Annotated in this window: 174 protein-coding genes and 5 pseudogenes (1 of these 179 cut by a window edge); 105 read left to right on the top strand and 74 right to left on the bottom strand. The window is 60.6% G+C overall.

Going from position 1 to position 224601, the window contains the following annotated elements; genetic code table 11:
• The 5 genes from RQH14_RS05665 to RQH14_RS05645 form a co-directional block, all read right to left on the bottom strand.
• A partial coding sequence (locus tag RQH14_RS05665) for a DUF4192 family protein (protein ID WP_311212355.1) occupies positions 1 to 448 on the bottom strand: 448 nt, incomplete at its 3' end.
• Positions 449 to 1290: 842 nt separating this feature from the next.
• Entirely contained in the window at positions 1291 to 2085 is a 795-nt protein-coding gene (locus tag RQH14_RS05660; protein ID WP_311212354.1) for an HNH endonuclease signature motif containing protein, read from the bottom strand.
• A gap of 46 nt (positions 2086 to 2131) precedes the next feature.
• Positions 2132 to 3601 carry an AAA family ATPase gene (locus RQH14_RS05655; protein ID WP_091328562.1) on the bottom strand — a complete coding sequence of 490 codons (1470 nt, stop codon included), beginning with the start codon at positions 3599 to 3601 and terminating at the stop codon, positions 2132 to 2134.
• Positions 3602 to 3884: 283 nt separating this feature from the next.
• A complete protein-coding gene (locus RQH14_RS05650) occupies positions 3885 to 4394 on the bottom strand; it encodes a hypothetical protein (protein WP_311212353.1) in 510 nt (169 codons plus the stop codon).
• Positions 4394 to 4942, bottom strand: coding sequence for a hypothetical protein (locus RQH14_RS05645; RefSeq protein ID WP_311212352.1), 549 nt, complete (start codon positions 4940 to 4942; stop codon positions 4394 to 4396). The genes RQH14_RS05650 and RQH14_RS05645 overlap by 1 nt, the downstream gene beginning before the upstream one ends.
• Before the next feature lie 489 nt (positions 4943 to 5431).
• Between RQH14_RS05645 and RQH14_RS05640 the strand changes: the two genes are divergently transcribed.
• Both RQH14_RS05640 and RQH14_RS05635 read left to right on the top strand, forming a co-directional pair.
• Positions 5432 to 6520 (top strand): hypothetical protein, encoded by a 1089-nt coding sequence (locus RQH14_RS05640; RefSeq protein ID WP_311212351.1) that lies wholly within the window; start codon positions 5432 to 5434, stop codon positions 6518 to 6520.
• A gap of 285 nt (positions 6521 to 6805) precedes the next feature.
• A protein-coding gene (locus RQH14_RS05635; protein ID WP_311212361.1) for an IS3 family transposase occupies positions 6806 to 7950 on the top strand; the annotation gives its coding sequence in 2 pieces (ribosomal slippage) (positions 6806 to 7082 and positions 7082 to 7950; 1146 coding nt in all).
• Between the two features lie 564 nt (positions 7951 to 8514).
• Here RQH14_RS05635 and RQH14_RS05630 read toward each other — a convergent pair.
• Both RQH14_RS05630 and RQH14_RS05625 read right to left on the bottom strand, forming a co-directional pair.
• Positions 8515 to 10113 carry a hypothetical protein gene (locus RQH14_RS05630; RefSeq protein WP_311212350.1) on the bottom strand — a complete coding sequence of 533 codons (1599 nt, stop codon included), beginning with the start codon at positions 10111 to 10113 and terminating at the stop codon, positions 8515 to 8517.
• Positions 10114 to 11399: 1286 nt separating this feature from the next.
• Positions 11400 to 12098: a GntR family transcriptional regulator gene (locus RQH14_RS05625; RefSeq protein WP_311212349.1), complete on the bottom strand. Its 699-nt coding sequence runs from the start codon at positions 12096 to 12098 to the stop codon at positions 11400 to 11402.
• Positions 12099 to 12206: 108 nt separating this feature from the next.
• On the opposite strand from RQH14_RS05625, the gene RQH14_RS05620 reads away from it, so the two are divergent.
• From RQH14_RS05620 to RQH14_RS05605, 4 genes are read left to right on the top strand one after another with little or no spacing between them, the layout of a single operon-like run.
• Positions 12207 to 12968 carry a 5-oxoprolinase subunit PxpA gene (locus tag RQH14_RS05620; protein ID WP_311212348.1) on the top strand — a complete coding sequence of 254 codons (762 nt, stop codon included), beginning with the start codon at positions 12207 to 12209 and terminating at the stop codon, positions 12966 to 12968.
• Between the two features lie 53 nt (positions 12969 to 13021).
• Positions 13022 to 14350: an MFS transporter gene (locus tag RQH14_RS05615; RefSeq protein WP_311212347.1), complete on the top strand. Its 1329-nt coding sequence runs from the start codon at positions 13022 to 13024 to the stop codon at positions 14348 to 14350.
• Positions 14334 to 15932, top strand: coding sequence for a 5-oxoprolinase/urea amidolyase family protein (locus RQH14_RS05610; protein WP_311212346.1), 1599 nt, complete (start codon positions 14334 to 14336; stop codon positions 15930 to 15932). The genes RQH14_RS05615 and RQH14_RS05610 overlap by 17 nt, the downstream gene beginning before the upstream one ends.
• On the top strand, positions 15932 to 17677 hold the full coding sequence (locus RQH14_RS05605; RefSeq protein WP_311212345.1) for a biotin carboxylase N-terminal domain-containing protein: 1746 nt from the start codon (positions 15932 to 15934) through the stop codon (positions 17675 to 17677). The genes RQH14_RS05610 and RQH14_RS05605 overlap by 1 nt, the downstream gene beginning before the upstream one ends.
• A gap of 68 nt (positions 17678 to 17745) precedes the next feature.
• On the opposite strand, the gene RQH14_RS05600 is transcribed toward RQH14_RS05605, so the two are convergent.
• Positions 17746 to 18639: a LysR substrate-binding domain-containing protein gene (locus RQH14_RS05600; protein WP_311212344.1), complete on the bottom strand. Its 894-nt coding sequence runs from the start codon at positions 18637 to 18639 to the stop codon at positions 17746 to 17748.
• Between the two features lie 74 nt (positions 18640 to 18713).
• On the opposite strand from RQH14_RS05600, the gene RQH14_RS05595 reads away from it, so the two are divergent.
• The 9 genes from RQH14_RS05595 (at position 18714) to RQH14_RS05555 (ending at position 25074) form a co-directional block, all read left to right on the top strand.
• Positions 18714 to 19379, top strand: coding sequence for an RraA family protein (locus tag RQH14_RS05595; protein WP_311212343.1), 666 nt, complete (start codon positions 18714 to 18716; stop codon positions 19377 to 19379).
• Entirely contained in the window at positions 19379 to 20044 is a 666-nt protein-coding gene (locus RQH14_RS05590; protein WP_311212342.1) for an RraA family protein, read from the top strand. Before RQH14_RS05595 ends, RQH14_RS05590 begins: the two co-directional genes overlap by 1 nt.
• Complete coding sequence (locus tag RQH14_RS05585) at positions 20041 to 20631, top strand: RraA family protein (protein WP_311212341.1); 591 nt, start codon at positions 20041 to 20043, stop codon at positions 20629 to 20631. Before RQH14_RS05590 ends, RQH14_RS05585 begins: the two co-directional genes overlap by 4 nt.
• 12 nt (positions 20632 to 20643) lie before the next feature.
• Positions 20644 to 21801 carry a pyridoxal phosphate-dependent aminotransferase gene (locus RQH14_RS05580; protein WP_311212340.1) on the top strand — a complete coding sequence of 386 codons (1158 nt, stop codon included), beginning with the start codon at positions 20644 to 20646 and terminating at the stop codon, positions 21799 to 21801.
• Positions 21798 to 22103, top strand: a complete 306-nt coding sequence (locus RQH14_RS05575; RefSeq protein WP_311212339.1) for a DNA-directed RNA polymerase subunit alpha C-terminal domain-containing protein — start codon at positions 21798 to 21800, stop codon at positions 22101 to 22103. The genes RQH14_RS05580 and RQH14_RS05575 overlap by 4 nt, the downstream gene beginning before the upstream one ends.
• Positions 22104 to 22130: 27 nt before the next feature.
• Positions 22131 to 22949, top strand: a complete 819-nt coding sequence (locus RQH14_RS05570; protein ID WP_311212338.1) for an alpha/beta fold hydrolase — start codon at positions 22131 to 22133, stop codon at positions 22947 to 22949.
• The gene (locus RQH14_RS05565; RefSeq protein ID WP_311212337.1) at positions 22946 to 23212 is read left to right on the top strand and encodes a hypothetical protein; all 267 of its coding nucleotides are present in this window, start codon (positions 22946 to 22948) and stop codon (positions 23210 to 23212) included. The genes RQH14_RS05570 and RQH14_RS05565 overlap by 4 nt, the downstream gene beginning before the upstream one ends.
• Positions 23213 to 23287: 75 nt before the next feature.
• Positions 23288 to 24862, top strand: coding sequence for an amino acid permease (locus tag RQH14_RS05560; protein WP_311212336.1), 1575 nt, complete (start codon positions 23288 to 23290; stop codon positions 24860 to 24862).
• Positions 24859 to 25074 carry a hypothetical protein gene (locus RQH14_RS05555; protein ID WP_311212335.1) on the top strand — a complete coding sequence of 72 codons (216 nt, stop codon included), beginning with the start codon at positions 24859 to 24861 and terminating at the stop codon, positions 25072 to 25074. Before RQH14_RS05560 ends, RQH14_RS05555 begins: the two co-directional genes overlap by 4 nt.
• A 40-nt stretch (positions 25075 to 25114) precedes the next feature.
• On the opposite strand, the gene RQH14_RS05550 is transcribed toward RQH14_RS05555, so the two are convergent.
• The 3 genes from RQH14_RS05550 to RQH14_RS05540 all read right to left on the bottom strand — a co-directional run bounded on the left by RQH14_RS05550 (position 25115) and on the right by RQH14_RS05540 (position 27190).
• Positions 25115 to 25756 (bottom strand): GntR family transcriptional regulator, encoded by a 642-nt coding sequence (locus tag RQH14_RS05550; protein WP_311212334.1) that lies wholly within the window; start codon positions 25754 to 25756, stop codon positions 25115 to 25117.
• Positions 25757 to 25772: 16 nt separating this feature from the next.
• Complete coding sequence (locus RQH14_RS05545; protein WP_311212333.1) at positions 25773 to 26414, bottom strand: GntR family transcriptional regulator; 642 nt, start codon at positions 26412 to 26414, stop codon at positions 25773 to 25775.
• Between the two features lie 92 nt (positions 26415 to 26506).
• The gene (locus RQH14_RS05540; protein ID WP_311212332.1) at positions 26507 to 27190 is read right to left on the bottom strand and encodes a DUF2848 domain-containing protein; all 684 of its coding nucleotides are present in this window, start codon (positions 27188 to 27190) and stop codon (positions 26507 to 26509) included.
• Positions 27191 to 27413: 223 nt separating this feature from the next.
• On the opposite strand from RQH14_RS05540, the gene RQH14_RS05535 reads away from it, so the two are divergent.
• Positions 27414 to 28733: an MFS transporter gene (locus RQH14_RS05535; protein WP_311212331.1), complete on the top strand. Its 1320-nt coding sequence runs from the start codon at positions 27414 to 27416 to the stop codon at positions 28731 to 28733.
• Positions 28734 to 28785: 52 nt separating this feature from the next.
• Positions 28786 to 29604 carry a carbon-nitrogen hydrolase family protein gene (locus RQH14_RS05530; RefSeq protein ID WP_311212330.1) on the top strand — a complete coding sequence of 273 codons (819 nt, stop codon included), beginning with the start codon at positions 28786 to 28788 and terminating at the stop codon, positions 29602 to 29604.
• A 206-nt stretch (positions 29605 to 29810) separates the two neighbouring features.
• On the opposite strand, the pseudogene RQH14_RS05525 reads toward RQH14_RS05530, so the two are convergent.
• Positions 29811 to 30099, bottom strand: a pseudogene (locus RQH14_RS05525) (IS3 family transposase); the annotation flags it as partial.
• Positions 30100 to 30142: 43 nt separating this feature from the next.
• Here RQH14_RS05525 and RQH14_RS05520 point away from each other — a divergent pair.
• A pseudogene (locus RQH14_RS05520) lies at positions 30143 to 31539 on the top strand (IS30 family transposase).
• A gap of 7 nt (positions 31540 to 31546) precedes the next feature.
• Here the strand turns inward: RQH14_RS05520 and RQH14_RS05515 are convergent.
• Positions 31547 to 31855, bottom strand: a pseudogene (locus tag RQH14_RS05515) (DDE-type integrase/transposase/recombinase); the annotation flags it as partial.
• Between the two features lie 103 nt (positions 31856 to 31958).
• Between RQH14_RS05515 and RQH14_RS05510 the strand changes: the two are divergent.
• Positions 31959 to 32096: a hypothetical protein gene (locus RQH14_RS05510; protein WP_311212329.1), complete on the top strand. Its 138-nt coding sequence runs from the start codon at positions 31959 to 31961 to the stop codon at positions 32094 to 32096.
• Between the two features lie 155 nt (positions 32097 to 32251).
• Here RQH14_RS05510 and RQH14_RS05505 read toward each other — a convergent pair whose 3' ends face one another.
• On the bottom strand, positions 32252 to 32911 hold the full coding sequence (locus RQH14_RS05505; protein WP_311212328.1) for a TetR/AcrR family transcriptional regulator: 660 nt from the start codon (positions 32909 to 32911) through the stop codon (positions 32252 to 32254).
• A 225-nt stretch (positions 32912 to 33136) separates the two neighbouring features.
• Here RQH14_RS05505 and RQH14_RS05500 point away from each other — a divergent pair, with 225 nt between their 5' ends.
• From RQH14_RS05500 to RQH14_RS05455, 10 genes are all read left to right on the top strand, one after another.
• A complete protein-coding gene (locus tag RQH14_RS05500; protein WP_231342412.1) occupies positions 33137 to 33319 on the top strand; it encodes a hypothetical protein in 183 nt (60 codons plus the stop codon).
• A 32-nt stretch (positions 33320 to 33351) separates the two neighbouring features.
• On the top strand, positions 33352 to 35154 hold the full coding sequence (locus tag RQH14_RS05495; RefSeq protein WP_311212327.1) for a helix-turn-helix domain-containing protein: 1803 nt from the start codon (positions 33352 to 33354) through the stop codon (positions 35152 to 35154).
• 226 nt (positions 35155 to 35380) lie between these two features.
• On the top strand, positions 35381 to 36328 hold the full coding sequence (locus RQH14_RS05490; RefSeq protein WP_311212326.1) for a C-terminal binding protein: 948 nt from the start codon (positions 35381 to 35383) through the stop codon (positions 36326 to 36328).
• Positions 36329 to 36347: 19 nt separating this feature from the next.
• The gene (locus RQH14_RS05485; RefSeq protein ID WP_311212325.1) at positions 36348 to 37637 is read left to right on the top strand and encodes an aminotransferase class III-fold pyridoxal phosphate-dependent enzyme; all 1290 of its coding nucleotides are present in this window, start codon (positions 36348 to 36350) and stop codon (positions 37635 to 37637) included.
• 2 nt (positions 37638 to 37639) lie between these two features.
• Positions 37640 to 38539: a fumarylacetoacetate hydrolase family protein gene (locus RQH14_RS05480; RefSeq protein WP_311212324.1), complete on the top strand. Its 900-nt coding sequence runs from the start codon at positions 37640 to 37642 to the stop codon at positions 38537 to 38539.
• Between the two features lie 30 nt (positions 38540 to 38569).
• Entirely contained in the window at positions 38570 to 40660 is a 2091-nt protein-coding gene (locus RQH14_RS05475; protein ID WP_311212323.1) for a hydantoinase/oxoprolinase family protein, read from the top strand.
• Between the two features lie 2 nt (positions 40661 to 40662).
• The gene (locus RQH14_RS05470) at positions 40663 to 42423 is read left to right on the top strand and encodes a hydantoinase B/oxoprolinase family protein (protein WP_311212322.1); all 1761 of its coding nucleotides are present in this window, start codon (positions 40663 to 40665) and stop codon (positions 42421 to 42423) included.
• 83 nt (positions 42424 to 42506) lie between these two features.
• A complete protein-coding gene (locus RQH14_RS05465; protein WP_231342402.1) occupies positions 42507 to 43640 on the top strand; it encodes a Gfo/Idh/MocA family protein in 1134 nt (377 codons plus the stop codon).
• A gap of 202 nt (positions 43641 to 43842) precedes the next feature.
• Positions 43843 to 45792 carry a 3D-(3,5/4)-trihydroxycyclohexane-1,2-dione acylhydrolase (decyclizing) gene (iolD, locus tag RQH14_RS05460; RefSeq protein ID WP_024820600.1) on the top strand — a complete coding sequence of 650 codons (1950 nt, stop codon included), beginning with the start codon at positions 43843 to 43845 and terminating at the stop codon, positions 45790 to 45792.
• Positions 45793 to 45881: 89 nt separating this feature from the next.
• Positions 45882 to 47237 (top strand): aldehyde dehydrogenase family protein, encoded by a 1356-nt coding sequence (locus RQH14_RS05455; RefSeq protein ID WP_311212321.1) that lies wholly within the window; start codon positions 45882 to 45884, stop codon positions 47235 to 47237.
• Positions 47238 to 47312: 75 nt separating this feature from the next.
• Here RQH14_RS05455 and RQH14_RS05450 read toward each other — a convergent pair whose 3' ends face one another.
• Complete coding sequence (locus RQH14_RS05450; RefSeq protein WP_311212320.1) at positions 47313 to 48497, bottom strand: Gfo/Idh/MocA family oxidoreductase; 1185 nt, start codon at positions 48495 to 48497, stop codon at positions 47313 to 47315.
• 188 nt (positions 48498 to 48685) lie between these two features.
• On the opposite strand from RQH14_RS05450, the gene RQH14_RS05445 reads away from it, so the two are divergent.
• From RQH14_RS05445 to RQH14_RS05375, 15 genes are all read left to right on the top strand, one after another.
• Entirely contained in the window at positions 48686 to 49453 is a 768-nt protein-coding gene (locus RQH14_RS05445) for an SDR family NAD(P)-dependent oxidoreductase (protein ID WP_091466942.1), read from the top strand.
• Positions 49454 to 49506: 53 nt separating this feature from the next.
• A complete protein-coding gene (locus RQH14_RS05440) occupies positions 49507 to 51267 on the top strand; it encodes an IlvD/Edd family dehydratase (RefSeq protein WP_311212319.1) in 1761 nt (586 codons plus the stop codon).
• Positions 51264 to 52316, top strand: a complete 1053-nt coding sequence (locus RQH14_RS05435; protein ID WP_311212318.1) for a D-2-hydroxyacid dehydrogenase — start codon at positions 51264 to 51266, stop codon at positions 52314 to 52316. Before RQH14_RS05440 ends, RQH14_RS05435 begins: the two co-directional genes overlap by 4 nt.
• Positions 52317 to 52458: 142 nt before the next feature.
• The gene (locus RQH14_RS05430) at positions 52459 to 53922 is read left to right on the top strand and encodes an APC family permease (RefSeq protein ID WP_091466944.1); all 1464 of its coding nucleotides are present in this window, start codon (positions 52459 to 52461) and stop codon (positions 53920 to 53922) included.
• 41 nt (positions 53923 to 53963) lie between these two features.
• The gene (iolG, locus tag RQH14_RS05425; RefSeq protein WP_024820607.1) at positions 53964 to 54971 is read left to right on the top strand and encodes an inositol 2-dehydrogenase; all 1008 of its coding nucleotides are present in this window, start codon (positions 53964 to 53966) and stop codon (positions 54969 to 54971) included.
• Between the two features lie 127 nt (positions 54972 to 55098).
• Positions 55099 to 55335: a hypothetical protein gene (locus RQH14_RS05420; protein ID WP_231342981.1), complete on the top strand. Its 237-nt coding sequence runs from the start codon at positions 55099 to 55101 to the stop codon at positions 55333 to 55335.
• Positions 55336 to 55600: 265 nt separating this feature from the next.
• Positions 55601 to 56485 (top strand): ATP-binding cassette domain-containing protein, encoded by an 885-nt coding sequence (locus RQH14_RS05415; RefSeq protein WP_166660247.1) that lies wholly within the window; start codon positions 55601 to 55603, stop codon positions 56483 to 56485.
• Between the two features lie 8 nt (positions 56486 to 56493).
• Positions 56494 to 57480 carry an ABC transporter permease gene (locus RQH14_RS05410; RefSeq protein ID WP_311212317.1) on the top strand — a complete coding sequence of 329 codons (987 nt, stop codon included), beginning with the start codon at positions 56494 to 56496 and terminating at the stop codon, positions 57478 to 57480.
• Between the two features lie 89 nt (positions 57481 to 57569).
• Positions 57570 to 58538, top strand: coding sequence for a sugar ABC transporter substrate-binding protein (locus tag RQH14_RS05405; RefSeq protein WP_311212316.1), 969 nt, complete (start codon positions 57570 to 57572; stop codon positions 58536 to 58538).
• Between the two features lie 110 nt (positions 58539 to 58648).
• On the top strand, positions 58649 to 59692 hold the full coding sequence (locus RQH14_RS05400) for an FAD-binding oxidoreductase (RefSeq protein ID WP_311212315.1): 1044 nt from the start codon (positions 58649 to 58651) through the stop codon (positions 59690 to 59692).
• The gene (locus RQH14_RS05395; RefSeq protein ID WP_311212314.1) at positions 59673 to 61604 is read left to right on the top strand and encodes an FAD-linked oxidase C-terminal domain-containing protein; all 1932 of its coding nucleotides are present in this window, start codon (positions 59673 to 59675) and stop codon (positions 61602 to 61604) included. The genes RQH14_RS05400 and RQH14_RS05395 overlap by 20 nt, the downstream gene beginning before the upstream one ends.
• 701 nt (positions 61605 to 62305) lie before the next feature.
• Positions 62306 to 62887, top strand: coding sequence for a carboxyltransferase domain-containing protein (locus RQH14_RS05390; protein ID WP_396136270.1), 582 nt, complete (start codon positions 62306 to 62308; stop codon positions 62885 to 62887).
• A gap of 110 nt (positions 62888 to 62997) precedes the next feature.
• The gene (locus RQH14_RS05385) at positions 62998 to 63594 is read left to right on the top strand and encodes a TetR/AcrR family transcriptional regulator (protein WP_311212312.1); all 597 of its coding nucleotides are present in this window, start codon (positions 62998 to 63000) and stop codon (positions 63592 to 63594) included.
• A gap of 136 nt (positions 63595 to 63730) precedes the next feature.
• A complete protein-coding gene (locus RQH14_RS05380) occupies positions 63731 to 65194 on the top strand; it encodes an APC family permease (RefSeq protein ID WP_311212311.1) in 1464 nt (487 codons plus the stop codon).
• A gap of 86 nt (positions 65195 to 65280) precedes the next feature.
• A complete protein-coding gene (locus tag RQH14_RS05375; protein WP_054808180.1) occupies positions 65281 to 65502 on the top strand; it encodes a hypothetical protein in 222 nt (73 codons plus the stop codon).
• Between the two features lie 160 nt (positions 65503 to 65662).
• Here RQH14_RS05375 and RQH14_RS05370 read toward each other — a convergent pair whose 3' ends face one another.
• Positions 65663 to 66694, bottom strand: coding sequence for a DUF4192 domain-containing protein (locus RQH14_RS05370; RefSeq protein WP_311212310.1), 1032 nt, complete (start codon positions 66692 to 66694; stop codon positions 65663 to 65665).
• 1515 nt (positions 66695 to 68209) lie between these two features.
• On the opposite strand from RQH14_RS05370, the gene RQH14_RS05365 reads away from it, so the two are divergent.
• The 5 genes from RQH14_RS05365 (at position 68210) to RQH14_RS05345 (ending at position 74855) form a co-directional block, all read left to right on the top strand.
• Complete coding sequence (locus RQH14_RS05365; RefSeq protein ID WP_311212309.1) at positions 68210 to 69250, top strand: hypothetical protein; 1041 nt, start codon at positions 68210 to 68212, stop codon at positions 69248 to 69250.
• Positions 69247 to 69852 carry a hypothetical protein gene (locus tag RQH14_RS05360; protein ID WP_311212308.1) on the top strand — a complete coding sequence of 202 codons (606 nt, stop codon included), beginning with the start codon at positions 69247 to 69249 and terminating at the stop codon, positions 69850 to 69852. The genes RQH14_RS05365 and RQH14_RS05360 overlap by 4 nt, the downstream gene beginning before the upstream one ends.
• An 11-nt stretch (positions 69853 to 69863) precedes the next feature.
• Positions 69864 to 71897, top strand: a complete 2034-nt coding sequence (locus RQH14_RS05355) for a hypothetical protein (RefSeq protein ID WP_311212307.1) — start codon at positions 69864 to 69866, stop codon at positions 71895 to 71897.
• A gap of 386 nt (positions 71898 to 72283) precedes the next feature.
• A complete protein-coding gene (locus tag RQH14_RS05350; protein WP_311212306.1) occupies positions 72284 to 73771 on the top strand; it encodes a hypothetical protein in 1488 nt (495 codons plus the stop codon).
• An 880-nt stretch (positions 73772 to 74651) separates the two neighbouring features.
• A complete protein-coding gene (locus RQH14_RS05345) occupies positions 74652 to 74855 on the top strand; it encodes a hypothetical protein (protein WP_311212305.1) in 204 nt (67 codons plus the stop codon).
• A gap of 1174 nt (positions 74856 to 76029) precedes the next feature.
• On the opposite strand, the gene RQH14_RS05340 is transcribed toward RQH14_RS05345, so the two are convergent.
• The 7 genes from RQH14_RS05340 to RQH14_RS05310 form a co-directional block, all read right to left on the bottom strand.
• Positions 76030 to 76785: an SDR family NAD(P)-dependent oxidoreductase gene (locus RQH14_RS05340; RefSeq protein ID WP_311212304.1), complete on the bottom strand. Its 756-nt coding sequence runs from the start codon at positions 76783 to 76785 to the stop codon at positions 76030 to 76032.
• 72 nt (positions 76786 to 76857) lie between these two features.
• A complete protein-coding gene (locus RQH14_RS05335) occupies positions 76858 to 78063 on the bottom strand; it encodes an acyl-CoA dehydrogenase family protein (protein ID WP_311212303.1) in 1206 nt (401 codons plus the stop codon).
• A gap of 23 nt (positions 78064 to 78086) precedes the next feature.
• Positions 78087 to 78374, bottom strand: a complete 288-nt coding sequence (locus tag RQH14_RS05330) for a hypothetical protein (protein ID WP_311212302.1) — start codon at positions 78372 to 78374, stop codon at positions 78087 to 78089.
• A 90-nt stretch (positions 78375 to 78464) separates the two neighbouring features.
• Positions 78465 to 79787, bottom strand: coding sequence for a dihydrolipoamide acetyltransferase family protein (locus RQH14_RS05325; protein WP_311212301.1), 1323 nt, complete (start codon positions 79785 to 79787; stop codon positions 78465 to 78467).
• Positions 79788 to 79803: 16 nt separating this feature from the next.
• On the bottom strand, positions 79804 to 80793 hold the full coding sequence (locus RQH14_RS05320) for an alpha-ketoacid dehydrogenase subunit beta (protein WP_311212300.1): 990 nt from the start codon (positions 80791 to 80793) through the stop codon (positions 79804 to 79806).
• A complete protein-coding gene (locus tag RQH14_RS05315) occupies positions 80790 to 81872 on the bottom strand; it encodes a thiamine pyrophosphate-dependent enzyme (protein ID WP_311212299.1) in 1083 nt (360 codons plus the stop codon). The genes RQH14_RS05320 and RQH14_RS05315 overlap by 4 nt, the downstream gene beginning before the upstream one ends.
• A gap of 2 nt (positions 81873 to 81874) precedes the next feature.
• Entirely contained in the window at positions 81875 to 82960 is a 1086-nt protein-coding gene (locus RQH14_RS05310) for a Glu/Leu/Phe/Val dehydrogenase dimerization domain-containing protein (RefSeq protein ID WP_311212298.1), read from the bottom strand.
• A gap of 148 nt (positions 82961 to 83108) precedes the next feature.
• On the opposite strand from RQH14_RS05310, the gene RQH14_RS05305 reads away from it, so the two are divergent.
• From RQH14_RS05305 to RQH14_RS05275, 7 genes are all read left to right on the top strand, one after another.
• Entirely contained in the window at positions 83109 to 83612 is a 504-nt protein-coding gene (locus RQH14_RS05305; RefSeq protein ID WP_311212360.1) for an Lrp/AsnC family transcriptional regulator, read from the top strand.
• A gap of 454 nt (positions 83613 to 84066) precedes the next feature.
• Positions 84067 to 85125 carry an ABC transporter permease gene (locus RQH14_RS05300; RefSeq protein WP_311212297.1) on the top strand — a complete coding sequence of 353 codons (1059 nt, stop codon included), beginning with the start codon at positions 84067 to 84069 and terminating at the stop codon, positions 85123 to 85125.
• Between the two features lie 68 nt (positions 85126 to 85193).
• Positions 85194 to 86927: a dipeptide/oligopeptide/nickel ABC transporter permease/ATP-binding protein gene (locus RQH14_RS05295; RefSeq protein WP_311212296.1), complete on the top strand. Its 1734-nt coding sequence runs from the start codon at positions 85194 to 85196 to the stop codon at positions 86925 to 86927.
• Entirely contained in the window at positions 86924 to 87730 is an 807-nt protein-coding gene (locus RQH14_RS05290) for an ATP-binding cassette domain-containing protein (RefSeq protein WP_311212295.1), read from the top strand. Before RQH14_RS05295 ends, RQH14_RS05290 begins: the two co-directional genes overlap by 4 nt.
• 81 nt (positions 87731 to 87811) lie before the next feature.
• Positions 87812 to 89392, top strand: coding sequence for an ABC transporter substrate-binding protein (locus tag RQH14_RS05285; RefSeq protein ID WP_311212294.1), 1581 nt, complete (start codon positions 87812 to 87814; stop codon positions 89390 to 89392).
• Positions 89393 to 89462: 70 nt separating this feature from the next.
• Entirely contained in the window at positions 89463 to 90860 is a 1398-nt protein-coding gene (locus tag RQH14_RS05280; protein ID WP_311212293.1) for a serine hydrolase domain-containing protein, read from the top strand.
• Between the two features lie 398 nt (positions 90861 to 91258).
• A complete protein-coding gene (locus tag RQH14_RS05275) occupies positions 91259 to 92338 on the top strand; it encodes a dipeptidase (protein ID WP_311212292.1) in 1080 nt (359 codons plus the stop codon).
• 194 nt (positions 92339 to 92532) lie between these two features.
• Here the strand turns inward: RQH14_RS05275 and RQH14_RS05270 are convergent, their stop codons facing one another.
• Complete coding sequence (locus RQH14_RS05270; protein ID WP_311212291.1) at positions 92533 to 94140, bottom strand: helix-turn-helix domain-containing protein; 1608 nt, start codon at positions 94138 to 94140, stop codon at positions 92533 to 92535.
• A gap of 538 nt (positions 94141 to 94678) precedes the next feature.
• Here RQH14_RS05270 and RQH14_RS05265 point away from each other — a divergent pair.
• From RQH14_RS05265 to menC, 3 genes are all read left to right on the top strand, one after another.
• Positions 94679 to 95848: a M20 family metallopeptidase gene (locus tag RQH14_RS05265; RefSeq protein ID WP_311212290.1), complete on the top strand. Its 1170-nt coding sequence runs from the start codon at positions 94679 to 94681 to the stop codon at positions 95846 to 95848.
• Between the two features lie 337 nt (positions 95849 to 96185).
• Entirely contained in the window at positions 96186 to 96761 is a 576-nt protein-coding gene (locus RQH14_RS05260) for a hypothetical protein (RefSeq protein ID WP_311212289.1), read from the top strand.
• A 3-nt stretch (positions 96762 to 96764) separates the two neighbouring features.
• Positions 96765 to 97871 carry an o-succinylbenzoate synthase gene (gene menC, locus RQH14_RS05255; RefSeq protein WP_311212288.1) on the top strand — a complete coding sequence of 369 codons (1107 nt, stop codon included), beginning with the start codon at positions 96765 to 96767 and terminating at the stop codon, positions 97869 to 97871.
• Positions 97872 to 100134: 2263 nt separating this feature from the next.
• On the opposite strand, the gene RQH14_RS05250 is transcribed toward menC, so the two are convergent.
• Positions 100135 to 100947 (bottom strand): hypothetical protein, encoded by an 813-nt coding sequence (locus RQH14_RS05250; protein ID WP_311212287.1) that lies wholly within the window; start codon positions 100945 to 100947, stop codon positions 100135 to 100137.
• Positions 100948 to 101295: 348 nt separating this feature from the next.
• Here RQH14_RS05250 and RQH14_RS05245 point away from each other — a divergent pair, with 348 nt between their 5' ends.
• Entirely contained in the window at positions 101296 to 102300 is a 1005-nt protein-coding gene (locus RQH14_RS05245; RefSeq protein ID WP_311212286.1) for an ATP-binding protein, read from the top strand.
• A 365-nt stretch (positions 102301 to 102665) separates the two neighbouring features.
• Here RQH14_RS05245 and RQH14_RS05240 read toward each other — a convergent pair whose 3' ends face one another.
• Genes RQH14_RS05240 through RQH14_RS05220 form a run of 5 tightly spaced genes read right to left on the bottom strand, consistent with a single transcriptional unit; the run spans position 102666 to position 106361 of the window.
• Complete coding sequence (locus tag RQH14_RS05240; RefSeq protein WP_311212285.1) at positions 102666 to 103286, bottom strand: 4Fe-4S single cluster domain-containing protein; 621 nt, start codon at positions 103284 to 103286, stop codon at positions 102666 to 102668.
• Positions 103283 to 104083, bottom strand: coding sequence for a helix-hairpin-helix domain-containing protein (locus RQH14_RS05235; RefSeq protein ID WP_311212284.1), 801 nt, complete (start codon positions 104081 to 104083; stop codon positions 103283 to 103285). The genes RQH14_RS05240 and RQH14_RS05235 overlap by 4 nt, the downstream gene beginning before the upstream one ends.
• Complete coding sequence (locus RQH14_RS05230; RefSeq protein ID WP_311212283.1) at positions 104080 to 104298, bottom strand: hypothetical protein; 219 nt, start codon at positions 104296 to 104298, stop codon at positions 104080 to 104082. The genes RQH14_RS05235 and RQH14_RS05230 overlap by 4 nt, the downstream gene beginning before the upstream one ends.
• On the bottom strand, positions 104295 to 104720 hold the full coding sequence (locus tag RQH14_RS05225) for a hypothetical protein (protein ID WP_018779894.1): 426 nt from the start codon (positions 104718 to 104720) through the stop codon (positions 104295 to 104297). The genes RQH14_RS05230 and RQH14_RS05225 overlap by 4 nt, the downstream gene beginning before the upstream one ends.
• 9 nt (positions 104721 to 104729) lie before the next feature.
• Entirely contained in the window at positions 104730 to 106361 is a 1632-nt protein-coding gene (locus RQH14_RS05220) for an AAA family ATPase (protein ID WP_311212282.1), read from the bottom strand.
• 655 nt (positions 106362 to 107016) lie between these two features.
• On the opposite strand from RQH14_RS05220, the gene RQH14_RS05215 reads away from it, so the two are divergent.
• The 6 genes from RQH14_RS05215 (at position 107017) to RQH14_RS05195 (ending at position 112838) form a co-directional block, all read left to right on the top strand.
• Entirely contained in the window at positions 107017 to 109437 is a 2421-nt protein-coding gene (locus tag RQH14_RS05215) for an AAA family ATPase (RefSeq protein WP_311212281.1), read from the top strand.
• Positions 109434 to 110321, top strand: coding sequence for a pentapeptide repeat-containing protein (locus RQH14_RS05210; RefSeq protein WP_311212280.1), 888 nt, complete (start codon positions 109434 to 109436; stop codon positions 110319 to 110321). Before RQH14_RS05215 ends, RQH14_RS05210 begins: the two co-directional genes overlap by 4 nt.
• Before the next feature lie 29 nt (positions 110322 to 110350).
• A complete protein-coding gene (locus tag RQH14_RS05205; protein ID WP_311212279.1) occupies positions 110351 to 111160 on the top strand; it encodes a Cof-type HAD-IIB family hydrolase in 810 nt (269 codons plus the stop codon).
• 203 nt (positions 111161 to 111363) lie between these two features.
• Positions 111364 to 111444: a DUF2510 domain-containing protein gene (locus RQH14_RS23140; RefSeq protein WP_396136271.1), complete on the top strand. Its 81-nt coding sequence runs from the start codon at positions 111364 to 111366 to the stop codon at positions 111442 to 111444.
• Positions 111445 to 111996: 552 nt separating this feature from the next.
• On the top strand, positions 111997 to 112533 hold the full coding sequence (locus tag RQH14_RS05200; protein ID WP_311212278.1) for a DUF4041 domain-containing protein: 537 nt from the start codon (positions 111997 to 111999) through the stop codon (positions 112531 to 112533).
• Complete coding sequence (locus RQH14_RS05195; protein ID WP_311212277.1) at positions 112515 to 112838, top strand: GIY-YIG nuclease family protein; 324 nt, start codon at positions 112515 to 112517, stop codon at positions 112836 to 112838. Before RQH14_RS05200 ends, RQH14_RS05195 begins: the two co-directional genes overlap by 19 nt.
• A gap of 199 nt (positions 112839 to 113037) precedes the next feature.
• On the opposite strand, the gene RQH14_RS05190 is transcribed toward RQH14_RS05195, so the two are convergent.
• The 5 genes from RQH14_RS05190 to RQH14_RS05170 all read right to left on the bottom strand — a co-directional run bounded on the left by RQH14_RS05190 (position 113038) and on the right by RQH14_RS05170 (position 117038).
• Positions 113038 to 113550: a hypothetical protein gene (locus RQH14_RS05190; protein WP_311212276.1), complete on the bottom strand. Its 513-nt coding sequence runs from the start codon at positions 113548 to 113550 to the stop codon at positions 113038 to 113040.
• A gap of 157 nt (positions 113551 to 113707) precedes the next feature.
• Positions 113708 to 114388, bottom strand: coding sequence for a hypothetical protein (locus RQH14_RS05185; RefSeq protein ID WP_311212275.1), 681 nt, complete (start codon positions 114386 to 114388; stop codon positions 113708 to 113710).
• 272 nt (positions 114389 to 114660) lie between these two features.
• Positions 114661 to 115008, bottom strand: coding sequence for a hypothetical protein (locus tag RQH14_RS05180; RefSeq protein WP_311212274.1), 348 nt, complete (start codon positions 115006 to 115008; stop codon positions 114661 to 114663).
• Positions 115009 to 115304: 296 nt separating this feature from the next.
• Positions 115305 to 115994, bottom strand: coding sequence for a hypothetical protein (locus RQH14_RS23135; protein WP_396136267.1), 690 nt, complete (start codon positions 115992 to 115994; stop codon positions 115305 to 115307).
• A 117-nt stretch (positions 115995 to 116111) separates the two neighbouring features.
• A complete protein-coding gene (locus RQH14_RS05170) occupies positions 116112 to 117038 on the bottom strand; it encodes an Ltp family lipoprotein (protein ID WP_311212272.1) in 927 nt (308 codons plus the stop codon).
• Between the two features lie 1530 nt (positions 117039 to 118568).
• On the opposite strand from RQH14_RS05170, the gene RQH14_RS05165 reads away from it, so the two are divergent.
• Complete coding sequence (locus RQH14_RS05165; protein ID WP_311212271.1) at positions 118569 to 119063, top strand: PASTA domain-containing protein; 495 nt, start codon at positions 118569 to 118571, stop codon at positions 119061 to 119063.
• Positions 119064 to 120499: 1436 nt separating this feature from the next.
• Here the strand turns inward: RQH14_RS05165 and RQH14_RS05160 are convergent.
• Positions 120500 to 120793, bottom strand: coding sequence for a helix-turn-helix domain-containing protein (locus tag RQH14_RS05160; RefSeq protein ID WP_311212359.1), 294 nt, complete (start codon positions 120791 to 120793; stop codon positions 120500 to 120502).
• 6 nt (positions 120794 to 120799) lie between these two features.
• Here RQH14_RS05160 and RQH14_RS05155 point away from each other — a divergent pair, with 6 nt between their 5' ends.
• The 6 genes and pseudogenes from RQH14_RS05155 (at position 120800) to RQH14_RS05130 (ending at position 128901) form a co-directional block, all read left to right on the top strand.
• Entirely contained in the window at positions 120800 to 121366 is a 567-nt protein-coding gene (locus RQH14_RS05155) for a hypothetical protein (RefSeq protein WP_311212362.1), read from the top strand.
• 459 nt (positions 121367 to 121825) lie between these two features.
• Positions 121826 to 123157, top strand: coding sequence for an MFS transporter (locus RQH14_RS05150; RefSeq protein WP_311212270.1), 1332 nt, complete (start codon positions 121826 to 121828; stop codon positions 123155 to 123157).
• Positions 123158 to 123344: 187 nt separating this feature from the next.
• Complete coding sequence (locus tag RQH14_RS05145) at positions 123345 to 125036, top strand: amidohydrolase (RefSeq protein ID WP_311212269.1); 1692 nt, start codon at positions 123345 to 123347, stop codon at positions 125034 to 125036.
• A gap of 122 nt (positions 125037 to 125158) precedes the next feature.
• Complete coding sequence (locus tag RQH14_RS05140; protein ID WP_311212268.1) at positions 125159 to 125890, top strand: maleylpyruvate isomerase family mycothiol-dependent enzyme; 732 nt, start codon at positions 125159 to 125161, stop codon at positions 125888 to 125890.
• Between the two features lie 157 nt (positions 125891 to 126047).
• Positions 126048 to 127394 carry a 4-aminobutyrate--2-oxoglutarate transaminase gene (gene gabT / locus RQH14_RS05135; protein ID WP_311212267.1) on the top strand — a complete coding sequence of 449 codons (1347 nt, stop codon included), beginning with the start codon at positions 126048 to 126050 and terminating at the stop codon, positions 127392 to 127394.
• 39 nt (positions 127395 to 127433) lie between these two features.
• Positions 127434 to 128901: pseudogene (locus RQH14_RS05130) on the top strand (NAD-dependent succinate-semialdehyde dehydrogenase).
• 210 nt (positions 128902 to 129111) lie between these two features.
• On the opposite strand, the gene RQH14_RS05125 reads toward RQH14_RS05130, so the two are convergent.
• Positions 129112 to 129921, bottom strand: a complete 810-nt coding sequence (locus RQH14_RS05125) for an alpha/beta hydrolase (RefSeq protein WP_311212266.1) — start codon at positions 129919 to 129921, stop codon at positions 129112 to 129114.
• Complete coding sequence (locus RQH14_RS05120; protein WP_311212265.1) at positions 129921 to 131321, bottom strand: amidase; 1401 nt, start codon at positions 131319 to 131321, stop codon at positions 129921 to 129923. The genes RQH14_RS05125 and RQH14_RS05120 overlap by 1 nt, the downstream gene beginning before the upstream one ends.
• Positions 131322 to 131394: 73 nt before the next feature.
• Here RQH14_RS05120 and RQH14_RS05115 point away from each other — a divergent pair, with 73 nt between their 5' ends.
• The 7 genes from RQH14_RS05115 to RQH14_RS05085 all read left to right on the top strand — a co-directional run bounded on the left by RQH14_RS05115 (position 131395) and on the right by RQH14_RS05085 (position 137809).
• Complete coding sequence (locus RQH14_RS05115) at positions 131395 to 132423, top strand: substrate-binding domain-containing protein (protein ID WP_311212264.1); 1029 nt, start codon at positions 131395 to 131397, stop codon at positions 132421 to 132423.
• Positions 132424 to 133440, top strand: coding sequence for a response regulator transcription factor (locus tag RQH14_RS05110; RefSeq protein WP_311212263.1), 1017 nt, complete (start codon positions 132424 to 132426; stop codon positions 133438 to 133440).
• A gap of 129 nt (positions 133441 to 133569) precedes the next feature.
• Positions 133570 to 133806, top strand: a complete 237-nt coding sequence (locus RQH14_RS05105; protein ID WP_311212262.1) for a hypothetical protein — start codon at positions 133570 to 133572, stop codon at positions 133804 to 133806.
• Positions 133806 to 135356, top strand: a complete 1551-nt coding sequence (locus RQH14_RS05100; RefSeq protein ID WP_311212261.1) for a sodium:solute symporter family protein — start codon at positions 133806 to 133808, stop codon at positions 135354 to 135356. Before RQH14_RS05105 ends, RQH14_RS05100 begins: the two co-directional genes overlap by 1 nt.
• Before the next feature lie 71 nt (positions 135357 to 135427).
• A complete protein-coding gene (locus RQH14_RS05095) occupies positions 135428 to 136315 on the top strand; it encodes an alpha/beta hydrolase (RefSeq protein WP_311212260.1) in 888 nt (295 codons plus the stop codon).
• Between the two features lie 147 nt (positions 136316 to 136462).
• Positions 136463 to 136726 (top strand): hypothetical protein, encoded by a 264-nt coding sequence (locus RQH14_RS05090; RefSeq protein ID WP_311212259.1) that lies wholly within the window; start codon positions 136463 to 136465, stop codon positions 136724 to 136726.
• A 108-nt stretch (positions 136727 to 136834) separates the two neighbouring features.
• Positions 136835 to 137809: a cyclase family protein gene (locus tag RQH14_RS05085; protein WP_311212258.1), complete on the top strand. Its 975-nt coding sequence runs from the start codon at positions 136835 to 136837 to the stop codon at positions 137807 to 137809.
• A 1608-nt stretch (positions 137810 to 139417) separates the two neighbouring features.
• On the opposite strand, the gene aztA is transcribed toward RQH14_RS05085, so the two are convergent.
• Positions 139418 to 140059, bottom strand: a complete 642-nt coding sequence (gene aztA, locus RQH14_RS05080) for a zinc ABC transporter ATP-binding protein AztA (protein WP_311212257.1) — start codon at positions 140057 to 140059, stop codon at positions 139418 to 139420.
• Positions 140060 to 140113: 54 nt separating this feature from the next.
• On the opposite strand from aztA, the gene aztB reads away from it, so the two are divergent.
• Genes aztB through aztD form a run of 4 tightly spaced genes read left to right on the top strand, consistent with a single transcriptional unit; the run spans position 140114 to position 144440 of the window.
• On the top strand, positions 140114 to 140998 hold the full coding sequence (aztB, locus tag RQH14_RS05075; RefSeq protein WP_311212256.1) for a zinc ABC transporter permease AztB: 885 nt from the start codon (positions 140114 to 140116) through the stop codon (positions 140996 to 140998).
• A gap of 2 nt (positions 140999 to 141000) precedes the next feature.
• Positions 141001 to 142248 (top strand): ABC transporter, encoded by a 1248-nt coding sequence (locus RQH14_RS05070; RefSeq protein WP_311212255.1) that lies wholly within the window; start codon positions 141001 to 141003, stop codon positions 142246 to 142248.
• Positions 142245 to 143156, top strand: a complete 912-nt coding sequence (gene aztC / locus RQH14_RS05065) for a zinc ABC transporter substrate-binding protein AztC (RefSeq protein WP_311212254.1) — start codon at positions 142245 to 142247, stop codon at positions 143154 to 143156. The genes RQH14_RS05070 and aztC overlap by 4 nt, the downstream gene beginning before the upstream one ends.
• A gap of 54 nt (positions 143157 to 143210) precedes the next feature.
• A complete protein-coding gene (aztD, locus tag RQH14_RS05060) occupies positions 143211 to 144440 on the top strand; it encodes a zinc metallochaperone AztD (protein WP_396136268.1) in 1230 nt (409 codons plus the stop codon).
• A gap of 723 nt (positions 144441 to 145163) precedes the next feature.
• Here aztD and RQH14_RS05055 read toward each other — a convergent pair.
• Positions 145164 to 146171, bottom strand: coding sequence for a LacI family DNA-binding transcriptional regulator (locus RQH14_RS05055; protein WP_311212252.1), 1008 nt, complete (start codon positions 146169 to 146171; stop codon positions 145164 to 145166).
• Between the two features lie 216 nt (positions 146172 to 146387).
• Between RQH14_RS05055 and RQH14_RS05050 the strand changes: the two genes are divergently transcribed.
• Genes RQH14_RS05050 through RQH14_RS05035 form a run of 4 tightly spaced genes read left to right on the top strand, consistent with a single transcriptional unit; the run spans position 146388 to position 151080 of the window.
• Positions 146388 to 147767, top strand: a complete 1380-nt coding sequence (locus RQH14_RS05050; RefSeq protein ID WP_311212251.1) for an extracellular solute-binding protein — start codon at positions 146388 to 146390, stop codon at positions 147765 to 147767.
• A gap of 9 nt (positions 147768 to 147776) precedes the next feature.
• Complete coding sequence (locus RQH14_RS05045) at positions 147777 to 148736, top strand: sugar ABC transporter permease (protein WP_311212250.1); 960 nt, start codon at positions 147777 to 147779, stop codon at positions 148734 to 148736.
• Positions 148736 to 149668 carry a carbohydrate ABC transporter permease gene (locus tag RQH14_RS05040; RefSeq protein ID WP_311212249.1) on the top strand — a complete coding sequence of 311 codons (933 nt, stop codon included), beginning with the start codon at positions 148736 to 148738 and terminating at the stop codon, positions 149666 to 149668. The genes RQH14_RS05045 and RQH14_RS05040 overlap by 1 nt, the downstream gene beginning before the upstream one ends.
• Positions 149665 to 151080 carry a lyase family protein gene (locus RQH14_RS05035; RefSeq protein ID WP_311212248.1) on the top strand — a complete coding sequence of 472 codons (1416 nt, stop codon included), beginning with the start codon at positions 149665 to 149667 and terminating at the stop codon, positions 151078 to 151080. Before RQH14_RS05040 ends, RQH14_RS05035 begins: the two co-directional genes overlap by 4 nt.
• Here the strand turns inward: RQH14_RS05035 and RQH14_RS05030 are convergent.
• From RQH14_RS05030 to RQH14_RS05000, 7 genes are all read right to left on the bottom strand, one after another.
• Positions 151077 to 152114: a substrate-binding domain-containing protein gene (locus RQH14_RS05030; RefSeq protein ID WP_311212247.1), complete on the bottom strand. Its 1038-nt coding sequence runs from the start codon at positions 152112 to 152114 to the stop codon at positions 151077 to 151079. The genes RQH14_RS05035 and RQH14_RS05030 overlap by 4 nt on opposite strands.
• 79 nt (positions 152115 to 152193) lie before the next feature.
• Entirely contained in the window at positions 152194 to 152949 is a 756-nt protein-coding gene (locus tag RQH14_RS05025; protein WP_311212246.1) for a cupin domain-containing protein, read from the bottom strand.
• Positions 152946 to 153887, bottom strand: coding sequence for a PmoA family protein (locus RQH14_RS05020; RefSeq protein ID WP_311212245.1), 942 nt, complete (start codon positions 153885 to 153887; stop codon positions 152946 to 152948). Before RQH14_RS05020 ends, RQH14_RS05025 begins: the two co-directional genes overlap by 4 nt.
• A complete protein-coding gene (locus tag RQH14_RS05015; RefSeq protein ID WP_311212244.1) occupies positions 153884 to 154999 on the bottom strand; it encodes a Gfo/Idh/MocA family oxidoreductase in 1116 nt (371 codons plus the stop codon). Before RQH14_RS05015 ends, RQH14_RS05020 begins: the two co-directional genes overlap by 4 nt.
• A gap of 2 nt (positions 155000 to 155001) precedes the next feature.
• Complete coding sequence (locus tag RQH14_RS05010; RefSeq protein ID WP_311212243.1) at positions 155002 to 156300, bottom strand: ABC transporter substrate-binding protein; 1299 nt, start codon at positions 156298 to 156300, stop codon at positions 155002 to 155004.
• Between the two features lie 41 nt (positions 156301 to 156341).
• Complete coding sequence (locus tag RQH14_RS05005; protein WP_311212242.1) at positions 156342 to 157262, bottom strand: carbohydrate ABC transporter permease; 921 nt, start codon at positions 157260 to 157262, stop codon at positions 156342 to 156344.
• Positions 157252 to 158175, bottom strand: a complete 924-nt coding sequence (locus RQH14_RS05000) for a sugar ABC transporter permease (RefSeq protein ID WP_311212241.1) — start codon at positions 158173 to 158175, stop codon at positions 157252 to 157254. Before RQH14_RS05000 ends, RQH14_RS05005 begins: the two co-directional genes overlap by 11 nt.
• A 724-nt stretch (positions 158176 to 158899) precedes the next feature.
• Here RQH14_RS05000 and RQH14_RS04995 point away from each other — a divergent pair.
• Positions 158900 to 162994 carry a PxKF domain-containing protein gene (locus RQH14_RS04995; protein ID WP_311212240.1) on the top strand — a complete coding sequence of 1365 codons (4095 nt, stop codon included), beginning with the start codon at positions 158900 to 158902 and terminating at the stop codon, positions 162992 to 162994.
• A gap of 857 nt (positions 162995 to 163851) precedes the next feature.
• On the opposite strand, the gene RQH14_RS04990 is transcribed toward RQH14_RS04995, so the two are convergent.
• Positions 163852 to 164655: a DeoR/GlpR family DNA-binding transcription regulator gene (locus RQH14_RS04990; protein WP_311212239.1), complete on the bottom strand. Its 804-nt coding sequence runs from the start codon at positions 164653 to 164655 to the stop codon at positions 163852 to 163854.
• A gap of 94 nt (positions 164656 to 164749) precedes the next feature.
• The gene (gene pdxA, locus RQH14_RS04985) at positions 164750 to 167131 is read right to left on the bottom strand and encodes a 4-hydroxythreonine-4-phosphate dehydrogenase PdxA (protein WP_311212238.1); all 2382 of its coding nucleotides are present in this window, start codon (positions 167129 to 167131) and stop codon (positions 164750 to 164752) included.
• A gap of 193 nt (positions 167132 to 167324) precedes the next feature.
• Between pdxA and RQH14_RS04980 the strand changes: the two genes are divergently transcribed.
• The 9 genes from RQH14_RS04980 to RQH14_RS04940 are packed head-to-tail and all read left to right on the top strand — an operon-like array spanning position 167325 to position 176320.
• Positions 167325 to 168899: an ABC transporter substrate-binding protein gene (locus RQH14_RS04980; RefSeq protein WP_311212237.1), complete on the top strand. Its 1575-nt coding sequence runs from the start codon at positions 167325 to 167327 to the stop codon at positions 168897 to 168899.
• Between the two features lie 3 nt (positions 168900 to 168902).
• Entirely contained in the window at positions 168903 to 169838 is a 936-nt protein-coding gene (locus RQH14_RS04975) for an ABC transporter permease (protein ID WP_311212236.1), read from the top strand.
• Positions 169835 to 170773 carry an ABC transporter permease gene (locus tag RQH14_RS04970; protein ID WP_311212235.1) on the top strand — a complete coding sequence of 313 codons (939 nt, stop codon included), beginning with the start codon at positions 169835 to 169837 and terminating at the stop codon, positions 170771 to 170773. The genes RQH14_RS04975 and RQH14_RS04970 overlap by 4 nt, the downstream gene beginning before the upstream one ends.
• 1 nt (position 170774) lies before the next feature.
• Positions 170775 to 171701 (top strand): ABC transporter ATP-binding protein, encoded by a 927-nt coding sequence (locus RQH14_RS04965; protein WP_311212234.1) that lies wholly within the window; start codon positions 170775 to 170777, stop codon positions 171699 to 171701.
• Positions 171694 to 172524, top strand: a complete 831-nt coding sequence (locus RQH14_RS04960; protein ID WP_311212233.1) for an ATP-binding cassette domain-containing protein — start codon at positions 171694 to 171696, stop codon at positions 172522 to 172524. Before RQH14_RS04965 ends, RQH14_RS04960 begins: the two co-directional genes overlap by 8 nt.
• Positions 172525 to 172559: 35 nt before the next feature.
• Positions 172560 to 173549, top strand: coding sequence for an aldo/keto reductase (locus tag RQH14_RS04955; RefSeq protein WP_311212232.1), 990 nt, complete (start codon positions 172560 to 172562; stop codon positions 173547 to 173549).
• A gap of 42 nt (positions 173550 to 173591) precedes the next feature.
• Positions 173592 to 174383: an aldolase/citrate lyase family protein gene (locus RQH14_RS04950; protein ID WP_311212231.1), complete on the top strand. Its 792-nt coding sequence runs from the start codon at positions 173592 to 173594 to the stop codon at positions 174381 to 174383.
• 4 nt (positions 174384 to 174387) lie between these two features.
• Positions 174388 to 175650: an exo-alpha-sialidase gene (locus RQH14_RS04945; protein WP_311212230.1), complete on the top strand. Its 1263-nt coding sequence runs from the start codon at positions 174388 to 174390 to the stop codon at positions 175648 to 175650.
• Complete coding sequence (locus RQH14_RS04940) at positions 175640 to 176320, top strand: SDR family oxidoreductase (protein WP_311212229.1); 681 nt, start codon at positions 175640 to 175642, stop codon at positions 176318 to 176320. Before RQH14_RS04945 ends, RQH14_RS04940 begins: the two co-directional genes overlap by 11 nt.
• Before the next feature lie 59 nt (positions 176321 to 176379).
• Here the strand turns inward: RQH14_RS04940 and RQH14_RS04935 are convergent, their stop codons facing one another.
• Complete coding sequence (locus RQH14_RS04935; protein ID WP_311212228.1) at positions 176380 to 177411, bottom strand: DUF4192 domain-containing protein; 1032 nt, start codon at positions 177409 to 177411, stop codon at positions 176380 to 176382.
• Between the two features lie 488 nt (positions 177412 to 177899).
• Here RQH14_RS04935 and RQH14_RS04930 point away from each other — a divergent pair, with 488 nt between their 5' ends.
• Entirely contained in the window at positions 177900 to 181454 is a 3555-nt protein-coding gene (locus RQH14_RS04930) for an NACHT domain-containing protein (protein WP_311212227.1), read from the top strand.
• Positions 181455 to 181863: 409 nt separating this feature from the next.
• On the opposite strand, the gene RQH14_RS04925 is transcribed toward RQH14_RS04930, so the two are convergent.
• The 3 genes from RQH14_RS04925 to RQH14_RS04915 all read right to left on the bottom strand — a co-directional run bounded on the left by RQH14_RS04925 (position 181864) and on the right by RQH14_RS04915 (position 189174).
• Entirely contained in the window at positions 181864 to 182580 is a 717-nt protein-coding gene (locus RQH14_RS04925; RefSeq protein ID WP_311212226.1) for a hypothetical protein, read from the bottom strand.
• A 1522-nt stretch (positions 182581 to 184102) separates the two neighbouring features.
• A complete protein-coding gene (locus RQH14_RS04920; protein WP_311212225.1) occupies positions 184103 to 185188 on the bottom strand; it encodes a Wadjet anti-phage system protein JetD domain-containing protein in 1086 nt (361 codons plus the stop codon).
• On the bottom strand, positions 185185 to 189174 hold the full coding sequence (locus RQH14_RS04915) for a hypothetical protein (protein ID WP_311212224.1): 3990 nt from the start codon (positions 189172 to 189174) through the stop codon (positions 185185 to 185187). The genes RQH14_RS04920 and RQH14_RS04915 overlap by 4 nt, the downstream gene beginning before the upstream one ends.
• 198 nt (positions 189175 to 189372) lie before the next feature.
• Between RQH14_RS04915 and RQH14_RS04910 the strand changes: the two genes are divergently transcribed.
• A complete protein-coding gene (locus tag RQH14_RS04910; protein ID WP_311212223.1) occupies positions 189373 to 189762 on the top strand; it encodes a hypothetical protein in 390 nt (129 codons plus the stop codon).
• 91 nt (positions 189763 to 189853) lie between these two features.
• Here RQH14_RS04910 and RQH14_RS04905 read toward each other — a convergent pair whose 3' ends face one another.
• Together RQH14_RS04905 and RQH14_RS04900 are read right to left on the bottom strand one after the other, a co-directional pair.
• On the bottom strand, positions 189854 to 190678 hold the full coding sequence (locus RQH14_RS04905; RefSeq protein WP_311212222.1) for a hypothetical protein: 825 nt from the start codon (positions 190676 to 190678) through the stop codon (positions 189854 to 189856).
• Positions 190675 to 192333, bottom strand: a complete 1659-nt coding sequence (locus RQH14_RS04900; RefSeq protein ID WP_311212221.1) for a hypothetical protein — start codon at positions 192331 to 192333, stop codon at positions 190675 to 190677. The genes RQH14_RS04905 and RQH14_RS04900 overlap by 4 nt, the downstream gene beginning before the upstream one ends.
• 301 nt (positions 192334 to 192634) lie before the next feature.
• On the opposite strand from RQH14_RS04900, the gene RQH14_RS04895 reads away from it, so the two are divergent.
• From RQH14_RS04895 to RQH14_RS04885, 3 genes are all read left to right on the top strand, one after another.
• Positions 192635 to 193048 (top strand): hypothetical protein, encoded by a 414-nt coding sequence (locus RQH14_RS04895; protein WP_311212220.1) that lies wholly within the window; start codon positions 192635 to 192637, stop codon positions 193046 to 193048.
• Entirely contained in the window at positions 193029 to 193388 is a 360-nt protein-coding gene (locus tag RQH14_RS04890; protein WP_311212219.1) for a helix-turn-helix domain-containing protein, read from the top strand. Before RQH14_RS04895 ends, RQH14_RS04890 begins: the two co-directional genes overlap by 20 nt.
• Positions 193389 to 193977: 589 nt before the next feature.
• A complete protein-coding gene (locus tag RQH14_RS04885) occupies positions 193978 to 194181 on the top strand; it encodes a hypothetical protein (RefSeq protein ID WP_311212218.1) in 204 nt (67 codons plus the stop codon).
• A 384-nt stretch (positions 194182 to 194565) separates the two neighbouring features.
• On the opposite strand, the pseudogene RQH14_RS04880 reads toward RQH14_RS04885, so the two are convergent.
• The 13 genes and pseudogenes from RQH14_RS04880 to RQH14_RS04820 form a co-directional block, all read right to left on the bottom strand.
• Positions 194566 to 194718, bottom strand: a pseudogene (locus RQH14_RS04880) (mycothione reductase); the annotation flags it as partial.
• Between the two features lie 69 nt (positions 194719 to 194787).
• Positions 194788 to 195591, bottom strand: coding sequence for a 4'-phosphopantetheinyl transferase superfamily protein (locus RQH14_RS04875; protein ID WP_311212216.1), 804 nt, complete (start codon positions 195589 to 195591; stop codon positions 194788 to 194790).
• On the bottom strand, positions 195588 to 196388 hold the full coding sequence (locus RQH14_RS04870; protein ID WP_311212215.1) for an ABC transporter permease: 801 nt from the start codon (positions 196386 to 196388) through the stop codon (positions 195588 to 195590). Before RQH14_RS04870 ends, RQH14_RS04875 begins: the two co-directional genes overlap by 4 nt.
• Positions 196385 to 197365: an ATP-binding cassette domain-containing protein gene (locus RQH14_RS04865; RefSeq protein ID WP_311212214.1), complete on the bottom strand. Its 981-nt coding sequence runs from the start codon at positions 197363 to 197365 to the stop codon at positions 196385 to 196387. The genes RQH14_RS04870 and RQH14_RS04865 overlap by 4 nt, the downstream gene beginning before the upstream one ends.
• Complete coding sequence (locus RQH14_RS04860) at positions 197362 to 197640, bottom strand: MbtH family protein (protein WP_311212213.1); 279 nt, start codon at positions 197638 to 197640, stop codon at positions 197362 to 197364. The genes RQH14_RS04865 and RQH14_RS04860 overlap by 4 nt, the downstream gene beginning before the upstream one ends.
• 6 nt (positions 197641 to 197646) lie before the next feature.
• Positions 197647 to 208152: a non-ribosomal peptide synthetase gene (locus RQH14_RS04855; protein WP_311212212.1), complete on the bottom strand. Its 10506-nt coding sequence runs from the start codon at positions 208150 to 208152 to the stop codon at positions 197647 to 197649.
• Positions 208153 to 208230: 78 nt separating this feature from the next.
• Entirely contained in the window at positions 208231 to 208521 is a 291-nt protein-coding gene (locus RQH14_RS04850; protein ID WP_311212211.1) for a hypothetical protein, read from the bottom strand.
• Between the two features lie 149 nt (positions 208522 to 208670).
• The gene (locus RQH14_RS04845; protein ID WP_311212210.1) at positions 208671 to 209234 is read right to left on the bottom strand and encodes a dihydrofolate reductase family protein; all 564 of its coding nucleotides are present in this window, start codon (positions 209232 to 209234) and stop codon (positions 208671 to 208673) included.
• Between the two features lie 31 nt (positions 209235 to 209265).
• Positions 209266 to 209994 (bottom strand): hypothetical protein, encoded by a 729-nt coding sequence (locus RQH14_RS04840; protein ID WP_311212209.1) that lies wholly within the window; start codon positions 209992 to 209994, stop codon positions 209266 to 209268.
• Positions 209995 to 210097: 103 nt separating this feature from the next.
• Positions 210098 to 211525 (bottom strand): mycothione reductase, encoded by a 1428-nt coding sequence (gene mtr / locus RQH14_RS04835; protein ID WP_311212208.1) that lies wholly within the window; start codon positions 211523 to 211525, stop codon positions 210098 to 210100.
• 73 nt (positions 211526 to 211598) lie between these two features.
• Positions 211599 to 211997, bottom strand: coding sequence for a bleomycin resistance protein (locus tag RQH14_RS04830; protein ID WP_311212207.1), 399 nt, complete (start codon positions 211995 to 211997; stop codon positions 211599 to 211601).
• A 142-nt stretch (positions 211998 to 212139) separates the two neighbouring features.
• Complete coding sequence (locus tag RQH14_RS04825) at positions 212140 to 213099, bottom strand: D-glycerate dehydrogenase (RefSeq protein ID WP_311212206.1); 960 nt, start codon at positions 213097 to 213099, stop codon at positions 212140 to 212142.
• Positions 213096 to 214295, bottom strand: a complete 1200-nt coding sequence (locus RQH14_RS04820; RefSeq protein ID WP_311212205.1) for an aminotransferase class I/II-fold pyridoxal phosphate-dependent enzyme — start codon at positions 214293 to 214295, stop codon at positions 213096 to 213098. The genes RQH14_RS04825 and RQH14_RS04820 overlap by 4 nt, the downstream gene beginning before the upstream one ends.
• A 429-nt stretch (positions 214296 to 214724) precedes the next feature.
• Between RQH14_RS04820 and RQH14_RS04815 the strand changes: the two genes are divergently transcribed.
• On the top strand, positions 214725 to 215822 hold the full coding sequence (locus RQH14_RS04815) for a ferredoxin reductase (RefSeq protein WP_311212204.1): 1098 nt from the start codon (positions 214725 to 214727) through the stop codon (positions 215820 to 215822).
• A 13-nt stretch (positions 215823 to 215835) separates the two neighbouring features.
• Entirely contained in the window at positions 215836 to 216987 is a 1152-nt protein-coding gene (locus RQH14_RS04810; protein ID WP_311212203.1) for an acyl-CoA desaturase, read from the top strand.
• A gap of 11 nt (positions 216988 to 216998) precedes the next feature.
• Here RQH14_RS04810 and RQH14_RS04805 read toward each other — a convergent pair whose 3' ends face one another.
• The 6 genes in view from RQH14_RS04805 to RQH14_RS04780 are tightly spaced (at most 53 nt apart) and all read right to left on the bottom strand, a layout consistent with a single transcriptional unit that may run on beyond the window.
• Entirely contained in the window at positions 216999 to 218198 is a 1200-nt protein-coding gene (locus RQH14_RS04805; RefSeq protein ID WP_311212202.1) for a PLP-dependent aminotransferase family protein, read from the bottom strand.
• Entirely contained in the window at positions 218195 to 219889 is a 1695-nt protein-coding gene (locus RQH14_RS04800; RefSeq protein WP_311212201.1) for an ABC transporter ATP-binding protein, read from the bottom strand. Before RQH14_RS04800 ends, RQH14_RS04805 begins: the two co-directional genes overlap by 4 nt.
• 28 nt (positions 219890 to 219917) lie before the next feature.
• Positions 219918 to 220772, bottom strand: a complete 855-nt coding sequence (locus tag RQH14_RS04795) for an ABC transporter permease (RefSeq protein WP_311212200.1) — start codon at positions 220770 to 220772, stop codon at positions 219918 to 219920.
• Positions 220769 to 221737 carry an ABC transporter permease gene (locus RQH14_RS04790; RefSeq protein ID WP_311212199.1) on the bottom strand — a complete coding sequence of 323 codons (969 nt, stop codon included), beginning with the start codon at positions 221735 to 221737 and terminating at the stop codon, positions 220769 to 220771. Before RQH14_RS04790 ends, RQH14_RS04795 begins: the two co-directional genes overlap by 4 nt.
• Positions 221734 to 223386, bottom strand: a complete 1653-nt coding sequence (locus tag RQH14_RS04785; protein WP_311212198.1) for an ABC transporter substrate-binding protein — start codon at positions 223384 to 223386, stop codon at positions 221734 to 221736. The genes RQH14_RS04790 and RQH14_RS04785 overlap by 4 nt, the downstream gene beginning before the upstream one ends.
• Before the next feature lie 53 nt (positions 223387 to 223439).
• On the bottom strand, positions 223440 to 224601 hold the 3' portion of the coding sequence (locus RQH14_RS04780) for an FAD-linked oxidase C-terminal domain-containing protein (RefSeq protein ID WP_311212197.1). Its footprint extends 251 nt past the window's final position; the window shows 1162 of its 1413 coding nt (coding positions 252–1413); the start codon falls outside the window, past its right edge; the stop codon is at positions 223440 to 223442.

Here is a 224601-nt window from a genome sequence, read left to right as displayed (position 1 = left end):
GGTAGATGAATTCGGCGTTGACGCGGCTGTATTCAGTGGTGTTGATAGGCAGGCTAATGTCTTGGCCGAGTTCGCTGTCGTAGGGGGAGTAGGTGTCGTCGCTGACGAAGATCCCGTCGCGGATGGTGATGCCGTTTTCGGCGAGGACTCCGGTAAGAGCTGCGATGGTTGCTGCGTGTGGCTTGGGCTGGCCTGGTTCGCAAGAGCTGGAAGTGTAGAGGGCGAAGACGATGCTGGTCGCGCTGGTGTCGCTCGTTAGATAACTGCTGACGGTTCGGGCGTAGGGGAGTTCCGTTCCCGGTTCGCGGGGGAGGTCAATCCGGAGGGTGGCTACGACCTTGCCCTTATCCAGGGTTATACAGACGAGGCTTTCCTGAGGCCAGAACCCGAGGGTGTGCCCGATGAAGCTCAGCAGGTCTGCCGGGTCTTTGATGGTGAGCGCATTCATTGTCCTTTTCCTTTGTGCGTGTGTTGTGTCTTTGGCCTTTACGCCGTTCTGATAGGGGACTTGTCCGCTGATAGGGAGCTGGAACGCAACCAGGGTGACCGGGGGCAGGTTCTCGGAAGGGACCAAGTGGCGTGGGAGCGCTGAGCCAATTTCCAGGGTTCGGAATCGGCGCGGTGACGCCATGGTTGCGCGGAGGCCCATCCAGCGAAGATCGGGATATCAGAATGACAAACAGCGTTGTTGCTTCTGGCTATTCATGGGCAGGCCGATGTGCAGCGTCATGACTGAGCGGCCCTAGTCTTCGGCATGAGGCATCGCATGGCGGGATCGCTGCGACGGATGTGCCGGGGACTGTTTTCAGTCCCGACATATGCGCCGTTATCGGCGAGGGTCGGTGACGTCGGCGGTAACCGCCATTGACGGGAAGCACCGAACGGGGTTGTGGTACCTCTGCTGTTGTATGCCGAGAACACAAGAGCTGCGGGTCCCGGTTTCGACATCCCATCGTCTGCACGAATTGCGTATCTTTACTTCGGCTTGCGCCGCGGTCATTTGAAGTGCATCTGTTGGTGAGTTACGGGGTGGAATCATCCCCTAGGTCGTGTCATGAACTTGAACGGAGTTTTGGCGTGCACTAGTTCAGGGCCAGAAAATCCGCCGGAAGCGTGGCCGGCGGGCTGCTTACATTAGGGCAAAAGCGAGGCCATAAGCGATTTCTTTGAGCGTTCGTGCATCATGATGGGAGCGTCGGCGCTGGCCATGGGTCGCAGAGATGTCAGCTGCGAGCACACTTGATAAGCGATGCTAAGAAGCCGCCCCAGCAATTCCGATCAAAGTATCTATCACGTCAGTCCAAAGTGGACACTGAGATACCATTCGCTCTCAAGCATGGCCATGTGCGCTGCACCCTCCCAAGAGTTCACGCGGCCTCCGGACTGCTGTATCGAGGTCAGTTGGAGGTGCTCCCGAGCTCGTGCCAATGTCATGGAGGCTCCGTATTCGGTCCTGAGAAGCGTGGCGAAATTGTCCAAGGATTGCGCGCTCCATGTGCTGAATCTCTCCCAGAGCTTGAATACAGTCATGTGCTGTTTCAACCGGGCCTCGAGTTCAGGGGCAGGAACGGGAAGACTTACACCAAAGTCGACGACTGGTGTCCCGAGCGGACCATTGGCTAGCGTTGCCGTCAACCAAGGCAAGTCGAAGGCAGCATCAAAGTAGGGGTGGAGTATTGCTGGCTTGTCGGGACCGGGCTTGTACGCTAACTTTGCGAAGTTGCAGTCGCCGCAAGCGGGAACTAAGTTCGCTGGATGCACCGTAGTTCCAGCAAATTTTGTCTTTGGAAGGTAATGGTCGAGTTCCGACGCGAAGCCTTCGCCGCAGTAGGGACAGAGGGCGTTCTTCGCTGCGTTCTTTATGCCATTACGAAGGATCTCCGTGCTTTGGTTGCGACTGAACTGCTTGTCATACAGGTCGACCATTGCCGAGTCGTTCAACTCGGCAACCTTAAAATTGCGGCCCTCCGCTTCATCAAACTGACCGTTTGAAGCAAGGAGCTCGAATGCATCGCACTTCGCCTGGACAGTTGGCGCTGCCGCGAGATAGGGAATGCGATCATCGCTCTTCTTGATGCTCTTCACAGCGGTTGAGTAGGCGTCCGCTGCTGTAGTAGAGGGTGGATTTAGCCTATACATAGTCTTCGTCCCGCTGGTAGTCAAGCGCGCTTAGAACGAATCGTCCCTCGCTTCCAAGTTGCCAATCAAGGGCCTCCATGACTCTAAGCGCCGAATTATCGTTCTGATCGAGTAGCGTGACGAGAACCTGGTTATAGCCCGTCCGATTGATATCAAGATGAAATACTTCGGAAGTGAGGCGAGAAACCGACTCACCAAAAGTTTCCGTGGCAAGCCGCGAGGCGCGAAAGTCATCCCCACTTCGCTGGAGCATCCAGACGCACGAACGCGGCACCTCCTGCAGCACGACGGGCGAGTGCGTCGCAGTGATTGCGACTCCGTTTCGGTCGATCACGAGATCGGAGACGGCTCTGGTTAACGCCGACAACAATGGCGGGTGTAGATGTGTCTCGGGTTCGTCGATGAGTATCAGGGACCGTTCCTCCACTAACTCGACAAGGCGCGTCACTGTCAACAGCACGATCTTGTGCCCCGAGCTCATTGATGAAAACGTTGCTTGAGCGTCCTTGGAGTTGATCAGGTCGTCTAGGTTTGCATCTGCAAGGATCGCGTCGGCGGCTGCAAGTGTTCTAACTGCCGCCAGCCAACGATCACGTCGCCGGCCCTTGGAGCAGACAAGGAGGCTCTTCGCAAACTGAACGTCGAGCGATTCCTTCTCCCGACTCGACAAGCCAACAAAATGAACATCCACTTCGCTTGAGAATGGCGCCATATTGTCAAGATCAAACGCAGAGAAGGCGACGTGCACAACGTTTGCAAATGGCACTGGATGAGGATCGGCAGAAATGTCTGTTGTCATCTCGTCGGAGAATGTCCAGGACGTCGCTTCTGAGCCACAGGATGCTGCAACCAAATCGCGTAGCAAACTTGACTTGCCCACACCGTTCGCACCGATTAGAACATGCACATTGGTCGGCGGCATAACGTCTGGATCAACTCCGAATTCAAGCCTAAAAGGCGGAACCGTCGAGCGTGAGTAGCTGAACCTGTACGGTGTTAGTGGTGCTCGTCCTTGGATTATTCGGCTGAATTGGACGGTGACAGTATTTATGGGAATCGAGCGGAGAAGCGAGGTTCCGAGGGCAGGCTCATCCTCTACATTCTTGAATATGGTAGGGCTTTCAGCTATGTCTCGAAGGGCGCGGAGCGCGTGTCTACCGATGTCGTTTGGAAGGGCCGCGAGTGCAACATAGTACTCACGGTCCTGTCCTAGTGAGTAGAACTCGGGGCTGAGCTGCGTGAAGGTTGCAGGCAACTTTGTATGAGGATCTCTCTCAGCCATTCTGAGCGGCGCGATCTTGACGGCGCCGATCTCAAGTGCTGTATCTCCCGTGCCGTAGTACAGCATGAAACTCGTCTTGTAGTGGAAGTCGTCCCACATATCGACGACCAGGGTGAAGGTACGGGCAGTCTTGACTGGCCACGCGCCTGAGCTGACGACGACGAAGTGAGGTGAGATCATGCGTCCACGACCCCACAGCACGCAGTCAGGTTCTCGTCAGGATTCTGGCTGCTCAGAGGGCGAGGCCCGACATTTGTGTAGTGTGTGTTACTCATCTGCGCCTTACTGTGAATTATCTGCATCATTGTTGCGGAAGCTAAGGACATTGGTCCGCCGAAGTGTGCATTGGCGTCAAGCCTGGGACCAAATGTTGCCATACATCCGCACCCGCCTGACAGACACCACGTCAACGACACGTGAGCCGAGTCAGGGGACGAACTTATGACAACAACGGCATTGCTTATCAGTCGGCGAATATTTCTGACTGTTCTGATCTTGAGATTTTCATACTCTGTGTCCAGAGTTTTCTTCTAAGAAGCCCGAGCTCATGAAGTTCACCTCTGGAGTCTCTGTGCCATCGTCTTCCCGAGTTATCGCGGAACAATGCGGGAGCCAAGAGTGCATTGGTAGACCATTCGACTGAATACGCCAGCTTGTCGCCAGGTTGCAGATGGCGGACGCTGCGGACGTTGTTGCGGTACTCGCCTCGCGGTTCTGCCAAAATTCTCACATCGTAAATGGGCTCATCACTTAGGTTGGCGACCGTAAAGTTGCTGTAGGTGACGGTGCCACCTCCACGCAGATCGGCAAGAAGCTGGTCCTCCACGTAGAAGGCGATTTTCCGGGCTTGTTGCCGACGGCGTTGTTTCGCATCGCGCAAAATGACGACGAAGGTGGCGATGAAAGCTGCGGTTGTGCCAACTCCGCCGACCCACTCAGCGACGGTTCCCCAAGTATCGGGATTGAAGTCCATCAGACAGCAGTCTCCTCATTGAACTCGTCTACGCCCAGGTCTTGGCGGATCAGCCGTTCAAGTTCCCCAGTCTTCTGATTGAAGAGGCCCGTGGCTTGCTCAAAGAGCGCGTCACGCTCTGGTACATCTGAAACCTGCATCACTTTCATGATGGAGACAACAATTTTTGTTAGTTCAGAAAGGGCGACTTGTACTTGGTCCGGGGCAAACAATCTAATGGAAAGAGTTGACGACAAGTTGCGCGCTAATTCCGTGATGGGTGGGGCACCAGACGGCCTATAACCCATCTTTGTCTCCGCGATCGCTAATTCGAGTTCGTGAAGTTTGGCTAAGTGGTCGGAGTAGACCTCAACTTTGCGCTCCCGCAGCCATTGGGCTTGTTCCAGTTCCTGTTCGTGCTCTCGCTTTGCCGCCGCCGCCACCCGTGCACCCTCAATCGTCGCAAGAGTGTTCCGGCTGTTGAACGCACCGGCGATCAGAGCTCCGCCTACACCAGCTGAAAGTGTTCCACAGGCTACAACGATCAGCCGTATTGTCTCCCCATCCATCAGGCAATCGTACTCAGGCTTTGCTACCCCTTTTGTCCCAAGCTCCACCTCTAATCGGCCTTCCCAAACATGTCGAACCCAGACAGATACCTTTAAGGATTAGGAACCAACCCCGTTCTGAAGGGACGCACCTCAGTAGGAGGCCCCAGGTAAAGACTGGCAGCCCGGTCGTGTCCAACCATGCGGCAGCTTCTTGATCTTTCTTCATACAAGCTGGACAACCACTCCGGTGCCTCCTTGACGCGAAGATTTGCGCCGGCCTCCCCTTGCGCACCGACCGGCAGTTCAGACGCTCGCCATGCATGGATACGGATCTCCTCACGGGCTATGCCGCGGTCCTCGGTAGCGATGTTAGAGCCTCGCCCCCTTGCTGAAAGCCCAGTAAAGGATCTTAAATGACGCCGAAACGGGTGGCTGCAACTGTCGCGATGGGGTGTACCCAACGCAACCAGACCAGACTTCGTGTCCATGCAGTCTTAGACTGCTGGGATGGTGAAGACAAACGAGAAGGCGCAACTGGTGGCAGCCACCTTCGTCACTGCCGTGTCCACCTTCGGCGCGTGGCATTATTCTCAACCTGCCCTCTCTTCAGTCCCGTCGCTGAGTTTGCCCGGTGCGGTTTTCGTGGGGGTGAAGCAGGGGTCAGCATCGGCGCCAGTCCGAGTGGATGTTGACCTGCGCTTCTCTCCTTCTCCAAGCCTGACCCTGTTCGACATGGTCCTGAAAGGAGATGCCGCCGCCGCTGTTCCGCCGGACCTAGCAGGTGAGTTAATGGTTGGGTTCTGTGGATCGATGAAAGACGTTCATCTGCGCAAGACGAGCAATGGCGAAGAACTCACACTTGAGCCGCCGATACCGCCGACAGATTCGAATCCGAAGGTGAGTTCTATCGGACTCGAATTTTCCCTTGATGACGACTGCGTCATGACCGTTATCAGCCCTACGGACTTTCAGGATAGGACCGTGGGGGAAACGGGTATCAGCTGGGCAGTGTCCCTTGAGGGTGAAACGACTGCGCCGACTGAAGCCTTTACGGGCTCCCATCATCGCTACGCCTTCCCGCGTATCGCTACTTTGACATTGCCCACTGTCATAGACCTACTGGACATTCAGGCGGTAGCTGCTTCATCCGTGGTCAACATCCAACCTAGAGATCTCCCGGCCGAGTACGTACCAACAATCTCAAGCCCACAGGTGGAAGACATCACAGCTCCCGGGTGGAATCTTCCCCTTCATAGCGCCGACACGACCGCAGGATTTCGGCTGACTGGCGTCGACCAGCAGGACGAGACGGAGGCCCAGCGCCAGCTTTTCCTTGCTTCCGCGGCGGCAGGTACCGCGGGGGGTGGCCTAATCTGGCTGGTTGGAGCCTTAGGCCCTGTACTCAATGACGTTATCCACAAGCGCCGGAATCGTGTGGCGCCTGTAGCAGAAGACGCAGGCGGGCTGGCGCTGTCTCCAGGCAGCAGGGCCGATGGCCCGGAACCTCCTGACTGCCTCCGCCATGTCGCAGCACCCGCCCTTCTAGCCCTTGCTGGGGCTACGTTGACCTGGACGATCCGTAAACGCAGGCGTTAGCTCCGAGCCGTTCCTGCGAAGCTTGGAATAGGAGGTTGTGCACCTCTCCGGCCGCGGGTTGGGTATATAGGGTGTGATGACAGTTTCGCGGTGGCATGCAACCTATAGCTGCGGGCGCCCACCACCGTTAGCTCTGCGCATACATTCGGCGGTCTAGGTTTGCGCGAGGCGCACAACTTCAAGATATCGAGTGTCTATGACTCACACAACAAAAGCCTGGGGACTGCCCACGGTTTTGTTGACTCCATGACCTAGCGAGCTCGTGCTCGTGGAAGGAAGTTGACCCTGCCCACGGCTTATGGGGCGGAGTTCCGCCAGGATGTTATTGATGTGGCCCGCAAGGGCGAAGCCCCGCTGGCGCAGATTGCAAAGGATTTCGGGCTGTCAGTCCCGACGCTCAAGCGTTGGATTGCCATTGCCGAACGTAAAGAATCCGGAGCCGGACATGCCGGCGGTGATTCGACAGAGATGCGTGAGCTGAAGAAGCGCAACCGTCTGCTGGAGCAGGAGAACGAGATCCTGCGCCGGGCGGCTGCCTATTTGGCCAGGGACATCAACCCAAAATGCTCTACCCGCTGGTCACGGCTCTTGCCGCCTACGGTGTTCCAGTGGCGGTGACCTGCAGGGTGTTGGGATTCAGCAAGCAAGGCTACTACCGCTGGAGAGCCAGCCCGGTGTCGGAACGGGACTGGATCGATGCGCACTTGGTCAATGCGGCCTTGGACATTCACGCCGACGACCCGGCATTCGGGTACCGTTTTATCGCCGACGAACTTCCTGGGAAGGGCGTCACGGCGGGCGAGAACAGGGTCCAGCGCCTATGCAGGGACCACGGAATCTGGTCGGTATTCTCGAAGAAGCGCGGCCTGAACCGCAGACCCGGGCCACCGGTTCATGACGATCTGGTCGAGCGGGACTTTACCGCCGCGGCTGCCAACGAGCTGTGGCTGACAGACATCACCGAACATCCCACGGTCGAGGGTAAGCTCTACCTCTGCGCGGTGAAGGACGTCTATTCCGGCAGGATCGTCGGGTATTCGATGGATTCGCGGATGAAGTCCTCGCTGGCCGTGACGGCACTGGAGAACGCGGTGCCGGCACGCAACCCTGCAGGGACCGTGGTGCATTCGGATCGTGGGTCCCAGTTCCGGTCCCGCCGGTTCGTCGAATCGCTCCGGCACCATGGCCTGACAGGGTCGATGGGCAGGGTCGGTGCGTGCGCGGACAACGCCGCGATGGAATCGTTCTTCTCGCTACTGCAAAAGAACATCCTGGACCGTCAGCGGTGGCTCACCAGACAGGAACTCCGGCTGGGCATCACAACCTGGATCGAGAGAACCTACCACCGCCGGCGTCGGCAGCGACGGCTGGGAAAACTCACGCCCATCGAATATGAAACAATCAACCGGACCGCGCTCACAGCGGCCTAAGACCCCGAGTCAACACAGGCCGGGGCAGTCCCCTATCGCATTGCACGCGCAGCTCTGACCCGACTCTTCGAACCCGGCGACCGTGTCGGTCGGGCCCTCGTGGGCAGGCTCGGCGCGTACGCCGCGCTGAGGCTTGCCACCGGTGCGCAGCTCGTATACGCCATTCCGGAGGTCACGGTCGAAGAACTGTCAGAAGCGTTGAGACGGTGGGCTCCACGGGTTCCGGAGGTCGACCCGGAGAAGGACCTAGCCGCCATCGAACGTCTGGGCGGAGGTTTCCTGATCCCAGGAGATGAACACTGGCCAGAAGGCTTGGACGATCTGCCCGACGCCCCGTACGGGCTTTGGTATCGGGGCAACATCGATAACGGCATCCCAGTGCCTTCGAAGTGGGACGAAGCCTTCCTTAGAACCCTGCTAGTGGCCGCTGCGGTATAGGCTCACTTAATTGTGAGTCCGACTTTCGGGGACCATGTGCCGGCTCTGCCGCTGTCACCCGCGGCAGTCGCAGTGCCCACAACTGGATACGCCTAGATGACCAGTCTGCGCACGACTTGCTTCGGCTTAGGTAGGAGGAACCCACATACACTGCTCCCATCGATTGATACCAGCGAGTGGGATTACTTGATAGCTAGGCACCCAGTGGGGATCGACGGGTGGAACAGGGCGGCACGAAGGCAGGGCAACGCCCTGCACATCGAAATGTTTTTCGGCTCTTATTTTGTCCAGGTTCTGTACCGTTCCAGAATCGAGCTCAGGTGCATCGATGGGGCAGGCGAGGTCCAGGTCGTCATCGACCAGATACCATCGTTCCGCACCATTGCCAAACAAGACAACCGATGTCATGCAATTCTCCAACCTGCCCTCGAAGGGGCCCAAACGTATCCGCTCGACCTCCTTCTTCCATCGAGCAAATTGGTGACTGGCATGGCGTGGGAACTGTACCTTTGCGGCAAACTCTTGCCACCGCTTGAGTTTCTTTCTTCGCACTAAACCATCGGCCCCTAAGTATTTGTTCACAGCGAAAGGATATTTATTTAGGCTCTTCACTAGCTGGTCACCGACATGCGTATCCAAGGTGCTTAGTGCGTTTAGCGCTGATTGGATCTCAAAATCCGAGGGGATTGTCCCTGCATGAGCGACCTTGTTTCGCAGATTGGCTATCTGGCGCTGCCACTCGCCAATTGGTCCATTGCCGTCACGATCCCAGTCGCCCTTGAGTCTAAAGGCAAGCTCGTTGAGTAGACGTCTGGAAATATTGTCGCGGTCGCCTAGGATATCGGCAGTCTTCTTAAGATCCGCGTCTTCCTCCCATGACAAAAGGAGGAAGAGCTCAGTTAGAAGTGTTTCGGCCGCAATCGCGATGAACAGGCTGGTAGCAGAGTTAGCGCCGGCTGCGTACGAGACCAAAGCTTCCTGTCTCATCAATGTGAAAGACTTAAATATTTCAGCGCCTGAGGTCTCAGCGCTCTCCAAGAGGTTGATGAGTTGATCCGCGGACATTGTGGGAGTGGACGCAGCGAGTAGTGCTGTTCCTCCATCGTTGACATGCAGAATTCCACCTTCCCACTTATCCGGTGTGCCAAACATCCGATGGATCATCGGAATGAAGGGTGGGAGGAGCTTTCTTGTTAGTCTGCGCGTGGGTATCTTCGTGAACAGGTGGTAGTAAGTCTGAAAGTCAGTGAGCACGTCGATAGCGTGCTCGAACGCATGGTCAACTGGGTCTGCCTGTGACGGGTCTAGAACACAGACTACTTCGACCGTTGTGTGCGCTATCGGGAGAGGGGGTGTCCGCTTTTCACCAGCAGCCTTTCCAGAAGAGCCTGACCTTTCAAGGGCCAGAGCCATGATCTTCATTGCGGCCTCAAACGGCTGTATATCCACCGAAACTTCACCCTGGTGAAAAATGACTATTTGCCTGGCAGCGTAATTTACGTTTCCTTGTGATGGCGGGCGAAAGCACGGCCCATTGTCTGAGATCGGATTCCAAACGTACCGAACAGGAAGTTGTGTCCGATGGGGGACCTTGATCGGGTCCGGCAAGGGAATGTAAAAATGCACTACATCGGGCTCTCCGTGAACCGGCATGAAGGTTCCCCTCGGCTTAGCCGGCTCAGATTGTTGAAGTCGGCGCTCAGCTCTTGCCCGGGTTCCGCTCATTTCAGGATTCTATCTGGACACGTACGTCGTTACGGCTACCGAGGCGCATGCACAACATTTGGCGTCGCTTGTGGTCTCAATTGATTCCCATTGGCCGCCGGCCTCCTTCTCTTCGGACTGACTGGTTTCCGCTGCGCTCCAACCAGTGTTGGGCGTCCGCTGGCGCGGCCGGCTGTTGGGGCCAGGGCGCGCCGTCGCAGAGCTCCGGTCACCCTGGCCCTGTTGTGTCCACGACGTTTTGGCTGCTGTTCTGACGAATTGTACGGGTCCGCCCCGGCCCGTCTAGCCCCTCACGCCGCCGAAAAGAACCCAACTACTTCCCCGACCGAGGCAACTGCCCCAAGCGCCGGCTACACCGCTACGTGTTCGGCGGATGTTCGTATTCGGGCTGGCCGGAAGGGCATGGTCATGTTCTTCGGTGCCGTATCGGCCATGGACTTGGATGAAGGAGGTGCTCTCACTGTGTTGAGCTATTCATCGTTCTGGCAGTTAGCGTGTCGTCGCGATTTGGGTTTGTTCTTCCGACCGTCAGGAGGCATGCCTTGGAGCTCAGGGCCTCATCCTGACCGGAGGCCTAACGCAGACTCTGAGGTGCCGTTCAGCACTCAATCTGCAGGGGCGGCAGCGCCGGTTTCCCAGTGCAGTATTTGAGTGCGCAGGGACGCATCAAGTCCCCGTTTCTCGGCGGTCGACCGAACAAAAAAGAAGTGTGGACAATGTCCACACTCTCCACCTCGGACTGCCTCGTACAGCCAACGGACTGCCCCGGATTCCGCATGTTTCCGCCGCACCACAGTGATTCCAACCCCTGGAATCACGTTCGAGTCCCACCTCGGGCACGGCATACCCCCTCGTCAGAGGGGGTTTTTGCTTTTACGTGTTGACAATTGTTGACACGAGTCTCTGATGTGTGGTGCCGGCTTGTGCCTGACCGCCGGTTGGCCTGTTCAGTTGTGGGGGAGCGGGTTCAGGGGATTGGCTGGTTGGCCCTCCGCTGGCTCTGAACTGGGGCTAAGCGGTCCTTCCTCTCCTAGTTCGTAGGGTAGGTGATGGTTGTCCTACACCGCTTCATGGATAGGGGTGGTGACAACAACATGACTCAGGAATCAGAGGCGGGACTGCTTGGTTCTGATGCGCCTTCGGGCCGAGCAGGGATGCGTCGACGGGGTGATCCGCTTCCGGATAGCCGAGGTGTGTGTCCGGCAGAGCGCCCGCATTCGAGCTCGCGACCGTAAAGCCAACGACGGCGTTATCGTCCGCCATCCTTCGCGTTGGTTTGGGGCTCGCTAGGCTTCGTATATTTCGAAGAGGTGCTGCTCGGAGCGGTCGAGGTAAGCCGCCAAAAGGGACGCGGCCTCCTCGAAGCGAGCGTCAGCCAAAGCTTTGGCGATCTTCTCGTTGTCCTCGACGTACCGTGAGTAAAACTCCACGTTCACGGGCTCTTTGAAGAAGAACAGCCGCATTTCAGCGAGAACCTGGTTCATGAGGGTATTCAGTCGCTGGCTTTCAGCCATCTCGACAATGGCGCGGTGGAACCCAAGGTTGGCATCGGCCAGGCGTTCCTTGTCCTTGGCTTTCGCGGCCTCTTTGCCGTCTGCCACGGCCTCCTGAATGGCCGCGATGCGTTCGGCAGAGCCGCCATTGCGAACTGCGCTGACTTCGATGGCTCGGCGGACGGTGTAGAAATCCCGGAGGTCATCGGCTCCCGGGGCAGCGACGAAAACTCCGCGGTTGGGAAGGCGGACAACAAGGCGTTCGGCGCCGAGTTCCGCGAAGGCTTCCCGGAGGGTATTCCTCGAGACGCCAAGCTCTTCGGCGATGGTGGGTTCGTTGAGGCGCATGCCCGGTACCCACTTGCCAGTGATGAGTTGACGGCGAAGCTCCGCCGCAACCCGCGAAGCGACAGCGGGAACCGCAACCCGCAGCCTCGCGGCGGGGCCCAGCTCGTAGTGGGCGTCATCCAAGAGTTCCCCAGCGGTGTCCATAGAGATGAATCTACACTCTCTCACGAACTTTCACGAAGAGAATCGTTGAACGATTCCCAAACTTAAGCAATGATGGGTCCATCACCTTTTCCTGAGATGAGGATCACAATGAATCAAATCGACTTGAACAGTGACGTCGGTGAATCGTTCGGGCGATGGAGCCTGGGCGATGACGACGCAGTGTTCCGTTCTGTCTCCAGCGCCAATGTCGCGTGCGGCTTTCATGCCGGAGACCCATCAGTCATGCGAGCTACCTGCGAACTTGCCGTCCGTCGCGGCGTCACCGTGGGGGCACACCCCGGCTACCGTGACCTTGCCGGCTTCGGCCGCAGGTTCATGGACATCGCACCGAACGAACTGGCCGACGACGTTGCCTACCAGATCGGCGCCTTACAGGCGATGGCGGCCATCGCCGGCACCACGGTCAAATACGTCAAACCCCACGGCGCACTCGGCAACGCGATCGTGCACCATCCAGCGCAGGCCCAAGCGGTCGTGGACGCAGTTCGTTCAGTGGATCCCACGCTGCCGATCCTTGCCCTCGCAGGATCAGAAGTCCTGATCCGTGCAGAGAAAGCAGGGCTGCGGGGAGTGCCCGAGGCCTTTGCCGATCGCGCCTATACCCGTGACGGGGCTTTGGCGCCGCGCAGCCTGGAGGGCGCAGTCCTTCACGATCCGGAGCTCATCACAGAACGCGTGGTCCACCTGGTACGGGAAGGGAAGATCGAGACCATCGACGGCTCCCACATTGATGTCCGTGCCGAAAGCATCTGCGTTCACGGAGACACAGCAGGAGCAGTCCAGATTGCCTCAGCCGTCCGGGATGCCCTGGAAAACCAGGGGATCGCCGTCATGAGCTTCGTGCCATGACCACCGGGAAAAACCTGCCAATCTCATTAGCCCCACAAGAACACGAGAAGACCATGTCCACAGCAACGTCCCCACAGCAGGCCAAGCTCCGCAAGCGGAGTGCCATCAAGGCCTACGTCGCCAGCCTCAGCGTAACATCGCTGGAATACTATGACTTCGCCATCTACTCCGTAGCGTCGGCACTGGTCTTTCCCAAGATCTTCTTCCCCGGCAATGACGAATTCGTCGGCCTCCTGCTCTCCTTCTCCACGTTCGCCGTCGGATACCTTGCGCGACCTCTTGGCGGGGTGATCTTTGGACGTCTCGGTGATCGGCTGGGCCGCAAGCATGTCCTGGTTGTCACGCTCCTGCTGATCGGCGCCGCCACCATCCTCATCGGCGTCCTGCCCGATTACAACGCGATCGGCCCGGCGGCTCCGGCGATCCTGGTCCTCCTTCGACTGGCGCAGGGAATCGGCGTCGGCGGCGAATGGGGCGGTGCCGTGCTGCTTTCCAGCGAATTCGGCGATCCCAACAAGCGCGGCTTCTGGTCCTCCGCAGCCCAGATCGGCCCGCCCGCCGGCAACCTCATGGCCAACGGCGTCCTCGCTATTCTGGCCGCTTCCCTCAGCAACGACGCTTTCCTCGGCTGGGGCTGGCGCGTGGCCTTCCTGGCCTCCGCACTCCTGGTGGTCTTTGGCCTGGTTATCCGCCTGAAGCTCGAAGAAACACCGGTGTTCAAAGCCTTGGTGGAAAACAACGAACGGTCCGAAGCGCCTCTGCGTGAAGTGTTCCGCAATGAGCCCCGTGCCCTCATCGCAGCAGCCCTGTCCCGCATCAGCCCCGACGTGATCTACTCCATGTTCACGGTCTACGTCGCGGTGTACGCCACTAAGGAACTGGGCATGAGCACCGGCAACGTCCTCACAGCCATCCTCGTCGGCTCAGGGGTGCAGATTTTCATTATTCCGACGGCGGGTGCCCTCACCGACCGTTTTAACCGCCGACTCTTGTATGGCATCGCCGCAGCAGGCAGCGCCGTCTACATTCCGCTGTTCTTCATCATGATCCAGGACCGCTCCGTCGTGACTCTCACCCTCGGTGTCGTCGGTGGCTTGATCTTCAACGGTCTGATGTACGGCCCGCAGGCAGCCTTCATCACCGAGCAGTTCCCTGCCCGCCTGCGCTACGCAGGCAGCTCATTGGCCTACACCCTCGCCGGGGTTCTCGGCGGCGCGATAGCGCCCCTGATCTTCACCGGCCTCTACGCGGCTACCGGAACCTGGTACCTGATTGCCGTCTACCTGGCCGTGTGCGCCGTGATCACCATCGTCGGCGTCTCCCTTGGCCGCGACCCCAAACCCGAAGAAGACCTAAGGCTCATCCATGACGTCAACGCCTGAGACCCAGCCCCACCTTCACAACGAGTCCAGGGTGCTTTCCGTCCGGGCCGTTGGAGAACGCGGCGTGCTTGCCGAACTCGCGGCACCCCACGACGTGCTCGCACTGACCGACCTGCTTAACCGGAACCCATTTTCCGGGCAGCGAGAGGTCGTCCCTGCAGCCGAAACAGTCCTGGTCACTGCCGAAAGCCCCACAGCCGTGCTGAGGATCAAGAAAGGGCTGCAGCATCTGTCCATCCCGCCCTACCGGCACACGAGCGACAAACTCGTCGAAATCGAAACGGTCTATGACGGGGAAGACCTCGAAGTTGTTGCGGAACTGGCAGGCATCAGCCCCGAAGCTGTGGTGGCAGCCCACACGGGCCAGCTCTGGACGGTTGCGTTCACAGGTTTCGTCCCGGGCTTTGGCTACATGGTGGGGGAGAACGACGTCCTTACCGTCCCTCGCCGGGATACTCCCCGAACAAACGTGGAAGCCGGTTCGGTGGCACTGGGAGGCAGCTATACCGGCGTCTACCCCCGGCAATCACCGGGCGGCTGGCAAATCATTGGACACACCAGCTGCCCCATGTGGGACAGCGAACGCGCAGAACCAGCTTTGGTCAGTCCAGGGACCAGCGTCCGGTACAAGGCCGTGCGCGACAGGGCGCAGGTGACCAGATCGGTACCGGTTCCCCGGAAGGTCGACGGTCCGGGACTCAAAGTTCTCCGAAGCCTACCCCTCACGCTGATCCAGGACCTTGGCCGTCCCGGTTACGCCGCTATTGGGGTCTCACGCTGTGGGGCACTGGACCAAGGCTCACTGCGCCGGGCCAACAGACTCGTCGGCAACCCCAGTGGGGCCGCGGCCATGGAAATCGTCGACGGCGGGCTGACTGTTCAGGCGGTGGGGGATCAGATTGTGGCCCTTGCCGGGGCCCCGGCAGGAATGCAGATCACTTCAGTTAACGGTTCGCGCGAGGCCGCTGCCGCCTGCCCTGTGGCGTTGATGGACGGAGAAACCCTGGTGCTCTCGCCGCCGACAACGGGGGTACGCAGCTACCTGGCTGTCCGCGGCGGAATAGAAGCCGAAGAAGTCCTGGGCAGTCGCTCGGCAGACACCATGGGAGGACTGGGCCCGGAACCATTGGCAGTAGGCCAGTTCCTGCCCGTCGCCCCAGCCCCAAGAACTGCGGTAGGGGAACCGGAACAACAACCGGATTTTCCCGCCGACGAAGTGTCCGAACTTGAACTGGGGCCCGGGCCCCGCGCCGACTGGTTCGCCTCCGACGCACTCCAGGCCCTGTTCAACCAAGACTGGACAGTCACGAACGACTCGAACCGGATCGGCATGCGGCTCAGCGGAACCCCACTGGAACGCATCCGCCATGACGAACTTCCCAGCGAAGGCACCATTTGCGGCGTGGTCCAGGTTCCACCGACAGGGCTGCCGGTGGTGTTCCTATCTGACCATCCCGTCACCGGAGGCTATCCGGTGATTGCCGTCGTCGCACCCAAGGACTTGGACAAGGCAGCCCAAATCGCTGCCGGAGGCCGCGTCCGCTTCAAACCTTCACCACTGATGACAGAAAGTACTTCCTGATGCGCAAGATCCTGATCGCCAACCGCGGAGAAATAGCCGTGCGGATCGCTTCGGCCTGTAGCGACGCCGGTCTGATCTCGGTGGGTGTTTACTCCGACAGTGACGCTGACGCCGCCCACGTCATGGCAATGGACGAAGCCTATGGTCTCTCCGGCCGTACACCGGCAGAAAGCTACTTGGACGTGGACAAAATACTCCATGCTGCAAAGCGCTCCGGGGCTGATGCTGTCCATCCCGGCTACGGGTTCCTCTCCGAGAACGCCGATTTCGCCCAAGCCGTCGTCGACGCCGGTTTGACCTGGATAGGCCCCAGCCCGGACGCGATCCGCGCGCTGGGGAACAAAGTCACGGCCCGGCAAATCGCGATCCTCGCCGGTGCGCCCCTTGTAGCGGGCAGCCCGGGTCCGGTGGCCAGCGCAGCAGAGGCACGCACCTTCGCTGAGGAACATGGGCTGCCCATCGCCATTAAGGCCGCCTTCGGTGGGGGAGGGCGCGGCCTCAAGGTAGTCCGGGACCTGGACGCAGTGGAGGAAGCGTTCGATTCCGCCGTCCGGGAAGCTGTCACCGCCTTCGGGCGCGGGGAGTGCTTCGTCGAGCAGTACCTGGACCGCCCACGGCACGTCGAAGCCCAAATACTGGCCGACACCTTTGGCAACGTCATCGTCGTGGGAACACGTGATTGTTCCTTGCAGCGACGCCACCAAAAACTCGTCGAAGAAGCGCCGGCACCGTTCCTGACCGATGAACAGCGCCACACCATCCACACAGCGGCCAAAGCCATCTGCGCGGAAGCAAACTACACCGGCGCGGGAACCGTGGAGTTCCTGGTGGCCCAATCCGGCGCCATTGCCTTCCTCGAAGTCAACACCAGGCTCCAAGTGGAACACCCCATCACGGAAGAAACCTCCGGGGTGGACTTGGTGCAGGAACAATTCAGGATCGCCCAAGGCTTGGCCCTCTCCCTGGACGAGGACCCCGCACCCCGCGGGCACTCCTTCGAATTCCGGATCAACGCCGAGGACGTAGGCCGCGGCTACCTGCCAACCCCCGGGACCGTGCAGTCCATCGCTGTTCCCACCGGTCCGGGCATCCGGCTGGATTCCGGTATTACTGCCGGCTCGGAGGTCTCCGGGGAGTTCGACTCCCTCATGGCCAAACTGATTATCACTGGTGCGGACAGGGATCAAGCCATCCGCCGGGCCCGCCGGGCCCTGAAAGACTTCACCATCACCGGTCTGCCGACGCTGCTGCCCTTCCACCGTGCCGTGGTCGAAGCCCCAGACTTCACTGAAGAGTTCTCCATCCACACCCGCTGGATCGAGAACGAATTTGTCCACGGCATCACCGCAGATCCCTCCTTCGATCCGCAGCACCCGGATCCCCAGCCTACGGTGACCATTCCCCTGGACATCGACGGGAAGCGGGTCATGGTTGGCTTTCCCGGGAACCTGGCGCGACTGCTCGGCGCAACATCCTTAGGCCATCAGTCCGCCGGCAACACAGGCGCTGAGTCCGGCAGCGCCGACCCGGAACTGGTCCGGTCGCCCATGTCCGGGAAGGTCGTCAAATGGCTCGTCGACGTTGACGCAGTTGTCCAGGAAGGAACGCCCCTGGTGATTCTCGAAGCGATGAAAATGGAAAGCGTCGTTCCTGCCCCGCACACCGGGCGACTTGCAGAAGTCCTGGCCGCAGCAGGCAGCACTGTCAAAGCAGGGGCGAATCTCGGCAGGGTCATGGGCGAATAAACCCTCACAAACCTGGGAGCAACGGCGCGGCGGCAGGGAAGCCTGTCACCGCGCCGTTGCTTCTGTTTTTAGCTGCCCTCTGCAAGGTCCCGTGCGCACCGGATGAAATGCATCGTGAGGGTCTCAGAAGCCCCATCGCGGATGACCAAGGACAGTTCAACCAGATCCACCCGCTCGGCAAGATCGCGGACAACGAAACCTTGTTCCGCCGGGCCAATGGATGAATTCGGTGCCAGCGTGACTCCCAGCCCGCAGCCGACCATGGCGAGCTGGGAATGGATCGAGTTGGCGAAGTGCTTCGCCTGCGGGCTGAACCCTGCCTTCCGGCAGGCAGCGACCATCTCGTCATGATAGTCGGGGGAGATGGCACGCGGCAGCCAAACCCAGGCGTCATCCCTGAGCTCAGCAAGATCCACCGGAGTCCCGGACGCGGCAGCAAGATGCGTTTCGGGCAGGGCAACAACGAAACGGTCCCGGCGCAGCGGAACTGACGTGAGGCCTTTGTTGGCGCCGGATTGACGGATGATGGCGACATCGAGCTCGCGGCGAAGCAACCTGTCGGGCCCGTGATGGGTGTCGATCTCCGATACCTCCAGTTCGACGTCAGGCCAATCACCGGTGAAGCGGCTCAAGACTGGAGGCAGCACACTGTTGAAAGCTGAAGTCACTGCCCCAATGCGTAGGGTGCCGGCCATGCCCGAGATTGCTCTGGCGGCGACATCCTGCGCCCGTTGGGAGGCCTGGACCAGCAGCCGGCATTCTTCGAGGAACAGCGTCCCGGCATCGGTGAGCAACACTGACCGGCTGGACCGGGTCAGGAGGCTGGCCCCCAATTGCCGCTCCAGCTGAAGGATGGCCTGGCTGAGGGGTGGCTGGGACATGTTGAGCCTCTCGGCAGCTCGCCCGAAATGGAGCTCTTCGGCGACCGCTATGAAATAGCGTGCCTGACGTACTTCAATCATTGAGTCGCAAAACCTCTTCCAGCCATACAAACATAGACCTTCACTATATCAATCCGAGCCTGTCTACTGGAAGCATGACTTCCAAAACAACTCTCTTGGAGCACTACGCGGCACTGGATTCAGCTGCTGTCTCCGATGCCCTCGACGCCCTGGGCCTGCCGCCGGGACAGGCTGGTTTCCTGCCCGTCTGGGGAACCCCGAAGATCGTCGGATTCGCTGTCACCGTGCAGCTGGAACCATACGTTCCGGGTCCTTCCGGTGCGCACATCGGCGCGACAGCCGTCTCGGCAGCCAATGACACCAATGTCATCGTCGTCGCCAATGAAGGACGCACCGATGTTTCCTGCTGGGGAGGGCTCCTCAGTCTCGGCGCCTCGCTGAACGGGGTCCGCGGTGTCGTGGCGGACGGTGCATCACGTGACGTTCACGAAGCGAGGGAGATGGGCTTCCCTGTCTTCGCCAAGGGACGCATCCCGGCCACTGCCCGGGGCAGGCTCCAGCAGCGCTCCACCGGTGAACCCGTTCAGCTGGGCGTGGTGACAGTCACTCCCGGCGACCTGGTGCTGGCCGATGAAACGGGCGTCGTTGTCGTCCCTGCCGCCCACGTTGACGAGGTGCTCGAACGCGCCCAAGGTGTGGCCGCACGCGAGCAGGCCATCGCCGCCGACCTGAGGGCCGGCGTCGCACTTCACGAAGCCATGCGCGACGCGCGCCTGGCAGGAACCACAGAGGAACACTGATGAACACCACCACTGAAACCAGCGTCATTGAACGCCTGGCAGCCCTGCCCACAGCCTCGATCTCCGATGCCATGGACGCGCTCGGCCTACACGGCACACTGCACGGTTTGTCGCCGCTGACCTACGACTTCCGCGCCACCGGACCGGCATTCACTGTCCAGTACGCCCCGGCTGGCGAAAGCCGCGGCAGCGTCGGGGATTTCCTGGACGACGTACCGGCCGGGTCAGTCATCGTCATCGACAATGAAGGACGCACCGATGTCACCGTCTGGGGCGGCATCATGACTGAGGTCGCCGCCGAGCGCGGCATCGCCGGAACCGTCATCAACGGCGTCTGCCGGGACATCTCCACCTCGCTGCAGCAGAACTACCCGCTGTTCAGCCGCGGCAAGTTCATGCGCACCGGAAAGGACCGGGTCCAGCTCGTCACGGTCCAGACCGAGGTGACCATTAACGATGTCACCATCTCACCGGCGGACATCATCTGCGCCGACGCCGACGGGGCGCTCTCTGTACCCCGTGCCCGCGCTGAAGAGGTCGCCGACCTGGCCGAAAAGATCGAAGAAACCGAAAATCGGATTGTCGAGTCGGTCAAGGCCGGTGCCACTCTGGTCCAGGCCCGCAAAGACCTCGGCTACCACGACCTCCAGTGGGGTAAAAAGTGACCAATGCAGCCCGCGGACACTCCTCCGCCACCCTCTATGAAGCCTCCAAACTGCCCTGTGCCTGCGATCCCGGCATCAAACCGGCCTGGCCCGGAGCCAAAGTCACCGGACCGGCGTTCACCGTCCGCGGCGTCGGCGGCGACAACCTCGCCCTGCACCACGCAGTCCTGAAAGCACCGGCCGGCAGCGTCCTCGTCGTCGACATGCAGGGCGCCGAACACGGCCACTGGGGCGAAATCCTCGCCGCTGCAGCCCAGCACCGCGGCATCGCCGGACTGGTCATCGACGGAGGCGTCCGCGACGTCGACGAAATGGCGGAGATGGACTTCCCGGTCTTCTCCCGCAGCGTCACCGTCGTCGGAACTGCCAAGCACTACGCCGGAGACTTCTCCTCCCCGGTCCGCGTCGGCGGCCTGACAGTCCGCACCGGCGACCTCGTCGTGGGAGACTCCGACGGCGTTGTCGTCCTGCCCCGGGATGCCGTCGACGCCGTCTTGGACAAAGCCGACCGGCGCGTTGCGGACGAGCAACGCTTCCTCGGCGAAATCCGAGAGGGCAAAACCACCCTCGAGATCTACTCCCTCTAGACGGAAGAACCCATGACAGTCACGTCCTCTCCACAGTTGGGCGCTCCCGAACGGATCGCCGCCTCCAGCCGCCGCCCCGCCACCCTGGGTGCGGCTGCACCGGGCACCATTTCACTGGCCATGGGGGAGCCCGACGCCGGCACCCCCACCGCGGTTGTCGACGCTGCCGTCCGTTCCCTGGTTGGGGGACGGACCCGGTACTCGCCCATGACGGGAGCGCCGGAACTGCGGGAGGTGCTCGCGCGGAGGATCTCCGCCGGGCACCCCCGTGCGACCACCGCACAGGAAATCGTCCTGACCCACGGCGGCTCCGCCGGGCTGGCCGCGGCCATGCTCGCCCTGGTCAAGCCAGGGGAACGTGTGCTGATCCCGGAACCGACCTACTCCCTCTACGCCGACCATGCCGCTATGGTCGGAGCAGAGGTCCTCTGGATTCCAGCCCTCCCGGACGGTTCCCTGAACCTGGCGGCTCTCCGCCAGGAGGCTGCGGCGGCCCGGATGATCATCCTGTGCAACCCCGGCAACCCCACCGGGCGTGTCTATCCGGCTTCGGACCTGGCCGGGGTCGGAGAAATTCTGGCGGATCACCCGGACCTGCTGCTGCTCTCCGACGAAGCGTACGGAAGCATTGTCTTCGACGAACTTGAGTTCGTCTCGGCCCTTGACTTGGCCGAGGTTTCCGCTCAGGTGGTCTACTGCAGCACCCTGTCCAAAACCTATGCCATGACCGGGTGGCGGCTCGGTTTCGTCGTGGCTCCTGCTCCCCTGGCGGACAAGATCAACCTGATCCACCGCACCATCAACGGACCACTGAACACCTTCGTTCAGGATGCTGCCCTGACAGCCTTGGAAACACCGGACAAGGACCTCCAGACCCTGACGGCCTCCTACCAGGAGCGACGCGACATGGTGATCAAGGCACTGAACGGAATTCCCGGCGTCGAAATCCTCTCGCCCCAAGGTGCCTTCTACGCGTTCCCCCGCATCACCACGGCTTTGGGGTCGGACGACATGGTGGCCCGGTTTGCCAAAGCCGGTGTCCTGGTCCGTTCGGGAAGCGAGTTCGGTCCCTCCGGAGAAGGCCATGTGAGGCTCTCCTTTGCCACAGACGCGGCGAGCCTGGACGAAGGTCTTCGCCGCTTCGCGGCAGCCGTCAGGGACTTCCCGTGACAGGCAACACCGGGCTGACCATTGCCGTATCCAGCCTTGGGCTGCCGTCACGGGCCGAAAACGCCCTGGTCCGCCACGGGATACGGACCGTCGAAGTGTTGACCACCTGGTCCCGCCTCGAACTGTTGACCCAGGTGGTCGGTCTTGGCGACGGGTCCTTGGACCTCATCGAAGCAGTCCTCGCGCACATGGGCCGCCACTTGGCCGCCGATGACGCCGGTCGCCGGTATCACCAGCCACGGGCGGGCACCAACCAAAGACACATCAAGAACCACCACGCCTGGGCTGTCCCTGCCCTTTGAGCCCCACCTTCCTGAATGGAGAATTCCTTGCCTGGCCTGACCAAGCTTGAGCCTTTCACCCTTCCGCTCGACGTCGACGGCGTCCGCGTCGACGTTGCCGGCATGTATCGCGCCGGTACCGGCATTCCTGTCGTCTTTCTCCATGGCTTTGGCTCCACCAAAGAGGACTATGCCGACGTCATCCAGCAGCCAGGGCTCGTCGACCGCCCGATCCTGGCCTACGACGCCCCCGGGTGCGGCGCAACCTCCTGCTCGGACCTGAACGCCATCTCCGTGCACTTCCTCGTCACCGTCGCGAAAGAAGTCCTTGCCGCCCAAGGCATCGAGCGCTTTCATCTGGTGGGTCACTCCATGGGCGGCCTCACAGCCCTGCTCCTGGCAGACCAGGCGCCCTCCCGCGTTGTCAGTTTCTCGGACATCGAAGGCAACATAGCCCCCGAAGACTGCTTCCTGAGCCGCCAGATCATCAGCCACTCCCACCCGGACCCTGACGGCTTCTTCAAGGACTTCCAGGAACGGGTATGGAAATCCCGGTTCTACTCCAGCAGCCTTTACGCGGCAAGCCTGCCCCACAAGGTCAGGCCCGGTGCCGTCCGGCCAATCTTCGAATCCATGGTGGAACTTTCCGACAACGGCGGCCTGATGGATCGCTTTTTGGCGCTGCCGTTCCCCCGCATGTACATGTACGGAGTGCAGAACAATAGCCTGAGCTACCTGTCACTGCTCGCAGAGAAGGGCGTTGAACTCGCCGAAATCTCCCGCAGCGGGCACTTTCCCATGTACTCGAACGCCCCCGAAATGTGGGACCGCCTGACCCGGTTCTTCCAGAGGAGCGAACAGTCATGAAACGCAGAGATGAAACCCCGGACCGGCTTGTCCGATACGACGAATGGCCCGCCCTGATCGGCGGCCACGTCCAGATCCGGAAGCATGGAATCCCGGTCCAGGCCGGCATCGTGGACCACGCCATGGCCGACTCTTCTACCGTGTGGCTCCGCGGCAGCGGCATCCAACCCCGGAGGGCTTTCGTCCGCAAGGAAGGTTACGAAGTCTGGATCAGGCCCCGGGACCTCCAGTTGCGCACTCAACCGGCGGCCGCAGCCTTCTAACGTAGTGCGGCCCGGGTCGCTGGGCCGCTTCCAACGGCCGCACAAGGATGTGCGGCTCAAACCCATGGAGAAAACATGAAAATTCCCGCGCATGACAGGGCGGACGAACTGGAGAACGAGCGGGAGCGCACCGGCGATGTTGCCTCGGCCGTCCGTGACTTTGCCAGTGAAGAACAGGGCTATCACAAGTCCCTGAAGCCTCGGCAAATCCAAATGATCGCCATCGGGGGAGCGATCGGCACCGGCCTGTTTATGGGCGCCGGCGCCCGGCTGAACGGCAGCGGGCCTGCACTGGTGCTGGTATATGCCATCTGCGGCTTCTTCGGCTTCCTGATCCTCCGGGCACTGGGCGAACTGGTCCTGCACCGACCGTCATCCGGGTCCTTTGTCTCTTACGCCCGTGAGTTCTACGGCGAAAAGATGGCTTACGCGGCCGGGTGGCTCTACTTCCTGAATTGGGCCATGACCTCCATCGTCGATGTCACAGCAGCGGCCCTGTACTTGAAATTCTGGGCACCCTATTGGCCGCCGCTTCAGGAAACGCCCCAATGGCTGCTGGCCCTCATCGCCCTCGTTGTGGTCCTCTCCCTGAACCTGGTCTCCGTCAAGCTCTTTGGCGAGATGGAATTCTGGTTCGCCCTGGTAAAAATCCTCGCCCTCGTCACCTTCCTCATCGTCGGCGTCGTCTTCCTCCTCAGCGGTGCAGCCACGGACGTCGGCCCCACAGGCTTCGTCGTGTTCTCCGACAATGGAGGGTTTTTCCCCAACGGCGGGATCGCCCCGCTCCTGGCCGCCAGCGGGGTGATCTTCGCCTATGCCGGCATTGAGCTGATCGGCACCGCTGCCGGGGAAACCAAGGACCCGGCCAAGATCATGCCCAAAGCCATCAACAGTGTGGTGTTCAGGATCGCTGTCTTCTACGTCGGCTCGGTGCTCTTGCTCTCCCTGCTCCTGCCGTTCACGTCCTATAAGGGCGGTGAATCACCGTTCGTCACCTTCTTCTCCCACCTCGGCGATCCCCAGGCAGGTGCAACGGCCGCCACCATCATGAACTTCGTGGTGCTGACCGCGGCACTGTCGAGTTTGAATGCGGGGCTCTATTCCACCGGGCGGATCCTGCGGTCCATGGCCGTGAACGGATCCGCGCCTCGTTTCACCGGCCGGATGAATGCCAAAGGCGTTCCCTACGGCGGAATCCTGTTCACCACGGTGGTTGCCCTGCTGGGCATCGGTCTGAACGCTCTCGTGCCCTCGCAGGCCTTCGAAATCGTCCTGGAGATCTCCGCACTGGGAATTATCGGATGCTGGGCGACCATCATGCTGTGCCAGATGAAACTTCACCGGCTCTCCAACGCGGGGTTGATCACACGCCCCGCCTTCCGGCTGTTTGGGGCGCCGTACACCTCATACCTGACCCTGGCCTTTCTGGCCTTCGTGCTGATTTCCATGGGTTTTTCCGAAACCGGGCGCTGGGTCCTCGCTTCGCTGCTGGTGCTGATACCGCTTCTGGTCATCGGCTGGTTTGTGGCCCGTGAGGGTATAACGGCAGCGGCCAATGAACGGGAAGGATACACCGGTAGTGTGCCCGTCCTGGCGAACCGCACCTTCATTCAACCGGAACGAACCCCGAAGGACAGCCACACACCATGACGATTCGGAACCCGGGAGCCGCCACCGTTCCCGCACTCGTTTCGACGGGGCATCATGCCCCCGTCAGCGGGTGGTGGCGGCCCGACGGCGAAACAGTGCCGTTCCGGCACGTCCCGCAAGGCGCCATGATGCCGGCCTTGCGTGGTCGTAAAGTCCGCTGGAAGCTGGAACTTGAAACCCCTTGGTCGGCGGAGCCGGAGCACGAGGCCTGAAGAGTGCCTTTTGGGGCACGATCACTCTGTCGTCGCAGTGTCAGTACCCGATAGTCGCTCTTCGGGTAGATCCCAAGTGGGCGTCAATGGCGGTGCAGGTGAGGGCGAGATCCTCCCCGTTGAGCCCATCCACGATGGCCTGGTGTTCGTTCAGAACCTCAGCCGTCCGGGAATTTCCTGTGCTGATGGCTTGGATGCCGATCCTGAGCTGTCGTTGCCGCAAGGAAGCGTAGAAGTCCGCCAGGACAGGATTACCGGCAGCTTTGACGATGAGGTTGTGAAACTCGGTGTCCAGTTCAATGAAACGGACGGGATCGGAGGCGGCCAGTCGCTGTTGGTCGATGAGCCCTTGAAGAGCGACGAGATTCGCGTGGTCGTAGTGGCCATGGCTTGTCACTGCCCATTTCTCCACAACCGACCGTGCCTGCAGGTTGGCCCGCACTTCCTGATCTGTGATGGGAGGAACGTATGCACCCTTATGCGGGACGCGTTTGATGTAGCCCTCGGCCTCGAGTCGGAGCAAAGCCTCACGGACCGGGGTCCTGGAGGTGCCGGTGGCTTTCGCCAGGGTCGCTTCGTTCAGGAATGTTTCATCCTCCCTGGGCAACCCGGCGATGAAGGAGATGATCCACTGATAGGCGACCTCAGGAGCTGTCGCCCCGGGCGAGGGAACCGGGTCCATGGGAACCTTTCGTGGGTCAGATTTCCGAGAGCCCCGAGGCGGTGGTCCGGATATGGCTGCGGATGGCCGTCTTGGCCAGCTCGGGGTCTCCGGATTCCAGGCCATCAACAATGGCTTGGTGCTCGGCGATGACGGCGGCCTGCCGTTCGGGGGTGTTCATGAGTGCGCGGACGCCGATGCGGATGTGCCGTGCGCGGAGGTCGGTGTACGACTTGGTCATGAGGGAGTTCCCGACAGCCCGGACCAGTGCAATGTGGAACTCGCTGTCCCAGTCGACGAATTCGCGTTCGTGGCCGGCGTCGGAGCTTTCAAGCTGGTGCTTGAGCGCGAGCTTCATCGCGTCCAGTGGGGCGGTGCCTCGTTCCATGACGACTTCGGCGGCGTTGGTTTCGAGCACCGTGCGGTATTCGAGGGCTTCACTGATTTCCTGTCGGGTGACCGGAGGGATGAATGCACCGTGCCGGGGCACCAGCTGCAACAGTCCTTCGGATGCCAGGAGGAGGAAGGCCTCCCTGACCGGCGTCCGCGAGGTTCCGCCGACCTGTTCTGCGACTTGCTCCTCGGTGAGGAAGCTGCCGTGGAAGGCGGAGTCCGGGAGGATGGTGTCGCGGATGTAGTCGTACACTCTGTCGCGGTTGGACTGGCTGGGGGTCTGCATAGTTTAAGTATACTCTCCGCATACGCTGATCTTTTGGAGGCTGTCCCCCGCGGTGGGGCGCAGGAATCTCCCACGCCCCACCATGATGAGGACTAGCCGATGGGCGTGGCCATGGGTACCACGTCGTAGGCGAGGCTGATGGACCTCCCCAGTACGGGGTCGGTCAGCTCCGCCCGCCAGCCGTCAGCAAACTGGTTGACACCTTCGGCCATGTTCACGGTGCCCGATATGAGCACCGTTCCAGGGTTGAGCAAGTCGCGGTCCTTGAGGACGCCGACCCAGTGCGACGGCGGGAGCAGGTCCCCGAGAGTCGCCTTCTGGATCTGCTCTTCAACGCCGTTGTTGGTGACCCATGCCGTGAGCGTCAGGTCATCTACATGGTCCTCGACCTCGCTCAGCAGCCAGGCATCGGTGGCCAGAACGTCAGGAGAGGCGTTCTTTGACCAGGCAATGCCGTGAACCTCAAGCTCACGGTCGGTGTGGTCGCAGGCCAGGGTAAGAAGGACGCGTCCGTCGGCTGCGACAACGATGGCCCACTCCACTTCACCTGAGGTCTTGCCGTGTTGGACCGGCACAACGGTGGTCTGCTGGGCCAGGTACGGCGAAACCGGATACATGGTCGGCGTGACGGTCGGGGCGGGAACGCCCAGCAGTGCCAACTCCTCTACGTGGGCCCTGACGTGTTCCTGGTGACGGCCGGCGTATCCGCCGTTGAGGAGGTGGGTGACACTGACGTCAAGGGTTTCACCGCTGGGGAGAGTGAACTTCAAGGACATGATGGCTCCTTCAAAAACATTTGATTTGCAGGGTATTGCTGCGATCTGCATCACAGTATAGTGTGAGTATACACAGTCCATACGCTTCTGTATACAAAGCCCATACGCTTCTGTATACAAAGCCCATACGCTTTGGATGACAGCTACAAAAGCAGCTTGTGTCAGGACCACCGCCCCCATCGGGGCTATGTCTTTCAAGGCACTCTTAATCAGGAGGCATCTCGTGACTGAACAAATATCCCCATCGCAACAAACAACCCCGGCACGGCCGGGCCAAGGCAAAAGAGGCTTCATCGTCGCCCTGACCGGGACGAGCCTGGAGTGGTATGACTTTGCGATCTACTCGGCAGCCTCCGCGCTGGTCTTCGGCCAGGTGTTCTTCCACTCTGACGATCCTCTGGCTGGCACCTTGGCAGCTTTTGCCACCTACGCCGTCGGCTACGTCGCCCGACCCCTCGGCGGTATCCTCTTCGGCCGTCTCGGTGACCGAATCGGCCGCAAGAAGGTCCTGGTATGGACTCTTCTTCTCATCGGCATCGCCACTTTCGCGGTAGGGCTGCTGCCGGGATATGACACCATCGGCGTTGCCGCCCCCATAGCTCTTGTCTTCCTACGGCTCTGTCAGGGCGTGGGCGTCGGCGGCGAATGGGCCGGAGCCGTACTTATCTCAAGTGAACATGGCGACCCGGGCAAGAGGGGCCTCTTTGGCTCCGCGGCCCAGATCGGCCCGCCGCTGGGCAACCTTCTCGCCAATGGCGCCCTGGCTCTCCTGGCGCTGCTCCCCAAAGAGGACTTTCTGTCCTGGGGCTGGCGTGTAGCGTTCCTGTTCTCCGCCGTCTTGGTCGTCGTTGGACTGATGATCCGGTTCAAGATCGAAGAGACACCGGTCTTCGAGGCCATCAAGGAACAAGGGCTGACCCCGAAGTCACCGTTGGCTGAGGTCTTCCGGACTGAACGCAAGGCACTGCTCGCCGCCACCTTGTCCAGGATCGCCCCGGATGTCATGTACGCCCTCTCGACGGTCTTCATCCTTACGTACGCCACCCGTCAGTTCGGACTCCAGCCCGGGCAGGCACTGCTGGCAGTGGTCATCGGCTCAGCCTTCCAGGTCTTCATGGTGCCGGCAGCGGGGCATCTCTCCGACCGGATGAACCGCCGACTTGTCACCGCCATCGGCGCGGCATGCTCCATTGTGTTCCCGTTCATCTTCTTCCCGCTGATGAGTATCGGATTCATCGGAGTTGTACTGGCCGTCATCTTCGGCTTGCTCTGCAACTCACTCATGTACGGACCCCAGGCCGCACTCGTCTCCGAACAGTTCAGCCCGCGGCTCCGGTACGCAGGCAGCTCCCTCGCATACACCATCGGAGGTGTCTTCGGCGGCGCCATCGCACCCCTGCTGTTCACCTGGCTGCTCGGGACGTACGGAACGTGGTTGCCCCTGGCCATCTACATCGTCGTAGTCTCCGTCATCACACTCGTGGGCGTAAGCCTCGCCAAGAACCCGGACGCCCGTGAAGTCGCTGGCCACTCCATCTACTGACCGGCGCAGTACGTACCTCCAAAACGCACCATCAACCACTAAAGGAACATCAATGTCTTCTGAAAGCCTGTCCATCTCTGTCCAGCAGTTCGCCACTACGGTCAATCCGGCACAAAACCTGGAGCTTGTCCTCGACGCCGTTCGACGCGGCGCAGCGGCCGGGGCCCGCATCGTCGTCCTGCCCGAAGCCTCACTAGTAAGGTTCGGGGCCGCGCCTGCGGCCCACGCCGAACCCATCGACGGGCCATGGGCCTCCGCTGTCCAGCAACTTGCCAAAGACCTCGGCGTCATTGTCCTGGTCGGAACTTTCCAGCCCGCAGCTGACGGGCGGGTCCGTAACACCATTCTCGTTACAGGCGAAAACATTCACGCCGGATACGACAAGATTCACCTTTACGACGCCTACGGGTTCTCTGAATCAGCAGACGTGGAGCCGGGAAACGAACCCTTCACCTTTGAAGTGGACGGCGTCACCGTAGGCGTGGCAACCTGCTACGACGTCAGGTTCCCCGAACTCTTCCGCGAACTCGCCGATCGCGGCGCCCAAGTCATCATCGTGACAGCACACTGGGGAGCCGGCGAGGGCAAGGTCGAAGCCTGGCGTCTGCTCAACCAAGCCCGCGCCATCGACTCCACCACCTGGATCGTCGCCTGCGACCAGGCAGACGCTTCCACGGCAGGCATTGAGGAGCCGACAGGACCCCGCTTCGGCGTCGGCCACAGCCTCGTCGTCTCACCCATGGGTGTCGTCCAACAGGAACTGGACGAAAAGGTCGGACAGCTGGACGTCACCGTCGACGTAGCGGCCGTGGAGAAAGCCCGCCAGGTCATCCCGGTCCTTGCCAACCGTCGCCTGGGAGTGGCGGTGTAGTTACGACACCGAAAAGGGTCCCGACGCCCCACGCCGCCACAATGACTAACGCGGTTGGAGGACGTTGGGGCCCTTTTCATTTTCAGATTTTGGTTTATAGGAACCGACCCTCAGTTATGAGCCACTTCAGCTGACGATCCTAGCCATAAAGCTTGCGTCTAGGGCATGTCGAGGGGGACTGCCCCGGCTTTTGTTGACTCGGGGTCTTAGGCCGCTGTGAGTGCGGTCCGGTTGATTGTTCCATATTCGATCGGCAGGGCTTCCCAGCCGTCTTTGCCGGCGCCGGCGGTGGTAGGTTCTCTCGATCCAGGTTGTGATGGCCAGCCGGAAGTCTTGCTTGGTGAGCCACCGGTGACGGTCCAGGACGTTCTTCTGCGGCAGCGAAAAGAATGACTCCATCGCGGCGTTGTCCGCGCAGGCCCCGACCCGGCCCATCGACCCTGTCAGGCCGTGGTGCCGGAGCGATTCGACGAAGTGACGAGACCGTAACTGGGCGTATTCAACCGGTCGAAGCAACACCTGATCATGGAGGTGTTGGATGTCGGTTCGAAATCGTCAGAAGCAGGTACGGGCGTATCGAGGGCAGATCCCTTCGCCGGGTCGTCCGTCAGTGGCCTGCCGCGAGTGCCGGGTACGGTTCTGGGTCGCGATCGCGAGTGGTGCGAAGACCCGGGACGCCGGCGTCGCGGCGGGCGTGTCAGAACCGGTGGCGCATCGCTGGTTCCTGCACGGTGGCGGTGTGAATCCTCAGCTGACCCCGAAACTGTCCGGGCGGTACCTGTCCTCGAGCGACCGTGAGGACATCGCATTGTGGCGTGCGCAAGACTGTGGGGTGCGAGAGATTGCTCGCCGACTGGGCCGAAGCCCATCTACGATCTCGCGGGAGCTGCGTCGGAACGCTTCGACGAGAACGTATCGGTTGGACTACAAGGCGTCTACAGCGCAGTGGCATGCCGAACGACGAGCCCGCCGTCCCGAGACCGCGAAGCTGATCACGAACGATGACCTCCGCGCTGACGTCAATGACAAGCTCAGCGGACACGTCAGATCGGGCGGAGGAGGCCGCTTGGGCCCGGTCGGCCCGGTCTGGGACGGGAAGAACAAGCCGCATCGGGAGGACCGCGAATGGGTGTGGGGTTGGAGCCCTCAGCAGATCGCGGAACGCCTGCCGGTTGAGTTCCCTGATGATCCAACGATGCGGATCTCGCATGAAGCGATCTATCAAGCTCTTTATGTTCCGGGCCGGGGCGGGCTTACCGGGCAGCAGGCGTGGCACCTGCGCCGGGGCGCACGAAACGCACGCCACGAGTGCGAACACGTCAGCAGGCCTGGGCGCATGTCACCGACGCCACAACCTTGAAGAAGAGACCTTCCTAAGCCGACGAGCGGAAAGTCGCAGGCCATTGGGAGGGGGATCTCATCATTGGTCTCAACCGGTCAGCGATCGCGACTCTGATCGACCGCACGACGCGTTTCGCCATTCTCGTTCATCTGCCTCGGCAGAAGGGGTACGGGCTGGTCAAGCCGGCAAAGAATGGGCCTGCATTGGCTGGCTACGGGGCGGTCACGATGAAGAACGCCCTCGTCCGAACTTTCGAGCCGCTCCCGGCGGATCTGCGGTGCTCCCTGACCTGGGACCGTGGGAAGGAGATGTCCGCGCACGCCCTTCTGACGCAGGAGATCGGGTTGCCGGTTTATTTTGCCGATGCGAAGAGCCCGTGGCAGCGCGGGAGCAACGAACATCTCAATGGGCTACTTCGGCAGTACTTCCCGAAAGGCACCGACATCTCTCGCTGGAGCACCCCGGAGATCCAAGCTGTCGCTGGCATCATCAACAACCGGCCGCGCGGCGTCCTGGGATGGTGCACTCCAGCGGAAGCCTTCGCGGACCAGCTAAGCTCAGTCCCAATAGCAACTGTTGCTTCGACCGGTTGAATACGCCCTGGTACCCGCGATCCGAGTGCACCACGGTCCCTGCCGGGCGGCGCGCCCGCACCGCGTTCTCCAGTGCGGCCACGGCAAGCGGGGACTTCATCCGCGAATCCATCGAATACCCGACGATCCTGCCGGAATAGACGTCCTTCACCGCGCAGAGGTAGAGCTTGCCCTCGGCCGTGGGATGTTCGGTGATGTCTGTCAGCCACAGCTCGTTCGGTGCGGCGGCGGTGAAGTCCCGCTCGACCAGGTCGTCGTGGACCGGCGGCCCGGGTCTGCGGTTCAGGCCGCGTTTCTTCGAGAACACCGACCAGATTACCAAGCTCAACGCGAAAGGCGACGCGCTCCGCGAGGCATTCCTGCAGGCGGGGATTCAATGCAACGGATTCGGATCGCTGATAAGGATCTTTCCAGCCGACATGACTACTACGTGGTGGAAGGCTTACCGGGAAGGGGTGCTTCTGGGTACGTCTGGACTGATTGCGCTGTCGACAGCTATGGATGAGGGCGTCATTGAAGAGATCCTTCAGTGCGTCATCAGAATCAGCCAGCAGTAGTCGAACCTGGGAGACCCGGGTGTCGGAGACGGGTTGTAGGCACCAGACAGCCGCCGTAGCGACGAGGTGAAGCTAAATCTGAAAGGCGCGGAACCTGCGTTCCGCGCCTTTCAGATCAAGGGAATCCATACTCCTGCCCAGGGGGGAAGAGGACGCTACGGTTCGCCGGGCAGTTCGGCCCCAAGAATGATGCGGGACACTTGCACGGCTTTGTCGGCCATTGAATCGAGTTCCTCGTCGTCATACTCGTCCGGCGCCCAGCGTGTGGCTCCTTCCAGGAGGGTCACCACAATCCGGACCTTTTCTTCGGGATGTGGGTGGCCCATGTCCCGGGCGGCGGCGGCGTACATGTTTTCGTGGAGTGCAACCCAGTCATCCACTTGGGTCCGCAGGTCTGCGGGAAGGATCGAGGCCATCCTGTCGGTTGCCACGAGCAGGTCCCACAGATTGCTTTCGGGAAGCCTGACCTGTCTGGTGAAATGCAGCCTCACCATGGCGTCCCAGAAGTCATCTGCTGATTCAGCGTGATCAACGGCCTCGAGAAGAGCCGTGCCGAAGCGGTGAAAGTGCCAGCGCAGTGATTCCGCGACGATTTCGTCCCTACCGTTGGGGAAATGCGAGTAGAGGCTCGGCGGTTTGATGTTGACGGCGTTGGCGATGGTCCGCATGGAGACTGAACTGAACCCGTTGGCGATGGCCAGTTCCAGAAATGCCTCGAGTATGTGGCGTCTTGAAGCCCCTTGGCCGGCCCAATCCCATTCTTCCAAGCGGTGGGCGAAGGTGTCGCGGGCGGCCTTGTAGGAGGAACTGCTCATGCTTTGACCCTAACAGTCGTGGGGGATGACCCTTCGGAAGCGGTCCACCGCCGTGGCACATTAAACATGGTCCAACTTTACGCAAACTCTTGGCTAACGACCATTAGTTAGCTACCCTGAAAGAGGCAAGACCAGCACGGCTGGTTTCGCCGCTATCAGCGCCTTAACAGAGAGGAACGGATCATGTTGGTCGAAGATTCGAACCGGGGGGCCAAAGGAAGCAACATGACCTTTGGCAGTGGGCTTTCTGGCATGGTCGCCGCCTACATCAGCGCCCGCGCGCTGGAAGACGATGCGGCTCACAACGACAACTGGCAAGCGCAGCAAGCCTTCCACCCCAAGGGTCAAGGCCGGGGACGGACGTGGCTTGGCTCCCGCCGCCGCGGTGGTACCGCCGTCGTTTCTTAAATACCTGGCTCCAGCAGAAAGAACCAACTGACATGTCCTCTGCCGAAGTACTTTCCCCTTGGGTGCCGCGCGAGCCGCTGCTGCAAATCAACCGGCTACGCGAACTCTTCCTCATGCAGCCCCATGCCGACCTCAGCGGAATCCGACCCATCGTGGCACGCTCCTGGTACAGGAGCAGGGCTGCCGGCGTTGATGCTGTGGCAGACCGAGGATTCTTTGACGAGGGTCGCGTGGACGAACACACCATCCAGGCGGCAGGGCCACACCTGCAGAAACTGGACGAGGTTGCCGCGGACCTTGGCGGTTACGTCAACCTGACAGCGCCCAATGGCGTACTGGTAAAAGCGGACTACCTGCGGGATGACGGCTTCCCCGCCGGATATTCGCTCCTTGAGGAGAGCTGCGGAAGCAACGGGGAGGGCCTGGCCCTTGAGGAAGGGCGGGGGGTGTGGCTCGCACCGGAGGAGCACTTCCGTGAGGACATGCGCGGAAACTGGTGTTTCGCTTCCCTCGTCCGCGACCCTTTCCACAACAGGGTTCGGGCCGTCATCGGACTGACTCTACCCGGTAACCGGGTCACTTCCTTGGAGCCATCGTCCACTTTGCTGATGCTTGAAGGGGTAGCCTCCCGGATCGAGCGTGACATTGAGGTGCGGACCTCATCCAGGGAACGCGCTCTGCTCAGCGAATACCTGAGGATCTCCCGACGCCGCGGCAACCGGGCAGTGATTGCCCTGGACGGCAAGAACTCCCTCCTCAACGCAACAGCAACGGCGACCTTGGAGGACGGCGACGTCTCCGTCATCTCCGGGTATGCGAAAGCGGTCATGTCCTCCGGCCGCGAACTCAACTGTGAGGTCTCGCTCCAGGGGCCTGGGATCTCCACCCTGGAAGTTTCGCCCGTGACCTTATCTGCAGCCAACGTAGGGGCAATCGTGGTGGTCCGCCCACACTCACCTACCAAGGAGCGTCCAACGCCAACCAATACCAACGAGGTAAAGCCGCAGGCTGCCTTGCCGGATGCAGCGGACAGAATCGTGAAGCATCTTGACGGGACGAGCATGGGCTTCAAACGGACATTGAGCCTTGCCCGGAAGGCTGTGGAGCAGGAGCGTTCTGTTGTCATCATTGGTGAGTTGGGTAGCGGTAAACGCCGGCTTGCCGGCGCAATTGCCGACACTCGTGGGCAGCATGTAGTGGTCGATGCCAGGGGTGGCTCGCTACGGAATAACCAACTCCGGGATGTGATCCATCGAGTATCCACCGAACTGCCATCAACATTGATCGTCGAACATGCCGACGAACTTTCACAGAACGAGGCAGCAGAGCTCGCCCGGAACCTTAGGGGCAATGCCACCACCAAGCTTGCTTTCACCATCACACATCCAACCGATGCCACCTTGATACTCTCGGAGGCGTTCAACGTCTTGGAGATTTCGGTTGAGCCGCTACGCAACAGGCGTGAGGACATTCCGCAGCTTGCGGTAGCTATTGCTGAAGAGATGGGAGACCGGAGGTTATCCCGACGGCTTCTTACAACGCTGACGCATGCTGACTGGCCGCGAAACATCGACCAGCTCCGAGCCGTAGTGTCCAACGCCGTTGAACGCGCCAGTGGAGCAGAAGTAACCGTAGACGACCTCCCGCAGGGGTTTCATCGGGTTCTGACCAAGGGGCGGCTGTCCCGTCTGGAGGACGCCGAACTCAGCGAGCTGCGAACTGCACTGCAGGAGGCATCGGGTAACAGGAGCCTCGCGGCAGAGACCTTGCAGATTGGCCGCTCCACCCTCTACCGCCGCATGGACTACTTCCGCAGTAGAGGCTTCGACCTCTAACCCCGAAACCGTGTAGTGAAGCAGCCGGCCGCCGCTAGTGGCCGGCTGCTTTTGGGCTGTGCCCACCCTGACGGCAACCGGTGGGACACTGTCCCACCTCAGTGTCTCGAATTGGCACGGATGAACCTGCACATATCGCGTTGTACTTGAAATCACCCGGACACCGGCACCCTTCCAACGGGTGCTCGGCAGATGAAAAGGGTACTCAACGAACAGGACGACGACTATGACCCGCGATGCCCAGGGAACCATTCTTGTGGCCCCCCATCACTTTCCGAACCTTGACCGCGAGCACGCACTCGCAAAGGAGTTCGGTTACACACTCAACCCGGCGGCCGACGTCGAAGCCTTCCGTCAAGGCCTTCCCGAAGCCGACATCGTCATGATCACCCCCTACGCGAAACTCACAGCCGCGGACTTCCCGGTGATGTCGAAATGCAAGGCTGTCATCAGGTACGGCATTGGCTACGACAACATCGATGTTGACGCAGCCACTGCAGCGGACATTCCCGTGTCCATTGTCCCGGGCACCGCTTCGGAGGAAGTGGCCTCGCACGCGTTCGCGATGGGGTTGGCGTTGGCCCGCCGTCTGCCGGCAGGTGACGCATCGATCCAGAACCTCGGTTGGGCCGGGACCATCGGCTACGACACCCCGGTTCTGTCCGAACTCGAGGTCGGGGTCCTGGGGATGGGCCGCATTGGTCAACATGTTGCCCGCATGTATCAAGCCGTCGGGGCACGGGTCCGGGCCTACGACCCGTTCGTGACTGAGAGCTTTGTGGAGCTGACCTCCCTGGACGACATCCTGGAAAACTCCGACGTCGTCTCGCTCCACCTGCCGCTGTCCGCGGATACCGCAAACCTGATCTCCAAGGACGTTCTGGCGCGCATGCGTAGGGGCGCAGTAGTGGTCAACGTATCCCGCGGCGGTCTCATTGAGGAATCAGCCCTTGCCGAGGCACTCACCTCGGGCCACATTGCAGGTGCTGGCATCGACACCTTTGCCGAAGAGCCGCTTGGGGCTGAGCACCCGCTCCGCACAGCACCCAACACCATCCTGACGCCCCATATTGCCTGGCGTTCCAACCGCTCCACAGGTGCACTTCAGGAGGGCGCCGTTGAACGTGTCCGCTTGGCCCTGACCGGGCAGCCGCTCATCGACCTCGTGAACTGAAAAGACTGGAGAGAACCAAGTGGGAACAGAACACCAGAAAACCATCACACAAAGCCACCCTTTGGAGGATCCACATCTGCGCAGGGGGCCTCGCGGATTCCCCCTGTTGCCTGGCGGTTACGGCCGCTCGACCTACTACACGGGAGCTCCGAGCCCGTACGCCATCCGGGGCGAGGGCTACCGGGTCTGGGATGACCGTGGTCATGAACTGATCGACGCGAACAACAACTTCACGTCCTTGATTCACGGGAACGCGCACCCCGAAATCACGGAGGCAGCGACCAAAGCGCTCACCGCCGGCGCCAGCTGGGGAATCCCCAACCTCTACGAGTGGGAACTGGCAGACCTCCTGCTTTCCCGCTTGCCTGAGCTCGACCAGGTGCGGTTCGCCAACTCCGGCACCGAGGCCGTGATGTCCGCAATCCGCATCGCCCGGGCGAGCACCGGACGCGAACGAGTCATCGTCACCAAGGGCGGCTACCACGGAACATCCGACGTGGCATTGGTCCCGGGTGGCCCTGCCTACCAGCGTGGAGTAACCCGTGGCGTGATCAACGATGTCACCGCGGTTCCCCTCAACGACGTCGATGTCCTGCGCCAGGAAGTTGAAGCAGCACCGGACTCCTACGCAGCCATCATTCTGGACCTGCTGCCCAACAGAGCCGGCCTCCTCCGGATCTCCGAGGAGTTCGTGCACACCGCCAGGGACCTCGCGACCCGGTACGGGATCGTCCTGATCATCGACGAGGTCATCAGCCTGCGCCTGGGATTCAACGGCTTCAGCGGTGAATATGGTGTTTCCCCTGACTTGCTCACCACGGGCAAATTGATCGGTGGCGGCTTCCCTGTTGGCGCTGTTGCCGGCAAGGCTGAGCTGATGGCCGAGGTGGATCCGACCCGTCCCGGTAGCTTGCCCCATGGTGGAACTTTCTCCGGCAACCCGGTCAGTATGGCCGCGGGGTCGGTCGCCTTGCGCCTCTTCACTCAAGAGGAAGTAAAAAGGCTGAATCACCTGGGCGACACGACCCGGGACACAGTGAACGCGAAGATCGCCGACGCCGGCTGGGAAGTGCGCGGCCGCGGCTCTCTGCTGCGCGCGGTTCCGGCGGGTGCGGAAAAAGTTGACGAGCAGACTCAGCACGAGCTGTGGTGGGCATCTTACGAGCGCGGCTTGCTCGGTTCACCAGCAAACCTGCTGTCCTTGTCCACCCCTATGGACGAAAAGGTTGCGGGAGACATCGCTGACCGCCTGGCCGACGCCGTGCTGGCCGTGGCAAACCAGAACCCGGCAACGGGAGGCGCGAAGTAACCATGAAGATCGTTTCCTACCACCACGAATCGGGCGTCCGCGGGGGAGTCCTCATCGACGATGCCGTCTATGACCTGGAGCTGCTCCTTCAAGGCTCCACAGAAGCCATCCACGGAGCCACGACTTCCGTCCGTGAGTTCCTGTCACTCTACGGTGACCGGATCCCTGCCATTTCCTCCGGCATTACAGCACTTGCCTCCGAGGACCCCGTGGCCCGCGTCGGCGCATTGAACGAGGTCCGGTTGACCACACCCATCACCGATCCGGCCAAGGTTCTGTGCATTGGACTCAATTACAAAGACCACGTTGCCGAAACCGGGCGTGCTTTCCCCGAGTATCCGGACGTCTTCGCCAAATTCGCCTCCACCATGATTGGCCCCGAGGACGAAATCGGCGGCGCCCAGATCAGCAATAACCTCGATTTCGAAGGAGAAGTCGCCGTCATCATAGGACGGCGGGCGGCTGAGGTCTCCGAGGACGAAGCCTTGGATTATGTCGCAGCCCTTGCGCCTCTCAACGATGTCACGGCACGCGATCTCCAGTACCGCGGGACCCAGTGGCTGGCTGGTAAAGCCGTGGACGGTTCAACCCCGTGGGGTCCCGCCATTGTCACGCTGGATGAAGTGGGAGACCCGCAAAAGCTGGACATCGCGACACGGGTCAACGGCATCGAAGTGCAGCGTTCCAACACGCAGCATCAGATCTTTTCCATAGCCCGCATCGTCTCCTACCTTTCGAGTTTCCTCACTCTCGAACCAGGAGACGTGATCGCCACAGGCACACCCCAAGGCATTGGTGCCAAGCGGAATCCTCCTGTCTGGCTTGAACCGGGCGACACGGTGGAAATCGAGATCGACAAGGTGGGCGTGCTGCGTAACTGCGTCGGCAAGCCCCAACTTTAACCCCTCCAACTCTAAGAAAGTTAGATGACCATGAGTGAAGTACAGACACAACCTGGTGAAGCGAGGTACCGCATCGCCGTCGATACCGGTGGCACGTTTACGGACGTGGTGGTCGGCTCGAACACAGGCGACATGGCGGTCGGCAAGGCCCTAACCACCTATGACCGCGTTTTCACTGGCTTTGAAGCCTCAGTCCGCAGGGCTGCCGAGTCGGTTGGCTGGAGCGGTGATGACGTCCTGCGCAATGCAGACGTGATTGTTTACGGCACAACGCACGCTACCAACGCAGTTCTCACCGGCAAGGTGGCCAAGACTGCTCTCTTGACCACTGGCGGATTCGCCGACACCCTCCTGCTTCGCGAAGGCGGACGCCGGGATGCCTTTGACTCCAAAGCTGCCTACCCTCCGCCGTACATCCCGCGTCACTTGACCTTCGAAATCACGGAGCGGATTTCCGCCGAGGGTGATGTCCTGGTGCCGCTGGATGAAGCGAAGGTGCGCGAAGTGCTCGGCTCCTTCAAAGAACAGGGAATCGAGGCAGTGGCCGTTTCTTTCCTGTGGTCGATCATCAACGACGCCCACGAGAAGCGCGTGGCGGAACTCATCCAAGAGATCCTTCCCGATGTGCCGTACACGTTGTCCAACGAGGCCAACCCAACAATTCGCGAATACCGCCGTTCCTCGGCAGCGTCGATTGATGCCTCCCTGAAACCGCTGATGGCGGACCACCTTGGAAAATTGCGTTCCGACCTCCAGGAGTATGGGTTTGGCGGTGACCTCTTGGTAGTGACCTCCGAAGGCGCCGTGCTCGACGTCGCTGATGTCCTGGACCGCCCGGTACTGCTGCTGAACTCCGGCCCTTCCATGGCACCCCTGGTTGGTGCGGCCGCCGCTCCCGATCGCGACACTGTGGTGGTCTGCGATATGGGTGGCACCACGTTCGACGTGTCCTTGGTTGAACAGGGCGTCGTTCGCCACACGAGGGAAGCCTGGCTGGGAGAGCCCTTTGTAGGCCACCTGACCGGTCTGTCTTCGGTGGCTGTTTCCAGCATTGGCGCCGGCGGCGGCAGCATCGCCTGGATCGACGGCGGCGGTCTGCTTCGGGTGGGTCCGCAAAGTGCCCGGAGTACTCCCGGACCGGCCGCGTATGGTCGCGGTGGCGAGGAACCCACCGTCACGGACGCTTGCGTAGCTTTGGGTTACCTCGACGCTGACGGATTTGAAGGCGGATTCACGCTGAACCGTGAGGCTGCCATCCGCGCCATCGATACCCGCATCGCTGGCCCCTTGAACATGGATACTTTGCAGGCTGCACAGGCCATTTTGGATGTATCCGCCAACCACATGGCAACAGCAATCCGCCAAGCTTCCTTGGAACAGGGTGTTGACCCTCGAGGTGCCCTGATTGTGGCGGGCGGCGGTGCAGGTGCCATGGTGGCGGCCGCCATCGGCGTGCTCCTGGAAGCTGATACGGTCCTGATTCCCGCGACCGCGGGTGTGCTCGCGGCCTACGGCGCGCATCGCGCTCCGATTGCTACGGAATTCCTCTCGCCCTTGCACAACGACACCCGTAGCTTCGACGCTGGCTCCGCTTCGCGGGCCGTTGAGGAGCTAACGGGCAAGGCAGAGGTATTCGCCAAAAGGTTCGATGGTGTGGGTGCTGCTCCCAGAGTCACCTATTTTGTTGACGCCCGCTACCCGGGCCAGGCCTGGGACTTGCGTGTGTACTTGGACGCTGCGCCCGATACCGCCAGTGATGCAGCGGGCATCGTTGAGCGTGCCTTCCACGAAGAGCACGATCGCCGCAACGGCACGCACGATCCGGACAGCCGCGTGGAGATCATCACGTGGGGTGTCAGGGTCGAAATCCCGCGGCCTGAGCTGACAAAAGATCAAGCCGAAGTGGGCCGTGGGACTGAAGTCCACCGCACGGACTCCATTGTGTTCGGGGGCGAAAGTTTCAGCACCCAGCGATACCGCGGAGTCACCCTTGCTCCCCGGGACAAGATCGTTGGCCCTGCTGTCATCGACCAGCCCACAACCACCATCGTGGTGCCACCGGAGTGGAACGCCACGCTCGACGAACGATCCAATATCTACCTCACCCGTAAGGAGGCGTAACCATGACGCGCGAATTCGATCCCGTAAAGCTCTCGGTCCTCGCTAATGCATTCGACGGCATTGTCCGCGAGATGACCAACGGCCTGCTGCGTTCCGCCCGTTCCTCTGTCATCAACACTGCCCGCGACTTTTCGTGTGCTGTTCTGACCGCTGATAACCAGCTGCTGGCAGCAGCAGAGGGCGTACCGGTGCACGTCTTCGGTGCCGGACCGCTCGGCGAGGACATGGTGCAGCTGCACGACGACATCCGTGAAGGTGACGCATTCCTGCACAACGATCCCTACATGGGCAACTCGCATGCTGCCGACCATGTGATCCTCGTTCCGATCTTCGTCCATGGACGTCACCTCTTCACGGCAGTCACCAAGGCCCACCAGGCCGACTGCGGCAACTCGCTGCCTACCACCTTCTTCGCCACAGCACGGGATGTGTATGAAGAAGGTGCACTGATCTTCCCGTGTGTCCGTGTTCAGCGTGACCATAAGGACATCGACGACATCATCCGTATGTGCCGGTCCCGCATCCGTGTACCTGACCAGTGGTACGGGGACTACCTGGCCTCGGTCGGTGCGTCGCGCATCGCCGAACGCCGCATTCACGAACTCGCCGAAAAATTTGGTGTAGATGACCTGGTGGACTTCGTGGATGCCTGGTTCGACTACTCGGAACGCCTCACCGCGACTGCGATCGAAACGCTGCCCGAGTACGTCCTCCATGGCTCCTCGGTCCACGATCCCTTCCCCGGAACCAGCGCGGACGGCGTGCACCTGCAGGCAACCGTTGAAGTGAAGCCCAAACAGGGCAAGATCGTCATTGACCTGCGTGACAACCCGGACAATCTCCCCAATGGCCTGAACCTCACAAAGGCCACGGCTACGGGTGCTGCCTTGGCCGGCATCCTCTCCGGCATCCCGGAGAACCTTCCGAGCAACGCGGGCACCTTCCGTCGAGTGGAAGTTCTGCTCCGGGACGGCTGCGCCGTCGGAGTTCCCAAACACCCGTACTCCTGCTCATCGGGCACCACCAACCTCGCCGACCGGGTTGTCAACATCGTTCAAGCCGCGTTCTCCCAAATAGAGGACGGCTACGGCACGGCCGAGGGAGCGGCGGGACAGGCACCGGCAAAATCTGTCATCTCAGGTATTGACGAACGTAACGGCAACGCCTATGTCAACCAGATCCTTGTTGGCGGCGTCGGTGGACCAGCTACACCCTACGTTGACGGCTGGCCTACGTATCAGCGACCCGTCTGCGGCGCACTGCTTTACCACGACAGCGTCGAGGTAGATGAGCAGCGCTACCCCATCTTGGTTCACGAGCGCACCCTGGTTGCTGATACCGGGGGAGCAGGAAGGCAACGAGGTGGCCTCGCGACCCGCGTGACCATGGAACCTCGTGGTGAAAGCGTCACGCTCACCTACGGAATCGAGGGCAAAATCAACCCGCCGAAGGGGGTGCGCGGCGGCCACGATGGTACCAAGCCGTCAACCTGGGTTGAGGATCTCACTACTGGTGAACGTCGCGAGATCCCCGTGGTGGGTCGCTACGATCTCCAGTCCGGCGAAAAGGTCGTATCCATCACCCCGGGAGGCGGTGGATACGGTGACCCGCTGGAACGCGACGTCCTCGCAGTCCTGGACGACTACCGCGAATCACGGATTTCCCTGGAAGCGGCCGCTGCACAATACGGAGTCGTTATTACCGACGGCGGCATTGACGAAGCAGCAACGGCCAAGACGCGCGAATCGCGCCTGGCCAGCTAGAAGTACCAGCCATAGCAACTGATTCCGGGGCGGGGTATAGTCCTCGCCCCGGAAGGTTTCACCAACTACTGACGGAGAATCACATGGAACCCATTCGAGTCGGCATTATCGGCGTCGGAAACGTTCTCAACCAATACCTGGACAAGATCGGTGTTCACCCGGACGTGAACGTCGTGGCACTCGCCGACGTGAACCCGGACGCTGTGAAAGCCCGGGCAGCGGAGTATTCGGTTGCCAAGGCGCTCTCACCGGATGAGCTTCTGGCCGATGACGAGGTTGAGCTGGTCCTGAACCTCACTCCACCCAAGCTCCACGCACCTGTGACACTCCAAGCGATCGCTGCCGGCAAGCACGTCCTCTCGGAAAAGCCGTTCGCTACTTCCCTCGAGGAAGCACAGCAGATTCTGGATGCCGCCCGGGAGGCAGGCGTCAAAGTGGGATCCGCCCCCACCACCTTCCTTGGCTCCGGCATGCAGACGAGCCGCAAGCTCATCGATGACGGTTGGATCGGAGAGCCTGTAGCCGCTTTCGCATCCTTCGCATGCCGCGGCTACGAGCACTGGCACCCCAACGTTGACCCCTTCTACAGCCCCGGGGCCGGCCCCATGCTGGACATTGGGCCGTACTTGATCACCAACCTGGTGAACTTCTTCGGTCCCGTGAAACGCGTTTCTGCCACAACACCGCGTTCATCTGAGACCCGGCCGCGTCCGGGCAAAGACGGCGAAGTCATCCACATCAAGACTCCGACACACGTCACCGGCACTCTCGACTTCGAGTCCGGTGCGACCGCCACCGTCATGGTGAGTTGGGACATTTGGAATCACAATCTGCCGCATTTGGAGGTCTACGGAACAGGGGGCTCCTTGGCTGCACCGAACCCGGACCACTTTTCCGGCGCCCCCGTGCTGCGACGCGGTGAACCCGGTGACCTGGCCCTGGACATGACTCCTCCGGGTGGAGGCGACTGGCGCGAAACGCCCATCACACATCGGGACGACGCCTACCGGGGCATCGGTTTGGCTGAATTCGGCTATGCCATCCGCAAGGGCTTGGAACCTCGCACAGGAGGGGACTTCGCTTACCACGTACTCGAAGTCCTGCTCGCCTTCGAGGCCTCCTCGGAGCAGGGCCGCCACATCGAGATCGAAAGCACCTGCCAGCGGCCACGTCCACTGCCTTCTGTGGGGCCGCAGGAGCCTTACCGCTTCGACTAAAAAGTCACCAAGAAAACAGCAGCCGACGGCGGTACACGCGTACCGCCGTCGGCTGCTGTTTCCTGCTTTCTACTGATTTACCGCGGAGGGAACCCCGCCGCGTATCAAAGTGGGACACACCACGGCCCCCCGACGGTGAAAACCTGAAGTTCGGGCGAATCGGTTTGCAAATGCCGACGCACCTTCGAATTTAGGAGATCGCATGACTAGCACAGCCGCTGCTGACATCGGCACCGTGGTCGACAACAAGGCCGTCCGCCGCCGCACTGTCGCACAAGCAATCGTTGAATACCTTCAGGTCCAATACAGCGAATTGGACGGTGAGCGTCGTCGCCTCGTTCCCGGCATGTACGGCATTTTTGGCCACGGAAATTCCGTTGGATTGGCGCAGGGAATCGACGAGTATGGCGTAGATTTCCCCCATTACCAGGGCAAGAATGAGCAGTCCATGGTCCATGCAGCCATTGGCTTCGCAAAGGCTTCCAACCGCGCAGCCACCCTTGCGTGCACGGCGTCCGCAGGGCCGGGGTCTACCAACATGGTTTCCGGGGCCGCGACGGCAACCACCAACCGCCTCCCCGTGCTTCTGTTCCCTGCCGACATCATCAACAACCGTTTTGGTGATCCGGTGCTGCAGCAGATTGAGCATCCGGTAGAGAGGGACGTCTCCGCCAACGACTGCTTCCGTCCGGTCAGCCGCTATTTCGACCGCATCACTCATCCGGCCCAACTGCTGTCCACCCTTCCTGAGGCCATGCGTGTCCTTACCGATCCCGTGGAAACCGGCGCCGTCGTGGTCTGTCTGCCGCAAGATATTCAGGGCGCGGAGTTCGACTTCCCGGAGTCCTTCTTCACACCGCGGGTGTGGCACATTCGTCGTCGTCCGGCTGTGGAGGACGAATACCGCGATGCTGCCGACATCATCGCGAACGCCGAGCGTCCCCTGCTGATTTCAGGAGGTGGTGTCCGATACTCGAAGGCCCAGGACGAACTGGCACGCTTCAGCGCCGACTTCGGAATCCCGGTCACGGAAACCTATTCAGGCAAGGGCAGCGGCCCCATCAGTGAGCTCAATCTGGGTGCGCTGGGTGTGACCGGAACGGTGGGAGCCAACGAAATCGCCGATGGCGCTGATGTTGTCATTACTGTTGGTTCACGCCTCCAGGACTTCATCACCGCTTCACACTCGTTGTTCCAGAACCCCAACGTGAAGTTCGTCAACCTCAACGTTGGCTCGTTCGACGCGCACAAGATGGGTTCATTCCCGGTCATCGGCGATGCGAAACTTTCGCTTGCGGCGCTGCGGGAACGACTGGCAGCCATTGCCTTCGGTACCTCCGCTGATTACCGCAGCGAGATCGCGGACGCTCGGAAGGCCACCCTTGAGGTGCGCAAGCACGATCTTCAGGCATTCCCCGGTGAAAACATGAGCCAAGCCCAGGTCATCGACGTTCTGAACCGCACCGCAACCAACCAGGACGCACTGATCCTGGGCTCCGGTGGTGTGGTTGAGGGCATCCACAAGGCCTGGGATACGTCCAACGGCGCCGAAATCCACTTCGAGTACGCCAACTCGTGCATGGGCCATGAGATTCCGGCCGGCCTCGGCTACCGGATCGCACGTGGGGACGCGCCGGGAGAGGTCTACGTCTTGATCGGTGACGGCACCTACTTCATGCAGCCAACGGAGCTGGTCACAGCCGTACAGGAACGCAAAAAGATCATCACCATTGTGATCGACAACCGCGGACACCAGTGCATCTGGCCGCTACAGGTCTCCAAGGGTGGCCCCGGGCGCGAGTTCGGGACACAGTATCGGGAACGCAGCACTGAGTCCGGTCGCCTTGACGGGGCAGTTCTGGACTTCGACATTGCCGCCAATGCCGCCAGCATGGGATGTGCAGCTTGGTCCACCTCCACCGTTGAGGAGTTCCAGAATGCGCTCAAGGAGGCCAAGGAAGGGGACGGCCCCGCAGTGATCGTCGCTCGGGTGGAGCCTTGGCGCTACCTGTCCGGCAGCGGAGCCTTCTGGGACGTGGGAGTGCCTATGACCTCGCAGCGTCCGGGCAGCCAGGAGGGTACTGCAAAGCACTTGGAGGGCCGCGCCCGCCAGCGCTTCTACGCAGCCACCACTGCACCTGACCAGCGCTAAGCGCAACAGGCGGGGCCGTCATGCGACGGTCCCGCCTGACCCATTTACCGGACCAAACTCAGCCTAAATACTGATAAAGGAGTACCAACATGAGCGCATTTACCGTTATTGATCCAGCCACGGGAACCAAGCACGCACAATACCCAGCGGCCACAGATGCAGAGGTAGAAGCCGGTCTGACCGCAGCCCAGGCTACCTACCAGGACTGGTCACGCACCACCACAGTGGCTGAGCGGGCTGCTTTGGCCAAGCGCCTGGCCGAACTCTTCGTGGAACGCAAGGACAAGCTGGCAGCCATCATCAACCGGGAGATGGGCAAGCCCCTCGCGCAGGCGGCCGGAGAAGCAGAGTTCTCCGGTTCCATCGCCGCAGCCTTCGCCGAGCACGCAGAGGAATGGCTGGCCGACGAGGACCTTGAGGTAGCCGATGGTCTGCGGACGTTCTTCCGGTACCAAGGCCTGGGCGTAGTTCTGGGCATCATGCCGTGGAACTACCCGTACTATCAGGTGGCACGCTTCGCGATTCCCAACATCATCCTGGGCAACACCGTGATAGTCCGCCACGCGAGCCAATGCCCGGAATCTGCTCTGGCACTTGAAGAGCTGTTCCGCGACGCCGGCTTCCCGGACGGCGCCTACGTCAACCTCTTCGCCACACATCAGCAGATCTCAGACATCATCGCGGACGACCGCATCCAAGGCGTTTCTCTCACTGGCTCCGAGCAGGTGGGCGCAATCGTGGCTGAGCAGGCAGGCCGTGCCTTGAAAAAGTGCGTGCTGGAGCTCGGCGGTGCCGACGTATTCATTGTTCTCGACACGCACGACCTGGATCAAGCAGTGCGAAAAGCTGTCATGGGACGGATGGGCAACACCGGTCAGTCGTGCAACGGCTCGAAGCGAATCGTCGTGCTGGATAAGCACTTCGATGAGTTCTCCGAAAAGTTCAAGGCAGCCATTGCCGGCCAATCGTACGATAACGGCGACTTTGGCCCGATGTCTTCAGATTCAGCCACTAAGTTCCTGAAGGGGCAGGTACAGGGAGCCATCGATCAAGGTGCCGAAATCCTGGTGGGCAATAACGAACCGCAGGGCAACGTCTTCACCCCGACAGTCATTACCAACATCACTCCTGCCATGGACGTCTACAGTGAAGAGCTCTTCGGACCGGTTGCCCAGCTTTACAAGGTCAGCAGCGATGAGGAAGCCATCAAACTCGCGAATTCGTCGCCGTATGGCCTCGGTTCCGTGGTCATTTGTGATGACCACGAGCGTGCCGAGCGGGTAGGGAACCAGCTCGACGTCGGAATGGTGTTCATTGGCGCCTACGACCTCAGCGGAGCCGATGTACCGTTCGGTGGTGTCAAGAAGTCCGGTTATGGACGGGAACTGGGCAAGGTGGGCATGCTCGAGTTCGCCAACAAGAAGTTGTTCCGCTTCGCCAAGTAATTAACAACGCAACAAGAGGAGGCCGGATCATTGACGATCCGGCCTCCTTTTATTGCGGGTGGAGTGAGGTTGTGCCTAGGCCTGGTAGGTGGTTTTCCCGGAAACCTCCGGAATCTGGACCCAGTCGCCGGAGCCGGCGCTACGCAGCGAGGCATCAACGAGTTCGGAGGCTGACCAGCCATCCGCGGCGGACGGACCCAGTTGTTTCCCTTCGGCCACCGAACGCAAGAACAGTGCCGCCTCAATGGTCTTGAGGTCATTGAAGCCGATGCCGGGGCCGGGTCCGGGCTGGAAGCGGCCGAACTCGCCGAAGGACGGGGGAGTCATGATGGTGCGATAGCCAGTGCGGTCGGTGGCGAGTTCCAATTGGTTCATTCGTTCGAAATTCCAGCGCAATGATCCCTCGGTGCCGTAGACCTCGATGATGTACTCGGCGTGTGGGCCGATGGCGACACGGGTGGATTCGAACATGCCGATTGCTCCACCCTCAAAACGGGCAAGCATGGCAGTGTAATCCTCGTTCTCCACCTCTCGGGTGACGTCGGAAGCCTGACCCATGTCGAAGGAATTCGAGGAGTTGCCAGCTGGGAGCGGCCGGTCCTTGATGAATGTCTCGGTGACGGCGTTCAGCGACGTGATGCGACCCACCAGGAACTGGGCGAGGTCGAAACCGTGGCTCAGTACGTCGCCCAGGACGCCGGATCCTGCACGTGCCTGCTCATAGCGCCAGGTGAAGACTTGGTTTGGATCAGAGGCGTATCCGGTGAGGAGACGGATCTGCACATTGGTGATCTTGCCCAGAGTTCCGGACCTGATCAGCCTGCGCGCTTCTGCCACTGCCGGGGCGTGCCGGTAGTTGAACCCAACGGAGGTGATGAGGCCAGCGGCCTCGGCCCCTTGGGCGACCTCACGGGACTCTTGGGCGCTGCGGCCCATGGGCTTCTCAATCCAGAAGTGTTTACCTGCCTCGATGGTGGCAAGCGCTATTTCATGGTGAAGGAAGTTGGGTGAGCAGATAGATACGACATCCACGTCCGGGTTTTCCAGCACTTTGCGGTAATCCGTGGCCGTTTGCTTGTAGCCGAGCGCGTCTTCGGCGTGATGGCGGCCGGCATCGTCCGGGTCGGCAGCGATCACCAGCTCTGGATGGCGGGGCAGTTCAGGAAAGAACTGCTTGGTCGCCAGATACGCGCGAGAATGCAGCCTCCCCATCCATCCGACCGAAATCAGGCCAACCCCAAGGCGGTTTTGCTGTTCCAAGAGCGCTCCTTAGTCTCTACCGCTGTCCCGCGGTGCTGTGCCGCAGACTGACGGCGGCATCTGTTGATCAGCCTAGGAACGTTGTCAGTGTGCTCTGTGTCTCAATGTGAGACAGCTGGGGGTAGCTGCGCGCTGTTTTAGTGGGACGTACTAGTCCGCCACTGCCAAGCAAGAGGAGCCCGTCGCCGATGATGGACCGCGAGCAACAACTTCGAACGGAACCCCTTCGGGTTCTCATCACTGGTGCAACCTCAGGCGTTGGGGAAGCGACCGCAAGACTCTTCGCCAAGCGGGGTCACCGGCTCGCGTTACTGGCCCGGCGTTCTGAAGAATTGCAGCGTGTGGCAGACGATATCGACGCCGGCGCCCACACGGTGGTTGCCGACGTCGCCGCTGCCAGCGAGGTCAAGAACGCCGTGCGGGGCGCGATCCACACACTAGGTGGCTTGGACGTAGTGGTCAACGCTGCGGGTGTAGCCGGACATGTTGCGTTGGAAGACCTTACCGAAGACCGCTGGCACGAAGTGCTGGAGACAAACTTGTCCGGCACCTTCTACGTGGCGCGGGAGGCTGCACTCCATATGAGACGGTCCGGTGGCGGCTCGATCGTCAACGTCGCATCCGATCTCGCCGCCATGGGCGTGCCAGGCCTTGTTCACTACTGCGCGGCGAAAGCAGGCGTTGTGGGACTCACCCGCGCCATGGCACTGGAACTGGCGCCACTGGTCCGAGTCAACGCCGTTTGCCCGGGACCGATTGACACGCCCATGGTGCGTGAAGGGCTGGCCGCGGCGCCGGACCCAACAGAGGCCCGGAGATTGAAAGAGAGCACTGTGCCGCTGAACCGTCTCGCGGATCCCGACGAAGTGGCAGCAGCCATCTATTTCCTGGCGGTCGACGGAACCTTTGCGACCGGAACCAGCATGGCGTTCGACGGCGGCACCTCGGCCGCGTAGGCATCGTCACCAATTACCTGTCAAGACCGATCAAGCCCAAGGAGCTAAAAGACATGGAAGAGTCGAGCTATAAGGACCTCCGCAGTGCGCGCTGGTTTGCACCCCACGACCTCACAGGATTCGTTCACCGAACAGCGATTCAAGCTGAGGGCTTCTCCCGCTTCGCACTCAAGGACAAACCGGTCATCGGCATCGCGAACTCGTGGTCGGAGCTTGTCAACTGCAATATTCACTTCAAGCTGCTGGCCGACGCTGTCAAGCGCGGTGTCCTCATGGCGGGTGGGCTGCCCCTGGAGTTCCCCACCATTTCCCTGGGCGAGAGTCTCATGAAGCCTTCAGCCATGCAGTTCCGAAACCTCATGGCCATGGACGTTGAAGAATCCATCCGCGCCTACCCGTTGGACGCCATCGTGCTCCTGGGCGGCTGCGACAAGACCGTTCCAGCCCAACTCATGGGTGCTGCGAGTGCGGATGTTCCGACCATCATGCTCACCGGTGGGCCCCAAGAGCCGGCGCACTTCCGTGGTAAGCAGCTTGGTGTCGGCACGGACACGTGGAAGTATGCCGATGAGCTGCGTGCAGGAAAGATCACCGAGGCTGACTTCGACGAGCTTGAGTCGGCTGCCAAGCCCTCTGCTGGACACTGCAGCGAAATGGGAACCGCCTCTACCATGACGTCGCTGGTTGAGGCGCTCGGCATGTGTTTGCCGGGCTCTGCATCAATCCCGGCCGTGGACGCGCGTCGTGCCCAAGCTGCCGAAGCCACAGGACGCCGGGCAGTTGAAATGGCCATGTCACAGGGACCAAAGCCAAGCGAAATATTGACGAAAGAGGCGTTCGATAACGCCATCACCCTCTTGATGGCCGTGGGTGGTTCCACTAACGCAGTAGTGCATCTTCTGGCGCTCGCGAGGCGCGTCGGTTACGAGTTGCCGCTGGATCGCTTCCATGAGATTTCGCAACGTACGCCCCGCATTGTCAACGTCCGCCCCTCGGGCGAGTACTTGGTGCAGCAGCTGTTCCAGGTGGGCGGCATTTCCACGGTGCTCAAGGAATTGGCGCCGCTCCTGAACAAGGACGCCATTACCGTCACAGGTGAGTCCCTCGAAAATGGTTACAACTCGGCCCCCGAACCCGATGGCGTAGTGGTCAGCACGCTCGAAGCCCCATTTGATGCCTCCGGAGGCATCGCCGTCGTCCGCGGCTCCTTGGCACCCAACGGTGCGGTCATCAAGCGAAGCGCGGCATCCAAGGATCTGTTGCAGCACAAGGGATCGGCGGTGGTGTTCGAGGACATTTATGATCTTGGGCGCAGGATTGACGATCCCGAGCTGGACATCACCGAAGACTCTGTTTTGGTCTTGCGAAACAGCGGGCCCGTGGGAGCTCCCGGGATGCCTGAATGGGGCATGCTGCCCATTCCCGAAAGGCTGTTGCGGCGCGGCATCCGTGACATTGTCCGTATTTCCGATGCCAGGATGAGCGGCACCGCCTTTGGAACCACAGTGTTGCACGTATCGCCTGAGGCGGCGGTGGGTGGACCGCTGGCGATAGTCCGGGACGGGGATCCCATTGTGCTGGACGTAGAGAACCAGCGCCTGGACCTGGATATCCCCGCTGAGGAGATCAAGGGCCGACTTGCCGAACTCAAGCTCCCCGAACCGAAATACCGGCGTGGCTACGGACGGCTCTTCATCGATCACGTCAACCAGGCCGACGAAGGCTGTGACTTCGACTTCCTCAAGGGCCTTCCCGATGAGGAACCACAGCGTTTGCCCTATGGCCTCATGAGCGGTTGGCAGGGCGGCTGGTGAGTAGCTACGCGTCCGAACACGAGAACAACCGGGGGAGTGCCGATGAGGGGAAGGCCCGGGGAGCTGTGTCGCGGCCGAAAGTGATGGTGATTGTTCAGGAGGGCCGGCCGCTGCCTCCGCTTGAACGGTTGGAAGCCGAAGCTGATGTCGCGGTGGTGCGCACTGCAGATGAGTTTCGGGCCGCCCAGCCAGGGACGGAGATGCTGTTCCTGAACGATTTCCGGACCAAACTCCTTCGGGAAGTAGGACCCGGCGAGTTGCGCTGGATACACACGTCCAGCATCGGTGTTGACAGCCTCATGACCCGGGAGATCATTGACAGCGACATTGTGGTCAGCAACTCCCGCGGCGTGTGTGAGCGCCCCATCGCTGAGTGGGTCCTGGGGGTGTTGCTGATGTTTACCAAGGATTTGCGCCGCACCATCGAGCTTCAGCAGGCCCGGACATGGCAGCACCGCGAAACCGAGCCACTGCTGGGCCGGAAGGTCTTGGTTGTGGGGCCGGGACCGGTGGGCCGCGAAACCGTCCTTCTCCTCCGTGCTGCCGGAATGGACGTCGACATTGTGGGTCGATCTGCGAGGAATGACGCACAGCTGGGACACATCTCCGGTTTTGATGACCTTGACCGGCTTCTGGGCATCGCTGATGACGTGGTGCTGACATTGCCGCTCACAGAAGAAACCCGCGGCCTGTTCAACTCGTCGCGATTCAAGAAAATGCAGCCCGGAGCTCGCTTGGTAAATGTGGGCCGCGGGGCGGTAGTGGTGGAGCAAGACCTTCTGGAGTCACTTGACTCCGGCCGCCTGGGCGGCGCAGCCTTGGACGTCTTCGAGCATGAGCCATTGGATGCCGCTCATCCGCTGTGGAGCCGGCGGGACATCCTGGTCTCACCTCATGCCTCCGGGGACCTGATCGGGTGGCGGGGAAAAGTGGTGGATTGTTTTGCCCGGAACCTCAGTCTCTGGAAGGCCAATGAGCCCTTGAATGATGTGGTGGACCTGAAAAAACTTGATCCATCTGCTTCTGCCATGGCGCCCAAAAGGCCCTGATAAAGCCTTTTCCCATGGGATATTTCGTGAGCTGAACAGGCCGGAATATCCCATGGGATCCCGTGTCCCAAGCTGGTACAGTGCTTCCACGATCCCCGTCGGTAGTGTGATTCAGCACTCAAAATTTCGCGACGAGGATTACATGTCAAGCACACCAAGAGGTACGACGAAAACGCCGGCTCAAACCCAGGAACACAAGCTCAGCGGCAACATGGGCGTAGGCGAGCTCGTGATGAACGTTCTCGCTTTTTCATCACCGCTGACGACCGTTGCAGGCACACTGCCTGTGATGCTTCTCTTCAGCGGCCATACGGCACCGGGCATCTACCTTCTGGTGACGCTCATGCTGCTGATCTTCTCAGTCGGCTTCGTCAAGATGAGCCGCAGCGTTGAAGCTCCCGGCGGTTTCTATTCATTTGTCACAGCCGGCCTGGGTAAACCTGCGGGCCTCGGCGGAGCACTGCTGGCGCTCTTTGGCTACATCTTCATAGGGTTCTTCGCACCGTCCCTTTTCGCTCTCACGCTCCAGAGCTTCGTGGTCAACACACTGAACGGGCCCGACATCCCCTGGTATTGGTACGGGCTCGGCATCATCGCCATCACCACTCTCTTGGCCTATAACCGCATTGACCTCTCGGCAAAGGTCCTGACCGTTGTCATGCTGCTTGAATCTGCAGTTGTCATCATCTTCGACGTTGCGGCCTTCTCCACAGGATCCGCAGAGGCGGTTCAGGGGATCGGCTTCTCGATGCCATGGATCACCGATGCCGGATTGGGGCTGGCGTTGTTGTTCGCCGTCGGAAACTTTTTCGGGTTCGAGGCGACCGTCATCTACCGGGATGAAGTCAGGAACCCGGATCGCACCATCCCCAGGGCCACGTACATTGCAGTGGTGGGCATCGGATTGTTTTACGCTGTGGCGGCGTGGGCCTACACCTCCTTCATCGGTCCTGACAAAGTCCAGGATGAAGCTGCAGCAAACACAGTGAACCTGTTCAACGATGGTGCCACGGTGCTGGTGGGAAAGATCTTTGCGGATATTGCAATTGTCCTGCTCATCACCTCGATCCTGGCGTCAATGCTCTCGATCCAGAACATCGCCGCCAGGTACAGTTTCTCGCTGGCCGCCGATGGAGCGTTGCCCACGATTCTAGGTCGCGTGCATCCCCGTCATAAGTCGCCCTACATGTCGGCATTGGCCATTGGCCTGTTGTGGGCCGTCGCAACCGTCGTCTTCACCGTCATTGGGGTAGCCCCAGAGGCCTTGTACCCGATTGCAAGCGGGAGCGGCACTTTCGCAGTCCTGCTTCTGATGTTCATCACCAGCTTTGCCGTGCTTGTTTATTTCGTTCGCCGCCGGCGGGTGGACCCGGATTCGGTCTGGAAGACCATCGTGGCTCCGATTATCAGCGTCTTTTTCCTGGGGCTCATCACCTACTTGGCCATCACAAATTACCCGGAACTTATCGGTGGGTCGGCAGTGATGACTGCCATCTTCATGAGTTTCACTTTTGCCTTGTTCTTCGGCGGGATTGTCTACGCATACCTCCTGCGTTCCAAGCGGCCTGATGTTTATGCGCGCTTGGGCCGGCAAAAGATCGACTAACAAAAAAGGTTCCTCTTCCTATATAGACCTGGAGATCTGCAATGACGCATCAAATCAGAGTCGGCCTGTTCGGAACCGGGCGCATAGGTCAAGTACACGCCATGAGCTTGGCTACCCTGGACGAGGCTACGCTGTCTTGGGTTTGTGATCCCTTCATCGAAGGTGCTAAACAAACCGCAGCTGAATTCGGTGGTCGGGTGACCGACGATCCTGATGAAGTGTTCGCTTCAGGTGAGATCGATGCTGTCATCGTGGCCTCTCCCACGGCGACTCATTTGGACCTCGTCGCAAAGGCGATCGAGGCGGACGTGCCAGTCCTCTGTGAGAAACCGATCGACCTGGAAATTTCCCGCGTGAACGCTTTTCGGGAGATAGCGGCTTTGTCAGACGTTCCTGTTGCCCTTGGCTTCAACAAGCGCTTTGACCGCCATTTCGTGGAGCTGAAACGCCGCGTGGCCGCTGAGGAAATAGGAGTTCTGGAGCAGCTGCTGATCACCAGCCGGGACCCGGGGGAGCCCCCGGCAGCCTATCTTCCCCAGTCCGGCGGAATCTTCCGGGACATGACCATCCATGACCTTGATATGGCACGATACTTCATTCCAAATATCGTTGAAGTTTCAGCACAAGGTGCAAACGTATTCAGCGACGCCATCCGTCACGCGGGCGATTTCGATTCCACCGTTGTCACCTTGCGGGGATCCAACGATGAACTCGTGACGATCATCAATTCGCGCCACTCAGCCTACGGTTATGACCAGCGGATCGAAGCCTTCGGGTCAAAGGGGCTTCTGCAGGTGGGGAATAAGAACGATAACCTCGTCCGGCACTGGGGTCCTCGATCCGTTGAATCCATTGGGCCATACCAGGACTTCTTCCTGGAGCGCTATGCAGAGGCCTATCGACTGGAAGTTGCAGAGTTCCTCCGTGCTGTTCGAGGCCTGCCTTCCAGGAGTCCCGGGTTCGAGGACGGCCGTGCTGCATTGATTCTTGCGGATGCTGCGGAGAAATCCGCCCGAACCGGCACTGCCGTTGAAGTGGACCTGAGCTAATCAGGTAATAAGGCCGCCTGCCCTGGGCCGCAGATGTTCCCGCAACGACAACTGCGGCCCAGGCCGGGCATTTTTAATTGTCAGAACGCTGGAGATGTGGTGCCAAGGAAAGGATGGGTAGCCGGACATGAACGCAGCCCATAAGTCAGAGAACTCAATGCAGGCCAGCTGGACACCGCCCGCCGGGTTCTGGGAGAAGGTGGAGCCTGGCGACGCTGTCCGTTTGCAGAGGCCCGGTTGGCCTCCCTATGACGGATACGTGGACGACGCGACTCCCGACGGTGATATCGTCTGGGTTCTCTCGGTGGGTGAGCGTCGACTATTTCACGTAGCCGACGGCTACAGCCTCGTTGCGTGGCCGTAAGCAGCTGATTTTAGCTTCCAGTATTCTCGCTGGAAGCTATTTTTGGTTAAGCAATTGAAACGTATCATTCTCGTGTTCCAAAGTGGCACACATCCACGGAACGCTCATCCGTCAAAGTTCTAGTAAGTGAAACAGTGTGGCGAAGGTCACGCGGTTCGGGGCTTTTGAACCATCCCGAATCAGCAGGTCAAACAACGTAGTTTGATGGACCGCGCCTCAAGTGTTTCACCGGATCATTCACATGGCCCTAACGAACGAGGATGAGATGACCGAAGCACCACCGGCGACCCCTCCACTGGTCGCCCTCAAGGACATACACAAGACATTCGGAGCAGTGTCCGCCTTGCGCGGCGTCAGCATCGATGTCCAGCCTGGCGAGACCTTCGCACTGCTGGGCGACAATGCCGCCGGCAAATCTACGCTCATGAAGGTACTGACGGGCGTGTACCAACCAGACCGAGGGTCCATCGAACTGGACGGCAAAGCCACTGAGTTCCCAACCCCATCAGCTTCACGCGATCAGGGCGTGGAGATGGTTTACCAGGACTTCGCCTTGGCGGACAACCTTGATGTTCGTTCCAACATCTTCCTGGGCCGGGAGCCGCAGAAGAACATCCTCGGCCCCCTATTGCGGATCATCGACCGCAAAAAGATGGAACTCGAAACCAAACGGGTACTCGAACGCTTGGACATCCCCATCAATCCACGGCTCAAGGTCAAGAGATTGTCAGGCGGACAGCGTCAGGCAGTCGCCATTGGCAGGGCGTTGGCATTCGATGCCCGCTTGATCATCATGGATGAGCCCACGGCAAACCTGTCGGTAGCCAAGGTGGACAAGCTCATTGAAGTGACCCAGCGCCTCAAAGATCTCGGCATTGCCGTCATCATCATCACTCACCGGCTGGATGAGGCATTTGCCGTGGCAGACCGTTTCGCGGTGATGCGCCAAGGCCAAGTAGTGGGTCGCTTCCGGGTTGGTGAGGTTACTGAAGCGCAGGTAGCGCACCTTATCTCCCACGGCACGTTGGATGACTATATCGACGACGGCGCCGGCATCCCTGACAACCGCCGCAAGATCGGAAGCACCTCATCGATGGATGTCGTTGATGTGATGGCCGCTCCTGGCACTACGAATGCGAGCCACTCATGAGTCTCACCATGGAAAACATCAAGACCAAACTCGGGCCGGCTGACCTTAAAGAAGGAATGACCGCCACCAAGATCAAGCGCTTCATTGGTGACTATGGGATCATCATTCTTTTCGTGGTAATCCTCATTTTCCTCGCAGCCGTTGCGCCAAACTTCCTGACCCTGAACAACATCGTCAACGTGGTCCGGCAGTCGTCCATCATCGGACTGATCGCCCTCGGGATGACGTTCATCATGATTACCGCCGGCATTGATCTTTCCGTCGGCTCAATAGTGGCCTTGGCAGGTATGACCTTTGCATTGCTTGCCCCGGCAAGCGGTGGCGCGTTCTGGCTACCGCTGATTGCAGGCCTTGCGGTCGGCCTGTTGGTTGGCTTCCTGAGTGCAGCGTTAGTGGTTTGGGGAGCCATCCTGCCGTTCCTGGCAACACTGGCGACGATGGCCATTGCCCGCACGGCAGTCCTGGTCATGACGGACGGGCAGGTTGTTTCCGGTCTCAGCGGACCTGCTGAATGGCTTGGGTCCGGTTTCATCGGCCCGGTTCCGGTCCCGGTGATTATTTTCTTGATCGCCGCAGTTATCTGTGAGTTTGTTCTCAGCCGCACCAAATTCGGTTCGCATGTATATGCCGTAGGCGGCAACGAAGAGTCAGCCAAGAAAGTGGGCATCTCCACCAGCCGGGTGCTCTTCACCGTTTACCTCATCGGTGGCGTGACAGCCGCGCTGGGCGGACTGGTTCTTACCGCCCGTCTCGACGGGGCTGCGCCCGTAGCTGGCACCGGCTACGAACTTCAGGTGATTGCCGCCGTCGTCATTGGAGGAACGAGTCTCTTCGGTGGCGTAGGCACCATCCGCGGAACGGTCATCGGTGTCCTCCTGCTGGGCGTGGTCATGAATGGCATGAACCTGATGGGGGTCTCGTCGTACTACCAGCAAGGAGTCCAAGGCGTCATCCTGGTGCTCGCCGTGCTGCTGAACCGGTGGAAGTCTGACTAGCCACTGCAATAACTGAAATGCCCCGAACCCAATGGGGTCCACAGAACCAACAATCTCCTCAGCAATCAGAACCATTGAAAGGAACCATCATGGGAATGCGACAGAAGCTCGCCATAACCACCGCTATGCTGGCCGCTGGAGCCCTCACACTCACCGGCTGCGGGGGGAGCAGTACCCCCGGCACGTCGGAGGCTGCCGGCAAGTCCTACAACATTGGCGTTGTGGTTCTTGACCTTCAGGACCCGGACCTGGCGCACATGACGGACGCCATGAAGAAGACGGCCGATGAAAAGGGCGTCAAGCTCAACATCACCGACTCCAAGAAGGACGTAGGAAGTGAGCTCAACCAGGTTGAGGATCTTCTCACCCGTCAGGTAGACGCCGTCATCATGCAGCCTTTGGATGGCGAGGCCAGCCAGAACGCAGCGAAGCGTGTCATCGCGGCCAACATACCGCTGTTCATTCTGTCCACCGAGTTCGCCGAAGGTTCGGACGTTGGATACAAGAGCTACATCGGTGTGGATGACACCGTGGCCGGTGAAATGCAGGCTGAGTACCTGAACAAGGCTCTTCCGGAGGGCGGCAACATTGTTTTCGCCGCGGGCATCTACGGTGCCTCCTGGACCGATCGCCGCAAGAACGGCTTCGACAGCAAGATCAACAAGAACTTCAAGATCGTGGCTGAATTCCAGGCGAAGGGAAGCCGTGACGACGCCAAGCGCAACATGGAAGACACGCTTCAGCGCTTTAGCGCCGGCCAGATCGACGCCGTCGTGGCCAACAATGACGAAATGGCCATCGGTGCAGCCTCCGCTATTGCTGACGCGGGACGAACCGCCGAGTTCAAGGCCGTAGTCGGCGTTGACGGTACTGAACCAGCCATGCAAGACATCAAAGCCGGGACAATGACTGCCACCGTCCGTCAGGACTCTGCTGGCCAGGGCGTCAAGGCAGTTGAGGTTGTCACGGACTTCCTCAAGGGCGGGAACGTGGAGAACCGCTACACGCTGCCGTTCACGCTCATCACTAAGGACAACCTTTCCGAGTTCTTGAAGTAAGCAGCAAGATCAGTCAAGCGGGCACAGCGGGTTTATCCGCTGTGCCCGTTCTGTTTTGGCACAATCCAGGGCATACCGCGGCTGCCTACACTTCTTCCTGAAACCTACGAATGGAGAACGCAACCATGCCCCATGGTGACAGCGGCGACACGGCTTTGAGGCAGTTGCTCGCCCGGTTGGAACATCACGGCGTCGAGGTGGACGACTCTTCGCGAAGGCTGTCTGAATACTCCTACGATGCATCGAATTATCGGGTAAGACCCGCCGCCGTGGCTTTCCCAAAAAGTGTCAATGACGTACGAACAATCGTGCGCCTATGTTCGGCGTTGGCAGTACCGATGACGACGCGCGGCGGGGGTACCTCGATGGCAGGGAACGCCATCGGCGACGGTTTGGTGATGGACCTCTCCCGCCGCATGAATGCAGTAGGGGCTCTCGACGCCGAAGATAGAACAGTTTGGGCCGACGCTGGGGTTGTCCTCGGTGAGCTGCGCGCCCACGTTGAAAAGGCCACGACGGGTACTCTGACATTTGCACCGGATCCTTCCTCCCTGACCCGGGCCACCATCGGTGGTTCCATCGGCAATGACGCCTGCGGAAATCACTCCGTGGCCTATGGGCGTATGACGCATCATGTGCGGGAAGTGGATCTTGTCACTGCTGACGGCGCTTACCTGAGGGCCGGGCGTGGCTTTCTCCGCGCTGTTGACGAATCCGACACCCACTCCGTTGCTCGCGCGCTGGAGCTCACTGAGGGCCTGGAGGCTTTGGCCGCAAAAAACATGGCCAGGCTACGTGTTGAACTTCAAGCCATTCCCAGGCAGGTTTCCGGGTACCACGTGGGCCATCTGCTGCCGGAACACGGATTCGATGTTGCCGCCGCATTGGCAGGCAGCGAAGGTACGTGCGCTGTCGTTGTTCGCGCAAAAGTGGGCCTCGTAGCCAAACCCCTCACCACAGCCCTACTGTGTCTGGGCTACCGCGACACCATCGACTCCGCACGTGATGTCACTTCCATTTTGTCCGCCAAGCCGAGCGCCATCGAGGGGCTGGATGTTTCGATCGTGGACATCATGAGGCACCGGCGAGGAGCCGCCAGCGTTGAGTCGTTGCCTGGGGGGGAGTGCCTTCCTCATGGTGGAGTTTTCGGCTGATACTTTGCAGCTGGCCGACACTTCCTGTCAGGAATTGGCCGACAAGCTCGGCGCGAACGGGCGCGTTGTCGATTTCAGGATCGTCACTGACCCTGTTGAGCGGGCAAAGTTGTGGCGTGTGCGTGAAGACGGCGCCGGACTCTCGTCGCTGCGGATCGACGGAGTTCAAACGTGGCCGGGTTGGGAAGATTCTGCTGTGGCCCCTGAACGGCTTGCCGACTACTTGGCGGACCTTCTTCCACTGGTGCAAAGGTACGGCTACACCGCCCTCATGTACGGCCACTTTGGAGCAGGGTGTGTGCACATGCGATTGGACTACGACCTCCGCAGCGACTCCGGACGCAAGGTCTTCAGTGACTTCACCCGTGACGCGGCTGACCTGGTGGTGACCCATGGTGGCTCGCTGTCCGGCGAGCATGGCGACGGCAGGGCACGCAGCGAATTGCTGGAAGTTATGTATTCCCGGGAGATGATCGGCATCTTCAGGGCCTTCAAACACCTCTGGGATCCGGCACAAATCCTCAACCCCGGGATCATCGTTCATCCAGTTCCTTTCGCTGCCTCGCTGGCCTTGGAAGGTGTCGTCAAGCCTGGACCCACCCACGGTGAGCTGACCGCAGACCCGGGTGCCGCCGTCGTGCTTTCCTCTGGAAATCGCGAACTGCTGAAGGTCTCCAGTCCATTTGTGGGTAACTCCCACGCCTGTATCGGAGTGGGCAGGTGCCGTTCCACCAGCGGCGGGTTTATGTGCCCCAGTTATCGGGCCACGAAGGATGAAAAGGATTCGACCCGCGGCCGTGCGCGGGTGCTGCAGGAACTGACCCGGGCAAACGGCAACAGCAAGGATGGCTGGTCAAGCCCGGAAGTCCGGGAGGCCCTGGACCTTTGCCTCTCTTGCAAAGCCTGCTCCACGGATTGCCCCACAGGTGTAGACATTGCCGAGGCAAAATCAGAATTGGTCGACGAGTACTATCGTGGGCGGATCCGGCCGTTCACGCATTACTCCATAGGGTGGCTGCCGCGGTGGCTTCCGCTGCTGACGCGGGTGGCGCCACTGGCCAACCTGGGAGCATCATTCCGGCCGTTCAGGCTTGCGGGGGAGTGGCTGGGCATCAGTGCCCGACGACGGCTCCCGGCTTTTGCGGCGAACGGTCGGATCCGAAAGCGGGTGCGGGAAGCCGAATTTGCGGACAATGCCGACATCTTGGTGTTCATCGACAGCTTTACCCGCGCCTTTAGGCCCGAGGTGGTTCCGGCTGCTGCCCGCGTGCTCCGTGACACGGGCAAATCTGTAGGCTGTACGCCGGACGCCTGCTGCGGTCTGACGTGGATCTCCACCGGGCAGCGCGAAGGGGCCCGACGGCGGTTGGCTCAGTTGATCAGCAAGCTCGACGACGGCACGGACCGGGACATTGTTGTCCTTGAACCCAGTTGCGCTGCCACCATCCGGGACGAAGGTCCGAAACTGGTAGGTGGCGACGCTGCTGAGAGGGTCGCGGCCAGAGTTCGATCCTTCTCCGTCGCCGTGGACGAGGCCGTTACTCGAGGATGGAAACCGAAGGCCCTGCCGCCCGAATCAGCAGTATTGCAAACGCACTGCCATGAGCATGCCGTGTTCGGTTCGGGCGCCCAGAAACGGGTCCTGGAAGCCTGGGGAGTTTCCAGCTTGGTGGAATCATCCTCGTGCTGTGGCGTGGCCGGCAACTTCGGTTTCGAGGCAGAGCACTTTGACATGTCGATGAAAGTTGCGGAGCACTCGATCATTCCGTCAATTGGTCAGGCTGATGCTGGTGCACTGGTTCTTACGGACGGGTTCAGTTGTGCCATGCAGGTCTCACAGGTGGACCCTGAATACACCAGCAAGCATCTGGCCGTGGCGCTGGATCCGTTTAGCGCCCGATGGGCGGACTGAATGGAGTACTTTGGGGTCTTCCTGGTTCTAGTGGCTGCCGGGTTGCGCTTGGTTGGCGACCACTTGGCCAAGCCCGGCCCGCAGCCCCGGGCTACAGCAACAATGCGAGGTGTCCACAGCGTCCCGCCTCGTGCAGCGGCGCTTCTGATTGCCGCGTCCGGGATCTTCATCTTTGTTGTCAGTATCAGTTCGCGTTGAGTCCGCGAATTCTATTGTGCGGTGTCTCAAACTGACACGGATTGAAAGGTCTGCAGGAACCCAAACTGGAATTGACCAAAAGGCACAACTAATTCTTAAGGGTTGATCCCGATGATGAACAGAAAGCTCGCACAAGGGCGGCACGTTGAGTGGCTGCGAACCTCACCTCACTCCAGTGAGACGGATCCCGGAGAGCGTAGCGACCATTCGCTAAAGCGGTCTGGCAGAACTGTTCATCGACTCCTGCAGGAAATGTCGGAGGGCCGCGATACGAGTGATGCGTGGCCGTGGCCGATTCGGGGCATCTAGACCCTCCAAGCTGCGGTCCGTAGCGCTTGTACCTGGCACTGTGTTCAAGCGCTACGGCCCGCTTTCTTTCCTCTCACGGGAGAACTGAGGGCGTGGTGAGTCTCCAGGATTTGGCTTTCATTGCCTGTGAACCTGGAAAGCTGCTGGTGGAGATACTGGCGCCGGCTGCTCCTGGTCCATACGTAGAAGCATTCATGGAGGCCGTCCAGTCTCTTGAATCAGTCGCAATCAATGGTTTCAAGAAGATGAAAGATGGCGTCCTTCTCGACTACGACGAGCGTTCCATAGGTGCGAAGGACCTCGAGGCTTTCTTAGCGGCTGCCTATTCAACGGTCACCTATGACCATGGCGAGCATCGTCCATCTACGCACATCTTGCCGATCACGTTTGGAGGTCCGGCGGGACCGGATCTGGCTGTGGCAGGCGTCCTTTTAGGTACGTCGGAAAGCACCCTGATCAGGCGGATCTGCCGAAGTAGACACACTGTGAGAATGTTCTCGGAGCCCGGGGCATCTGCGCTCCTCGAATTGCCGTGGTCGGACAGTGGCCTCCAAACACTTCAGGCGAGCAGATCCAAACGGGCTGTGCCTCCAGGGTCGCTGACCCTATCTGGGGCGGGACTGACCATTGCCAGCCGGGCAGCCTATTCAGACGAACTTATCATCGGGCGGGTGACCGAGAGATCGGTCGGAACTGCCGCGCTCCTGCGAATGGGCGATCATATGTGGCTGAGAGGACGGTTGGATTATTCCTCTTTGCTAACGAGTGTTCGTTAGCTAAGGTGGAGTCATCACTGTCGATCAACGGGGTGGGTGATGTGAGCGAGTCGCCGCGACTGCAAGCTAATGCCGCTGTCAGAAAATTCCTGTCAGGGCGTGATTGGTCAATGCAGACTCCGACCCGGCGCCGAATCGTGGCGGGCTTCCTGCAACTCGCTGCGACCCGCGGTTTTGAGTCAGTCAGCCTGCGCACCTTAGCCAGAGAGGTGGGTATGCAAGCACCCAGCATCTACTCGAGCTTCCCAGGGGGAAAAGACGAGATCGTGGCGGAGTCGCTCCGGTGGTTTACGCATGCCTTTGCTTACGACCTTCTGGCTGGAGCCGAGAAAGCGACGTCTGCCGAAGAGTACTGGGCTGCGCTTGTCCAAGGCCACCTGGCTCAGCAACTGCAAAGACCGGAACCGAATATATGGGACCTACTGGTCGCTACGGACAAGGTGGCACGCTTTCTAAAGGACGAGGTCCGCGCAGAGGCCGACCTTTGGACCAGCCTCCACCAAGACATGTACATTGCTGCAGCCGATGAGATGGGGCTCAAGCTCTCGGCCTCTACCGTCCAACAGATACTCACCGTGCTTGACGGTGTTGGTCGATGGGCCGATCGGAGCGGCGGGGACCAGGAACTTTCTCTGCTGACTGTCCGGGCTGTGGCCCTGACTCTTTCCATCGCCGAGATCAACGCCGAAATCCGAAGTGCCGTCTAGCTCCACATGCGGCAATAGTACGGCCTACCCGGTCTCGCTGGGGCATCCACTGGAAGGTGTCCCAAGGTGGCACAAGGGCGCGACGCCGGCCATCGATACTGTGATTCGGAACTCATAACCAAGTGACGAGGCCTACATGCAACACAAGACAATTGACGCTCCTCAGGCGACGCGCCATGCCCAGGAAACCCGACTCAGCGGCAACATGGGGGTGGGGGAACTTGTGATGAACGTGCTGGCATTCTCGTCACCTCTGGCCACCGTGGCGGGAACTCTCCCCGTTCTCCTGATGTTCAGCGGCCAGACCGCCCCAGCTATCTATGTCCTTATAACTCTGATGTTGCTGATGTTCTCTGTGGGCTTTGTGAAGATGAGCCGGAGCGTCAAGGGACCTGGCGGCTTCTACTCCTTCGTTACGGCCGGCTTGGGAAAGCCTGCTGGTCTTGGAGGCGCCTTTCTTGCGCTGTTTGGCTACATCTTCATCGGATTCTTTGCACCTTCGTTCTTCGGTGTGACCCTTAACGGTTTCGTCATGAATTCCCTGAATGGCCCGGATGTCCCTTGGTATTGGTACGCGCTAGGCATTATCGCTGTGACCACACTCCTTGCGTATAACCGCATCGATCTCTCGGCGAAGGTGCTCACTGTCGTCATGCTCTTGGAAGTGGCCGTGGTGGTGGTGTTTGACATCGCGTCCTTCTCAGCCAACGGGATGGAGGCAGTTCAGGGAGCGGTCTTTGCCCTTCCCTCCCTGGGGGATGCAACTCTGGGCCTGGCGCTGCTTTTCGCCGTCGGGAACTTCTTCGGATTTGAAGCGACCGTTATTTATCGCGATGAGGTCAAGAACCCTGACCGGACCATACCCAGGGCGACCTACATCGCGGTCGTCGGCATTGGGCTCTTCTATGCCCTTGCGGCGTGGGCGTTCATTGCTTTCCTGGGCCCTGACAACGTACAGGCCGCGGCGGAGTCCAATACTGTGAACCTCTTCAACGACGCCGTTGCAGCTCTGGTTGGGAAGATCTTTGCGGATATTGCTGTGGTGCTGCTCATTACGTCGGTACTCGCGTGTATGTTGTCGATCCAGAACATCGCGGCGCGGTACAGCTTTGCATTGGCGCGAGATCACGCGTTGCCAACGGTTCTTGGGCGGGTGCATCCCAAGCACAAGTCACCGTTCGTTTCAGCACTGGCCGTCGGAGTTATCTGGGGTGCCGCTACGGTCGTCTTCACAATTCTGGGCGTAGCGCCTGATGTCCTTTATCCAATTGCCAGCGGAAGCGGTACTTTTGCAGTGCTGCTCCTGATGTTCATTACGAGTTTTGCTGTGCTCGTTTACTTCCTGCGGCGCCGCAGCTTTGCACCTGAATCTATTTGGAAGAGCATCATAGCTCCACTGGTCAGTGTCATTTTCCTCGGCGTCATTACGTACCTGGCTATCACCAACTACCCTGAACTGATCGGCGGTTCAGCCCTGCTCACTGTGATCTTCATGAGCTTTACCTTCGCCCTGTTCTTCGGCGGCATCTTTTACGCGCTCTTCCTCCGATCCAAGCGTCCCAACGTTTATGCGAGGCTGGGCCGGCAGAATGTCGACTGATCCGCATCGGGACCTTTCCGCCTTCTTCTCTTTCCCCAAGCGAATCGCCACGGTCGCTCGCTGCTGCCAATGTTAGGAGAATCCCAATGAACAGCTACTACCCGCTCGCTCTTCTGCTCGCGCGACAGGAAGCGGCGCAAAGCGCTCTGGAAACGGCAAACAGCGCTCTTCCACACGCCCCTGTCGTCCCTGTCCACGAAGGATCGTCACATCCTTGGTTGGATGCCCTGCGCGGGCGCGTTGCAACGATTCTCCATCGCGTTGCGTGGGCACTTGAGCCAGAGGATCACATCGGCATCGATCACTAGCCAGGCTTTTCGCGCCAGTAGCGGGTGGACTGATTGCGCTTCCGCGCTCCGATCCATGAACTCAATCTCCCGGACGGTGCCAGGGCTTGGACACGGCACCGTGTAGAGGCCCAGCCCTAGCCCGATACCCCAACAGGGCATCATCGGTCGGCTGTTCCCTTCAGGGCATGTCGAGCCGGGTTTTGTAGGCGGTGTTTTTGTTGGTGTTCCAGCCGGCGATGATGCCGGCTCCGAGCATCTGATCGGTGAGACGTGCGAAGCGGTAGCCGGGGTCCGTGTCTAGGGCGAGTTGCATGTATTGGTGTGCTTTGGACCCCCTGCCTTCCCACCAGCTGATGTAGCCAATGGTGGTGAGGATGGGTGCCGCGTGTTGTGGGCTGGTCCGTGTGTAGGCGTGGAGGAGGAGTTGTTGCGCCCATTCGACACGTGACCATTTTGGCGCGGTCTGGGTTTGGGCGAAGAGGATGTGTTGGGGTGGTTCGTCGATGCCGGGGATGTCGGCCATGAGCCGGTCGCGGATGTGGGGGAATTGGAAGTTCGCGATGAGGGTGGCGCACTCGGTGTCTGTGGGGAAGTCGTTGCATTCCAGCATCGTCGTCCAGAGTTGTCTGGCTTGTTCCGCAGCTTGTCGCGGCGCCTGGGCTCGGATGGTGTTCATGAGGTTTTCGACGGCGATGGCGTGGTCTGCTTCCTGGGCTGGCGCAGGGAGGACGATTTGGTTGGTGGGTTCGATGGTGCTGCCGCGGTAGATGAATTCGGCGTTGACGCGGCTGTATTCGGTGGTGCTGAGGGGCAGGCTGATGTCTTGTCCGGGTTCGCTGTCGTAGGGGGAGTAGGTGTTGTCGTCGACGAAGATTCCGTCACGGATGGTGATGCCGTTTTCGGCGAGGACTCCGGTGAGTGCGGCGATGGTTGCTGCGTGTGGTTTGGGCTGGCCGGGTTCGCAGTAGTGTGAGGTGTAGAGGGCGAAGACGATGCTCGTCGCGCTGGTGTCGCTAGTGAGGTAGCTGCTGACTGTCCTGGCATAGGCGAGTTCTGTTCCGGGTTGTCGGGGGAGATCGATGCGGAGGGTCGCCCCGACCTTGCCTTTGTCCAGGGTGATGCAGACTAAGCTCTCGTTGGGCCAGAAGCCGAGGGTGTGCCCGATGAAGCTCAGCAGGTCTGCCGGGTCTTTGATGGTGAGCGCATTCATTGTCCTGTTCCTTTGCCCTTATTGGTGAGACTGTGGTCGTTGGTCCTGTGGGTCGTTCTGATAGGAGACCTGTGCGCTGGGGAAGGCCGGAGCAACTTGGGGTACCGGGACAGGGCCGGAAGTTTCAAGAGGAGATTGGCGACGTAGGTGCGCCGAGCGAAATTTCCGGTTTGGGTCCGGCGCGGTAGCGCCCTGGCTGCGCGAAGGGCCACCCAGCGATGATCGGGATATCAGAATGACAAACAGCGTTGTTGCTTCTGCCTATTCATGGGCAGCCCGATGTGCAGCGTCATGACTGAGCGGCCCTAGTCTTCGGCATGTGGCATCGCTTGGCGGGGCCGCTGCGCCGGATGGGCCGGGGGACTGCTTTCAGTCCCGACATATGCGCCGTTATCGGCACCTGCATGACTTGACTTCAGTTGCCAGCCACCACGCTGGTTTCCGGATTGACTTCTAATTCGCACCGGTAGGGACGATTTACGGCAGGAATGTGCAACATGCACTACCTCCGAGAAAAGCGAGGCCAGAAACGCGTCAAAACACTGGGCTTCCGTCTTTGCCCGCAGTGTGGGGACGACATGTCAAGAGCCAGACAAAATTCTATGTATTGCAGCACAAGGTGTCAGACAGCAGCTTGGGTCGACGCAAACATCGACGTTGTAAGGCTGAGGCGTCGCATGTCCCAAAGCAAGAGAAAAGCAGCCAAGTACGGCAATCCTGGTTACAAAGACTTCGGTATCCAAGACTGGCTCGACCTCGTGAAATTTCTGGATCATCGGTGTACCTACGGTGGAGAACAACTCGATGCCAGCGAACTGGAGTTGGATCACATTGTCCCATTGAGACGCGGCGGCGCCCCCACCGTCTCTCCAACATCACGGCGGCTTGCAGCCCATTCGATCAAAGCGGGATCGGCCACTCTTGATCGAATGGGCTCCGAAGCGCCTAGGCGGAAGGCCCCGTTGGGACAAGACTGCTCCACGGGGGCAGTGATCGAGCCCATGGAAACAGGAAGAGCGGAGAGGGAACGACGGCCTTCTGCCTCACATCAAGAGGTTGGCTGCATCATTCCCCGAACTAGCAAGGGCGATTGAGCTAAAGGAGTCATTTTTCAGCAATGCACCGAAATCGGACCAGTGCCACCGGAGGAATAAGCGTCAGGTGCATAATTCCGGGGCAGCTGCGGTTTCATCGACTCAATCGACGGGTAAGAACCGCCGGAGGAAATTACGGCGTCGGCCGCGGTCAAATCCGTTAGACGAAGCCGACGTGTCCTAAGGGTGGTGGGCTTCCTTTGGGCCTGAGGACGGCCTCCGTCTCTCCGCCGGCAAGCCGTTCGATGGTTGGGGTAGCTTCATCGCGTTGCGGGAAAACACTCCACTCAATACCGTTTCGGAAGACTGATGCCTGTAGCACTAGTTGGATCAGGTGCGAAGGTGGATACGCACATCCCAGACTGTGTGGGTTCATGGCTTTTAGATATGCTGCTGCTACGGAACGGGACTTGGAGGTTGGTTGTCAGAACAAATTGCTGTGGTGGGCTCCGGCGATATCGACTTTCGATTTCTCCAGACGCGGTTCGCGGGTCCTTCGGGTGCCCGAGACGCATTTGAACGGCTTATAGCAGACATTGTCGGTATCGTTCATCCCGATGTTCAGGAAGTTCAAGCGAACCCGGGCGATTGGGGCATTGACGCCTATGTCGGCGACCTTGGAAAAGACGGTGAAGTCCATGTCTGGCAGTCGAAGTACTTCATTGACGGGTTTGCTAAGACGCAGCAGGGCGATGTTCGAGAATCGTACAAGTCAGCGCAAAAAGCTGCCGAGGAGAACGGCTACAAAATCGTGACTTGGACGCTCTGCGTCCCTTGCGAACTGGATGGTCCGATGCTCACCTGGTGGGAACGGTGGAAAAAGAAGACTGCCAGGGACGATAACCTCGTGGTTGACCTCGAGACCGCAGGGCGACTGAGGCGCCGGCTGCAGTCAGCGGCAGCGGCGGATGTCCGGAACAACTACTTCTCGCCTATTTTCACAGTTCCGTCGACAACGTCTGAACCCGAAGAGCCGCGGGGGTTGGAGGAACTCGTTGACGACACGCAGTACGACGGTGCACTCTTCGTTCGCCAGATGGGCGAAGCCGGTTTGCCAGAGACGTTCGCTGCCAGAGAGGCCTTCTTCAACGCTGAGATCTTGGAGCGAGAGGTTACCGACAAGGGAATCCGCCCCGAAGTTATAGCGCTCTCGACGTGGCGCGTTCGGGTCTCGTCGACTTGGTCGACGGCCTTTAACACAGCATGTCAGATGTCGACGGACCGGCGTTTACCGCAATTATATGGTGAAGTACTAGGAGGCATTGAGACGAGTCACGCGCAGGAGGCCGCGAGTCTCCGAGCGCACGTCCTCCACGGCGTGGGCTTACTCCATCAAGCCGTGGACAATGGTCGCGCGGGCTGGGTTCGTGACTGGCGTGATGTCGCGAAAGACCACCGTGCAAAGGGCGGGGTCGGCGCTTCCAACCGAAATGATGAGGAAAGACTGGATGGCGCACCGTGAACGCGAACGCAGATCCCGAGGAAAACGCTGCATCGACACTGCGTGCGGAGTCCGTTCCTGCCTTTCGCATGGCCCAGATCATGCTCGTACTGGTCGGTGCACAAGCCCAAGAGTTCAAGCTTGATCTTGAGCGGCTCTCGGTCATCGAATTCCTGTCAGCTAACCCTTTCCTGGTGCTGGACACGGAATCTCCCGCATCCACTCAGCTACGGCTCCAAGGATTCGGCCGCCATTCCATCACCTACGCCTCGCCGAGCCAGCGCTTCGTATCTCGTCGGGAACGAGTGACGACGGACCTCGCCCAACTAGTCGCTTTTGGGCTCGTGCGACTCACCGTGAGTGCGGGACAAAGAGTATTCACCGTCACTGAGCTTGGGCAGAATGCAGCGGACAGTCTGTACTCTGTGTACGCCGACGCATTTCGGCTCAGTGTTGCGACCGTTGCTCCACTTGTGATGAAACTATCTGCATCGAAAATGCGGGAGCAGCTCGAAGCGTGGCTTCGGGTGGACCCGGTACTTTTTGACCTTATTGATAGTCCGACAATCGATGAGTTCGAGGCTGAAGCATTCGGGCTCGCATCGCGCGATATGCTTTTCTAGGAATCGACCTCATGACGAATCTTCCAGCATTCAACATACGAGCCCTCCGTTTGGTCGGACCAAAGCATTCGTACCGTGTCGACTTCACAGACTCGCATGACAAGGAGCAGATCCGCCGACTGTCGATTATCGCCGGTGAGATAAGCACTGGTAAGACCACCGTGCTGGAGTTCATCGATTGGTGCCTCGGCGCGAAAGAGCACCCCGAACATGATGAGGTGCTAGCGAACGTACGATCCGCTCAACTTGCCATCGATGTGGCGGGAACGAGCGATGCCAGCCGTGACTACGTCATAGAGCGAGCGCTGGGCACGCAGAGAACCAGTGCCTACCTTTACACCGGCGACCTCGACACAATGTCTAGCACACCAGTTAGGTCCTTCACGTCAGAACCCGCCGACGCAGATTCCCTGTCCTACTATCTCCTGCAGCTGTGCGGTCTTAGCGGGCTGCGTCTCGACCAGTCACCGACTCAGACCGACTCAAAAACTAACGTACTTAGTTTCCGCGACTTGCAGCCGCTCTGGTTTCTAACAAATCGCAGACTCGACAACGGCGACCTTGCCTACGAAAGACAACCTCACCGTTCCATCAAGCTCAATCAAGTCGTAAATATCCTTTTCGGCGTCTCAGATAATGAGCAGTCGTCACTGTCGCGTGCCGTGGAAGAACTTGGTGCGGAGGAACGGGAGCTCGCACGGGCTGTGCAGACGCTTCGAATGTTCCTGACGGACGCGGGAGTCACCACCATCGAGGAGATCGACCGAGAGTCGGACCGGCTCAAAATCCACGCAGCGGAACTTAACGCACGGAAGCGGGCTATGGACGCCAACATTTCCGCCCGAGGTGACTTCACCTCAGAGCTACGTGCAAACTACGCCCGGAACGAAAAACGAGCACAGCGCATCCAAGCTGAGCTGCGAGACCGGGAAACTCTTGCGCGGCGCCTCGAACCCCTCCGGGCACAGTATGCCGACGAAATACGGCGACTTGATCTAGTCGCTGAATCGTTGAACCTCTTTGACTCGCTCACCGTGGTGGCGTGCCCAGCCTGTCAGAGCAAGCTCCAAACACCGCCCCAGATCGTCGGTAGTGAGTGCACATTGTGTCACTCTCACCTAACCGTTGACGTCGCCAATGGGCAGAGCGTTCCTGATCTAAGTACGGAACGACGCAGCCTCGTGCGCCGGCTGAACCAGCTCCTAGGTTTCGCTCAGGAAGTGCGTGCAGAGGGCGACAAGCTGCGAAGGCAACTGAGCGCTGCCAACGCAGACGTTCGAGAAGCGCAATCAGCGCTTGACCGGATCTCCGGCGAAATTGTCTCCCCCTTCTTGGTGCAACGGGACGAAATTCAGATGTCACTCGGCGACACTCGCGTCGAGCTGAAGACGATGCTCCGAGCGCGGCAGATGCTGCTGCAATTGCGGCAAAAGGAGGTCGAACTTATGCAGACATCAGCAGCCCTCAAGGAAGCCAGATCGCGCAAGGCACGATACCTGGAAAAAGCGACCTCCCGGGACGCGACGCTCACCCTGATCGGCGAACGCATTTACAGCATCCTTGAAGACTTCGCCTATCCGAAGATCAATCTCGTTCATCTTGACAGGAACCTCGTACCGTTCGTTCGGGGGCGCCGATATGACAAGGTCGGTTCATCCGGGGCTATGACGCTCATCGCACTTGCCTGGGAACTCGCGCTCTTTGAGCTAGCCTTCGAGCAGGGCTCAGGTCATCCTGGATTCGTCATCATTGACAGCCCCCAAAAGAACCTCGTCCCCGGAACGGTTGCTGTCCCAAGCTCCTCGGCTGGTGACATCGACGACGGAGCAGAAATTGGCCGGCTTATATCTGCCAGCCGCGGCAACATTGTGGAGAACATCTACCGTCACGTCGATAGTTGGCTCGCCAAGCACCCCGGCGCGCAGATTATTTTCGTCGATAACCAACCGCCCTCTGTGGCCAACCAGCACATAGTTGTTCGTTACTCGCAAAGCCCTGACGATCCGCCTTACGGTCTCATCGAAAACGAGGATGGTCGTGCGTAGATGTGTGGGATCTGGATGTGAACAGGTCACCCGCTCATCTCAGGACTCGTAGATTGCCGCCTACGGGCCCATGGCGAACGTAAGTGATTGTGGGGCCGGGTGGGGCTGGTCAGCTGTCTACCAACCAGGCGAAAAAACACGCGCGTCAAATATCGGTACACGCTGTGCTGCTCGCCGAACCACACGATGGCTACTGGTCGTGTTGCAATGGGCGGATTTTACGAACCTGAGCCGCGCCGCCCAGACCTCGCACGCCTGCCCTACCTTTAGTCGCGGCCTAACGGGCGGTGTTGAGGGCGATTACTGCTGGTGCCTAGCTATGGGTTATCTTTTGGGAACAGGGCCGCAACCAGGAGCGCGTGTCATTCAGCGGATCGGGGAGAAGTATGTTTGAACTGCGGTACGAGGAGTATTCAAACTGGCACAAAAGCGCCGAAAAGGGTTTTTTAAAACCTGCCCTGGCAACGGCGCTGCGGCTTGTTGAAGAGCTGTTGGACGAGCGAATCGACTCCGTAGATCGCGGGCGCTTTCGGATCTCTACGAGTCGTGTAAAGTCGCCGCAGCGGTCTTTCGCTAAGCTAAACCGTGAGAAATACTTAACCCAAATCGAGGCACTTGACGATGTACCACAGGTGATAGATGATCTCGTGGGCATTCGAATTATCTGCAACAATCTCTCTGATATAAATACTTTCCAGGAAATTATTGGGGAGTTGCCTATTGAAAGTGGAACGGCAGCTGATTCCGTCACCGTGGAGCAGAATTCTCACCGAGACTACTTCGCCAATCCAAAACCATCAGGATACCGCGCCTATCACGTGAATCTAGTAGTGCCGGTCCCACACATGACGGGATATCGGCGCGTTCGAGTTGAGCTTCAAACGCGAACGCTGCTCCAAGATGGATGGGGCGAACTTACCCACGAGGACACCTACAAGCCGGGTTCCACTGTGCCCCAATGGATAGTAGGCATGTCGCTTCGCATGGCGGAGCTCCTGGCTGCCGTAGATAACATTGCACAAGACCTCCGCATAGGCCTGGACGTCGAAACGCAACGTTCTGTGCGCGAAGTTGACGCGCAGCCAGACGACGCCCCAATTGCGTTTGTCGCTAGCGGTCCGGACACTGTGGTCATTCCGACACCGGCTGAAGGCGGGGCCGGTCAGCAGTTAGACGAGGAAATCCCTCGGATAGGTCGGGACTCGGAGATCACTGCAGCACTCATTGAAGAGACGCTTTCTGCAGTGCATGAACTCAACAAACCCCTTCCGCTCGCTGCCCTGTCCCAACAGTTAACTCTTGTGTTCGGCACGGAGATCACGAGCGTTTGGGCAGAGTTGGGGGGTTTCAAACGCTTCCTTGAGTCTGTGGTTCCGAATGCACTGCTGTCAGGGCCATCCCCCGGATACATACACCCGCTAAACACTCCAATCCCAGACGGTTGGACCACGGAAGACACGGGCACCGGAGTCGTGCCAGAGATAACGAGAGAACTCCGCACTTACGACAAGGCGCTGCCCCTTATCGGTCCAGAAAGACTCGATCAGGTGATGGTTGCAGTTGCGAACGTATTGGGTGGCCTTAAAACGAACTACGCCACAGGAGGCAATATCTCAGCCGCCGAGATTGATGTCTTGGCTCGTGAAGCTCGTGTCGATGCCCAAAACCGGGGCCAGTTAGTGGTTAGACCGCACGCAACGTATGTCCTACAAGCCCTGAATCGGGCTGGAGGGATAACGCCATCGACAAGCGTGGACGATGTTCGTCGTGTTCTACTCGATCGAATCCTTGAGATGGGAGAACTCAATGGTTTGAGTACTAAAGCACCAAAGAACCAGAATGAGGTCCGCGAGTGGCTCAACATCACAGCCTGAGCTGACACGATGAAACCTCGAGTACGTCAAATGTCGAGTCTTCGCTTGGAACTGCGGGTAGCGGACAGCGTTCGCAAACTCCAATGTTCAGCGTGGATGGCGATGTTTCATGCTTCGTTTCTAGTCGGGAACTAAGTGCTGTCACTTTCAGTGGTCATCCTGGCCCTGGTCACAACGCGACGAAACAAAGTGGACACTGTCCACACTTTCCGCCTCGAACTGCCTCGTACAAGCACCGGACTGCCCGGGATTCCGCATGTTTCCGCGACTTCCCAGTGTTTGCAAGGCCGGGAATCCCGTTCGAGTCCCACCTCGGGCACGGCATACCCCCTCGTCAGAGGGGGTTTTTGCTTTAACGTGTGTACATTCTGGGTGGTCAGGTCCCTCTGACACTGGCCGCGGGGTGCGCCTGGCGCCGCGGGTCGCCTGTTCAGTTGTGGGGGAGCGGGTTCAGGGACTTGGCTTGTGGGCCCTCCGCTCGCTGTGAGCTGGGGCTATGGGTTCCTCTCTTGGTTCGTCCGGTAGGTCGTGGTTGGCCTACACCTCTTCATGGGTAGGAGCACTGAGTGCAACATGACTTCGAGATCCTGCGTCAAAGTTCTTGGTTTTGGCTCGTTCTTTAAGTGAGGAAGCCAGCCAGGCGGATGCTTTGTCAGGCCAAAGAGAGTGTGGACATTGTCCACACTTAAATCTGCTTTTTGACTGGGCAGGTATGTTTCGGATTTCTTGCTCACACAGCTTCATTGCAAGCTCGTGCTTTCGTCGTTGTTGTGCGCTCGAAATGGCCGAGGTTCGCCGCTTGGTGTAGGCGCCATGCAAGCCATCCTCCCAAGAGGTGGACTCCCGGGTAGTGTTTGCCCTAGCCGACAAAGGGGTCACCATGAGCTATAAATATCGAACTGTCCGGGTCCGCGGTACCGAGCTCGTTGGAACAATTGCCAGGAAGCACGGGGCTGCGGCTGAGATCTACGAAACATCCAAGGACCTGAGCACATCCGTTGTTCCCGTGTTCTTCGAGGCAACGGGTGAGATCCGTTTCTTCGAGAGGTCAGCGCTGGAGGACGTGGTGGCGCCAGCCGGTTGACCGCCCAGGCAGCACATACTAACGCCTGCCACGGCGGTCTGCCCGGTGGTGCGGGTCATCAGGGTTTGACTGGCCGCGCACGCAAGCCCGTCATTGGACAATAAGCGCTTCCACCAGTCCGGATTGCTCATGTAGCAGCGCACGCAGGACCTGCCAGAAAGTAGAGGGGACTCTCGCCTGAAATCGGCACTCGGGCGCTTTTCAGGGAGAACGGCTCGTAGGCGCCTCGGTCGGAGTCAATTCGTCAACCTGACCCACTGCTCCTCGCCGGGCGGGGAGAGCTTCCAATCAAAAAGACCTTAGAGCGCTGACCCAGTTGAGCATCGTTGGTGAGACAACCGACTGTCATGAGGTCAGAGCGGTCAGCGGGCCTGCGCTTCCCGACGGGTGCGCTGGACGATGGGGTCCGGACTGGCGCCGCGTTTAGCAGTTGCTGCGTGTAGTCACTGCTCGGCGAGCCGAACATCTGGGCCCGGGAGCCCTGTTCAACAACGCGGCCCTGATGCATGACGGCCACGCGGTCACTTCCGCTCCCGCCTTCGCTGGCTCTCCGCCATTGGAGAGATCGCTCTGAACGACCCGGAAGCGTGCTTCGCAGTCATGATCCAATGGCGCCGACTCAGCCGACGGCGAGCGGCCGCTCCATCGCTCGGGGCTCACCTTGGGTCCACCGTCAGCGTCGCTGCCGGTCGCCTCGGCGGAAAGGATCGGTGATGTCCTGCCTGTAGAAGCGGTCGGAATGCCGAGATGTTTTCGGACGAGGCGAATCCAGGCAGGCTGGCGAGTGCCGCATTTGACGTGTGGCCAAGGCCGTTCTAGAGCGGCTTCCTGCCGCTCCTGTCCAAGGCCACCGCGTGTGGTTGGATTTGCCGACGTCCACGCCAATGAAGGCATCAACGGGTTCGTGGTCCTTGATCGCCCATAACCTGACCGCTGGCATGTCCTGCGACCCCGAGCCCGGCATCCACGGTGCGGCCGGCTTCCCGCAGTGACGTCTGCGGCTGGTCTGGGCCCCTTTGGCGATCCTTGGTGCCTATCACACTCCGGTTTCAACACCTCCGGATTGTGGTCGACTGCGGGACTAAAACATGCCGGGGCCGACAGGCCGGCAACCCCGATTCTTGCTCATTTAGGGGCTATAAGACCGGTAACGTGGGGTTGCGGCCTGAGGGGCTCAACGCGGTTGCATCCGCAGGGCTCCATCCATGCGAATTACTTCACCGTTGATGTAGTCGTGGTCGATGATGGATAGCGCAAGCTGGGCAAATTCTTCAGGGCGTGCGAGGCGCTGCGGGAATGGGACGCCGGCTGCGAGGCCTTCTCGGATTTCCGGTGTAACAGTGGCCATCATCGGTGTTTCGACCACCCCTGGGGCAATGGCGTTGACTCGAATACCGTGAGTTGCCAGGTCTCGGGCTGCGGGCAGGGTCATCCCGACGATGCCGGCTTTGGATGTCGCGTAGGCGACCTGGCCTATTTGACCTTCGTAGGCGGCGATCGATGCGGTGTTGATGATGACGCCCCGTTGACCCTGGGCGTCCGGCTGTGTCTCCTGGATTTCGGCGGCGGCTATTGCCAAGACATTGAAGGAGCCCATGAGGTTGACTTCGAGAACTTTTGCGAAGAGTGATGGGTCGTGTGGGCCATTCCGGCCAAGAACACGCGCCATGGGTAGAATCCCTGCGCAGTTTATGACCACCCGCAGAGGGAGCTCTGCTGCGGCCCGCTGAACGGCCTGCCGCACAGTTTCGGGGTCTGTCACGTCGGCCGCCAGATAGGTAATGCCTTCGACCGGCTGGGCGTGTTCCAGAGACTGTTCCAGATCAACGGCAAATACTTCAACATTCCGTGCTGCCAGTGCGCGGGCGGTAGCCGCCCCGAGCCCGGAAGCTCCGCCAGTTACGATGGCGGCTGTGCTGTCGATGTCCATGAGCTTTTTCCTCTCGACTACGTCTTGGTCCAAGGGGTGGTTGGCCCAGACTTGGGATAATCAGGTTTCGGGTTAGATGAATGCAGAAATACCGGTGACGGCTCGACCAACGAGCAAGCTGTTGACTTCGTGGCTTCCCTCGTACGAGTAGATCGCCTCGGCATCTGCAAATATTTTCGCCATTTCGAAGTCGGTGCTGATGCCGTTGCCACCGAGCATCGCCCTGCCGAGAGCGACAGATTCGCGCATTCTGTCGGTGCAGCTGGCTTTGGCAAGAGCTGCCTGGTCCATGGTGAGTTTTCCGCTGTCTTGAAGCCGGGCCATCTGAATCATCAGCGACAGTGACATTGTTGCGTTAGCCGTTATCTTGGAGAGTTGGCTTTGAATGATCTGGAACGAGGCGATTGGCTTTCCGAACTGATGCCGTTTAAGGGCGAACTCTCTGGCGACGTCAAATGCAGCAAACTGTTGCCCGACGGCCTGCCAACTGACCCAGACCCTCGAGTTGCGCAGCAGGACATTGGTGTCCCTAAAAGAAGTCGTTCCGGGCAGCCAGTTTGTGAACGGGATCCTGACGTCTTTGAGCACGATGTCAGCGTTCTGCACGATGCGCACAGCGGTCTTGTTCTCAATGGCTTGTGCCCGAAATCCTTCCCGGTCCTTCTCTACGAGGAAGCCCTTGATCTCGTTATCTGACACGTCTTTTGCCCAGACGAGGACATAATCGGCGAACGTGCCGTTCCCGATCCAACGCTTGGCACCGTTAAGGACCCACTCATCACCAACGCGTTCAGCGGTAGTACCGATGGATCGAGATATGTCCGACCCGTTCTCGGGCTCGGTCAGAGCAAAGGCGCCGATCTTCTTCAGCGCCAGGAAGTCTGGAAGGAGGTTCCGCCGCTGCTCGTCAGAGCCCAGATCATGAATCGCGGTTGCGACGAGCTCGTGGTGGACGCCAAAAAAGGTGGAAATCGATGTGTCGGCCCGTGCGAACTCCATTTGGATAAGCCCGCTGAGGAGATGGCTGGAAGTGTTCAGGCCGGAGAGGTTCTGAGCCGCAAGCTTGGGCAGGAGCTCAAACGGGAACTCGGCACGGTTCCAGTAGTCCGTTGAAATGGGCCTTACTTCACGCTGAAGGAATTCGCGGGCTGCGTTGTATCGCTCGATCTCGTCATCGGTGAGGAGATCTTCCAGCAACAAAAGGTCCCCGTCCGGATAGGGTGCCCCGTGGCTAGCGTCTGTGACGGCGGGCAGGGCGTCTTCTTTGAACGGTGTCATGGCGTATGTCTCTTCTTGGCTTGTTAGGACAGAACGGATTTGGTGGCGAGGGCTGCCCGGCGTCGGCGGAAGATGGCGTACTGCTCAGCCTCCAAAAGCACCCGGTAGCCTGATCCTTGATCGATGAGCTGTCGACCGAACCCACCTTCGGGCGCAACCCGTAGAGCAGATCCGTCTCGCGTTACTTCCTCGACTTTCCCGGACCGGAGGTGAAAGTGGTCCAGGGTTACGTGCACGTGGTAGCCCGTTAGCTGCGACCCGTTACGGACGAGCGTCCCTGGGCTGCCGGGGTAGTTTCTTGCCGGCTGCATCCTCTTCTTTCGTGCCACACGACTGCTGTCGATGCGGCGCCGCCCGTTGCCAGGGTTAAATGGTTGGCGCGAGATTGTGGCTCTATCCCGCTAGAGAAGTGACAGCCCCGGCTCGGTCATGATTGCGGCAGTGTCGGCCAGCAGCCGAGACCCCTGCTGTCCATCCATCACACGGTGGTCGAACGAGAGAGCCAGCTGCAGAACCGACCGGATACCGAGCCGTTCACCCTCCTCGTCCTGTATCACCCAAGGCATCCGGCGGACCGTTCCCACAGCGAGGATGGCTGTTTCGCCAGGGTTGAGTATCGGAGTGCCGGTATCGATTCCGAACACACCGATATTGGTAATGGTCACCGTCCCGCCGGCCATGGCAGTCTGGGGTGTTTTTCCCTCTCGTGCCGCGGAGCCGAGGGCATTGATTTCCAGGGCAAGTTCCTTCAGTGACAGGGTTTCTGCGCCCTTGATGTTCGGCACGACCAGACCTCTGGGCGTAGCAGCTGCGATCCCGAGGTTTACCTTTCGCATTTGGACAATTTCCTGTGCCGCATCATCCCAGCGCGAGTTGGCCTCCGGCGTTTCGCGGAGTGCCTTCAAGAATGCCTTGGCAACGAACGTCAGCGGGGTCAGCTTGACTTCCCTGAATTCCCGGCGTTGGCCCACCTGCCGAATAAGCTCAAGAGACTTCGTCACGTCGACACTGACGAACTCAGTAACGTGCGGCGCAGTGAATGCGGACATAACCATGGCCGCCGCGGTGTGCTTGCGGACTCCCTTGATGGGGATCCGCAGTTCATCATTGTCTGTAACATCCGTCCCAGCTCCCGGGGAGTCCTGCCCAGCCGCAATGACCGCTGCAGCTGCGGATGCTTTGAGGACGTCTTCGCGCGTCCTGACTCCGCCTTCCCCTGTAGGGGCGATAGAGGCCAAATCCAGGCCAAGATCTTTGGCCAGCTTGCGGACCGGTGGGGACGATTTTGGCGGACCCCCCACGGGTGTCACGGGTGCAACAGAGCGTCGCTCCGCGGGCACCTCACCTTTCACTCTCCTTCGCCTCCGGTGCGTGCCGATTTCCCGGGCACCGTACCCGACCAGGAGCTTGGGGTCTTCTCCTGTTTCGTTGGCCGTTAGGGCTTCCTCTGCCGGTGTTGGTGGGGTTTCCGTTGACCCGGTTTCGCCCGTTTGGATGCTGATGATGGGGTTCCCAACGTCTACGGTCTCGCCGGCTACGGCATGAAGTTCGTGGACTTCTCCGGCAAACGGAGATGGAAGCTCCACCAATGACTTAGCGGTCTCGATCTCGACGATGGCCTGGTTAACCTCGACAATATCGCCGCGTTTGACGAGCCAGGTGACAATTTCGGCCTCGGTAAGGCCTTCGCCGACATCCGGCAGGGAGAACTGTTTGATGCTCATGTTTGCGTCTTGTCTTCTAGTAGGTGAAGCTTCGGTCGATACCGTCGAGAATGCGGTCCAGCCCGGGGAGCCATTCCTCCTCGAGACGGCTGGCAGGATACGGAGTGTCGTATCCTGTTACGCGGATAACCGGCGAAATCAGCGAATAAAATGCTTCGTCCTGTACCCGTGCGGCCAGTTCTGCTCCCAGACCGACGGATCGTGAAGCTTCGTGGGCCACGACGAGACGGCCTGTCCTCTGGACGGAGGCAACGACTGCCTTGTCGTCGATGGGTGACAGGGATCGAAGGTCAATCACGTCAATGTTCCGGCCCTCTTCCTGACAGACGTCGGCGGCTTTCATTGCTACCGGCACGAGTGCGCCGTAGGTCACGAGAGTCAGGTCGGTGCCCTTCCGGACCGTCACAGCTCTGTCGAGGTCTGCCGGGGTGGTGGTGTTGGTGCTTACGTCGCCCTTGAGCCAATAGTTGCGTTTGGGTTCCAGGAAGATGACCGGGTCGTTGCTGCCAATGGCGAGCTTCATCATGTCGTAGGCATCCTGGGGGTTGGACGGGCTCACGACTTTGAGGCCGGCAGTGTGTGCGAAGTAGGCCTCGGGGGACTCGGAATGGTGTTCAATGGCCCCGATACCACCGCCGACTGGGATCCGAATGACCACAGGTAGGGTAACTGCGCCTTCCGAGCGGTGCCTGTATTTTGCCAGTTGCGTGATGATCTGGTTCATCGCCGGGAACACGAATCCGTCGAACTGGATTTCACAGACGGGGCGGTAGCCAGCCATGGCAAGCCCGATGGCGCTTCCCACAATGCCAGCCTCACCGAGCGGCGAGTCAACAACGCGGTGGTCCCCGAAGGTCTTTTGGAGGCCGTCGGTCACACGGAAAACTCCGCCGAGTTGACCGATGTCTTCCCCGATAAGCATCACTTTCTCGTCTGCCTCCATGGCGTGCCGCAGCCCGAGGTTCAGAGCGTGGGCAATAGGCATCCGGCTTGTCACTGCGGTCATTCAGCTGCCTCCACAAATTCCAGGTGTTCATTCATCTGCCGCTCGAGTTCATCCGGCAATTCGGCGTAGGTGTTTTGAAATGGTGACGAGTGCCCTGGGACGGGAAGTGCACGGCATCCTGACCGAAGGTGTTCGGCGAGGGCTTTTCCCCGACGGGAAATGTCTTCGACATTTGCGTCGTTGAGCAGCCCTGTGGACTGCAAGTAGGTCCGGAGACGATCGATGGGATCCAAAGCTGCCCACGCATCATTTTCGGCCAGGGTCCGGTAGCGGCCATCGTCGTCTGAAGTGGTGTGCGGGTTCCTGCGGTACGTGAGGGCTTCGATCAATGTTGGCCCTTGGCCGGCACGCGCGGCTGCCAGCGCTTCGCGTGTTGCTGCCAGGCAGGCGAAGACGTCGTTGCCGTCGACGCGAACGCCTTTGAATCCATAGCCTTGGGCTCGTTGCGCGACAGATACCCTGCTTTGTACTGAGTAGGGCGCAGATATAGCCCATTGATTGTTTTGGCAAAAGAAGACCACAGGGAGGTTCTGAGCTGCCGCCCAGACAAAGGCTTCATTGGTCTCGCCTTCACTGAGGGCGCCGTCGCCCAGGAATACCAGGACGGCCCGATCGCGAGCGGGGTCTCCGGTGCCGACGTCGCCATCTCTTAGGATGCCCATGGCATATCCGACGGCGTGAAGAGTTTGGGCGCCGATTACCAGCGTGTAGAGGTTGAAGTTGTTTTCGGTGGGGTTCCACCCGCCGAGGGTAGTTCCGCGGAAGAGCCCCAAAAGATCCACCGGATCAACGCCTCTGCACCAGGCAACACCGTGTTCCCGGTATGTGGGAAAGACGATATCTCGGGGGAGGAGGGCGTGAGCTGCCCCTATTTGTGCGGCTTCCTGTCCGAGCATTGAGGGCCAGAGGCCCAGTTCACCCTGTCGTTGAAGGGCGATAGCCTCCGTGTCGACTGTTCGGGCCATGAGCATGTCGTTGTACAGCGCCAGCACATCGGTCGAGTCCGTCTCGAACGGCAGTTCCGGGCTGGAGGTGAAGCTTCCTCCGGCGTTCAACAACGAGATAGGTTCGCCGTTCATGGTTATTTTTTACTCCCGGCACCGAGACGGGTCCGGACTAGAGTGTCGGCAGCATTGCCGGGCGTGGTCGAGCGTTCTTCGGCAATTCGGAGGATCTCCGTGACGGTCAATCCGATGTGACCGATGCGCATCCCGACTTCGTCGGGCTGGATCACGTCAATCTCGGATGCGACCTGAATCAGTCCCCCCGCATTGGCGACATAGTCAGGCACCCACAGAATCTCCTGGGCTGCGAGCTGATTCTCCACCTCTGCGTTCAGCAACTGGTTATTGGCTGCCCCGCACACCAGACGTGCTTGAATCGATGGGACAGTTTTTGGGTTTAGGGTGGCGCCCATGGCGCACGGCGCGTACACGTCGACTTCAGCGTCGATCACTGACGGTGCGATGCGGATGTCCGGGTGCTCTGTCAGCGCACGTTGCATCGACGCCGGATGGGATTCAGCGAGGACTACGTCAGCGCCGGTTTCCAGAAGCATGTTGATTAGCTGCTTGCCGACTTTTCCGGCTCCTTCGACGCCAACTGAGCGGCCCGTGAGGCCTTCGCTGCCCCAGATGGTCCTCGCAGCGGCGGCCATCGCGGTGAAAACACCGAGCGCGGTTGAGTACCCGCTGTCGCCAGACCCTCCTTTTGTTGCATTTCGCCCGACCACCCAATTGGTCGATTCACCGATGTGGTCCATGTCTGAGGACGTGGTGCCCACGTCGCCAGCGGTTATGTAGGACCCAGCGAAGGAGTCGACAAAACGCCCATAGGCCCTCAGCAATTCGGGCGTTTTAATGGTGGCCGGCTCTCCGACGATCACAGCTTTTCCGCCGCCCAGCGGCAAACCCGCTGCTGCTGCTTTGTAGGTCATGCCTTCGGAAAGCCGGAGTACATCGTTCAGGGCGGCGGCATCGCTTTCGAAGGCGAAGAACCTCGTTCCTCCGAGAGCTGGACCGCGGACCGTGTTGTGAAGGGCGACGATGGCATGCAGGCCCGTTGCCTTGTCCCTGAAGACTTTGACGCTTTCGTGGGTTCCTGACAGCTCACATGACAGGTCGGTTATTACACCGCCTCCGAGATCTGTTGTCAAAGTGGAAGACATGCTGGCTCCTCTGTCGGGTAGTCCAAGGGAAACAAACGGATATGTTGGACTAACTGTCGATCTACGTCTTGATATGGTCAACTCAATTGTCAACAACTGAGCATTTCGCCAATGTGATTGATCCAACCAGGAAGGCTGCTTGAACATTATGAGCAGAATTGATCGCCTCGATTCAGAGCTGCTGAAGCGTCTTAACATCAACGCGCGGGCGGGGGTTGCCGAGCTGGCCGGGCAGCTCGGAATATCCCGGAATACCGTAGTTGCCCGTCTTCAGAGACTCGAGGACTTAGGGATACTGAAGGGCTACCAACCTGTCATCGATCTCGAAGCCGCCGGACTTCCCGTCCAGGCTTTCGTAGGGCTGGAGCTGGATCAACGCCAACTCGCACAGGTAATCACCGCTCTAGGCGAAATCCCAGAAGTTCTCGAGGTGACAACGCAGGCCGGCAGGGAGGATCTCTTGGTCAAAGTAGCAGCCGCAACACTCACGCAGCTGCAGCAAGCCGTGGGGCGGATGATCGCGATCCGGGGAGTTCGGCATTCCAACACGACAATGTCAATCAGCACTCCCATGCCTTACCGTGTACAGCCTCTATTGGATCACTTGACCAGTGAAGCCGGGTGGGGACGATCTACTGCTCTACCGGGCTAAGCCATCGTCCGCAAGGTTGAGGGGTTTGGCAGGGCCCGGGCTCTTTTCAACCAGGTGCTGCTGAGTTCCCTCCGCCATTAAGATGGCGTGCGGTCCATCAGGTTCTTCCAGTCCTGCCCCTCCGCCTTCAGCCGGCGGGATGTCTCTGCCAGTTCGCTCGTGAGCAGTCCGAGTCCAGCACACGGGACCCGGCCGCCTCCTTTGACGATGCGCCAGATGACCGGCGGCCGGCCTAGCCGCATTGGACCAGGTCCCGGCAATGCCTTGGGACACAGCAAATCCGTTTTCTGGAGCGACCCCTGTTGTGGCAGGGAATTCATGCCGCGGTCCGAGCCTTCGGTGTTCGACGTATCTGTGCACTCGGATCCATCTTGGTCAGAAACACCAAAGCTACTTCCGAAATTGATGCTAATTACCCACGACGTGAGCCGTGCCACACTGCCACGATGGATCTATGAAGAACATGATTTCATCGGCGCCGCCCGATAGCCCAGACGCCGTGGCGGTTTCTGAGGGGCCTTTGGTGGTGGATGTGGTTGCAAAGCCGGCGACGAAGGCCGCCAGTACCAATCCTTGGGTGAGCTATCTGACAAGACGCTTGATTCGGCTAGTGATCTCAGTGGTTGTACTGGTCACGGCAGCGTATCTCATGGTGCGCTTGCTGCCGGGAGATCCCGCACGGCTTTCGCTTGGTCCCGAGGCCACAGACGAGCAGATCGCCGTCCGGCGCTCTGAACTTGGTCTGGACACGTCAGTACTCACGCAGTATTTCCACTTCTGGGAAAACCTGTTCCACGGTGATCTCGGAAAGTCTTACAGCACGCGTCTTCCCGTGTTTGATGTCATAACCCAGCGGATGCCGGCAACGCTGGAGATCTCGGTTCTGTCGATCATCGTGATTCTCTTGGTCGGCATTCCGTTGGGCATGGCCATGGGTGAAGCGACACGCGGCGGCCGCAACAGGTGGCTGGACACGATGTTCTCCAGTGTCACCGGCCTCCTGACGGTCGCACCGGTGTTTGTTGTTGCGGCCATCTCGATATACATGTTCGCGATCACCTCCCCGGTCTTCCCCGTGGCAGGACGTTCAGGTCCTTCGTCATACGTACTTCCCGTCCTGGCGCTATCACTTAGCTCTACCTGTGCCCTTGCCCGAATTGTTCGTGCCGAAACTTTTAACGTGCTTGAGGCTGACTACGTCAGGACTGGGAGGGCAAAACGAATGCCGAAGTCCCGACTGTTCTTTCGCCATGTTCTGCCGAATCTGGTGACTCCGACTCTGACTTTCGCGGGCTTGCTGTTTGGCGGGCTGATTGCGGGCAGCGTCTTTGTCGAAACGGTGTTTGCCTGGCCCGGTATGGGCCCGGTGGTGGTTGGTTCCATCACGAATCGGGACTATCCCCTGGTACAGGGCATCGTCATGGTCTATGGCGTCCTCATACTGCTGATCAATCTGGTGGTCGATCTCCTGATTGCGGCGATTGACCCGCGCTCCCGAATCACAAAACTTTAGAGGACCCGATGACTACACTTACTACCGTCGCGCCGGCGACCCGACGGATACGATCATTTGTTCACCAGATGCGGACACCGACAGGAGCCATCGCCGTTATCGGCACGGTCCTTTTGGTTGGGCTGGCGATCTTCGCTCCCGCGCTTTGGGGTGCCGAAGCAACTAAGGTCAACGTCGATCTGATTGCTCAAGGGCCAAGTCCCGAGCACCTTCTGGGGACCGATTCTGCTGGCCGCGACATCCTGCTCCGTACCCTGGTAGCCGCGCGTACATCATTGATCTACGGCATGCTGGCGACCCTTATCGGCGTGACGCTCGGCGTGATTGTGGGCTGCCTTCCGAGCATCCTGCCGCCGTGGATCGGCCGACTCGTGACCGCGGTCGTCAACATGCTCGTGGCGTTTCCGGCCCTGCTTCTGGTTCTGTTTCTTGCGGTGTTTTTTGGGCAGGGGGCTATGGGGGCGGTCTTTGCACTGGGATTGGCTATAGTGCCGGACATCGCAAGACTGTGCCAGACGATGACTGCGAGCGTCGTTGGACGGGATTTCGTTAGCGCTGCGAAAGTCCTCGGCGTGCCTCGGACAGCGATCCTGTTCCGGCACATCATCCCCAGTGTTACTGACGTTATTGTCGTCAACGCGACGATGGCGGCCGCCAGCAGCCTGACCGCGATGGCAGGACTGTCGTTCCTCGGCATAGGTCTGCAGGCTCCTGCGTACGATTGGGGCCGTCTTTTGTCGGAGGGGCTGGCCCGTATGTACGTGTCTCCTGCGGCTGCGTTGACGCCGGCAATTGCTGTCACCCTGGCCGGGATCGTGCTGACCATGCTCGGTGACACCATCGGCCGCGCTTTAGGTGTGACACCGGTTATCTCGATGCGCAAGTTGGCCGGTCTGCCCACCCGCTCGGCCAAGCCTGGGTCGGACAGGGGGGAGACGCCGCAGCCCGAAACCGTCCTGTCGGTTCGCGACCTCCACGTGTCGTTCCCGGCTTTGGGCAAGTGGGTAACGCCGGTTCGCGGGGTGAGTTTCGATATTGCACGCGGAGAACGTGTGGGAATCGTCGGGGAGTCGGGTTCAGGCAAGAGCCTCACAGCCTTGGCTGTTGCTCAGCTCATCGAATACCCAGGAAGGGTCGAGGCATCCGCCATCGCATTTGATGGGGTCGACTACGCCGGAATGAGTGAACGCGAAGTCACGTCCCATGCCGCTGATCTGGGTCTGAAGATGTCGATGGTGTTCCAAGACCCAATGTCCTCGCTTAACCCCTCGCTCCGCGTAGGCCCGCAGGTCGCTGAGACTGCCCTCCTCCACGGTGGAGCCATTCGAACACAGGCCAGCGATCGGGCCACAGACAGGCTGGCAGAAGTTGGTATACAGAACCCCAAGATGCGGGCCCGCCAATATCCGTTCCAATTCTCGGGTGGTATGCGGCAGCGCGCCATGATTGCCATGGGTTTGATGGGAACACCGAAGCTCATCATCGCCGATGAACCCACGACAGCATTGGACGCGACGGTGCAGCGAACGGTGATGCAGGTCCTGGACCGAGTTGCCGTCGAACACGGGTCAGCGGTCATGTTCATCTCGCACGACATTGCACTCGTGACCGGATTCTGTGAACGGGTTCTGGTGATGTATCACGGTGAAATTGTGGAAGACATATCAAGCGCTGACCTGGTCGCAGGGAGCGCCGTTCACCCCTACACGAAGGCTTTGATGGCCTCGATTCCCACACTGACGACCGACCGTTCGCGCCCGATGGCTACCGTGGCCGACTTCATGAAGGAGGACAAGTCATGACCTCGCTCGAGTTTCGCAACCTGGTGGTCGATTTCGGACGCGGACCCAAAACCGTCCATGCCGTCAAGGACGTCAGCTTCATGGTTCCCCAGGGAAGTACAGTCGGTGTTCTGGGCGAGTCAGGATCCGGGAAGTCCACAATAGCCCGTGTGGCAGTAGGGCTGGAGCACGCAACCTCCGGTGACATCCTGCTTGATGGACGGTCTCTGTTGCAGTCAAACCGGGCAGGACGGATGCGTCGAAGCCAGGTTCAAATGGTTTTTCAGGATCCATACTCGTCCCTAAACCCTAGGATGACCATCGGAGATTCGATCGCCGAGGGGCTGCATGCCAGCTACCGCAGATCCAAGCAACCACTGCCCTCGCGTCGTCAGATAGCGGCAGAAACGCAGAAATTGCTTGGTCTAGTGGGTCTGGATTCTTCCTACGCCGGACACTACCCTCGGCGTTTGTCGGGGGGGCAGCGGCAGCGGGTTGCACTGGCTCGTGCACTTGGCGCAAAACCGTCCGTGTTGCTTGCCGACGAGATTACCTCTGCTCTGGATGTGTCAGTACAAGGAACGGTCCTCAACCTCTTTCGCAAACTCCAGTCCGAGCTTGGCTTCACGGCGTTGTTCATTTCGCACAACCTTGCTGTCGTCAGATATGCCTGTGACTACGTCGCCGTGATGGACAAGGGCGATCTGGTTGAGTTCGGGCCCGTCGATGAAATTCTCACTGCACCAAAGCACCCATCGACTCGTGCGCTGATCGAAGCAGTCCCCGAGATGGGCAAACCGTTGTTCGTACCCGCTCATCGGTGAGCGCCCCGCTGAAGTGTCACCCGCGCCGCACATACCCCACACCCCACTCGAACGTCCCGCACAAACAAAGGAAATAGCACCATGAAGGTTCGATACCTACCCGTTCTCGCCGTTGCGGCGGCCGGAGCTCTTGTTCTGACGGCCTGCAGCCCCAGCAGCAGCCCAGGAACGGGCCAGTCAGCGGCCGCTGTGACGGATGGCACCCTTAATTGGGCACTGTCGACAGATCCTGGAAACCTGTTTCCGCAGGGTTCGACCTTTGCCGACTCTCGCCAGCTTATGGCCTTCGGATACGACAGCCTCATCACAGTCGATGACAATGGCACACCCAAGCCGTGGTTGGCTGAGAAATGGACTGCGTCATCAACGGAAGTGACGTTTACCCTCAAAGACGACGTAACGTGCGGCGACGGTTCGCCACTGACTGCGCAGACTGTGGCAGACAACTTCAACTGGATCACAGATACCAAGAATTCTTCACCCGTGTCGGGTACATTTGTGCCGGTCGGAATGACGGCCAAAGCGGACAACTCGGCAAGGACAGTCACAGTGACATCCCCGACACCGAATTCATTCTTCCTCGAATTGCTTGGTCAAGTGTTCATCGCATGCGGCAAAGCGATCGCCAGCCCGGACAAGTACTCATCCGCGTTTGACGGAACAGGGCTCTACACCCTGTCCGCCGTAAAGCCAGGCGAGAGTTACACGCTGACCCGTCGTGACGACTACACCTGGGGCCCGGACGGGACCACGTCCAAGACTGCCGGTCTACCCAAAACCGTCACGGTCTCCGTGGTGAGTGATGACACCACGCGGGCCAACCTGTTGTTGGCAGGCAGCATCAACACCGGAACAGTCGTGGGACCAGATGCTGCCCGTCTCGATGCCCAGGGGATCCCAGGGTTGCCATTGAAGTCCGGCTCAACGGAGCTGTTTTTCAACCAGGCTGCTTCCAGGCCAGCCTCTGACCCAGCTGTCCGCAAGGCCCTTGTGCAGAGCACCAACACCAAGGTGATGGCCGATATCATGGCCGGCGGCAAGGGCGAACCATTCCAGTCGCTCCTGAGCGGGAAGCCGACGACCTGCGCCATCGAGGACGTGCACAAGTCCGCTCCAGCGTTTGATACCGCCGCAGCTGCGAAAACACTGGACGATGCAGGGTGGAAGGTCGGAGCAGGCGGCGTTCGAAGCAAGGACGGACAGGCGCTGTCCATCAAGCTCCTATACCGAAACAGCACCGAAAAGGCCACAGCGTTCGAGTTCTTGGCCGATGAGTGGAAGAAACTCGGCGTGGATGTAACTCTCAGGGGCGGCGACACGGCTGTGCTCAACGACCTGAAGTCCTCAGGCACCGGCGACTGGGATGTCATTGACTGGTACGTGGGGGCGCCGTTCCCGACGACGCTCGTCCCGTTCTTCAGCGGGTCCACATCGAGCAATTTCTCGAAGATCAACAACTCCACCTACAACGAGCACGTCGCTCTGGCCAGCAACAAACTCGGCACACAAGGGTGCCCGGATTGGCAGATTGCCGAGCGCGCACTGGTATCGAACGCCGACATCCTGGGCATCGGATGGATCAAGAACACTACATATACACGTGGCTTCACCGCGAATCGGTCACTCCAGGTCGAACCTTGGTCGATTCGGCAGTCGGGCTAATCGCGGCGGCACTCAGACCCGGCACGATCCGGGCAACGTTTCATGGAACCTACCCACGTAAGGATCAGCAATGACGTTTCAACTCCCAAACGATTTTCTTGCCTCGCAGGCATGGCAGAACCGGATCGATGCTCTGGCAAAAAAGTACTCCGTACCTGGGGTGCAGGTGGGGGTGATTGCATTGGACGGGGAAGGCCGCGCAGACATGCGTGTCATGACCACAGGTGTGACGAGTCTCGCCACCGGAATTGAGGTAACTCCCGACACACTCTTCCAATACGGGTCCATCAGCAAAGTCTGGACAACTACGCTGATCATGCAGCTCGTCGATGAAGGCGAACTGACGCTGGAGACCCCTGTGGTGGAGATCCTGCCGGAGTTCTCCATCGCCGATATCGCGAACACAAAAGAGATCACAATCCGCCAACTCCTCACGCATACCAGCGGCATTGATGGAGATCTATTCACCGATACGGGCGAAAACGACGACTACCTGGAGAAATATGTCGATGAACTGGCCACCGCCATCAGCGTCACTCCGCCCGGCGGTCATCTAAGCTACAGCAATTCGGCATTTGGAGTCGCTGGCCGGATCATCGAAGTCCTGCGTGGCAAGCCATGGGATGACGTCGTCGTGGAGAGGCTTCTCCGGCCGCTCGGGCTAACCCACGTCATTACACGGACGAAGGAGGCGCCGCTGTTCAGTACCGCCGTCGGCCACCTCGCCAATCCAGACACTGCATCAGCAGACAAGGTTATTCCCACGACTCGATGGATGCTGCCACGATCCCTTGGACCTGCCGGTAACGTCACAGGCTCCATGTCGTCGCTACTGACATTCGCGGCGGCGCATCTACGGGACGGCTTGGCGCTGAGTGATGAACGCATATTGTCCGCGGAGTCCGCGAAGCTCATGCGGACACCACAATTTGATCTGACTGCGGACTCGACAGTGGACCAAGCCTGGGGGCTGGGCTGGGTTCTATCGGATTGGGGAACTGTGAGGTCGGCCTATCATGGCGGAGCGACGATCGGGCAGATCGCCCGGCTTCAGACGTTCCCTGAACTGCAAATGGCGATCGGTGTGCTGACGAACTCGCGCGGAGGCTCGGGACTGGCGGAGGAGATTGAGACGGCAATCGGTGTCGAACTGGGGTTCGCCAGCCCCAAGCCTGTGGCCGAGTTGCCTGCCGAATCATGCGACCTGACACCGATTCTGGGGGCGTATGAGTCGACATCCAACCGCTATGAGCTGGCTCTCGAAGAAGATGGACGGTACTACCTCACCGTCATCGCCAAAGAGAATGTCAACGGTGAGCCGCAAGCTCCACCATTTCCTGTCGTTCCTTTGTCGAACACCAGGTTCCTCATTGAAGTGGATGGTAAGTCACACGAATTCACCCATCTCGTGATCGACGGAGACCCTTACCTCTTCAGCACCCGCTTGTACAAACTCACGAGCGACTAGACATTGTGCTGGGCAGGACCACATCAGACGCCCTGCCCAGCACACATCCCAGGAGCCACATCCATGGCACAACCGTATCTTCTTGATACCGCTAACGTTCGCCGGTCACAGCTGATTGGAGACTCGCTCGCCTTTGTCGTACGCGAGCTGCTGTCCGATGCGGACCTGGCTTCCTCTTCCATTCTGAGTGCCGAGACGTTGAACGGCGTGCGCTGCTCATCACGGGAGATAAGCGGAGCTGCACGCCTACGGCGCGGCGGCTTATCGAATCGGAAGCACTCGGTTGTGCGGGCACCTTGTGTTCAGCGCAGCTGGCCGGGCGCGGCGGTCTCAAAATCGCACGGGCCAGCTTTTCACTGCTTCACACAACAATCGAACCTCAACGAAACTGGAACATCATGCAAACCTCCAACACTCGGCCCCCCGCGCTACGCCATCCTGAGGCCATAAGGGCATTCGACCTCGCCCCACTTATCGACGGTCATAACGATCTCGCGCACGCAGCACGCGGCGCGGCAAACTACTCAGTCGACGGGCTCGAGAAGGACTCCAATTTCCAAACCGACATCGGAAAGCTGCGTGGTGGCGGAGTCGGGGCGCAGTTCTGGTCCGTTTACGCGCCAGGGGAAATGCCTGAAGCAGATGCCGTGCAATACACGTTTGAACAAATCGACTTCATCTACCGGATGATCCGCCGGTATCCGCAGACCTTTGAGCTTGCCCGCACAGGAGGCGATGTTCGACGTATCTGGCAGAAGGGAGGTATTGCGTCTTTGCTCGGAGCTGAAGGCGGACATAGCATCGGCAGTTCCCTGGGCGTTCTAAGAATGATGGCACGGCTCGGACTTAGGTACATGACCCTGACACACAATTCAAATACTTCGTGGGCTGATTCCGCGACGGATAGCACGGTCCATGGTGGACTCACTGACTTTGGCCGGGAGGTCGTTAGGGAGATGAATGCCCTGGGAGTGCTGGTCGATCTTGCCCATGTCTCGCCTGACACGATGCGCGATGCGATAAGGACATCTTCTGCGCCGGTCATTTTCAGTCACTCCTCATGCAGGGCTCTCTGTGATCACCCGCGCAACGTGCCGGATGACGTTCTCCGTTCATTGGCTGACAACGGCGGCGTCATTATGGTCGCCTTCGTGCCGATGTTCCTCGATGAGGAATATAGGAGCTGGTTTGACAGGGGGCGCAATGGTCCCCGCCCGCCAGTGACGGTCGAGCATGTGGTCAAGCATATTGAGCATGCCCGAGACATCGCCGGCATCGACCACATAGGACTGGGAAGCGACTACGACGGTTTCGGTGATTTCCCTGACGGCTTGCACGACACTTCGGGTTTCACACTGCTAATTGACCGGCTTGCTGAGCGTGGTTGGACCTCAGCCGAACTCGCAAAATTGATGGGCGATAACCTGCTGCGCGTTCTCGACGCTACGAGCGTTGAATCGGTTTCATCGACGCAGTAGGTGGTCGCCGGTTTTGTCCCCGGTTGGTGCAAGTCGGCCCGGAACTCGTTCGAACAAGAGAGAGTTGCGGGCACCTGCAAAAGGGGGCCGTTCTCATCAGCCATCCCACGATTTCCCGTCCGCAAGCAAAGCGTTTCTTGAGGCCTTCGAGGTAACGCGCCGGGATGCAGGCTTTTTGCGAACGCTAGCCGCAGTCAGTCAACATCACGGCGCAGCCGACTAAGTCGAAATTCGAGCATGGCCGCGAACCGCTCGTCAGGGTCGTCAAGGTTCACCTGCGCAATCTCCGCGGCGCGACGAAGACGGTATCGGAAGGTATTACGGTGTAAGTCCAGCGCCGCTGACGCGCCCAGGGCGTTCCCGAAACTGTCCAACCACAGCTCGAGTGCTTCTTCCAGAGACGTACCGTGTTGTTTATCGTAGTGACGGATTCGGGCGACAGGGCCATCAACGAGGCCGCCCTCGGCTCGCAATTGGTCACCAATGTCCAGGAGAAGCGCGTCCATTTGGAGATCTGTGAATAGCGCGACACGGCTCCCAGGGCCCCATTTCAGAACGCGCAGGCTTCTGTCTACATCATTGCGGGAGCGGGCAAGCTCCGTCGGATCAGCAGAGTCCGCAACGCGACCAATCCCGATGACGGCGCCGCCGGCTCTGTTCGGTGTCCGGTCGAGGAAGTCTTTCGAAACTCGCTGTGCCATAGATATGAGGTTTGTGGCGCCCTGTCGTGCAATCGCAGGCATGATCGCATAACACACGTCGCCGACAAGCGCGGCTACTGCCCCCGGAGCAGCCACCGAAAGATGAAATGCATATGCATGAGCGGTTCGTTCCAGGATCTGTTGGCGTGTTTGATCAGATGGCGACTCACCGGCCGTATCGCCAGGCAGGGACAGGCCAAGCACCACGACTGTGCGTTGCACGAGGCGCAGACGCTCAATTGCCCCTATCGCGGCTTGTCCGGACGCCAAAGCGGATGCGATGAGATCTGACCGAACCTGGCGGTCAACATCCGAGCTCACCCTGTGACGCAGCAGTTGAAGTGCAACGACCTTCGCGGCATCAACCAGAATCTGTTCCTTTTCGGGACTCAAAGGCTCCCGAACAGCAACCCAAATGGAACCGAGTACTTGATTTCCGGCTCGTATCGCCATCGCAACGCGGGGGAGTCCGGCCTCTCCCAAGATTTGGGGGGTGTCGAAAAACACTGGTTTCTCACTGGAGTACAGTCGCTTGAAAACGCCGGCCCGCTCTTGGGCTTGCCTGGCGTATTGGGGAACGACACGCCCCAGAATCGTCTCAATTCGTGATTGGTCGGCTTCATTCTGGCGGCCAGAGAATGCCAGGATCTGGGAGGAGCGGTCTTCGATAGTAATTGGCGCGTCGAGGAGTGCCCCGATCGCGTTGGCCAGAGCGAATGTGTCCTCCGCAGGCAGTCCGGCCAGGATTTCCTCCGCGCCGGCGCTGGAGGCCAGCAGCGATCGCAGAAGAACGAGGAGTTGGGTCCATGTCGCACCAGCTGAGAGTCCGAGCAGGACGACGCCACTTCGGTCAATGGTGGCGCGCAACTCGGCTGGAATGTTAAGTGGAGCACGAAGCACCAAGGCGGGGATCTGGTTCGCGACGGCGCGATCGATCAATCCCGGCAGGTGTTCGACGTCAGCCAAGATGCACAGGAGCATGGTGCCGGGGCGCAGCTCCGCTTGTTCGCGCGGATCGTCGACGGCCACGTCAGTGACCAGAGTAGTCCGGTCTATGTTGCCGGCAACCATCTCCAACAATGTGCCTGCCAGGTTGCTCACGACACTATCAAGTCGGGTTCCGTGACTAATCATCATCGACCATTCGTTCGCTCCCTACTTCCGATTCTCAACTCTACATGCACCATCTTCGTACTTTCGCACATGATTATCGAAGAGATTAGTGATTATTGACGGTGATTTCGGCAGGCGACTCCACCAGACTGGATCCATGAGCGGCATTAAGAATCGCAGACGATTTTCCCCGTTCGATCCTTGGCATTAGCGCCTTGGGGTCGTCGGCACGCCGTAAACCCATCCATTTCTACAGGAGGATCGTATGTCCACGACACCGTCCCATGCAGTGCGGACCGGCAATCTGGTGGACACATCCGGGCAAACTGCTTGTGGATCGAGGATCTATCGATCATTCCGGACTAGTGGCTCCGCTACCTACGAGCTATCCCGTCGAAATGGAGCTCATCGTCGAAGTGATCTGATCTGGCAAGGGCTCCTTCTCAACATGATGCCGTCAACACCGAGCTTGTCGAATGGTTCGGGAATCACGTCCACTCCATCCAACGAATGAAAGATCTCCGGTATGACAACAGAACGCCTTGACCACTTCCACGCTCTCACTGACCCCATGCTCCAAGACATTCGCATTCTCGTTGAAACCGAGTCGCCGTCCGCTGATCTGAACGCCGTCGCACACAGTGCAGACAAAGTGTTGACTCTTGGCGAACGTGTCCTGGGCGTTAAAGGGGAGCGAATCGTCATGGATGGCTGCACACACCTTAGGTGGAGGCTGGGTGAGGGGGAGCGCCGAGTCCTGATCCTCGGGCATCACGACACCGTCTGGCCACACGGAACGTTGGCGAAGCACCCCTATGCCCAGGAGGGAGGCATCCTCCGTGGCCCAGGAAACTTCGACATGAAGGTTGGAGTTGTCATGTCCTTCTATGCCGTAGCATCCCTGGACCCGGGATCCTCAGTGACGATCCTGATAACCGGCGACGAAGAAATTGGTTCACATACTTCGAGACATCTGATTGAGTCCGCCGCGTCCGAATGTGCCGCTGTCTTTGTACTTGAGGCCTCGGCCGATGGTGGGGCCCTCAAAATCGGTCGCAAGGGAATGTCTGGTTATCGCGTGAGCGTCTCGGGTCGGGCTGCCCACGCGGGGCTCGAACCCGAGAAAGGAATCAACGCGGCCGTCGAGATGTCCCATCAGGTACTGCGAATTGCGGCCCTGGCTTCGGAACTGCAAGGGACGAGTGTGGTCCCCACAGTGCTTTCGGCGGGGACCACGACAAATACCGTACCTGCAACCGCAGACATATCGGTGGACGTCCGGACTTGGACTCAGGAAGAGCAAGACAGGGTGGACATCGGAATGCGGTCCTTGACGGCCGTCTTGCCCGGGGCAGTTCTTAGTATCTCCGGCGGGGTAAACCGCCCTCCGATGGAAGAAACTATGTCGTCCTCGCTATTCGAGAGTGCCAGCGCTGTGGCTTTGAACCTTGGAATGGGAGAGCTCGGAGGCGCGAGAGTGGGAGGCGGCTCGGACGGCAACTTTACCGCCGGACTCGGAATACCCACTCTCGATGGGCTCGGTGCAGTTGGTGGCGGGGCCCATGCAGACAACGAACACTCAGTCGTAGCCGAAATTCCACGGAGAACTGCCCTCGTGGCCGGCCTGATTAAGCACACTCTTTTGCCGGTCGCTGAGACCAACGACGAGCCAATAACTAGTGCGATTGGACGGTGACTGACAACTCATGTTCAACCAAGCTCGAGACATGTCGCAAATCATTTCTGACCCTTCAAATCATTCCTTGGGCCACACGTCGACCGCCCGTCAATCTGCATTGCGCGCCGCCTCGCTCGCCAATGTTGCGATACGCCCGTTGAGGCATCTGGATGACTTCATCGCTTGCGAAGCCCTCTTCGACTCCATTTGGCATCCGGAGCCCGGATCCTCACTAATGGCCAAAGAATTGCTACGAGGCATCAGCTCCGCCAACAGCTACGTATCGGGTGCATTCCAAACAGGGCAACTTGTTGGAGCCTGCGTCGGGTTCTGGGGGCCACCGGAATCACGGAGCATGCACAGCCACATCGCCGGAGTCAGCGGCAAAGCGCGCGGCGTCGGTTATGCGTTGAAGCTGGACCAGCGAGCCCATGCCCTGGAGAGCGAAGTGGACACCATCACGTGGACATTTGATCCTCTGGTTCGCCGGAACGCGTTCTTCAACTTCCACAAACTTGGCGGTATGTCTTCCCAGTATCTGGTCAACTACTACGGCTCCATGCTCGACGATATCAACGGAACCGACGAGTCAGACCGGCTCCTCCTTGAATGGAATCTTGCGAGCCCGGGCGTGATCCGGCGCTGCGATGCAACGCCGGGAACAAGTACGCCGCACACGGCGCACCACAACGGCGTCGCCGCACTAACCGTAGGCCGCGCTGGCCAACCCGTGGTGGCTGATACCAGCGCACCTACGTTGTTGGTCGGGGTTCCCGAAGACATCGAAAACCTTCGACACGTGGACCCAGGACTTGGACGGGAGTGGCGCACTGCAGTACGAGAAGTTCTGGCTGGTGCCCTGTCCCGTGGCGGACGTGTCGAAGGGTTTGAGCCACAAACAGGCAGCTACATCGTGACGAGAGGAAAGTAATTCATGAAAATCGAGGCCATAGAAATCCGGCGTATCAAGATGCCCTTGGTGGCACCGTTTCGCACGTCGTTCGGAACACAGCACGAGAGAGAGATGCTGCTCCTGCGCGTGCGAACCCCCGGTGCGGATGGTTGGGGCGAATGCGTCGCCATGTCCGATCCCCTGTACTCATCTGAATACGTCGACGGAGTCGAGGACGTCCTGCGACGATTCCTCATCCCGGACCTCCTTGCCATGGGGGACGTGACAGCCAACGCCGTCGGACCCAGGCTGCACAAATACAAGGGCCACCGCATGGCCAAAGCAGCGCTGGAAATGGCCGTTATGGACGCCGAGCTCCGGAACCAGAACATGTCGTTCGCGAGTAGTCTCGGCGCACTCCGCACGCACGTCCCGAGCGGCGTTTCAATTGGCATCATGGATTCGATCCCGGAACTGCTTGAAGTCGTAGGCAAGTACCTGAGTGACGGCTACGCGCGAATCAAACTCAAAATCGAACCAGGCTGGGACACCGCACCCGTCCGTGCTGTTCGAGAGAAGTTCGGAGATGACATCTTGCTTCAAGTGGATGCAAACACGGCGTACACGCTGCGTGACGCTCACCATCTGGCAAAGCTGGACGCCTTCGATTTGTTGCTGATCGAACAGCCGCTCGACGAAGAAGATGTGGTCGGGCACGCCGAGCTGGCCCGAAAAATCCGGACACCTATATGCCTGGACGAATCAATCGTGTCCGCCAGCACCGCGGCGGCAGCCATCAAGCTCGGTGCATGCGAGATCGTCAACATCAAACCGGGACGAGTGGGCGGATACCTTGAGGCTAGGCGCATCCATGACGTGTGCGTTGCCCTTGGCGTCCCGGTGTGGTGCGGTGGCATGCTGGAAACCGGCTTGGGTCGAGCCGCCAACGTGGCTCTTGCAGCTCTGCCCGGCTTTACACTTCCCGGTGATGTATCCGCTTCAGATCGCTTCTACATCGAAGATGTGACTGAGCCTTTCATACTCGAGAATGGTGGTCTAACCGTTCCGAATGGCCCGGGTCTGGGGGTAAGCCCCCTGGAGGATCGTCTTAAAGAGTTCACCCTGACATCGGAAAACATCGGGGCATAGCCCAGACCAGTCTCACCCGCATCCTCGGCGATTTGGGAGACACGCTGCTGGAGCAGGTCGCTGGCCGCGCAGAACGCGACCAGCGACCTGGGCGGCATCACGACCTATAACCGAGCCGATGATCTCACTCTGGCTGAGGGGCAGTGGTAAGCGTCATGAAAGCTTGCGAAGGAGTGACCCGATATTCGTCGGGATCATGCACACCAACTCCCAATCTGGATCCACCAGCATCCGCCGGACGAAACTTGGAACGGCATCACTCACAACGACCCCTACGCCATGGAAACATGCACGAGGTACAGGAAACCTATCGCCGCAAGCGATCCGAGGGGAAATCCCGGATTCGGCGGGGACGAGACGGGAGTTCCCGTAGGTAGCTCAACTCCCGTAACTTTGAACGCCGACAACCGATTCTGTCTTCGCGCTGGCCGGAAGGGCTCGGTCATGTTCTACGGTGCCGTCTCCGTTATGTACTTGATGAAGGAGGTGCACCCACTGTGTCAGGTTATTCAGCGTTCTGGCGGGCGGCATGCGGTAGCGTTTTGGGTTGTCATAACGGCCGGCGCGAGTCTGGCCTTGGAGGTCGGGGCCTCATCCTGACCGGAGGCTTCGCGCGGACTGAGAGATGCCACCCGGCAGGCAATGGCGGCAGGGGCGGCAGCGCCCATTCCCGGCGCAGGCTATGAATTCGCAGGGACGCATCGAATCCCCGGTGTCCGGTGGTCGATTGAACAAAAAGGAAGTGTGGACAATGTCCACACTTTGCACCTCGGACTACTTCGTACAGCCGCCGGACTGCCTCGGATTCCGCATGTTTCCGCCACTTCCCGGTGTTTCCAGGGCTTGGAATCCCCTTCGAGTCCCACCTCGGGCACGGCATACCCCCTCGTCAGAGGGGGTTTTTGCTTTAACGTGTGTACATTCTGGTTGGTCAGGTCCCTCTGACACCGGCCGCGGGGTGTGCCTGGCGCCGCGGATCGCCTGTTTGGTTGTGGGGGAGCGGGTTCAGGGTCGTGGCTGATAGGCCCTCCGCTGGCTGTGAGCTGGGGTTATGGGTTCCTCTCCTGGTTCGTTCGGTAGGACGTTGTTGTCCTACACCCCTTCATGGGTAGAGATGCTGAGCACGACATGACTTCGGGAACTTGCACTAAAGATCCTGACTTTGGTTCATTCCTCGAGCGAGAAGATGTTGATGGTGGCTGCTTTGTCAGGCCAAAGGGGGTGTGGACATTGTCCACACTTAAATCTTCTTTATCGTGACTACTTGCGGCCATTGGCTCTTCCCTCCTTGGGCCTACATCTGCTCATGCATGTGAGTGGCAGTAGCGACATGACGCGGATCCGGAAGCGCTCTACATGCGCAGGTTCCTTCCGAAGTGAGAGTTCGGCTGCCACGGTCGGGCCGAGTGCCATCAAATGGGTCTTGGCCGTGTCAACGCAGGCGCCCTGCGAAATCAAGCGGGACGCGGGCCCGACGCAGATGACCGCTCCCAGTGGTGCCTCCGGAACACTGCACCGCACGCGGACGTCGGCTTAGCATGTCTGCGCGGACCAGTCTGCCGATAAGCATCCTGGCGTCAGCCAGTGGACCAACGACTAATAGTTGGCAGCCAATATCGAAGAGTCCATGTCGAGCAAGGGTGTCGTACGGTTACTGTTTGCAGGGCTTTGCCGACTAGTCACTGGGGTCAGTCGTAAAGTTTGAGGGCTGCATCAATGACGGGCGAGAGGTTCATTTTGAGTCCAGCAACGTGGCATTTGGTGCCAGATCGGATCTGCTCCGTAATAGTCACTCTGGTCTTTTGCGCTGCCGTTAGCTGCATACTTCTTTCCACCGGGGCTTCCAGCGTCGCAACCTGTTGCGAACGCCCCGACGCTTTGATCCGTTCACGTCTTACGATGACGTGCGGCACTGTCAGAGGCCACTCGGTCCCCGAATCTCGTCCTGACCCGCAGTCTGGGATCATTAGCCGCCGACGGTGGAACATCAACAAACTTGCTTGTTTGGGCTTAGAGGCGGCATGAGCAGCGCACATCCCGGTTCGAGGCTCGCCCACGGTTTCATTAGGGAAGCGAACTATGACGTATCCTGCATTTCCGCCGTTGTTGTCGACGTCGCCCCAGGTCGCCAGGTGAGGTCCACGCAGACTTCGGTTTCGTCGACGAAGACGCCCGCTAAGGTCATGCCCTTCCAGACGGGAGCATCGGGAAGCTCAGCCTTGGCAGGTGTCTGTCCTCATCCCGGCGCTCCGTGGGAAAGTACTCACTGGCTCGAAATTCCGCAAACGAAGTCGATAATGCCAGATGTCTCCACTGGAAATTTGTGACACATCTCATGGAACGGTGAGCCTATACCTTTGGGCTCATTCATCACTAAGAACGATGTATCTACATCCACTGTTCCTTCGACCGGGCCGAGATCCCAGAACGGTTTGGAGAACTCCAGCCATCCAATGACTTCACCTGACATAGTGATCATCTGTGAATCAACTGAATGCGTTTCTATCGTGGTGCCAGCATCCAGCCCAAGGACGAGGTTCTTTAGCGTGGACTGAGTCCATGTCGGGTGGGCCACCAGATAACCACGGTGTTTGTCGGCGATGTCCAATTGGTGGAGGTGCCACAGGAAGGATTGTTCTTTCCGGTCGAATACAAAAGGCTGGGCCGCCTCCATCCGGTCTAGCGCGGCCACAGGCAACGTTTCGAGGTCCTTCCGGGCCTTCTGCCATCCACTTGTTTTTTCACTAACCGGAAACTGAATGGCCTTTGGGTTTGGTGGAGGCCCGGACCCGTTTGCCAGCGTCCACGCCAAATTGTCCAGCGCGGAACGCAGGTTGTGGACGGCGTCTCCGATAATTAGCGCGACGCTCTCGAGAGGAGGTTCCTTCTGGGCGTTTAAGACTATGTCGACTCGGCGGCGGCTAGGGTGCGCCTCAAGACGTGCAGTCAAGGGATACTTGGAGGACCAATCGCTAAGTTCTGCCTGAGCCTCCGCGAATAGTTTGCTCGCTCGTTCAACCTTGCGCTTCGGCTCACGGGCGGCATCGGGAAAAGCTGTTGACGCTGCGATTGTCATCTAGATTCCAAGTCATATCTGTCGGTGTGACGGGGAAGAAGAAATGAAGCGGTGCCGGAGCGTTCGGTCATAGTTCGATCCTAGTTGGTTGGAAACTCTATGGCCCAGGTAACGCATCAACATCCACGCCTGACCGTTACCGTCACCTCGCGCCTAGTGGACCTGCCGGTCTCGCCGGTGAAGGCCGGAGGTGCCAAGGAAAGTAACAAGCAGGCTTGCCTACATGTACTGCCTCTGCATAGTTTGTGCCAGGACCCACTATGGAACTGAGGATCTGGTTCGGATTTGGCTGGATTGCGGGTGGTTGATACTTCCGCAGGCGCGTCTCAACACAGGTAGGCTCAGGTCATGCTTGAAAGTCAATTGGAGGCGAAGGTACTTAGGGGCGTGAGTGCCCTTAGGCGGGGACTTGAAGGAGAGGATGACTTCATCGAGTTCAAGTCAACATGGCCGGATGCGGACAAGAACAAGTTTGTGCGGCAGCTCGCCGGAAGCCTTAACAGGGCTGGAGGCGAGACCGTAGTGTTGGTTATCGGCATCGATGACAAGCTGGGGAGTTATACGAGCTACACGTCTCCTGACGTCGCACAATGGTGGCCAAAAGTGCAGAGCGGCTTCGATCAGACGCCGCCAGAGCTAGCTCGCGACGTCAACGTAGTGGTGGGCGAAGGCGAGATAGTGCGTGCACTAGCGATATCGAGCAGCAGAGCACCATACGTGGTGAAGACAGGTCAGGATCCCATTCTTCGGGAAATCCCAATTCGAGAAGGAGCAAGAACCCGTTCAGCACATCGGGATGAGATATTGAGGATGCTCAACACCACGGTTCGCATCCCTGATATGGAAGTGCTTTCGGCCAGCCTGACAATGATTGAGCGTTTTCCTTATGCAGACCCCTCTGATCAAGACGATCCTGGTGAAATCGTGCTTGAAGGTAAGCTCAAGATCTATGTCCAAACTAATGACGAGAGACCAATCACTTTAGCTCGGCATCTGATGCGGGCCTACGCCGATTTTGCTCCTGGACGGTTAACACTTAGCTCTCCTAACTGGGCTGCCGGTAATAAAGACAACGGCGCATCCGGAGTTACGGAAACAGAGGATGGCTTCCGTGTGAGGTTTCCGGGCGTGGTCGATGTCAAGTTCTACGCCCGTAACGTTGAATGGCCTCAGTTTAAGCAGGCTCTTGACCAGCAAATCGTGGCGTTTTCTGCATCCTTTCCAGTAAGTGGAGTAGACCGTTCGGTAAGTGTCAAAGTGGAGCTAAGCAGAGATGACTCATTGATACCGAACCCGGACGGGTCCTATGACCCGATGGCGCATTGGGCTTTCAAGCTGAACGCTGGCAAGTAAAAACCCGAACGTGGCCTTTTAAACCTTACGTTGAGCGACTCGGTTCGTCTGGGCGACCTACTCATGACCTTGGTAGTTTCCACTGAAGGCGCCGACACGACGAGGGGTCGAATGCATGACCAGCCTTGGGCAATCGGCCGAGAATTGTGGATCAATACCAACGGGGCGCCAACTAGAACGTCGTGGCTAATGCGATACGAGGCGACCACGTCATCGGGACTTGTACACCCCTTGGCCTGTCGACCTGCGACACCTGAAAGAGCGGCGGCTCCGATGGCTCTTCTCGGTGAACTTCGGAGCCTCGCGCCCGTCACCTGATAACAGCACGAAGGGTGTGCAGAAGGACCATCAGCAGCGGCCTAAAATCAGGACTTGCGAAGCGTCCGGGTGGAGGTGATCAGCCCGCCGAGGTCCATGAGGCCCGACGAATCAAGGAAGCCCGCAACCTCGATGGTCCCGTCGGGCCGGACCCGGATGTCGACCCTGTTGCGCACGAGTTCCGGACGGTAGTTCTGGTACCGGTCGGTCAGGTGAATGAAGCGCTGGTTCCCTGAGCCAACGAGAGCGCGCTCCGTTTCGGGGTTCCATTCCTGGTAGGGACCGTCGACAAGCAAGTCCACCGTGGCGAGGAAAGCCCGGGTGGTGTCGTCCCTGTCCCGGAGGGTTTCGTACTCGTACCCGGAGAAGGCGATGACGCCCAGGCCGGCGGCGCGGGCCGCTGTGGCCAGGGAGTGGCCGGCGTCGGGTTGGTCGAACGGCTCGCCGCCGATCAAGGTTAGGCCTTCCACACCGGCAGCGACGGCGTCCTCGATGATCCCCGCCACGGGCAGCTGTGTTCCACCGCGGGGGTTGAACAGGTGCGGGTTGATGCAGCCTGTGCAGCGGATGCTGCAGCCTTGAAACCAGATGGCGGTTCGCAGACCCGGTCCTTCAGCGGTAGTGCCGTGCAGGACGCGTCCGACGCGGAGCATCGGCTCGTGGATCAAATGTCGAGCCTTCGGGCGCTGTGGCTGTTTTGGGGTGCCGGCTGCTGCGCCTGTGGAGCGGGGGAGGCCTGCACTGACCCGAACGTGAGCTTGTTCCGGTGCGGGATCAGCAGGTGCGGCGGCACCTGTGCCTTGGACATGAGCTGCTCGAATGAGGTGAAGGAGCCAAGTTGCTGGCGGGTGCCGACAATCCGGTTGGCTGTCTCGTTGTCGACTCCAAGCGCTGTGACAAGGTCCTGTGGAGTCGCTGTGTTCACGTCGATGCTGCCAGGGGGTGCGGCCTCTGGAGCTGTGTACTGTGCGGGCGCCACATTTGTGGGCTGCTGTTTGTCGGGCGCTGGTGCCGTTGGTGTCGCGAAGGCCGCTGCTGCAGCGTTGGGGTTGTAGCCGTAGGCAGGGGCAGGGTTGTTGGTGGACTGCGAAGCGCCGGCTTGGGCGTACCACTTCCTGTCGTCGGAGTGGGCTTTCCAGAGCAGCCACTTTTTGTTGGTGATTACCGCCGCCACGATGCCACCTACGAATGATACGAACCATACCCAGCCCCAAATGGTGCTTGCCGTCGAACGGATCGGTGCTTCCTTGGTGCCGCCGTTGAACATGCCCGCGGTGATGAACAGTCCGATTCCCACGATGAGGAAGCCGATGCCGAGGCCGAGCCAGAGTTTGTTCTTCGCCTTCGCGCCGCGGATGAGGAATCCGACGCCGGTGAGGAGGCCGAATGAGAGGATGCTCCAGAGGACGCCCGCGCTGTTCCGCAGGCGCCAGGAACGCGAGCAGAGCTTTTCTTCGGGTGTCATCGGTCAGCCTCATTCTCGTACTGGTAGGTCGTCTGGTCGGTGGTGGTCTGCTGGTAAAACGCCGGCGTCAGCCGTGAGTCGGCGATGACCGCGTTTGGCAGCAGTGCCTGGATGGCGGCGAGCTCGTCCGCGCAGCTGGGCCCGGGGCCGTGCGCTTCGGCGGTGATGGACCCGGTCGCGGAGACTGTCACGGTGATGGTTTTCTTCTGCGTCATGTTGCCTCTTCGAAGACGAGTTGGACTTCGCCGTTGGCGGCCGTTTGGGAGACGAGGACCATCCCCATTTCCGCGGCGCGGGCGTGGAGGGACTCGACTGTTCGTTGCTGCAGTAGGGCACCGACGCTCATGTCCAGGGCTGCCAGCAAGTTGCCGGTCTGGCTTTCGTCGTTGTCGACCCGGCCAAGAAACGTCTCACCAATGCGCTGGAACGTGATCCGCCCGTAGGGGCTGTTGCCGGTGACCCGGCCTTCGGCCACGCTCAGTTCGGTCGCTCCCATGGCCACCAGCGCATCCTGGAGGAGCTGCTGGTCGGTGATGCGTGTCGTCTTGCACTTCTCGCACAGGTCAGTGCTTTTGGCTTCCCGGATGGCGGCGATGGCCGCGATACCGAGCGGGATGAGGAGAACTTCGAGACTCATCGTCTCCGCCTAGAAATCGATCTGACGGCCGCCGCGCCAGGAGTTGACGTCGGTACTGGCCTCGGTGCTGGACGTTGAGTATTCCTCCCGGGCGCTGATGGAGGTAGCGGCCACCGCGCGGGTAGAAGCCCACTCGCGGATCCCGTTGATCTGCTCTGCCTGGGTGACCGATAGCGGTACCGTGTTGGCGATGGCACGGCGAAGGTCTTTCTCGTTCAGCATGCGCCGTTCCGAGAAGGCCTCGAAGCAGGCGCTGACGGCGGCCTCGGCAATCTCCGCTCCGGAGAAGCCTTCGGTGAGTTCGGCGAGAAACTCCAGCGAGTCCTCAGAGGTTTCGAAGTCACCGGTGGCCGCAGAATCCGGGGTGAGCCGTTTCTCCAACTGGATCCGCCAGATGTGCACCCGTTCTTCCTTGGTGGGAAGGTCTACAAAGAAGATCTCATCGAAGCGGCCTTTCCGGAGGAACTCCGGCGGCAGTGAGTCAATCTTGTTGGCCGTGGCAATCACGAAGACGGGGTTCTTCTTCTCCTGCATCCACGTCAGGAAGGTGCCGAACACTCGTTGGCTGGTGCCGGAATCGCCGCTGCCGCTGGACCCGAAGCCCTTCTCGATCTCATCGATCCACAAAATGGACGGCGAGACGGCTTCGGCGAGTTTCAGGGCGCCGCGCATGTTTTGTTCGCTGGAGCCCACCAGTCCAGAGAAGACCCGGCCAACGTCCAGACGGAGCAACGGAAGACCCCACAACGTGGCCATGCAGGTGGCAGTGAGGCTCTTGCCGCAGCCGGGAACACCGGTGATGAGCACTCCCTTGGGTGCCGGGATGGACCAGCGCTGTGCCTCAGGCAACCAAGAACCGTTGCGCTTATTCAGCCACTTCTTCAGGTTCTCCAAGCCACCGACGTCGTTCATCGTCCCTTCAGCGGAAATGAACTCCAACAGGCCTGACTTCCGGATCGTCTGGCGCTTCTCGTCCAGGACGAGCGCGATGTCGGAGGCGTCCAGACGACGGTCCGAAGCGATGGCGCGCGCGAAGGCGTTCTCCGCTTCACCCAAGGTCAGGCCCTGGGCAGCCTGAATGAGACGCATTCGGTCATCCGGTGACAGGTCAACGACGATCGAAGCCGCGTTTGCGCCCACAATTTCTTCAAGGACACCTTCAATTTCCCCGGCCGTCGGCAACGGCAGGTCAACGACGGTGACTTCCTTCTCGAGGTCGGTCGGTAGTGTCATGCCGGGGGAGACGATGATCAGCGTGTGGGGCACTTCGCCGGTACGGAACGCCATCGCTGCATCCTGGACGGCGCGGACCATCGTCGGCTCAGCGGGCCGGCCCTGAGATCCGAGGAAATGGTGGAGGTCAAAGAAAACGAAGATCGTCGGCTCGGTGGCCCTGATGGCCTCGTTGAGCGCAGTGTCCGGCGACGTCGGCTTTCCCGACTGGCCCGGCGCGTGCAGGCCCTTCGATACCGTGTAGGCGACGACCTTGCGCGGACGACGCAGATCAGGGCTGACAGCGACGGCCTCCGCGGCCGCCATAACCCGATTGCCCTCATGGGTTTCCACGAGAAGAATCGGATGCCGGGCCCGAATGAGCTCGACCAGGGTTTTCCCGAAGATCAACGGCGTCTTTGCATCCACTTAAGCTCCCCAACGTTTCACTTGCCACAACTCCGGGCAGCATATCCCAGCATTATCGGGAGGAGTACCAAATTACCGGCCGGTGTCATGTGTGGCGCAGGCACCTGTTCGGCGGGGCTCGAACTGGTCGCCGACGGGGTGCAAAGCATTCAAACCGTGCCCATTTTCAGCTCGCTAAGCGTCAGCCGGCCAGCCACTCCGGGAGCCGGACGCTGAGCCGCCCAAGAATACTCAAATTTCTCCTCCGCGGTCGTAGCGTCCACATCACCAACCGCTCTGTTACCGGACAGAGCGAGGACGTTGTCGCACGGTTTTGACCAGCCTGACGCTGCGGTACTTGCAGTGTGAGCGACCAAGCACGGCGGTCGCATAGAACGAGCTGCCCCAAAGCTTCTGCCGCGCCCGCGTCGATCCTCCGAAGTCATAGCTGACCCGGGCCGATTAATTTGCTCGAGTGGGCTGGTCCAAACTGCGGGAAGTGACCATCTACCCTGGCGGTAGATAGCGTGGATAGGACGGGCGGGCCCTTGGTCTCGCAATGTCCCATGGTTCTCACTGCCGAAGCGCCGGAAATCATCGTCGGCGGACGGTGCCGTGAGGCAGCTCTTTGAACAGTCGACGGGAGTCCTTGACCTCCGCCGGAGCCGCCCATAGCATGAACCCACTATCGCCCATCCGGTGCGATGTGGGCATATTTGGGGTGTCAGTGAATCGCAATAATGTCGGCGGGCTGTACGGCCGAGACTCGGAGTTAGCGCTGATCACTAGAACACTCGAGCGCGTGGGAAGACGAGAAACTAGCCCCGCCGGAGCAATGATCATGCTCAGCGGTGTGAGCGGAGCTGGAAAGTCGGCGCTCGCTGAAGCGGTGTTGGAGACCGCGGAGCAGATGGGCTATGACTGTGTCCGCACGGCATGCGAACCTTTCCACGAAGGGATGAGCTACTTCCCGGTGCGAGAACTCGTACGCCAGATGGCGAACGGCCGCCCTGTGGGTGAACTAGTCGCCGAGCAGTTCGGATCCGGTTCGTCCGAGGTCGAGATGGCGGCCGTGAGCGAATCCATTTCAGCTGATCCCGCCAGCCGGAGAGAGGCCATCGTGGCCACTTTCACCAATGTGATCATGGGTGAGTATCGTAAAGCTGGATCCTCGCCGCAGCTACTATTCATCGACGACCTCGAACACTTGGACGCCGGCAGTGCTGATGCGCTGATCTGTTTGGTTTCGCGCCTCAGTGAAGGTCCCGTCGTCATCCTCGGGGCTTTTCGCTCCGACCGGGTGGCGGAGCCCACGCACCCCGTCCGTCCTGTCATCGTTTCGGCACGGCGTATGGAAGGCATTTATCAGAATCACGAGATCCGAGGGTTCGATGTCGCGGGATTCGGATCTCTCGTAGAATCCTTGCTCGGCGGTTCCGCTAAATTGCCGGATACAGTTACAAGGAAGCTTTACGAAGAGACCGAAGGAAATCCGCTCTTCACCCGTGAGCTGATCCGCATGCTTTGCTCTCCTGACCCGAGGTCCGGTCGAGTTTCCCTGAGCCAAGTGGACGATGTCTGGTTGTTCGATGGCGACATTGGATCCTGGGACATCCCCGATTCCGTGGAAGAGGTTATTGCGTCTCGGTTAAACCTGCTCGACGTCCAAGAGAGGCACGAACTCGAACTAGCCGCTGTCGTCGGCCGAAGGTTTGCGTTTGCCGTGCTTCACGGCCTGATGGAGGCAGGCGAAGACGAGCTCCTACGGGACATGGAGAAGTTCCTCGACGTGGATCTAATTCGTGAGCTCCAGACGAGTGACGAGTCCTTCGAATTCTCACACGGCAAGATCCGTGACGTGCTCTACGCGCAGCTGAGTGGACTACGGAAGCGAAGGCTTCACGCTCAGGTTGCCGGCGTCATCTCCAATCTACGCGCCAGCTCAAACGAGGACTGGGACGCTCTGATCGGAGAACACTTGTATCTGGCCGCCAAGCACGCGGAAGCGTTCCCGTACCTCCTTAGGGCGGCCCGCAACGCGCTGGCTATGGGAGCCTCGGCTGAGGCTGCGGTGCTATATCGAAAGGCGCTGGAGTCATCGGATGGAGTCGTATTCAACGGCGATGACTCACGGGCCTCGATTCAGCTCGAGCTCGTCAACGCCTACATTGCCGCGAGCGAAGTCACTAACGCCGGACGTCTACTCGCCCAGCTGACAGGTGCAGCGAATCCTTCGTCGATCAGGACCGTGGCACTTGATTTGATGGGTGATGTGCTCATGTTCGAGGGCGAAATTGACCGGGCCCTCGACGCATACCAAGAGAGCCGCCGACTCGCAGAGGCTCTCGACGACACCGAAGCCCTCTGCGAAGTGCTCTGCGATCTGGCCGAATTACACGGCCGCCAGTACGAACGACAGGCGGGAATCGCACCAGAGATCGCTGAAAGACATCGGGTCCAATACGTCGCACACGTAGATGAAGCCTTTGCTATGCGCGCCGACCTCGCGCCTGGCCCTCTTCGGGCTCGTGCGCTGCGGAATAAGGCGAAGCTGTCGCGCGTATCCGGCGACCTCTCCGCAGCGGAGAACCTCTATCGACAAGCTATCGACACTGTGGACGGCCGCGTAGCGAGCCACCGCTTCCTCGTACCCTACGCGAAGACCCTGCGTAGGGCGGGCAAAGCGCAGGAAGCCCTCGACCACATCGAGCGTGTGATCTCGTGGAGTACGCAAGTCGGTTCGGCTCGGTCCCAGGCGATCGGCTGGCAGTACAAGGCGACCTTCCTCATGACTCTCGCTAAGGACGACGAATCCTTTTCTCAAGCGAATTCGACAGCCGAGCGCGCTCTCCATGCGCATCAATCTATAGGCTACGCGCAAGGTATTCGCGAGACTGAAATAGTGTTAGGTGAGATCGCACTAAGGACCGGTGACCTCCCGCGCGCGATCGAATGGTTCACGTCGGCAGCTGACGCGCGGGACCTTGAGAGCAACGAACTGCTGGAGGTCATCGCAATCGAGCTCGACGCAAACGGAGAAGAAGATCGCGCAGCTCTGATCCGCGAATCTATCGAGGCCGAGGCAGCAACTGTATGAGACGCCTCTGGTCGAGGCTCCAATCGACGAGCCTTCCCTCGCTTATCCTTATCGCAGTCATCTTTGCCGTCGGAATTACCATGTGGGCCCTCGGCCCAAGCGAAGGCAATAAGTACTCCGATCTAGGGATCAACCTCGGTGTCGGCGCGGTGCTCGGTGTGGCCGTCTTATATGTTGAGGCGGTGGTCGGCCGGGCCGAGGCGGAACGTGAACGCCGACTTGCTGAGGAGCAGCGGTTCGTTCAGACACTCATCGCCGCTGCTGACTTGACCGAGATCCGCATCCCCGGGAGGAGCCTAACCGGGATAATTCTGGCCGCGCGCGATCTTAGCGGTGGGGATCTTTCTTCAACAGACCTCACACGCGCTGACCTCCGCAAGTCGAATCTTTCGAGGGCAGATCTGAGCGATTCCGCTGCCGTCGGTCTGAATCTGCATGGTGCGACGGTCGACGCGCTCCGGGCGAGAAACGTGGATTGGACGGGCGCGAACCTCTCCCGTCTCTCCGGCTCGGATGCGGACTTCACGGCTGCGCGAATCATTGACTCCTGCTTTGCGGATGTACGGCTACCACGAGCGGTGCTTGACAATGCAGTTTTGGAGCGAGCAGATATGCGACGTGCTGACCTCTCGGACTGTCGAGGCACAGCGGTCGTTCTTCGAGGGACGGATATGCGGGCCGCCAGCTTGCGTGGAGGCCAGCTAGTGAATGCTGACCTGCGCGATGCTGACCTGCGCGCCGCGGACCTGAGAAACGCCTCGTTCGAGTGTCCGGACTTACGCGGCGCCGACTTGCGTGACTGCAACGTCGAAGGGCTCATGCTGCGGGAACCCATCGTCGACGACCGGACGCGGCTGCCCGTCTCTGCACCGCACCTGACTTAACAGTTCACACCAGCGAGGAGACCCAAACCATGGCCATGTTCTGCACAGACATCGATGGCACGTTACTTAACCCGGAACGAACACTGTCTCTGCGCACGATCGAGGCTGTCAGGGCCATCCGCGCCGCTGGGCATGCCTTCGTGCTCTGTTCTTCGCGCATGCCGGAATCAATGCGGATCCTAGAGCGGCTGTACGACGGCGCCGACGAACCGCTGATTGCCTACAACGGCGGACTCGTGCTCTCCCGTTCCGGTGCGGTTGTGCACGATGTTGCGATCGCACCCGAGTACGCTCGGACGATCGCTGAATACTGCTCCGGTGTCGGCTTGCACGCGAGCTTCTTCGCCGGTGAGGATTGGCACGTCTGGGGCGATGATAAGTGGACCGCACGTGAAATCAACAACACCGGGGTTACGCCGAACTTGATGCCTTCGGAGGAATACATCTCGTCCGGTCGCGTGGATGTACACCCGCCCCACAAGGTCATGTGCATGGGTGAGCAGTCGCTGGTAGACGGGATCGAAGCGCTTCTCAGCACTGAGCCCGGTGTCGTCACCTACCGTTCAAAAGACACCTATCTTGAGATCGCCAACTCGGCTTGCTCGAAGGGGCTTGGCGTCGAGGCCGCCGCGGAAGAACTTGGCTATCACCGGGACGACTGCTACTTCTTCGGCGACAACTACAACGACATTCCGGCTTTCGCCGCCGTGGGAACCTCGATTGCGGTCGCTAACGGCAAGCCGGCTGTACTTGACGCGGCGACAATCACAACTTCTCGCCATCACGATGATGGTGTCGCAGCCTACCTCGAGGCTTGGCTCGCTGCAGGGCGATCTTAAGCGAGTCAAAGGCCCGCCTTCCATTGACCCCGGATGCCCCAACGGGTCCGTGGACTACGCATTGTGGTAAGAGATGTTCGGCGACTTCTTCAGCTTTTCGATGGGGATAGGGCAAGATCATGCTGGGAGAGCTAGGCATGTTGATCTGAACTGCTGGGTGATGAAACCCAGCAGTTCATGTTTCGACGACGATAGGTCCCTTAGTGAGAGTCCCCGCCGGCTGGTACACCGACCCTCAAGACTCTGCCTTTGTCCGCTACTGGGACGGCATTCGTTGGGACTGATCACGCCCTACCTGTTCAGCCCGCGCAGTCGGCACCTGTGCCGAGCACTCCCCAGGTGCCTGTCCAGGCTCAGCAACTTTTCCAGCAACCGCAGGAGCTGAATCCGGGACGCGCCGGCAGTGCTCGCAAGGTCAGATTCTTCGGTACCTAGAAGGCAGCCGAGACCGCCCTCGCCGACGTGGAGCGGCTACAAAGAATCCTGGATGAGCGTGGCCTGCTCGAGTTCGACCAGATAGAAGCCAGCCGCGATGAGCTCCGCCGCACGGTCGAGAACGAACGTCGGGAATGGGCATCAGAAAATCAGCAGCTTCAGTCCCAGCTGCACGCCCTGCGTTCTGAACTTGCCGAAACAGAAGGCCAGCTGGTGACCGCTCGCGCCTCGGCTTTGGTGCAGGAGGTCGGTGTCTTCGACTTTGACCACCCAGCAGAACATTCCGCTCACTTGGCGGCCAGGCTGGATTCGATCCGTGCCCAATACAAAGAGAGGCCCGGGCGAAGCAGGCCATCCACGCGACGTCGAACTTCACGTTCAATAACTCCGCGAAGCAGGGCATGAAGTTCGTGAACCAGATGTCGACCATAATGTTGCGTGCCTATAACGCCGAAGCCGAGAACTGCGTGAAAACGGTCAAAGCTGGAGACCTGGCAACCGCGACGGCTCGCCTGACTAAGGCGAAGGAACAGATCGAACGCCAAGGCACCATGATCAACCTACGAGTCGACGAGACCTACCGCCACCTGCGTATCCAGGAAATGGTGCTCGCCGCTGAACACCTTCAAGTTCTTGCCGCGGAGAAGGAACTGGAGCGCGCCCGCCGCGAAGAGCTGCGCGAACAAAAGCAGGCCGAAGCGGAACTTGCCGCCGCCCCGCAAAAGCTCGCCAAGGAACGGGCCATGCACCAGGCAAACCTGGACGCACTCATAGCCAACGGAGACCTCGAAGGCGCAGAACGAATGCGCGTCAAAATCGTTGAAGACGAACTCGCCCTCGCCGACATTGAACGGCGCGCCGCGAACATCCACCCGGCTACGTGTACGTCATCTCCAACATCGGCGCATTCGGAGAGAACATGGTCAAGATCGGGATGACCCGCCGGTTGGAGCCTATGGACCGGGTCAACGAACTCGGAGATGCGTCCGTACCGTTCCGGTTCGACGTACACGCGCTCTTTTACTCAGACGATGCCCTGGCCACCGAGGCAATGTTGCACCGGACGTTCGCCGAGCAGCCCGTTAACAAGGTCAATCTCCGCCGCGAATTCTTTCGGGTCACCCCGCATAAGGTCCTAGAAGTATTGAAAGAACACCACGTCGAACTCGTTGAATTCACCGAACAACCCACCGCCGAAGAATTCCGCCTCAGCACACCGGAGGCGGAAGCATTGCCGGTATAGGAAGGGTTGCTCCGGAACATGTGCTGAGCATTCTCTGGGGCACTCTCCATCCCTGCATCGTCGGTCGGGTTCATTTTTGGGGTTCGAGGCAAACGACAACATCATCACGCGGCGGAAAGCTAACCCACGGCCAGGGCCGTTTCGTAACGCAAGATAGCGGTGCCAATAGTTGGACCAGATCCAGAGCGCGTCGACGGAGTCAAAGCCTGCGGGGGTGGAAGCCGGCAGTTCGAAAGTCATCGGTGAAGAACCGGACGGGCAACACGTCGTCCGTTGGGACCAGAAATAGGTGCCGCTCTGAGACGTCCGCTGCGCGCGCCAGTTTATCGATGTGCGACGCCATATGGGGTTCTCCATGCCAGGTCTCGACGATGCGAGCGAAGTCGACGGGCGCCCCGTCGACGAACTCAGCGCGCGTGGCCTGGAAGATCACGACACCGGGACTGTAGGGAGTGCGTTTGAGAGTGCCCATCTCATCGGCGATGAAACGCGCTAGATCTTGCTCGCTGTCCAGGAGTTCCGAGGGCAGGTGCTCGGGCCGGTCTACGCCGTGGGCGTCGCAGAGCTCCACTGCACGCAGCACGACTCGCCGGACGGATTTGTACGAAAAGCTTGGAGCGGCGGAGCGGAACTCCCACGAGCTCTCCGCCGGCCAACACCAGCCCTCTTTCATTGCCATGCCTTGCCAGGCGATGGACGCCTTCTCCGTCACGAGTGTGACCTCCAGAACGCCTCGCTGTCCGTTAGGCCACTCGAGGAGAACGTCCACGGCCGCTTGCCGCCCGTCTGTGTCGTGGGGGACGACCGCGGCACCGGTTGCGTGCCGACCAACTGCGCAGCAATCTGCTCGGCTCTCTTCGCGAGTCCCGTCATGCAAGCAGCTTTGGTCGGCGTTTCGCGTGGTTCTCCGACGTCCAATGATGGTCGTAGAAGCCGCCTTCGGTGGGCTGATGTATCGCAGGGATAATCGTGGGCGAGGTGAGGATGGAATCGCACAGCGGCGTAAGGGCCTCGACAACCACCTGGCCCAGATGGCCGAGGATCTCGATCTGGCCAGTGGTGTTCCCGAGCAGCAAGGGCGCCATGCTGCTCATCGTTTGCTGTCCGTCCTCCTTCGGTATCCCGAAGTGGACGCCGCCCTCGACGTGTGCGTAGTAGCGCACCACGCGGCGAACGGTTAGATCAAGTCCGTCGACCATGCCGACCCTAGTGCTGGCGAAGTCTTCGACAGTCGACAACGCCATGCAATCGGCGCTGCTGACCAGGGTGGAGTCGGCCAGCCTGATGGCATATGGGAGGTCATAACCTGGTTCGTCGGGTGCCGACCAAGGCTTGATCCTGAAGTGGATGGGGACATCGAGCCTAGCGGCGCGCACGGTATCTACCAAGGAAGATCCGTCCAAGAGCAGCTTGCGGAGCAAAGGTGCTATCCCGAGCAGCTCGTAGCGGCTCCGTCTGCCGGGATCCTTGCTCCGGCGTCGCAGGTCGGATACTGTCTCGACGAACAGCCACTCGGCCAACATCATCTGAGCGCCGATATCACGCGCCATTACGAGCTCCTCCTATTATCTGACCACAAGTAGTAAAGCGAAGGCCCGGATACTCGACCCGCTTCACTGTAATTGTCGATGACTCGTGGCTGTTCGCGTTGATCGCCTTCAATTCCTTCGAGGCGTGGGTTTCTCCCAGAGGGTGTCGCTCATCTTCCCGAGTCCGAAACATCCTCATACGCATGGGAGATACCCCGAGGGCTGGGATGCTGGGACTTTCTCCTTCGGTTGCTTCAGGGACCGACCTGCTTGCTAGTAGGCCCGGAAGGTCGCTAGCTGGGAAGCGCCCACTCCAAGATGGTTTTGGTTCTGTCGTCGGAGTATCTGGCGGTGGTCATGGGCGTTGTGCTGGATCCTTGGATGATGACCCATGCCCGGTAGCAGTCCCCGGCTTTCAGCTGTTGTTCTGGTGGCCAAAAGCCAGGAACGGCTGCTGCATGCCGCCATGTCGTGCTGGCCGGCGTGTAGGTGCGGTTTGATGCATCCCTCAGAGACCATTTGTTCTGAGCAATAGTGGCGGTGGACCCCGCGGGTTGCGACGGCACGCACACCTGGATGTCGATAGCTTCTTGGTTCGGATCCTGAGGTTCGACGTCCTTGCGGTGTTCGTAGACGGTCACAGATCCACCATTGCTTAAATTTGCCGTAGTACCGAGAGGGAGCGGGCCCGTTTGTGTAGGAGTCGGGGTGGGCGTCGGTGTCGGTTTCGGTGAAGCGGTCACTGTCACGGTCTGCGTGACCGTAATTGTTGGTTGGGCAGTAGCGTCGCCCCCTGCGCAACTGGACAGGGTGGCAGGCAATACGAGCCAGAGAGCGAGGGTGCGCTGTCGCATGGTTATCCGTTCTACAGTTCAATTGTGTGGGAGAGTCCCGGCTGAGTTGAGGACTGGGAGCAAACGATTTTGTGGACGTGGTCCTAGTCCCGGCCGGTAGCGAGCCCGAAGATGGCTTTCTCGACCTGGACGGCGGACCGGTTGTGCCGGCTTCCCCACTCGGTGAGGAGCCCAACGTATTGGTCGTAGGAGCTCGTCCGGCCGAGCTGTAAGGATATTGAAGCATGGGCGAACAGCCAGTCGGCGAGCTGCTTGTCCAGGATGGGTGCAGCCGTGGCATCGTCTGATGCTTGTACGGCTGACGCGAAGTACAGCCACTTGGTGAAGAACGCGGCGCCTAGATACTTGATCCTGCCTTCGTTGCTCATGCCTCGGAATGCTTCCACTGGGCCGCGTCGACGTACGGCTATCACGCCGTCTTCGAGCCGCTCAGTTACGGAGGGAAGGACAGGCGACGCCCGTGGGTTTGTCTTGGTTCCGGTGAGGACCCATCGGGTCCTCACCGGTCCGTATCCCGTTGTACCGTATCCCCAGACCATTGCGCCGACAAAGGCGGGCAATGTTCGCCCTGCCGCCAGTTCCGCCAGGACGAGCTCACGCGTGGATGTTCGATCGACTCGCCCGGGCATCCGCTGGAGTAACTCCGTCACTTGTGGGAGATCATGCATGAGTTCCAGCCAAGGCTCCGACCGCCAGGGAAAGGTCCGTTGTTGCTTTGATTCTCTATCGAGGCGGGCGGCCAGCGCGTCAGGAACTGGAATGCCGTGAGTCATTGATTTACTCTGCTTTCGCCTCAGCTGGGTTTGTATTTCATGAACAGCGACGGGAGCTCGTGGGAACTTCTCACCACGTACGGCGTAGGCCGCCAAGCCTTCTGTGGGTTCGGGTGGCTATAGGCCGGTAGTGCTTGCGCCGTATTCGGCCTGTTCGGGGGTGAAGCCCTCGAAGAGGAGTTGGTCGACGAGGCCTGAGCGGGAGAAGGAAGTGTATTCGAGGTAGCTCTTTGCCTTCTTGGCTGCTTGTTCGTTCCAGTCAACCTTGACGCGGTCGGCTGCCCAGGTTGCATCTTCGGCGGAGTACTTCTCGAACTCGAGCTGCTTGATCAGTCCGGTGTAGGAGAATGCGGTGTACTGGAGGTAACTGCCGGCCTTCCTCAGAGCGTTTTGTTGGCTGATCGTGCCGGTTGCGGCCTTGGCAGCTGCCTCCGCCTGAGCTTTGGCAGCTGCCTCCGCCTGAGCTTTGGCAGCTGCGTCTGCATCGGCCTTCGCTTTGGCAGCTGCGTCAGCGTCCGCTTTGGCTTTAATTGCGTCGGCCTCAGCTTGGGCCTTCGCAGCGGCGTCGGCAGAAGATTTCGCCGAGGCTTCTGCGGATGATTTCGCGGCGGCAGCGGGATCGACGGTGGGCTGTGGCGAGGGGGCAGGCGCCGTAGTCTGAGTCGACGTAACCGGGGTGACCGAAGTTTGAGTACCGCCCGCCCGGGTGGCGTTCAGGATGATGCTCAGCAGAATGACAGCGGCGGTGACGATCAAGGCGACTTTCTTGTAACTGTCGTAACCGTCCAGCGGTCGGCCCTGCTTGTCCCTCGTCTTGTTGGCGAGGACCAGGATTAAGTCTACGAGTGCCCAGATGCCAAAGCCGCCGAACGTAACCAGTTTAAGAATGCCAGTGCCGACTTTGCCCAGGTAGAACCGGTCCACACCGAAAACGCCGACAAGCAGTGATAGCAACCACGTCGTCAGGAAGGACTTATTGCTTACCGGCGGCGGACCGTACATCGGAGCGGGTGGATAAGGGGAGAGATTGGGGTTTTGGCTCATGAGAGGCCTTTCAGAGGACACCTTACCGACGTGCGATGCGAAGGGTGTGGGGTGTTTGCAAATGAGAGACGCTCGTTGAGGGAACCCGGACTGGCTCTGGTCCCACATTCTGGAGACACTGCCCGGGAGGCTGGCAGGCTGGGATAAGTTATTTCTTCCCCCAAAAGCATCGCGGGCTTCCGTGCCCGTGAATGGAATATTACACCGGTTCGCGGCAATCCAAATGCCATTAGCAGAAGTGATTTAAGCAATCGCTAACTCTCGGCTCGCAAATTGCGGGCCTACCACAAAGTTCAAAGACCGGACCGTATATTTGGTCTTTTTAGGCTCAAGATTACGTCAAGGATTGATCAAGGAGAGCTCGAGTTCGGCATATCCTGGTGTTCATATCCCACCGATGATCCGGTCGTGCACGGATAAATCTGTCAATGGAAGTCGATGTTGTCTAGGAACTTCGAAGTATGTCTTGCTTCTTCCATTCAAACTCTTCGGGCGTGACAAGGCCTTGGTCCCTAAGTCTGGCTAGATGCTCGATCTGCGATGCCGCCGTCGGTGGAGCGGTGATAGCTGACGCTCTGCTACTTTGCCCACTTCGAAGTACTGCCATGATGATGGCGCTGGCGAGAGCAACTATGACTCCAAGCAAGATGAATGTCCAAACCCAGCCTGTTGCCTCTGCCAGGTTGGAGCGACATTCGGCCGCATAGGTTGTGCGCCCTAACCCGTACTCCGGTGCCAAGGCGTCCATGTATTCCGCCACACTGCTTTTATTGAACGGCGACCCACAGTTGGAGCCTGCATCGGCAAATCCCGTCATGAAGCCACAGAGAATCAAGAGAGCGCCTGAGGCGATGCCCCACCACCAGGCGGTGCCCGCTTTGCGGGCTTGGCCGCCACTTGCAAGAGTTTTCTCGAATGGCGCCGCAGGCCCCTTGTGGCCCGGCTGCAGCGGGGTGACGTTTCGCTGATTGTCAGGAGTCAGTGCTGACGTGTGAACTGTCGGACTCCAGGATGTCCCGTTGAAATGAGCAGCTAAGTTCGCATTCTGAATGTGACAGTACCATCCCGGTTGCATTCTTCTATTCTCCATTCATCGAACTTGCTCGCGTTCACTAGGTGTTCGCGCGAACGCAGAGCAAATGATCACAGAGAACAGTGAGTAGATCCTTGATCTCGAATTGTTCGAATGATGAACGGCTTAGGGCCGTTCTTTTCGTCGTTCAGAAGCGAGGTACGCTCGCGCTGGCACCATTACTGCTGTTGGTGATCCGGGGGAGTAATCGCTGTTGAAGCTCAAACTGCTGGAAATGATATTCTCCCAGAACGCCGTCACTCGACGGTTTTTCTACCTAGTCGTCTAGGCCGAGCCTTCCTACGGGGGAACCTTTGAGGAAACCACTTGCTCTGATTGCCGCTGTTGTCGTGACAGTCAGCGCTTCTGCTTGCGCACCCACAACGTCTGCTGATGGGCCGGGACAGCCGGCAGCCGCCAGCGAAGCGTCTGTGGCGAGCACCTCATCAGGGAAGCGAATGCCAGCATTGGTGAACAAGTCGTACAAGACAGGTGTTGCGGAACTCGACAGGGCCGGTATTTCCTATGTCGTCCTGGGAGCGGACGGTAGATCATACGATACGGCCGCTTACCCACCTGGCTGGGACATCACCATAGTTAAACAAAGCATCGCTTGGAATGACTCCGTGCCTCCTGGGGAAGCGGTCCACCTGACGCTCAGTGCGAACGAGGCGGCCGCGGGGTGCAAAGAATTCGCCGCGGCCAACAACTCTCTCGCGGAACAGCTTTCTGGCGGGAAGAAAAACCTTTCACTAACGGAGTGGAAGGCGGCGCAACTTTCGGCGGTGAACGGCATGGACAAGGCAGGTCTCGCCTCCACTGGTGAAGTACATGAACGGATTGAGGTTCTTGTTTCCGGCATCCCCTCTGACCCCCTTGAATTGGCTCTGACGTCGGGCCGAGCGCAAGCGCAAGCGTACAACGTGTCCCTTGATCGAATTTCGAATGCCTGACAAGCAGGAGGAACCGTTGGGTCGCTCACAAAGCTCACAATTGCACCAAGCTTTGGGGGCTAGCCGACAGCCTTGATCATCGCCGCCCAGCTCCGGCCATCGGCCACGGGCCTCTCGGTGTTTAAGACCCTGCCTGATTTCTGGTCGCATCGCTAACTGCATCGTGAGCTAGTAACGTCACGGGATGTCTCGACGCGGACCTGTCGGTATGTAGACATGAGCAGCCGCCCGCGTGCGGCATTTACCGGCCTTCCAAGGGAACAGCACGGCAACACCACGTTGACAAGCCAGGGAGGAGTGCTTGCCGCGAGACTGCAGTTATTGTTTCCGAGTCTTAACGATTGGGTCCCGCGATACGTCTCTTCGGGCGACACAGGCGGTCGGTGGATGCTCCAAGCAGCATCTGCCGGCGCGTGCTCTGACAGGCTTCTTGTGGCCGTGCAAAAAGGTCTTGGTCCATTGTCATGTAGCTCCTGCTTGCTCACCACGGACACCTGAAGGGAGGGAACACGATGAAGGCGTCGTGGCCAAGTCACTCAGTGACAGGCTAGCGAACATGTGGCTTTGAGGCAGGACAATCACGGGTCGGAAGGCGTCAGTTTTGGGCAAAGAATAGAGTGTGGACATTGTCCACACTTTCCGCCTCGAAATGGCCCGTACAATCATCGGACTGGCCCGGATTTCCGCATGTTCCCGCTACTTTGCAGTGTTTCCAGGGCTTGGAATCCCCTTCGAGTCCCACCTCGGGCACGGCATACCCCCTCGTCAGAGGGGGTTTTTGCTTTAACGTGTGTACATTCTGGTTGGTCAGGTCCCTCTGACACTGGCCGCGGGGCTTGCCTGGCGCCGCGGGTCGCCTGTGAAGTTGTGGGGAGCGGGTTCAGGGTCGCGGCTGGTCGGCCCTACGCTTGCTCTGAACTGGGGCCATGCCTTCCTCTCTTGTTGCGTCCGGTAGGTCGTGGTTGACCTACACCTCTTCATGCGTAAAGGGACTGAGCGCAACATGACTTCGAGATCCTGCGGCAAGATTCTTGGTTTTGGCTCGTTGATGGAGTCAAGAGGCTTGACTGAGGAGAGCTTTGTCAGCCCAAAGGGGGTGTGGACATTGTCCACACTTAAATCTTCTTTATTGAGCCTGATCATAGCCATTTCCTCCCTCTTGTTCGGCCTACATCTACTCATCGCGTGTGAGGGCCCGAGCGACGTGACGCCCGTTCGCAAGCGCACCTTCTGCAGGGCCGCAGCGACGTGAGAGTGCAGCCGCCACGGGCGACCGGGTGCTTTGGGGGGGGTCTCTTCAGTGTCGTCGACGCGTAACTACGACTAAATGAGGGAGTACCTCGCGAATTCCTTAGGTGCGTCGGATCAGAGCGCGAGAACTAGGATTGCCGACCTGACGGTAGACGCAACGACAAGCGGCAGCAGGTAGAAGGTCCTTATGCCCATCCAACGACGAGGCGCGCCGCGTCTTGGGGGACGGTAGGGTCAATCCCTGTGAGCTCAGCGAAACGACGGAGACGGTTTGTCAGCGTATTCCGATGACAGAAAAGCTCCACTGCCGAGTCTCCCGCGCTGCCTGTACGGAGGTAGCTGCGGACTGATTCTTCCAACCGGCTACGTTCCGTTCTAGTGCAGCCTGAAAGAGCTGCTGTAACGTCTGTCAGTAGGGGGTGCCCTGCCAGAATTAGGCTCCGGTTGGCAAGTCTGGCCCAGCCTCGCTTCCAAGTCATTGCACCATGTTCACCGCTTCTGAACACCCGAGCGAGATCGCGGGCGATAGTTGCTGCTTGACGAAGACCCCGGAGGCCCGCATCAGCATCGGTAAGTCCGACTCTGATGGTAAGCAAATTGCGTCGGAACGCATCGCGCTTGGGATCTGTCCCTTCGAGTTGCGTGGTGAACGCAATGAGTGCGTCACCACGGTGATGGGAGAACACGTTTCTGCCTGCGCGTTCGGCTTCGGCGATGAAGACCCTCAGGGCTGGCATTTCATCGGGCTCGGCGCCTACCACTATCAGGGGGCTGGCGGGGGAAATTTCAAGTTCACCGGCAATGGTGCGCAACTGTTCGTCCGTCAGTTCGGGTGTCTGGAAGAGTTCCGCCAACAGTCCCTGCCGTACGGAAAATGCTTCGTCCTGCATACGCTCACGTTCTGCGATGAATGCTCGCTGAGTCTGTCCCGCGTATTCGTCGACGGTGTCGAGCACAATCCAGGTGTGGCGAACCACCAGCGTTGCATCGTCCGGTGTTGCCACCCTGGTAAGGGCCTCCCAAAGGATGTTGTAATCAAGGCGTATAGCTGACATCAATGAGGTGATGGGGATTCCCGCTCGTGCTCGGGAGACACCGACATCAGCGGCTACAGCAACTGCTTCACGAAGCCCACCTTCACGTAGGCCGGTAACCATGGCCTCGAAGGCTAGGCGCCCCGTCCGCCGTATCTCGGAAAGGGGGATCGGGGCAGGGTCGTAACCGGGGATCGCCGTAATTCGAGAAAGAAACGCCTCGGTGAGCTCCTCAACGTCGAGCTGGTCCAGCAGCTCTTGCCAGCGCATGGAATCGTGGGGCTCCGGACCGCCGCTAAGCCGGGGTTGGTTCATGTCCATGCTTTCCACAATATGTGCTTATGCACTGTTTTTACCAAGAAGATCGAAGCAAATGCTGTGCGAAAATGGCTGTAACTCCTGAGAACCTCGTTGAACAAGATGTTTGCGGAAGATTCACGTAAACGTAAACCGGATCACGCATCAACGGAGATGACAATGAGTGAGACACTACAGGCGGCGAATTTTGAGCAACATGCCGTCAAAGAGCTGAGTAGGAAAGACGCGAACAAGGTCGCGTTGGGCGCATTGATCGGTTCCGCACTTGAGTACTACGACTTTTTCCTTTTCAGTGCCGCAGCGGCACTGGTGTTCAACGTTCAGTACTTCACAAGCGGCAACCCGACTGCGGCGGCTTTGGCCTCGTTCGCCACTTTTGGGGTTGGCGTCGCTGCCAGACCCCTGGGCGGAATCATCTTCGGTAGCATGGGCGACCGGATCGGGCGCCGGAAGACCCTGATGATCACGATCATTGGCATTGGCATGATTACTGGTCTTATCGGGGTGCTGCCGACTTATGCCGCAATCGGTATTGCCGCCCCAATTCTGCTCGTGTTGTTGCGGGTAGTACAGGGCCTCTTCGTCGGTGGAGAATGGTCAGGGGCCCTGACCTTGGTGGTGGAAAACTCCCCGTTGCACCTTCGCGCCCGGTACGCCGTGATTCCACTGATTGGTTCCCCCATCGGGACGATACTCTCTTCCGGAGGCTTCTTCCTAGTCACGATCCTCTTCACCAAAGAAAACTTTGACGCGTGGGGCTGGCGTATCCCGTTCCTCATTTCCCTGCCCCTGCTGCTCATTGCCATTTACATCCGCAGCAAGCTCGAAGAGTCGCCAGTGTTCCGCCAAATCGAAGAAGCCGGCGAAATTGAGCAGACCCCTGTCCGCTCCACCTTTAGGCATTCTTGGCGTCAGCTCTTGATCGGTATGGCTTCCTGCCTCCTCGGCATGGGCGGCTTCTATCTGGTCACCACGTTCTGCGTCTGGTACGGAGTCAACGTCCTCAAGTACCCGTCAACCCTGATGTTGCTTGGCACTATCGCTGCCGCTGTAGTAGAGATCTTTGTCATTGTCTGGAGCGGACGCCTCGGCGCTAAATATGGATCAAGCCGGGTCATACTGTGGGGCGGTATTGCCTCCGCAGTGGTAGCCGTTCCTGCGTTCCTGCTGCTCACCTCAGGTAATCCTGTTTTTGTCGTCATCGCCATGGTCCTTGCAGTCTCGACTCTCTCCTTCCCCTACGCCGGCACCGGCGCGGTTCTGACGGGCCTGTTTGAAGCCAAGACCCGCTTTACGGGTGTGGCTGTTGCAAACAACACCTCAGCCATGGTGGCGGGCTTCGTCCCCTTGATTGTCACGGGTGTAGTTGCAGCCGCCGGGAATCACTGGTGGCCCGCCGCCGCGATGCTTGTACTCATCTCGATCATTACCGCTTCGGCTGGTGCAATTGCACCCCGTTTCAGCGTGAATCTTCCCGGCTTCAAGCACTAACAAAAGCGGCCTGGGCAGTCGCCTCGATTGCCACCTCAGACCGGGCCCGGTCGTCGCGCAGGAACCCACTTGGCTAGCTGCCGATAGGGCCGCCAAGTGCTGGCAAGTCCGAGCCGGCACGCGTCTAAAGAACGGACCACTCTCATCGCAGTAAAGATGAGAGTGGTCCCCAGAAAGGAACTTCACCATGAAGCTCGACCTTCTTGTCCGGGCGAACGAGATTCTCACCATGGACCCCGACCGGCCCATTGCGACGGCTGTCGGAGTCATCGGCGAACGTATCGTCGGTTTTGATGACGAAATCGCAAGCATGGAGGCGGAGTGCAGCCTTGACTTCGGTGATGCGTGCATTACCCCGGGCCTTATCGATGCCCACTGCCACACAACATGGTGGGGTTTGGGCCTGGATGCGGTGGATCTGAGCGGGTGCAGGGGGCTCGAGGACGTTTACTCCAAGATCGAGGCTGAAGTGGAACGTCTGTCCGGTGATGCCGAGGTTTGGGTTCACGGTACAGGTTTCAACCAAGCCCACCATGGGGGACTTTTCCCTGACATAGGGCGTATTGATGACATAACTGGTAATCGCCCGCTGTACCTTCGGCACGCTTCCGGACATTCATCAATCACTAACAGCGCCACGCTGGACCTGATCGGGGCTTCACATCCCGATTTCCAGGACCCGGCAGGAGGAATTGTAATGCGGGACGCCGAAGGAAGACCTACCGGCGTCTTGGAAGAAGCCGCACAGGGATTGGTGCAGGCACTCCTACTGCCTTACTCAACCGAGAGAATCGTCCGGGCATTGGACGCTGCGACCGAACGATACGCGGCACAAGGGATAACCAGCTTCACCGAAGCCGGCATTGGCGGCGGCTGGATCGGCCACAGCCCTGTCGAGGTGGCTGCGTACCAGACCGCCACCGAAACCGGTCATCTTCATGCACGCGCCCAGCTGATGCCCTCCATGGACGCGCTGCAACCCATAAAGGGGCATCCTGCCGATTTCTACCATCAAGGAGGAGGTCTTGGACTGGGCTTGGGACTTCGTTACGGCTTCGGAGACGATTACGTCCGGTTCGGACACGTCAAAGTCTTCCTTGACGGCTCCCTCCTGGGCGCAACCGCTGCAGTAACCGAATCCTTCTGCGGACACGATCACAACACCGGCTACCTTTTGGACGAACCAGGCACCTACCGAGAGCGCGCCTTGAGTGCCTACCGTGCTGGGTGGCCTCTGGCGCTGCACGCCATTGGCGATGTAGCCATCGACCTGGCGATGGACCTCATCGAGGAGGCGCAGGACAGATACGGCCGCGGCGAAGCACCTTGCCGAATCGAGCATTTCGGCATGGCCCGCCCGGACCAAGTCGTTCGCGCCGGTGTCCTCGGCATCGCAGTGGCCCCTCAGGCAGGATTCATTGGCCCCTTAGGCGATCAGATTGTGACTCTGGTTGGGCCCGACCGGGAATCCTGGCTATACAGGGGCCGGTCCGTTATCGACGCGGGAGCCCTTCTCGCAGGATCTTCCGACCTGCCGGTAGCAGATAACAACCTGCGCAGGGGCATGCAATCAGCCGTTGACCGGCGAACGAACACAGGCCTGCCTTTCGCCACAGGGGAGGCCATCACACCTGAGGAAGCACTTAGAACGCACACAGAGTGGGCTGCTCGCGCCACCGGTCAATTCCGGGACAAGGGCACGCTGGAACGCGGCAAACTCGCCGACTTCACGGTGTTCTCTGAATCGCCACTGACGGCCCGCAACATCGCCGAGATCGACGTCGTGGCCACGATTCTTGGCGGCCGGCTGAGCTATGACGCCCGGAAAGCACTTAAGAGTCCGACACCTCAATTGCAGCTACAGTCGGTCACCAACTGACGACCGAATATCCCAACCCAAACGCACACAACAAAGAGGATCTAACGGTGCACGAAGTAAAAAGTTCAACACGCTCGCTATCGGATGCAGACCCAGCCGACGAACCGGCAACAATGATCGCATTGGATCTCGCCCTCGCGCGCGACGGACAGGCAAGCTTTGACCGGCTGATCCGCGAGCTGGACCCCGAGGACCTCCAGAGCGAATCGCTCCTACCCGGATGGACCCGGGCACACGTCATCGCGCACATCGGCTACAACGCTCGAGCACTTGCCCGGTTGGTCCAGTGGGCGCAGACAGGGATTGAGAATCCGATGTACGAATCGCCTGTGTCACGGGCGGATGAGATCGACCTCGGGTCGACACTCTCCCACACGAGTCTGACCCGGCTTTCCTCGCAGGAGGCCGCACAGCTCGACGAAGCTTGGACAAAACTTCCCGACGATCGCTGGACCTACAAGGTAAAGAACGCGCAAGGACGCATGATTCTCGTTTCCGAGACTATTTGGATGCGGGCCCGCGAACTATGGCTGCATGCCATCGACCTCAACACCGGAGCAACCATCCAGGACATACCCCTGCCAGCCGCAGCCCGCATCCTGCAGGACGTGTTAACTACTTGGGAGAGCCGGGACGGCCATCACGTGCGCGCTGTCCCAACAGACGCCCACACAGACTTTCAGCCTGGCACTGAAGGCGAACCCGGACCTGCAGCCGGCGACATTCTGTCAATCTCCGGCACACTTACAAACCTCCTGGCTTGGGCCACCGGACGTGGTCACGATGGCGTCGTGGTGATCAACGCGGATGGACGTGAGATCGGCCCCGCGCCGACGGCGCACCGCTGGATCTAATTGGCACTGCCGAAGAAGCCCAACCAAGGCGCCTCTGCCCAGGAAGACCACACGTGCAGGTATTCGGGTCTGCCTCGTCCTCCCGGAAATTCCGCAGATGCCCCACGCACTAATCACCAAAAAATCTCCTCAACAACTCTTGAAAGAAGAGGTCACCATGTCGGCTCCACCAATAACAGGCGGCCCCACTCTCCCGCAGGTGCGGAAGCTCGTGAGCACAATCCCTGGCCCGAAATCACAGGAACTGCTGGCCCGCAAGGACGCAGCCGTTGCCACAGGCACCGGCGGAGTGCTCCCAATTTCAGTAGTAGCCGCCGGAGGCGGGGTGCTGATCGACGCCGATGGCAACTCCCTTATTGACCTCGGTTCCGGCATCGCCGTCACCGGAGTCGGTAATTCAGCCCCCGCTGTGGTGCAGGCTGTGCGGCAGCAGGTCGAGCAGTTCACACACAGCTGTTTCACCATCGCCCCCTATGAGGGCTACGTCAAAGTCGCCGAGAAGCTCAACGCCATCACTCCAGGGGACCACGAAAAACGCTCGGCCCTCTTCAGCACCGGTGCTGAAGCCCTGGAGAACGCGGTCAAGATCGCTCGCCACTACACCGGCAAGCAGGCCGTGGTTGTCTTCGACCACGCGTTCCATGGGCGAACCAACCTCACGATGGGAATGACCGCAAAGAACATGCCCTATAAGAACGGGTTTGGACCCTTCGCCCCCGAGATCTACCGGGTCCCTGCCTCCTATAGCTACCGAGACGGACTCACAGGCCCTGAGGCAGCTGCACCATCGATACTTCAAATGGAGAAGCAGATCGGTGCCGAAAATGTCGCTGCCGTCATCATCGAACCCATTCAGGGTGAAGGCGGCTTCATCGCCCCTGCCAACGGTTTCCTACCCGCCCTGCAGGAATGGACATCCCAGAACGGGGTCATTCTCATCCTGGACGAGGTGCAGACCGGCTTTGCCCGTACCGGTGACATGTTCGCTGCCAACCATGAGGGCATAGTTCCGGACCTGATGACATTCGGCAAGGGACTGGCCGGTGGGCTTCCTCTTTCGGCAGTAACTGGCCGTAAAGACATCATGAACTCCGCCGTGGACGGAGGACTCGGGGGTACCTATGCAGGCAACCCCATCGCCTGTGCTGCCGCTCTGGCAACGATCGAAACCTATGAAAAGGAAAACCTGACGGAACGTGCACGGGCAATCGGTGCCATCATCACCGATTTCTTCGCCGGTCTAGCGGCAGAGGATGACCGCGTCGGCGACATCCGCGGCCGCGGTGCCATGATCGGCATCGAGTTCGTCGAAACGGGCAGCCGGAGACCAGCCGCTGCGTTGACTTCTGCCATCGCGAAGAAGTCAGGCCAGAACGGCGTGCTGGTACTCACATGCGGCACATACGGCAACGTGCTCCGGTTCCTGCCGCCGTTGTCCATATCAGATGACTTGTTGCGCGAGGGCCTTCAGGTCGTGGCGGAAGCTTTCAAAGCAACTGCCTGAACCACAGCAAAACAACTACACATACTTAGAAGGACAGCGATGACTTTAAAACCCCACGAGCAAGAACTGATCAACCAGGTGCAAACCGGTCTCGGCATCGGAGGGACGTGGCAGCCCTCTTCGGCCGGTGCGACATTCGACGTGCAAGACCCGGCAACCGGGGAAGTCATCAAAACGATCGCCGATGCGACCGTCGACGATGCCCTTAGGGCGCTCGAAGCTGCCGTAACGGCGCAGGAGGCGTGGGCTGACACCTCTACACGCGGACGCTCAAACATCCTGCGCCGAGCGTTCGACCTTCTAATGGATCGCCACGAGGACTTTGCACTGCTCATTAGCATCGAAATGGGCAAGCCGATCTCCGAGGCCCGCGCCGAAGTGACCTATGGAGGCGAGTTCCTGCGCTGGTTCTCTGAGGAGGCTGTACGCGTCCGCGGCGACTATCGTCCTACTCCTGAGGGTGCTGGCAACATCGTCGTATCCCACCTTCCGGTCGGGCCCACCTATTTCATCACGCCGTGGAATTTCCCCTTGGCTATGGCAACCCGCAAGATAGCACCAGCCTTGGCGGCCGGCTGCACGGTGGTCATCAAGCCCGCCGAACTGACTCCGCTGACGACCATCTTCTTGGTACAACTGCTCGAAGAAGCGGGCCTACCGGCAGGAGTTGTAAATGTGGTTCCTACCACCTCGCCGGCCGACCAGTCCAGCGTGCTGTTAAAGGACGCCCGCCTCAAAAAGCTCAGCTTCACCGGTTCGACCCCTGTCGGTGTAAAGCTCCTTGAAGCCGCAGCCCAGAATGTCCTGCGAACTTCTATGGAGTTGGGGGGGTAACGCCCCGTTTATCGTCTTCGAGGATGCAGATTTGGATCGAGCCGTGGAGGGTGTCCTGCTGGCGAAGTTCCGTAATATCGGCCAGGCATGCACTGCGGCGAACCGCATCATCGTCCATGAATCAATCGCAGATACTTTTGCTCAACGCGTGAGCGACCGGGTGGCCCAAATGAAGATCGGCAGGGGAGCTGAGGAAAGTACTGACATCGGCGCTTTGGTCGACGGCCGTGCGGTCGCAAAGGCTGAGCGTCTGGTTGCTGACGCCGTAGCGACCGGCGCAACGGTTCTCACTGGAGGTAAGTCCATTGAAGGTCCTGGCAGCTACTTCGAGCCAACAGTTCTGGATCGGCTCAGTTCCAACTCGGCTCTGATGTCCGAAGAGATCTTTGGACCGGTCCTTGGCATCATCCGATTCACCAATGAGGAGGAAGCAGTCAAAATCGCCAATGACACAGACTATGGGCTGGTCAGCTATGTGTTCACGGAGAACGTTCACTGCGGCCAGCGCATGATTGAAAAGCTGCAGACGGGAATGATGGGCTTAAACACCGGTCTCATCTCCAACGCCGCAGCACCCTTTGGCGGTATTAAGCAGTCCGGTATCGGCCGGGAAGGCGGTTTTGAGGGCATCAGCGAGTTCCTCTCAACCAAATACACCCTTATCCCGCGCTGATAGCAGCGGCCATACCGGTCGCTGCAGGGCTCAACGGTACCTATTGAATCTGACAGACAGTGAGGCCCTCACGTTCCATGCCGAACGTGAGGGCCTCACCTTTTCCTCCGCATTCATCTGGCCGGCACGCAGACGAAGCGGAAAGGAAGTTCACCCGAACACCCCGGGGAGCTTGAGAACGAGCCTTCTGGTCCTTCTGAAATCGGCACACTAATTGGAATGTTGGTACTCGTTGTGCTTCGAGACTGCTTGCGTAAGGTGCTCAGCCAGAAGGCCGGGTGCTTCGCTGTGGGCCAGGTGACCCTGATTTGCCAGCCGAACGACCTCGGCTTGGGGGAGGACTTGAGAGAAGGCGGTGAAAGCGACACCGTATGGCGGCTTCTCCTCGTTGCGTTCGCCAAGCATCAGGGTGACTGGAGCCGTGATTTCGCTGTATCGGGAAAGCGCTGCAACATGGTCATTTATAGCAGTCAGCTCATCAGCCAAGGGGTGAACAAGAAGACGGAGGACAGGCCAAATAGGGTCCGCGCGCAGCGCTGCCATGTATTCGGCGGAGTAACCCGCCATGACCCGCTTGACCACCTCGACAGCGCTGTCCAGGTCGCCCCTCCCGAGAGCAAGACGTAGGGGTTCAAGGGCGTTCGATCCGAACGGGCTTGAGACGGGCTCATACGCGATGACAGAGCGCAGGTTGCGTCGCTCTGTCGCCGTTTCCAAAGCAATCAGTCCGCCATAGCTCCAGCCGAACAGGTGGATGTCCTCCTCGAGGGTGTCGAGGATGTGGTGCAAATCGTCAATTTCAGTCCGGACCGAGTAGCCACGACCTGTCGGGCCGCTAGGGAGCCGCCCGCGGCGGTTAATGACCATTATCGGGTTATTCAAATTCAATGCATCGGCGACTGGGCGCCAGGTATACGCATCGGACATAACGCCTGGAACTATCACGACGGGCGGTCCGCTGCCTTCTCGTAGCTCGGCAGTCAAAATTGTTCCCTCGCGGTTGAAGGTAAGTGTTCGCATCAGTTTCCTTTCATCGGGTGCTGGGTCTCTTCAATTTGCGCAGCCACCCTCAAAAGTTGGGATTCGGCTCCGGGGGGACCTACCAGCTGTAGTCCAGTCGGCAGCCCCTCGGTCGTGCCCGCTGGAATGGAGATGGCCGGGAGTCCTAAAACGCTCCATGGGCTTGTAAGGGAGAGAAGAGCCTTCCGGGTCTCTAGGCTGCTCCCGTCGATGAGCTCCATACGGCTGTTCAGCCGGGGAGGGGCCAGGGGGATCGTCGGAAGTGCCAGAACCCCGTACCGATTTAGCAAAGGTTGGATTCTTTGGCGGGCACTGTGCCTAAGCTCCATCGCCTTGACGTACTCCCAACTGAGAATCTCGCCGCCGGCAAGCAACCGAGCGAGTACTTCGGGGTCGTAAAGTTCGGGCGAGTTGTATATCAACTCAGAATGTTGGGCGTATGCCTCACTGCCTTGGATGATCCCGTATGCCTCTCTGAGGTCACTGGCTTCCGGGACGTCGGCGTCCCCGGTGAGAAGTTGATCGACCCTGCTTCGGGCCGCACTAGTGATTGAAGGCTGCGTCGGATATATCGAATCCGGCTTGATCCATCCGATACCAGGGGGGAGAGCTACAGTATTGGTGCCCCTCAATGCGGTCCACAGCAGGAGACAGTCGGCCGCGGTGCGGGCCAGCAAGCCTATGGTGTCCAGAGATGGTGACAATGGCACCATCCCGCGGGTGGGCAAAGCTCCGTGGGTTGGTTTGAGCCCTACAACCCCGCAGCAAGCAGCCGGAATACGAGCGGAGCCGCCGGTGTCGGTACCGAGCGCCAACGGGATGATGCCAGCGGCAACCGCGGCAGCAGACCCGCTGCTCGAACCACCAGCCATGTGGTCCGTATCGTGTGGGTTGCGCGTAGGGCCGGTGGCCGAGCGATCTCCGGTAGGTCCGTTCGCAAATTCGTGGGTCGTGGTCTTCCCAATAATGATCGCCCCTGCCTGGACGAGCCGTTCAACGCATTCGGCGTTTTCACGGGCGAGGTGGTTTTTTCGGTGACGCGAACCTGCAGTTGTTGGCATTCCTCGCACATCGATGACGTCCTTAACGGCAACAGGAATGCCGTGCAGCGGCCCCCGATCAATGCCCGAGGCCAGTTCAGTGCGAGCCTTCGCCGCCGCCGCGTAGGCGCCGTTTTCATCGAACGAGACGAACGCGTTGATCGAAGGCTGCCACCGGTAGGCCTCCTGCAATGCAATGCTTACAAGGTCCGCTGGCGCGATAAGCCCACTCCGCATCATGGCGGCGAGCTCGGAAACACCAACGTTGGCGAAAAACCCCGCTCCAGAGGGTTTCTTCAGTTGTGCTTCGGGCGATCGCATACATCCCTCTTCGCAGTTGATTGTGGTGGTGAACTGCATGTAACCATACCCAAACGTTTGGGACAATCGTTTGGTAAGATTTGTACTCAAACCTCAGAGGGAGTTTTCAACGATGCCAGGTAGATATAAAAGCAGCTCGGTCACGCTGAAAACGATTGCGCAGGCGGCGGGGCTCGACGTCTCGACAGTGTCGAGGGTTCTCAGCGGATCTCCTGATGAGGTTTCGCGTGCGGCATCACCGGCTACGGCAGCAGCAGTGCGTGATTGGGCTCAACGGCTCGGTTATCAACCCAACCCACACGCAAAGAGCCTGCGAACGGCGCGAAGCAATCTGATCGGAGTGCTGGTTCCCCGCTTGTCTGACATGGTGCTCGCCACTATCTACGAGGGAGTGGAGGACGCGGGTGCCCGCAATGGACTGGCCACGTTTGTAATGAACACTTATGACCGCCCCGCCGAACAGCGCGCCAGGATTGATTTGGCTTTGTCCCGTCACGTCGATGGCCTCATACTCGGCGACGCGCACCGGGACGCAGTGGTGCTGGATGAAGTGGCGGCCCGCGGGGTGCCTTTCGTTCTCGTGAGCCGGTACGCGTCCAAGTATCCATCCGTGACATGTGATGACTATCTGGGAGGCCGCCTTGTTGCCGAGCACTTTCTGGACCTTGGGCACGTGAAGGTCGGCGTAGTCGCCGGCGAGCCTTTCGCCAGTACAGGCGTGGACCGGAGCAGTGGCTTTGTCGATACGTACCGGAAAGCGGGTATTGAAGTGTTAACAGTGAATTCCGCCTTCGATGCGAGAGGCGGCCATGAGGCAGCGGAATACCTCATCAAACAAGCCCCTAATTTGACAGCCATTTTTGCTGTCAATGACTTCGCTGCTATCGGTGTTCTGGGCGCAGTGCGCGACGCTGGACTGCGTCCCGGCAGGGACGTCGCCGTGGCGGGCTACAACGACACTCAGCTCGCAGCCGAGTTGCCGTTGCCCTTGACCAGCGTGCGCTCACCACTGCACACCATGGGGACCCGGGCGCTGGAGTTGCTCGTGTCAGTTCTTCGTGGACAGAATCCGTCTTCTGAGCGCTTAGCTCCGGAGTTGGTCATCCGGGAATCAACACTTCCTCTAGTCAGGAATAGTTAAATGCGCGCCTATCCCACATTAGAAGCTCCTATGGCAGCAACGCCGGTCATCCTTGAGCGCGCAGAGCAAGTTACCAGGCTCCTTCGCGACTTGGTAAGGTGCGATGCTGTCTTGCTGTCGGCGTCGAGTCCTTCCGGAGAACGACCCCAGCACCAGCAGCTGGCCTCAGACGGCTATTCGGAGGACGCGGTGTCACAACTGCTTGAGAACTTCATCCCGGAAACCAAGAATCCAGGATTCGGAGTCGTGCGAAACCGAGTCCGTCATGCTCTCCGTTGGGCAGACCTCGATCGTGACTGGGACGTCCACTTTGCATTCACATCCCTGGCCGAAGAATATCTTCGACCGGCAGGCTTTAACGAAGGCATATCTGCGAGCCTTTGGTTGCCCGGAGGGCACCACGTGGGAGCCATCCATATGAACTGGGGGACGGCGCGGTCTGCTACAGAAGAAACCAAGAGAATCGTCGAACAGTTCCTTCCGGTGCTTGCCTCCGCCTGTGACCCATCGCAACCGCGCCGGGTCTTGGCCGAAGAATTGCATGGCGACGCAAACGTAGCGGTGATGGCTGCAGGTCTTGACCAAGCCATTGCTGGCCGTGAAGTAGGCATGACCCTGCGATCGGACGGACCCTTGTGGCCACTACTTCTGCCGCTTGCCCGCCGCGGAGACAACAGCTACATCTGGATTGGAGATCAGGGGAGTTACCACAGAATCAGCATCACACGATGTATACAGAACGCCGCCCTTGTGGCGGAACGAGAAGTGTTACCGCCCTATGGGCTAACTCCCAGAGAGCTTCAGATCGTCACACTTCTTGCTGATGGCATCAGCAACCCTGCGATAGCCGATCACCTGGTAGTTAGCCGGCGAACGGTCTCAACTCACGTCGAACACATCCTTGCAAAGCTTCGGGTTTCATCCCGTGCTGAGGCGGCCGCTCTAGTTAGCCGCGAGGGACTGCGACTCATTCAAGCAGCCCCCAGGCGTTTGCCCGTCCCGTCTCAGAGAGCTTAGCCAAGGACGGTGACTCCTCCTCAGGAGGACAAGATACGTCAAGTGACCGATATCACTTAGGATCAAGCTTGCTTAGGCTGGGATTTGTCAACGATGACACCCCCAAAACATAGTCCTAAGTGAGGCATCATGGAACGCGCAGAGATTCATCGGCGGTCCCTTACTAATCTTCTTTTCGGAACGCTGTTCACGCTGATTTTCGTGCTGGCCTTGGCGCCACCGCTGTACATTGCACTTTCTGAAGAACACGCGCTGGTTGCCGGTGTCCCCGGCTCCATCTGGTATCTCCTCTTGGTTTCAGCCGCACCCATCTTGGTGGCTTACGGCCTGTGGCGCGTTGAGGGACGACGGGGGGAGTTGGACTGATGCTTATCACCTTCGGAGTCCTCGCCGCGTTCTTTGTGCTTATCGTCCTCGTGCTCCATAAGACCAAACATGGCCGCAGCGTCTCAAGCTTCAGCAGCTACGCGGTGGGCGAAAGATCGTTCTCCAGCTGGTTCGTGTCAATGGCTTACACCAATTCGTGGTGGCCCGGCTCCACATTCACTGCGGTCTTCGGCTTTGCCGTCATCAGTGGTGTCATTGGACTCTATTTCCTCGTCTACTCCACCTTGGGCGTTCTCGCCATGTACTTCATAGCTCGACCAGTGTGGAAATGGGGCAAACAGTTCGACCTGCGCACCCAGTCAGACCTGCTGTCGCTGCGCTATAACAGCCCTGGCCTGAAACTGCTTAGCAGCGCTATCAGCGTTGTCGCGCTACTACCCTGGCTCATCCTCGGACTCATTGCCATGGGTGCGGTCATCCAATGGGCTTCTCTGGGAAACCTCTCCTTCGAAGTCTCGATTCTGATCGGCATCGCAGTGCTCGTGATTCGCCAGTTCTGGACTGTGCAAATGGGCATGCGTGGACTGATCGTCACCGATATGGTTCAGGGGATCGTGGCATACATCGGTTCTGCCGTTCTGTGCTTGGGCCTGCTGATCTTCTACTTCGGCGGCTTCTCCAATCTTGAACAGCTCACCACCGCGCAGCTAAGCCTTCCGGGCTACGGTTCAGAAAGCGGCGAATGGTTCTATTTCGGAATTGTTGCTTCCGGGATCATCGGCAGCTTGTGCTGGCCTATGATTTTCACCCGGATCTATACAGCCGGCAGTGTTCGGGAAGTCAAGAAGGGCTCCCTCCAAGCCATGGTCATCGGGTTTGTTTTCTTTGTGTTGCTTATGGCTGTTGCGCTTTGCGCCGCGCCCATGTCTCTTGCGTCGGCGGATCCGTTGTCGGCATTCTTCGCTCTCACGCAAGACGCGGGCGGAACCTGGCTCCTTGCCTTTGCCCTGCTCATCGTTTTTGCGGCCAGCATGGGATTTGTTGACGGAGTCACACAGTCTCTTGGAACGCAGGTCGCTAACGACATAGTCGGCGTGATTCGGCCTCTGAGCGATAAGCAGGAACTCTATCTGGCCAAAGGATCCATGGCTGGCGCAGCCATCATTGCAGCAGTCATCGCAAATCAAATTTACGGTTGGTCAAACCTGGCCGGAGTGGCCCAGCTTGCCTACCAAGCGATCATCCAGCTGGCTGTACCGATCTTCGGTGGACTGATCTGGCGCCGAGGCAACAAGGATGGAGCAATTGCCGGGCTTCTCATCGGCACAGTGATAGCCCTGGTGCTGACCATTCCCTACATGGACACGGGAGGCGCAGTTCCATGGCTCGGCGGGTTTGGAGCCGGCTTGCTCGGGTTGATCGTCAATCTAATTGTCTACATCTTGGTCAGTTTCATCCGTAAAAGCAGCGACGCCGAGCTGGCCAGAGTAGACGGTCTCTTTCGTGCCGCCCGAGCCCGTACCGAAGTGCTGGAGGGCGCTTCTGTGTTGACGGATGCGAAATCAGTACCCAGCCAAGAACCAGCATGACCTCCCGTGTAAGGCTCGAGGAACTGCCTCTGGCCAACGGGTCTGACAATAGGAAAGAAAGTAATAGGCACATGAGCACGATCGAACAGACCGTAAGCATCCCGCACCTTGGCGGATCAGTGGTTGGATACACGCTGAGCGGTCAATACAACCCGGATCTCCCCACATTGGTGCTGATCAATTCCTACACCACATCGGCTGAACTCTATAGGCCCCAGTTCGCCAACACCGTCCTGACATCGGCCGTAAACCTTCTGGCACTAGAACCGTACGGTCACGGCCGAACAAGAGGGGCCTACCAGCACTTCACGTACTGGGACAGCGCAGTTGCCAACCTGCAGGCCCTTGCCGCTTTGGGTATCAACCAGGCCTTTGTACTGGGGACATCACAGGGAGGGTGGATAGCCGCCCGCATGGCGTTGCTAGCGCCAGAAGTGGTCCGGGGAATCATACCGTTGGGCTCGTCCATGGATTCAGAGACCCTCCAGAGCCGGCAGCTCGGATGCTGGGATGCCCCAGAATTCTGCACCCCCTTCATCGAGGCCTTCGCAGACCCGGTACCGGACGAATGGGTAGTACCGGATCAGTTTATCGACGACACCTTTGACGCGGCTCTGGGCGGACTCTCACCTGACGAACGCGAATTCTGGCTAACTACCTACCGTACCAACTACTCCGGAGACGCCGGTCGCCGACGGCTTTTGCTCAGCACCATTAACCTCAGGGACCGCGACGGGCTTCATGGACGACTGCGCGACATTACCTCACCCGTGCTGTGGCTGCACGGCTCAGAGGACAAGGTCTATTCCGTGGCCAATGCAGAAAAGGAAATACTCATGTTCACTGGTGCGCCGGAGGTCCGGCTGGAGGTCATCGAAGGCGGCCATCACTTCCTGAGTGCTTCAAAGCCCGCAGAGGTTGACTCGGCAGTTCTTGAGTTCATCACAAGCTGGTCCTAAAACACATCAGTGGGCCAGGCCGTGGAGCCGGGCCCACTGATGTAATTTGCTCAAGAGATGGCCATTCGGCAGCTTCAATCCTGACTGTGCAGTAGGAATTGACAGTCGGAGGAGCCAGCGGCCGCCGCGGAAATCGGATCGAAGATCATGGAAACCAACATTAAGACCCCGGATGTGCACTCAACGGGGGACTACCACGTTTGCAAATTGGGCTATGACGATTGGGTGCATCTCAACGAGGGGGACAGGGTGCTCGTCCAAGTCCCTGGGTCCCCGCTCCAAAACGCCACAGTCGACGATATAGGTGATGATGCCACCTATTTCTGGTTATGGATCGACGGGTATGGCCGCAAGATGACCTTTGATGGCGACAGCTCAACGATTTTCAAGTTGACTGAATCGCCCCGGTAAACCGGCACCCCCGCCACTGAGGCCAGAGCGATCGACCGAATTGACGCCGATCACAAGAGTCTCTTCAGTAGTTGGTGCTGCAGTCCCGAGAAACCGAAGGAGCTAGCGATGACTGAGACCGAGGAAACCCCGGGCACGCCCACATTGCAGGAACTTCTACGTGATTCGCCTAAGAATTGGGGCAAGTGGGGACCCGAAGATGAAGTCGGCTCCTTGAATTACCTTACAGTCGAAGAAGCTCGGCGCGGTGCAGCGGAAATCCTTACCGGGAAGAGTTTTACTCTGGCCATTCCAATTGGCAATCCAGAAGGCGATCCGATCTGGCCCGGCCGAAAGACCGCAGTGAGGACTAACGTCATGGACCGGGGAAATTTTCTCTGTGGGACAGGCCCTAGCTTCAATGGCGATCTTGAATACGCCGATGATGTGATCACCATGTATCTTCAGGGAACCAGTCAGTACGACGCGTTGGGGCATATGTGGTACGGCGAAAAAATTTACAATGGGTATGCCGCAGAGACAACAATCGGGAGCCTGAAGAAGGCCAGCATCTTCCCGATAGCAGAACGCGGAATCGTGGGAAGGGGCATCCTCATCGACATGGCGCGCTTTCGGGGCAAAGCGGCCCTGGAAAGAGGCGAAACTTTCTCCCATGAGGACCTGGTGGCTGCTGCGTCAGCACAGGGTGTCACCATCCATAAACGCGACATACTACTTATTCGCACAGGCTGGATCGGCTCCTATTACAAAACGGAGGAAACGGAGTTCTACCGCGACTTCCTAGAACCTGGGCTGACCTACTCCCCGCAGCTAGTGGAGTGGTTCCAAGATATGGAAATACCCAACCTAGTCACTGATACCATCGGCAACGAGGTCACCCGCGACCCGGTCAGCGGAGTTGACCTTCCACTGCACAACGCGCTTATGCGTAACCTCGGCATAGCATTTACGGAAATTATCGCCTTGGATAAACTTGCCGACGATTGCTCCTCTGACGGGCAATGGACTTTCCTCTACACTGCCGCTCCTATGAAGATTGTCGGCGGCTCGGGCGCACCGGTCAACCCGGTCGTTATTAAGTAGCCCGTCTACCAGCGTTGTGGCCGCGCTCAAAGGGGGCCGCCCGACGCCGAGCCAGAAGACTGAGTCTGCGTGATCCGCTAGCGCCGATAATGGACGTTCTGTCGTCGCCCCGGCCGGGAGGTCTTGTCATGATGCCCAGTGTCGTCTCCGCCATGTAATAGATGAAGGAGGTGCAGCTACTGTGTCGAGCTATTCATCGTTCTGGCGGGTTGGCTGCCGTAGCGTTCTGGGTTGTTCTATCGACCGGAGCGAGTCATGCCTTGGGCGTCGGGGCCTCATCCTACCGGAGACTTCACGCGGACCAAGAGGTACCGTCCAGCAGGAAAACTGCGGAGGCGGCAGCGCCGATTTCCTGGCGCAGGCTATGAATGCGAGGGACGCGTCAAGTGCCCCTTTTTCGGTGTTCGATCGAGCAAAAAGGAAGTGTGGACAATGTCCACACTTTCCGCCCCGGACTGCCTCGTACAGCCGCCGAATTGCCTCGGATTCCGCATGTTTCCGCCACTTCCCAGTGCTACCAAGGCCTGGAATCCCGTTCGAGTCCCACCTCGGGCACGGCATACCCCCTCGTCAGAGGGGGTTTTTGCTTTAACGTGTGTACATTCTGTGTGGTCAGGTCCCTCTGACACTGGCCGCGGGGTGTGCCTGGCGCCGCGGATCGCCTATTTGGTTGTGGGGGAGCGGGTTCAGGGTCTTGGCTAGTTGGCCCTCCGCTGGCTTTGATCTGGGGTTATGTGTGCCTCTCTTGGTTAGTTCGGTAGGTCGTGGTTGTCCTACACCTCTTCATGGGTAGGGATGCTGTGCACGACATGACTTCTAGGTTCGTCGTCAAAGATCCAGGTTTCGGCTCGTTCCTGGCGTAGGGAGACTCGCCGGGCGGCTGCTTTGTCAGGTCAAAGGGGGTGTGGACATTGTCCACACTTAAATCTTCTTTATCGCGGCTGCTTGCGGCCATTGGCTCTTCCCTCCTTGGGCCATCATCTACTCATGCGTGTCAGTGGCAGTAGCGACATGACGCGGATCTGGAAGCGCCCTACATGTGCAGGGTGATTCCGAGGTGAGAGTTCGGCGGCCACGGTCGGCAGAGTGCTATCAAATGGGTCCTGGCCGTGTCATCGAAGCGCACTGCGAAATCAAGTGGGACGCGGGCCCGACGCAGATGACCGCTACCAGTGGTGACTCCGGAGCATTGCAGTTCATGGGAACAGTAGCGTTTTAAGAGTTCCTTGAGCGACTGTCGGCGTAAGGACGACTCAGATCTTGTCCAGCGGCCCCCTGTCTGACGTCAGGTTGAGGTGTACTTCAATTTGATGAGCGAGGACAGCTCAGCCAATCCTGCGGGAGCCTGACTTGCACGTCGAGCCCGGCGGTTTCGTGATCCCTTGCGGCGCATCCGGCTCCGGGAAGTCCACAGCCTTAAGGCTCGTGAACGGACTCGCCCCCAGCGTGCCATAGCGCAGCAACTGCGAATTTACCCTGACCCCGCTGCCAGACCGGGACACGCATCAGAGACCCGCAGGGGCAACACCACATAAGCAGGTAAAAAGCGGGGTAGTGGTTTGGCTTCTTGCAAGCAAGCCACACCCGGACCTGGCCAGGGCATCGTGCTTAGGTGATCCGGCGGCTGGCTTTAAGACGGACGACATGGTCAGCAACAGCTATAGTCTCCTCGTCATGACTAACGCAGGCCACTGCCGCGCCACGCTCCGCTTCTTCGGCGAGCATGGATCGTGTCCGTTTCCGACTCTCAAGATCGAGTCCTGCTGCAGGTTCGTCGAGCAGGAAAATACGTGCTTGGCGGGCGATGCCCTGGGCGAGCAATGCTCGCTGTCGTTGGCCACCGGAAAGGGAGTTGAACGGCGATAATGCGAGGTCGGCGAGCTGAACCCGGTCCAAGGCCTCGGCGACACGTGTTTTCCGCTCCGCTGCGCGGACTTTGGACAGGCCAGGGGATACTGCACCCCACGTACCCATCGTCACCACGTCTTGAACAGTGAGGGGCAGCGCATCGGGAGCTGCTACCCGCTGAACCACCAACGCGACATCCCCGGCGCGTTCCACGGTGCCGCGAAGCGGTTTTCGCACCCCCGCCAGGATTTCGACAAGAGTGGATTTTCCGGCGCCGTTGGGGCCGGCAATGGCTGTGACGGTGCCCCACCGCAAATCGACGTCCACATCCTGCAAGACGGGCTTTGCGTCAAAACTGAAATGAAGGTCTCGTGCATGGAGGGCGTAGCCGGAAGAAATCACACCTCATTCTAGCCTTAGTTGATAATAACTCTCAATAACATCTACTGTGGTCTGGTGCAATGGCTGACTGAACCCTTTACCGCGGACTTCTTCCTGCGGGCGCTGCTTGGTGGCGTCCTTGTCGCAATCATCTGCGGTGTCGTGGGTACCTGGGTGGTGATCCGCGGCATGGCGTTCTTGGGCGAAGCAATCGGCCACGGGATGCTGCCCGGCGTGGCTTTGGCGACCGTTGCTGGGGCCCCTGCCATTGTTGGCGGGGCGATCAGCGCGGTCATCATGAGCGCAATGATCAGCCTGCTACAGCGACGCGGCCGCCTGTCATATGACACCAGCATCGGCTTGCTGTTCGTCTCAATGCTGTCCCTCGGGGTCATCATTGTGTCCCACTCCAAGTCTTTCGCGACGGATGCCACCGCCATGCTGTTTGGCGACATCCTCGCCATGGACGAGGGCGACCTGACGGGGCTGCTCATCGCCGTGGGCGTCACGGTCAGCATTTCGGCCGCCCTGCACCGCAGCTTCGTAGCCACAGCATTCGATACCCGTATCGCCTCAACATTGGGCCTGCGCCCTCACTTTGCCCAGCTGGCCTTGGTGGGGTTGGTGACGCTTGCTGTTGTCTCCTCCTATCAGGCCGTGGGTTCTTTGTTGGTGGTGGGACTCCTGCTCGCCCCGGCAGTCGCGGCCGCTCCCTGGACTCGAAGCATCCCAGCACGCATGGTCGTTGCGGTCGCCTTCGGGGCGTTGGCGGTGGTCCTGGGCCTGTTGTGTTCCTGGTACGCGGGCACGGCGGCAGGAGCTTCCATCGCGATGGCCGCCATCCTTTTGGCTGTCGTCTCCGGTGTGGGAGCCCGCCTGAACAGCTGGCGGGGCAGGCGGCAGACTACCCATCACGAGCCGTCCCCCGCTCCTATTTCTTTATCCCTTACTGGAAAGTAGTAATGAATCTCCGAACACCACCGGCGGCTGTGGCCGCCCTGGCCCTTCTGTTTCTCGCGGGATGCAGCAGTTCACCCACGCCGCAGACCCCCTTACCCGGCACAAGTGATTCGGCGTCGGCTGACGCCGGGCATGGTGCGATTACCGGAGCATCCGAGGTCGCTGAACCACAGCTTCGCCTTGTGGCGATCGACGCCGACGGCGAATCTTCCATGCTTGACCTTCTCACCGGGACGGAGTCGCAGTTGGGGAAGATCAGTCCTCCGGAAGACGTCCGCACTGACGGCCGTTACGTCTTTGCGGCCGACGAGACCGGCGTGGAGATCGTAGACAGTGGCGCGTGGACCTGGGATCACGTCGATCACTTCCACTATTACCGGGCCGAACCCAAGAACTTAGGCAGGGTTGCCGGCGAAGGCACTGCAACCATCGCTACGGGAATGCTCTCCACGGCCGGAACAACAGGTGTGTTCTTCCCAACGTCCGGAGAAGCCGTCCTGCTGGACAACCCGGCACTCTCCGGTGGCACGATTTCAGAAACGCTACGCTTCAAAGTCGAACCACATGCGGGTTTGATCGCCCCGCTGGGAGAGGGGGCAGTGGTCACCGAAGCCGACGGCACGGGGAAGGCCGCCCGTCTTCGGGCCATTGACGCCGACGGTAAAGAGTTGGCCGCCATTAAATGCCCCGCAGCTGCCGGTACCGTGACCACCCGGGTGGGACTGGCCATCGGATGTGCCGATGGCGCGGTGATCGCAACCACGGAAGGGGCAACACCGGTATTCGAAAGGGTTCCTTACCCGGCCGAGGCTGCTGCTCCGGCAACAGAGTTCAATGGGCGCAAGGGCCGGCCAACTGTCGCCGGTATCAGCTCTGATGCTGGAGTGTGGCTGTTGAACACCCGTAAGCTCACCTGGGACTGGCTGCCGACTCCTGCTCCTGTGCTTGCTGCCGCAACAGTCGACGACGCCGACCACCATGTGGTGGTTGTTGGTGCGGACGGCACCGTCCAGGTTTATGACGCTTCGACAAAGAAGCGTATCGCCGCTACGAAACCCTTGATGGACGCGACCTTGGCGGACCCGGCGCTGGCAGGGAAAATCCAGCTCACCGTCGACGGCCAACGGGCGTACGTCAATGCGCCGGCGGAGGGACTCGCCCTTGAAATTGACTATGCAGATGGCGCCCGGATTGCCCGGACACTGGAGCTGCCGACCAAACCTGTGCATTTGATGGAGACAGGTCGATGAGGCGCCCTGTATTAGTGGCCCTCGCCGCAGCGGCTGCGCTGGTGTTCTCGGGTTGTTCCCAGCCAGGGACTCCGGAGAAGCCCCAAGTTGTGGTCACCACCAACATCCTGGGCGACGTGACACGACAGGTCCTCGGCGACCAAGCTGAAGTGACCACCCTTATGCAGCCAAATGCCGATCCACACTCCTTTGAGATATCTGCCCAGCAGGCGGCCCTCATGGGAGGTGCTGATTTGGTGGTTTCCAATGGCCTGGGCCTTGAGGAAGGGCTGCAGCAGCATTTGGACAGGGCCTCGAAAGCAGGCGCCCCGATGCTGGTGGCAGGTGAGATCATCGACGTCGTTCCCTATGGCTCCGGAGATGCTGAAGGGGCACCGGACCCGCACTTCTGGACCGACCCGGCCGCCGTGCTGAAAGTTGTTGACGCTCTCGAGTCAGAGGCGGCAAAGATCGATGGAATCGACGCCAGGCGCCTTGCTGCCAGCGCAGCGGCCTACCGGGATCAGCTCACGCAACTGGATACCGAAATGACTGGCGCCTTTGCCGGCATCTCCAAGGAACGCCGGGCTTTGGTCACCAACCACCACGTCTTCGGCTACCTCGCCAAACGCTTCGACTTCCAGGTTGTTGGCGCGGTCATCCCCGGCGGCACAACCTTGGCCGCCCCGAGCGCTGCTGACCTGCGCCAACTCAGCGAGGCCATCCGCAGTGCCGGCGTCCCGACCATCTTCGCGGACTCGTCCCAGCCCGACCGGCTGGTCCAAGTCCTCGCCACCGAATCCGGCGTCAACGTCCAAGTCACCGAACTCTTCACCGAATCGCTGACAGGACCCGACGGCGGCGCAGCAACCTATCTGGACATGATGCGCGCCAACACTGAACGCATCGTCACAGGACTTACGAATTGACCGTATCGCACCATCAACACCACACCCAGCAGAACTCTGCGCAACGAAAATAGAATGAGGGATCCACACATGCTCCGCCAAAGAAGCACCCGTTTGGGTGGCATCGCGCTGATTGCCGGGATGACACTCCTGGCCACAGCCTGCGCCAACACCGCACCAGCCACTACGTCCGAGACACCGGCTGTGTCCTCCTCGGCTGCGGCCGACGCGCACGGACGCGTCGCCGTCTCCTACACCGGAGGCATCAGCGTCCTGGATAGCAAGACGCTGGAGGTCGTGAAGAAGTTCGACTCCGAAGAGTTCACCAGGCTCAACGCTGCCGGGGACGGCCGCCACGTCTTCGTCACCACCAAGGCCGGGTTCCAACTGCTGGACACCGTTGAACCCAAGCTCACCGACCTGAAGGTGGATGCAACAGCGGCAGGCCACGTAGTCCGGCACGCCGGCAACGCGGTCCTGTTCGACGACGGCACGGGAACCACCACCATCCTGAAGACCGATGACCTCGCCAAGGCCAACGGTGCCCTGCCGGAGACGAAGACATACAAGGCCGATTCCCCACACCACGGCGTATCGATCGTTTTGGAGGACGGAAAGCTCCTGACCACTTTGGGCGACAAGACCTCACGCACCGGAGCCGTCGCGCTGGAATCCCACGATGATCACTGGGACAAAGTAGCCGAAAACAAAGAATGCCCCGGCATCCATGGTGAAGGAACTGCAGCCGACGAGGCAGTGATCTTTGGCTGTGAGGACGGCGCCCTGCTGTACCACCACGGCAAGTTCGAAAAGTTCACGGCACCGGACAAGTACGGCCGGATGGGCAACGCGTTCGTCTCTGAAACAAGCCCGATTGTGGTGGGCGACTACAAGGACGACCCCGACGCCGAGGGCTACCTTCTCAACTCGGTGGCACTGATCGACACCGAGAAGCACACCTTCAACGTGGTCAAGCTCCCCGAAACCGTCAAGTACACGTTCCGTGACATGGCACGCGGCCCCGGAGACCTGGCCTACATCCTCTCTTCCAGCGGATCGATTCACGTCCTTGACCCCAAGGACGGGAAGATCGTCAACGAATTCCCCGTAATCAAGGCCTGGGAAGGACCGTCCGAGTGGCAGGAAGCCCACCCCGCCATCGTCGTCAACGGAAACACGGCCTATGTAACAGAGCCGGCAGCGAACACCGTACACGCAGTGGACCTGACCACCGGACAGGTCACGGCATCATCCAAACTGGACTTCGTACCCAACGAAATTGCCATCACCCTCGGAGCGCACTGACACCAGCAGCGCTATGAAATCTGAATAGTGGCAAAACAGCAGGTGCCTCACCCTCCGGGTGCGGCACCTGCTGTTTTAGGAATAACAGAGCTTAGCGCGGTTCGGAGCTCATCAATGATCATCTGTTCGCCTACTGCCAGGAACACAAGATCACCTTCACCCGGTCCCGGCCGGGCAACAAGAATGACGGCGCTCACGTCGAGCAGAAGAGTTGGGCCACGGTCCGTGAACTGGTTGGCTACCTGCGGTATGAAACCCCGGCGGAACTGGCCAAGCTCAATGAGATCTGGGAACTGGCCCGCCTCTTCACGAACTACCTGCCGCCGCAGCAGAAGCAGGTCTCAAAAGAGCGTCAGGGAGCGAAGATCACCAAGAAACACGACGCACCCGCCACACCCCATCAACGGGCAAGACGTCACGCAAGAATGCATAAACGCCCCGCAATCCAGATGAACGCTGCCTTCAAACGCATCAAGCCCGCCGCTCTCTCAGGCCACGTCCTCGCCCTCACCGGGAACTCGAAGCACTCGCCCTTGCCAAGAAAACCGCCCCGACCAGACCCGTCAATACCGCGTTCAACAACAGCCTCCCGGCCTACCCAACCGACAGGACCGATACCCCAAAGCGGAGGTTTTCCTATGAGGCAACAGGCGCTGCCCGGCTCGCTGGTTTTTGGGCGCCAGGAAATTGCTCGCGATACGGGCAGGAATACGAAACAGATCGCTATGGACATCCGCAGGATTGGCGCACTGCCAGTTCGGGGATGGTTTTATCGATGGATGTGGGAGTACCCGGTTCTTTGATGCGTTCGAGCAGCATCCGGGCGGCCCGCCGTCCGAGCGCCTCGCCTTGGGTGGCCACGCTCGTGAGGGGCGGTTCCCAGAGGGCTGCCCCGCCGATGTTGTCGTAGCCGATGACGCGGGTGCCGTTGCCCAAACCATGGATTCTCAGAGCTCGGTAGAGCCCGAACGCGACGCTGTCACTGTGGCAGATGATGCCGTCCGGGAGAGGCCCTGACGCGATAAGCCGTTCGCCCAGTTCAAGCCCGCCGGTCCCGGAGACTTCGCCCGGCATGTCGATGAGTGCTGAGGTATCCAATCCGTGATGGAGGAGTGCCTCTTTCACGCCGTTGGTCCTGTCAGCGCGGGAAAGGATGGCAGGCAGTCCGCCCAGATATGCGAGGGATTCGCATCCGTGGGTTTCAAGCAGATGGGCTGCAGCCAACCGCCCACCGACGACATCGTCGGCCCCCACGTAAGGTGCGTTGACGTCCTTAAGATAACGGCTGACCAGGACATGCTCCATTTTCCAGGTCCGAAGTTCATCGATCAGGGACGCGGCAGTCCCGGTTGCTGGAACCACCGCGAGGCCTGCGACTTGGTGCTCGCGCAGTTTACGAATCGCGTCGTGTTGGCGCGCGGGGTCATCGTCGGTGTTGACCAGGAGGGGAAGGTATCCAGAGTCCGTCAGCCCGGTTTCGAGTCCGTGAATGACTTCGCCGAAGAAGGGGCTGGCAATGTGGGTCACCACGACACCGATGGTGTTGGCCGTTTGAGTGCGAAGGGACGCGGCCCCGCGGTTGTAGACGTAGCCGAGAGTGGTCATGGCTTCGGTAACCCGTTGCCGCGTCTGCTGGGAAACCCGCCCGGTCTCCCTGAGCACCAACGATGCCGTGGCCCGCGAAACACCGGCATGATCGGCGACGTCTTGCAATGTTACGGGTCCGGCCACGAATGCCTCCTTGAGTTCTCTGAAGTGATGGTGAACATTCTCCCACGTCAAACGCTAGAACAATGATATATCGATCTACCGAAAACGGAAAGGATTCAAAGCGAGCCCTTCCTGGGGCAGCGTCGCTTTGCGGTTGCTTCTTGACAGTGATCGATGACACATGTTCACATTATTGCTAGATCGATTGATCAACTTCCCCAATCCAGGAGACCCATCATGAGCGCAAAGAAGCGGCATATTGCAGCAGCGGTAGCTGTTGCGGGAGCCCTCGCCCTATCGGTTTCGGCATGTACCCCCGGAAGCGAACAACCGGCCGAGGACCAGAAGCTGACCGTTTGGACCTTGGAGCGGCAGCCCGATCGGGTGGAGATCCAGAAGCAGATCGCTGCGGACTACACCAAGCAGTCCAGCGTCGAGGTGGACATCGTTGCCATTGACGAAGCGCAGTACAACCAGCTCCTGGTGTCCTCAGCGGCATCGGGGGAGCTGCCCGATGTCGTTGGAGGACTGGGTCTGCCCGGGGTAGGGGCCCTTCAGGCAAACGACCTGCTGGACGGTGAGGCCGCAGCCCGTGTGGTCGACGAATTGGGCAAAGACACCTTTGCCCCGCGTGCCCTGGAACTGGCAAGCATCGACGGCAAACAACTCGCCGTTCCTTCCGACTCGTGGGCTTCGGTGCTCGTCTACCGCAAAGACCTCTTCGACAAGGCGGGCCTGAAAGCTCCGGAAACCTATGACGACATTATGAAGGCGGCGCAGGCACTCACCGGCGATGGCCGTGTCGGCTTCTCCGGATTCACCACCAACCAGGAAACCTTCGAGCACCTCGCGCTGGGTAACGGCTGCCAATTGGTAGGGCAGGACAAGAAGATCGGCCTCGAAAGCCCTGAATGCGTTGAGTCCTTCAGCTTCTACCGCGAACTCATGACCAAGTATTCGGTTCCTGGCGAGCAGGACTCTAACACCGCCCGGTCAAACTACCTCTCCGGACGTTCAGCCATGACCATGTTCTCCTCGTTCATCCTCGACGAGCTGGCTGGCCTGCGGAAGGACATGCTCCCATCCTGCGCCGAATGTGCCGGCGACACCGGCTATCTGGCCAAGAACACCGGTGTCGTGACCGCCATCAAAGGCCCCAGCGGTGAGACACCGGCGCAGTTCGGTTCACAGGTCAACTGGGCCATCCCCGTTGAAGCCTCCCCCGCAGCATCGGACTTTGTGAAGTACATGATGAGCGACGGGTACGAGCGTTGGCTCGCCTTCGCCCCGGAAGGCAAAGTCCCCGCACGCCAGGGAACCAAGGACAAGCCATCCGCCTACGTGGACGCTTGGAAGGCGCTCCCGTCCGGCACCACCACCAAAGCCCCGCTGTCCGATTTTTACCCGCAGTCCGTTATTGACCAGCTGAGTTCATCGCCCGAGAAGATGACCCTCTGGGCAGTGCCCCAAGGCCAAGGCGCATTGGCCGGGGCATTGCTCGCAGAGCAGCCTGTGGCAAAGGCCATCAACTCCATGGTGACCGGCAGCACGACGGTCCCGGAAGCTGCCAAGAGCGCAGCTGACACCGCACGCACCATCCAGTCGACCCTCAAGTAACGGATCATCATGAGCACCACAACCACACTCCGGCGCAAGGGAAGCGTCAGCCGCCGCCAAGCCCGCGCCGGCATCGCCCTTGTCTCACCCAGCGTCATCATCGTCCTCGTCCTGGTCGTCCTGCCGATCCTCTGGACCGTCATGCTCGCCTTCCAAGACGTGCGCCTCATCCAAATCCGCAGAGCCAACCTCTTCGGCAACTACACGCTCGACAACTTCATCAACGTTCTAACCTCCGAAGCACTCTGGTCCTCCCTGGGCACCACCCTCACGTACTCGGTGCTCGGCACCGGCGGGGCAATCGTCGTTGGCCTCATGGCAGCACTTTCCCTCCGCAACGCCTTCCGCGGACGCACCCTGGTCAGGGCAGCCATGCTGCTTCCCTACGTCTCGCCCGTCGTCGCTGCAGCCTTCGTGTGGAAGACCATGCTCAACCCGCAGTTCGGCGTCGTCAACGCATGGGGAACCGGTGCACTGGGCTGGGACCAACCAGTCTCCTTTCTTACCACCCGCACGAGCGAGGTTGAGATCCTCGGATTGACCGTCCCTGTGCCCACCGCCCTGTTAACGGTCATCGCCTTTGAAATCTGGCGGACCTTCCCGTTCGTGTTCCTCTTCGTAACGGCCCGGCTCCAGGCAGTGCCGAAGTCCATCGAGGAAGCGGCACGCATGGACGGGGCCGTACCTACCCAGATGTTCCGGCACATCCTGCTGCCGCAACTGCTCCCCACCATCGCCGTGCTCAGCGTGCTCCGCTTCATCTGGACGTTCAACAACTTCGACGACGTCTACCTCCTCACCGGCGGCGGCGCCGGCACCGAAGTGGTCAGCGTGGGCGTTTTCAACTACCTGATCGGACGCGGAGACATCGGATCCGCCTCAGCCCAGGCACTGGTACTAGCAGCCATCCTGACCGTGATGGTCCTGATCTACATGAAGTTCGCCGTCAAGGACGAGGAAGTGGCCTGATGACCGTCATGAATGAAACCCCCGTACGGGGCCACGCCTCAACGCCCCGACCGCCGCGGAAACGACGCCTTTCGCGGGACGTCGCTGAAACGAAGATCTTCCGGATCCTCCGCTGGCTCGTGATTATCGGGCTGCTGGTGGTGACGGTGTTCCCGTTCTACTACATGATCACCCTGTCGGTGCGGGACATCGGCTCCCTCATGTCCGACCCCGCCAGGATCTGGCCCAACCTCGCCGAAATCAACTTCGACGCCTATACCAGCGTCCTCGCCTCAGTCGCCGACGGCGGCCAAGGCTTCACCGGTTTCATCATCACCAGCGGACTCGTCGCCCTGGGAACCGTCGCACTCACCCTGCTGATCGCCATTCCCGGCGCCTACGCAGTGAGCCGTCTGCAATTCTTCGGGCGCCGGCAAATCAGCGCACTGTTCCTTGCCGTGTACCTGTTCCCCAGCATCCTTCTCGCCGTCCCTCTGTTTGTCTTCTTCACCAGGCTGGGGCTGCGCGGCGCCGTCGGTGTGCTGCTGGTCGTCTATGTCTCCCAAACCATTGCCGTCTCCATCTTCATGCTCCGCAACTATTTCCAGACCATCCCCGAAAGCCTCGAGGAAGCCGCGGCCCTCGACGGTCTTGGCAGGATAGGCACGATGCTCCGTATCAGCCTGCCCCTGGCCGGTCCGGCCATCATGTCAAACGCGCTGTTCGTCTTCATGATCGCCTGGAACGAATTCCTCTTCGCACTGCTCTTCCTCGTCGAAGACCGCGACAAATGGACAGTATCGCTCGGCCTGGCACAGCTCTCAGGGAGCCTCGAAGTTCCGACTACCGTGCTCATGGCCGGCTCCGTGATCCTCACACTGCCGATCATCATCCTCTTCTTCGGCAGCGAACGTCTCCTCAGTGAAGGCCTGACGGCAGGATCTGACAAATGACCGACGCGCTCCCGCTCAAGCCAGCACCGGGCATGCCGGCTGCCAACTCCGCCACGGCCCAGGTGCGGGACCTGTTTACGAAACAGAGCAAACGCCAGCGGTGGCTGGACGTGGAAGCGGCTCTGGCCGTTGCGGAAGCCCGGCTCGGCATCGTCCCGGAGGAGGCAGCCCGGACCATTGTGCAGAACGCCCGACTGGAGCTCCTGGACGAAGCCGAACTCGATGCCCAAGAAAGGGTGACGGGACATGTCATGGTCCCGCTTATCAGGGAGCTGTCCCGTGTTACCGGGCCTGAAGCCGGAGGGTGGGTTCACTGGGGCGCCACAACCCAGAATATTCAGCAGACCGGTGACACCGTAGGGATCATCAAGGTCTTGGATGCTGTGGAAGCACAGACTGTCCGCGTCATCCGGACACTGGCGGACTTGGCCCGGACCCACGCGGATACTCTCATGGCTGGCCGGACACACTGGCAGCAGGCCGTTCCCATCACCTTCGGCTACAAGGCAGCCTGCTGGTTGGACCCCATGCTCCGGCACCTGACCCGTCTCCATGAGCTGCGTCCCCGCCTGGGCGTTTCCATGACCGGCGGCGCGGCAGGGACGTTCGCCACCTTCGGTGAACAAGGGCCAAAGGTTCAAGAGTTCGTGGCCCAGGAAATGGGACTGGTTCCCATGCCCCTTCCAGGCCGCGGAATCGTGGACCACTTCGCAGAGTTCGTGTCCGTACTGGCCATGATGGCCGCATCATCAAGCCAGATCGCCGGGGAAGTCTCACGCCTGATGGCCATCGAGTTCGGAGAGCTCAGCGAAGAAATCCCGCCAGGCGACATCGGAAGCTCCACCATGCCACAGAAACGAAACCCCAAACTGAGCGGTGGCGTCGTCACCAACGCGGCCATCGTACAAGCGGCCGCTCCCATGGCGCTGGAAGCCATGATCCAGTCCCACGAAGTAGACGGCGCCCGATCTGCCCTGATGGACCACGCCGTCATGACAGCCGCTGTGCACGGCACAGAAACACTCAGCCTCCTGGGAGAACTCTTGGAAGGGCTGCATGTGTTTCCGGAGAAAATGAAGGACAACCTGGCCCTGACGCACGGTCTCATCTCGGCCGAAGCCATGATGATGAGTCTGGCCGGGTTCGTCGGACGACAGGCAGCACACGACATCGTCCACCATGCGGCCACGGAAGCTGTGACCGCAGGCACGGACTTCCTAGAGGTGCTGCGGAAGGACACACGGATCACTGAAGTGCTCGCCGAAGACGAACTGGGCCGGCTTCTGGACCCAGCCCGCCACGCCGGACTCAGCGCACAACTGGCCCACGAGACCGTCGCCCGGGCTGAGCAGTTGCTGTTGGACGATGGCACCGCCTTCATTAGCCGCGCGACTCAGACCATCAGCGGCTAGACCACTGTGGAGACCGGCCCGGTCGATTCCCGAATGACCAGCTCCATGGGATCCAAGGTCAGCGTTTCCGAAGGGGAGTTGTCGCCTCGGATGCGGGAAATCAATTCGCGCATGCTGCGGGCGCCTAGGGCTTCCAAGTCCATGCTGACCGTTGATAGAGACGGGATGAGGTATGAGGCTTCTGCCATATCGTCCCACCCAAAAACGCTGACGTCGTCAGGAACGGAGATGCCTTTTTCATGCAAGGCGCGGATGACGCCTATGGCCATCTGATCGTTCCCCACCAACACGGCTGTGACATCACTCAACTGGGCGATCTTCTTGCCGGCAGCGTATCCGGAGGCTGGTGACCAGTCCCCGGCTGTGATACCGAGGGACGTCAAACCTAGCTCGGCTACGGCTTCTTCGTATGCCGCTTTGCGGTTCCGGGCGGACGGCCACGCCGCGGGTCCTGCGACGTGGTAGAAGTTTCGGTGCCCGAGGGATGCGAGGTACTGAACGATCTTAGCGGCGGCGGTGCCATCGGCAAGGCTGCCACGGCCACGCATTTTGCTGTCATATTCGCCAGCAACCACCAGGGGAACAGTCGAAGTTCCTTGGAGGGAGGCTGCTGACTTTGGTCGGGGTACGAACGAAAGGATGCCAGCTATATCCTCTCCTGAAAGGAGGGTGCGGAGCTGGATGGCTCGGGCTTCGGCAGTGCCCTCCATGGCAACAACGTCAACACGGTATCCGGCTGCGTGCGCGGCTCCGCCGGCTCCGTTGAGCAGTCGCTGTGGGAAGTACAGGGAGGCTTCAGGGACCACCACTACAACGCGGTACAGTTCTCGGGAGCGCAAGGATCTTGCCGCCAGGTTGGGCGTGTAATTTAGCGTTGAAAGGGCATTCTCGACACGCTCGAGAGTGTTGGGTTTGAGGGCGGTCCGGTCTTTGAGATAGCGCGACACGGTCTGATGTGACACACCGGCCAGTTCCGCGACGTCGTAGATCGTGGGAGCCTTCGACTTCGGCTTAACCACTGCTTCCTGCACCATTTTGTCGCGTCCTTTCGACATTTGTTCCCGGCCGGCTGGAGGAATCGCTCAAGCCTATCCCTCCTGCCGCCCGTTCTGTTTAGCGCTGCCTTGTGGCTCCCGGCAAATATGTGGTGTCCCATTTTTGCAGCATGCCGCACATTCCAAAGATTCCTTCGGCGCCCATCGGATCCGCTCTGGACACAGTTGCTTCTCGAAAGTGACCAAAGTTTCCGTTGGCCAGGTCCCGCAGCCACGTTCCAGTGCGCGCACTTTCGGGAGCTATTGTTTCAGTCCAGAGTGCCTGCCAGGTCGGCACGCGCCCTTGGACCAGCCGGACGGCGTCCTGTTGGAAACGTTCAACCGCCTGCTGGTCGCCGGCGAGGGCAGCTGCTTTCAGCCGCTCATAGCCGGCCAATGCAGCATCTCTCCTGGCGCGGGCGGCGTCGGGGAGTGAGGCTGACGGGTCGGATGAGAGCGCGGCGGCGCGCGCATACTGATTTGGGTCGCCTACGACGTCTTCTTCGAAGGTGAGGACAGCGTCTCCGGCCTCCGGCAATCCGCCGTTCTGCATAATCGCAAGGATTTCCAAGTTGTCGTGGTTCACCAGGCGGTGGATGGTTCCCGGGCTGAACCACAAAACGTCGTTAGGAGCGAGATCGTACGTTTCATAGCCTGTAGATCTGATGGTTTCCACGTGCCCGGTCCCGGCCAGAACAAAGTAGGCTTCGGTCGACGCCGTGTGCATGTGGGGTGAACCTCCGCACACACCGTTGGAGTCCTCCCAGTCATACACCCGCAGCCGAGTGATGCCCACACCTCCCGGAAACGGCGCCGTTTGCTGCAGTGGTGTCATGACCCTGCCCTCGCTGTCTGGATCTGCAGGGAGTCTGTTGCCAGGGAAGCAAGGTGGTCTAACCGCTGTTCATCGGAATCGCCGTCGGCAACCACCACTGCGTAACGGTTCACCATAGTGCTTTCGGCCGTGAAAGTGACTTCGTCGCTGAAGAAGGGGGCAGGCCCGAAACATGCGAAGGGCTCTGAGCGGGCGAACCATTCGGGCGGGTGCTGGGCGTTGCTGGAATCGTCGGCGATCAGCACGGTGGAGTGCCGGCAGGTGTCGTCGTGTTGTCCCACAAAGGCGAGCCAAGGCCCTCTGGCGCCACGGAGCTCTTCACCTGTCGCTCCGCCTGGACCGGCGATCCTGCCGCCGGCGAATTCGCGTGGTCCGCGCCAGAACAAGCCCCCGTACCCCGCATTTTCCCGCCCTTCTGTGGTGGGCGAACCTATTTCGATGTCGTGACCGGAGACATTTGTCATGGCCGTCTCAAAGACCAGCGTCCAGCACTCTCCGTAAGGCCCTTGGTTGATGCTGATCGAACGCACTTCATCCACTACATGGTCGCCGTCTTGGGTCCACCACGTAAGTTGATGCGAGAAATGGAATCCATGTTCATCGGTTCCGGCGCCCAAGATGAGTTCGTGACGCATGCCGCCGTTGTTCGGTAGCCATTTGTAGTCTTCACCGCGACGGTAGCTGGGGCCTCCCCAAAAGTTATCATCGCCGAAGTGCGGCAGGGACCAGGCAAGTCCCTTGTGCCACACGTGGTCCCATGGCCGGTACACGCTGACGGTTTCACCGGCAGTGGTTCTTAGTGGATGGAAGAAGGGTCGGGGTGATTCACGCTGTTCATCGGTTGCGTCGTAGGTGTAGGCGGCGATCTCGAGCTCGCCCAGGGAGACAGACACCGACTTCCCGTTGTCGTGCCATGTGATGGGGTTTTTGGTGCTCATGCGCTGAGTGCTTTCTCTTGCTTCCAAGGCTCCATGTGTCCGTCCATGCGGGTGAAGAACGGGTGGTCCTCGTTGATCTGCCCTCGGGCGATCGTGGTTCCGAGGACACTGGAGGCGTAGATCGCAGCGGCCAGTTCCAGTGTGAGGTAGGCGTCCGCTATGGATACAGGAGGTTGCCCGCCGTCGCGGATTGCCTGGATCACGGTCCGGTATTGGGCTGAATGGCCGCTGGCGAAGTCCTCGCCGTGGTTCCACGCCTCGACGGTTTCCTGACGGCCGGGAGCCGGGGTCACTGTCCATTGTTTGTCGCTGTAGCCGTAGAGGTGTTCCAGTTCGATGGTGGCGTTCTCGTAATCCAGCCTCAGATAGGACGTTTCCCGGGGTGAGATCACCGAGTTGATGATGGTGGCGATCGCCCCCGATTCGAATCGGACCACCGCTGCCGAGGCGTCTTCGGTCTCGGTCTTGCGGGCGAGCTTTCCGGCGAATGCGGTCACTTCGGTCCATGGGCCCCACAAATGAACCAGGAGGTCGAATTGGTGGATCCCGTGGCCCATGGTGGGGCCGCCGCCCTCGACGTCCCATAGCCCGCGCCACGGTACGTCAAAGTACTCTTGGTCGCGGAACCACAGGGTGTTGCAGGTTCCCACGAGAGGGTTGCCCAGTGCACCGGTTTCCTGGAGGCGGAGGAGTCGACGGGCACCTGACCCGAAGCGGTGCTGGAAAACGCAGCTTAGTGTTCCGTCCGAGACTGCCTCAGCGGCCTGGAGCTTTCGCATCTGCCTCAGTGACAACGCGGGTGGTTTCTCTATGATGGCGTGCAAGCCATGCGCGAGAGCCTCCAAGGCGAGTGGAAAGTGGCTTGACGGTGGTGTGCAGATGGCGACGAGGTCCACGTTGCCCCCGGCGAGGGCTTCCTCGAGGCTTGCTGCGGTCCGTTCAAAACCCCATTTTGCGGCGAACGCGCCTGCGCGGGCTTCGTCGAGATCGATGGCTATGGTCAGTTCGACGCCTGGCTGCTGGGCGAGTGCTTCTGCGTGGGCGTTGGCGATTCCGCCTGTGCCAATGATGGCTGCCCGCACTACTGCCGGGTCTGTGTTTGCATGAGTCATGGTCAGCTCCGGAGCGAGGAGGAGAGTTCGTCGATGAACGGCTGGGCAGCCTTTCCGGGGGTGGTGCGCTCGAAAAGAATGTCCGAGGTGTAGCGCGACAGGATGTCCTGGATCATGCTTCCTCCAGCAGGAGTGATGGGGGGAGCGGGACGCACTTCGTCCGCGATGGCATCGGTAAACGCGATAGCTGCCTGATCTGTGGGAGTCAGCTTCGATACGATGGCTTCTCGGATCTTGGTGTTGGCCGGGATACCGCGTTCGGTGAGGAGAATGTCCCCGGCAGCCTGGCTGTTGGCCAAGTAATTGAGGAATTTTTCCGCAGCCTTTTGGTGCTTGGTTCTGGACGATACGGACCAGAACATGGAGGCCTTGTAGTAAGCGCCGCGTTCCTTGGCTTGGGACTCGCCGGGCAGGCGCAGGAGCTTGAATTGCTGACCACTGGCCGACTGGTAGGCGGTCAGCTGGGTCTGGAAAATGCCGGCGAACCCCATAATGTTTCGGGCGATGGCTGTCTGGTTGATTGATGCCGTGGCGTTCTCGATGATTTGGGAAGGCTTTCCTGCCGCCCCGGACTTGGACAGGTCCAGGATGTTCTGCCAGAACGAGGTCAAAGTATCGGTCTGGATGACCACCTTCCCGGAATCGTCGTAGAGGCGGTCACCGTTCTGTCGGGCCCAGATGTAAAGATCCTGGTCCTGGTAACCGACGCCCACGCCTGTGGCACCGGTTCCGCTTTCGCTGATTTTCTGTCCGAGCTCCCGGTAGTCCTCCCAGCTCCATGTGGTGTCGTCCGGCATCGCAACGCCGGCCTTTTCCAGGACCGCTGGGTTGGCTGCAATGCAGAAATTTCCTACACCGGCGACAAGGCCGACCCGTTTGCCTTCAACTTCGCCGCTCTTCAGGGTGTCTTCTTTGATTCCGGAGGTATCGAGAGACAGTTTTTTCAGGTCAAGTAGTGCTCCACGGTCGCCGTATTCGCGGACGTATTTTTCGTCCATCTGAATGATGTCGGGGGCGTCATTGGCAGCTACCTGAGTTGCGAGCTTGTCCCAGTAGCCGCTCCAGTCGGAGTATTCGCCAACGACGGTGATGTTGGGGTTTTCAGCATGGAAGGCGTCGATGACTTGTTGGGTCTGCTTTTGGCGGGCGTCACCGCCCCACCAGGTGAAGCGCAGCGAGACTGGCCCCGTTTCCTCGGCTGCCGGATTTCCACCGGCGCCGCAACCGGTCATTGCCAGTGCGGAGAAGGCTGCGGCGGCGGAAAATTGAAGCACTGTCCGCCGTGATGGCTGGTTGTTCATGAGTGAACCTTTCCTTGGGTGTCGTCGTCGACAGTGAGTGCCTATTTGATGCCAGTGGTGGCAATGCCCTTGACCAGGAATTTTTGGCCGAGGAGGAAGGCAATGAAGACCGGGAGGAGCGAAACGATGGACATAGCGAACATGGAGCCCCAGGACGTTGAAGCAGTCGCGTCGATAAAGGACCGCAGGGCCACGGGGACGGTGAACATGCCCGGGTCCGTGAGGTAGATCAGCTGGCTGAAGAAGTCGTTCCAGGTCCAGATGAACGTGAAGATGGTGGTGGTGGCCAAGGCCGGAACCATCAGGGGAAGAATGACTTGGAGGAAGATCCGGGGGTGTCCGGCGCCGTCGATGCGGGCAGCCTCATCAAGGTCTTTCGGAATGCCACGAATGAACTGGACCATCAGGAACACGAAGAACGCGTCCGTGGCAAGAAGTTTCGGCACGATGAGCGGCCAGAAGGTGTTTACCCAGCCGATCTGGGAGAACAGGATGTATTGCGGCACGATCACTACGTGGAACGGGAGCATGATGGTCAGGAGCATGGCACCGAAGAGCCATTTCTTGCCTTTGAAGTTCAACCTGGCGAACGCGTAGGCGGCCATGGAGCAGGAAACCAGGTTTCCAACGATGCAGCCGAGAACCACGATCGCCGAGTTGAGGAGGTACGTGGAGAACGGATTCGCCAGCGCGTTCCATCCATCGCTGAAGTTGTTCGTTTCGAACGTGGTGAGCCATAGGCCGGGTTCGCGGAAGATGAGGTCGTTCGGCCGCAGTGAGGACGCCAGCATCCACAGCAGCGGATAAATCATGAGTAGGGCCGAGACGATGAGTGCCGCATGCTTCAGCAGGGGACGAATGCGCCCTCGTGCTGGGCTCTTTGTCCGGGTGCGGGTAGCTTTGAGCGGACTCGGCTGAGTTGACGGTTGCGCTGCGCGCGGGGGCTGGATTTCAGTCGTCATAGAACACCCAGAACTTTGATGCGTAGAAGTTGATGGCGGTAAAGGCGCCGATGATGAGGAGAAGCACCCAGGCCATAGCTGAGGCGTAGCCCATATCGAACTGACCAAATCCCTTTTGATAGAGGTACAGCGTGAAGAACATGGTCGAATCCGAAGGACCGCCGGTTCCGCCGGAGACGATGAATGCCTGGGTGAATGACTGGAAAGCACCCACGATCTGCAGGACGAGGTTGAAGAAGATGATCGGGCTGAGCAGCGGAAGCGTAATCCGGAAGAACTGGTGGACCTTCGACGCTCCATCCACCTGCGCCGCCTCGTAGTACATGTGGGGAATCTGCCGAAGGCCGGCCAAGAAGATGATCATCGGGCTGCCAAAAGTCCAAATGTGCAGCAGAATAATGGTGCTCAGCGCGGTATTGGGATCCGAGATCCATCCGGGCCCTTCGATACCGACAAACGCCAGGAACTGGTTGATTAGGCCGGTGGTGCCGAAGATCTGCTTCCACAGAATTGCGACGGCAACCGAGCCGCCCAGAAGGGAGGGCAAATAAAAGACGGAGCGGTAAAAGGGAAGCCCGCGGATGCCTCGATCCAGGACCATCGCAATGAGAAGGGCCACGGCAAGCTGCAGCGGCACACCAACCAGCACGTAGACGAACGTAACCCGCAACGAATTCAGGAGCCGGGTGTCTTCGAGCATCCGGGCAAAGTTGTCGAGACCGACGAATGTGGGTTCCTGCAGCAGGTTGTAGTCCGTAAAGGACAAGTACAACGAAATCAGCATTGGTCCCAATGTAATAACCACCAAGCCGACCAACCAGGGGGCTAGGAAGACCAGGGCAGCCTTGGTGTCACGGTTCTCAGCCTTTGAGGCTTGACCTTTGAGCTTGCTGAGTTCAGAGAGGGCGCTCATGACGGCGCCTGCGCCCGGAGGGTACGTGATCGAACACATTTCGCGCCTGATCGAGATGACAGATTCATTGCTTCCTAACTCGGACGCCGGTCCACTGCTTCGGGCACCGGATGCCATTTGATGCGGGTTGGAGCTGAGATGTCCCGGGGTCGACGCTTCGTCGATGAAGGTGGCATGGTGAGAGGCCAAACCGGGAAAGTGATCGGTAACACCATTATGGTGATCGATCACTTTCTATGTCAAGGGTGATCGATCACTTTTATGTCAAGGACGATCAATGACTTCTTCCGTAACATCGCCCGGTTGCGCAGGAGTGGCCTGAGAGGGGCGCGCGCCCTGAGCCGGAGGTTTTGAAGGTGCCCATTGGGTGGGATGAATTATCGATCACAAAAAGAGGCGCGAAAGTCTTGACGTGTTGTATAAATCACATTTAGTGTTCATGGAAACCGGTTGCCTAATAGGCCCACCCCGGTGCTTGGCTGGCCACTGAAGCCTTGTGAAGAAGCATCAGACATCACTGATCGTCAGCGGGTGCGGCCTACTCTGTCGCCGCCTCGCTTAGCGCGTATGAATCCTCGCACGACCGTCCACGGTATCGCTGCGCATCATGAAGATCTCGGTTGGCCATGCCAACCGGCCACGCAAGCACCTAGCACGTTTATCCCAACCACGTGGAGGAACAATGAAGTCCCTGTCGAATATTTTAAGACGGTGCGGAGCTGCTGTGGCAGCGACCGCGTTGCTGGCCGGAGGCATGGTGGCCTTCGCACCACCGAGTTCAGCGGTGGATGTCCCGGTAGCCCCCGGAGTGGAGTTCAGCGGTTTCACTGATAAATCGGCGCTGCAAAACAAGGGCCGGGCAATTGTTGCCGGGAAGCAGCTCTCCGTGACGGACGGCTCTGCACCGGCCGGAAGCGGTGCCACATACTTTGTAGACTCTGCCGGCGGTGATGACTCCGCTGCCGGCACTTCGACTGGCACGGCATGGAAAACTTTCGGCAACGTCAACGCAAAAGAGTTCGGCCCCGGCGACCGCATCCTGCTCAAAGCCGGTAGTTCCTGGTCGGCAGAAGGCACTCAAGTGGCCATGGAAGCTTACGATTACACTCAATGGATCGGCGGTGCCGCCACGGATGTCTCCGGCCCCGGCCCCACCTTCCTGCTGGCACCCAAGGGTTCCGGAACTTCAACAAGCCCCATCGTTCTTTCCAGTTACGGAGATGGAGCTGCCCCTGAGCTCAACGGACGCGGCGTCGTCAACGACGTGCTGCAACTGACGAACCAGCAGCACTGGTACATCTCGAACCTGGAAATAAGCAACATGACTGACGGGTTCGACCCTTCCAGGTTCCAGCCTCAAGCGAACAACGGACAGGTACCTGGAGAGGAGAACCCTCAAACGGGCGACCTGCGCGGCATCCATGTCTCCGGTGAAAACGCAGGCACCCTGCGTGGCTACGACATCTCCAACGTGTTCGTCCGCGACGTCAGTGGGGTCACGTGGTCGGTCAGCGGTTCAGGTCTTGATCGCTCGAAGCGCTCCGGAGGAATCCTGTTCGAGGGCCTCAAAGGGTATGGCCAGACACCGACGCAATTCGAGGGCATCTCCGTGCGAGGCAACTTCATCGCGAATACGGCGTTCGCCAACCTCACCTTTAAGCAATTCGCGGGCATGGGCACCAACCGCTACCAGAACCTGCCACCGGGTTGGGGTGACCGTGCAGCAGGCCGGGCGGCGCCGGACGGCAGTCTCACTGAAGATCCGGACTGGCGTCCGCACACAGACATTGATATCTCCGGCAATTACATGACGAACCGGGACACTCAATATGGGTGGAACTCCATGTACCTGACAAGCGTGAAGGGTGCCACGGTCGAGGAGAACATGATCGATGGTGCCGGCGTATCCGGCATCGAAATGTACTACTCCGATAACATCCTCGTGCAGAACAATGAGGTCGCAGAACTCGAAGTGAGGCAGGGTGCGGCCGACTCCAACGGCATCGATCCTGACCGCGGCACTTCCAACATCCTCATCCAGGGCAACTACGTCCATGACTCGGGCGAGGGGATCCTGCTGTGCGGTTTCAGCTTCAGCACCGCAGTGGTCCGCTACAACATCATCCAAGACATCGACCGGAACTACATCAACCCCCACGGTGACAGCGGCGTAAACGTCATCTACAACAACCTGATGTACAACACGCGGGTGCCGTTGAAGAACAACACCGTCGGATTCTTCGAATCATCCGGAAGCGCGAGTACCTACCTGGTTGAAAAGAACCCGCACTACGTTCTCAACAACGTATTCCTCAATACGAGGGAGGACGTCAGCGGCGGAGCATTCCGGGCAGGATTTCCTGGAGTTCACTTCGACAACAACGCCTATCACGGCCCGAAGCTCTCCGCCCCAATCGAAGACAACAGCGCCATCACCACAGATCCGAAGTTGGGCGGCAACCCGGCAGAATCCATAGGCAACGCCGCGCTCACTTCCGGTGATTCGCCGCTGATAAGTGCCGGCACACCGGTCAACCTGGCAACGATCGCGCCAGGGTTCCAGGCGACCGGCAACTCCAGTCAAAGCCAAAATTCCCTCAGCGTCGACTTCTTCTCGCAGAATGTGACAACGCCTCCAAACGTGGGGCCAACCTCTTATAAGGTCCCAGCGGGCTACGGCCTGGTATCCGGCATTGTCTCGGATGCCGATGGTGAGGCGGTAAGCGACGCGACGGTGTCTTACGGCTCCGGTACTGTGACCACTGATCTCCGCGGGCGGTACGCCATACAGACCGCCACGGGCGAGTACACCATGGTTCCTTCTGCCACCGGGTACGCGGACGGCGCCCCAGTGACGGTTACTCTCATTGACGGGGAAACGCTGACCGCGCCGCTGACGCTCGGCGCGACAACTGCGACGGAAGGTGCTCTGACAGGCACCGTCTCAGCCGCCCGGGTAGGACTCTCCGGTGTTGCAGTCACCGTCTCCAAAGGTGATCAAGCTATCGCTACCGCGACTACCGACGCAGCAGGTGTCTACAAGTTCCCCGCACTTGCAATGGGGGACGGCTATACAGTGTCCGCCGTAAAGAAAGGCTACGAGCCCATCTCGCAGTCCGACGTGGTCATCAAAGCCGCACGAACGGCCGTCATGGACCTGGTCCTCACCTCCCTGCCCGGCGAGACCAGATACGTCATCAACGAGACCTTCGACGACGAGATCACCGGCGCGTTCACCCAGACCAGCGACGGTGTCCTGACCGCGGAAACGGCCCCAGCCGTAGGCTCCATCAACGTCCTGGAGGATTCCGCCCGGACAGGCAACAAATACCTCGAGATCGCCAAGACGAGCAGCAGCACGGGCTCACTCGCGGTCCACAACACGGCCGAGCAGAACCTGACCGGGACCGTGACCCTCGAGGCACGGGTCCAGCGCACCTCCACGAACGGCACCCCGAACCAACTCGCAATGTACTCCTACACGGAGTCCAGCTGGAATGCCACGAACCCGCCGGCTTCGGCGAACCCGTCGGCAACCTTCGGCTTCGCCAACGGGAAAGTCATCACCCACAACGTCACCGGCTCCGGCTCCGTAAAGAACGTTACGGATTACAAAGTGGGACAGTGGTACACCGTCCGCAACGTCGTCAACCTCGATACCGGAACGTTCGACTTCTACGTTGACGACATGACAACTCCGGTGCTTACAGACCAGCCGCTGCGCACCAAAGTGGACGATCTTGACTACCTCAGCTTCTTTATCAATGGATCGAACGTCGGCAACATGCTCGTCGATTATTTCCGGGTGAACACAGGCACACCGTATGAGTACAATGACGCGTCGCTCCGCTCGGTGGGCGCGACGACCGCAGACGGGGACGTCTCGTTGACTGCCTCGGCGGACGGCCTCACCTATTCCGGCACAGTTGACCCATACACGAAGGCGGTAGCGGTGACGGCGGCTCCCGGAAGCCAATTCGGCAAGGTCACCATCAACGGGACTGATGCCACCAACGGTGCTCCTGTCGAGGTCGCACTGACGGATGGCTCCCAAGACGATTCTGTTTTCGTCACCGACGTGCCCGTCGTCGTCACAGCCGAGGATGGCAACAAGCGTGCGTACAACGTCTCCATCTCCCGCACAAACCCGAATCAGTCCACCGAGTTGAGGAACGTAGCCGTTGATGGATATGAACTGTCCCCGGCCTTCGAGTCCGGGCGGCAGGGTGCAGACGTTCCCTACACCGTTACGCAGGAACTGGATTCATCAGTGCCGTCCGTCAACATCTCCTGGCAGGCGGGGTGGGCCGGTCAGCAAATCCAGGTCAACGGCAAAGAGATGGCCGAAGGCGCGACTGGGACGACTGTTGACCTCAAGGACGGGGAAAATGTCGTTGAGGTGACCTCAAGCTCCTACCCCGGTGACTTCGGCACCTATGTCATCAAGCTGACGCGGAAGAGCGCGGCGGTGCCGTGGGAGTTGAAGGGCTTCAGCTCTCCGGTGGATATGGGCGGAGTGTGGAACACCGTGAAGGGCGGAAGTACGGTGCCGTTCAAGTTCGAGATGTTCGACCGTGGCGTGGAACTCACTGATCCGGCGATGGTCAGGAGCTTTGCTGTGACGTCCGTCCGGTGCCCTGGAAGCGGGTCGCCGACTGCCGAGGTTGAATTCGTGACCACGGGCGGAACACAACTCAGCTATGTGGATGGGCAGTTCCTGCAGAAGTGGAAGACGCCCAAGGGTGCAGGCAGTTGCCTGACGGTCACCATGACCGCGGCTGATGGCTCAAGGCTGTCGGCTTACTTCATCACTAAGTAGGGACAGCGGGGCCCCGGGAAATGAAACCACGGGGACCTGCCCCTCCCAGCGAAATTAGAACCAGCGATGCCCTTGTCTTCGGAGCGCGAGTTCACGCCATCCAATCATTCATTTACCACCAGCCCGGACTGGCTCCTTCCTGCAGACCCCGGAACGCGCAGCATTGCGCGCGACCTCCTGCAGCGCGTCCAGGACCTGCCCATCATTTTCCCCACGGGCACGTTTGCTGGGCGCGGACGAATTCAGATAAGACCGCGCTGATCATGGAGTGAGCGACTGTCAGTTCCAGTCCGCTGAAGAAACGCGAAGCAGGCTGACATCAACGGCGTCTTTGATCTCCGCACCCTGAACGAGGTCGAAGGCAAGAAAACCTCAGCCGCAGGTCTTGGCCAGGAGTAGGCGTAAAGAAGAGCCGCAGGCTCACATGAAGAGGTGCCCGGGATCATATGCCCGGTCACCCTTTCGTCCACCACCGACACGCGACGCGACGTCCAATCGTGTCAGCGGTGACGTTGCAAGGAGATTACACAATCATTACGGCTCGGTCGTCTCGGACTTGCCGGACAGAAACACCGCAGAAGGCAAGGAACGTAGGAGCAGCCGACCGTGTCCGGGGTACTCCAGGAGAGGGGATCAACGCTTTTGTGCGATGTGCCAGTTGAAGCTGGGCGGATTCGTTGTCCGTTGAGCGACATGAACGAAGGCGGGCCTGGATCATGCTTCAGGGCACGATCCAGGCCCGCGACATAGCTAACGACGCCGATAGGGGTTCGTTCTCCAAGTTACGGTCAACTCGTCGGCGACGGCACCACGAAAGGCGTACGCGCGAGGGCGTTTACTTCAGCTTGGCGCGGCGATCAGTCTCCGGACTGCTCGCCGGGAGTCGCCTGCTTCGCGACGACGGCAATCTCAACTTTGATACCGGCTTCATGGAACTTCTGCACTTGTCCCGGGTCGGCGCCGTCATCCGTGACGAGGGTCCATGGGAGAGCGAGCCGGGCCCAGGCGTGGAAGGGTCGCAGGCCGAGCTTGGACGAGTCGGCGAGGACGTAGACGTCGTTGCCGCGGCGGGCCATAAGTTCCTTGAGGCGCGTCTGGGCATGGTCGGCTTCACAGATGCCGTCTTCGGCGGTGACGGCGTCCGCGCCAAGGAACACCCGGTCGAAGCTCATTCGTTCCAAGGCTGCTTCAGCAAGTGGGCCCACGAAGCTCTGGCTCAAGCTCCGGAGGCGGCCGCCGAGGCAGTCCACCTCAATGCCTTCGGAGTCGGCGAGTTCCTGCATGATGTTCATACCCGGGGTGGTCACGGACAGCTTCTCGAACTTTTGCAATTCATGGGCGAGCGCGCCAACGGTGGAGCCGGCGTCAAGAAGGATGCTTTCTCCGGGGACGATCAGTGCTGCGGCCCAACGGGCGATGGCGTGCTTCTGCTCGAACGCCTCGCCGGTTCGCTGCCGTAGCGATGCTTCGGGGTGGGCTCCCAATGCCATGGCGCCGCCGTAGGTGCGGGCGAGTCGGCCTTGCCCGTTCAGGAGCGCCAAGTCGCGGCGGATGGTGGAGGCGGTTACCTCGAACCGGGCGGAGAGTTCCTCCACCGAGGCAAGGCCGGTGGTGACGGCGAGGTGGTAGATTTCCTCGCGCCGCGCGTTTGCGCTGAGCATTCCCGGTCTCCTTCCCGTGGCCGTGGTTACCATGCTAGTTCCGCCCCCGGGCAAGTGCCTGCCGCACCGCCGCCCGCTTCCATCACAACAAGAGCTAAACGGCGACGGCGGGACGGGTGGCCATCTCGGCCGCCTGATGCAGTGCCTCCACCATGGACCGGGGGTCGGCGATGGCCTTGCCGGCGATGTCGAATGCGGTGCCGTGGTCTACGGACGTCCGGATCACCGGCAGGCCCACGGTGATATTCACTCCGGCTTCAATCCCCAGCACCTTCACCGGGCCGTGCCCCTGGTCGTGGTACATGGCCACCACGAGGTCGTAGTCGCCGCGGCCGGCGAGGAAGAACAGGGTGTCAGCGGGCAGTGGGCCCACCGCGTTGATCCCGGCCGCTTGGGCGGTCTTGACGCCCGGCTCGATTTTCTCCGCTTCCTCGCCCTGTCCGAACAGTCCGTTTTCGCCGGCGTGCGGGTTGATGGCGCAGACACCGATTTTGGGGTTGGGGATGCCTGCGCGGACGAGTGCCTCGTGGCCGCGGCGGATGGTGCGCTCCACCAGGTCGGGGTTGATCTTGCGGACGGCGTCCATCAGCCCGATGTGCGTGGTCACGTGGATCACGCGGATTTTTGGCGTGGAAAGCATCATGGATACTTCTTCCGTGCCGGTCAGGTGGGCCAGCAGTTCGGTGTGTCCGGGGTAGATGTGCCCTGCCGAGTGCAGCGCTTCCTTGTTCAGCGGCGCGGTGCAGATGGCCTGTACTTTTCCGGCCATTGCAAGCTCACTGGCTACACGGATGTACTCGTACGCGGCGTGTCCGGCCACGGGGGAGAGCTGCCCCCATGGGAGGTCTGCGGGCAGCAACGCCAGATCGATGACGTTCACGCGGCCCGGCGTAAATACGGCATCCTCCACGTCGGCGATGCTCTGGATGTCCGCAGCGATGCCCAGGACGTCAGCGGCTTGGCGCAATCGCAGAGCATCGCCGATGACCACCGGGCGGCACTCTGCGTTGCTCTGCGGATCCAGCACAGCGGCCACCACCACCTCCGGCCCTACCCCGGCGCCGTCGCCCATGGTCACAGCTACGTAGGGGAGTTCGTTCTGCTCGGTCTTGATACCTGCGGTGCTTGTCATTTCTGCTCCAGTTTGTTCGGAAGTCTTGCGGGGGGAAGTGGTGGTGGGAGCCTGCGTCGTTTGGCCGCGGCGCTCCCTGATTTCGTTGTAGAGCTGTAGGAGGGCATGGTCGTCGCCGAAGCTGCCTGGTTTCGTTCCCACCAGCGTTCCGTCGTCCGCGCGGCTGAGCACCGCTCCGTGCTGCACGGCCGCGATCGGCACCAGGTGGTGAAGGTCGACGGAGTCCAGGACTTCCCGGGCTGTCTCGCCGCCGGTGAGGATCAGGTCGGCCGTTTTTCCTCGCGATGCTTGGGCCGCGAAGGTGGACAGGTCCCGGACAATGCTGGCGGCCGAGGCCGGGTCCACCATCCCTGCAGCTACGGTGATGGCCACATTTGACCCTGTCGCGAGGGTGCGCCGGGCCTTCTCGAGCTGTGCTGGATTGGCGTCCACGGTGCCGGCCTGCTGCGGGTGCAGTCTCACCACAGCGAAGCCATGCGCTTCAAGCCGGGCCAGTTGCGCCTGCGCTGTTGGGGACGCGGAGCCGACGACGGCGAGCACCGGCCTGGCGCCTTCCTGCGGTTGGGTGGTGGCTTGGTCTGTTCGTGTTTTCGATTGCGCGTTCTGCGCATGTTGTGCGGCGGATCGTTGCGTAGCGAGTCTCTGCGCAAGGACGTCGGCTGTCCCGCCTGTACCAACCAGGACGATGCGGCGGTTGCCGGATTGGAAGCCCAGTTGCAGTAGCGCATCAACCACGTTCTGGAGGTCTTTTAGCGTTTCGCCGTCCGCCACGGTTATGGAGGGCTGACCGGATTCCAGCGCGGCGGACATTTTCTGGATCAGCAATCCCGAGCGGACCGCGGCCAGATCCAGAACTTGGACAGACGCGGGGTTTTCCGGGCGGAGCAAGGACGCAATATCAGCTGGTGGTGCAGTGAGTTCGGCCTGCCACAGGTTCGTCTCCGCCAGGGCTGTGCCGGCCACCAGCGGTTTTCCGTTCTGCACGGCGCGCTGTAACTGGGGGAGAGCTCCTGCGATAACGGCGTGGAACCCCAAGTCAGCCAGTGCGGCCACTTCGGCGCGGACGTTCCCCCGCCACAAAGAGTCGATCTTCTTGAAGGCAACCTGCGCCCCCGATGCTGCGGGACTGGAGAAAGCATCCCTGATGAGCGCTTCGGCGCTGGACTCGGGAAGTGCGCGGGAGTGCGTGTCGGTGACCACGACGTCGGTGGCGGGCACAACGCAGGAGGAATCGCCGTCGTATGTTCCTAGCAGGACCTGCGCGGAGAAGCCGTGCCGGACAAAGCAGTAGCCGACCTCGGCGGCGCCGGAGAAATCGTCGGCCTGCACATATACGGAAGCCACGTTGCTCCTCTCTCGTCATTTATCGGCTGGAAACCCGCCGTTCAGCGGGAAGCTTTCCAACATTCTGACATGATTGCGCGAATCACGCTAGCAGGGTTGCGCAAAATGCGCAGGGGTGGCAAAGTGATGGACACAACATTCGGCGCAGCCACTCCGGCCGGCAGCCGTCCCCCAATCTACCGAGAGGTCAACGATGACCGTTCTTCCTCAAGGACGTGAGATATCCCGGCGCCGCCTGCTCCAGTTCGGTTCGGCTGCAGGGTTTCTGCTGGGCACCGGCAGCCTCGCTGGCTGCGCCGGCCCAACAGGTTTGCCAGGTCCCAGTACCCTGACATTGGCCCTCAACCGGTCCCTGGTCAGCCTCGACAACAAGCTCAATCAGTTCGACGCCGCCGTCACTGTGCAGCGCTCGGTCCGCCAGGGCCTCACCGCCATCGGCCCCGAAACCAAACCCATCCTGGTCCTTGCCGAACGCTTCGAGATGACCGGTCCCACTGAATGGACGGTCACCCTTCGCGAGGGTATCCGCTACTCCGACGGCAGTCCGGTCAAGATCGAGGATGTAGCCACAGCCCTCAAGATGTACCAGCAGGTCCAGGGTTCCTTTGTGGCCGGGTTCTTCCCCGAATTCCCCCAGGTGGTACCCGTAGATGAGCGCACTTTCACCATGGTGTCCAAGAAGCCGGTTCCCATCCTGGACTCACTCATGAGCATGATCCTCATAACTCCCGCAGCGCAGAACAAGCCGGAGGAACTGCAGGACGGTGTGGGCACCGGACCTTACGTTGTTACCAAGTTCAACCGCGGCGCCGGTACATACAGCCTGGCCCGCAACGAGAACTATTGGGGACCCAAGCCGGAGGTCCAAAACGTGGAGGTCCGATTCCTCCCCGAGGAATCCAGCCGTGTCATCGCCTTGCGCAGCGGCGAAGTGGACATCATTGATTCCATCACCCCGGATTCGCGCGAACAGCTTGCAGGACTACCCGGTGTCCAGCTCAAGGAAGCATCGAGTCTCCGCCTCAACCAGATCTTCTACAACTTCCGCAAGCCCGTTGGCCACCCTTTGGCCGATGTGCGCGTCCGCGAGGCCCTCAGCTGGGCGATTGACGGCCAGGCGCTGGTCAAAGATGTCTTGGTGGACTCCGTCAGCGCGGCCGAAGGCGTCACGCCGGGCAGCCTCACCGGATACCACAAGACCGGCACGTACACTTTCGATCCGGAGAAAGCCAAAGCACGGCTCGCCGAGCTCGGAGTCAAGGACCTCACGCTGAAGATCATCTGGGAAACCGGGGAGTTTGCCTCCGACACCTCCGTGATGGAAGCCCTGGTGGAGATGTTCGGCAACATCGGCGTGAAGACCGAGCTGCAGCAGTTCGAACCCGGCGGCAATATCCTGGCGTGGCGCCAAGGAAAGCAGGGTGACTGGGACTTGCTGGGCAACGGCTTCAGCAGCCCCACCGGCTTGGCCATCACCATGATGCAGGGCATGTACGCCGGAACCCCTGAAAAGGAAGCCACCCGGGACACGTACCAGGGCTACGTGTTTCCGGAGGTGCAGGCCAAGATCCAGGCTGCCTCCTCCGAAGTGGACCCCACCAAGCGGCAGGAACTGCTGGCCGTGGCCCAGCAAGCCATCTGGGACACGTGGCCCTGCGCATGGGCGTTCGTGCCCAAATCCGTACTCGCCCAGCGGGACCGGGTGTCCGGCGTCAACCTGGCGCCCACCAACTCCTACCCGCTCGTTGATGCACGGCTGGAGGCATAAGCCATGACGAACTACATCCTGAAACGCCTGGGACAGGGCCTGCTGACCGTGTTCCTCACCGTGTCCACCGTGTTCATCCTGATCCGGTTGGCCCCGGGAGATCCCGCCGTCTCCTATGCCGGTCCGCTTGCCACCACCGAACAGCTGGACGCCGTCCGGGAACAGTTTGGGCTCAACAAGCCCGTGCTGGAGCAGTACTGGATCTTCCTTCAACAGCTGTTCACCGGCAACCTGGGACAGTCATACTCCTTCCAGGCACCCGCCATGCAGGTGGTGGCCGAGCGGATGCCCTACACGCTGACCCTCGCCACCGGGGCCATCCTCCTCACCGCCGTGATCGCCATCCCGCTGGGCGTGTGGATGTCCCGCAGGCCTGACACCGGGCGCGAGTTCGGCGTCAACGTCCTCACCATCGCCGGGCAATCAATGCCCGACTTCTGGACCGGCATCATGCTCCTCACCGGCTTCGCAGTGCTGATCCCGATTTTCCCAGCCTCCGGCTTCGCCACCTGGGGCGGGCTGGTCCTGCCCACCATCACCATCGCAATTCTGCAGATAGCCTTGATCTCCCGCATGGTCCGGCGCGAAATGACCGTCAACTTTGCGGCCCCCTATCTCACCGTGGCCCGCTCCAGGGGTGTCAAGAATTCGATGCTGACGTGGCGCTACGCCATGGGCAACTCCGCCATCCCCGTCTTCACCGCACTAGGCACACGCTTCGCCGCGATGCTCAACGGCGTGGTGGTGGTGGAGGTGGTGTTCGCTTGGCCGGGCGTCGGCTCCCTGATCGTTCGGGCACTCGAAACCCGCGATTACCCACTGATCCAGGCCACGGTCCTCCTCACCGCGTTGCTCGCGGTCGGTGTCCAACTACTCATTGACCTCGCCTATCCGCTTCTTGATCCCCGCGTTCGTCTTGGAAAGGCGGCAACAGCATGAGTCTCGACACCGCAACCCCAGCTGCTCCCGGAAGCCCTGCTGGGCAAACGACCCGGCAGCCCAGTCCCAGCGCAGTCACGAAAGCGGACATTGCCAAGGCGGGCGCCACCCGCCGTCGTCAGGCCGCCAAGTGGAAGCTGATCGTGGGAACCGTCTGCACCCTGCTGGTGATCATCCCCATTATTCTCGCCCAGGTGCTCCCGCTGCCTGACGCCAACTTCCAGGATCTCTCCGCCCGGCGCCTCCCGCCGCTTACGGACGGGCACCTCTTCGGCACCGACCAGCTCGGCCGCGACCTCCTCTCCCGCGTCCTGCACGGCGGCCAGGTCTCGCTGACAATCGGGGTGCTTGCCGTGCTGGTCTCTGGGGCCATCGGCATAATCCTTGGTGCGGCTGCCGGCTACTTCGGCGGCTGGGTGGACACGGTTGTCTCGCGTGTCCTCGAGGCTCAGATGTCCTTGCCGCTGCTGATGATGCTGCTGCTGGTGGTTGCCTTGTTCGGCCCCTCCATCCCGGTGATCACCTTCGTGATCGCCATCGCACAATGGCCCGAAGTAGCCCGTCTTACCCGCTCCATGGTTTTGGTGGAACGCGAAAAGCCGTACGTCTCGGCAGCCCGGATCCTGGGACTGCACCGGGTCAAGATCCTCATCCAGCACATCATTCCCAACGTCATCAAGCAGGCAACCTTGGTGGTCCTGCTCCTGTTGGCCCAGGCCGTGCTGCTCGAATCAGCACTCAGCTTCCTTGGCGCCGGTCCGCAGCGGCCGTTCGCCACCTGGGGCCGCATCATCTCCGATGGCCAGGACTACATCACCACCTCGTGGTGGATGGTCACCCTGCCAGGCCTGGTGATCGTGCTCATGGTGGTTGGCGTGAACCTCCTGGGTGACGGCCTCCGCGACCGTCCCCGCCGCAAGAAGAAGGGTGCCTGACATGACTGCCCAACCCACATCCCAGCCCGCTATCAAAGATCAGCCGCTGCTGGAGGTCCGTAACTTTCAGGTGGAGCTGATCACCGAGGCCGGCATCGTCCGCGCCGTGGACTCCGTCAGCTTCAGTATCCACCGGGGCGAGACGGTCACCATCATCGGCGAGTCCGGCTCCGGTAAATCGACGACGGCGATGGGCGTCCTCCGCCTGCTGCCCGAAGACCTGGCCGTACTGTCCGGCACCGTGCTGATTGACGGCGTCGACATCACCGCGGACCCCAATGCGATCAACAAAGTCCGGGGGAAGACGCTCGCCCTGATTCCGCAGGACCCCATGACGGCGCTTAGCCCGGTGCACTCGATCGGCAGCCAGCTGTTTGAGGCCATCCGTATCGCCGGTGCCGCGTCCGCCAAGGATAAGGGCGCGTTGCAGGCCCGGGCTGTCCGGCTGCTGGAGCAGGTGCACATCCCGACGCCGGAGAAGCAGCTGAAGAAGTACCCCCACCAGCTCTCCGGCGGCATGCTCCAGCGTGTGTTGATCGCCATTGCGCTGGCCAGCGAGCCGCAACTCCTGGTGGCGGACGAGCCGACGTCGGCGTTGGACGTAACGGTGCAGGGCGGCATCCTGGACCTGTTGCTGGAACTTCAGGAGCAGCGCGGCATTGGCATCCTGATGATCACGCACGATCTTGGCGTGGCGCGGCTGATTTCGGACCGCATCCACGTGATGAAGGACGGCTCGTTTGTGGAGTCAGGCGAAGTCCAGCAGATCGTGGACCACCCCGCCACCGAGTACACCCGCAAACTGCTGGCCGCCGTGCCCGTGTTGGGGCCGTGGGACGAAACCCCCTCCGGATCCGTCCGTGCCGTGGCAGCCTCCACCGGCGGTACCGACGCAGCCCTGACCCAGACCGGAGCAACCCATGAGTAAGCCATTCCTCGCCGTCGAAAACCTGGTGGTGGACTACCACGTACCCGGTGGGACCTTCCGTGCCGTAGATGATGTCTCCTTCTCCGTTGACAAAGGCAAGACGATCGCCGTGGTGGGTGAATCCGGCTGCGGCAAGTCCACCATCGCCAAGGCACTGATGCGCCTGGTGACTCCCACCAGCGGACGAATCGACCTGGACGGCACAGACATCGCGTCCATGAGCGAGGCGAAGTTGCGGCCCATGCGCTCCAGATTCCAGATGGTGTTCCAGGACCCCTATGGCTCGCTGGACCCGCACATGACCGCGCAGGAGATCGTCGCCGAGCCGTTGAAGTTGCAGGGCGTCCGGTCCAAGGCCGAACGGCACAAGGCAGCAGCGAAACTGATCGACCAGGTGGGCCTGCCCGTCCGCTCATTGGACAAGCACCCGGGCGAGTTCTCCGGCGGCCAGCGCCAGCGCATCGGGATCGCACGGGCCCTTGCGTCCAAGCCCGAGCTTCTGGTCTGCGACGAGGCGACCAGTGCCCTGGATGTGTCCGTCCAGGCGCAGGTGTTGCGGCTGCTGAAGTCCATCCAGGATGAAACCGGCATCACCTACGTTTTCATCTCGCACAACCTTGGCGTGGTTCAGGAGATCAGCGATAGCGTCATGGTGATGCAGAAGGGCAGGCTGGTGGAACTCGGCTCCACTGCGTCCGTCCTGACCGCCCCGAAGGAGGACTACACGCGCAAGCTTCGCCGCGCCGCCCTGGACCCCTCCACCATGACAGGCCTGAAACCGCGGCACCTGGTCCGGTCCTTGGCCCTGTCCAATCAGGCCTAAACCCCTTGAACGACGCAACCACGAGGAAACAACGCATGAGCACACAGCCCCACGACACCCAAGTGAATGGCCTGAAACTTCCCATTTCCCGGCTGGTCCTGGGGACCATGACATTCGGCGACACCGTCGATGAGGCCACCGCCGGGCGGATGATGGAGGAAGCGCTTGCCGCCGGCATCACCACCATCGACACTGCCAACGCCTACGTTGGAGGCGTCACCGAAGAGATGCTGGCACGGCTTTTGAAGGGAAAGCGCGACGTCGTCGTCCTGGCTTCCAAAGCCGGCATGCCGCACGCGGACCAAGGCTCCAACACTCCGTTGTCGCCTGCTGGGCTGCGGGCCAGCGTGGAGGGAAGCTTGCGTCGCTTGGGTGTAGAGAGCATAGACCTCTTCTACTTGCACCAGCCGGACCGGGCCACGCCCCTTTCTGACACTTTGACCACTTTGGCCGAGCTTTTTGCCGAGGGCAAGATCGGGGCGCTGGGTGTGTCCAACTTCGCTGCCTGGCAAATCGCCGACGTTATCCATACAGCACGCGAAGTGGGCGCCCCGCAGCCTGTCGTCGCGCAGCAACTCTACAACCTGGTGGCTCGCCGGCTCGAGGAAGAGTACCTCGAATTCGCCTCCACCCACAACGTGCACACCATGGTCTACAACCCATTGGGCGGCGGCCTGCTCACCGGTAAGCACAGCTTCGATGCCAAGCCCACTGAGGGTCGCTACGGCGACTCGAAGCTTGCCGCGATGTACACGCAGCGTTACTGGGACAAGCAACTGTTCGATGCGATCGGAGACCTGTCCGGCATTGCCGCCGGTGCAGGCATTACGTTGGCCGAGTTGTCGCTGCGCTGGCTTGCCTATCGCAAGGGAGTGGGATCCATGCTGCTGGGCGGTTCCAAGGTAGAGCAGCTTCGCGCCAACATAGCCGCAGTGGCCAACGGACCGCTTCCGGCCGACGTCGTGGAAGCCTGCGACGCCGTGGGTGCCTCGCTGCGGGGACCCATGCCGGCATACAACCGCTGAACCTTCCATACTTACTGAACCGAAACTGACTGAAGGACTCTGATGACCTCCGAACTGGCCCTCGAATTCGCCCGCAAGATCCGCGCCCGTGAGCAGGCGGTGGGCTACTGGGCTGTGCTGGACGCGCCCGTGGCCACCGAACGTATCGGCCGGCTCGGCTATGACTACGTGGCCCTGGATGCGCAGCACGGCCTGCTCGGCTACTCGGGCGTCCTTAACGGATTGATGGCCATCGACGCCGGACACACCGCCGTCGGCATGGTCCGGGTGGAAGCCAATGACTTCACGGCGATCGGCAAGGCGCTCGACGCCGGCGCCGTGGGCGTCATTGTCCCGCTCATCAACAACGCCTCGGACGCCGCTGCCGCCGTGGCCGCAGCCAAGTACCCGCCGCTGGGCGGCCGCTCCTACGGGCCCATGCGCTCTGCACTGCGGATCGGACCCAAGCCCGCCGACGCCAACAGAGCCACGATGGTCTTCGCCATGATCGAGACGCCTGAGGGACTGGCCAACGTGAAGGACATCTGCGCCATCCCCGGTCTTGACGGTATCTACGTGGGACCGTCCGACCTGTCCGTCGCCGTAGGGGGCGCATACCCGGGGGATCCCGCCGTAGAAACGGAATTCAACGCCGCTCTTGAGACCATCGCTGAAGCCGCAGCCTCTGCAGGGATCGCTGCCGGTATCCACACGCCGGCAGGCACGGTCGCTGCGCAGCGGCTAGCGCAGGGCTATACCTTCACAACCATCGCCTCGGACCTGACGCACCTGGAACAGATCGCCAAATCCCACCTCGACGCTGCTCGCTCCGATTCCGGAACCAAGGAGAGCTAATCCCATGCAGAACACCACCACTGACGCATACAGCACGGTCACCCCGGACGGTGCGGTCAAAAGGGCCGACGGCGCCGACTTCGCCTACCTGCCGGCGCCCACCGTGCAGAGCCACGCCGCCAACCTCCTCACCCTGCCTGACGGCCGGCTTGGCTGCGTGTGGTTCGGCGGCACCCAGGAGGGCGTGCCGGACATCTCTATTTGGTTCTCCGCCCTGGAACCGGGCAGCAGCCAATGGTCCGAACCGCAGCAGCTGTCGAACGACTCCACCCGCTCCGAGCAGAATCCCATCCTGTTCACCGCCCCCGACCAGACGCTGTGGCTGCTGTACACCGCGCAGAAGGCTGGCAACCAGGACACCGCCGAGGTCCGCCGTCGTATTTCCGCGGACAGCGGCCGCACCTGGGGCGACGTGGAAACGCTGTTCCCCGCGAACGACACTGGCGGCGTGTTCGTCCGCCAGTTGCCCGTAGCCCTTCCGTCCGGCCGCTTGATCATCCCCATCTTCCGGTGCATCACTACGCCGGGCGAGAAATGGGTCGGAAACAGCGACGACAGCGCCGTGATGATTTCCGACGACGCCGGCACAACCTGGACCGAAACCATCCTGTCCGGGAGCCTGGGCTGCGTCCACATGAACATCCAGCCCGTGGCCGACGGCTCCCTGCTGGCGCTCTTCCGCAGCCGTTGGGCCGACTCGATCTATGAATCCCGTTCCACCGATGATGGCAGTACCTGGAGCGAGCCGGTCCAAACAGAGTTGCCCAACAATAACTCGTCGATCCAATTCACAGCCCTCACGGACGGCCGCCTGGCCCTTGTGTACAACCACAGCCGGGCAGGTGCATCCACCGAGCGGCGCTTGTCGCTGTACGACGAAATCGACGACGACGGTCTGGCCGAGGAACAGGGGCAGCTTGCCGAGCCGGACGCTGCTGCCGTTGTTGACGACGGTTCGAAGAAGGCCTTCTGGGGGACCCCGCGGTCACCCATGACGCTGGCCGTTTCCGAGGACTCCGGACGCACATGGCCCATCCGCCGCAACCTGGACGTGGGTGACGGGTACTGCCTGTCCAACAACTCCAGGGACGGGCTCAACCGCGAGTACTCCTATCCGTCCATCCACCAAGGCCCGGACGGCGCGCTCAACATCGCATACACGTATTTCCGGCAGGCCATCAAATTTGTCCGGGTGGACCCTCAATGGGCGTACGAGGGCACACGGACGCCAGGCGGCCTGGAAGACGGCTCGATCCATGCCCGCTGAACAGCATGCGGTTGTCACCGGCTGCAGCTCGGGAATTGGCCTGGCAATCACCCAACGCTTGCTGGCGGACGGGTGGGCCGTGACCGGGCTGAGTCGGACCCCGACCACGCTGGACGGAAAGTTTGAGTGGCTCCGGGCTGACCTTTCCGAACCCGGATCATTGGCTTCTGCCGTCGCTGGGCTGCGGCCTGCCGACGCTCTGGTGCACGCCGCCGGGTTCCAACGGACCGCGCCGCTGGGGGAACTGGACCCTGACGCGTTCTTCGGGATGTTCGCCGTGCACGTGGCTGCAGCTTCCGCGCTTGCCAACGCTCTGGTGCCCTCGATGCCCGACGGCGGCCGGATCGTGATGCTGGGAAGCCGCACCTCCACGGGGTCGCCTGGAAAGAGCCAGTACGCCGCGACGAAGGCCGCGCTGATGGGGCTGGGCCGGACGTGGGCGCAGGAGCTGGCGCCGCGTGGTATCACGGTGAATGTGCTGTCCCCAGGCCCCACAGATACCCCGATGTTGAACGACCCCGGCCGCTCAGCAACCCCCGTGCGAATGCCCGCACTCGGCGCGTTAGTGGACCCGGACGACGTTGCCGCGCTGGCCGCGTTCCTGCTGGGACCACACGGCAAATCCATCACCGGCCAGAACTACGTCATCTGCGGCGGCGCGTCGCTGTAGTCCGAATTTCAGTATTCATGGGTGTGATTCAAAGCATCCAGGAACGGGAACAGCGGGGCCTAGGGCATATCGAGTCGGGTCTTGTAGGCGGTGTTTTTGTTTGTGTTCCAGCCGGCGATGATGCCCGCTCCGAGCATTTGGTCGGTGAGGCGTGCGAAGCGGTAGCCGGGGTCGGTGTCGAGGGCGAGTTGCATGTATTGGTGTGCTTTGGAGCCGCGTCCTTCCCACCAGTTGATGTAGCCGATGGTGGTCAGGATAGGTGCTGCGTGTTGGGGGCTGGTCCGTGTGTAGGCATGGATGAGTAGTTGTTGAGCCCATTCAATCCGGGACCATTGGGGCGCAGTCTCCGTTTGGGCGAAGAGGATGTGTTGGGGCGGGTCGTCAATGCCGGGGATGTCTGCCATGAGGCGGTCGCGGATGTGGGGAAATTGGAAGTTCGCGATGAGGGTGGCGCAGTCCTCGTTGGTGGGGAAGTCGTTGCTGTCGAGCATGGTTGTCCAGAGCTGGCTGGCTTGTAACGCTGCTTGATGCGGCGCCTGTGCTCGGATGGTCTTCATGCACGTCTCGACGGCGGTGGCGTGGTCTGCTTCTTGGATCGGTGTCGGGAGGATGATGCGGTTGGTGGGTTCTATGGTGCTGCCTCGGTAGATGAATTCGGCGTTGACCCGGCTGTATTCAGTGGTGCTGAGGGGCAGGCTGATGTCTTGGCCGGGTTCGCTGTCGTAGGGGGAGTAGGCGTCGTCACCGACGAAGATTCCGTCGCGGATGGTGATGCCGTTCTCGGCAAGGACTCCTGTGAGTGCGGCGATGGTGGCTGCGTGTGGTTTGGGTTGGCCGGGTTCGCAGTGGTGCGAGGTGTAGAGGGCGAAGACGATGCTCGTCGCGCTGGTGTCGCTAGTGAGGTAGCTGCTGACGGTGCGGGCGTAGGGAAGTTCTGTTCCGGGGTACCGGGGGAGGTCAATGCGTAGGGTGGCGCCGACCTTGCCTTTGTCCAGGGTGATGCAGACCAGGCTTTCCGTGGGCCAGAACCCTAGGGTGTGGCCGATGAAGCTGAGCAGGTCGGCCGGGTCTTTGATGGTGAGAGCATTCATTGTCCTGTTCCTTTGTGCGTGCGTTGTGTGTTTGGCCTTTGCACCGTTCTGATTGGGGTCTTGTGCGCTGATAAGGAGCTGGAACGCAGCTAGGGTGACTGGGGCAGGTCCTCGGAAGGGGCCAAGTGGCGTGGGAGCTCTGAGCCAGTTTCCAGGGTTCGGAATCGGTGCGGTGACGCCATGGTTGCGCGGAGGCCGATCCAGCGATGATCGGGATATCAGAATGACAAACAGCGTTGTTGCTTCTGGCTATTCATGGGCAGGCCGTTGTGCAGCGTCATGACTGAGTGGCCCTAGTCTTCGGCATGAGGCATCGCTTGGCCGGATCGCTGCGCCGGGGACTGCCTCCAGTCCCGACATATGCGCCGTTATCGGCATCGTACGGCTTGGTGTTCGGGCAGATGCTGAGTCGAGGGATAGCATTTCGATACGAACCTCTTGGGGCGAGTGCAAACGAGCCCTAGGACCTGACGAGAGCGAACGCACAAATGGCACTCGATGCAGCAAAGTGGGCAGATTTTGCGACAGCGGCTCTCAAAGCTACCTTCACGGCAGTGTTGCCAGCCGGAAGTGAGGTAGCAAATTCGTTAGCTGACATGGCCCGAGCGGTGTTCGGCCTCCAGACGAATGCTTCGGAACAAGTGCTCGTGCAGCGAATCAAAGACCTGAACAACCAAATCACTTCTCAGCTTAAAGGCTTTGATGCCTTTGAGAGCAAAGTCCCGATCAATGAGAAGAACTTAGCCCGAGAAGTGATTAAGAATCATATGGAAGAACTCGCGATAGACTACGCCGCCCTGGAGGCCGCGCGCTTTGATTCGGAGTCGCTGATATCAGAGACCGAATCTAGTTGCCGAGAGCGCCTGAGAGCCGCAGGCCTTTCCGAGTCCGGTCTCGAATTCGGAGTCTCTTTGCATAAAATGGTTATTCGCCAGATCGTAGCTTTGGTTTCGGCGTTGCCTCCGTTTCAAAATGAACTCGCCGTCCGTACGTATCTTGCTACAGATCAAACTCCTGGGCGCTTAGAACAGAGCTTGCAGCAGATTATTGTTCCTAATGCTCGTGAGGGCACGCGCCAAGAGGTTTCGACCTTTGAAGCAGAGTATCGGTCTTCCATTCTTCGCTCGCACGGCCGGATACATCAATTTGGCTTAGACGAAGTTCCGCTTGCACTTCGGTGGCAACCACTCGACGTCACCTACATCAGTCTCTCCTCTGGTCGCACGATCAAGGCGCGAGAGCTGCAAGAACTGGCACACTCGGCAGATACGATTCGGAGGTTCGAAGCTGGTCATGCGGGGTCGAGCCGCCCATCGGTCGAACGTGCTATTGCTGCGAGCCTCTCGGGACGAAGTGCCGGAAAGGGGCTGCGGCTGCTGATATCGGGCACTGCTGGATCTGGTAAGACGACGGTTGTGAAGTGGCTTGCAGTACGCTGCGCCATAGAAGCGCGCAATGACGACCTATTTGCGTGGGACCGCGCCATGCCATTCCTTGTCAACTTGGCTTCCGTGATTCCGCCTGGAAGCCAGCAAATGCCCGGAGAGGACGCTTTCTTCCAGTCGTTGGCTAGTTCGGTGTTGCGTCCCGGGCGGTGGCTGGAAAGCCAACTTGAAGGCGGAAAAGCCGTTCTCTTCTTCGATGGATTAGATGAGCTGTCGCATGAGCGCCAAACTGTTGGAAAAGAATGGATAAATGAGATTTCAACTCGTTATCCAAATTGCGATATAGTCGTCAGTTCCCGCCCAGAGGCAATAGATGCACAGTTCTTTAGCAGTAATGGATTTTCTCTGATCGAAATCCAACCGTTGACTCCCGCGCAGGCGCGTAGCTGTATTCATCAGTGGTTCAACGCTCAGTGTGATACCGCCTCAACGGCTATAGCAGAGCTGTATCGTGAGCGCCAACGCAATCTTGAGCGAGACATCTCGAACGATATCAACGTACGCGATCTTGCTGGTACACCATTGTTGGTTGCCATGCTTTGCGCATACTATGCATTTGGCTATACTTCGGGTCCTGTTGATCGAGTCAAGCTTATAACTGGAGTAATTACAGCTCTGGTACACAGCAGGGATAGAGCTCGCGGTGCGATACCCCTGGAAATGCTACCTTTCACACTTGAAAGAAAACTACAACGGCTGGGAGAGATTGCTGTTTTTTTGTTCAAGTCTGGTGCGCGAACGGTCGTATACAGAGCGGACGCTCAGCGATCAGAAGTCGAAATAGGGGACGAGGTTCTTCGCCTTTTATCTCCTGGACCGAACCTCGACCCGTCCTCGACAACACGCTACCTGCTAGACCGATCTGTGGTTTTCTCTGCGCTCGGACCTCAAGATGCCCGATTCGTTCACGCCTTGTTTTTGGAGTACTTGGCGGGCTACCAACTTGCACAAACGGATGGGGGCTCTGACCTTGTCGCTCTCGAAGGACTGCCAGGCTGGTACTCGGTCGCGTCCTTCTTCGCAGCAAGCGCTTCCGGTCAGCAAGCTATAGAGTTTATTCGGACAATGGTGTCGGTTCAGCGGAAGAGATCTGCGCGTGATTCAGACTTCAGGCGGATGTCGTATTGTCTAGCAGAGTGTCTAGGTGCAGCGCGTTCGTACGATGAACGACTGTTCCAAGAAGTCAGCGAGCTCCTTCAGGCTAGCCTGCCACCGCAGAGTGCGGAAGAAGTCGCTCTACTCGCTAGCGTGGGACCTCCGGCGATTGCAATGCTGCCGGACCCTCGAACTCTTGAAGATGCAATCGCATACGTCGCGGTAGCTCGCAGGGTTCGCGGTGAGGCCGCAATGCAAATGTTGGAGACTTTTTCTCGAGGTGAGTTTGCAAAACCACTAACTCCCTTTCTGCTGGACGCGTGGACGGCTTTCGATGCCTCCGAGTATGCGAGTCGTGTATTAAGTGGACTAGCATTGCAGGGCGTCCAAGTCAGTCTTGAAACAATGAATTGTGCTCGAGCCTTTGGCTTACTCAAGGATGTCACTCATCTGAGACTTGGGTTTTGCGAAGGTCTTAAGGATCTTTCATTTCTCCCGCCAACACCGAGCCTGCTTTACCTCGACTTGGCAATGTCACGTCACTTATCGAGCCTCGAGGGGATACAAAACTGTCCCAGCATCCGAAAATTGCGCCTTCCAGCGTCAGCTCAGATCTCAGAACTGCAGCCCGTCTCCCCCTTGAGTAACTTGCGCGAGCTCTTTATGGACAACGCATCCTCGGTAGATTCGCTGAGCCCACTAGCCAATCTTCCGTCATTGCGATCCATCGTTGTGAGGTGGTTGAGTGGGGAGCTTCTTCGTGACCTGACAAGCGGTTTCGAGGATCTACGGCATCTTGTTTGTGAAGGCAGCAATATTTCATTGTCATTTTTGCGTGGTTTGCCGAATCTTGAGAGCCTCCGTGTTACGAGTGCACTGTCTGGTGCTGTCAAAGAAACGGAGGTAATCGAGAATCTGACGGCTCTACGAAGACTTGAGATTTCTGCCGGCCCAGCGACTGGCACTATTGTTCTACCAGATGGAAGTGAACTGCGACACCTGATCATTTCCGGCCCGCTGAATCTAGACCGTAAGAGTTTGAATCGACAAAAATCGCTGAGATACTGCAGTTTTCGCGGCCCAATTTCTCTACACGATTCAGATTCTTCAAACGCATGGCATCGTGTTGAAATGAATGACCTCCTTCATTTCAAGGAGAACGCTCTTCTCGCGACTCTTGAAATCTTAGATAATCCCGGACTGTATTCTGCGGAGGGAATTGATCGTTTGTCCGGCATAAGGAAGCTTTCTCTAGCCAGCACGGCCATCACCAAGGTCTACGGAAGCAAGTGGAGCATAGAGAGCTGCAAGAATTTGGAGCAGGTGAATTTAGACGGCTGTGCTGACCTCTCTGATCTGGATCCGCTCGCCAGGGTACCAAGGCTGGCGACTGTGAGTCTGCATGGCAGCGCTTCGCCGGAGGCGGTGGAAGCCCTGATTCACGCGCGTCCTGAACTTAGAGTTTCGTACGACCCTTGGATGTGGCATCAGGAGACCGGCTAGATAACGTTTCATAAGCTTGTAGGAGGCAGGAGGAGCCGTAGAGGGCCTTTAGCATTGGCGCCCATGCACATGAGAAGGCTATGTAGATTGAAGAGTAGGGTGGACTCCTGCGCTTCCGGTCACCGCAATATCTGCTGCTTTTCATGATGGCTGGTCCTTCATTCAGCGTTAATTAGCGACATATGCAGCGTCAGTGTCGCCACAAGGGAAACCCGGCGCAGTAATACGTCTGATACTTTCTTGGGAGCTGTCGGTCCAAGAAAGGAAAGAGCTAGTCTCCTGGGCCGGTTTTCAGCGATTGGTAGCGCATGTCATATTTTTGTGAGGCTTGCTTATACCGCCGCGAATATTTCTTGTCCGAGGGTCTCAGTCTGATCCGAAAATGTTGCGGCCACGGTCGCGCAGGTGACTATCTGGTCGCTCCGGGCTCTCGAGGTTGATCTTCGTTGGCCTCGTCCCAATATTCGCGAACTACCCTCTCATACTCGTTGATTCCCTTCCGGATGGCTTCGTAGTGCTCAGGCCGAACGCTCGCTGGATCTCGGAGTGGATCAAGGTCGATGAGACGCGACAACCAAGACTTTGTCATCTCAAAGCGAAGATGGCTTGGCATGACGAATTGATCAAGGCCGCTGTTCTGAGATAGGAGCGAAGCCAGGAATTGGGTCTCCTCCTGTAGTTGGTACTCCTTGATCAGGGAGACGGTTTCCTGAACCCTTAATTCGAGCATGTACCGTTCGCGTCCTGTCAGCTGAGCCGTATCGGTTGCGAGGCCGTATCGCATTGACTGAATTTGTACGACTAGCCCCAGTAGGCTCCGCAAGGCGGCGACGTCCCCACGCCTCTGCTCCTCCCGTCGAAATTCCTCACGGTCCTTCTTTCGCTCACCCACAAGGACTTTTCGTTCGATCCGCCAAAGAAGCGCAGCAAGAATGAAGGCGACCAAACTGCCGACGAAGCTGCCGGCGAGTCCAGACCAGAAGGCTTGATGTGCCGGCCCCAGACTGTTTAGGAGTACGAACACAGCAAGGATGACCCCGAGGCTTATGGCAACGCTAAGCCCCAGAAGGGCTATCAGTTGTGACGGCGTTTCGAAGTCGTCATCTCGGTTCTCCGGTTTTCTCACCCCGATAGTTTCTCATTTCGGTGCCTATAGTCCGCCATTCGGCATGCTGATGCGACGGATACGTGGTTCAGCGTCGTGATGATATGGAATTGCGGTGTGCAGGGTGCGCCACGCCGGTGGGCAGACACGCCAGATGGAGGGCTCGACACGCGAGCGGCAGAGCGCTCCCTGGTAGGCCTCAAGCGCGTGGTCAACGCGATACTCCGAGGATTGGGCGGACTGCTGCACGGGTGGGTGACATTCGTTGTGCCTAATACAAGGGGCTGGGCGAGGTTGTCCGATCGCATCTAATCATGAGCCCGATGTGGAGTTGGCCCCAGATCGTGAGCGATTTCGGAGGCCACTTCACGGCCCTGTACGGGTAAAAGAAGGAGGCCGAAGTTGAGGCCGGAAGTCGTTCGGAACCACAGGCGAGAAAGCCGCGGAACTCCCGGCCGCTAAGCGGCGGATAAGGACGGTAGAGCGGGAAGTCCCCTTCTTTGGGATATTGAGGAGCCGCTGGTCGATGCCAGCCTTTGTGGACGGCCGCCCACGCGAAATCGCGGCAGCGCATGGGCTGAAATGGGGCTCGAGCAAAGCCGGCCTCTTGCGGAGGGTCCTCGCATTTATGTTTTCGACGGAGCCAAGGGAAGTGTGGACAATGTCCGCACTTTCCTCCTCGGACTGCCTCGTGCAGCCGCCGGACTGGCCCGGATTCCGCATGTTTCCGCCACTTCCCAGTGATTCCAAGGCCTGGAATCCCGTTCGAGTCCCACCTCGGGCACGGCATACCCCCTCGTCAGAGGGGGTTTTTGCTTTAACGTGTGTACATTCTGCTTGGTCAGGTCCCTATGACACTGGCCGCGGGGTGTGCCTGGCGCCGCGGGTCGCCTATTTGGTTGTGGGGGAGCGGGTTCAGGGTGGTGGCAGGTGGACCCTCCGCTGGCTCTGTACTGGGGTCATTCGAGTTCCTTCTTTCGGTTCTGCCCGGTTGGTCTGGAGTGGCCTACACCTGTTCATGGGCTAGGGGATTAGGTACGACATGACTTCCACAGATTTCCGTCTCGTCGGTTTCAGTCATGAGATTTCCGGCATGTCACGGCGCCGAATACTTGCTTTGTCGGGCCCAAGGGGGCGTGCACATTGTGCACACTTAGGTCTGTTTTGTTTCTGTCCACGGTCTGCTCTCTTTCTTGGCTTCATGTGTTCATTTCGCCCGCCGGATTCGGCGACATGACGAGGCAAAAACCCATGGTGCTGTACCGGCGCTTCGTCTCGCCCTTGGAGAGCAGCTGCATTCCAGCGACAAGGGTGACTGGGCTGTGCTGTCCCGAGTCCGTCGGGCTGTCAGGTTTGGGTGTGGTTCAACGTGACGGGGTTGGCATCTTTCGCATAGGGATCACGACGGGCCCCTTGGCTTAATCCCATCAGGGTAGGGGGCTCGGCGCTATGTCGGGCCCAACCGAAAGGCTAGTCACGCCATTACGCAATAGCTGCCGCTTGAGAATCCATCGTTCCCACCAGGTCCCGGGCGCCTCTCATGTCACAATGCGTCGACCCAGCGGCGGTCACGGGCCAGAGATGTCAGTGTGAGCGCTTCCTGAGGCACCCGAATGCCAGACCGCAGCAGGCCCGCGGCGTCCAGCATCAATTTTGCGTCCTCAAGCCATCCGACCAAGGCGCCAGTCTGCTCAGCGGTGAGGGGTGGCTGGCCGCCTTGGCGTATGCCACTGCCCAGCAGGGCGCGATACAGATCGAGCGCCGGGGTAACGGGCGGCAGCCTCTCTCGTGCCGCGGTTTCTGCGGTGTTGCGGGGGATGCGCAATCCGGTAGCATCTAGATCGCCAAAGTACCGCACACGCTCCAGGCCGGGCAGGTCGCCGACCGTCCGCACGGAAGCCTCGAACGCGCCTCCGGCGCCCCATGCAACGTGGCCGACGGGCCCCGGATTTGTGGCCAGAACAGTGCGAATGCTGTGGAAGGTGTTGTCGTTCTCGACCACCAGCAGTACGGGCCCGTCTCCGATTCGAACGACGGGCAGGGGTGGGTGGGTGCGGAATGTTCGTAGCAGAGTGAGGCTGAGCCGTTCCGGCGCGAACACATTCGTGGTCAGGAGGCCATCGAGCGCCTTCTCGTGCCCGAGAACCTCCAGCGATCGCTCGCGCAGCGGTAGAACGTCGGCTTCGCGGCCGTGGTCTCGGAGCCAGTTGTTGACCAAGCGGAGCTGCGCGACCTGCCCCAAGGACAGGCGGGTGCGCAGCACCCAAGCAAGTTCAGGGCGCCAAGCGACGGTGCGGGCGAGTGCAGCCGCGGACTCAGAGGGCGCCGGCGTCGCCAGCGTGAGCCTGGACGGCAGGTGTGGCCAGGCGTGGATGTCCTGCTTCTTCGATGGAGTCACCAGCCCGGCTGCCGCGAGCTGCTCGATGGCTTGCGCGAGCCCAGCCCGCCGGTCGGGCCGTCCGGCGGAAGCGGGGTCGGCCGTGGCCCACAAGGTCCACAGGTCCGTCAAGGTTACTGTCCGCCCAGTGACACGCTCAAGCAGGGTCCCCAGCCGCACGGCGCGCGGGCTCAGTTGCACTGCAGTGCCGTCTCCCGGCTGGCCGGGTTGACGACTGTCCCTAGCGGTCACGGCATCGCCATCGGCTCATCGGCGTCGCGCACTTCGTAGGCAGGAGTGGCCGGGCGGAGGTGGACACGGGTCGCGGTGACGGTGCCTGGCGCGGACGGACCGCCGTTCTGGTCCCCATTGGCGGCAAGTTCGCCTTCGGAGTATGGGGCTGGCAGCTTGCGGCGCATGACCTCGGCGACCCGAATGTGCTTCAGCCCGGCGCGCAGGTCGGCGTCGTTGCGCAGGCGCACCCACAGCGGGAACGCGGCGAGCACCCGGTCATCGGAGATGCCTGTCGTGTAGATCAGTTGGACACCCAGAGAGCGGGCGACGGACTGTTGCAGGTCGATCAGGTAGGAGGCGTTCGCGCGCCCGATCGGGTTGTCGAGGAAGAGAACGCCGGAGTGCTTGGACCGCATCTGGCCGTGTTCGTTCGCGGCGAGAGCAGCCAGAGTGCAGTACAAGACGATGGCTGCCGTCAGCTCCTGCCCGCCTGAGAACACATCGTTCATCTCCTCGATACTGACCCGTTCGTCGCGTAGCACGGAGTCTGGCTTGAGGACGTCTACGGTGAACCCCGTTGGAACTGAGGCGTTGAGGGCGTTAAGCAACAGCGCCATCCCGTCGCGGCGCATACTGCGGGACTGTGTGCCGACAGCACGGGAAGCGTACTCACTGGCGACCCGGTCGACAACCTCTCCGACGCGCACGCTAATCGCGGTGCGGTCCGGCTCGCTGAACGAGATCCGCAGGAATGGGCGTCCGCCCCATTCAGCGAGGTCTTCAGGTAACCGGGACAGTTTGGTGGCCCGGCGTAGGGTCTTGAGGGCCTGGTCGACCAGCGCGCTGAGCCGGTCGACGATGGTCTTGCGGTGCCTGTTGGCGTTCTCCAGGTCGCTGGTCAGGGTCGCCAGTCGAGCCTGGAGGGAGATGGACCACTCGGCAGCACGTACCGGGAGCGTGTTCCGGTTCGACTCCAGTATGCTGCGCCGCGCCTGGGTGGCCAGCGACTCATACCGGGCCAGGCTGGCGTACGCGACCAGCTCCTGGGCTGCGTCCGCGAGCTCGTTACGGCAGCTCTCGAGCCGGTACTTGGTGTCACGCAGTCTGTCGACCGCGACGGATGCAGCCTGCTGGGCAGCGGCCTCGTCGGCGGCGTACGCCGTCGCAGCAACGCCTGCTGGGACGCCCTCAGGGACTCCTCCCAGGAGGGTGACCAGTGGCAGCAGCGCCTCGTTGATGCCGCGGGCGGCGTCGTCAGCTGCCCGGCGCTGCTGCTCGAGCTTGCTGACGATGCCGGTCGCCTCGTCGAGGCGCTGCTGAGCCTGCCGGGACTCCTGCTGCGCTTCGACCTGGAGCTCACGGCCATGCCTGGGGTTGGTGGGCTGCCATTGTTCGCCAAGGCTGGTCCACGATCGCCGGCCAGGCTCGGTCGGAGAAGCATCCAGAACCGCCTGTTCCAGCTGCCCGGCGGCCCGCAACGTCGAGACGGTTCGGCGTGCGTTGTCGGCGCCGATGCTCCACGATGCACGGTCGGCACCCGCTGGTGTCGCGCGGAGCCGTTCGGCCTCGACGACGTGCCCGGCGTCGCGCAGGGCAAGCGCAGAGCGCTTTGACTGGACCTTCTCGGCGGCCTCCTCGGCGCGGCGGCGCAGGTCGGCGTCGACGGCTGCGGCCTGGTAGGTCTGCTGGGCTGCGGTTGCTGCCGCCCGCAGGTCGGCCAGGGACGTCGTCGGAACTTCCTGCGCTGGCTGCCCGCTTGTTGAGGGCACTTCGTCACGGGCGGCCCGGTGGCGTCGAGCCTGCCCACGTGCCTGCTCGGCCAGACGGGCGTGTTCCTCCTGTGTCTGCTGGGCACGTTCACGGCGGTCGAGTGCGTCGCTGGCGGCTGCCTTTTGCCGGTGGACCTCTGCCTCGTGCTCTGGTAGGAGCTGCTGCACCTGGGCGGCGGACTCGACGAGGTAGGCGAGGCCCTCCAGCTTCGCAGTGCGTTCTGAGGCGCGCCGCTCTTGGCCCGCTATCTGCTCGACGTCGGAATCCGCCCGCTCGTGTTCGGCAGTGGCCGTCTCCAGGTCTACCTCGGCAGCGTCGAGACGCTCCTGCGCAGCGCTTGCGCGAGCGGCGGCGTCGGCTGCAGTCTCGCGGAGCTTGGCAAGGTGTCCCGGAGGGTTCGAATTCCGCCATCGGTCGAGGTCGCTGCATGCGGTGGTTACTTTGCCCAGCTGCTCGGCGCCGAACTGGAGCTGCTCGCCTCGGCGGGTCATCTGCTCGCGCAGTTCCTCGCGCCGCTGGGCGGCGGACTCCTCGTCGAACAATGCCGGGGTCGGGTCTACCACGAACACGTCCGAGCACTCGTCTCCGTCCCGCACGGCGGGTGCGTCGACCTCTGAGATGCTGGCGTTGATGCTGAGCAGATCGGCGCCGGACCCGACCGCGACTGCCGCTGCCGGAAGCAGCCGCGCCTCGGTCAGGGCCTGACGGGCTGCGGGCATCTGGTCGCGGTCGATGACCACCACCCCGTCAGCCAGGGCGGGGTGTGCGGCGATCAGCTCAATGCGCTGTGCGGCCGGAACGGCCTCGTGCAGATAGCGCCAGCCGGCGTGCGCGACGACACTGGCGGCGTCCAGGACCTCCAATGCCCGTTCGACTTCTTCGCGCGGAGGGAGCAGTCCGCCCGTGCCGAGCGCCTCGACAACCCGTGCATCCTCGCGTTGGGCTGTCCGCAACTCATCGAGGTGCTCGGTGTGGTCCACTATGTCGCGGGCGAGCTGGGCAAGGAGTCGGTCGCATGACTCCTCAAGCTCATCGACGCTCAACGCGGCACCGGACTCAGGTCTGTTGTCCTTGGTGGGGGCGGCCTCTGCTCCGGCGGCCTCTGCGAGCACGGTGAGATGGCCCAGTCGCGTAGCCTCGTCCTCGACTGCGCGCAGGTCACGGGAGGTGCTGTCGGCGGCGGCGGTTCTGGTCCGGAGCTCCTTCTCGGCTTCCTTGACCGCGCCCGTGGCTCGTTTCACCCTCGTTTCCGCGGCGGCGGCCTTGTGCTTGGCCTCGGTGAGGCGCGTGACGATGGTGGCGTGGACGCTTTGGGCGGTCTCCACGACGTTGGGCACCTGCCCGGGCGTGGTCCCGGCTGGCACCAGCCCGGCAGCGGCCTCGGCGGTGAGCCTATCAGTCGCCGCCCCGACCGTCTGGACGGCCGCCCGGTGCCGCTCACTGGCGGCGGCGGCGGCCCCCAGCGCATGGCTGCGGGCAGCATCGGCGTCGGCCGCTGCCTGCTTGGCGGCGGCAACTTGGGCGTCGTGGTCGGAGGCCTCCCGGTCACTGGCATCGGCCTCGGCCACGTACTTCGCAAGCAGCCGGCCAGCGGCTTCGTCGCGTCGTTCCAGCGCGGGCGCGGCGTCATCGTCGGCGGCCGCGACCTGCTTGGCCAGATCGTCGGCGGTCGCGATGGCTTGGTCACGTTCCTCAATGGCGGCGATGGTCTGCCACCCGTGCAGCTCCAGGTCGGCGGCAATGAGCTGCTCCTTGGTGTCTGTCGCCTGCGTCTCGGCTTCGTCAAGCTCGAGCTGGAGCGTCTGGCGGCGGACCTCGTTGAGGAGCGCGCGGGCGGCGTCACGCTCGGTAGACCGGGTGACGACGGCCGTCTGTGCGGCTGCGTATTCTGCGGACAGCTGGGACACGTTCTCCCGCTCGAACCGCAGGCGCAGGTCGAGCTCAACGGCCAGGGTTTCGGCACCACGGAGTGCGGCTGCGGCGTCGTGTGCGGCCTCCTGGTGGGCGATGTACGCGACTGAGAGCGGGTCGAGGCAAGCGATGACCCCCTCGAGGAAGTCGCGCTCTAGCAGCATCTGCTCGCGGTCGGCGAGGTTCGCTGCCCACTGGCTGAACGTCTCGGCGACCGAGGAGGCGTCCTTGGGATCGGTGACGGTCGTCAGCAGCCAGTCGACAAACTCCCTGGAGGAGGCGTACTTGAACGCCTTGGCGGCTTCGCCCTCGTCGACGTTCATCCGGCGCTGGATGTCGAATAAGTCCGGCTCGATACCGCGCTCGCGCAGGTGTGCGCGCCACCGACCTTGGTCGTCGCCGAGCCAATTTAGCTCGGTGGTCGCCTCGAGCCGGTCTACTTCCTGCACGGCCTCGCGGAACCCTTCGAGCCGTCGTCGGTGCCCGTCGTGAGCGACCGGAAGCCTCTCGAGGTCTAGTGATTGGCTGGGCCGGAAGGAGTACCAGGCCTCGGCAACCGGGTACTTGTCACCGCTGCGAGTTCGCCGCTGGTATACCTTGGCGGTCACGAGCCGTTCCCCGGTGGTCACGTGCATCCATTCCAGCGCTACATGGCCGGTGTCGCCGTCGAGGACGAACTTGTCGAGCGAGGCGCCGCCGACGGTGTTGCGGCGCCCGGGCAACACCACGCTGAACAGCAGCTTGAGCAGGACCGACTTGCCGCCGCCGTTCTCCAGCAGCAGCAGCGAGAAAGGCGAAGGCCGCCGCGTGAGGGTGTCGAACAGGCTCCGCGGAGGGACTTGCTCCCCGAGGTCGGACAGGTCAATGGTGACATCGGAGTAGCGGGCACCGCGGGGGCCAATGCTAACTAGGCGAGCTCGGTTCAATTCGTACATGGTGGCGTTCAGCTCCCGGAGCGGATGTTGCGGATCGTCGCGATGGATGTGGCAGTACATGTGGTGGTCACAGCCGGCTCACCGTCTGGTCGGTCCACTCGACGTGCGTAAGCGTTCCGGTGCCGTCGGTGATCTCGGTGATGCCGAGGGAGAGTAGCTCGGCGAACATGCGGCTGCCAGCCTCGGCAACCTGGATGCGGTACCGGCTGGTGGTGGCGTAGGTGCCGCCGTCCTCTTCGCTGCGCTTGACAAGCATGCCTTGGTCGGCCAGGAAGGTGAGAGCTTTGCCAACTATGCCGATGGTCGAGGACGCCACCCGGCGTCCGTCGCCGGAGCCGGGTGTCGCGGCACGGCGCTGGTAAACCCGCCAAGCTGTTTCCAGATCGGGCGTATCCGCTGACGGATCGACGTCGTCGCTGGCTTCGGCGGCGGCCTCACTGAGTCGGCGGCAGGCTTCACGGACAAACGCCTCGACGCCGTTGACGGTGACGCGGCCCACGTAGGCAGGGTTGGAAAGGTCCGCGGGACGAGGGTAGGCCAGGGTGGCGGCGCCGAGATGCGCGAGTGCGTGCAGGACGCGTTCTGCGGCCTTGCCTTCCCCACCGGCGCGGCGGGCGTAGTCAGTCATCCGGACTGCGAAGACGCTTTCCTCGCTGCTGGCGACGACGAGACCGTGCCGGTCGTCCGCGTCTAGGATGACGAGATCCAGCCCCAGGCAAATGGCTTTGACGAGTTCGGCGAACCCGTCGTCATGGCGGAACCGGCGGACGAGTTCGGCGTAGGTTTCGTCGCGCGCTGGGCGCAGCTTGGGGCGCAACGCAAACGCCACCAAACGGGAGGCATCGGCGACGGCCCCGACGGAGCTGGCAGTGGTCTGGCCGGTTGAGCTCATGGTACGTCCTCCTGGATCATGTTGCTGTTCATGTTCCGCTCTGGTTTTTCGGTCGCGGGGCCGGCATCATTGGTCTCGGTCCCATCGCTGGCCCAATGGCAGCCGTCGGCGGGTTCGAGGACGCTAGGTTGAGTGTCGCCAGACCGGGTCTGGAGGACCTCGGCGCGGGCGACCAGGAGATCGGCGCCGGCGAACGCCGGGTCCTGGAGCACGGTCCCGTCATCAAGAGCCATTAGTACCGTTGCGTCGTGGTGGCGGCGTGCGACACCGATTTCCTGCGCAGCCAGGGCAAGGACTCGGACCACGACCAGCAGTGGCAGGTCTTCGGCGTCGGGGTCCTCGGACTGACGTGCGCGTGCGTCGGCCAGCAGCCCGGACAGGCGCTGTGGCGCAGCGGGGTCGAGATCCAGGAGGGACGCGAGGTGTTCGTAGCTGGCGCCTGGGAACCGCGGCGGTTCCTCGTCGAACTCGATTTCGGGATCCTCGATGAGGCCGCCGAGGGGGTCGCGTTCGGCCGGCGGCGTGATGAGTCCTTCGAAAAGGTCGACCAGGCGCAACGCGTGGGGGACGACGAGGCCTGCGGCAGGGCTGAAGAAGCGCAGCAGGGGCACGTCCGCTTCAGCGACGGGACGGGTTAGCACCGGCTGGAGCAGCTGGGCGTGCAGGTCAAGGGCGGCCCGGGGCGGTCCGGGGGCGAAGGTCTGGCGGTCCTGTTCGGCACGGAACCGGCGGCCGGCTGTCTGGAGGCCCGCCTGGAGCTGGTCGTGGCGTCGCAGGCAGTCACGTACGAGCTCGACCAGACGGGCTGCTTGCGCCTTGCGGGCGGCGGTGTCGGCGGTGTCGCGGACTTCGGTGAGGTTGACCAGAATGGCGTTCTCAGCCCTATAGCGGTCTTCGATGTGGGCAAGGGCTTCGTCGATAAACGCCGGCATGGCCTGGGCCCAGTCGACGTTACGGACATCACGGCTGGTGGCCTCGAGCCGTTGCCGGAGCATCTCGCCGTACTGGATGGTGCGGTAGCGGGCGTTTTGCGCCGCGGCTTGTGCTTCGCTGAGCCGGCCACGCTTGATGAGGATATCCAGGCGGACGTCAGCAGCGATATGCGCGGCTTCGAGGTCAACCTCGAGCGCGCCGACGAGGACATTCACAGCTTCGTTCGAGGCGCGCAGGTAGAGGTCCCCGTCGGGGCCGCGCGTCTCCTCAAGCAGCTTGAAGTCGAAGGTGCGCCGCTCGTACCCGCCTGGCCCGGTCATGCCATATACGGTGCGGAACCCGCGGTCAGTAGATCCGACGTTGAGGAGGTTCTCCAGCACCCAGCTCGCAACACGCTGATGTTCCGCGAGTGCGCGGTCTGGAGCTTGTGCGGCGACACCGGCGGCCAGATCTTTCAGCACGGACACGGGGCGGGCACCGGTGTCGAAGTCCATCGCGATGGTGACCAGGTCGATGGCGTGCAGCGCGAGCTCGGCCATCTGGTACACGGTGTAGTCGGCCGACTGCACTTGGGCCTTGCGGGCGTCAAGATCATGCAGCGGTGCCGTCGTCGCAAGCGCTTTCACCCGTTGGGCGAAGCCGGCCGAAGTCAAAACCCTATCCGAGATAAGGTCTCGCGCGGCATCGTCAAGCGGGCGGCCCGGCTCGAATTCGACTTCCATACAGGTAGGGTAACGGCGAGCGGTGACATTATGGGCGAGTCACGGGGCCCGCTAGTTCTGACGCGGAAGGTGAGCGATAACGGAAGGTCAGCATACGGGTGATGACCCGCTTGTCCCGGCCCAAGTGGTGCGGCTCTCCCGGGTGAACCTTCGGGCCAATAGCGGACCCTCCTTCAGAAGGAGGACGATGGGCTGACCAAAGATGTAGTCCCTTTATACCGGCTGAAAGTGCGAGTTGTGCCTTCGGAGATGGCTCTTTGAATGACTTGCAATGCATATGCCTTCCAAGTCATAATCGTCTATGGAACTTTTCTGGCCGGACAGCTTTGACGAGCAGCTGGACCGACTCGAAGAGGAGGCCGAAAGTGGTGATGAGAGGGCTAAGGCTGTATTCGAATATGTAGCCGCAGAGATGGACTATCTGCGGCGCCTGAGCGCACCGCCCGCCGAAGAGACTCCGACACTCAAAACGGTGCGTCAGGCGAAGAGGTACCAAATTTGGCGGGTTTCTCACCCGTACCATCACGGGATCGCCGTCCGATTGATCGTCTGGTTTCCACCCGATGAGAACACAGCGGTGGTGGCCCTGTTTTCAGGTGATAAAGCCAACATGGGCGATGTCTTCTACGACAGTGTGGGAAGCAGAGCTGACCAAATAATCGATCAATGGATCAGAGACGGGGAGGTTGATGAAAATGGTGAGGAAGACATTTAGGAAGGGCGATGACCGGCTCGGACGTATCCTGGCAAAGCCGGGTATGGCAGAACGCGTAGCCGAAATTCGGGAAGCTTCCGCACGCGAGGACCGTATTTACGCCCTAAACCTAGCCACAATTCGCAAGGCCGCAGAACTGACACAGGATGACTTGGCCCAGAGGCTTGGAATAGATCAGAGTGTTGTTTCGAAGACAGAGCGCCGCGAAGACATGCTTCTGTCAACGCTTATGGACTATCTGTCAGCCGCGGGCGTAGAAGACGCAAAGATGGTGGTGCACGTTAACGGCCGCGAAATTGAACTGGACCTCCGCAGTCTGCAGCATCAAGTGCAGGGCTGAGAACGTTTGCGGAAGGAACCTGGCATCGCCATCCAGAGGGGCTCCGCATAGTCGAGCTTGCTTCCGGTGATATGGGCACTGCTGACGCGGCTGGGGGAGTGCGGCCGGTCTCAAGAGTCATGTGAATGGGGTTAAAAGGAAGTGTGGACAATGTCCACACTTTCCACCTCGGACTGCCTCGTTCAGCCGCCGGACTGGCCCGGATTTCGGATATTTCCGCCACGTACCAGTGTTTCCAAGGCCAGGAATCCCGTTCGAGTCCCACCTCTGGCATGGCAAACCCCCTCGTCAGAGGGGGTTTTGCTTTAACGTGTGTGACATTCTGGTGGATCAGGTCCCTCTGACAGGGGCCGCAGGGTGTGCCTGACCAAAGGATGCGCGGACATTGTCCACATTTAGATCTTCTTCTTGACGGGGCAGGTATGTTTCGGATTTCTTACTCACACAGCTTCATTGCAAGCTCGCACTTTCGTCGTCGTTGCGCGGTCGCAATGGCCGAGGTTCGCCGCCTGGTGCGCGCCATGCCAGCCATCCTCCCAAGAGGTGAACTCCCCGGGTAGTGTTTGCCCTAGCCGACAAAGGGGTCACCATGAGCTACAAATATCGAACTGTCCGGGTCCGCGGTACCGAGCTCGTTGGAACAATTGCCAGGAAGCACGGGGCTGCGGCTGAGATCTACGAAACATCCAAGGACCTGAGCACATCCGTTGTTCCGGTGTTCTTCGAGGCAACGGGTGAGATCCGTTTCTTCGACAGGTCAGCGCTGGAGGACGTGGTGACGCCAGTCAGTTGACCGCCAAGGCAGCACACAATAACGCGGCCACGGCGGTCTGCCCGGGGCTGCGGGTCCTCAGGTTATTTACTGGCCGCGCACGCACGCCCGCCATTGGACCATGAGCGCTTCCACCAGTCCGGGTTGCTCTTGCGGCAGCGCCAGCAATGACGCTTCACCTCAGAATTTTCCATGGCCGAGGAATGCGAAAGAGCCGGCCAAATCTCGAGTGCCGGCTCTTTCGTTCAGTTTCCCGTTTTATACCCGGCTACCTCCAGTGGCCCGTGTTGTCCAACCCGACGTAGTAGGAGTGACCAAGGGTCTGCACTGTGTGTACATTCTGGGTGGTCAGGTCCCCCCGACACGGGACGCGAGCCTGACGGCGCGGGTCGCCTGTTTTATGCCTGCGGTGTCTGCGGTGTGCACGTACATTTTCGAGGGGATGCAGCCGGCGTTCAGGCAGGTGCCGCCGAACGGCCCTTGCTCGATGATGACCAGGTCGTAATGCCGATCCACAGCGCCCCTGCTGGCAGTGGTGTGCGTATAGGTGGTTCTCACTCTCGGGTCTTCTCAACCCTACTGAACATGGCGACGCGCAAAGGTAGATGCCCGCCAAAATAGGTCGTCTCAGGGGCGGGGTAGCCTGCTGCACATGGACGCCTGCCCGCGACTGCCGGGCCTGATATCGTCGGCGTCCAGGCATGACGGAAGTACCTCACCCACGTCCCGGAGCCCGGGTAGGACAAATCCCCTTACCGAAACGGCAGCCAGGTGCGTTGATGTGACCGGGACAGGGTGAACATCGAGGCCGTTCACCAGTGGTTGATCCGGGCAAACGGCGCGAAGACCGCTGGCCCGGTCCTCGCCCGGAACCAGGGACACGGCCGACGGCGGGATGCTGAGCCCCAGCCCTGCGGCCTTCAGCACTGCTTCTTTGGCAACCCACTGACGCATCCTCGACGACACGTCCAACTTGCCCATGATGGCCGCCTCACGGGGAGTAAGAACGTAGTCGTCAAAGCCGTCGAAGAGCTCTGACGGGACGCGTTCAACATCTGCCCCGACGCTGGCTGAGGCCGGAGCCACTGCCGCCATCACCATGCCGTGGCTCCGGGACAGGCTCAGCGACATTCCAGGCAGGACCGTCCGCCCATGGTCTGTGCTGCTACAGCCCGGGCACTGGCGGCTGATGTCCAACCCTTGTGCCGCCTGAACGCCCAGCCCCAACTGGTGCGTCGCGAGCAGGCGAAGCAGTACATGCGAGGCTGCGTAGTCCTGGCTGTCCGCCACGTTCCGAAACCGTCGTCGGGCGTCATTTTCGGCCGGGGAGAGGAATCGCTCCAGGCCGCCGACGCCGGAACACGCCGCCTCGACGACGGCGGACGGCAGAATCAAATAGCCGACGCCGGGCGTCCCAGACTGGGCGGTCACAGCTTGCTGATGCGTCGGTACTTTGCGATCGCCAGTGGTGCGAACACAGCGATGATGGCAAGGCTGCAGGAGACGGCGTAGACGAGGGCGTTATCGGCAGGCCATCCTCCGGGCGTAGTGAAGCCGGAAGGTGCAGCGTTTCCGAACAGCTCACGTACGGCCGTCGCAACGGATGTCACGGGGTTCCATTCGGCAATGGCGCGCAGGGGACCTGGAAGGGACGCCGTCGAAACGAAAGCGCCGGACACGAACGTCACCGGGAACAGCCACACCAGACCAAGGCTCTGGGCCACTTCGACACTGCGCGCGGTGAGGGCAATCAGCGCCCCAATCCAAGAGACGGCGAACGCGAAGAGCAACAGGACGCCCAATGCCGCCAGCAACTCCAGCGCGCCGGTGTTCATCCGCCAGCCGACGGCGACACCGCACAGCAGGGTCACCGCGATGGAAATGACGCTGGTGTACAGATCCGAGGTGGTGCGTCCCAGGATCACCGCGACACGGGACATGGGCAGTGACCGAAAACGGTCAATCAACCCCAGCTGAAGGTCTTTCGCCAAATACACGGCTGTAAAGGAAGCATTGAAAGTCAGGGTTTGGGCCAGGATGCCGCCAATAAGGAAGCTGCGGTACTGGTCGCCACCCAGGGAACCGCCGAAGACGAAGCCCAAAAGCAGGACGAACATGACAGGCTGCACGACGCCGGTGACCAGCGCCCCCGGGGTGCGGAGAACGTTGAGCAGGTTGCGGTGGGCAATGACAGAGCTGTCCCGGACAGCGGCGGTAACGATGCTCATGCGGGTACCCCTTCCTTGCTGTCGCTCTTGCGGTTTTCCGAATGCGCGTTTCCTCCGGTGAGCTGGAGGAAGACGTCGTCCAGTGTGGGACGGCGCAGCGACGCTTCGGTGACAGGCAGGGACCGATCGTCCAGTTCGGCCAGGACGCGCACAAGGACGCCGTGGCCACCGCGTGCTGCCACGGAAACTCTCAAAGCGGCCTGGTCCAGCTCGGGGGTCGCCAGCCCGCCGGTGGCCCCCGCCAGCACCGAGGCGGCCGCTTGCAGGTCGGCTCCATCGCGCACAGTAATCTCCACGCGTTCGGACCCGGCGCGGTCTTTGAGCTCGGAGGCAGTGCCTTCGGCTATGACGGTGCCGTGGTTGATGACGGCAATGTGGTCCGCCAACCTGTCAGCTTCTTCAAGGTACTGGGTGGTCAGGAGGACGGTTGTTCCTGCGGACACCAAGCCGGCAACCACGTCCCAGGTATCCAGCCGACCGCGCGGATCCAAGCCGGTGGTGGGTTCGTCCAGCACCACCACCTTGGGCCGTGCCACCACGGCTCCAGCAAGGTCCAAGCGGCGTCGCATGCCGCCTGAGAAGGCCCCGGCCCGCTTGCCGGAAACGTCCGTGAGCCGGAAATCCGCCAACAATTCGTGGGCACGGGCCGTGGCATTCCTGCGGTTCATGCCGTAGAGGCGGCCCACCATGTGCAGGTTCTCAAAGGCGGTGAGCTTTTCATCCACTGCGGCGTACTGCCCGGAGAGGCCAAGGTTGCGTCGTACCAGTTCAGGCTCAGTGCGGACGGAATGTCCGGCTACCCAGGCATCCCCTGAATCCGGTGTCAGCAAGGTGGTGAGGACCTTGACAGTGGTGGTTTTGCCGGAGCCGTTGGGCCCCAACAGTCCCAGCACAGTGCCTTCCGCCGCTTTGATCGTCAGGCCGTCCAGGGCCGTGAAGGCGCCGTAGGACTTGCGGACATTTTCTACCCGGATCACTGGCTGGCAGCAAGCTCGGCAACCTTGCGGGGAGCCATGTCCAACCACGTTTGCGACACGTACTCCAGGCAGGCTTCGCGGTTGTCCGGACCGAACATGGCTACCCACCCTTTGGGTGTGGCCGCGAATGAAGGCCACAAGGAGTGTTGCTGGTATTCGTTGACCAAGACGGAGAAGGTTGCTGAAGTGTCATCAAACGGGTTCGTCACGAGGATTGACCTTTCGGGTTGTTCCGGCGTTAACAGTGCCCCGGGTTCCGGAGCGTTGTAGGTCATTCGGACTCACCCCCCAAGCTGGATGGCCAAGGCGGGCATGATTGAGGGGAGAGCTGCGTCACTTAACATCCGGGAGTGCCTGTCCGGTACCTCGACGTCGGTGATGCTCCCGGTGATGTAGGGCTCCCAGGCGTCCGCTCCCGGTGTCCCCGCAGGCACGTCCACAGTCGCGCGGAAGAGCAGCAGGTCGCCGTCGAATAGGGCTGGTTCCTGTTCTCGAATCAGCCGGGCCAGCACTGGGAAGTTCTCCACCATGGCCTCCACGGCATCGAGCGGAACAGTACCCAGCGGGTTGTGGTTCCTGCGGAGGATTTCCTGGGCCCTGCCAGCGTCAAGTCCTTCAGCGTCGGCTTCATCAAGTGCATACCCTTGCGCCTCAAGATAGGCAGCCCAAATTCCGGAGCCGTTTCCGACAATGTCGTTGTTCTTCTGGGTTCCAGGAAAAGCGTCAAGGATGGCCAGCGAAGCAACCTTTTCGCCTAGCTCCTGGAGTCGTGTGGCGAGTCGGTGAACCAGATGCCCGCCGAAGGACCAGCCCAGAAGGTGATAAGGACCCGACGGCTGCACCGATCTGATGCGGGCTATGTAGGAGTCCGCGAGTTCCGTCAGGTTCTCCGCAGTGACACTGTGGGTGGAGCCCGGTTCCATGCCTGGCATTTGAAGCCCGATCAGCGGCCGCTCAGGATCCAAGGAACCGAGCATCGAGGCAAATCCCCAGGCAATGCCCGACGCCGGATGGACGGCGAACAGGGGTGCCTTGGTGCCGCTGGTGCGCAGTGGAAGGATCTGGCGCAAGCTCTCCGCAGCTCCTTCCTCCGCACCGCGTGAGGCCTCCTGCAGCAGGCCTACCACTGTCGGTGCACGGAAGAGCGACTGGACCTGGAGCGAGGTTCCCAGCGCTGCGTTAATACGGGCAATCAACGGTTGCGCCAGGAATGAATGCCCGCCCAACTCGAAGAACGATTCATCCACCCCGGCTTTGTCCAGGGACAAAACGTCGGCGAAGATCGCGGCCACCGTTGCCTCCCGTGGGGTCCGGGGCGCCGTGCCGGACGTCCGGGGAGCGCTGGACGCTTCCGGCAGACCCGCAAAGTCCACTTTGCCGTGGTGAGTCAGGGGAATCTCGTCGATTGTCACCACAACCGCCGGCACCATGTAGTCCGGCAACAAGCTGCGCAGATGTGTGCGGACGCCTTCAGTGAAGGCCGCCACGTCATCAGGACCATCAACGGTGGTGCCCGCCTCGGGAACCACCCACGCCACCAACCGCACACTGTCCCCGGAGGGCACTGCCCGGACGACGGCGGCTTGGACGTCCACGGCTGTAGTGGCCGCCTGCTCGATCTCCCCGGGTTCCACGCGGAAGCCACGGATCTTGAGCTGATCGTCGTTGCGTCCGGAGAAGACGATGCTCCCATCCCAGTGCCGCGCCACGAGATCTCCCGTGCGGTACATGCGCCCACCATCGGCGCTGAACGGATCAGCCACAAAGCGTTCAGCCGTCAGGCCAGGCTGGCCGCGGTAGCCGTTGGCCAACTGGCAGCCCGCGATGTACAGCTCGCCGGGAACCCCTGGAAGCGCTGGCTGCAGCAGGGGGTCAAGAACGTACAGGTTGGTCCGGGACGTAGCGTCTCCCAGCACAGGAACTCTGTGGTCACTGACGCGCGCCATCACAGTATCGACCGCTGCCTCGGTGGGCCCATAGAGATTCCATGCAGTGACGTTGTCCTTGCCGGAAAGAGCGTCCCAGAGGGCGGGATCGAAGGCTTCGCCCCCCAAGGCAAGGCTGAAACCGGATGCCAGGCCGGCTCCGTCCAGCACCCGGGTGAATGCTGGTTCTGTCAGCAGTTGCCGGGCGTAACCGGGCGTTGTTTCCCAGACGCTGATCTGGCGGTCTTCAAAGTATTCGGCCAGTGCGGCAGGATCGCGCCGGACGTCGTCTCCCACCATATGGAGCCGATGCCCGGCAATCATCCAGAGGATGGGATCCCACGACGCATCAAAGCCGACTCCGGTGGTGTGAGCCACCATCTGTTGGACTCCGGTGGTGTCCGGATCGAGTCCCGCAAAGAGGGTCTCGCCATGAGATTCCAGCAGCGCTGCCAAGGCGCCATGGCTGACCTCCACACCCTTGGGCCTGCCCGTGGAACCAGAGGTAAACATCACGTAGGCGAGGTCGCGTCCTGCGGGTTGGCGCTCAAGGAGTTCCTGGACGGAGCCCAACCCGGTACCGCCTCCGGGCCCCAGGAGTTCGGGCAACAACACCAGCTGCGGAACCGCAGTACCGGGGTTCCGGGCAGCCATCATGGACAGCAGGACTGACATGCGTCCGGATTCCGGTTCAGAGCTGACCACCACAGCAGGTCCGGCATCTTCCAGGATGGCCACCACGCGGTCGTCCGGGTACTCGGTATCAATCGGGTTGTAGACGGCGCCCGCGGCAACCACGCCCAACAAAGCCTGAATGGTTCCGGCGGACCGGGGCAGGAACACCGAGACGACGTCGCCAGCGGTGATTCCCCGCTGTTCCAGTCCGGTCGCCACGCGGCCCACGGAACGGGCCAGCTCAGCGAAGGTATGCTCGCCGGCGTCGGTGACGAGCGCTACGGAGTCCGGGGCAGACTGGACGGTGGCAGCGAAGGCGGCCAAAACGCCGTCGGGCGCTTCTGCTTGATGCCCGACGGCGGAATGCCGTCCCGCTGTAAGGGTCGCCAAGGCGGCGGCTTCCTGAGGATCAAGTAACGTCAGTGCGGCGATGGGCGTGTCCGGATCGGTGGCAGCCCGCTCCACGAAACGCACCAAGCCTGTCACCAGCCGTTCAATGGTGGCTTCCTGGAACATGGCCGCGTTGTACTCCAGGGTGGCTGACAGTCCAGAGGTGGCCGGACGGAAGGTGAAGGAGAGATCGAATTTGGCCTCCCCGGAGCCGTTCTCCGGCAGCGGACTGACCCTGGCGCCCGGCAGGTCTGGAACGGAGGCGGGGGAGCTGTCGACGGTCAGCATGGTTTGGAACAGTGGATGCCGCCCCAGTTCACGTTCGGGATTCAGCACCTCCACGAGCCGTTCAAACGGCACGTCGTCACCATCGAACGCTGCCAGGACGCTGGTCCGGGCACGGTCCACCATGCTCCGCAGCGTAGGAGTCCCGGCGGCACTGATCCGCAGTGGCAGGGTGTTGACGAAGAACCCCACCAGCTCTTCCAATGCCGGGTCCGCTCGTCCGGCCGTGGGTGAACCAATGACGATGTCATCGCCGGCACCCATGCGGTGCAGGAATCCGGCCAGGACGCCGTGGAGGGTCATGAAGAGGCTCGCGTTGGAGGTGGCCGCCAACGAGCTCAGGGACTCAAGAGCGGCTGCGCTGAGCTGGAACGTGCGCTGTTTGCCGGGCTGCCGGGCCTCACGGGGACGGCGGGCATCGGCGGGCAGGGTGAGCTCCGTCGGAATGCCGGCCAGGGCCTCCTTCCAGACCCCGACCTTCCGGGCTGTGACTCCAGCAGCGCCAAGTTCCTCCTGCTGCCACGCACTGAAGTCCGCGTATTGGAGGCTGAGTGGAGCACGGCTGTTTGCCGCTCCGGTGAGTGCGGCCGAGTAGGCCTCTGAAAGGTCCCGGGCCAGCGGTGCGAGGGACGCGCCGTCGCTGGCGATGTGATGGAGAACCAGCTGGAGGACCCATTCGGGATCGTCGCTGTAACCGCGGCGCAGGAGGATGGCGCGCAGGGGGAGGTCGGTGCTGACATCGAAGCCCTTGCGTGTCTCCCCGGCCAGGATCGTGTTTTCCTCTTCTTTGGAGTTCACCGGGATGATCCGCAGTAGGCCGTGGGCTTGCCCGACCGGGTGGACCCGCTGGTGCGGGGTGCCGGCTGCCGCCGGGTAACTGGTCCTCAGGACCTCGTGCCTGGCCACCAAACAGTCGACGGCGGCGGACAGGGCTTGCTCATCTACCTCACCCTCCAGCCGGGCGCCCAAGGAAATGTTGTAGTCTGCCGAGCCTGGATCCAGCTGATTGAGGAACCACATGCGTCGCTGGGCAAAGGACAGGGCAGGGTCCTCATCAGGGACGTCAGTACGTGTGGCGATCCACTCCGAAAGGGTTCGCCCGGTCTCCGGCGCGTGGTCCGCGTGAACTGCGGGGCCGTCGTCGAGCGTTGAACCATCCGGCCGTCCGGACGACACAGCGGCCAAAAGTGCCCCCGGAGTCGGCAGGTCAAAAAGTGTCCGCAGCGGAAGGGCAGCGCCGAAGGCTTCCCGGATCTTGCCCATGATGGTGATCGCCAGAAGAGAATGGCCTCCCAGGAGGAAGAAGTCGTCGTCCATGGCTACCGTGTCCAGCCCAAGGACCTCGCCGAAAATTCCTGCCATGACATGCTCTTCCGGCGTAGACGGAGCCAGGCCTTTGCCCGCTCCGGCTGCCGCGGGTGCCGGGAGGGCCTTGCGGTCCAACTTGCCGTGCGATGTCAGGGGAAGAGCCGGGATGGACATGATCAGCGCGGGCACCATGTAGTCAGGCAGCTTTCGTGCGGCGTGCGTTCTTAGCTCTGCACTGTCCACGTCGCCCACGACGTACGCGATGATCCTCTGGGCCGGATTGCCATCGGGTACGGCCACTGCTTGTCGTACCTGAGGATGGTCGGACAGGGCTGATTCCACCTCACCCAACTCGATCCGGAACCCGCGCACCTTCACTTGGTCATCGGTCCGGGAAAGGAACTCCAGCGCGCCGCTGGCGTCGCGCCTCACCAGGTCGCCAGTACGGTACATTCGGCTTCCGTCAGCGGCGAAGGGATTCGCCACGAAACGCGAAGCCGTCTCGGCGGGTCGCTGGTCGTATCCCTGCGCCATCCCGTCGCCGGCCAGATACAGTTCGCCGGGGACACCGGTTGGAACTGGCTGCAGGTAAGGGTCCAGCACCCAGGCAGAGGTGTTGCCGGCTGGCCGGCCAATCACCGGCTTGGGGCCGGTGATGTCCGCCATGACCGAGTCAACGGTGAACTCAGTGGGGCCGTAGAAGTTCACCGCCTGAACGGAGGGATCAGCGGCCAGTCGCTCCCACAGGGCCCCGGACACGGGCTCGCCGCCGAGGGCAAGGATCAGCGGCCGGTCACGTTGGTGCTCCAGCAGTCCGTACTGCACCAATTGCGCGGCAAAAGACGGTGTGGTTTCCAAAACCCCGATGCCATGGCTGAGGCAGTACTGGGTGAGGCTTTCAGCGTCGCCGCGCTCTGCGTCGGCCACCATGTGCAGCTCGGCACCGGCGACCATCCAGAGCATCGGATCCCACGCCGCATCGAAGCCGAGCCCGGCGATGTGCGCAACGGAAACAGGGTTTCCCGTGCCTGCCGCGAAGCGAGGCGAAAACAGCGTGCGGTGGTGGTGCGCGTAGAGGTTGGCCAAAGCACCGTGCGTCACCGCCACGCCCTTGGGCCGCCCGGTGGAACCCGATGTGTACAGCACGTAGGCGAGTTCCGCGGGACCGGGCAGGCGATCCGCCAGCATGGTGTCTGCGACCGCAGTGCCGGTCTCCACGAGGCTGGCGAGAGTCACTGCCGTGACAGCTTCGACGCCGGTACTCGCCTCGTCGTGGATAATCACCACCGCTGGGGTGCTGTCCTCCAGGATCATCCGGATCCGTTCCGTGGGATAGGACAGATCGATGGGGACGTAGACCGCACCCGCCGTGAGCACGGCAAAGGCAGCGGCCACGACGTCCGCTGAACGTGGGATTGCCACCGCCACGCGGTCACCTGGACGTACGCCCTGGGCGGTGAGTCCCTTGGCGAGTGTGTCCACCCGTTCCTGGAGCTGGGCGAAGGTCCATGATGCCTTCGCAGTAACTACGGCGGTGCTTGACGGGCGCAGGGCGGCAGTCTCGGAAAGCGCGTCCAGGATGGTGGGCCACGGAACGGCGTCTTCTGTGGCAGCGCTGTGGGCCAGGACATCGGCATGATCAGCCGGGCTCTGTATCCGCAAGCGGTGCAGGCTCACGCGCGGGTCTGCGGCGAACTGCCCGGCAACCAGCGCAAAACCCTCAGCCAGCCGTTCCACCGTACTGCGGGTGAAGAGGGCAGGGTTGTAGGAGAGGGATCCTGAGATGCCGGCACTGGCTGTTTCGGCAAGATCCACAAGGAGGTCGAACTTTGCCCCGCCCGGCTCCCTCCCCAGGTCCGCGGAGGCTTCCAGACCTTCCATGGAGAGCGTGGCATCGGGGGTGTTTTGCAGCGTCAGCATCACTTGGAACAGGGGATGGCGGTGGCGCGAACGCGTCGGGTTCAGTTCCTCCACCACACGCTCAAAGGGAGCGTCCTGGTTTCCGTACGCGTGCAGGTTGGTGTACCGAACGCTTTCCACCAGCTCGGCTGCCGTCGGGTTTCCGGACGTGTTGGTCCGCAGCACCAACGTGTTGACGAAGAAGCCCACCAGATCATTCAGTTGCGTATCGGTCCGACCCGCCACCGGGGTGCCGAGCGGTACGTCCTCGCCAGCGCCCGCCTTTGTCAGCAGTGCGGCGAGCGCGGCCTGCAGCACCATGAAAAGGCTTGCATTGTGCTTCCTCGCCAGCGCGTTCAGGCCCGCCGTGGTGGCGGCGTCCAGTTCCAAGGGAATTGACGACGCCGGGAGCTCGCCTTCGCGGGTTCCGCGCGGGAAGTCGTAGGGTAGCTGGAGTTCCTCCGGGGATCCCTTGAGCTCGCGTGACCAGAATTCCAGCTGCCGCGAAATCGGGCTGGAAGGATCGTCTTCCCGTCCCAGGGCTTCGCGCTGCCACAGGGTGTAGTCGGCGTACTGGACGGGCAGGTCAGTGGCGAGCGCTGCCGCTCCGTGCAAACGTGCTGTGTAGGCCTCGGACAGGTCCCGGGCCAGCGGAGACAAGGACCAGCCGTCGGCCGCCACATGGTGCAACGTGATGGCCAGGACGTGGTGGTCGGGTGCCAGCTGGAACAAAACCGTTCGGACCGGGAGCTCTGTGGTGATGTCGAAGCCGCGCTGGGTCTCTGCTTGCAAGGCCCGTTCCAGATTGTCCGAGTCGCACTGCACGGCCAGGAGTTTCGCCGCCGATGCCACGGACGGAAGGATTTCCTGGCGCGGTTCACCGCCGGACCAAGGGAAGATGGTGCGCAATGTCTCGTGCCGGGACACGACGTCGATGAGCGCCCCTTCCAAGGCACCCACATCCAGGCGGCCCTTCAGGGTCAGGACTACCGGGATGTTGTAAGCGCCGGACTGGTGGTCCAGGCGGTTCAGGAACCAGAGCCTGCGCTGGGCGAAGGAAAGGGGGATGGCTGCCGGCCGCTCCACAGCTCGCAACGAGGGAGTAGACGTTCCGTCGGATTCCAACGCCGCAGCGAGCCCCGCGACGGTGGGCTCTTCGAAGATGGTGCGCAGGGCCGGGGCTGAACCTGTGGTGTCCCGCAGGAACGCGGCCAGTCGTGTGGCCAGCAGTGAGTGGCCTCCCAGCTCGAAGAAGTCGTCCTCAAGGCCTGCGGCTTCCACGCCCAGAATCTCGCGAAAAGCTTCGGCCACCACACGCTCGGCAGGCGTCCGAGGTTCAGTGGTTGCTTCCTCCGGTCCTGGCGTTGGCAGTGCACGGGTGTCCAGCTTGCCGTTGGCTGTCAACGGTATGGACTCGATGGTGACGACGGCTGCGGGCACCATATAGTCCGGCAAGGTCCGGCGTGCCTCCTTGCGAATGGCTGCCGAGTCCAGTGCCTCTATGGCCGCGCCGCCGTTGGTTCCATGCCCGGGGTCGGCGGCGGTGACGTAGGCGAGGAGTTGGTCGTAGCCTGCCTTGTTCTTCGCCACGGTCACCGCGGCCTGCGCCACCCCTGCGATACCCCGCAGGACTTCTTCGATCTCGGCCAGTTCAATCCGGAATCCCCGGATCTTGACCTGCTGGTCCATCCGCCCAAGGAACTGCAGGGTGCCGTCGTCCAAACGACGCACGACGTCGCCGGTACGGTACATGCGCGAGCCGTCTTCAACAAAGGGATCGGCCACGAAACTCCCGGCACTCAATCCGGGCTGGTCAAGATATCCGCGCGCGAGGTTGGGGCCCGCAACATAGAGTTCACCGATGGCATTGATCGGAACCGGGTTGAGGCCCGAGTCAAGGATGTAGTGCCGGCTGTTGGCTACCGATCCTCCGAGGGTGACATCGGTGCCGGGTTCCATCACAGCAGTCAGCGAGTCCACGGTGGTTTCGGTGGGGCCGTAGAAGTTATAGGCCACGACGCCTTCATGGGCTGCCAACTCGCGCCACGTAACTGGGTCCACGGCTTCGCCGCCCAGGGCAACCACAGAGGGGTGGGCGTCCTGGTCGAAGAGCCCACCGGCCAGCAGGGCCTTGGCAAACGACGGCGTTGTTTCGATCGAGTCGATGTGTTCTTCGGCCAGGAACAGGCTCAGGGCTTCGGGATCGCGACGCGTTTGGTTGTCCACCATATGCAACTCGTGACCGGCCAGAAGCCACAGGATTGGATCCCAGGACGCGTCAAAGGACAACCCCGCGGTGTGGGCCACGCGGAGGTGACGGCCGAGCCGCAGCGTGGCGGGGTCAAAAATCCTGTCCCGGTGTGACGTGAGCAGGTTCAGCAGCGCCAGATGTTCCACGCCGACGCCCTTGGGGCGGCCGGTGGAGCCGGACGTAAAGATCACGTAGGCAAGATCGTGCTGGCCGGCGAGGGGCGCCAACGGCGTCGCGTCGTAGTCGTCCAAAGACGCAGTGGTCACGGCGGAATCCAAAACCGCCACAGGGATGCTTGTCTCCGGCCTTCCTTGATCAATGCTCACGGTCAAAGCAGTCTCCGTGAGCAGAATGACCGGTGCCGCGTCCTCCAACATGCCTTCCACACGACCTGCCGGGTAGTCCGGGTCCAACGGAACGTAGGCGGCTCCGGCCTTAAGGATGGCCAGAATGGCAACAGGCAGCAGAACGCTGCGGTCCAACCGGACGGCGACCGTGGTCCCAGGCATGGCTCCGCGCTCGCGGAGGAAACGGGACAGTTGGTTGGAGCGCCGTTCCAGCTCTGCAAAGGTCAGGGAGCGGTCAGAAGCAACGACTGCGGTTCTTTCGGGTGCCGCTGCGGCCACCGATTGAAACTCCTCAACAACCGTGTGGCCCGGCAGGTCCACGGACTCGGCGTCTCCCTCGGCGAGCAGAGACTGTTCTTCCGCCGTCGACGTCACTGACAGGGCCGCCGTCGGATCTTCAGGGCTGGCCAGAAGCGAGCCCAGGAGTCGGACGAACCGCGTCAGGTGCTGGTCCAGGCCTTCTTGGCTGTAGAGGCCGGCATTGGCGGCGAACTGCACTGTCACTCCGCCAGACGCATTGTGTCCGAGCCCATGGACAATGACGGACAAGTCATCAATGGGGCCAGTGGACAGGATGTGCATGCTGCCGGTTGCCTCGCCGAACGCGATGTCGTCCAGCACCGGAAGGATATTTACCGATGGTCCAAGGTAATTGCCCTGCCCGCTCATGGACTCGTAGCGGGTTCGCTGGTGGATCAGGGCGCCGCGGAGTTTTCCACCCGTAGCGGTCACCATGTCCTGGACAGTGGCCCCCGGGGTGATGTGCAGCCGGATCGGGACGATATTGGACAGCATGGACGGCGTGGACTTGGCCAGCTTCCCTCGACGGGCCGTGACGGGCAGTGCGAGGGAGACATGCTGTTCGCCAGTCATCCTGTGCAGGTAAAGGGACACTGCCGTCAGAATCAACGCCGGCGCGCTGCCGGACGCTGACTGAAGGGCATCGACCGCGGACTGGGGGAGCGTCCGGGTGGAACGCAGCAGGGCGTCGGCCGTTCCCAAGGGGCGGCCGGCGAGTCCAGCCGGGGTTGGTTCGTCGTCGAGTTCGTCAATCCAGTAGGCCGCGTCGGCTGCTGCCGCGGCGGAGTCCTGGTATTCATGGTCGTCCGCAATGAGTTCATCAAGCGTCGTAAAATCGAGGGCCGCGGCCTTGGCCATGTCCTTGGCGGCGCTCAGTGCCTCGTAAACTGCAGCGACACGACGCAGTACCAGCACAGCGGAATATCCGTCCAGCAGCAGGTGGTGGACGCGCTGGTAAAAGAAGTGCCTGCTCCCGGAGATCCTGATGACCTCGGTGTGGAGTAGCCCGCCGTCCTCTACTGTGCGTGCTTGCGCCATGTCAGAGTCCATCAGCGCGCGAGCGGTTTGTTCGCGCGTGGCTTCGTCCCCGCAACCGCTCAAATCGGTGAACTGCACCGTAGCTTCCATGGCTTTTGCATACTGGAACGGGCCGTCATCGTCTTCACCGAATGCCAGGTTCAATGCCGGCGTCTCCACAACGGCGCGAGCCACGGCCGCCTCCAGCCGTGAAACATCCAGCGGGCCAGTGATCTCGATGAACTGTCCAATCTGATACATCGGGCTGCCATGCGCCAACTTTTGCGCGTACCAGATGCCTCGCTGTGCTGCAGTTAAACCCATCCGGGCCGGTGCCTGGTGCTCCGGAACGCCGGGCTGGTCAGGGGAAGCGGGGATAGGGGAGTTCATAATCCTTCTCTGCGGTGGGGAGGTGTGGGAAAGCAGCGGCAGCCCTGGGAATCAGGACTGCCGCGTCATGGTGCTCTGCTACTGGAACTGGCCAAGCTGCAGAAGGCCAAGCACTTCACCGTCGATGAGTGGTCCATTGATGAGAGGGCCGTTGATGATTCCACCGTTCAGGATGCCACCGGCAAGGAAGCCGCCGAGAATTCCGCCGTCGAGGGTACCTGCGCTGGAAGGGGCCGAAGTTTCACTTGCCGTCGTTGGGGCGGGGGCTGCTGTGGCTGCTTGTGCAGGGAGAGAAGCAAGGGTGAAGGCGGAGGCTGCAAGGACGGTTCCGACTGCGATGCGGGCGGCGTTCCTGGTGGGCTTGTTCACGGGGTCTTCTCCATTTACGTAGCTGATGTTGTCCGCGCGCCACAGGGTGGCGCGCCATCAGTCATTCGGAGCTGCCACGCTCATGGATGGGAATGGAGTTTCTGCAGTCCTTCGGCTTGTGTGTACCGGGCGCAGCCGGCACGCAAAACCTAGCGCCGCTTCGGCCGGTAGGTTCGCCCAAAACTGCGTTCGGCGCCCTCATACATCTGGACGAGCTCCCAATCGTAGCGGCGCCCGCCGGGGACATCGAAGATGCGGGTGCCATCGCCGAGGAACACTGGGGCCACGAAGACTTGGAGTTCGTCGATGAGGTCGAGTTCCAGTGCTTGGCGCGCGATGTCGGCGCTGATGATCTGAATGTCTTTGTCGCCGGCGATCTCCTGGGCGCGGCGGACCGCCTCCACGATGTCGCAGTTAAGCGCAATGATGGTGGGGTCGTCGGCTATCTCCTCAGGCCGGTGGGTGAGGATGAACTCGGTCCCGGACCAGGCGCCGCCGTAAGCCTCGGCGGTCATCTGATCCCGCTCGTCCCGTTGGGCTTTCGCGGCGTCGTAGCCGTCCCTGCCGGAAATGATCACTGCTACCTCGCCTGCCATACGCTCCGTGGTGCCGTTTTCGAGTGGTTCGGCATCGGATAACCAGCTCATGTCGTGTCCAGGCCCAGCGATGAAACCGTCGATCGAGCATGTGAATCCCCAGGCTACTTTGCCCATGTCTTTTCCTCGTGTGGAAGGTAGTTTAAGGTTAGTCCCCGGCGGTCCGTGCTTGTTCCAGATTGGCCGCGTTCGCCAGTGCCTCGCTTAGGTTCTCCCGCTGCTCGCCGGTGAGCTCTACGGCTGCGACCTCCGCCAGCAGTACGCCCGCCCGAGCCCGGTCACCGAGCCGCATCGAGAGCTCGGCGCCGTAGACCAGCGCTTCCACAAGGTCAATGACTGGCGTCGACGCGCGGTGCCTGTTCAGTGCGCTGTCCAGGATCCGGGCGGCCTGCCGGGTGTCGCCTTTTGAGTCGCCCAGCACCACCGCGTTCTGCATGGCCTTCGCAAGCTGGCTGGTCGGTTCGTCGGTGCTGTCGTCCGCCGTGTCGGTGTTGTGGAAGATCCGGATCCAGTTGCCGCCGGGGTCGACCACCGAGAAGCCGGCGGCGTTGCCGGTGTTCTTCCGCTTGCGTGGCCTGGTCATTCGCGGGATACCGGCGACCAGCACCTTGCCGTGCACCGCGCGCATGCCGGCGGCGAAGGCTTCGTAGAGAGCCATGGTGTCCTCGACCAGGACCACACACGACCCGTACGAAGCCTCCGGGTCGAAGCCGTCCAACCCAAATAACTGCAACTGGAAGTCTTCGCGACGGAGGCCGACACAGGGGTAGGGCTTGGTCTGCCAGTAAGTGCGTTCGAAACCGAGCATCTCGTAGAAGTCCGCGATCTCGTCGATGGATCGGCAGGGCAGCAGTGGCACAGTAATCTCGCCTGACATGGCTTCATCCTCACGCGTAGGAGAGCAGCAACTCTGCACAGCGTACGGCAAAGTTGCGAGGGGTGCTCAGAAGCGCCGGCGGCGGCTCTGGTTCAGCCGGAATCTAATCGGTGCGGTCTGGTTGGGTGAAGGTAAGACCCAGCAGGGCGTTTTCGGTGACTTCGGGCAGTGCGGGGTGGATCCAGTATTGGTTGGCGGCGAACTGACGGACGTCGAGGTCGAAGGCCAGGACCGTGATCATTTGCTGGATCAGGGTTGATGCTTGGGGGCCCATGTAGTGGGCGCCGAGGAGTTTGCCGGTGTCTTGGTCGGCGATGAGCTTGCAGATGCCGGTGGTGTCTTCCAGGGCCCAACCGTAGGCGACGTCCCCGTAGCTTTGGACTTTGGTCGTCACGTTGTGGCCGTGTTCGCGGGCTTGGGATTCGGTCATCCCGACGGTGGCGATCTGGGGGTGGGTGAAGGTGGCGGCGGGGACGTGGTCGTGTGGCATTTTCTGCAGGTTTTCCGGGTTCAGCAGGTTGTGGCGCACTGCGCGCATCTCGGCGTTGGCGACGTGTTTGAGCATGAAGGGCGATGACACGTCGCCCAGGGCCCAAACACCCTCAGCGGAGGTTGACCGGCCGTACTCATTGACCTTGATGCGCCCGGCCCCTGTTGTCTCGATCGCGCCGGAGGGCAGGTCCAGCAGATCCCCGTTGGGGACGCGCCCAGTGGCTACCAGCAGTACCTCCCCGGTGGCGGAGGAGCCGTCGTCGAGCCTGACGGTTATGCCTTGGTCTGTCTGGTCGGCGCCGATGATGGTCCTGCCGGACCGGACGGCGAAGCGTTCGGCGGCGAGGTCGTTGAAGGGGGCGTGCAGGTCTTCGTCGAGGTTCCGCAGGAGTGTGGAGCGGGCGATGATGGTGACGTCGGTGCCGAGGGCGTCGAAGACGTGGGCGAACTCCATGGCGATGTAGCCACCACCGATGACCACCAAGGATTTGGGCAGCTGGGGGAGCCGCATGATGTCCTCATTGGTGTGGTACCGCACGCCCGAGGCGGCGATGACCTCGGGGATGAAGGGGCGCGAGCCTGCGGCGATGACGACTTGGTCACCCGAGATGGTTTTCTGGTGGGGGCCTTGGCCCGTGCGCAAGGTGCGTTCTGCGACGAAGACTGCGTGCTGGTCATAGACATCGATGTTCGGGGTCTGTGGGCCGCGGCGGTATTCCTCACCGGCGGCCGCGATTGGGTCGACGCGGTTCTCGAAGATCCGGCTCACTATGCCCGGCCAGTCTACGGAGTTGACCTCGGCATCCAGGCCCAGCCGTCCGGACCTGGCGGTCTGCAGCGCGGTATCGGCGGTGTGCACGTACATTTTCGAAGGGATGCAGCCGGCGTTCAGGCAGGTGCCGCCGAACGACGCTTCCTCGATGATCGCGATCGACCGGTCTTCGAACCCGGGTCCGGGAATGGAGTTCCCGGAACCCGTGCCGATGATGACCAGGTCGTAATGCCGATCCACGGCGGCCTTGGTGGCAGTGGTGTGCATGTGGGTAGTCCTCACTCTCGAGTCTTCTCAACCCTACTGAACACGGCGCGAAGGGATAGGCCGATGGGCGCCCTCAGCCCGGATCAGCGCTGGCTGGCCGCTGTTCGATAAGGGTGAGCTGGGTGCCGTCTGGATCGATGAGGTATCCGGCACGGAGACCCCACGTCTGCCTACGCACCGGATGGAGGCGTGGCATCCCGGCGGTAGTGACCGGGACGCCGGATTGGAGAATGGCGGCGTAGAGTTCGTCGACGTCAGCTACGCGGAGGCAACACATGAAGCTGCTGGAATACGGATCGAGCCCAGGGGCCGGAAAGAACTCCAACTGCAGTCCGGCCCGGGCCAGGATCATCCAGCCCTGATCACGGAACCGGCGTTCAAAACCGAAACCACCGTAGAAGGCTTCAGTCACATCGAAGTTTCCAGAGGGGAGATTCGGGACGGCAAGGTCGCGTGCCGAGGTCAAGGCCATGTTCCCATAGTAGGTAGACGGGACACGCCAGGGGTGTCCGTGAAGCACGGACACCCCTAACGAATTACCCAGTCGCCCGACCAGGGCATAGTGAAGTCAACTTTTCGCTGGCCGGTTCTGCTCGTTGTGTATCCCCAACGCACTAAGCGATCGGTGCCGGCGGTTGTTCCCCGCTCAGCACGGCGAGGGCGTTGTCGGCGGCCAGCATGGCCATGGCGGTGCGCGTCTCCACAGTCGCCGAGCCAAGGTGCGGCAGGAGCGCAACGTTGTCCAATTCCAGTAGCCCGGGATGGACGTGGGGCTCCTGCTCGTAAACGTCGAGTCCGGCTCCTGCGATTGCCCCTTCCCGGAGAGCTGTTGCCAGCGCATTCTCATCGACGATGGGTCCGCGCGCGGTGTTGACGAGGAACGCGGAGTTCTTCATGGCGGCGAGTTGTTCTGCCCCGATCAGGTGATGGGTGCCGGGACCGTAGGGGCAGTGCAGGGAGACGACGTCGGAGACGGCCAGGAGCTCGTCGAGATCGACGCGTCGTGCATCCAGTTCGGCAGCGATCGTGGGATCGATCTCGCTGCGGGACTGATACACGATTTCCATGCCGAAGGCTTTGGCCCGGCGCGCGGTCGCTTGGCCGATGCCGCCCATGCCTACGATGCCGAGTGTCTTGCCCTGCAGGCTGGACCCGAGCAGGAAAAACATGCCCCACTTCCAAGGCTGCCCCGAGCGGATGAGTCGTTCACCCTCGCCGAGCCGACGGGTCGCCATAAGAATAAGGCCGAAGGCGATGTCGGCCGTGGCTTCCGTGAGCACGCCCGGCGTATTGGTGGCCATGATGCCCCGTTCGTTGCAGGCGGGTACGTCGATGTTGTCATAGCCGACGGCGACGTTCGCCACGACTTTGAGCTGCGGTCCGGCGGCGTCGAGCAGTTCGGCATCAACGCGCTCGGTGAGCAGGGACACGATGGCGTCGGCACCAGCTACGCGACGCAGGAGTTCTTCCCGCCCAATGGATTCCGGGCCACTCCACGCATCGACGTCGTGTTCCGCGCGAAGCTTTTCAATCGCAGAGTCGGGGATGCGTCCCGTGACGACAACCCGGCTCATGCTGCCACGATCCATTCGCGGAGCCGGCCGAGGCCATCGCGGATGTTGGCGACGTCGATTCCTGAGTACGCGAGCCGGATGTACTGCCGTTCTTCTCCAGGTTGGCGTCGGCCGAAGTGCTCACGAGTGCAGAAGGACACGCCGGTTTTGTACAGCGCGTCGCTGGCGAAGTCGCCCACTGCCGTGTAACCCATTGTCTCCATGACATCGGTGACGTCCGGGAACAGGTAGAAGGTCGATTGCGGCACGGCGACGTGCATTCCGGGGACGGAATTGACGAGCTCGCAGGTAGCATCCCGGCGCTCACGCAGGATGTCGAGCATCTGCTGGACGGGTTCCTGGGTGCCGCGAAGTGCTTCGATGCCTGCCCATTGCACGTAGTGGGTGGTGCACGATTCGTCGTTGGTGTTGAGGGTGCTGAGGACTTTTGCGATCTCAAGTGGTGCGACTGCGCAGCCGAGGCGTGAGCCGGTCATGGCGAATTTCTTGCTGAAGGTGTAGAGGATGACCGTGCGATCTGCCATGCCCGGGATGGACGCGATCGAGCTGGAGGCACCCTCGTAGCGGGTCTCGAAGTAGGCCTCGTCGGAGAGGACCCAGAGGTTGTGCTCCTGGGCGATCTGAGCGATGGCCTCACGCTCAACCGCAGTTGATTCTGCGGAGATGGGGTTCTGCAGGTCGTTGTAGATGATCGCCACCGTGTTAGCGGTGATGGACGCGCGAACTTGGTCCAGGTCGATCGAGAAGCCCTGGCTCGTGGGGACGTAACGGTACGGCACCGCTGTGCCTCCGAGGTATTCGATCTGCGATTCGTAGATGGGGAAGCCGGGATTCGGGTAGAGCACCTCCTGCCCGGGGTTCATCACAGCCTGAAGGAACTTCGTGATGACCGGCTTGCCGCCCGTCATCACCACGACGTTATCGGCAGAGAAGGTCATGCCACGGCGTGAGCCGAGGTCCTCGGCGAGGGCTTCGCGGAGCTGTGGGATGCCTGGGCCGGGACAGTAGCCCGTGTACCCGTCAGCGATTGCCTTGGTCATCGCCTCGACGATATGTGGGGCGGTTGGGATGTTGATGTCCCCGAGGTGGAAGGGGTAAACCAGATTCCCCTTCGCCTTCCAGGCCGCCGCAGCTTGGGCGACGCTAAAGGCGGTTTCCGTGCCGAGCCGTTCGAGTCGATGCGCGAGTTGCTGCATGCTGTTTACTCCTCGTTGAGTTAAGAGTCTTCCGTAGACATCTAATACTTAACTAATATATCAGGAATGGCATGTTCCGCGAAAGGACACGAACGTTCGAGCGGCGACCCCGATGAGCAAACCCGTTAATCCACCAACGGGGAAATGCCGCATTGATGGGCTCGGTCGATTGCGGGTTTGCACGTCATCCGTTGGGCGTACTACTGTTTTTCTACTGAACCGGCATGGGTGAAAAGGCTCGGTGAGGCGGCGCGAATCACCGCTGTCCACTCCTAGGATTTCACCCCATTCCCGCTGAAGCCCCTCCCGTGGGGCCTTCCCAATGTTGCAGGGAGTGAGGTTGTAAGTATGCTTATGATATTTGCTAGTTCGGATATCCCGACATCCGTGGTCGAGGTCTTCGGTCTCCGTCGTTGCGAGGAGTAGTCCATGGTCAGCTTTCGTCCCTTGGCCCGCATCGCCTCGGTCTTGACCACCCCGCTTGCGCCGGAGGATGTCATGGCGCTGTTCAACCCGGTCTATTCATCCCGTCAGTTGCGGGGGGTCGTCACCGAGGTAGTCCACGAAACAGCTCAATCAGCCACCATCTTCTTCCGGCCCGGCCGCGGCTGGCATGCCCACCTCGCCGGCCAGTGGGCGAGAATAGGCGTAGAAATCAATGGGGTCCGCCAATGGCGGTCCTATTCGCTGAGTGCGCCGGCTGGTAAAGGTCCGGCCATCACTGTCACGGACGTTGGATCCGTTTCCGGAACCTTGGTCCGTAAGACCAAGGTGGGTGACGTCCTCTTCCTTGCTCCGCCCCAGGGCGACTTTGTCCTCCCTGAGCACCCCCGTTCACTACTCATGCTCACAGCGGGAAGCGGCATCACTCCCGTGATGTCAATGATTCGGACGCTTGTCCCCAGCCGCCCCGATGCAGACGTTGTCCTGATCCATTCCTCCCGCGAAGAAGGCGACAGTATCTTCCGCGAGGAACTGGACGAACTTGCTGATCAGTTTCCCAACTTCCGCGTGGTGCAGTGGCACACCAGTGGACGTGGCCGCATGAACTTCGCATCCACGGCCGTCCTCGAGGACGTGTGCCCGGACTGGCGTGACAGGGCAGCGTACGCGTGCGGCCCTGGGTCTTTCCTGGATGACGCCGAAGCTATGTGGAACCAGGCAGCGTTGACTCCTGCCACGTCAGGGAAGTCAGCCACCGGTGGAACAGGGCACGGCTCGCTCACTATCGAGCGCTTCAGCACCGAGCTCCTGGGCGGGGACGGCAGTGAAGGCGGCGTGGTCACGTTCGAAACTTCCGATCGCGAGGTCCAGGCCGACGGCGGTGTCCCTCTCCTCGACGTCGGCGAGGACGCAGGGGTGCTGATGCCCAGCGGCTGCCGCATGGGTATCTGTCACAGCTGCCTGACTCCTTTGCTTGCCGGGAGGGTCCGCGATCTGCGCACCGGTGAGATCCATGGGGCGCCCGGGGAACTTATCCAAACTTGTGTCTCGGCAGCCGCCGGGCCCGTCAACCTGGAAATCTGAGGAGTACAACAGCATGTCAGTGGTTTCAGCCAAAGGCTCCGTCACCGCCGTCGGATCCAAGACCCGGCGCGGTGCCCTTGCTGATGCGGGACGGCCCACGGTTCGGCCGCCGGCGGCCGCACACCTGAGCGACGAGCAAGTAGCCCAACTGGGCCGTGAGCTCGATGCGATCCGTGACGAAATCCTTGCCAAGCGAGGCTCCAGCGACGCCGCTTACATCAGGCGGATGATCAAGATCCAGCGTGGGTTGGAAATCTCAGGTCGTGCCGCATTGCTGGTAAGCAAGAACAAAGCTGCCTGGTTCACCGGCACGACACTCCTCAGCCTGGCAAAAATCCTGGAGAACATGGAACTTGGCCACAACATCCTCCACGGCCAGTGGGACTGGATGCGTGACCCGGACATCCACTCCACCACCTGGGAATGGGACTTCGTTACCCCGTCGCGTTCGTGGCAGCACACGCACAACGACCTCCACCATCGCTGGACCAACGTGGTTGGCAAGGATCGCGACGTCGGCTACAACCTTCTGCGCATGGACCCCGACCAGGAGTGGAAGCCCTTCAACCTGGGCAATCCGCTCTACAACGCAGTGCTTGCGCCCGTTTTTGAATGGGGCATAGCCCTCTACGACTTGGAGATCCCCGAGTACAAGGAGGGCCTGAAGTCGAAAGAGGCCATGAACAAGGACCTCAAAGCGTTGGGGCGGAAGGCGCTCAAACAGTTTGCCAAGGACTATGCGGCCACCCCGGCCCTGGCAATGCTGTCGGGTTCCGGGAAACAAGCCCTCTACGGCACACTCGTTGCCAACGCCGTCCGCAACGTCTGGGCGCACTCCGTCATCTTCTGCGGCCACTTCCCGGAAGGAACGGACACGTTCACAGAGGACATGGTGGAAGGCGAAACCCGCGGTGACTGGTACGTCCGTCAGATGATCGGATCCGCCAACATCTCGGGCTCACGGTTCATGCACCTCATGACAGGGAATCTGTCGCACCAGATCGAGCACCATCTCTTCCCTGACCTGCCGTCCAACCGCTACGCCGAGATTGCGCCCAAGGTCCGTGACATTTGCCAGCGTTACGGCTTGAAGTACACCACAGGGCCGCTGCTGAAACAGGTCGGTTCCGCGTGGGCTAAGGTCTTTAAGCTCGCTCTCCCTTAGCCCGCCCTGCCTTAGCTCTGCCGCTTGAGTGCGCGTCCCAGGCGCGCTGCCGCTTCCTCAAGCTTCGGGGCTGGAACGTCGCCGTAAGCCAGGCGCAAGTGCCGGTCAGCGTCGGTCCCCGGACCCGAGGGGAAGAACGAGCCCCGCTGGTACTCAACACCTTCGGCGCTGGCGTCGGCGGCAAGTTTGTCAGGGTCCACCGATGAGTCTGCCAGTTTGGGCCAGAGGAACAGCCCGCCGTCGGGAAGGACGGTCTCGAACGCGCCTGGTGCCTCGCGATGCAGTGCTGCAACAAGCGTTTCGGCCCGATTTCGATACAGTGCACGGGCACGGTCCAGTGTTGCGTCGAAGATCCCGGGATCGGAGGTCACCAGTTCTCCTATGATCGCTTGAACCAGAGTGGAGCTGTGCGAATCCTGCCTGCTCCGCAAAGCCACAAGATCGCGGGACAGTCGCTCGGGTGCCACGGTCCAGCCGAGGCGAAGTCCCGGGCCCAGAGTTTTGGTGAACGTGTTGATGTGGAGGACGTGATCCGAGGCATTGAATTCCCCCACGCTCTCCTGTTCACCGGCAAAACGTAGTTCGCGGTACGGGTTGTCGGCCAGGATCACGAAACCGTAGTGCTCGGCCAGCCGCACCAACTCCTTCCTGGCCTCTTCGGGCAGCGTCCCTTGGGAAGGATTGTGGAAGTCCGGTACGGTGTAGAGCGCTGAGGGGCGGGCGCCTGCGCGCAACTGGTCCGAAAGATGATCAACGTCCAGGCCCTTGGGCCCCACGAACACGGGCAGGGTCCGCGCATCCGACAACTGAAGCCCTCGCAGGAACAGCGGAAAGATTGGGTTGTCCACGGCCACCAGGTCTCCGCGTTCCACCACGGACTGGATGGCCAGGGAGAGCCCGTGGAAGCCGCCGTTGGTGATCAGGATCCGATCCACCGGAACACCTTCGCGATCGGCGATCCACTCACGCAGCGGGGAGATGCCTTCCGTTCGCGAGTATTGGAGTGCCGGTACGCCGGGCTTCGCCAGCACTCGGGCCGTTGCGGCGGCAAGTTCCGCCGTGGGGAGGACCCCGGGGTCAGGGATGCCGCCCAGAAGTTCGATGGCATCTGCCCTGCGGTCCCGGAGCGTTTGGTCGCCGAATCCTTTCGGTGCAGTGAAGGCCTCGATCAGCGCGGGACGCCGGGTGGTTGTCAGGGTCTGGGTGGTCATGCTGTGGCCTTTGCTAGTTGTTTGACTTCTGTGGCTACCGTGCCAAGCGGGGCAGCGGCAGCCGGTGCAGCCAGGGGGATCGAGTCGAGGAGTGCACGGGTATAGGGATGTTGCGGTCGCGAGAAGATGTCCTCCACAGCTCCGTCTTCCACCACTTGCCCCTTTCGCAGGACGGAAACGGAGTCAGCCACCTGCCTTACCAATGCCAAATCATGCGAGACGAACAAGTAGGTGAGGCCCAGCTCGCGCTGCAGTTTGGACAGCAGTTCCAGGATCCCTGCCTGCACGCTCACGTCCAGGGCGGACGTCGGCTCATCCAGAACCACGACGTCGGGCCTCAACACCAGCGCCCGGGCAATCGCTACGCGCTGGCGCTGGCCACCGGACAGATGCGCAGGCCGCCTCGTCGTGACATCGGCCGGCAGCCCCACGGCTGCCAACACCTCGTGCACTCGCTGGGCACGCTCCGGCTTGGAGCCCACACCGAACTGGTCCAGGGGCTCGCGGACGATCCTGCCCACACGCCACGTGGGGTCCAGGGAGGTGAATGGGTTTTGGTAGACCAGTTGGAGGTGCCGGCGGATGTCGCGCACTTCCGCACGCGACCTTCCCGACGTCGATTGGCCGGCAACCGAGATCTGCCCACTGTCCGGCTGTTCCAGTCCAAGCAGCAGCCGCACCGCAGTGGTCTTGCCGGAGCCGGATTCGCCAACGAGTGCGTGTGTCCGTCCGCGTTCTATGGAAAAGGACACGCCGTCGCAGGCAAGGATGTCCTTTCCACCGGCCGAGAAGCGCTTCGTCACATCCTGGACATCAATCTGGAGGCCCGCTGACGGTGAGGCGATTGCCCCACTTCGGGAGCCGTCGTCGTGCGCCGTATGAAAAGCAGCACGCTGGTCCCGGTACCGGTCCGGATGAAGCGCGGGGACGTCCGCTTGCAGGCTGCGCGCGTAGTCCGTTTGAGGTGAAGCGAAGACGGCCTGCGACGAGCCGCTTTCCTGCACTGCGCCGTCCTTCAGCACCACCAGGGAATTGGCCCGTTCGGCCGCGATGGCAAGGTCGTGTGTGATGAGGAGCAGGCTGATGTCCAGCTCCTGGCGGAGCTCGGTGAGCAGGTCCAGGATCAGTTTTTGTACGGTTACGTCCAGGGCGGACGTAGGTTCGTCGGCCACGATCAGGGACGGGCGGGGCAGCACGGTGAGCGCGATCAGGACGCGCTGGAGCATGCCGCCCGAAAGCTGGTGAGGGTAGGAGTCGTATACCCGTACGGGATCGGGCAGTCCCACTTGCTCCAGCACCTCCAGGATCTTGCCACGGCGAACTGACGGATCGGTTTCGCCGAGCAGCGCCGCAGCTTCATGTGCCTGCGCGCCGATGGTCCGGACCGGGTTTAGCGCGGAGGCGGGGTCCTGCGGGATAAACCCGAGTTCCCGACCGCGCAGGGGACGGAACTGCTTTTCGGGCAAGGCCAGAACGTCCCGTCCGTTCAATGCCACTCGGCCCGTGGCCGTCGCTTCACCGTGGGGGAGCAGGCGCAGGACGGCCTTGGCGATGGTCGACTTGCCGGAGCCGGATTCGCCGATAAGCGCCAGGCTTTCGCCTTTGGCGACCGAAAAAGAAACGTCATGAACGACGGCGGTGGGACCGTAGGCGATCGACAAGCCTTCCACCGTCAGTAGGTCAGCTGACACGTCGGTGTCCTTTCGAGGAGTCGTCATATCACTTGGCGTTTCGCAGCCAGCGGCTGATGCGGTTCACGGACAGGACGGTGACCACGATGACCGCAGCGGGCGCGTACACAAGCCAAGGAGCTGTGACGTAGGTTTTGCCCGAGGCGACCAGGAGTCCCCAGTCCGAGGCAGGGGGCGGATCGCCGTAGCCGAGGAAGGCCAGGGAGGCGATGACCAGGATGGACGTACCGAACTGCAGGACTGCCAAGACCAGGACCGAGCGGTACGCGTTGGGAAGGACGTGTCCCAGCAGCGCGTGCAGCCGGTTTCCGCCCTCAAGATAGGACGCTTCAACGTAGGTGGCGCTGCGGACCCGCATCACTTCTGCCCGCATCAGCCGGGCAAAGACTGCGACGGCGGACACTCCGGTGGCGATCGCGGCGTTGATGGTCTGGAAACCCAGTGAGCTGACGATGACAACTGCGAGGAGGAAGCCGGGAATGGCCAGCAGGACGTCAACGAAGCGGCCCAGGATTGCATCCACCCAGCCTCCGCGGAAGCCGCTGGCCAGGCCGATGATGCTGCCGATCACCAGGCCGATGAGCACGGCCACCAGTGCACTTGTTACCGAGGATGCGGTTCCGTGGACTACCCGGGCGTATTGGTCGCGGCCGAGGTAATCCGTGCCGAACCAGTGAGCGGCGCTTGGTGCCGCCAACTTGCTCGCAGTATCGCCCGTGACAGGGCTCAGGGTGGTGAAGAGGCCTGGGACCAGTGACCACAGGATGACCACCACGACTACGGCGAAGGACAACATGACCGTTGCCGGGGGCAGGCCGGCGTTGAGTTTCCTGGGCGCCGCTCCACTGTTCCGGAGCTGTGTGTTGCTGAGGATGGCAGTCATGCGCCCACCTTCTCCTTGAGTTTGGTCTCGCGGAGCTTGACGCGGGGATCCAACAGCGGCGAGGCAAGATCCGCCACCAGGTTCACGGCGACGAAGACCACGGCTGACAAAGAAACGATTGCTTGCAGGACCGGCTGGTCCTCACCGGTAACGGCCTTCTGGACCACGGTGCCGATCCCGTCCCGTCCGAAGATGGTCTCAGTGATCACAGAACCGCCCAGCAGTTCGCCCACGATGAGGGCCACCATGGCTACCGACGGCAGGGCTGAGGGCTTCACAAGATGTTTCGCGAAGAGCCTGGCCTCGCTTAACCCGCGTGAACGGGCCACCGCAGCGTATTCCTGCCGGGATTCATGGTCCAGGCTCGCGATCAGGACTTCGGCCAGGGGCGCTGAGACCGGGATGGCCAGGGTAATGGCAGCGAACAAGGTGGCCACCGGGCTGTTGGGATCGGTGGTGGTGAACGAGTGCAGCCGGAAGGCGAAGAACTCGATCAGTACCAGGCCGATCACGAAGTTGGGGACCGACAGGAAGAACGACGGTATGGACCGGACCACTGCAGCCCATTTGCCGGGCAGATACTGCGCGCCGTAGGCAATGGCGACAGCAAAAATGACGGCGATGACAAGGGCGGTCGTGGCCAGCGTCAGCGTCGAGGGCAGGGCGTCACCCACCAGTTGGGACACTGGGAGGTTGGATTGCAGCGAGAATCCCAGTTCCCCCGTCAGGAAGCGTCCCAAGGACAACAGCAACTGGACAATCACCGGTTGATCGAGGCCGTAGAAGGCAACAATCCGCTGGATGTCTTCCTCACTCAGGCCGTGCTGCGGGTCCCTGAGCGTATTGGTGATGGCGTCGCCCGGGAGGACGCTGATGATCAGGAACGTGAACACATAGGCGAGAAGGACGACGACGATCGCCTGGCCTGCGCGCGTCAGCGCAAAGCGCCTGTAGTCGCCTGTCACTGTGAAATCCAGGCAGTGTAGAAGTTGGCGTATGCCAGGCCGTTGTACTGGACGTCCTTGATCTTGGGGCTGATCAGGTACAGGCGCTGGACGAGTTGGTTAAGCGGGATGAAGTAGCCCTGTTCAAGGACGTACTGCTGCAGTTCGTCGGCAACCTTTTCGCGGGAGGCCCGGTCCGAGGCAGTGGCAATTGCGGTGGAAAGGTCGTTCAGCTTCTGATCGCTGGTACCGAGTCCGAACCAGTCTTCACCCTTGTTCTGGCTGGTCAGGACACCGGCGACCGTTCCGACGTCGACGAAGCTGCGTGAAGTTTGGAAGAGCGGCGGCTTGCTGGCCTGCACCGCGGCGTAGCCGGCGACGTCCACCACCTTGAGATTGACCTTGATGCCCACCTTCTTGAGCTGCTGGGCGATCAGCTCATCCTCTGCCTTGGTGGACGGCACATAGGGGTTGGGTGTCAGTGTGAATTCGAGGGTCTTGCCGTCCTTGGAACGGTAGTCATCCGAACCGGACGCCCATCCGGCGTCGTCGAGGATTTTGTTGGCTTTATCGGCGTCGAACGTGAAGCTTTCGCTGAACTCGCCGGCTTCAGGAACGTTGCCCTGGATGAACGTGGTGGCGGCGTTCCAGTCGCTGGTGTAGACGGTTTTGAGGATCTCTTCGCGGTCAATGCCGTGCTGGATGGCCTTCCGGACAGCGGGATCATTGGTGGGGAAGGCCTGGGTATTGACCTGGAATCCATCCACGAAGCCCAAGTATCGAGGTGTTCCGACTGTGAAGCCTTGGGCCTTGAGCGATTCGATCTCTTGGGGCTCCACGTTGAAAGCGACGTCAGCCTGACCGGAAACGACCGTAGATGTCCGGACCGAGGTGTCCTTGATGACCTTGTACGTGATGGTGTCCAGACGCGCCGGGCCGGTGTGGCCGAGTGCGGCCGGGCCCCAGTTGTAGTCCTTGCGCTTCTCCAGAACATAGCTGTCGCCCTGCTTCCAGGACTTGACCACGAACGGACCGCTGCCGATCTCCTGGCTGAGGTCCGCCTGCGCTTCTACCGGGAGCGCGAGGGTTTTCGGGGAGAGCAGGATGCAGCCGTGATAGGCCAGTGTGGCAATGAAGCCCAGCGCGGGCGAGGAAAACGAAACCTTGACTGTGGCTGCGTCTGTGGCTTCAGCGGAAACGAAATTGCTGGAGGGGAACAAACCCACCTTGCTGACGCCGCGGGTGGAATCGCCCTTCGCCCAGGCATTGAGGTTGGCGACCACGGCTGCTGCGTCCAGCGGACTGCCGTCGGAGAACGTCACGCCCTGCTTCAGGTGGAGGATGAAATCCTTGGCGCCGTTGAGTTCTTCCCAGCTCTCGGCAACCCACGGGCTCAACTCGCCCTTTTCATTGACATACACCAGCTTGTCCGTGATCTGGCCCCACAGGTTGCCCTCGTAGCTGGAGATGGATGTCTTGCTGGAAACCCAGCCGGTGTCATACCCCTGAATCAGGAAAGTGACGTCACCGCCATCCACCGGTGTGGTGGAACCGGCGCCCGTGCTGGCGGTTGTGCCGCCGCACGCCGTGACGAGTGCCGTGGTACTGAGCGCGCCGAGGCCTGCAAGGAAGGCCCGCCTGCGGAATTCAGGGTTGTTGAAAGTGTTCATGGTTAGCTCCTGATGCGTCATGGTGCGTTGGGGGATGCTGCGGGGCAGGGCGGTCAGATGGCCTTGCCGGGATTGAGAAGTTGCTGGGGGTCGATGGCTGCCTTGATGGCGTGCTGCACCTCGCGGCTGCGCTCCGAGAGTTCCAGTGCTGCCCATTCGCGTTTGATGGTTCCCACGCCGTGTTCGCCGGTGACCGTCCCACCGAGGGCAAGCGCCACCTTGACGAGTTCAGTGGCCGCTTCCAGGAGGGCGGCAGGTGGGTTCGCGCCGTCGTCGGGCGTCTTGTCCTTGGTGATCAGCGGGTGGAGGTTGCCGTCGCCGGCGTGCGATACCGCGGAAATGGCCACGCCGAAACGCGCTTCCAACGCCGGGAAGGCAGCGTAGACCTTGGGCAGTTGCGACTTGGGCACGGCGATGTCCTCGCCGATGTACCACTTGTCCTGGGGGAGGCCACGGCCGCTGCGGCGCAGTTCCCAGAGCCGCACTGCGTCGTCATCGGACTCCACGGTGACCCGCCCGCCGGCGGCGGTGAGCGCTGTGGCGAGGTCGGCGGCTTGGTCGCCGATACCGTAGCCGTCGATTTCCATGAGGATCAAGGCGGCCCCGCGTTCCCGCAGGGCGGTTCCGGAGTAGGCGTCGATGTTGGCCAAGCTGGGGGTGTCGAAGAATTCGATGGCGGCCGGACGGACGGGGGAGAGCGTGATGGCCGCGAGGCCTTCGGCGCCCTCCGCTGTGCTGTTGAAGAACGCGCTGACGGTCTTGCGGGCCACCGGGATGGGACGCAAGCGGACCGTCGCTTGTGTAACGATGCCCAGGATTCCCTCCGAGCCGACAAACAGTGAGGTCAGGTCCAGTCCCGTAACGCCCTTGATGGAGCGGTGGCCGATGGTGATGAGGCTACCGTCAGCGAGGACGACGTCGAGCGACAGGATGGACTCGCGGGTTACTCCGTATTTGGCGCACCTGAGTCCGCCGGCATTGGTGGCAATATTGCCGCCGATGGAGGAAATATCGAAACTCGCTGGATCAGGAGCGTAGAAAAGCCCAAACGGTTCTAGGTGTTTATTCAAATCCGCATTGATGACACCGGGCTCTACTACAGCTACTTCATCCAAAGGGGAGACCTCCAGGATGCTGGTGAGTTTCTCGGTGGAAATGACCACCTGGTCTTGTCGTGCGGTGGCTCCGCCCGACAGGCCCGTTCCAGCACCACGC

This window comes from Arthrobacter sp. WCS2018Hpa-7, assembly GCF_031843805.1.
Taxonomy (GTDB): Bacteria; Actinomycetota; Actinomycetes; order Actinomycetales; family Micrococcaceae; genus Arthrobacter.
Note: the sequence above shows the minus strand (reverse complement) of the source record. Positions and strands in the feature narration are given on the sequence as shown.

Excerpts from the sequence above, each read along its gene's own strand:
- RQH14_RS05415 (WP_166660247.1), top strand. The coding sequence starts at position 55,601 with ATGACCGAAGCACCACCGGCGACCCCTCCACTGGTCGCCCTCAAGGAC.
- RQH14_RS05600 (WP_311212344.1), bottom strand. The coding sequence starts at position 18,639 with ATGATTGAAGTACGTCAGGCACGCTATTTCATAGCGGTCGCCGAAGAG.
- RQH14_RS05335 (WP_311212303.1), bottom strand. The coding sequence starts at position 78,063 with ATGACACCGTTCAAAGAAGACGCCCTGCCCGCCGTCACAGACGCTAGC.
- RQH14_RS05410 (WP_311212317.1), top strand. The coding sequence starts at position 56,494 with ATGGAAAACATCAAGACCAAACTCGGGCCGGCTGACCTTAAAGAAGGA.
- RQH14_RS05615 (WP_311212347.1), top strand. The coding sequence starts at position 13,022 with ATGTCCACAGCAACGTCCCCACAGCAGGCCAAGCTCCGCAAGCGGAGT.
- RQH14_RS05400 (WP_311212315.1), top strand. The coding sequence starts at position 58,649 with ATGGAGAACGCAACCATGCCCCATGGTGACAGCGGCGACACGGCTTTG.
- RQH14_RS05455 (WP_311212321.1), top strand. The coding sequence starts at position 45,882 with ATGAGCGCATTTACCGTTATTGATCCAGCCACGGGAACCAAGCACGCA.
- RQH14_RS04810 (WP_311212203.1), top strand. The coding sequence starts at position 215,836 with ATGTCAGTGGTTTCAGCCAAAGGCTCCGTCACCGCCGTCGGATCCAAG.
- RQH14_RS04930 (WP_311212227.1), top strand. The coding sequence starts at position 177,900 with ATGGCACTCGATGCAGCAAAGTGGGCAGATTTTGCGACAGCGGCTCTC.
- RQH14_RS05295 (WP_311212296.1), top strand. The coding sequence starts at position 85,194 with ATGCGGACACCGACAGGAGCCATCGCCGTTATCGGCACGGTCCTTTTG.
- RQH14_RS05380 (WP_311212311.1), top strand. The coding sequence starts at position 63,731 with ATGCAACACAAGACAATTGACGCTCCTCAGGCGACGCGCCATGCCCAG.
- RQH14_RS05125 (WP_311212266.1), bottom strand. The coding sequence starts at position 129,921 with ATGCGAACACTTACCTTCAACCGCGAGGGAACAATTTTGACTGCCGAG.
- RQH14_RS05150 (WP_311212270.1), top strand. The coding sequence starts at position 121,826 with ATGAGTGAGACACTACAGGCGGCGAATTTTGAGCAACATGCCGTCAAA.
- iolG (WP_024820607.1), top strand. The coding sequence starts at position 53,964 with ATGACGCATCAAATCAGAGTCGGCCTGTTCGGAACCGGGCGCATAGGT.
- RQH14_RS04885 (WP_311212218.1), top strand. The coding sequence starts at position 193,978 with ATGAGCTACAAATATCGAACTGTCCGGGTCCGCGGTACCGAGCTCGTT.
- RQH14_RS05155 (WP_311212362.1), top strand. The coding sequence starts at position 120,800 with ATGTTCACCGCTTCTGAACACCCGAGCGAGATCGCGGGCGATAGTTGC.
- RQH14_RS04960 (WP_311212233.1), top strand. The coding sequence starts at position 171,694 with ATGAGTAAGCCATTCCTCGCCGTCGAAAACCTGGTGGTGGACTACCAC.
- RQH14_RS05250 (WP_311212287.1), bottom strand. The coding sequence starts at position 100,947 with ATGACAATCGCAGCGTCAACAGCTTTTCCCGATGCCGCCCGTGAGCCG.
- RQH14_RS05545 (WP_311212333.1), bottom strand. The coding sequence starts at position 26,414 with ATGCAGACCCCCAGCCAGTCCAACCGCGACAGAGTGTACGACTACATC.
- RQH14_RS05015 (WP_311212244.1), bottom strand. The coding sequence starts at position 154,999 with ATGACTCATGCAAACACAGACCCGGCAGTAGTGCGGGCAGCCATCATT.
- RQH14_RS05110 (WP_311212263.1), top strand. The coding sequence starts at position 132,424 with ATGCGCGCCTATCCCACATTAGAAGCTCCTATGGCAGCAACGCCGGTC.
- RQH14_RS05290 (WP_311212295.1), top strand. The coding sequence starts at position 86,924 with ATGACCTCGCTCGAGTTTCGCAACCTGGTGGTCGATTTCGGACGCGGA.
- menC (WP_311212288.1), top strand. The coding sequence starts at position 96,765 with ATGAAAATCGAGGCCATAGAAATCCGGCGTATCAAGATGCCCTTGGTG.
- RQH14_RS05245 (WP_311212286.1), top strand. The coding sequence starts at position 101,296 with ATGCTTGAAAGTCAATTGGAGGCGAAGGTACTTAGGGGCGTGAGTGCC.
- RQH14_RS05040 (WP_311212249.1), top strand. The coding sequence starts at position 148,736 with ATGACCGTCATGAATGAAACCCCCGTACGGGGCCACGCCTCAACGCCC.
- RQH14_RS04840 (WP_311212209.1), bottom strand. The coding sequence starts at position 209,994 with ATGTCAGGCGAGATTACTGTGCCACTGCTGCCCTGCCGATCCATCGAC.
- RQH14_RS04805 (WP_311212202.1), bottom strand. The coding sequence starts at position 218,198 with ATGACCACCCAGACCCTGACAACCACCCGGCGTCCCGCGCTGATCGAG.
- RQH14_RS04825 (WP_311212206.1), bottom strand. The coding sequence starts at position 213,099 with ATGAGCCGGGTTGTCGTCACGGGACGCATCCCCGACTCTGCGATTGAA.
- RQH14_RS05630 (WP_311212350.1), bottom strand. The coding sequence starts at position 10,113 with ATGAGCGGAACCCGGGCAAGAGCTGAGCGCCGACTTCAACAATCTGAG.
- RQH14_RS05480 (WP_311212324.1), top strand. The coding sequence starts at position 37,640 with ATGAAGATCGTTTCCTACCACCACGAATCGGGCGTCCGCGGGGGAGTC.
- RQH14_RS23135 (WP_396136267.1), bottom strand. The coding sequence starts at position 115,994 with ATGACTCACGGCATTCCAGTTCCTGACGCGCTGGCCGCCCGCCTCGAT.
- RQH14_RS05165 (WP_311212271.1), top strand. The coding sequence starts at position 118,569 with ATGCCAGCATTGGTGAACAAGTCGTACAAGACAGGTGTTGCGGAACTC.
- RQH14_RS05420 (WP_231342981.1), top strand. The coding sequence starts at position 55,099 with ATGAACGCAGCCCATAAGTCAGAGAACTCAATGCAGGCCAGCTGGACA.
- RQH14_RS05305 (WP_311212360.1), top strand. The coding sequence starts at position 83,109 with ATGAGCAGAATTGATCGCCTCGATTCAGAGCTGCTGAAGCGTCTTAAC.
- RQH14_RS05655 (WP_091328562.1), bottom strand. The coding sequence starts at position 3,601 with ATGATCTCACCTCACTTCGTCGTCGTCAGCTCAGGCGCGTGGCCAGTC.
- RQH14_RS05025 (WP_311212246.1), bottom strand. The coding sequence starts at position 152,949 with ATGACACCACTGCAGCAAACGGCGCCGTTTCCGGGAGGTGTGGGCATC.
- RQH14_RS05330 (WP_311212302.1), bottom strand. The coding sequence starts at position 78,374 with ATGCAGCCGGCAAGAAACTACCCCGGCAGCCCAGGGACGCTCGTCCGT.
- RQH14_RS05275 (WP_311212292.1), top strand. The coding sequence starts at position 91,259 with ATGCAAACCTCCAACACTCGGCCCCCCGCGCTACGCCATCCTGAGGCC.
- RQH14_RS05235 (WP_311212284.1), bottom strand. The coding sequence starts at position 104,083 with ATGACACCCGAAGAAAAGCTCTGCTCGCGTTCCTGGCGCCTGCGGAAC.
- RQH14_RS04980 (WP_311212237.1), top strand. The coding sequence starts at position 167,325 with ATGACCGTTCTTCCTCAAGGACGTGAGATATCCCGGCGCCGCCTGCTC.
- RQH14_RS05085 (WP_311212258.1), top strand. The coding sequence starts at position 136,835 with ATGACTGAGACCGAGGAAACCCCGGGCACGCCCACATTGCAGGAACTT.
- RQH14_RS05120 (WP_311212265.1), bottom strand. The coding sequence starts at position 131,321 with ATGCAGTTCACCACCACAATCAACTGCGAAGAGGGATGTATGCGATCG.
- RQH14_RS05430 (WP_091466944.1), top strand. The coding sequence starts at position 52,459 with ATGTCAAGCACACCAAGAGGTACGACGAAAACGCCGGCTCAAACCCAG.
- RQH14_RS04820 (WP_311212205.1), bottom strand. The coding sequence starts at position 214,295 with ATGCAGCAACTCGCGCATCGACTCGAACGGCTCGGCACGGAAACCGCC.
- RQH14_RS04935 (WP_311212228.1), bottom strand. The coding sequence starts at position 177,411 with ATGAATGCTCTCACCATCAAAGACCCGGCCGACCTGCTCAGCTTCATC.
- aztC (WP_311212254.1), top strand. The coding sequence starts at position 142,245 with ATGAGGCGCCCTGTATTAGTGGCCCTCGCCGCAGCGGCTGCGCTGGTG.
- RQH14_RS05035 (WP_311212248.1), top strand. The coding sequence starts at position 149,665 with ATGACCGACGCGCTCCCGCTCAAGCCAGCACCGGGCATGCCGGCTGCC.
- RQH14_RS05020 (WP_311212245.1), bottom strand. The coding sequence starts at position 153,887 with ATGAGCACCAAAAACCCCATCACATGGCACGACAACGGGAAGTCGGTG.
- RQH14_RS05620 (WP_311212348.1), top strand. The coding sequence starts at position 12,207 with ATGAATCAAATCGACTTGAACAGTGACGTCGGTGAATCGTTCGGGCGA.
- RQH14_RS05195 (WP_311212277.1), top strand. The coding sequence starts at position 112,515 with ATGGTCAAGATCGGGATGACCCGCCGGTTGGAGCCTATGGACCGGGTC.
- RQH14_RS05550 (WP_311212334.1), bottom strand. The coding sequence starts at position 25,756 with ATGGACCCGGTTCCCTCGCCCGGGGCGACAGCTCCTGAGGTCGCCTAT.
- RQH14_RS05640 (WP_311212351.1), top strand. The coding sequence starts at position 5,432 with ATGGTGAAGACAAACGAGAAGGCGCAACTGGTGGCAGCCACCTTCGTC.
- RQH14_RS05230 (WP_311212283.1), bottom strand. The coding sequence starts at position 104,298 with ATGACGCAGAAGAAAACCATCACCGTGACAGTCTCCGCGACCGGGTCC.
- RQH14_RS05390 (WP_396136270.1), top strand. The coding sequence starts at position 62,306 with ATGGAGGCCGTCCAGTCTCTTGAATCAGTCGCAATCAATGGTTTCAAG.
- RQH14_RS05185 (WP_311212275.1), bottom strand. The coding sequence starts at position 114,388 with ATGGCGCGTGATATCGGCGCTCAGATGATGTTGGCCGAGTGGCTGTTC.
- RQH14_RS05375 (WP_054808180.1), top strand. The coding sequence starts at position 65,281 with ATGAACAGCTACTACCCGCTCGCTCTTCTGCTCGCGCGACAGGAAGCG.
- RQH14_RS05565 (WP_311212337.1), top strand. The coding sequence starts at position 22,946 with ATGAAACGCAGAGATGAAACCCCGGACCGGCTTGTCCGATACGACGAA.
- RQH14_RS04990 (WP_311212239.1), bottom strand. The coding sequence starts at position 164,655 with ATGCTCAGCGCAAACGCGCGGCGCGAGGAAATCTACCACCTCGCCGTC.
- aztD (WP_396136268.1), top strand. The coding sequence starts at position 143,211 with ATGAGGGATCCACACATGCTCCGCCAAAGAAGCACCCGTTTGGGTGGC.
- RQH14_RS05260 (WP_311212289.1), top strand. The coding sequence starts at position 96,186 with ATGCACAGCCACATCGCCGGAGTCAGCGGCAAAGCGCGCGGCGTCGGT.
- RQH14_RS05395 (WP_311212314.1), top strand. The coding sequence starts at position 59,673 with ATGGTGGAGTTTTCGGCTGATACTTTGCAGCTGGCCGACACTTCCTGT.
- RQH14_RS05560 (WP_311212336.1), top strand. The coding sequence starts at position 23,288 with ATGAAAATTCCCGCGCATGACAGGGCGGACGAACTGGAGAACGAGCGG.
- RQH14_RS04900 (WP_311212221.1), bottom strand. The coding sequence starts at position 192,333 with ATGGAAGTCGAATTCGAGCCGGGCCGCCCGCTTGACGATGCCGCGCGA.
- RQH14_RS05590 (WP_311212342.1), top strand. The coding sequence starts at position 19,379 with ATGAACACCACCACTGAAACCAGCGTCATTGAACGCCTGGCAGCCCTG.
- RQH14_RS04815 (WP_311212204.1), top strand. The coding sequence starts at position 214,725 with ATGGTCAGCTTTCGTCCCTTGGCCCGCATCGCCTCGGTCTTGACCACC.
- RQH14_RS04795 (WP_311212200.1), bottom strand. The coding sequence starts at position 220,772 with ATGACTGCCATCCTCAGCAACACACAGCTCCGGAACAGTGGAGCGGCG.
- RQH14_RS05605 (WP_311212345.1), top strand. The coding sequence starts at position 15,932 with ATGCGCAAGATCCTGATCGCCAACCGCGGAGAAATAGCCGTGCGGATC.
- RQH14_RS05225 (WP_018779894.1), bottom strand. The coding sequence starts at position 104,720 with ATGAGTCTCGAAGTTCTCCTCATCCCGCTCGGTATCGCGGCCATCGCC.
- RQH14_RS04970 (WP_311212235.1), top strand. The coding sequence starts at position 169,835 with ATGAGTCTCGACACCGCAACCCCAGCTGCTCCCGGAAGCCCTGCTGGG.
- RQH14_RS05160 (WP_311212359.1), bottom strand. The coding sequence starts at position 120,793 with ATGACTTGGAAGCGAGGCTGGGCCAGACTTGCCAACCGGAGCCTAATT.
- RQH14_RS04955 (WP_311212232.1), top strand. The coding sequence starts at position 172,560 with ATGAGCACACAGCCCCACGACACCCAAGTGAATGGCCTGAAACTTCCC.
- RQH14_RS05370 (WP_311212310.1), bottom strand. The coding sequence starts at position 66,694 with ATGAATGCGCTCACCATCAAAGACCCGGCAGACCTGCTGAGCTTCATC.
- RQH14_RS05345 (WP_311212305.1), top strand. The coding sequence starts at position 74,652 with ATGAGCTATAAATATCGAACTGTCCGGGTCCGCGGTACCGAGCTCGTT.
- RQH14_RS04975 (WP_311212236.1), top strand. The coding sequence starts at position 168,903 with ATGACGAACTACATCCTGAAACGCCTGGGACAGGGCCTGCTGACCGTG.
- RQH14_RS05090 (WP_311212259.1), top strand. The coding sequence starts at position 136,463 with ATGGAAACCAACATTAAGACCCCGGATGTGCACTCAACGGGGGACTAC.
- RQH14_RS05510 (WP_311212329.1), top strand. The coding sequence starts at position 31,959 with ATGACTACTACGTGGTGGAAGGCTTACCGGGAAGGGGTGCTTCTGGGT.
- RQH14_RS04965 (WP_311212234.1), top strand. The coding sequence starts at position 170,775 with ATGACTGCCCAACCCACATCCCAGCCCGCTATCAAAGATCAGCCGCTG.
- RQH14_RS04950 (WP_311212231.1), top strand. The coding sequence starts at position 173,592 with ATGACCTCCGAACTGGCCCTCGAATTCGCCCGCAAGATCCGCGCCCGT.
- RQH14_RS05500 (WP_231342412.1), top strand. The coding sequence starts at position 33,137 with ATGACCTTTGGCAGTGGGCTTTCTGGCATGGTCGCCGCCTACATCAGC.
- iolD (WP_024820600.1), top strand. The coding sequence starts at position 43,843 with ATGACTAGCACAGCCGCTGCTGACATCGGCACCGTGGTCGACAACAAG.
- RQH14_RS05405 (WP_311212316.1), top strand. The coding sequence starts at position 57,570 with ATGGGAATGCGACAGAAGCTCGCCATAACCACCGCTATGCTGGCCGCT.
- RQH14_RS05325 (WP_311212301.1), bottom strand. The coding sequence starts at position 79,787 with ATGAGCATCAAACAGTTCTCCCTGCCGGATGTCGGCGAAGGCCTTACC.
- RQH14_RS04860 (WP_311212213.1), bottom strand. The coding sequence starts at position 197,640 with ATGACCTACAACGCTCCGGAACCCGGGGCACTGTTAACGCCGGAACAA.
- RQH14_RS05555 (WP_311212335.1), top strand. The coding sequence starts at position 24,859 with ATGACGATTCGGAACCCGGGAGCCGCCACCGTTCCCGCACTCGTTTCG.
- RQH14_RS05215 (WP_311212281.1), top strand. The coding sequence starts at position 107,017 with ATGAACCCACTATCGCCCATCCGGTGCGATGTGGGCATATTTGGGGTG.
- RQH14_RS04895 (WP_311212220.1), top strand. The coding sequence starts at position 192,635 with ATGGAACTTTTCTGGCCGGACAGCTTTGACGAGCAGCTGGACCGACTC.
- RQH14_RS05610 (WP_311212346.1), top strand. The coding sequence starts at position 14,334 with ATGACGTCAACGCCTGAGACCCAGCCCCACCTTCACAACGAGTCCAGG.
- RQH14_RS05300 (WP_311212297.1), top strand. The coding sequence starts at position 84,067 with ATGAAGAACATGATTTCATCGGCGCCGCCCGATAGCCCAGACGCCGTG.
- RQH14_RS05645 (WP_311212352.1), bottom strand. The coding sequence starts at position 4,942 with ATGGATGGGGAGACAATACGGCTGATCGTTGTAGCCTGTGGAACACTT.
- RQH14_RS05315 (WP_311212299.1), bottom strand. The coding sequence starts at position 81,872 with ATGAACGGCGAACCTATCTCGTTGTTGAACGCCGGAGGAAGCTTCACC.
- RQH14_RS05050 (WP_311212251.1), top strand. The coding sequence starts at position 146,388 with ATGAGCGCAAAGAAGCGGCATATTGCAGCAGCGGTAGCTGTTGCGGGA.
- RQH14_RS05440 (WP_311212319.1), top strand. The coding sequence starts at position 49,507 with ATGGAAGAGTCGAGCTATAAGGACCTCCGCAGTGCGCGCTGGTTTGCA.
- RQH14_RS05445 (WP_091466942.1), top strand. The coding sequence starts at position 48,686 with ATGATGGACCGCGAGCAACAACTTCGAACGGAACCCCTTCGGGTTCTC.
- RQH14_RS05280 (WP_311212293.1), top strand. The coding sequence starts at position 89,463 with ATGACGTTTCAACTCCCAAACGATTTTCTTGCCTCGCAGGCATGGCAG.
- RQH14_RS04945 (WP_311212230.1), top strand. The coding sequence starts at position 174,388 with ATGCAGAACACCACCACTGACGCATACAGCACGGTCACCCCGGACGGT.
- RQH14_RS04870 (WP_311212215.1), bottom strand. The coding sequence starts at position 196,388 with ATGAGCATCGTTACCGCCGCTGTCCGGGACAGCTCTGTCATTGCCCAC.
- mtr (WP_311212208.1), bottom strand. The coding sequence starts at position 211,525 with ATGCACACCACTGCCACCAAGGCCGCCGTGGATCGGCATTACGACCTG.
- RQH14_RS05385 (WP_311212312.1), top strand. The coding sequence starts at position 62,998 with ATGCAGACTCCGACCCGGCGCCGAATCGTGGCGGGCTTCCTGCAACTC.
- gabT (WP_311212267.1), top strand. The coding sequence starts at position 126,048 with ATGTCGGCTCCACCAATAACAGGCGGCCCCACTCTCCCGCAGGTGCGG.
- RQH14_RS05490 (WP_311212326.1), top strand. The coding sequence starts at position 35,381 with ATGACCCGCGATGCCCAGGGAACCATTCTTGTGGCCCCCCATCACTTT.
- RQH14_RS05095 (WP_311212260.1), top strand. The coding sequence starts at position 135,428 with ATGAGCACGATCGAACAGACCGTAAGCATCCCGCACCTTGGCGGATCA.
- RQH14_RS05580 (WP_311212340.1), top strand. The coding sequence starts at position 20,644 with ATGACAGTCACGTCCTCTCCACAGTTGGGCGCTCCCGAACGGATCGCC.
- RQH14_RS05005 (WP_311212242.1), bottom strand. The coding sequence starts at position 157,262 with ATGACGACTGAAATCCAGCCCCCGCGCGCAGCGCAACCGTCAACTCAG.
- RQH14_RS05010 (WP_311212243.1), bottom strand. The coding sequence starts at position 156,300 with ATGAACAACCAGCCATCACGGCGGACAGTGCTTCAATTTTCCGCCGCC.
- RQH14_RS05115 (WP_311212264.1), top strand. The coding sequence starts at position 131,395 with ATGCCAGGTAGATATAAAAGCAGCTCGGTCACGCTGAAAACGATTGCG.
- RQH14_RS05265 (WP_311212290.1), top strand. The coding sequence starts at position 94,679 with ATGACAACAGAACGCCTTGACCACTTCCACGCTCTCACTGACCCCATG.
- RQH14_RS05030 (WP_311212247.1), bottom strand. The coding sequence starts at position 152,114 with ATGGTGCAGGAAGCAGTGGTTAAGCCGAAGTCGAAGGCTCCCACGATC.
- RQH14_RS04785 (WP_311212198.1), bottom strand. The coding sequence starts at position 223,386 with ATGAACACTTTCAACAACCCTGAATTCCGCAGGCGGGCCTTCCTTGCA.
- RQH14_RS05285 (WP_311212294.1), top strand. The coding sequence starts at position 87,812 with ATGAAGGTTCGATACCTACCCGTTCTCGCCGTTGCGGCGGCCGGAGCT.
- RQH14_RS05650 (WP_311212353.1), bottom strand. The coding sequence starts at position 4,394 with ATGGACTTCAATCCCGATACTTGGGGAACCGTCGCTGAGTGGGTCGGC.
- RQH14_RS05100 (WP_311212261.1), top strand. The coding sequence starts at position 133,806 with ATGCTTATCACCTTCGGAGTCCTCGCCGCGTTCTTTGTGCTTATCGTC.
- RQH14_RS05105 (WP_311212262.1), top strand. The coding sequence starts at position 133,570 with ATGGAACGCGCAGAGATTCATCGGCGGTCCCTTACTAATCTTCTTTTC.
- RQH14_RS04905 (WP_311212222.1), bottom strand. The coding sequence starts at position 190,678 with ATGAGCTCAACCGGCCAGACCACTGCCAGCTCCGTCGGGGCCGTCGCC.
- RQH14_RS05355 (WP_311212307.1), top strand. The coding sequence starts at position 69,864 with ATGACGAATCTTCCAGCATTCAACATACGAGCCCTCCGTTTGGTCGGA.
- RQH14_RS05475 (WP_311212323.1), top strand. The coding sequence starts at position 38,570 with ATGAGTGAAGTACAGACACAACCTGGTGAAGCGAGGTACCGCATCGCC.
- RQH14_RS04915 (WP_311212224.1), bottom strand. The coding sequence starts at position 189,174 with ATGAACGTCGACGAGGGCGAAGCCGCCAAGGCGTTCAAGTACGCCTCC.
- RQH14_RS05045 (WP_311212250.1), top strand. The coding sequence starts at position 147,777 with ATGAGCACCACAACCACACTCCGGCGCAAGGGAAGCGTCAGCCGCCGC.
- RQH14_RS05505 (WP_311212328.1), bottom strand. The coding sequence starts at position 32,911 with ATGAGCAGTTCCTCCTACAAGGCCGCCCGCGACACCTTCGCCCACCGC.
- RQH14_RS05540 (WP_311212332.1), bottom strand. The coding sequence starts at position 27,190 with ATGTCCTTGAAGTTCACTCTCCCCAGCGGTGAAACCCTTGACGTCAGT.
- RQH14_RS05530 (WP_311212330.1), top strand. The coding sequence starts at position 28,786 with ATGTCTTCTGAAAGCCTGTCCATCTCTGTCCAGCAGTTCGCCACTACG.
- RQH14_RS05595 (WP_311212343.1), top strand. The coding sequence starts at position 18,714 with ATGACTTCCAAAACAACTCTCTTGGAGCACTACGCGGCACTGGATTCA.
- RQH14_RS04890 (WP_311212219.1), top strand. The coding sequence starts at position 193,029 with ATGGTGAGGAAGACATTTAGGAAGGGCGATGACCGGCTCGGACGTATC.
- RQH14_RS05340 (WP_311212304.1), bottom strand. The coding sequence starts at position 76,785 with ATGGACATCGACAGCACAGCCGCCATCGTAACTGGCGGAGCTTCCGGG.
- RQH14_RS05210 (WP_311212280.1), top strand. The coding sequence starts at position 109,434 with ATGAGACGCCTCTGGTCGAGGCTCCAATCGACGAGCCTTCCCTCGCTT.
- RQH14_RS04940 (WP_311212229.1), top strand. The coding sequence starts at position 175,640 with ATGCCCGCTGAACAGCATGCGGTTGTCACCGGCTGCAGCTCGGGAATT.
- RQH14_RS05200 (WP_311212278.1), top strand. The coding sequence starts at position 111,997 with ATGAAGTTCGTGAACCAGATGTCGACCATAATGTTGCGTGCCTATAAC.
- RQH14_RS04845 (WP_311212210.1), bottom strand. The coding sequence starts at position 209,234 with ATGGGCAAAGTAGCCTGGGGATTCACATGCTCGATCGACGGTTTCATC.
- RQH14_RS05350 (WP_311212306.1), top strand. The coding sequence starts at position 72,284 with ATGTTTGAACTGCGGTACGAGGAGTATTCAAACTGGCACAAAAGCGCC.
- RQH14_RS05495 (WP_311212327.1), top strand. The coding sequence starts at position 33,352 with ATGTCCTCTGCCGAAGTACTTTCCCCTTGGGTGCCGCGCGAGCCGCTG.
- RQH14_RS05625 (WP_311212349.1), bottom strand. The coding sequence starts at position 12,098 with ATGGACACCGCTGGGGAACTCTTGGATGACGCCCACTACGAGCTGGGC.
- RQH14_RS05205 (WP_311212279.1), top strand. The coding sequence starts at position 110,351 with ATGGCCATGTTCTGCACAGACATCGATGGCACGTTACTTAACCCGGAA.
- RQH14_RS05465 (WP_231342402.1), top strand. The coding sequence starts at position 42,507 with ATGGAACCCATTCGAGTCGGCATTATCGGCGTCGGAAACGTTCTCAAC.
- RQH14_RS05070 (WP_311212255.1), top strand. The coding sequence starts at position 141,001 with ATGAATCTCCGAACACCACCGGCGGCTGTGGCCGCCCTGGCCCTTCTG.
- RQH14_RS05170 (WP_311212272.1), bottom strand. The coding sequence starts at position 117,038 with ATGAGCCAAAACCCCAATCTCTCCCCTTATCCACCCGCTCCGATGTAC.
- RQH14_RS05310 (WP_311212298.1), bottom strand. The coding sequence starts at position 82,960 with ATGTCTTCCACTTTGACAACAGATCTCGGAGGCGGTGTAATAACCGAC.
- RQH14_RS05145 (WP_311212269.1), top strand. The coding sequence starts at position 123,345 with ATGAAGCTCGACCTTCTTGTCCGGGCGAACGAGATTCTCACCATGGAC.
- RQH14_RS04855 (WP_311212212.1), bottom strand. The coding sequence starts at position 208,152 with ATGAACTCCCCTATCCCCGCTTCCCCTGACCAGCCCGGCGTTCCGGAG.
- RQH14_RS05320 (WP_311212300.1), bottom strand. The coding sequence starts at position 80,793 with ATGACCGCAGTGACAAGCCGGATGCCTATTGCCCACGCTCTGAACCTC.
- RQH14_RS05470 (WP_311212322.1), top strand. The coding sequence starts at position 40,663 with ATGACGCGCGAATTCGATCCCGTAAAGCTCTCGGTCCTCGCTAATGCA.
- RQH14_RS04830 (WP_311212207.1), bottom strand. The coding sequence starts at position 211,997 with ATGGCCTTGACCTCGGCACGCGACCTTGCCGTCCCGAATCTCCCCTCT.
- RQH14_RS05000 (WP_311212241.1), bottom strand. The coding sequence starts at position 158,175 with ATGAGCGCCCTCTCTGAACTCAGCAAGCTCAAAGGTCAAGCCTCAAAG.